The organism is Kitasatospora fiedleri (genome assembly GCF_948472415.1).
In the GTDB taxonomy this organism is placed as follows: Bacteria; Actinomycetota; Actinomycetes; order Streptomycetales; family Streptomycetaceae; genus Kitasatospora; species Kitasatospora fiedleri.
In genome coordinates, this window is sequence record NZ_OX419519.1 from 1,417,774 (window position 1) to 1,648,459 (window position 230,686).

Annotated in this window: 167 protein-coding genes, 6 rRNA genes, 32 pseudogenes and 1 riboswitch (2 of these 206 running past the window's edge); of the genes and pseudogenes, 97 read left to right on the top strand and 108 right to left on the bottom strand. The window is 74.4% G+C overall.

The genetic code is table 11. From position 1 onward, the window contains the following. From QMQ26_RS06910 to QMQ26_RS06940, 7 genes are all read right to left on the bottom strand, one after another. Nucleotides 1–1,182 carry the 5' portion of an argininosuccinate synthase gene (locus QMQ26_RS06910; RefSeq protein ID WP_100835322.1) on the bottom strand. 12 nt of this gene lie to the left of the window's left edge, so only the first 1,182 of its 1,194 coding nucleotides appear in the window; it begins with the start codon at nucleotides 1,180–1,182; its stop codon lies beyond the left edge, outside the window. Nucleotides 1,183–1,292: 110 nt separating this feature from the next. Then, a complete protein-coding gene (locus QMQ26_RS06915) occupies nucleotides 1,293–1,847 on the bottom strand; it encodes an arginine repressor (protein WP_282205103.1) in 555 nt (184 codons plus the stop codon). Between the two features lie 25 nt (nucleotides 1,848–1,872). Further along, entirely contained in the window at nucleotides 1,873–3,075 is a 1,203-nt protein-coding gene (locus QMQ26_RS06920; RefSeq protein ID WP_100835324.1) for an acetylornithine transaminase, read from the bottom strand. Continuing rightward, on the bottom strand, nucleotides 3,072–4,004 hold the full coding sequence (gene argB / locus QMQ26_RS06925) for an acetylglutamate kinase (protein ID WP_100835325.1): 933 nt from the start codon (nucleotides 4,002–4,004) through the stop codon (nucleotides 3,072–3,074). The genes QMQ26_RS06920 and argB overlap by 4 nt, the downstream gene beginning before the upstream one ends. A gap of 23 nt (nucleotides 4,005–4,027) precedes the next feature. Then, entirely contained in the window at nucleotides 4,028–5,206 is a 1,179-nt protein-coding gene (argJ, locus tag QMQ26_RS06930; protein WP_282205104.1) for a bifunctional glutamate N-acetyltransferase/amino-acid acetyltransferase ArgJ, read from the bottom strand. Further along, nucleotides 5,203–6,231: an N-acetyl-gamma-glutamyl-phosphate reductase gene (argC, locus tag QMQ26_RS06935; RefSeq protein WP_282205105.1), complete on the bottom strand. Its 1,029-nt coding sequence runs from the start codon at nucleotides 6,229–6,231 to the stop codon at nucleotides 5,203–5,205. The genes argJ and argC overlap by 4 nt, the downstream gene beginning before the upstream one ends. 296 nt (nucleotides 6,232–6,527) lie before the next feature. Further along, nucleotides 6,528–7,718, bottom strand: coding sequence for a LacI family DNA-binding transcriptional regulator (locus tag QMQ26_RS06940; RefSeq protein WP_282205106.1), 1,191 nt, complete (start codon nucleotides 7,716–7,718; stop codon nucleotides 6,528–6,530). Between the two features lie 66 nt (nucleotides 7,719–7,784). Here QMQ26_RS06940 and QMQ26_RS06945 point away from each other — a divergent pair, with 66 nt between their 5' ends. The 5 genes from QMQ26_RS06945 to QMQ26_RS06965 all read left to right on the top strand — a co-directional run bounded on the left by QMQ26_RS06945 (nucleotide 7,785) and on the right by QMQ26_RS06965 (nucleotide 12,077). Beyond that, nucleotides 7,785–8,702 (top strand): ribokinase, encoded by a 918-nt coding sequence (locus QMQ26_RS06945; protein ID WP_282205107.1) that lies wholly within the window; start codon nucleotides 7,785–7,787, stop codon nucleotides 8,700–8,702. A gap of 176 nt (nucleotides 8,703–8,878) precedes the next feature. After that, entirely contained in the window at nucleotides 8,879–10,225 is a 1,347-nt protein-coding gene (locus QMQ26_RS06950) for an NtaA/DmoA family FMN-dependent monooxygenase (RefSeq protein ID WP_100835330.1), read from the top strand. A 95-nt stretch (nucleotides 10,226–10,320) separates the two neighbouring features. Then, on the top strand, nucleotides 10,321–10,836 hold the full coding sequence (locus QMQ26_RS06955; protein WP_100835331.1) for a flavin reductase family protein: 516 nt from the start codon (nucleotides 10,321–10,323) through the stop codon (nucleotides 10,834–10,836). Continuing rightward, nucleotides 10,829–11,266, top strand: coding sequence for a riboflavin kinase (locus tag QMQ26_RS06960; protein ID WP_282205108.1), 438 nt, complete (start codon nucleotides 10,829–10,831; stop codon nucleotides 11,264–11,266). Before QMQ26_RS06955 ends, QMQ26_RS06960 begins: the two co-directional genes overlap by 8 nt. A gap of 118 nt (nucleotides 11,267–11,384) precedes the next feature. After that, nucleotides 11,385–12,077 carry a nicotinamide mononucleotide transporter family protein gene (locus tag QMQ26_RS06965; RefSeq protein WP_100835333.1) on the top strand — a complete coding sequence of 231 codons (693 nt, stop codon included), beginning with the start codon at nucleotides 11,385–11,387 and terminating at the stop codon, nucleotides 12,075–12,077. Nucleotides 12,078–12,380: 303 nt separating this feature from the next. Here the strand turns inward: QMQ26_RS06965 and QMQ26_RS06970 are convergent, their stop codons facing one another. The 3 genes from QMQ26_RS06970 to QMQ26_RS06980 form a co-directional block, all read right to left on the bottom strand. Beyond that, the gene (locus tag QMQ26_RS06970) at nucleotides 12,381–12,695 is read right to left on the bottom strand and encodes a hypothetical protein (RefSeq protein WP_282205109.1); all 315 of its coding nucleotides are present in this window, start codon (nucleotides 12,693–12,695) and stop codon (nucleotides 12,381–12,383) included. Next, entirely contained in the window at nucleotides 12,692–13,870 is a 1,179-nt protein-coding gene (locus QMQ26_RS06975) for a hypothetical protein (protein ID WP_282205110.1), read from the bottom strand. The genes QMQ26_RS06970 and QMQ26_RS06975 overlap by 4 nt, the downstream gene beginning before the upstream one ends. 75 nt (nucleotides 13,871–13,945) lie before the next feature. Further along, on the bottom strand, nucleotides 13,946–15,169 hold the full coding sequence (locus QMQ26_RS06980) for an erythromycin esterase family protein (RefSeq protein ID WP_282205111.1): 1,224 nt from the start codon (nucleotides 15,167–15,169) through the stop codon (nucleotides 13,946–13,948). An 81-nt stretch (nucleotides 15,170–15,250) separates the two neighbouring features. Here QMQ26_RS06980 and QMQ26_RS06985 point away from each other — a divergent pair. Then, nucleotides 15,251–15,951, top strand: a pseudogene (locus QMQ26_RS06985) (MerR family transcriptional regulator). Between the two features lie 75 nt (nucleotides 15,952–16,026). Here QMQ26_RS06985 and QMQ26_RS06990 read toward each other — a convergent pair. Together QMQ26_RS06990 and QMQ26_RS06995 are read right to left on the bottom strand one after the other, a co-directional pair. Next, a pseudogene (locus QMQ26_RS06990) lies at nucleotides 16,027–17,642 on the bottom strand (amidohydrolase). A gap of 84 nt (nucleotides 17,643–17,726) precedes the next feature. Beyond that, nucleotides 17,727–19,295: an APC family permease gene (locus QMQ26_RS06995; RefSeq protein ID WP_282205112.1), complete on the bottom strand. Its 1,569-nt coding sequence runs from the start codon at nucleotides 19,293–19,295 to the stop codon at nucleotides 17,727–17,729. A 176-nt stretch (nucleotides 19,296–19,471) separates the two neighbouring features. On the opposite strand from QMQ26_RS06995, the gene QMQ26_RS07000 reads away from it, so the two are divergent. Together QMQ26_RS07000 and QMQ26_RS07005 are read left to right on the top strand one after the other, a co-directional pair. Further along, entirely contained in the window at nucleotides 19,472–20,068 is a 597-nt protein-coding gene (locus tag QMQ26_RS07000) for a TetR/AcrR family transcriptional regulator (protein WP_282205113.1), read from the top strand. A gap of 170 nt (nucleotides 20,069–20,238) precedes the next feature. Next, a pseudogene (locus QMQ26_RS07005) lies at nucleotides 20,239–21,452 on the top strand (beta-ketoacyl-[acyl-carrier-protein] synthase family protein). Here the strand turns inward: QMQ26_RS07005 and QMQ26_RS07010 are convergent. Then, nucleotides 21,439–22,427: pseudogene (locus QMQ26_RS07010) on the bottom strand (ADP-ribosylglycohydrolase family protein). The pseudogenes QMQ26_RS07005 and QMQ26_RS07010 overlap by 14 nt on opposite strands. A gap of 41 nt (nucleotides 22,428–22,468) precedes the next feature. Here QMQ26_RS07010 and QMQ26_RS07015 point away from each other — a divergent pair. Together QMQ26_RS07015 and QMQ26_RS07020 are read left to right on the top strand one after the other, a co-directional pair. Then, nucleotides 22,469–23,622, top strand: a pseudogene (locus tag QMQ26_RS07015) (methyltransferase). A 159-nt stretch (nucleotides 23,623–23,781) separates the two neighbouring features. After that, on the top strand, nucleotides 23,782–24,645 hold the full coding sequence (locus QMQ26_RS07020) for a rhomboid family intramembrane serine protease (protein WP_282205114.1): 864 nt from the start codon (nucleotides 23,782–23,784) through the stop codon (nucleotides 24,643–24,645). A gap of 113 nt (nucleotides 24,646–24,758) precedes the next feature. On the opposite strand, the gene QMQ26_RS07025 is transcribed toward QMQ26_RS07020, so the two are convergent. Both QMQ26_RS07025 and QMQ26_RS07030 read right to left on the bottom strand, forming a co-directional pair. Beyond that, a complete protein-coding gene (locus QMQ26_RS07025; RefSeq protein WP_282205115.1) occupies nucleotides 24,759–25,769 on the bottom strand; it encodes an aminotransferase-like domain-containing protein in 1,011 nt (336 codons plus the stop codon). 185 nt (nucleotides 25,770–25,954) lie between these two features. Then, nucleotides 25,955–26,263: pseudogene (locus tag QMQ26_RS07030) on the bottom strand (GntR family transcriptional regulator); the annotation flags it as partial. A 54-nt stretch (nucleotides 26,264–26,317) separates the two neighbouring features. Between QMQ26_RS07030 and QMQ26_RS07035 the strand changes: the two are divergent. The 3 genes and pseudogenes from QMQ26_RS07035 to QMQ26_RS07045 all read left to right on the top strand — a co-directional run bounded on the left by QMQ26_RS07035 (nucleotide 26,318) and on the right by QMQ26_RS07045 (nucleotide 29,265). Continuing rightward, nucleotides 26,318–27,211, top strand: a complete 894-nt coding sequence (locus QMQ26_RS07035) for a DMT family transporter (protein WP_282205116.1) — start codon at nucleotides 26,318–26,320, stop codon at nucleotides 27,209–27,211. 166 nt (nucleotides 27,212–27,377) lie between these two features. Then, the gene (locus QMQ26_RS07040) at nucleotides 27,378–28,229 is read left to right on the top strand and encodes a polysaccharide deacetylase family protein (RefSeq protein WP_282205117.1); all 852 of its coding nucleotides are present in this window, start codon (nucleotides 27,378–27,380) and stop codon (nucleotides 28,227–28,229) included. A gap of 41 nt (nucleotides 28,230–28,270) precedes the next feature. Further along, nucleotides 28,271–29,265, top strand: a pseudogene (locus QMQ26_RS07045) (ketopantoate reductase family protein). Nucleotides 29,266–29,296: 31 nt separating this feature from the next. Here the strand turns inward: QMQ26_RS07045 and QMQ26_RS07050 are convergent. Continuing rightward, nucleotides 29,297–30,115 (bottom strand): SDR family NAD(P)-dependent oxidoreductase, encoded by an 819-nt coding sequence (locus QMQ26_RS07050; protein WP_100835346.1) that lies wholly within the window; start codon nucleotides 30,113–30,115, stop codon nucleotides 29,297–29,299. Nucleotides 30,116–30,374: 259 nt separating this feature from the next. On the opposite strand from QMQ26_RS07050, the gene QMQ26_RS07055 reads away from it, so the two are divergent. Continuing rightward, nucleotides 30,375–31,241, top strand: coding sequence for a 3-hydroxybutyryl-CoA dehydrogenase (locus QMQ26_RS07055; protein WP_282205118.1), 867 nt, complete (start codon nucleotides 30,375–30,377; stop codon nucleotides 31,239–31,241). An 87-nt stretch (nucleotides 31,242–31,328) separates the two neighbouring features. On the opposite strand, the gene QMQ26_RS07060 is transcribed toward QMQ26_RS07055, so the two are convergent. Both QMQ26_RS07060 and QMQ26_RS07065 read right to left on the bottom strand, forming a co-directional pair. Next, on the bottom strand, nucleotides 31,329–31,727 hold the full coding sequence (locus QMQ26_RS07060) for a hypothetical protein (RefSeq protein WP_100835348.1): 399 nt from the start codon (nucleotides 31,725–31,727) through the stop codon (nucleotides 31,329–31,331). A gap of 235 nt (nucleotides 31,728–31,962) precedes the next feature. After that, nucleotides 31,963–32,823, bottom strand: a complete 861-nt coding sequence (locus tag QMQ26_RS07065; protein WP_100835349.1) for a chitosanase — start codon at nucleotides 32,821–32,823, stop codon at nucleotides 31,963–31,965. Between the two features lie 249 nt (nucleotides 32,824–33,072). On the opposite strand from QMQ26_RS07065, the gene QMQ26_RS07070 reads away from it, so the two are divergent. Beyond that, nucleotides 33,073–33,564, top strand: coding sequence for a GNAT family N-acetyltransferase (locus QMQ26_RS07070; RefSeq protein ID WP_282205119.1), 492 nt, complete (start codon nucleotides 33,073–33,075; stop codon nucleotides 33,562–33,564). Here the strand turns inward: QMQ26_RS07070 and QMQ26_RS07075 are convergent. From QMQ26_RS07075 to infC, 8 genes and pseudogenes are all read right to left on the bottom strand, one after another. After that, entirely contained in the window at nucleotides 33,545–34,774 is a 1,230-nt protein-coding gene (locus tag QMQ26_RS07075) for an MFS transporter (protein ID WP_282205120.1), read from the bottom strand. The two genes, QMQ26_RS07070 and QMQ26_RS07075, sit on opposite strands and share 20 nt — an antisense overlap. A 199-nt stretch (nucleotides 34,775–34,973) precedes the next feature. Beyond that, the gene (gene pheT / locus QMQ26_RS07080; protein WP_282205121.1) at nucleotides 34,974–37,484 is read right to left on the bottom strand and encodes a phenylalanine--tRNA ligase subunit beta; all 2,511 of its coding nucleotides are present in this window, start codon (nucleotides 37,482–37,484) and stop codon (nucleotides 34,974–34,976) included. Next, a pseudogene (gene pheS, locus QMQ26_RS07085) lies at nucleotides 37,484–38,604 on the bottom strand (phenylalanine--tRNA ligase subunit alpha). Before pheS ends, pheT begins: the two are co-directional and overlap by 1 nt. A gap of 127 nt (nucleotides 38,605–38,731) precedes the next feature. Further along, nucleotides 38,732–39,820, bottom strand: a complete 1,089-nt coding sequence (locus QMQ26_RS07090; RefSeq protein WP_282205122.1) for a sensor histidine kinase — start codon at nucleotides 39,818–39,820, stop codon at nucleotides 38,732–38,734. A 45-nt stretch (nucleotides 39,821–39,865) separates the two neighbouring features. Then, on the bottom strand, nucleotides 39,866–40,735 hold the full coding sequence (locus QMQ26_RS07095; protein WP_282205123.1) for a TrmH family RNA methyltransferase: 870 nt from the start codon (nucleotides 40,733–40,735) through the stop codon (nucleotides 39,866–39,868). A 103-nt stretch (nucleotides 40,736–40,838) separates the two neighbouring features. Further along, nucleotides 40,839–41,225, bottom strand: coding sequence for a 50S ribosomal protein L20 (gene rplT, locus QMQ26_RS07100; protein WP_100835355.1), 387 nt, complete (start codon nucleotides 41,223–41,225; stop codon nucleotides 40,839–40,841). Between the two features lie 104 nt (nucleotides 41,226–41,329). Continuing rightward, nucleotides 41,330–41,524 (bottom strand): 50S ribosomal protein L35, encoded by a 195-nt coding sequence (gene rpmI / locus QMQ26_RS07105; protein WP_030268653.1) that lies wholly within the window; start codon nucleotides 41,522–41,524, stop codon nucleotides 41,330–41,332. 133 nt (nucleotides 41,525–41,657) lie between these two features. After that, nucleotides 41,658–42,371 (bottom strand): translation initiation factor IF-3, encoded by a 714-nt coding sequence (infC, locus tag QMQ26_RS07110; protein WP_100835356.1) that lies wholly within the window; start codon nucleotides 42,369–42,371, stop codon nucleotides 41,658–41,660. A 460-nt stretch (nucleotides 42,372–42,831) separates the two neighbouring features. Between infC and QMQ26_RS07115 the strand changes: the two genes are divergently transcribed. Next, nucleotides 42,832–43,212 carry a DUF1844 domain-containing protein gene (locus tag QMQ26_RS07115; RefSeq protein ID WP_100835357.1) on the top strand — a complete coding sequence of 127 codons (381 nt, stop codon included), beginning with the start codon at nucleotides 42,832–42,834 and terminating at the stop codon, nucleotides 43,210–43,212. 296 nt (nucleotides 43,213–43,508) lie between these two features. Here QMQ26_RS07115 and gcvP read toward each other — a convergent pair whose 3' ends face one another. Beyond that, nucleotides 43,509–46,382 (bottom strand): aminomethyl-transferring glycine dehydrogenase, encoded by a 2,874-nt coding sequence (gcvP, locus tag QMQ26_RS07120; protein ID WP_282205124.1) that lies wholly within the window; start codon nucleotides 46,380–46,382, stop codon nucleotides 43,509–43,511. 218 nt (nucleotides 46,383–46,600) lie between these two features. Next, nucleotides 46,601–46,707, bottom strand: a riboswitch (glycine riboswitch). 189 nt (nucleotides 46,708–46,896) lie between these two features. On the opposite strand from gcvP, the gene QMQ26_RS07125 reads away from it, so the two are divergent. Both QMQ26_RS07125 and QMQ26_RS07130 read left to right on the top strand, forming a co-directional pair. Then, complete coding sequence (locus tag QMQ26_RS07125) at nucleotides 46,897–48,018, top strand: PRC and DUF2382 domain-containing protein (protein ID WP_282205125.1); 1,122 nt, start codon at nucleotides 46,897–46,899, stop codon at nucleotides 48,016–48,018. A gap of 162 nt (nucleotides 48,019–48,180) precedes the next feature. Continuing rightward, a complete protein-coding gene (locus tag QMQ26_RS07130; RefSeq protein WP_282205126.1) occupies nucleotides 48,181–49,650 on the top strand; it encodes an MFS transporter in 1,470 nt (489 codons plus the stop codon). A gap of 26 nt (nucleotides 49,651–49,676) precedes the next feature. On the opposite strand, the pseudogene QMQ26_RS07135 reads toward QMQ26_RS07130, so the two are convergent. The 14 genes and pseudogenes from QMQ26_RS07135 to QMQ26_RS07200 all read right to left on the bottom strand — a co-directional run. Next, nucleotides 49,677–51,126, bottom strand: a pseudogene (locus QMQ26_RS07135) (DNA polymerase IV); the annotation flags it as partial. A 59-nt stretch (nucleotides 51,127–51,185) separates the two neighbouring features. Continuing rightward, the gene (locus QMQ26_RS07140) at nucleotides 51,186–51,923 is read right to left on the bottom strand and encodes a SanA/YdcF family protein (protein WP_282205127.1); all 738 of its coding nucleotides are present in this window, start codon (nucleotides 51,921–51,923) and stop codon (nucleotides 51,186–51,188) included. 64 nt (nucleotides 51,924–51,987) lie between these two features. Next, nucleotides 51,988–52,665 carry a MerR family transcriptional regulator gene (locus QMQ26_RS07145; RefSeq protein ID WP_282205128.1) on the bottom strand — a complete coding sequence of 226 codons (678 nt, stop codon included), beginning with the start codon at nucleotides 52,663–52,665 and terminating at the stop codon, nucleotides 51,988–51,990. A 269-nt stretch (nucleotides 52,666–52,934) separates the two neighbouring features. Next, complete coding sequence (locus QMQ26_RS07150) at nucleotides 52,935–53,408, bottom strand: bifunctional nuclease family protein (protein ID WP_030463664.1); 474 nt, start codon at nucleotides 53,406–53,408, stop codon at nucleotides 52,935–52,937. A gap of 96 nt (nucleotides 53,409–53,504) precedes the next feature. Continuing rightward, a complete protein-coding gene (gene ftsR, locus QMQ26_RS07155; protein ID WP_100835364.1) occupies nucleotides 53,505–54,248 on the bottom strand; it encodes a transcriptional regulator FtsR in 744 nt (247 codons plus the stop codon). Between the two features lie 65 nt (nucleotides 54,249–54,313). Next, nucleotides 54,314–54,856, bottom strand: a complete 543-nt coding sequence (locus tag QMQ26_RS37360; protein ID WP_318552205.1) for an FHA domain-containing protein — start codon at nucleotides 54,854–54,856, stop codon at nucleotides 54,314–54,316. 502 nt (nucleotides 54,857–55,358) lie between these two features. Continuing rightward, nucleotides 55,359–56,255: a DUF881 domain-containing protein gene (locus tag QMQ26_RS07165; RefSeq protein ID WP_282205129.1), complete on the bottom strand. Its 897-nt coding sequence runs from the start codon at nucleotides 56,253–56,255 to the stop codon at nucleotides 55,359–55,361. A 9-nt stretch (nucleotides 56,256–56,264) separates the two neighbouring features. After that, nucleotides 56,265–56,597 carry a small basic family protein gene (locus QMQ26_RS07170; protein ID WP_030463668.1) on the bottom strand — a complete coding sequence of 111 codons (333 nt, stop codon included), beginning with the start codon at nucleotides 56,595–56,597 and terminating at the stop codon, nucleotides 56,265–56,267. Next, nucleotides 56,594–57,661: a DUF881 domain-containing protein gene (locus tag QMQ26_RS07175; RefSeq protein WP_282205130.1), complete on the bottom strand. Its 1,068-nt coding sequence runs from the start codon at nucleotides 57,659–57,661 to the stop codon at nucleotides 56,594–56,596. Before QMQ26_RS07175 ends, QMQ26_RS07170 begins: the two co-directional genes overlap by 4 nt. 125 nt (nucleotides 57,662–57,786) lie before the next feature. Next, nucleotides 57,787–60,281: pseudogene (locus tag QMQ26_RS07180) on the bottom strand (sugar phosphate nucleotidyltransferase). 125 nt (nucleotides 60,282–60,406) lie between these two features. Beyond that, nucleotides 60,407–61,018: a CDP-alcohol phosphatidyltransferase family protein gene (locus QMQ26_RS07185; RefSeq protein WP_111556448.1), complete on the bottom strand. Its 612-nt coding sequence runs from the start codon at nucleotides 61,016–61,018 to the stop codon at nucleotides 60,407–60,409. A gap of 101 nt (nucleotides 61,019–61,119) precedes the next feature. After that, a 5S ribosomal RNA gene (gene rrf / locus QMQ26_RS07190) occupies nucleotides 61,120–61,236 on the bottom strand. A 76-nt stretch (nucleotides 61,237–61,312) separates the two neighbouring features. Then, nucleotides 61,313–64,421: ribosomal RNA gene (locus QMQ26_RS07195) — 23S ribosomal RNA — on the bottom strand. A 277-nt stretch (nucleotides 64,422–64,698) separates the two neighbouring features. Next, a 16S ribosomal RNA gene (locus QMQ26_RS07200) occupies nucleotides 64,699–66,215 on the bottom strand. Together the 16S, 23S and 5S rRNA genes form the textbook arrangement of a ribosomal RNA operon. Before the next feature lie 669 nt (nucleotides 66,216–66,884). Between QMQ26_RS07200 and QMQ26_RS07205 the strand changes: the two genes are divergently transcribed. After that, entirely contained in the window at nucleotides 66,885–67,334 is a 450-nt protein-coding gene (locus QMQ26_RS07205; protein WP_100835370.1) for a PTS sugar transporter subunit IIA, read from the top strand. A 48-nt stretch (nucleotides 67,335–67,382) separates the two neighbouring features. Further along, the gene (gene ptsP / locus QMQ26_RS07210; RefSeq protein WP_282205131.1) at nucleotides 67,383–69,053 is read left to right on the top strand and encodes a phosphoenolpyruvate--protein phosphotransferase; all 1,671 of its coding nucleotides are present in this window, start codon (nucleotides 67,383–67,385) and stop codon (nucleotides 69,051–69,053) included. Between the two features lie 68 nt (nucleotides 69,054–69,121). Here the strand turns inward: ptsP and QMQ26_RS07215 are convergent, their stop codons facing one another. Then, nucleotides 69,122–71,164, bottom strand: a complete 2,043-nt coding sequence (locus QMQ26_RS07215) for an acetoacetate--CoA ligase (RefSeq protein ID WP_282205132.1) — start codon at nucleotides 71,162–71,164, stop codon at nucleotides 69,122–69,124. A gap of 155 nt (nucleotides 71,165–71,319) precedes the next feature. Between QMQ26_RS07215 and QMQ26_RS07220 the strand changes: the two are divergent. Further along, a pseudogene (locus tag QMQ26_RS07220) lies at nucleotides 71,320–72,941 on the top strand (phytoene desaturase family protein). 34 nt (nucleotides 72,942–72,975) lie between these two features. Here QMQ26_RS07220 and QMQ26_RS07225 read toward each other — a convergent pair. Next, nucleotides 72,976–73,527 (bottom strand): NUDIX domain-containing protein, encoded by a 552-nt coding sequence (locus QMQ26_RS07225; RefSeq protein WP_100835371.1) that lies wholly within the window; start codon nucleotides 73,525–73,527, stop codon nucleotides 72,976–72,978. Nucleotides 73,528–73,785: 258 nt separating this feature from the next. Here QMQ26_RS07225 and QMQ26_RS07230 point away from each other — a divergent pair, with 258 nt between their 5' ends. Then, entirely contained in the window at nucleotides 73,786–74,097 is a 312-nt protein-coding gene (locus QMQ26_RS07230; RefSeq protein WP_282205133.1) for a hypothetical protein, read from the top strand. 388 nt (nucleotides 74,098–74,485) lie between these two features. On the opposite strand, the gene QMQ26_RS07235 is transcribed toward QMQ26_RS07230, so the two are convergent. Then, nucleotides 74,486–74,608, bottom strand: a complete 123-nt coding sequence (locus tag QMQ26_RS07235; RefSeq protein ID WP_282205134.1) for a hypothetical protein — start codon at nucleotides 74,606–74,608, stop codon at nucleotides 74,486–74,488. A 138-nt stretch (nucleotides 74,609–74,746) separates the two neighbouring features. Here QMQ26_RS07235 and QMQ26_RS07240 point away from each other — a divergent pair, with 138 nt between their 5' ends. The 9 genes and pseudogenes from QMQ26_RS07240 to QMQ26_RS07280 all read left to right on the top strand — a co-directional run. Next, nucleotides 74,747–75,364 (top strand): UbiA prenyltransferase family protein, encoded by a 618-nt coding sequence (locus tag QMQ26_RS07240; protein WP_282205135.1) that lies wholly within the window; start codon nucleotides 74,747–74,749, stop codon nucleotides 75,362–75,364. After that, complete coding sequence (locus QMQ26_RS07245) at nucleotides 75,361–77,034, top strand: class I adenylate-forming enzyme family protein (RefSeq protein WP_282205136.1); 1,674 nt, start codon at nucleotides 75,361–75,363, stop codon at nucleotides 77,032–77,034. Before QMQ26_RS07240 ends, QMQ26_RS07245 begins: the two co-directional genes overlap by 4 nt. A gap of 138 nt (nucleotides 77,035–77,172) precedes the next feature. Then, a pseudogene (locus QMQ26_RS38175) lies at nucleotides 77,173–78,524 on the top strand (protoporphyrinogen/coproporphyrinogen oxidase). 291 nt (nucleotides 78,525–78,815) lie between these two features. Continuing rightward, on the top strand, nucleotides 78,816–79,397 hold the full coding sequence (locus tag QMQ26_RS07260) for a class I SAM-dependent methyltransferase (RefSeq protein ID WP_282205139.1): 582 nt from the start codon (nucleotides 78,816–78,818) through the stop codon (nucleotides 79,395–79,397). Between the two features lie 550 nt (nucleotides 79,398–79,947). Then, on the top strand, nucleotides 79,948–80,493 hold the full coding sequence (locus QMQ26_RS07265; RefSeq protein ID WP_282205140.1) for a CoA transferase: 546 nt from the start codon (nucleotides 79,948–79,950) through the stop codon (nucleotides 80,491–80,493). Further along, entirely contained in the window at nucleotides 80,409–80,720 is a 312-nt protein-coding gene (locus tag QMQ26_RS38180) for a CoA transferase (RefSeq protein WP_404814084.1), read from the top strand. The genes QMQ26_RS07265 and QMQ26_RS38180 overlap by 85 nt, the downstream gene beginning before the upstream one ends. Further along, a complete protein-coding gene (locus QMQ26_RS38185) occupies nucleotides 80,696–81,097 on the top strand; it encodes a CoA transferase (RefSeq protein WP_404814158.1) in 402 nt (133 codons plus the stop codon). The genes QMQ26_RS38180 and QMQ26_RS38185 overlap by 25 nt, the downstream gene beginning before the upstream one ends. A 149-nt stretch (nucleotides 81,098–81,246) precedes the next feature. Further along, a complete protein-coding gene (locus QMQ26_RS07275) occupies nucleotides 81,247–81,495 on the top strand; it encodes a hypothetical protein (protein ID WP_282206452.1) in 249 nt (82 codons plus the stop codon). Beyond that, nucleotides 81,417–82,589 (top strand): annotated as a pseudogene (locus QMQ26_RS07280) (class I adenylate-forming enzyme family protein); the annotation flags it as partial. The gene QMQ26_RS07275 and the pseudogene QMQ26_RS07280, both read left to right, overlap by 79 nt. A gap of 261 nt (nucleotides 82,590–82,850) precedes the next feature. On the opposite strand, the gene QMQ26_RS07285 reads toward QMQ26_RS07280, so the two are convergent. Continuing rightward, nucleotides 82,851–84,083, bottom strand: a complete 1,233-nt coding sequence (locus tag QMQ26_RS07285) for a DegT/DnrJ/EryC1/StrS family aminotransferase (RefSeq protein ID WP_282205141.1) — start codon at nucleotides 84,081–84,083, stop codon at nucleotides 82,851–82,853. A gap of 7 nt (nucleotides 84,084–84,090) precedes the next feature. Beyond that, nucleotides 84,091–85,259, bottom strand: a pseudogene (locus tag QMQ26_RS07290) (DegT/DnrJ/EryC1/StrS family aminotransferase). A gap of 267 nt (nucleotides 85,260–85,526) precedes the next feature. Between QMQ26_RS07290 and QMQ26_RS07295 the strand changes: the two are divergent. The 7 genes and pseudogenes from QMQ26_RS07295 to QMQ26_RS07325 all read left to right on the top strand — a co-directional run bounded on the left by QMQ26_RS07295 (nucleotide 85,527) and on the right by QMQ26_RS07325 (nucleotide 91,910). Next, nucleotides 85,527–86,609 carry a Gfo/Idh/MocA family oxidoreductase gene (locus QMQ26_RS07295; RefSeq protein WP_282205142.1) on the top strand — a complete coding sequence of 361 codons (1,083 nt, stop codon included), beginning with the start codon at nucleotides 85,527–85,529 and terminating at the stop codon, nucleotides 86,607–86,609. A gap of 478 nt (nucleotides 86,610–87,087) precedes the next feature. Further along, the gene (locus QMQ26_RS07300; protein ID WP_282205143.1) at nucleotides 87,088–87,807 is read left to right on the top strand and encodes a sugar phosphate isomerase/epimerase family protein; all 720 of its coding nucleotides are present in this window, start codon (nucleotides 87,088–87,090) and stop codon (nucleotides 87,805–87,807) included. Next, the gene (locus QMQ26_RS07305; RefSeq protein WP_318552207.1) at nucleotides 87,797–89,188 is read left to right on the top strand and encodes a M20/M25/M40 family metallo-hydrolase; all 1,392 of its coding nucleotides are present in this window, start codon (nucleotides 87,797–87,799) and stop codon (nucleotides 89,186–89,188) included. Before QMQ26_RS07300 ends, QMQ26_RS07305 begins: the two co-directional genes overlap by 11 nt. A gap of 175 nt (nucleotides 89,189–89,363) precedes the next feature. Next, a pseudogene (locus QMQ26_RS07310) lies at nucleotides 89,364–90,062 on the top strand (Ldh family oxidoreductase); the annotation flags it as partial. Then, complete coding sequence (locus tag QMQ26_RS07315) at nucleotides 89,996–90,457, top strand: Ldh family oxidoreductase (RefSeq protein WP_282205144.1); 462 nt, start codon at nucleotides 89,996–89,998, stop codon at nucleotides 90,455–90,457. The pseudogene QMQ26_RS07310 and the gene QMQ26_RS07315, both read left to right, overlap by 67 nt. Continuing rightward, entirely contained in the window at nucleotides 90,454–91,467 is a 1,014-nt protein-coding gene (locus tag QMQ26_RS07320; protein WP_282205145.1) for a Gfo/Idh/MocA family protein, read from the top strand. The genes QMQ26_RS07315 and QMQ26_RS07320 overlap by 4 nt, the downstream gene beginning before the upstream one ends. After that, nucleotides 91,464–91,910, top strand: coding sequence for a DUF6917 domain-containing protein (locus QMQ26_RS07325; protein ID WP_100835382.1), 447 nt, complete (start codon nucleotides 91,464–91,466; stop codon nucleotides 91,908–91,910). The genes QMQ26_RS07320 and QMQ26_RS07325 overlap by 4 nt, the downstream gene beginning before the upstream one ends. A 178-nt stretch (nucleotides 91,911–92,088) precedes the next feature. On the opposite strand, the gene QMQ26_RS07330 is transcribed toward QMQ26_RS07325, so the two are convergent. Continuing rightward, complete coding sequence (locus tag QMQ26_RS07330; RefSeq protein WP_282205146.1) at nucleotides 92,089–92,628, bottom strand: EF-hand domain-containing protein; 540 nt, start codon at nucleotides 92,626–92,628, stop codon at nucleotides 92,089–92,091. 335 nt (nucleotides 92,629–92,963) lie between these two features. Between QMQ26_RS07330 and QMQ26_RS07335 the strand changes: the two genes are divergently transcribed. From QMQ26_RS07335 to QMQ26_RS07360, 6 genes are all read left to right on the top strand, one after another. Next, nucleotides 92,964–93,449 (top strand): carboxymuconolactone decarboxylase family protein, encoded by a 486-nt coding sequence (locus QMQ26_RS07335; protein ID WP_282205147.1) that lies wholly within the window; start codon nucleotides 92,964–92,966, stop codon nucleotides 93,447–93,449. A 161-nt stretch (nucleotides 93,450–93,610) separates the two neighbouring features. Continuing rightward, nucleotides 93,611–94,522 carry a homocysteine S-methyltransferase gene (mmuM, locus tag QMQ26_RS07340; RefSeq protein ID WP_282206453.1) on the top strand — a complete coding sequence of 304 codons (912 nt, stop codon included), beginning with the start codon at nucleotides 93,611–93,613 and terminating at the stop codon, nucleotides 94,520–94,522. Between the two features lie 144 nt (nucleotides 94,523–94,666). Continuing rightward, nucleotides 94,667–95,854, top strand: a complete 1,188-nt coding sequence (locus tag QMQ26_RS07345; protein ID WP_318552265.1) for a serpin family protein — start codon at nucleotides 94,667–94,669, stop codon at nucleotides 95,852–95,854. Nucleotides 95,855–96,117: 263 nt separating this feature from the next. Then, nucleotides 96,118–96,885: an IclR family transcriptional regulator gene (locus tag QMQ26_RS07350; RefSeq protein WP_100835387.1), complete on the top strand. Its 768-nt coding sequence runs from the start codon at nucleotides 96,118–96,120 to the stop codon at nucleotides 96,883–96,885. Between the two features lie 236 nt (nucleotides 96,886–97,121). After that, nucleotides 97,122–98,651, top strand: coding sequence for a glycerol kinase GlpK (gene glpK, locus QMQ26_RS07355; protein WP_282205149.1), 1,530 nt, complete (start codon nucleotides 97,122–97,124; stop codon nucleotides 98,649–98,651). Between the two features lie 92 nt (nucleotides 98,652–98,743). Next, on the top strand, nucleotides 98,744–100,327 hold the full coding sequence (locus QMQ26_RS07360; protein ID WP_100835389.1) for a glycerol-3-phosphate dehydrogenase/oxidase: 1,584 nt from the start codon (nucleotides 98,744–98,746) through the stop codon (nucleotides 100,325–100,327). Between the two features lie 122 nt (nucleotides 100,328–100,449). Here QMQ26_RS07360 and QMQ26_RS07365 read toward each other — a convergent pair whose 3' ends face one another. Together QMQ26_RS07365 and QMQ26_RS07370 are read right to left on the bottom strand one after the other, a co-directional pair. Continuing rightward, entirely contained in the window at nucleotides 100,450–101,895 is a 1,446-nt protein-coding gene (locus QMQ26_RS07365; protein ID WP_282205150.1) for a GntT/GntP/DsdX family permease, read from the bottom strand. Between the two features lie 83 nt (nucleotides 101,896–101,978). Next, the gene (locus QMQ26_RS07370; protein WP_282205151.1) at nucleotides 101,979–102,503 is read right to left on the bottom strand and encodes a gluconokinase; all 525 of its coding nucleotides are present in this window, start codon (nucleotides 102,501–102,503) and stop codon (nucleotides 101,979–101,981) included. Nucleotides 102,504–102,656: 153 nt separating this feature from the next. Here QMQ26_RS07370 and QMQ26_RS07375 point away from each other — a divergent pair, with 153 nt between their 5' ends. Further along, nucleotides 102,657–103,355, top strand: a complete 699-nt coding sequence (locus QMQ26_RS07375) for a FadR/GntR family transcriptional regulator (protein WP_100835392.1) — start codon at nucleotides 102,657–102,659, stop codon at nucleotides 103,353–103,355. Between the two features lie 202 nt (nucleotides 103,356–103,557). Beyond that, nucleotides 103,558–103,857 (top strand): hypothetical protein, encoded by a 300-nt coding sequence (locus tag QMQ26_RS07380; RefSeq protein WP_282205152.1) that lies wholly within the window; start codon nucleotides 103,558–103,560, stop codon nucleotides 103,855–103,857. 7 nt (nucleotides 103,858–103,864) lie between these two features. On the opposite strand, the gene QMQ26_RS07385 is transcribed toward QMQ26_RS07380, so the two are convergent. After that, on the bottom strand, nucleotides 103,865–104,644 hold the full coding sequence (locus QMQ26_RS07385; RefSeq protein ID WP_100835394.1) for a helix-turn-helix transcriptional regulator: 780 nt from the start codon (nucleotides 104,642–104,644) through the stop codon (nucleotides 103,865–103,867). Nucleotides 104,645–104,698: 54 nt separating this feature from the next. Between QMQ26_RS07385 and QMQ26_RS07390 the strand changes: the two genes are divergently transcribed. Beyond that, nucleotides 104,699–105,922: an MFS transporter gene (locus tag QMQ26_RS07390; protein WP_282205153.1), complete on the top strand. Its 1,224-nt coding sequence runs from the start codon at nucleotides 104,699–104,701 to the stop codon at nucleotides 105,920–105,922. 86 nt (nucleotides 105,923–106,008) lie between these two features. On the opposite strand, the gene QMQ26_RS07395 is transcribed toward QMQ26_RS07390, so the two are convergent. Beyond that, nucleotides 106,009–107,103: an NADH:flavin oxidoreductase/NADH oxidase gene (locus QMQ26_RS07395; protein ID WP_282205154.1), complete on the bottom strand. Its 1,095-nt coding sequence runs from the start codon at nucleotides 107,101–107,103 to the stop codon at nucleotides 106,009–106,011. A gap of 108 nt (nucleotides 107,104–107,211) precedes the next feature. On the opposite strand from QMQ26_RS07395, the gene QMQ26_RS07400 reads away from it, so the two are divergent. The 3 genes from QMQ26_RS07400 (at nucleotide 107,212) to QMQ26_RS07410 (ending at nucleotide 112,462) form a co-directional block, all read left to right on the top strand. Further along, entirely contained in the window at nucleotides 107,212–107,556 is a 345-nt protein-coding gene (locus QMQ26_RS07400; RefSeq protein WP_282205155.1) for an ArsR/SmtB family transcription factor, read from the top strand. 320 nt (nucleotides 107,557–107,876) lie between these two features. Beyond that, nucleotides 107,877–109,595, top strand: coding sequence for a glycosyltransferase family 2 protein (locus tag QMQ26_RS07405; RefSeq protein WP_282205156.1), 1,719 nt, complete (start codon nucleotides 107,877–107,879; stop codon nucleotides 109,593–109,595). A 56-nt stretch (nucleotides 109,596–109,651) separates the two neighbouring features. Beyond that, entirely contained in the window at nucleotides 109,652–112,462 is a 2,811-nt protein-coding gene (locus tag QMQ26_RS07410; RefSeq protein WP_282205157.1) for an SGNH hydrolase domain-containing protein, read from the top strand. 148 nt (nucleotides 112,463–112,610) lie between these two features. On the opposite strand, the gene QMQ26_RS07415 is transcribed toward QMQ26_RS07410, so the two are convergent. The 3 genes and pseudogenes from QMQ26_RS07415 to QMQ26_RS07425 form a co-directional block, all read right to left on the bottom strand. Continuing rightward, nucleotides 112,611–117,161 carry a coiled-coil domain-containing protein gene (locus tag QMQ26_RS07415; RefSeq protein ID WP_282205158.1) on the bottom strand — a complete coding sequence of 1,517 codons (4,551 nt, stop codon included), beginning with the start codon at nucleotides 117,159–117,161 and terminating at the stop codon, nucleotides 112,611–112,613. Nucleotides 117,162–117,237: 76 nt separating this feature from the next. Then, nucleotides 117,238–118,116, bottom strand: a pseudogene (locus tag QMQ26_RS07420) (hypothetical protein). 94 nt (nucleotides 118,117–118,210) lie between these two features. Continuing rightward, a pseudogene (locus QMQ26_RS07425) lies at nucleotides 118,211–119,793 on the bottom strand (hypothetical protein). A 246-nt stretch (nucleotides 119,794–120,039) separates the two neighbouring features. On the opposite strand from QMQ26_RS07425, the gene QMQ26_RS37365 reads away from it, so the two are divergent. Further along, nucleotides 120,040–120,297, top strand: coding sequence for a hypothetical protein (locus QMQ26_RS37365; RefSeq protein ID WP_318552208.1), 258 nt, complete (start codon nucleotides 120,040–120,042; stop codon nucleotides 120,295–120,297). A gap of 512 nt (nucleotides 120,298–120,809) precedes the next feature. Here the strand turns inward: QMQ26_RS37365 and QMQ26_RS07435 are convergent. From QMQ26_RS07435 to QMQ26_RS07445, 3 genes and pseudogenes are all read right to left on the bottom strand, one after another. Then, nucleotides 120,810–121,190 (bottom strand): hypothetical protein, encoded by a 381-nt coding sequence (locus QMQ26_RS07435; RefSeq protein ID WP_282205159.1) that lies wholly within the window; start codon nucleotides 121,188–121,190, stop codon nucleotides 120,810–120,812. 75 nt (nucleotides 121,191–121,265) lie between these two features. Further along, nucleotides 121,266–122,328, bottom strand: a pseudogene (locus tag QMQ26_RS07440) (DUF2804 domain-containing protein). Nucleotides 122,329–122,337: 9 nt separating this feature from the next. Then, nucleotides 122,338–123,919, bottom strand: a pseudogene (locus QMQ26_RS07445) (MFS transporter). Nucleotides 123,920–123,997: 78 nt separating this feature from the next. Between QMQ26_RS07445 and QMQ26_RS07450 the strand changes: the two are divergent. The 6 genes and pseudogenes from QMQ26_RS07450 to QMQ26_RS07475 all read left to right on the top strand — a co-directional run bounded on the left by QMQ26_RS07450 (nucleotide 123,998) and on the right by QMQ26_RS07475 (nucleotide 129,226). Further along, nucleotides 123,998–124,459, top strand: a complete 462-nt coding sequence (locus tag QMQ26_RS07450; protein ID WP_282205160.1) for a MarR family winged helix-turn-helix transcriptional regulator — start codon at nucleotides 123,998–124,000, stop codon at nucleotides 124,457–124,459. A gap of 247 nt (nucleotides 124,460–124,706) precedes the next feature. Continuing rightward, nucleotides 124,707–125,470 (top strand): annotated as a pseudogene (locus QMQ26_RS07455) (LamB/YcsF family protein). A gap of 253 nt (nucleotides 125,471–125,723) precedes the next feature. After that, nucleotides 125,724–126,746 (top strand): DNA topoisomerase subunit B, encoded by a 1,023-nt coding sequence (locus QMQ26_RS07460; RefSeq protein ID WP_282205161.1) that lies wholly within the window; start codon nucleotides 125,724–125,726, stop codon nucleotides 126,744–126,746. Between the two features lie 193 nt (nucleotides 126,747–126,939). Continuing rightward, nucleotides 126,940–127,542 (top strand): GNAT family N-acetyltransferase, encoded by a 603-nt coding sequence (locus tag QMQ26_RS07465; protein WP_282205162.1) that lies wholly within the window; start codon nucleotides 126,940–126,942, stop codon nucleotides 127,540–127,542. A gap of 214 nt (nucleotides 127,543–127,756) precedes the next feature. Beyond that, a complete protein-coding gene (locus QMQ26_RS07470; protein ID WP_282206454.1) occupies nucleotides 127,757–128,599 on the top strand; it encodes an undecaprenyl-diphosphate phosphatase in 843 nt (280 codons plus the stop codon). Nucleotides 128,600–128,776: 177 nt separating this feature from the next. Beyond that, nucleotides 128,777–129,226, top strand: a complete 450-nt coding sequence (locus QMQ26_RS07475; RefSeq protein ID WP_100835410.1) for a VOC family protein — start codon at nucleotides 128,777–128,779, stop codon at nucleotides 129,224–129,226. Between the two features lie 7 nt (nucleotides 129,227–129,233). Here the strand turns inward: QMQ26_RS07475 and QMQ26_RS07480 are convergent, their stop codons facing one another. From QMQ26_RS07480 to QMQ26_RS07500, 5 genes and pseudogenes are all read right to left on the bottom strand, one after another. Beyond that, nucleotides 129,234–129,419, bottom strand: a complete 186-nt coding sequence (locus QMQ26_RS07480) for an ArsR/SmtB family transcription factor (protein ID WP_282205163.1) — start codon at nucleotides 129,417–129,419, stop codon at nucleotides 129,234–129,236. A gap of 952 nt (nucleotides 129,420–130,371) precedes the next feature. Next, a pseudogene (locus QMQ26_RS37370) lies at nucleotides 130,372–130,871 on the bottom strand (YfbM family protein). 32 nt (nucleotides 130,872–130,903) lie between these two features. Continuing rightward, complete coding sequence (locus tag QMQ26_RS07490) at nucleotides 130,904–131,659, bottom strand: DUF1775 domain-containing protein (protein ID WP_282205164.1); 756 nt, start codon at nucleotides 131,657–131,659, stop codon at nucleotides 130,904–130,906. Between the two features lie 10 nt (nucleotides 131,660–131,669). After that, nucleotides 131,670–133,096: pseudogene (locus QMQ26_RS07495) on the bottom strand (HEAT repeat domain-containing protein). A gap of 276 nt (nucleotides 133,097–133,372) precedes the next feature. Beyond that, on the bottom strand, nucleotides 133,373–134,857 hold the full coding sequence (locus QMQ26_RS07500) for a DNA-binding protein NsdB (protein ID WP_100835415.1): 1,485 nt from the start codon (nucleotides 134,855–134,857) through the stop codon (nucleotides 133,373–133,375). A gap of 464 nt (nucleotides 134,858–135,321) precedes the next feature. On the opposite strand from QMQ26_RS07500, the gene QMQ26_RS07505 reads away from it, so the two are divergent. Then, nucleotides 135,322–136,452, top strand: coding sequence for an aminoglycoside phosphotransferase family protein (locus tag QMQ26_RS07505; protein WP_282205165.1), 1,131 nt, complete (start codon nucleotides 135,322–135,324; stop codon nucleotides 136,450–136,452). Between the two features lie 40 nt (nucleotides 136,453–136,492). Here QMQ26_RS07505 and QMQ26_RS07510 read toward each other — a convergent pair whose 3' ends face one another. From QMQ26_RS07510 to QMQ26_RS07520, 4 genes are all read right to left on the bottom strand, one after another. After that, the gene (locus QMQ26_RS07510) at nucleotides 136,493–137,623 is read right to left on the bottom strand and encodes an acyl-CoA dehydrogenase family protein (RefSeq protein ID WP_282205166.1); all 1,131 of its coding nucleotides are present in this window, start codon (nucleotides 137,621–137,623) and stop codon (nucleotides 136,493–136,495) included. 52 nt (nucleotides 137,624–137,675) lie between these two features. After that, the gene (locus QMQ26_RS38190; protein ID WP_359783877.1) at nucleotides 137,676–137,756 is read right to left on the bottom strand and encodes a putative leader peptide; all 81 of its coding nucleotides are present in this window, start codon (nucleotides 137,754–137,756) and stop codon (nucleotides 137,676–137,678) included. Nucleotides 137,757–137,762: 6 nt separating this feature from the next. Further along, nucleotides 137,763–138,257 (bottom strand): hypothetical protein, encoded by a 495-nt coding sequence (locus QMQ26_RS07515; protein WP_100835417.1) that lies wholly within the window; start codon nucleotides 138,255–138,257, stop codon nucleotides 137,763–137,765. A gap of 828 nt (nucleotides 138,258–139,085) precedes the next feature. Further along, nucleotides 139,086–139,331, bottom strand: a complete 246-nt coding sequence (locus tag QMQ26_RS07520; protein WP_100835418.1) for a DUF397 domain-containing protein — start codon at nucleotides 139,329–139,331, stop codon at nucleotides 139,086–139,088. 303 nt (nucleotides 139,332–139,634) lie between these two features. On the opposite strand from QMQ26_RS07520, the gene QMQ26_RS37375 reads away from it, so the two are divergent. Both QMQ26_RS37375 and QMQ26_RS07530 read left to right on the top strand, forming a co-directional pair. Then, nucleotides 139,635–140,342, top strand: coding sequence for a PTS-dependent dihydroxyacetone kinase phosphotransferase subunit DhaM (locus QMQ26_RS37375; RefSeq protein WP_318552209.1), 708 nt, complete (start codon nucleotides 139,635–139,637; stop codon nucleotides 140,340–140,342). Between the two features lie 61 nt (nucleotides 140,343–140,403). After that, nucleotides 140,404–141,333 carry an NAD-dependent epimerase/dehydratase family protein gene (locus QMQ26_RS07530; protein WP_282205167.1) on the top strand — a complete coding sequence of 310 codons (930 nt, stop codon included), beginning with the start codon at nucleotides 140,404–140,406 and terminating at the stop codon, nucleotides 141,331–141,333. 49 nt (nucleotides 141,334–141,382) lie between these two features. Here the strand turns inward: QMQ26_RS07530 and QMQ26_RS07535 are convergent, their stop codons facing one another. The 6 genes from QMQ26_RS07535 to QMQ26_RS07560 all read right to left on the bottom strand — a co-directional run bounded on the left by QMQ26_RS07535 (nucleotide 141,383) and on the right by QMQ26_RS07560 (nucleotide 145,895). Continuing rightward, complete coding sequence (locus QMQ26_RS07535) at nucleotides 141,383–141,862, bottom strand: NUDIX hydrolase (RefSeq protein ID WP_100835421.1); 480 nt, start codon at nucleotides 141,860–141,862, stop codon at nucleotides 141,383–141,385. A gap of 10 nt (nucleotides 141,863–141,872) precedes the next feature. After that, nucleotides 141,873–142,508, bottom strand: coding sequence for an acetyltransferase (locus QMQ26_RS07540; protein ID WP_282205168.1), 636 nt, complete (start codon nucleotides 142,506–142,508; stop codon nucleotides 141,873–141,875). A gap of 109 nt (nucleotides 142,509–142,617) precedes the next feature. Further along, a complete protein-coding gene (locus QMQ26_RS07545; RefSeq protein WP_282205169.1) occupies nucleotides 142,618–143,298 on the bottom strand; it encodes a sugar transferase in 681 nt (226 codons plus the stop codon). A gap of 106 nt (nucleotides 143,299–143,404) precedes the next feature. Further along, nucleotides 143,405–144,412 (bottom strand): glycosyltransferase, encoded by a 1,008-nt coding sequence (locus tag QMQ26_RS07550; protein ID WP_282206456.1) that lies wholly within the window; start codon nucleotides 144,410–144,412, stop codon nucleotides 143,405–143,407. Between the two features lie 168 nt (nucleotides 144,413–144,580). Continuing rightward, nucleotides 144,581–145,420 (bottom strand): polysaccharide deacetylase family protein, encoded by an 840-nt coding sequence (locus QMQ26_RS07555; RefSeq protein ID WP_282205170.1) that lies wholly within the window; start codon nucleotides 145,418–145,420, stop codon nucleotides 144,581–144,583. Between the two features lie 214 nt (nucleotides 145,421–145,634). Further along, nucleotides 145,635–145,895, bottom strand: coding sequence for a hypothetical protein (locus QMQ26_RS07560; RefSeq protein WP_282205171.1), 261 nt, complete (start codon nucleotides 145,893–145,895; stop codon nucleotides 145,635–145,637). 420 nt (nucleotides 145,896–146,315) lie between these two features. On the opposite strand from QMQ26_RS07560, the gene QMQ26_RS07565 reads away from it, so the two are divergent. Together QMQ26_RS07565 and QMQ26_RS07570 are read left to right on the top strand one after the other, a co-directional pair. After that, nucleotides 146,316–147,341: a polysaccharide deacetylase family protein gene (locus QMQ26_RS07565; RefSeq protein ID WP_100835426.1), complete on the top strand. Its 1,026-nt coding sequence runs from the start codon at nucleotides 146,316–146,318 to the stop codon at nucleotides 147,339–147,341. 118 nt (nucleotides 147,342–147,459) lie between these two features. Continuing rightward, a complete protein-coding gene (locus QMQ26_RS07570; protein ID WP_282205172.1) occupies nucleotides 147,460–147,813 on the top strand; it encodes a hypothetical protein in 354 nt (117 codons plus the stop codon). A 37-nt stretch (nucleotides 147,814–147,850) separates the two neighbouring features. Here QMQ26_RS07570 and QMQ26_RS07575 read toward each other — a convergent pair whose 3' ends face one another. Next, nucleotides 147,851–149,074, bottom strand: coding sequence for an MFS transporter (locus QMQ26_RS07575; RefSeq protein ID WP_282205173.1), 1,224 nt, complete (start codon nucleotides 149,072–149,074; stop codon nucleotides 147,851–147,853). 147 nt (nucleotides 149,075–149,221) lie between these two features. Between QMQ26_RS07575 and QMQ26_RS07580 the strand changes: the two genes are divergently transcribed. Beyond that, the gene (locus QMQ26_RS07580) at nucleotides 149,222–149,980 is read left to right on the top strand and encodes a glutamate racemase (protein ID WP_282205174.1); all 759 of its coding nucleotides are present in this window, start codon (nucleotides 149,222–149,224) and stop codon (nucleotides 149,978–149,980) included. 48 nt (nucleotides 149,981–150,028) lie between these two features. Here the strand turns inward: QMQ26_RS07580 and QMQ26_RS07585 are convergent, their stop codons facing one another. Then, on the bottom strand, nucleotides 150,029–151,411 hold the full coding sequence (locus QMQ26_RS07585; RefSeq protein ID WP_282205175.1) for a ParB/Srx family N-terminal domain-containing protein: 1,383 nt from the start codon (nucleotides 151,409–151,411) through the stop codon (nucleotides 150,029–150,031). Nucleotides 151,412–151,552: 141 nt separating this feature from the next. On the opposite strand from QMQ26_RS07585, the gene QMQ26_RS07590 reads away from it, so the two are divergent. Genes QMQ26_RS07590 through QMQ26_RS07605 form a run of 4 tightly spaced genes read left to right on the top strand, consistent with a single transcriptional unit; the run spans nucleotide 151,553 to nucleotide 155,665 of the window. Further along, entirely contained in the window at nucleotides 151,553–152,317 is a 765-nt protein-coding gene (locus tag QMQ26_RS07590; RefSeq protein ID WP_282205176.1) for a DUF6193 family natural product biosynthesis protein, read from the top strand. A gap of 58 nt (nucleotides 152,318–152,375) precedes the next feature. Beyond that, the gene (locus tag QMQ26_RS07595) at nucleotides 152,376–153,557 is read left to right on the top strand and encodes a glycosyltransferase (RefSeq protein ID WP_100838369.1); all 1,182 of its coding nucleotides are present in this window, start codon (nucleotides 152,376–152,378) and stop codon (nucleotides 153,555–153,557) included. A gap of 29 nt (nucleotides 153,558–153,586) precedes the next feature. Beyond that, nucleotides 153,587–154,387, top strand: coding sequence for an SAM-dependent methyltransferase (locus QMQ26_RS07600; protein WP_282205178.1), 801 nt, complete (start codon nucleotides 153,587–153,589; stop codon nucleotides 154,385–154,387). Between the two features lie 45 nt (nucleotides 154,388–154,432). Then, nucleotides 154,433–155,665 (top strand): IS4 family transposase, encoded by a 1,233-nt coding sequence (locus tag QMQ26_RS07605; protein WP_282204618.1) that lies wholly within the window; start codon nucleotides 154,433–154,435, stop codon nucleotides 155,663–155,665. A gap of 217 nt (nucleotides 155,666–155,882) precedes the next feature. On the opposite strand, the gene QMQ26_RS07610 is transcribed toward QMQ26_RS07605, so the two are convergent. Continuing rightward, nucleotides 155,883–156,730, bottom strand: a protein-coding gene (locus QMQ26_RS07610; protein WP_449768976.1) for an IS5 family transposase whose coding sequence is annotated in 2 segments (ribosomal slippage) — nucleotides 155,883–156,367 and nucleotides 156,367–156,730 — 849 coding nt in all. Because the reading frame shifts where the segments join, the coding sequence is not laid out codon by codon here. Between the two features lie 526 nt (nucleotides 156,731–157,256). Between QMQ26_RS07610 and QMQ26_RS07615 the strand changes: the two genes are divergently transcribed. Further along, nucleotides 157,257–157,802: a hypothetical protein gene (locus QMQ26_RS07615; RefSeq protein ID WP_282205179.1), complete on the top strand. Its 546-nt coding sequence runs from the start codon at nucleotides 157,257–157,259 to the stop codon at nucleotides 157,800–157,802. Nucleotides 157,803–157,833: 31 nt separating this feature from the next. Here QMQ26_RS07615 and QMQ26_RS38705 read toward each other — a convergent pair. From QMQ26_RS38705 to QMQ26_RS07670, 10 genes and pseudogenes are all read right to left on the bottom strand, one after another. After that, nucleotides 157,834–158,908, bottom strand: a pseudogene (locus QMQ26_RS38705) (IS630 family transposase). Between the two features lie 152 nt (nucleotides 158,909–159,060). Further along, on the bottom strand, nucleotides 159,061–159,942 hold the full coding sequence (locus QMQ26_RS07630; RefSeq protein WP_282206458.1) for a reverse transcriptase family protein: 882 nt from the start codon (nucleotides 159,940–159,942) through the stop codon (nucleotides 159,061–159,063). A gap of 220 nt (nucleotides 159,943–160,162) precedes the next feature. After that, nucleotides 160,163–160,864, bottom strand: coding sequence for a hypothetical protein (locus tag QMQ26_RS07635; protein ID WP_282205180.1), 702 nt, complete (start codon nucleotides 160,862–160,864; stop codon nucleotides 160,163–160,165). 93 nt (nucleotides 160,865–160,957) lie between these two features. Beyond that, the gene (locus QMQ26_RS37380; protein ID WP_318552267.1) at nucleotides 160,958–162,151 is read right to left on the bottom strand and encodes a glycosyltransferase; all 1,194 of its coding nucleotides are present in this window, start codon (nucleotides 162,149–162,151) and stop codon (nucleotides 160,958–160,960) included. Nucleotides 162,152–162,158: 7 nt separating this feature from the next. Continuing rightward, on the bottom strand, nucleotides 162,159–163,358 hold the full coding sequence (locus QMQ26_RS07645) for an ABC transporter ATP-binding protein (RefSeq protein ID WP_282205181.1): 1,200 nt from the start codon (nucleotides 163,356–163,358) through the stop codon (nucleotides 162,159–162,161). Then, entirely contained in the window at nucleotides 163,348–164,247 is a 900-nt protein-coding gene (locus QMQ26_RS07650; protein WP_282205182.1) for an ABC transporter permease, read from the bottom strand. Before QMQ26_RS07650 ends, QMQ26_RS07645 begins: the two co-directional genes overlap by 11 nt. Before the next feature lie 338 nt (nucleotides 164,248–164,585). Continuing rightward, the gene (locus tag QMQ26_RS07655) at nucleotides 164,586–165,365 is read right to left on the bottom strand and encodes a thiol:disulfide interchange protein DsbA/DsbL (RefSeq protein WP_282205183.1); all 780 of its coding nucleotides are present in this window, start codon (nucleotides 165,363–165,365) and stop codon (nucleotides 164,586–164,588) included. A gap of 259 nt (nucleotides 165,366–165,624) precedes the next feature. Beyond that, entirely contained in the window at nucleotides 165,625–166,359 is a 735-nt protein-coding gene (locus tag QMQ26_RS07660) for a hypothetical protein (RefSeq protein WP_282205184.1), read from the bottom strand. 168 nt (nucleotides 166,360–166,527) lie between these two features. Then, nucleotides 166,528–166,881: a glycosyltransferase gene (locus QMQ26_RS07665; RefSeq protein ID WP_282206460.1), complete on the bottom strand. Its 354-nt coding sequence runs from the start codon at nucleotides 166,879–166,881 to the stop codon at nucleotides 166,528–166,530. Beyond that, entirely contained in the window at nucleotides 166,788–167,606 is an 819-nt protein-coding gene (locus QMQ26_RS07670) for a glycosyltransferase (RefSeq protein WP_282205185.1), read from the bottom strand. Before QMQ26_RS07670 ends, QMQ26_RS07665 begins: the two co-directional genes overlap by 94 nt. A gap of 176 nt (nucleotides 167,607–167,782) precedes the next feature. Between QMQ26_RS07670 and QMQ26_RS07675 the strand changes: the two genes are divergently transcribed. The 14 genes and pseudogenes from QMQ26_RS07675 (at nucleotide 167,783) to QMQ26_RS07735 (ending at nucleotide 186,618) form a co-directional block, all read left to right on the top strand. Further along, nucleotides 167,783–168,580, top strand: a complete 798-nt coding sequence (locus QMQ26_RS07675; RefSeq protein ID WP_282205186.1) for a glycosyltransferase — start codon at nucleotides 167,783–167,785, stop codon at nucleotides 168,578–168,580. Further along, nucleotides 168,541–168,900, top strand: a complete 360-nt coding sequence (locus tag QMQ26_RS07680) for a glycosyltransferase family 4 protein (protein WP_282205187.1) — start codon at nucleotides 168,541–168,543, stop codon at nucleotides 168,898–168,900. Before QMQ26_RS07675 ends, QMQ26_RS07680 begins: the two co-directional genes overlap by 40 nt. A gap of 391 nt (nucleotides 168,901–169,291) precedes the next feature. Then, nucleotides 169,292–171,214 (top strand): polysaccharide biosynthesis tyrosine autokinase, encoded by a 1,923-nt coding sequence (locus QMQ26_RS07685; RefSeq protein ID WP_282205188.1) that lies wholly within the window; start codon nucleotides 169,292–169,294, stop codon nucleotides 171,212–171,214. Beyond that, nucleotides 171,211–172,302, top strand: a complete 1,092-nt coding sequence (locus tag QMQ26_RS07690; RefSeq protein WP_282205189.1) for a glycosyltransferase — start codon at nucleotides 171,211–171,213, stop codon at nucleotides 172,300–172,302. Before QMQ26_RS07685 ends, QMQ26_RS07690 begins: the two co-directional genes overlap by 4 nt. A 26-nt stretch (nucleotides 172,303–172,328) precedes the next feature. Next, nucleotides 172,329–173,363, top strand: coding sequence for a GNAT family N-acetyltransferase (locus QMQ26_RS07695; protein ID WP_282205190.1), 1,035 nt, complete (start codon nucleotides 172,329–172,331; stop codon nucleotides 173,361–173,363). A 76-nt stretch (nucleotides 173,364–173,439) separates the two neighbouring features. Beyond that, the gene (locus QMQ26_RS07700; RefSeq protein WP_282205191.1) at nucleotides 173,440–176,100 is read left to right on the top strand and encodes a DegT/DnrJ/EryC1/StrS family aminotransferase; all 2,661 of its coding nucleotides are present in this window, start codon (nucleotides 173,440–173,442) and stop codon (nucleotides 176,098–176,100) included. 167 nt (nucleotides 176,101–176,267) lie between these two features. Then, a pseudogene (mscL, locus tag QMQ26_RS07705) lies at nucleotides 176,268–176,718 on the top strand (large conductance mechanosensitive channel protein MscL). Between the two features lie 319 nt (nucleotides 176,719–177,037). Further along, on the top strand, nucleotides 177,038–177,637 hold the full coding sequence (locus QMQ26_RS07710) for a DUF6643 family protein (protein WP_282206728.1): 600 nt from the start codon (nucleotides 177,038–177,040) through the stop codon (nucleotides 177,635–177,637). A gap of 174 nt (nucleotides 177,638–177,811) precedes the next feature. Then, a complete protein-coding gene (locus QMQ26_RS38195) occupies nucleotides 177,812–178,021 on the top strand; it encodes an MOSC N-terminal beta barrel domain-containing protein (RefSeq protein ID WP_404814086.1) in 210 nt (69 codons plus the stop codon). A gap of 242 nt (nucleotides 178,022–178,263) precedes the next feature. Next, on the top strand, nucleotides 178,264–178,806 hold the full coding sequence (locus QMQ26_RS38200; protein ID WP_404814087.1) for an MOSC domain-containing protein: 543 nt from the start codon (nucleotides 178,264–178,266) through the stop codon (nucleotides 178,804–178,806). A 119-nt stretch (nucleotides 178,807–178,925) separates the two neighbouring features. Next, nucleotides 178,926–181,370 (top strand): annotated as a pseudogene (locus QMQ26_RS07720) (right-handed parallel beta-helix repeat-containing protein). Between the two features lie 38 nt (nucleotides 181,371–181,408). Continuing rightward, nucleotides 181,409–181,714, top strand: a pseudogene (locus tag QMQ26_RS07725) (transposase); the annotation flags it as partial. Between the two features lie 376 nt (nucleotides 181,715–182,090). Then, nucleotides 182,091–185,009: an ATP-binding protein gene (locus QMQ26_RS07730; protein ID WP_282205192.1), complete on the top strand. Its 2,919-nt coding sequence runs from the start codon at nucleotides 182,091–182,093 to the stop codon at nucleotides 185,007–185,009. Nucleotides 185,010–185,283: 274 nt separating this feature from the next. Then, complete coding sequence (locus QMQ26_RS07735) at nucleotides 185,284–186,618, top strand: MFS transporter (protein WP_282205193.1); 1,335 nt, start codon at nucleotides 185,284–185,286, stop codon at nucleotides 186,616–186,618. A gap of 103 nt (nucleotides 186,619–186,721) precedes the next feature. Here QMQ26_RS07735 and QMQ26_RS07740 read toward each other — a convergent pair whose 3' ends face one another. Next, nucleotides 186,722–188,266, bottom strand: a complete 1,545-nt coding sequence (locus tag QMQ26_RS07740; protein WP_282205194.1) for an MFS transporter — start codon at nucleotides 188,264–188,266, stop codon at nucleotides 186,722–186,724. A 248-nt stretch (nucleotides 188,267–188,514) separates the two neighbouring features. On the opposite strand from QMQ26_RS07740, the gene QMQ26_RS07745 reads away from it, so the two are divergent. After that, complete coding sequence (locus QMQ26_RS07745) at nucleotides 188,515–188,952, top strand: DUF4267 domain-containing protein (RefSeq protein ID WP_282205195.1); 438 nt, start codon at nucleotides 188,515–188,517, stop codon at nucleotides 188,950–188,952. A gap of 72 nt (nucleotides 188,953–189,024) precedes the next feature. Here the strand turns inward: QMQ26_RS07745 and QMQ26_RS07750 are convergent, their stop codons facing one another. Continuing rightward, nucleotides 189,025–190,131, bottom strand: a complete 1,107-nt coding sequence (locus QMQ26_RS07750; protein ID WP_282205196.1) for a PLP-dependent cysteine synthase family protein — start codon at nucleotides 190,129–190,131, stop codon at nucleotides 189,025–189,027. 202 nt (nucleotides 190,132–190,333) lie between these two features. Continuing rightward, entirely contained in the window at nucleotides 190,334–191,200 is an 867-nt protein-coding gene (locus QMQ26_RS07755; RefSeq protein ID WP_282205197.1) for a PhzF family phenazine biosynthesis protein, read from the bottom strand. Nucleotides 191,201–191,347: 147 nt separating this feature from the next. On the opposite strand from QMQ26_RS07755, the gene QMQ26_RS07760 reads away from it, so the two are divergent. Continuing rightward, the gene (locus QMQ26_RS07760) at nucleotides 191,348–192,076 is read left to right on the top strand and encodes a polyprenol monophosphomannose synthase (protein WP_282205198.1); all 729 of its coding nucleotides are present in this window, start codon (nucleotides 191,348–191,350) and stop codon (nucleotides 192,074–192,076) included. Between the two features lie 171 nt (nucleotides 192,077–192,247). Here QMQ26_RS07760 and QMQ26_RS07765 read toward each other — a convergent pair whose 3' ends face one another. Next, the gene (locus QMQ26_RS07765) at nucleotides 192,248–193,501 is read right to left on the bottom strand and encodes an ROK family protein (RefSeq protein ID WP_404814088.1); all 1,254 of its coding nucleotides are present in this window, start codon (nucleotides 193,499–193,501) and stop codon (nucleotides 192,248–192,250) included. Nucleotides 193,502–193,518: 17 nt separating this feature from the next. On the opposite strand from QMQ26_RS07765, the gene QMQ26_RS07770 reads away from it, so the two are divergent. After that, nucleotides 193,519–194,748 carry an MFS transporter gene (locus QMQ26_RS07770; protein WP_282205199.1) on the top strand — a complete coding sequence of 410 codons (1,230 nt, stop codon included), beginning with the start codon at nucleotides 193,519–193,521 and terminating at the stop codon, nucleotides 194,746–194,748. Between the two features lie 343 nt (nucleotides 194,749–195,091). Here the strand turns inward: QMQ26_RS07770 and QMQ26_RS07775 are convergent, their stop codons facing one another. Together QMQ26_RS07775 and QMQ26_RS07780 are read right to left on the bottom strand one after the other, a co-directional pair. Beyond that, nucleotides 195,092–195,856: an acyltransferase gene (locus QMQ26_RS07775; protein WP_100835456.1), complete on the bottom strand. Its 765-nt coding sequence runs from the start codon at nucleotides 195,854–195,856 to the stop codon at nucleotides 195,092–195,094. 87 nt (nucleotides 195,857–195,943) lie between these two features. Beyond that, the gene (locus QMQ26_RS07780; RefSeq protein ID WP_282205200.1) at nucleotides 195,944–196,708 is read right to left on the bottom strand and encodes an enoyl-CoA hydratase family protein; all 765 of its coding nucleotides are present in this window, start codon (nucleotides 196,706–196,708) and stop codon (nucleotides 195,944–195,946) included. 255 nt (nucleotides 196,709–196,963) lie between these two features. Here QMQ26_RS07780 and QMQ26_RS07785 point away from each other — a divergent pair, with 255 nt between their 5' ends. Next, entirely contained in the window at nucleotides 196,964–198,118 is a 1,155-nt protein-coding gene (locus QMQ26_RS07785) for a glycoside hydrolase family 19 protein (protein ID WP_100835458.1), read from the top strand. A 62-nt stretch (nucleotides 198,119–198,180) separates the two neighbouring features. On the opposite strand, the gene QMQ26_RS07790 is transcribed toward QMQ26_RS07785, so the two are convergent. Then, on the bottom strand, nucleotides 198,181–199,431 hold the full coding sequence (locus QMQ26_RS07790) for an MFS transporter (RefSeq protein ID WP_100835459.1): 1,251 nt from the start codon (nucleotides 199,429–199,431) through the stop codon (nucleotides 198,181–198,183). A 90-nt stretch (nucleotides 199,432–199,521) separates the two neighbouring features. On the opposite strand from QMQ26_RS07790, the gene QMQ26_RS07795 reads away from it, so the two are divergent. Further along, nucleotides 199,522–200,517, top strand: a complete 996-nt coding sequence (locus QMQ26_RS07795) for an ArsR/SmtB family transcription factor (protein ID WP_282205201.1) — start codon at nucleotides 199,522–199,524, stop codon at nucleotides 200,515–200,517. A gap of 5 nt (nucleotides 200,518–200,522) precedes the next feature. Here the strand turns inward: QMQ26_RS07795 and QMQ26_RS07800 are convergent, their stop codons facing one another. Further along, nucleotides 200,523–201,161 (bottom strand): hypothetical protein, encoded by a 639-nt coding sequence (locus tag QMQ26_RS07800; RefSeq protein WP_282205202.1) that lies wholly within the window; start codon nucleotides 201,159–201,161, stop codon nucleotides 200,523–200,525. Between the two features lie 171 nt (nucleotides 201,162–201,332). Between QMQ26_RS07800 and QMQ26_RS07805 the strand changes: the two genes are divergently transcribed. Beyond that, nucleotides 201,333–203,615, top strand: coding sequence for a glycosyl hydrolase family 18 protein (locus QMQ26_RS07805; RefSeq protein ID WP_282205203.1), 2,283 nt, complete (start codon nucleotides 201,333–201,335; stop codon nucleotides 203,613–203,615). A gap of 132 nt (nucleotides 203,616–203,747) precedes the next feature. On the opposite strand, the gene QMQ26_RS07810 is transcribed toward QMQ26_RS07805, so the two are convergent. Next, nucleotides 203,748–205,091 (bottom strand): geranylgeranyl reductase family protein, encoded by a 1,344-nt coding sequence (locus QMQ26_RS07810; RefSeq protein WP_404814089.1) that lies wholly within the window; start codon nucleotides 205,089–205,091, stop codon nucleotides 203,748–203,750. Nucleotides 205,092–205,211: 120 nt separating this feature from the next. Between QMQ26_RS07810 and QMQ26_RS07815 the strand changes: the two genes are divergently transcribed. Together QMQ26_RS07815 and QMQ26_RS07820 are read left to right on the top strand one after the other, a co-directional pair. Beyond that, nucleotides 205,212–205,622: a carboxymuconolactone decarboxylase family protein gene (locus QMQ26_RS07815; protein ID WP_282205204.1), complete on the top strand. Its 411-nt coding sequence runs from the start codon at nucleotides 205,212–205,214 to the stop codon at nucleotides 205,620–205,622. Between the two features lie 202 nt (nucleotides 205,623–205,824). Then, nucleotides 205,825–206,769, top strand: coding sequence for a helix-turn-helix domain-containing protein (locus QMQ26_RS07820; protein WP_282205205.1), 945 nt, complete (start codon nucleotides 205,825–205,827; stop codon nucleotides 206,767–206,769). Nucleotides 206,770–206,771: 2 nt separating this feature from the next. On the opposite strand, the gene QMQ26_RS07825 is transcribed toward QMQ26_RS07820, so the two are convergent. After that, a complete protein-coding gene (locus QMQ26_RS07825) occupies nucleotides 206,772–207,092 on the bottom strand; it encodes a VOC family protein (protein ID WP_404814090.1) in 321 nt (106 codons plus the stop codon). Nucleotides 207,093–207,261: 169 nt separating this feature from the next. Here QMQ26_RS07825 and QMQ26_RS07830 point away from each other — a divergent pair. Continuing rightward, nucleotides 207,262–207,954, top strand: a pseudogene (locus tag QMQ26_RS07830) (IS5 family transposase); the annotation flags it as partial. 12 nt (nucleotides 207,955–207,966) lie between these two features. On the opposite strand, the gene QMQ26_RS07835 reads toward QMQ26_RS07830, so the two are convergent. From QMQ26_RS07835 to QMQ26_RS07850, 4 genes and pseudogenes are all read right to left on the bottom strand, one after another. Next, the gene (locus QMQ26_RS07835) at nucleotides 207,967–208,482 is read right to left on the bottom strand and encodes an SUKH-4 family immunity protein (RefSeq protein WP_282205207.1); all 516 of its coding nucleotides are present in this window, start codon (nucleotides 208,480–208,482) and stop codon (nucleotides 207,967–207,969) included. 558 nt (nucleotides 208,483–209,040) lie between these two features. Continuing rightward, nucleotides 209,041–209,745, bottom strand: a complete 705-nt coding sequence (locus tag QMQ26_RS07840; RefSeq protein WP_282205208.1) for a DUF4184 family protein — start codon at nucleotides 209,743–209,745, stop codon at nucleotides 209,041–209,043. A gap of 88 nt (nucleotides 209,746–209,833) precedes the next feature. Continuing rightward, nucleotides 209,834–210,881 (bottom strand): annotated as a pseudogene (locus QMQ26_RS07845) (NUDIX domain-containing protein). 119 nt (nucleotides 210,882–211,000) lie between these two features. After that, nucleotides 211,001–212,475: pseudogene (locus tag QMQ26_RS07850) on the bottom strand (AMP-binding protein). A 230-nt stretch (nucleotides 212,476–212,705) separates the two neighbouring features. Here QMQ26_RS07850 and QMQ26_RS37385 point away from each other — a divergent pair. Both QMQ26_RS37385 and QMQ26_RS37390 read left to right on the top strand, forming a co-directional pair. Beyond that, nucleotides 212,706–213,437, top strand: a complete 732-nt coding sequence (locus tag QMQ26_RS37385; protein ID WP_318552213.1) for a S8/S53 family peptidase — start codon at nucleotides 212,706–212,708, stop codon at nucleotides 213,435–213,437. After that, nucleotides 213,320–213,976 (top strand): S8 family serine peptidase, encoded by a 657-nt coding sequence (locus QMQ26_RS37390; protein WP_318552214.1) that lies wholly within the window; start codon nucleotides 213,320–213,322, stop codon nucleotides 213,974–213,976. Before QMQ26_RS37385 ends, QMQ26_RS37390 begins: the two co-directional genes overlap by 118 nt. Before the next feature lie 154 nt (nucleotides 213,977–214,130). On the opposite strand, the pseudogene QMQ26_RS07860 reads toward QMQ26_RS37390, so the two are convergent. From QMQ26_RS07860 to QMQ26_RS07870, 3 genes and pseudogenes are all read right to left on the bottom strand, one after another. After that, nucleotides 214,131–215,090, bottom strand: a pseudogene (locus tag QMQ26_RS07860) (electron transfer flavoprotein subunit alpha/FixB family protein). Between the two features lie 37 nt (nucleotides 215,091–215,127). After that, the gene (locus QMQ26_RS07865; protein WP_404814091.1) at nucleotides 215,128–215,913 is read right to left on the bottom strand and encodes an electron transfer flavoprotein subunit beta/FixA family protein; all 786 of its coding nucleotides are present in this window, start codon (nucleotides 215,911–215,913) and stop codon (nucleotides 215,128–215,130) included. Nucleotides 215,914–216,255: 342 nt separating this feature from the next. Then, a pseudogene (locus QMQ26_RS07870) lies at nucleotides 216,256–216,667 on the bottom strand (TlpA family protein disulfide reductase). 360 nt (nucleotides 216,668–217,027) lie between these two features. On the opposite strand from QMQ26_RS07870, the gene QMQ26_RS07875 reads away from it, so the two are divergent. Together QMQ26_RS07875 and QMQ26_RS07880 are read left to right on the top strand one after the other, a co-directional pair. Beyond that, nucleotides 217,028–217,333: a DUF4395 domain-containing protein gene (locus QMQ26_RS07875; RefSeq protein ID WP_282206463.1), complete on the top strand. Its 306-nt coding sequence runs from the start codon at nucleotides 217,028–217,030 to the stop codon at nucleotides 217,331–217,333. A gap of 230 nt (nucleotides 217,334–217,563) precedes the next feature. After that, nucleotides 217,564–218,315 (top strand): annotated as a pseudogene (locus QMQ26_RS07880) (lysophospholipid acyltransferase family protein). A 64-nt stretch (nucleotides 218,316–218,379) separates the two neighbouring features. Here the strand turns inward: QMQ26_RS07880 and QMQ26_RS07885 are convergent. Continuing rightward, a complete protein-coding gene (locus tag QMQ26_RS07885; RefSeq protein ID WP_282205210.1) occupies nucleotides 218,380–222,759 on the bottom strand; it encodes a hypothetical protein in 4,380 nt (1,459 codons plus the stop codon). A 667-nt stretch (nucleotides 222,760–223,426) separates the two neighbouring features. Next, on the bottom strand, nucleotides 223,427–223,954 hold the full coding sequence (locus QMQ26_RS07890) for a MarR family winged helix-turn-helix transcriptional regulator (protein WP_100835473.1): 528 nt from the start codon (nucleotides 223,952–223,954) through the stop codon (nucleotides 223,427–223,429). Between the two features lie 76 nt (nucleotides 223,955–224,030). Here QMQ26_RS07890 and QMQ26_RS07895 point away from each other — a divergent pair, with 76 nt between their 5' ends. Together QMQ26_RS07895 and QMQ26_RS07900 are read left to right on the top strand one after the other, a co-directional pair. Further along, a complete protein-coding gene (locus QMQ26_RS07895; RefSeq protein ID WP_282205211.1) occupies nucleotides 224,031–224,609 on the top strand; it encodes a carboxymuconolactone decarboxylase family protein in 579 nt (192 codons plus the stop codon). Between the two features lie 30 nt (nucleotides 224,610–224,639). Then, nucleotides 224,640–225,002, top strand: coding sequence for an SCO4402 family protein (locus tag QMQ26_RS07900; RefSeq protein WP_282205212.1), 363 nt, complete (start codon nucleotides 224,640–224,642; stop codon nucleotides 225,000–225,002). Nucleotides 225,003–225,064: 62 nt separating this feature from the next. Here QMQ26_RS07900 and QMQ26_RS07905 read toward each other — a convergent pair whose 3' ends face one another. The 4 genes from QMQ26_RS07905 to QMQ26_RS07920 all read right to left on the bottom strand — a co-directional run. Continuing rightward, a complete protein-coding gene (locus QMQ26_RS07905) occupies nucleotides 225,065–225,457 on the bottom strand; it encodes a VOC family protein (protein ID WP_282205213.1) in 393 nt (130 codons plus the stop codon). A gap of 199 nt (nucleotides 225,458–225,656) precedes the next feature. Continuing rightward, a 5S ribosomal RNA gene (gene rrf / locus QMQ26_RS07910) occupies nucleotides 225,657–225,773 on the bottom strand. An 81-nt stretch (nucleotides 225,774–225,854) separates the two neighbouring features. Continuing rightward, nucleotides 225,855–228,963 (bottom strand): 23S ribosomal RNA (locus tag QMQ26_RS07915). A gap of 281 nt (nucleotides 228,964–229,244) precedes the next feature. After that, a 16S ribosomal RNA gene (locus tag QMQ26_RS07920) occupies nucleotides 229,245–230,686 on the bottom strand (it continues 75 nt past the right edge of the window).

Below are 230,686 nucleotides of genomic sequence, written 5' to 3' on the forward strand. Positions count from 1 at the left end.
GCGGCGGGCGGCGATCTTCGAGGACATGCCGAAGATCTCGATGAAGCCCTTGGACATGGACTGGTCGAAGGTGTCGCCGGTGTCGTAGGTGGCGAGGTTGAAGTCGTACAGCGACCGGTCCGACTTGCGGCCGTTGACCACGGCGCGGCCGCCGTGCAGGACCATCCGGATCTCGCCGGAGACGTGCTGGTTGGCCTCGTTGACGAAGCCGTCCAGGGCGCGCTTGAGTGGGGAGAACCAGAGGCCGTCGTAGACCAGCTCGGCCCAGCGCTGCTCGACCTGCCGCTTGTAGCGGGCCAGCTCGCGCTCGACGGTGACGTTCTCCAGGGCCTGGTGGGCGGTGATCAGGGCGATCGCGCCGGGGGCCTCGTAGATCTCGCGGGACTTGATGCCGACCAGGCGGTCCTCGACCATGTCGAGGCGGCCGATGCCCTGGGCGCCGGCCCGCTTGTTGAGCTCCTCGATGGCCTGGAGGACGGTGACCTTGCGGCCGTCGATCGCGACCGGGACGCCGGCCTCGAAAGTGATGACGACCTCGTCGGCCTCGCGCGGGGCGGCCGGGTCCTGGGTGTACTCGTAGACGTCCTCGATCGGGGCGTTCCAGATGTCTTCCAGGAAGCCGGTCTCGACGGCGCGGCCGAAGACGTTCTGGTCGATCGAGTACGGGTTCTTCTTGGTGGTGACGATCGGGAGGTTCTTGGCCTCGGCGAAGGCGATCGCCTTGTCGCGGGTCATCGCGTAGTCGCGGACCGGGGCGATGCACTTCAGGCTCGGGGCCAGCGACTGGATGCCGACCTCGAAGCGGACCTGGTCGTTGCCCTTGCCGGTGCAGCCGTGGGCGACGGTGGTGGCGCCGTGCTTCTGCGCGGCGGCGACCAGGTGCTTGACGATCACCGGGCGGGAGAGCGCGGAGACCAGCGGGTACTGGCCCTGGTACAGCGCGTTGGCCTTGAGGGCCGGCAGGCAGTACTCGTCGGCGAACTCGTCGCGGGCGTCGGCGACCTCGGCCTCGACGGCGCCGCAGTCGAGCGCGCGCTGGCGGATGACCTCCAGGTCCTCGCCGCCCTGGCCGACGTCGACGGCGACGGCGATGACCTCGGCGCCGGTCTCCTCGGCGATCCAGCCGATGCAGACGGACGTGTCCAGACCGCCCGAGTAGGCGAGTACGACGCGATCGGTCACGGCTATCTCCATTCACAACACAGGTTCCATGCGGCGTTAGGCATAAGTATGCACCACCGCGTATGAGTTCACAAACCAGTACCGCACAGCGCGTGTGGAACGCCTCGGAACTACTGCGACTTGGCCTGGGCGAGTTGCATCAGGTGGTCGGCGAGCGCCTGCCCGCCGGCCGCGTCGCGGCTGATCAGCAGCACGGTGTCGTCCCCGGCGATGGTGCCGAGGATCTCGAACACCTCCGCGGTGTCGATCGCGGAGGCCAGGAACTGGGCCGCGCCCGGCGGGGTGCGCAGCACCACCAGGTTGCCGGAGGCGGTGGCGGAGACCATCAGCTCGCCCGCCAGCCGGGCCATCCGGGCCTCGCTGGCGGACTCGCCCATCGGGGCGCGCGGGGTGCGGTCCCCGCCCTCGGCCGGGACGGCGTAGATGAGCGCGCCGTCCCGGTTGCGGATCTTCACCGCGCCGAGCTCGTCCAGGTCCCGGGAGAGGGTGGCCTGGGTGACCACGAGTCCGTCGTCGGCGAGCAGCTTGGCGAGCTGGCTCTGCGAGCGGACGGGCTGACGGGTCAGCAGGTCCACGATCCGCCGGTGGCGCGCGGTGCGGGTCTGCGGGACCTGCGGCGTGGGGCCGGTGGCGGGGGTCGCGGGCTCGGAGCGGGGTTCGGTCATAACTGATGATTCTCCTGAAAGACGCTCAGCTGTTCGCGTCGGGGGCGGCTTCGCGGACCGTCCGGAGGATCTCGGGCAGCGCGGCGAGGAAGGTGTCGGCTTGCTCCTCGGTGAGCACCAGCGGCGGGACCAGCCGGACGGCGTCCGCGGTGGCGGCGTTGACCAGGAAGCCGGCCTCCTGGGCGGCGGCCTGGACCTTCCCGGCCACCGGCGCGGTCAGCACGATGCCCAGCAGCAGGCCCTTGCCCCGGACGTGGTCGACCAGCGGGTCGCCGATCGCCTCGATCCCGGTGCGCAGCCGCTCGCCGAGCTTGGCGGCGTGCTCCAGCAGGCCCTGCCGCTCGATGGTGTCCAGGACGGCGAGGCCGGCCGCGGCGACCACCGGGTTGCCGCCGAAGGTGGTGCCGTGGTGGCCGGGGCCGAGCAGGTCGGCGGCCGGGCCGAAGGCGAGCACGGCGCCGATCGGCAGGCCGCCGCCGAGGCCCTTGGCGAGGGTGACGAGGTCGGGGTCGACGCCCTCGGTCGCCTGGTGGGCGTACCAGTGGCCGGTGCGGCCGATGCCGGTCTGGATCTCGTCCAGGACCAGCAGGGTGCCGGTGGCGCGGGTGATCTCGCGGGCCGCCCGCAGGTAGCCCTCGGGGAGCGGGATGGCGCCGTTCTCGCCCTGGATCGGCTCCAGGAAGACCGCGGCGGTGTCGGTGGTGACGGCCGCGCGCAGGGCCTCGACGTCGCCGAGCGGGACGTGCGTGACGTCGCCGGGCAGCGGCCGGAACGGGTCCTGCTTGCCGGGCTGGGCGGTGAGCGCGAGGGCGCCCATGGTGCGGCCGTGGAAGGCGCCCTGGAGCGAGACCAGGTGGGTGCGGCCGGTCAGCCGGGAGATCTTGAAGGCGGCCTCGTTGGCCTCGGTGCCGGAGTTGCAGAAGAACACCCGGCCCGGGCGGCCGTCCAGCTCGATCAGCTTCTCGGCCAGCCGGATGGTCGGCTCGGCCGTGAACAGGTTGGAGACGTGGCCCAGGGTGGTGATCTGCCCGGTCACCGCCTCGACGACCGCCGGGTGGGCGGTGCCCAGCGCGTTGACGGCGATGCCGCCGACCAGGTCGAGGTAGCGCTTGCCGTCGGCGTCCCACAGCAGCGGGCCCTCGCCGCGCACCAGCGGGATGCGCGGGGTGCCGTAGTTGTTCATCAGGGCGTGCCGGTAGCGCTCGATGATGGCGTCGTTGCTGCTCATGCCAGTCCCCCCAGTACGGTGCTCTCGTCGTCCGGCACGACCATGGTGCCGATGCCCTCGTCGGTGAAGATCTCCAGCAGCAGGCTGTGCTGGACGCGGCCGTCCAGGACGCGGGCGGTGCCCACGCCGGAGCGGACGGCGCGCAGGCAGCCCTCCATCTTGGGGAGCATGCCGGTGGCCAGGGTGGGGAGCATCTCCTCCAACTCGCCGGCGGTCAGCTGGCTGATCACGTCGTCGGAGTCGGGCCAGTCCTTGTACAGGCCCTCGACGTCGGTGAGCACGACCAGCATCTCGGCGCCGAGCGCGACCGCCATGGCGGCGGCGGCGGTGTCGGCGTTGATGTTGTAGACGTGGCCGTCGGTGCCGCGGGCGATCGAGGAGATCACCGGGATGCGGCCGTCGGCGATCAGCGCCTTCACCGCGCCGGCCTCGATGTTGACGATGTCGCCGACCAGGCCGATGTCGACCTGCTCGCCGTCGACCACGGCGTAGCGCTTGGCGGCGGTCATGGTGTGGGCGTCCTCGCCGGTCATGCCGACGGCGAACGGGCCGTGCGCGTTGAGCAGGCCGACCAGTTCGCGCTGGACCTGCCCGGAGAGCACCATCCGGACCACGTCCATGGTCTCGGGGGTGGTGACGCGCAGGCCGGCGGTGAAGGAGGACTCCAGGCCGAGCTTCTCCAGCTGGGCGCTGATCTGCGGGCCGCCGCCGTGCACGACGACGGGGTGCAGTCCGGCGTACCGGAGGAAGACGACGTCCTGGGCGAACGCGGCCTTGAGGTCCTCGTCGACCATGGCGTTGCCGCCGAACTTGATGACCACGGTCTTGCCGTGGAAGCGCTCCAGCCAGGGCAGCGCCTCGATCAGGGTGCGGGCCTTGGGCAGGGCGGCGTTGCTGCGGGCCTGTTCGCCCTTGGGTGCGATCTGCATGGCGGTGTGTCGGCCCCCGTGGGTCAGCTGGAGTAGGCGCTGTTCTCGTGCACGTACTCGGCGGTCAGGTCGTTGGTCCAGATGCTGGCCGAGGCCCGACCGGCCTTGAGGTCGGCGGTGATGACGACCTCGCGGTCCTTCATCGAGACCAGGTCGCGGTCCTCTCCGACGCCGCCGTCGCGGCAGACCCAGACGCCGTTGATGGCGACGTCCAGCCGGTCGGGGTCGAAGGCGGCGGAGGTGGTGCCGATCGCGGACAGCACCCGGCCCCAGTTGGGGTCCTCGCCGTGGATGGCGCACTTGAGCAGGTTGCTGCGGGAGACGGTGCGGGCGACGTCGACGGCCTCCTCCTCGGTGGCGGCGTTGACCACGTCGATCCGGATGTCCTTGGAGGCACCCTCGGCGTCGCCGATCAACTGGCGGGCCAGGTCGGCGCAGACGGTGCGCACGGCCTCGGCGAACTCGGCCTGCTCGGGGGCGACCGCGGAGGCGCCGGAGGCGAGCAGCAGCACGGTGTCGTTGGTGGACATGCAGCCGTCGGAGTCGACCCGGTCGAAGGTAGTGCGGATGGCGTCGCGCAGCGCGGCGTCGAGACCGGCGGAGTCGACCTCGGCGTCGGTGGTGAGCACGACCAGCATGGTGGCCAGGCCGGGGGCGAGCATGCCCGCGCCCTTGGCCATGCCGCCGACCGTCCAGCCGGCCGGGGCGGTGACCTGGGCGGTCTTGTGCACGGTGTCGGTGGTCTTGATGGCGATCGCGGCGCTCTCGCCGCCGGTCTCCGACAGGGCGGCGACGGCGAGTTCGACGCCGGGCAGCAGCCTGTCCATCGGCAGCCGGACGCCGATCAGGCCGGTGGAGCAGACCGCGACCTCGATCGCGCCGATCCCGAGTTCGGCGGCGACCTTCTCGGCGGTGGCGTGGGTGTCCTGGAAGCCCCCGGGGCCGGTGCAGGCGTTGGCGCCGCCGGAGTTGAGGACCACGGCCGCCAGCTCGCCGTCGTTCAGCACCTGGCGCGACCACTTGACCGGGGCGGCGTGCACCCGGTTGGAGGTGAACACGCCGGCAGCGGTGTGCCGCGGGCCGTCGTTGACGACCAGCGCGAGGTCCGGGGTGCCGGACGCCTTGATGCCCGCGGTGACGCCCGCCGCGCGGAAGCCCCGGGCCGCGGTGACGCCGACGTTCTGGTCCTGGGGGGTGGTCACGGTGCGACTCCGTTCAGCGGGAGGCCGAGCTCCTCGGGGAGGCCGAGGGCGATGTTCATGCTCTGCACCGCGCCGCCCGCGGTGCCCTTCACCAGGTTGTCGATCGCGCTGATCGCGATGATCCGCCCGGCGTGCTCGTCCAGCACCACCTGTAGCACCGCCGCGTTCGACCCGTACACGGACGAGGTGTGCGGCCACTGGCCCTCGGGCAGCAGGTGGACGAACGGCTCGTCGCCGTACGCCTTCTCGTACGCGGCGCGCAGCTCGGCGCCGGTGGTGCCGGGCCTGGCCTTGGCCGAGCAGGTGGCGAGGATGCCGCGCGGCATCGGCGCCAGGGTGGGCGTGAAGGAGACGGTGACCGGCTCGCCCGCGAGCGGGGTCAGGTTCTGCGCCATCTCCGGGGTGTGCCGGTGGCCGCCGCCGACGCCGTACGGGCTCATCGAGCCCATCACCTCGCTGCCCAGCAGGTGCGCCTTGGCGGCCTTGCCCGCGCCGGAGGTGCCGGACGCGGCGGTGATCACCGCCTCCGGCTCGGCCAGGCCCGCGGCGAACATCGGGTACATCGCCAGCGTGACGGCGGTCGGGTAGCAGCCCGGCACGGCGATCCGCCGGCTGCCGCGCAGCGCCTCGCGGTGGCCGGGCAGCTCGGGCAGGCCGTACGGCCACGTCCCGGCGTGCGGGGAGCCGTAGAACTGCTCCCAGTCGGCCGCCGACTTCAGCCGGTGGTCGGCGCCCAGGTCGACCACCAGGACGTCCTCGCCGAGCTGGGCGGCGATCTCCGCGGACTGCCCGTGCGGCAGGCCGAGGAACACGATGTCGTGCCCGGCCAGCGTCTGCGGGTCGGTCGGCTCCAGCACCCGGTCGGCCAGGCCGATCAGGTGCGGCTGCAGCGCGCCGAACCGCCGGCCCGCGTTGGAACCGCCGGTCAGCGCCCCGATCTCCACCTCCGGGTGCGCCTGCAGCAGTCGCAGCACCTCACCGCCCGCGTACCCGCTCGCTCCGGCTACGGCTACTCGCAATACCATGGCATTCCCTCCTGAAGCCCGGCATGAATATACGCACCCCAGCAAAATCATGCAAGGATGCGGCAGGCCCGAACCCGGTCGCACCCGCCTCCCGGGGGGCGCCGATGGCCGATCTCGCCGCCGCGGCACGGCCGTTGACCGGAGACGACCCCCGCGGCGGCCGCTCGATCAGGGTCCGGGACCGCCCCGGCGGACGGCTGCGCGCCCCCGCCCCGCCCGGCCGGTCGACCGCACGCACGCCCGGCGGGGCGAGAGGTGAGCCGCTCCCCCTCGCCCGGAGGCGAGTTGACGATCCGTCAGCTCTGCGCGCCCGCGTCGGTGGAGGCGCGGACGACGAGCTGCGGGGGGAAACGTTCGACGTTCTCGGCGCGGGCGGGGGCCGGGGCCTGGAGGAGGGTGAGGGCGCGTTCGGCCATGTCGGCGAGCGGGTGGCGGATGGAGGTGATCGGGGGGTCGAGGAGTTCGAGCAGTTCGGTGTCGTCGAAGCCGGTGACGGCGATCTCGCCGGGGACGGAGACCGCCGAGCGCTGGAGGGTGCTGACCAGGCCGACGGCGAGGACGTCCGCGCCGCAGACGACGGCGTCGATCTCGGTGCGGCGTTCGGCGACGCGGCGCCCGGCGGTGCGGCCGGCGTCGGTGGTGAAGCTGGGCAGCAGGACGGTGGTGGCGTCGGCGCCGCGGGCGGAGGTGAAGGCGGCGAGGCGTTCCGCGCCGGAGGAGGACGCCTGGTCGGCGGCGACCAGGGCGATCCGGCGGCGGCCGAGGGCGTCGAGGTGGTCGAGGAGCAGGCGCATCGCGGCCGCGTTGTCGAGCGTGACGGCGACGGTGCCGGAGTCGTGCGCCCAGCGGTCGAACAGGACCACGGGGGCGCGCCCGGCGGCGGCCCGGACGGCGACCCCGGAGGCGGCGGCGGAGACCGGGACGACCAGCAGCCCGTCCACCCGTCCGCTCAGCAGGGTCTCGATCTGCTCCGCCTCGATGGCCGGCGAGTTCGCCGCGTCGGAGACCACCAACTGCCCGCCGGCCGCCCGGACCTGCTGGGCGATGGCGTCGGCGAGCTGGACGAAGTACGGGTTGGCGAGCGAGGGGACGACCACGCCGACGGTGCCGGTGGTGCCGGTGCGCAGCGCCCGCGCGGAGTGGTTGGTGCGGTAGCCGAGCCGCCGGGCGGCCTCCTCGACGCGGCGGGCGAGGTCGGGGTCGACGTTGCGCGGGTGCCGGCCAGGACGCGCGAGGCGGTGGCGCGGGAGACGCCGGCGGCGGCGGCCACGTCGAGGAGTCGGGGCGCTGTCACGTGGGGGTCCTCCCCGGTCGGAGCGGTCGTAGCGGTCGGAACGGTCGGAACGGTCGGAATGGTGGAGCGGCTGAACGGTCGAGGGGTCGAGCGGTCCTGGGCGGGCGCGGCGCCGGTTCCGGAACGGTGCACGCCGGGCCTCGGAACGGCGGGTGGCGCCCCGGTGGACCCGGGTCGGCGCAATGCGCAGCACGAGGGTACTTGACGGCCTGTGAGCGCTGGTCCAGAGTGTGGGAGATCGATCTCCCGAGGAGTCCGGATGCCGTCCATCACCGTCGTCGGTTCGGTCAACCGCGACCTCGTCCTGACCGTCGAGGACCTGCCGCGGCCCGGCGAGACCGTGCTCGCGCGGGGCTTCGTCGAGGGCGTCGGCGGCAAGGGCGCCAACCAGGCCGTCGCGGCGGCCCGGCTCGGCTCGCAGGTGCGCCTGGTGGCCCGGGTCGGGGCGGACGCGGCGCCGATCCGGCGGGCGCTGGCCGCCGAGGGCGTGGACCTCGACGCGGTGCTCACCGCGCCGGACGCCAGTACCGGGATCGCCTCGGTGGTGGTCGACCGCGCGGGCGAGAACACCATCGTGGTCAACCCGGGCGCGAACGCCGTGCTCTCGGTCGAGGACCTGCCGCAGTGGCTGGCCCGCACGCCCGGCGAGGTGCTCCTGGTCCAGCACGAGGTGGCCGCCGAGGTGGTGGCCGCCGCGGTGCTGCGGGCCCGCGAGCAGGGCGGCACGGTCGTGCTCAACCCGGCCCCGGCCCGTCCGGTCGCCCCCGAGGTGCTGGCCGCCGTCGACGTCCTGGTCCCCAACCTGGGCGAGCTGGCCGCCCTGCTCGGCGCCGAGCCCGTCACCGGACTGCCCGCCGCGCGCGAGCTGCTGGAGCGCGCCGCGCTGCCCTGCGGGGCGGTGGTGGTCACGCTCGGCGCGGACGGGGCGCTGATCAAGCGGCCGGGCCGCCCCGGCAGCGTCCACCTGCCCGCCCCGGTGGTGGACGCCATCGACACCGTCGGCGCCGGCGACACCTTCTGCGGCGCGCTCGCCGACGCGCTCGCCCGCGGCGCCGACCTGCCCACCGCCGCGGCCCGCGCCGTCCGGGCGGCCTCGCTGGCCGTCACCGGGCTCGGCGCCCAGTCCTCGATGCCCCGTGCGGCGCAGCTCGACTCCCCCGGGCCCGCCGCGTCCTGAACCCGCCCCCTCCGCGACGTCCCGGCGTCCCGGCGTCCTGAACCGCCCGCGGCGTCCTGAACCGCCCGCGACGTCCTGAACCGCCCGCGACGTCCCGAACCGCCCGCGACGTCCCGCCGTCCCGACCACCCCGCCGTACCGCTTCCCCCGCACCGCCTGTTCAACGGAGAACACCCATGCGCAGCCTCAAGCTCGGCCTGTTCGAGAACGCCCAGACCAACGCCAGCGGCACCGCCACCTGGCGGCACCCCGACAGCCGCCGCCACCTGTTCGACACCCTCGGCTACTGGCGCGAGGTCGCGCGGCTGTGCGAGGACGCCAAGCTGGACTTCCTGTTCCTGGCCGACGCCTGGGGCTGGTCGGAGATCGACGGGGTGCGCCCGCCGATCGCCACCGAGGAGACGCTCGACCTGCCGCGGCTGGACCCGTTCGTGATCGCCTCGGCGCTGCTGGCCTCCACCACCGACCTGGGCCTGGTGGTGACCGGCTCGGTGCTGGTCGAACCGCCGTACGCGTTCGCCCGCCGGCTGGCCACCCTGGACCAGCTCTCCGGCGGCCGCCTGGGCTGGAACGTGGTGACCACCGGCACCGCCGACACCGCCGTGAAGGCGTTCGGGATGGACATGGTCGCGCACGACGACCGGTACGCGATGGCCGAGGACTTCCTCGACCTGGTCTACAAGTACTGGGAGGGCGCCTGGGAGCCGGACGCCCTGGAGAAGGACAAGGCCGGCCGGTTCGCCGACCCGGCGAAGGTGCACCAGGTCGCGCACGAGGGCCCGTACTTCCGCTCGCACGGCTACGGCAACACCGCCCGCTCCCCGCAGGGCACCCCGGTGCTGTTCCAGGCCGGCGCGTCCCCGGCGGGCCGCCGGGTCGGCGGACGGCACGGCGAGTGCATGTTCGTCGGCAGCGGCAGCGTCGAGCAGCTGGCCGGCCACACCGAGGCGATCCGCGCGGAGGCCGTGCGGGCCGGGCGCGGGGCCGACGGGGTCAAGGTGATGTCGGCGTTCTCCTGCGTGGTCGGCGCGACCACCTCGGACGCCGAGCGCCGCTGGCAGCGGGTGCTGGACGCCCAGCGCCCGGAGGTCACCGTCGCCTCGTACGCGATGTTCACCGGCCTGGACCTGTCCTCGTACGCGCCGGACACCCCGATGACCGAGCTGTCCACCGAGATGTCGCAGACCCAGGTCGCCCGGTTCGCGGGGAAGACGGTCGGCGACGTGCTCGCCGACTGGCACACCCACGGGGTGGGCGCCCGCCCGGTGGTCGGCACCGCCGAGGAGATCGCCGACGAGCTCTGCGCCCTGGCGGAGGGCGCCGACCTGGACGGCTTCCTGCTCTCGCCGACCGTCCAGCCGGCCTCCACGGTCGAGTTCGTCGAGTCGGTGCTGCCGATCCTGCGCGAGCGCGGCGCGTTCCGCGGCGCGTACGCGGACGGCGAGTCGCTGCGCGAGCGCCTGACCGGCTCCGGCGACCGGGCGCTGCCCGCCGGCCACCCGGCCGCGCGGCACCGCCACTGACCCGCTCCCCGCTTCCTCCTCCCTCCCCCTTCCCCGCACCACTTCAGGCAGCACGGGCACGACGCACCAGGCATGACGAGAGGACGGCGACGGTCATGGCCACCACCGACCGAAACCCCAGCATTTCTTCCGAGTTGGACGCGGGCGCGCTGCGGCGGGCGTTCGGGGCGTACCCGACCGGCGTGGTCGCGGTCGGCGCGCTGCGCGACGGCGGGCCGGTCGGGTTCGCGGCCAGCTCCTTCGTGTCGATCTCGCTGGAGCCGCCGATGGTGGCGATCAGCGTGGCCCGCGCCTCCACCACCTGGCCCCGGCTGGCCGGGGCCCCGGTGCTCGGCCTGAGCGTGCTCAGCCGCGGCCAGGGCGCGCTGTGCCGCAGGCTCGCCTCCCGGGCGGGCGACCGGTTCGACGGCACGCCCTGGCAGGCGACGGCCGACGGCGCGGTGCTGATCCACGACGCCGCGCTGTGGCTGACCGCCCGGGTCGGCCCGGTGCACGACGGCGGGGACCACGAGATCGTCCTGCTGGAACTGCTGGGCGCCGAACTGTTCCCGGGCGTGGAGCCGTTGGTCTTCCACACCAGCCAGTTCCGCGAGCTCACCCCGCATGCCTGAGCGGCGGCCGGCGCCCCTGTCCGGCACCGTCGTCCACGGTGCCGGCCGGGGGCGGGGCCTGGGCCTCCCCACCGCGAACCTCTCCCCCGCGCCCGGCGCGGTCGTCCCGCCGCCCGCGATCTACAGCGGCTGGCTGACCCGCCCGTCGACCGGGGACGTGCACCGGGCGACGATCAGCATCGGCACCAACCCGACCTTCGGCGACTCGTCCGAGGTCCACGTCGAGGTGCACTGCCACGACGCCCCGGACGGCCTCGACCTGTACGGCGAACGGGTCGAGCTGTGGTTCGTCGCCCGGCTGCGCGACACTGAAAGGTTCGCCAGCGTCGAGGACCTGCTGCGCGCCGCCCACGAGGACGTCCGCCGCTCGGCGGCCCTGCTCGCCGCCGCACCCGCCCCCACCGCGAGCCCCCGCACCACCACCCCCTGAACCCGGTCGGCCCCGCCGCTCCCCCGCTTCCCGGTGGGGCCGACCGTCCCCACCCCCCTTCCGGCACGCACCCCCTCCTCCCCCACCACCTCGCTCCGAACGAACAAAGGTGTGAGTCATGAGCGCGTTCCACTGGCTGAACGAGCAGTTCGGCTTCTTCGGCCTCCCCGTCTACTGGTCCGACTTCCTGGGCAACATCCTGGCGCTCGCCACCGTCTGGCTGGCCCTGCGCCGGTCGCTGGTGGCCTGGCCGGTGCAGATCCTCGGCTCGGTGTTCCTGCTGATCGCCAGCCTGAACGTGCACCTCGGCGGCAACGCCGCCCGGCAGGTCGTGATCATCGTCTCGGCGTCCTGGGGCTGGGCGACCTGGAAGCGCAGCCGCGCCCAGGAGGGCACCATCAACGTCCGCTGGGCGAACTGGACCGAACGCGCGGTGCTGGCCGCCGCTATGGTGCTCGGCACGCTCGCGTTCGGCGCGGTGCTCAACTGGCAGGACGCCTCGTTCTACCCGGGCGCGCCGCTGTGGATGGTGATGGCGGACGCGTGGATCTTCGTCGGCTCGATCATCGCGATGTACAGCCAGGCCCGCCGCTACGTGGAGTTCTGGTTCGTCTGGCTGGCGGTCGACCTGGTCGGCGTGCCGCTGGCGGTCCACTCGGAGCTGTACTTCTCCGGCATCGTCTACGCGATCTTCTTCGTCATGGTGGTGCTCGGCATCCGCGACTGGGCCTCCCGCAGCCGCCCGCAGGAGATCGCCTCCCCGCTGGAGCCCGCCGTCCTGGTCGAAAGCCGCGAGGACACCCCCCGCTGACCCCGCCCCCACCCCACCCGGGCCGCCCCTCCCCCTGGAGGGTCGGCCCGGATCGGCGTGCCCGGGCAGGACGGCCGCCATGGAACCCACCTGGATGCCGTCGATGGGCGGCCCGCTGCGCGCCTTGGTCCTCGGGACGGCCCGGCCACCACCTGCCACCTGCCCGAGCACCGCGCCTTCCCGCGCCGGACGGGCGCCCACGACTGGGACGAACTCCTCCCCGCCGCGGCCGGGTTGCTCGCCGATCCGCCCACCTCGTCCGGGTGCCCGCGCGGCTGCGGCCGGTCCGCTACTCCGGGGGCATCAGGCGCAGCAGGTCCGCGACCGGGAGGGCCGGGTTGGCGGCGGCGTGGTGGGCGGTTGCGGGTCGGCGAGCAGGGCGCGGAGCCGGTCGAGCGGTAGGGCGGGGTGGGTGGCGGCCCGGTCGCGGGCCCGCCGGTCGCGCAGGCACGCGGTGAGGGTCGGGCCGTCGGCGGCGGGGTGGCGGGCGACGGCGCGCAGGGTGGCCGCGTTGTGGTCGCCGGTGACGAGGGTGCGCAGCAGGGCGGTCGGGGTGTCCGGGTTGGCGGCGATGCCGGGGCCGACGGCACGGCCGTGGCGGCGGTGCATGGCGGTCAACTGCCGTGCGTCCAGGCCGGGGTGGGGGCGACGGCGTTGGCGACCTTGGCCACCGGGTCGTCGGCGAGGCGGTCGCGGACGTGCGGGGGCAGGTCGCGGCGCAGCGCGAGCAGGCGGCGTGGTTCGGGGTCGGTGGCGGCGGCGAGCCGTTCGGTCTCGGCGGGGTCGGCGGCGGCGATCCGGGGCGGCGGCACCGTCCAGGACTTGAGGGCGGCACCGGCCCGGGGCCGGTCGAGGAGGTCCAGCGGTACGGCGGGGTTGGCGACGACGGCCCGGCGCACCGACTCGTGCGGGTGGTCGGCCAGTCGGCGGATCAACCGCTCGCCGATCGCCGGGTTCTCGGCGAGCGATTCGAGCACCTGCGGCGCGGGGTCGGCGGCGAGCAGCTCGTACGCGTCGGGGCCGAGGTCGGTGCGGGCGGCGAGCCGGGCGCGCAGGAACGGGGACGGGTCGCGCAGGTGGCGGAGGGCGTCGGCGACGGACGCGGCCGGGTGGGCGAGCGCGGCCTGCGCGATCGCGTGCCGGGCGTACCGGTGGCTGCCGTCGCAGACGGCCCCGCCGGGCAGCCGGCAGTCCGGGTCGGGGCAGTCCCGCGGGTGCGTCCACGGCACGGGGTGGCGGGTGCAGACCTCGCAACTCTCCAGCGGTGGACGGCCGTTCAGCAGATCGGCGAGGACGGCGGGCGGCGTGGACGCGTTCCACCCGACGGCCTGCCGGACGTCCGGCGCGGGGTGCGCGGCGAGCGCGGCGAGGACGCCGGGGTCGGGGTGCGCCTCGGCGAGTCCGACCAGGACGTCCCGGTCCCCCTCGGCGAGCAGTCGGCGTCCCACCTCGGCCGGCAGTCCGGGACAGGACGCCAGCTCGGGCCACAGTTCCCGCCGTTCGGCCAGCAGCGTCGCCCACGCGCCCGGGCCCTTCCCGGCCCGCAGCAGCGCCAGCGCGGCGAACGGCCGCCGCTCCGGGTCGACCCGCTCCGCCACCAGGTACCCGGTCTCCACCAGGTGTCCGGCCACCGCCGCGCCGCGCTCCGCCAGCACCTCGACCTGTCGTTCGGTCAGGTCCGCCCGCTCGGCCAGGTCCAGCGAGAGATCCGGCTCCGCCAGCTCCACCAGCCGGTCCACCGCCCCCGCCGGCAGCGAGGGATTCCCGGCCAGCCCACTCCACACACGACGCATCCCGGCATCCTCCCCCGGCCGCCGTGCACCCGCCACGGGTTTCCGGGCCGCCCCGGGGCATGCCGCCCGCTCTCCTCAGCCGCCGCCGAACGGCCCCTGCTGGCGGGCGATGGCCCGGACGAACACCACTCCGTCCACCAGGCCCAGCGTCTCCGGGTCCAGCCCGAAGTAGGTGTGGTCGGCCGGGACCCGGGGCTTCACCGGTCCCGACTCGCGCAGGGCCGCCGCGAGGAGGGTCGGGTCGAGGACGGTGCGCGGGGCCGGGAGGGTGGCGAGGCGGCCTTCGAGGGTGTCGGGGGCGGGGTGGTCGCCGGGGGCGCGGTGGCCGAAGGTGGTGGCGAGGAAGGCGTAGCCGTCGCCGAGGCGGGATTCGAGGAGTGATCCGGCGCTCCACCAGCGGAGTCGATGGTCGCCGAGCGGGATGTGGGCGGCCTCGCGCTGGAGGTGCCGGTTGTGGGCGAAGACGAGGGTCGGTCCGCGGCGGGCCTCGCGGCGGAGGATCGCCTCGAGGTTGTCGGCGATCATCAGGCCGCGTTGCCGCATCAGGGAGTTGAGCCGGTCGGGGCCGTCGCCGGCGGTCGCGGCGTGGTAGCGGAGCAGGCCGGTCGCGGTGCGGGCGTCGAGTTCGGCCTGCCAGTACGCGTCCTCGTCGTCGTCGAACTGCGGGCGGTGCGCGGCCAGCAGGACGTTCAACTCGTCGGCGAGCAGCCGCAGTCGGACGGCGTCCTCGGTGCGGCCCACCGAGCGGGTCGGGTCGAGCGCGGCGGCGGGTTCGGTCCAGCGGTGGTCCGGCCCGCAGCGGCGCAGCAGCTCCGCGCGGTCGGGCAGGAGTTCGTTGGGCAGCCGCGCGGCCAGGAAGTCGTGCAGCCGGAGGAGTGAAGGGCCGGGCGCGGCGGCCCCGGTGATCTCCAGCGGGCCGTCCGCCCCGTAGCACCGCAGCCGTTCGCCCTCCTCCACCCCTTCGTTGAACTCCCGCATCCAGCGGACGAGTTCGCGGTTCCCGGCGAACTCCCCGAACCCGTGGCCGAACCCCTCCCGCACCACGGTGTCCAATGCGCCCGCCGCGCCGCCGACGTACGCGTCGACGGCGCGGGCGGCCAGGCAGTCGCTCTCGACCGCGATCGAGCGGTAGCCGTGGTCGGTGGCCAGGTGGCGGAAGAGTTCGTTGCGCAGGTCGAGGAACTCCTCGGCGCCGTGGGTGGGTTCGCCGAGGGCGAGCAGCCGGGTGCCGGCAGGGACGAGGGCGGCGAGGGAAGCGGCGGAGAAGGGGCGGGCGGCGTCCCCGAGCGAGACAGTCATGACTTCCACCGTATCGTTGAAGCCCCGGTGTAGACTTTTCCGCTCTCGGCCCGGAAATCGAGCAGAAAACCCTCAACCACCATGCCGCTGCGCCCGATCGATCTCGCCCGCGAGCACGGCCTGTCCACCCAGGCGGTGCGCAACTACGAGGAGGCGGGCGTCCTGCCGCCCGCCGACCGCTCCGCGCACGGGTACCGGCGCTACGGCGAGCGCCACGCGGCGGCGCTGCGCGCCTTCCTCGCCCTGCTCCCGGGGCACGGCCACCCGACCGCCACCGCGATCATGCGCGCCGCCAACGCGGGCGACCTGCCCGAGGCGCTGCGCCTGATCGACGGCAGCCACGCCCTGCTCGCCGAGGACCGCCGCACCCTGGACGCCGTCCGCACCGCCCTCGACCACCTGCCGCCCGAGCCCGACGCCCCCGGCCACCCGCCCGCCGCCGCGACCCACATCGGACCGCTCGCCCACCGCCTCGGCCTGCGCCCGGCCACCCTCCGCGCCTGGGAGCGCGCGGGCCTGGTCACCCCGTCCCGGACGCCCGCACCGGCTACCGCGTCTACCCGCCCGCGCAGGTCCGCGAGCTGCTCCTCGCCGAACAGCTCCGCCGCGGCGGCCACAGCCTGGCCCGCACCGCCGACCTCCTGCACCGCCTGCGCACGGCCGGCTCCCCGGAAGCCGTCCGCCCCACCCTGGCCGCCTGGCAGGACCGCCTCACCACCCGCGGCCGCGCCCTCCTCACCGGCGCGGCCGCCCTGCACGCCTACCTCGCGTCCCCGCCCTGACCCGGGCCGGGGCGCCGCCGGGCCAGCGCGCCGCCGGACCAGCACGCCGCCGGACCGCAGATCGCTCGAACTCGGCTACGCCCCGCCCCGGTTGGTCACCACCCCGTTCGACATGGTGAGCGGTACCGCCGAGCGGGCGAAGGCGTCCGGGTCGGCGGTGAGCGGGTCGAGGGCGAAGGCGGTGAGGTCGGCGCGCAGGCCGGGGGCGATGCGGCCGGTGTGGTCGGGTTCGCCGGCGGCGCGGGCCGCGTGGGTGGTGTAGCCCTCCAGGGCCATCAGCGGGGTGAGGGCCTGGCCGGGGTTGACGGGCGGGGTGTCGGTGCCGGCGTGGCGGCGCAGCCTGGCGTAGGCGAGGACGCCGCGCGGGTCGTGGTGGGCGATCGGCCAGTCGGAGCCGAGGGCGAGGGTGGCACCAGTGTCGCGCAGGGTGCGGCAGATCCAGGCGCGGTCGGCGCGTTCGGGGCCGAGGCGGGTGGACCAGGCGTCGGTGTGGTCGGCCCGGGTGTACGCGGAGTGGGTGGGCTGCATGGACGCGGGGACGCCCAACCGGGCGAAGCGGCGGGCCTGTTCGTCGCCGAGTGTCTCGATGTGCTCGATCCGGTGCCGGCCGCGGCCGTGCCCGGGCAGCGCGGCGACGGTGTCCAGGACGTGCCGCACGCCCGCGTCGCCGATCGCGTGCGTCGCGGTGCGGACCCCGTACGCGTCCAACTGCCGTACCACGTCGGTGTATTCGGCGGGTCGAGCCACAGCCCGGCGGTGCCCTCGCCGTGGCAGTCGGGGCGCTCCAGCCAGGCCGAGCCGCCCTCCACCGTGCCGTCCACGAAGAGTTTGACGCCGCCGACCAGCCAGTTGCGTCCGGACTCGCCCTGGAGGGAGGCGAGTTCGCGCAGGCCCTCGGCGCCGGTGCCGGGCATGCACCAGGGGGCGATGCGCAGCCGCAGCGGCAGGTGGCGGGTGTCCTCGATGGCGCGGACGAGTTCCAGGATGTCGCCGCCGGCGTCCATCACGTGCGCCCCGGCGAGGCCGCCGGCGGCCATCGTCAGCAGCAGGTCGTGGAGGGCGTCGCGCCGCCGGTCCAGCGGGAGGCGGGGCAGGACGGCGGTGACCAGGTCCATCGCGGCGTGCTCGATCAGGTGGCCGGTGGGGGTGCCGTCGGGGTCGCAGACCACGGTGGCGCGCTGGGCGAAGGCGCGCGCTCCGGTGATGCCGGCGGCGCGCAGGGCGGCGCCGGTGGCGAGGGCGGAGTGGCCGTCGTAGAGCCGGACGAAGGCGGGGGTGTCGGGGCCGAGCACGTCCTCCAGCACGGAGCGGTGGACGGGGTGGCCGCCGAAGGCGTTGTGGTCGAGGTTCCAGGCGAGCACCCAGCCGTCCAGGCGTTCGGCCCGGGCCAGCGCGGCGCGCAGGCCGTCCAGGTCGCGGACGGCGGACAGGTCGGCGCCGGTGGCGAGTTCGAGCCCGAACGCGGGGTGGCTGTGGCCGTCGACCAGCCCGGGGACGAGGACGGCGTCGCCGAGGTCGATCACCTCGGTGCCGGGGCCGCGCCAGTCGCGGGCGTCGGCGGCGGTGCCGACGGCGGCGATCAGCCCGTCCCGGACGGCGACGGCGCCCACCGGAGCCACGGGGTCGGCGGCGCGGTGGCCGTCGTCGAGGGTGTGGACGGTGCGGGCGAGGACGATGGTGTCGGGCGACACGGTGAGCTCCTGGAACGAGGGGTCGGCGAGAGGTCGGTGAGAGGTCGGCGGGGGCGGCGAGGGGGTTCGACAGCCGAGTGTGGGTCAGGCCGCGCCGCGCGCCGGGGAGTCGGCGGGCGACGGCGCGTCCCCGGCCGGTTCGGCGGCGAACGCGGCGTACACCCCGGGCCGGCGGGCCCGGGTGCGCAGCGCGTACAGGACGCCCGCGGCGAAGACGGCGGGGACGATCAGGATCAGGACGCGGTTGACGGTGCCGGACGCGCCGGTCAGCAGCCCGATGTGGTCGACCACCAGCCAGAGCGCGCCGGTCAGCAGCACGGCGGCGACGGCGGGCGCGACGACGGTGCGCAGCGCGCCCTCGCCGTGGCCGGGGCGGCGGCGGAACCAGCAGGGCACGGCGACGGCGGCGAGCAGTTGCAGCGCGACCAGGGCGAGCATGCCGGGGGTGTTCACCCACAGCAGCAGCTGGGTGTACGGGTCGGCCCCGGCGGCGGCGAACACCGCCACCACGACCAGGCCGAGCAGGCTCTGGGCGAGCCCGGAGACGTACGGGGAGCGGTGCCGGGGGTGGATCCGGCCGAGCGCGCGGGGCAGCAGGCCCTCTTCGGCGAGGGCGAGGCCGTAGCGGCTGGTGGCGTTGTGGAAGGCCAGCAGCGAGGCCAGGATGCTGGTGACGATCAGCACGTGCATCAGGTCGGCGGCCCAGGCGCCGACGTACTGGTCGATGGCGGTGAAGAACAGGCCGCCCGGGTCCTGGGCGGCGGCGGCGACCACCTCGGTGTCGCCGTACGCCTGGATGACGGTCCACACCACGAAGGCGTAGAACAGGCCGAGGAAGGCGACGGCCAGGTAGGTGGCGCGCGGGACGGTGCGGTCGGGGTCGCGGGCCTCGCGGCGGTAGATGACGGTGGACTCGAAGCCGGTGAACGCGGCGAAGGCCATCGCCAGGACGCCGGGCATGCCGCCGGTGAGCACGCGGCCGGGTGCGAAGGAGTGCAGGCTCAGCCCGTGCGCGCCGCCCTTGAGCAGCACGGCGGCGGCGAGCAGCACCAGGATGCCGGTCTCGGCGAGCAGCAGGACGCCGAGCAGCCGGGCGCCGAAGTCGATGGAGCGGAAACCGCCGTACCAGATCACGGCCAGGCCGATCAGGGCGGGCAGCAGCCAGGGGACGCGGTGCCCGGTGAGGGCCTGGACGGTGTCCCGGGTGGCGGAGCCGAGCAGGCCGAAGACGCCGATGTTCATGCCGAGGTAGCCGAGCAGGGCGAGCAGCGCGGCGCCGAAGCCGGCCGGGCGGCCGAGGCCCCGGGTGATGTACGCGTAGAAGCCGCCGGCGTTGCGGACGTGCCGGCTCATGGTGGTGAAGCCGACCGCGAAGACGGCCAGCGTGACGCCCGCGGCGAGGTAGCCGGCCGGGGCGCCGGTGCCGCCGATCAGCAGGGCGAGCGGGGCGACGCCGGCCATCACGGTGAGCGGGGCGGCGGCGGAGACCACGAAGAAGGCGATGTCGGCGGTGCCGAGGCTGCCGCGGCGCAGCGTGGGCGCGTCGCCCGGAACGGTGGCGACGCCCGGAGCGGTGGCGACGCCCGGAGCAGTGGCGGCGCCCGGAGCAGTGGCGGCGCCCGGAGCGGTGGCGGCGTGGGGGGTGTCGGTCATGGGGAGCCCTTCTGGCGGCCGGGTGGGGAGTCCGGCTGGTGGTCCCGACTGCGGACGACCATAAACCTAAAGGTTGATGGTTTACGCACCCTAGACCCGCGCACTACCCTCTGGGAAGACCAGGAATCCGAGGTCACGGCAGTGCGCGAGGACCAGGCGACGGAGGGGCGGCACCGGTGGGACGGCCCAGCAAGGCCCTGCTCGACCGCGAGCGGATCGGCGCGACGGCCCTCGCCCTGGTCGACGAGAGCGGCGATTTCAGCGTCCCGCAGATCGCCCGCCGGCTCGGCGTGCAGACCGCCTCCGTCTACCACCACGTGGACGGCCGGACCGGGATCGTCGAACTGCTGCGCGTGCAGGTCTCCGCCGCGATCGACCTCGCCACCCTCGACCTGCGGCCGTGGGACGCCGCCCTGGAGGCGTGGGCCCGCTCCTACCGCGCCGCGTTCGCCGCCCACCCGCGCACCATCCTGCTGCTGACCACCAGTCAGGTGGCCGCCCCCGAGGTGCTCGACCAGTACGAGCGCGCCGTCGCCCTGCTGGTCGACAGCGGCTTCCCGCCGCCCGTCGTGATGCCGCTGCTGACCGCCGTGGAGAACGTGGTGCTCGGCTCCGTGCTCGACCTGGCCGCCCCCGAGACGGTCTGGGACCCGAACGCCGACACCCCCCGCCTCGCCGAGGCCCTGCGGGCCGCCGGCCCGGGGCGCACCGACGCCGCCTTCGACCTGGCCCTCACCGCCCTGCTGACCCGGGCCCGCACCCTGCTGCCGTGACATTCCGTCAGCACCACTTGTCACGACCCTACAAATTCACCGCATGCGACTCGGTCGCGCCCGGCAGCCGAACTCCCGCATCCCCCTTGGCAGAGTGGGCGGCATCGGATCGCCCGGCCGACCGCCGGAGAGCCCGATCATTGTGCTGCCATCACAACGGGAGGATCGCCATGCGCACCGAACACGACACCGTCGTGGTCTCCGGCCTCGGGGCCACCACCCCGCTCGGCGGAACCGCCCCGGCCACCTGGCAGGCCATGTGCGAGGGGCGCAACGGCATCCGCGCCCTCGACCGCCCCTGGGCCGCCGACCTGCCGATCCGGATCGCCGGGCAGCTCGCCGTCGAGCCCGCCGCGGTCCTCGACCGGGTCGAGGCCCGCCGCCTGGACCGCAGCGAGCAGCTCGCCCTGATCGCCGCCCGCGAGGCGTGGGCCGACGCCGGACGCCCCGCCGTCGACGGCGAGCGGCTCGCCGTGGTCATCGGCACCGGCACCGGCGGCGCGGTCACCATGCTCGACCAGGACGACGTCCTCGAACGCTCCGGCGTCCGCAAGGTCTCCCCGCACACCGTCCCCATGCTGATGGCCAACGGCCCCGCCGCCTGGGTCTCCATCGACCTGGGCGCCCGGGCCGGCGCCCACACCCCCGTCAGCGCGTGCGCCTCCGGCGCGGAGGCCGTCGCCCTCGGGCTCGACCTGATCCGCCTCGGCCGCGCCGACGTCGTCGTCGCCGGCGGCACCGAAGCCTGCCTGCACCCCCTCCCGCTGGCCGGCTTCGCCCAGGCCCGCGCCCACTCCCTGCGCAACGACGACCCCGAACGCGCCTCCCGCCCCTTCGACACCGGCCGCGACGGCTTCGTCATCGCGAGGGCGCCGCGGTGCTCGTCCTCGAACGCGCCACCCTGCGCCCGGACGCCCGCCGCTACGCCGTCCTCGCCGGGGCCGCCGTCACTTCCGACGCCCACCACATCACCGCCGGCCACCCCGACGGCCAGACCCGCGCCGTCCGCCGCGCCCTCGCCGACGCCGGCCTGCCGCCCGAGGCCGTCGGCCTGGTGCACGCCCACGCCACCTCCACCCCCAAGGGCGACCTCACCGAGGCCGAGACGCTCGGCCGGGTCTTCGGCCCGCACCGCCCCGCCGTCACCGCCACCAAGTCCATGACCGGCCACCTGTTCGGCGCCGCCGGGGCCCTCGCCGCCCTCGCCACCGCCTACGCCCTGCACCACCAGTACGCCCCCGCCGTCCGCAACCTCACCACCCCCGACCCGGGCCTGCCGCTGCGGCTGCTCACCACCCCCGGCCCGCTCCCGCACACCGCCGCCCTCACCAACGCCTTCGGCTTCGGCGGCCACAACGCGAGCCTGGTCCTCACCGCCCCCTGACCCGCCGGCCCCCGGCCCCCGGCCTATGCCCGCCCGCCTGCGTCCAGGGCCACCGCGAGCGCCGCCAGCTCCCCCGCCCGCAGCACCCGCCCGGTCGGGGGCAGCGGCACGTGCAGCGGCTCCAGCCAGGCGCCCGGATCGCGTCCGCCCCGTACACCGCCCCCGCCAGCCCGCCGGTGACGGCCGCCGTGGTGTCGGTGTCGCCGCCGAGGTCGATCACCGCCCGCAGCGCGTCCGGGAAGCCGCCGGTCACCCGCAGCGCCCAGAGCGCCGAGCCCAGGCAGGCCCACACCGCCCCGTTGCTCTCGGTGGCCAGCTCCGGCCGCCAGTCCGGCGCGAGGACCCGCGCCCAGCGCTCCCGGTGCTCGGACCGCACCGCCGCGAGCGTCCGCGGCACGGCCGCCGGCGGATCGCCGCCCTCCAGGGCGACCCGCAGCAGTTCGTGGAGGATCGCGGTGCCCTCCCAGGCCGCGCCGTCCCCGTGGGTGAGGGCGGTGATCCGGCGGGCCGCGGCCATCGTCGCCGCCCGCCCCTGCGGGGCGAACCACACTGCCCCGGTGACGGCCCGCATCAGCGCGCCGTTCCCGGCGGCCCGGCCCTCGGTCTGGAAGTGGACCGCTGCGGCGAGGTCCCAGGGCAGGCCGCCGCCGAGCACGATCTCGGTCTGGATGCCGATGTCCTTGGGTCGCCCGCCGCCCATCCCCGGAACCGTTCGAACATGTCGGGCAGGTCGAGCCCCCCGGCCGCCAGCAGCGACTCGCCCAGGTGGACGGCCAACTGGGTGTCGTCGGTGGCTTCCCCGGGGTCCCACCCGCCGCCGCCGCACATGGCGGCCTCGCCGGGGAAGCGCGCCCCGAACATCCCGGCCGGCCCGAACTCGAAGGGCGCGCCGAGCGCGTCCCCGACCGCCGAGCCGAGGACCGCCCCGACCACCCGTTCCCGCCGCTGCCGCACGTCCGCCCCACTCTCCGTCACCGGCCGGTGACCTCCTCGCCCTCCGCTAGCCTGGGGGCACGATGAACTGTTTCACCACCGCCTGGGGCGAGTTCGAGCTGGCCCGCTTCCCCGAGGACCCGCGCGAGCAGCTGCGCGCCTGGGACGCCGCCGACGAGTACCTGCTGCGCGACCTGGACGAGCGGGCGGTGCCGCTGGACGGGCCGTCACCGTGCTCGGCGACCGCTGGGGCGCGCTCTGCACCGCGCTGGCCGCGAAGGGCGCCGCCGTCACCGCCGTCACGGACTCCCACCTCGCCTCCCGGGCGGTCGCCGCGAACCTGGCCCGCAACGGCCTCGACCCGGCCGCCGTCGAGGTCCGCAGCACCCAGGACGCCCCGCCGGAGCGGATCGACCTGCTGCTGGTGCGCGTCCCGAAGAGCCTCGCGCTGCTGGAGGACCAGCTGCACCGCCTCGCCCCGGCCGTGCACCCGGACACCCAGGTGCTGGGCACCGGCATGGTCACCGAGATCCACACCTCCACCCTGACCCTGTTCGAGCGCATCCTCGGCCCGACCCGCACCTCGCTGGCCGTCCGCAAGGCCCGCCTGATCCGCACCACCCCGGACCCCGCCCTCGCCCGCCCCGCCAACCCGTGGCCGCTGCGCTACCGGCTGCCGGACGGCATCGGCGTGCTCTCGGGGCGCGAGGTCGCCAACCAGTCGGGCGTGTTCTGCGCCGACCGCCTCGACATCGGCACCCGGTTCCTCCTCCAGCACCTGCCCGCCCCGGCCGGCGCCCCGCGCCGGGTCGTCGACCTGGGCTGCGGCAACGGCGTCCTGGGCACCGCCGCCGCCCTCGCCGACCCGGACGCCGAACTCCTCTTCGTCGACGAGTCGTTCCAGGCCGTGGCCTCCGCCGAGGAGACCTTCCGCACCAACCTCGGCCCGGAGCGCCGCGCCGACTTCCTGGTCGCCGACGCCCTCGCCGACCTCCCGGACGCCTCCGCCGACCTGGTCCTGCTGAACCCGCCGTTCCACTCGCACCAGGCCACCACCGACGCGGTCGCCCGCCGGATGTTCACCGGCGCCCGCCGCGTCCTGCGCCCGGGCGGCGAACTGCGCGTGGTCGGCAACCGCCACCTGGGCTACCACGTCACGCTGCGCCGCCTGTTCGGCAACTGCCGCACCGTGGCGGGCAGTCCGAAGTTCGTCGTGCTGAGCACCGTCCGCCGCTGAGCCCGGGCCCCGCCGCCCCCGGCCCTCCCCCGTCCCTCACCGGCCCTCCCCTGGTGGACGCGCCGTCCGCGCCGTGCTCTAGGGTGAGCGCCGTTTCGCCGTGGAACATCGCCGTGGACGCCCCGCGGCCGAGCACCACCGGCCAGGGGAGGCCACGCCATGGACACCGCACACCCCGCCCCGGGAGCCGACGCTCCCGAGGCGGCGCCACCGACCTGCTTCCGGCACGCCGGACGGGAGTCGTACGTCCGCTGCACCCGCTGCGACCGGCACGTCTGCCCGGACTGCCGGCGCGAGGCCGCGGTCGGCTACCAGTGCGTGGAGTGCGTCAAGTCCGGCCACCAGGGCGTCCGCCGGGCCCGGACGGCGTTCGGCGGGCGGATCACCACCCGCCCGTACGCGACGCTCGCGCTGATCGCGCTGAACGTGGCCGCGTACCTGGTGGAGCTGGTCCGGCCGGAGACGGTCGACCGGTTCGCGATGCTCGGCTCCGGCGTACTGGCGCCGCCCGCGGGCACCGACCCGGCCACGTACGTGCCGCACCTGTCGGGCGTGGCGCACGGCGAGTGGTACCGGCTGATCACCCACGCGTTCCTGCACCTGGAGCCGACCGCGTGGCCGATGGGCGTGCTGCACATCGTGTTCAACATGTACTGGCTGTGGACGCTGGGCCGGGTGGTCGAGGAGCGCCTCGGCGTGCTGCGCTTCCTCGCGCTCTACCTGCTGTCCGCGCTGGGCAGCGCCGCGCTGGAGTACCTGTTCGCGCCGCACGCCCTGACCCTGGGCGCGTCCGGCGCGGTCTTCGGCCTGGCCGGCGGCTACTGGGTGCTCAGCCGCCGCCAGGGCTACGACCCGCTCGGCGGCAGCCAGTTGCTGGTGACCTTCGTGGTGTGGATGGTGCTGTCCGCGGGCTTCTCGTCCTGGCAGGGCCACCTGGGCGGCCTGCTCACCGGCCTGGCCGCCGGGCCGGCCTCGGCTACGCGCCGCGGGAGCGGCGCGGGCTGGTCCAGGCGATCAACCTGAGTGCGGTGCTCTCCCTGGTGGTGGTCGTGACGGTGGTCGCCACCGACCGACTGGTCCGGATCTTCTGACGGCCCGCCACCGACACCCTCCTTTCCAACCGAACTGACGGGCCGTCAGCTCACTTCCTCGTGGGCCTGCCCGAGCAGCGCCGCCGCCTCGCGCAGTCGCTGCTCGGGCAGGACCGCGTAGCCGAGCGCGAGGGCCGGCCCGCCGGGGGCGAGCCGCCCGGGCCCGACGGGGGCGACCCGCACCCCGCGGCGCAGCGCCGCCGCGGCCAGCGCCGCCTCGTCCACGCCCGGCGGCAGGTCGGCGTACAGGTGCAGTCCGGCGGCGACGCCGCGCAGGGCGGCCCGCGGCAGGTGCGCGCGCAGCGCGCCGACCAGGGCGTCGCGCCGGGCCCGGTAGCGGGGGCGGACGGTGCGCAGGTGGAGGTCGTAGCCGCCGCTCTCCAGCAGGGCGGCGAAGGCGAGTTGGTCGATCGCCCCGGTGCCGAGGTCGGCGTACCGCTTGGCCTCCCGGAAGTCCTCGGCCAGCCGGCCGGGCAGCACCGCCCAGCCCAGCCGCAGGCCGGGCGCCAGGGTCTTGCTGAGCGAGCCCAGGTAGACCGTCCGCTCCGGCGCCAACCCCTGGACGGCGCCCAGCGGTTCGCGGTCGTAGCGGAACTCGGCGTCGTAGTCGTCCTCCAGCACCAGCCCGCCCGCCCGGGCCCAGCGGGCGAGTTCGGTCCGGCGCCGGGCCGACAGCGCGACCCCGGTCGGGTACTGGTGGGCCGGGGTGACCAGCACCGCGTCCGCCCCGCCGGCCGCCAACTCCCGTACCACCAGGCCCTCCTGGTCGACGGGGACGCCGACCGGCTCGACCCCGTGGGCGCGCAGCAGGGCCAGCGTGCCGGGCGAGCCGGGGTCCTCGACCGCGATCCGCCGCAGCCCGTGCCCGGCCAGCACCGGCACCAGCAGCGCCAGCCCCTGCCCGACCCCGCTGACCACCGCGACCTGCTCCGGCCCCGCCGCCACCGCCCGCACCCGGCCCAGGTACGCGGCCAACTCCCGCCGCAGCCGCGGAAGTCCGGCCGGGTCCCCGTACCCGAGGTCCCGGTTGGCCGCCCCCTGGAGGGCCCGCCGCACCGCCCCCGCCCAGGCCGTCCGGGGAACGCCCCGAGGTCGGGCGAGCCCGGCTTCAGGTCGTAGCGCGGCTCGGCCGCCGGCGCCCGCACCGCCGCCCCGGCCCGCTCCACCGCCACCCCCGGCGCGACCCGGGTGCCCGACCCCCGCCGCCCCACCAGGTAGCCCTCGGCGGCGAGCCGCTCGTACGCCTCGACCACCACCCCGCGCGAGACCCCCAGCTCCGCCGCCAGCGCCCGGCTGGCCGGCAGCCGCACCCCGCCCGCCAGCCGCCCCTCCCGCACCGCCGCCCGCAGCGCCCGGGTCAGCCGCCCGGTCAGGTCCCCGCCGCCCGGCTCCCAGCTGATCAGCAACTCCCGCACCCCGAACGCCCCTCCGCCCCTCCGCCGCACCAGACCGGCCGGCCGGCCGACCGTCCGAGGCCCGCCCCTGGCCCGGCGGACCGGCGGCGGACGAGCCCCCAGGCTAGCGGCCCGCACTCCCGATTGGTCCTCCATCGGGCTCCCCGAGTGGCCCTGGAACCGGACCACCGTGCTCCTAGCGTGGCAGCCATGCCCGACACCACCACCACCGCCGCCACCACCGCCGTCACCGCTCCCGCCCGGCCGCCCGGCTCCCTGCGCGCGGCCGGCGCGATGACCCTGCTGGGCGCCTCCACCGGGGTGAGCGCCGCGTTCTCCGCCTACCCGCTGGCCGGCGGCCAGGCCCTGCGCTACACCCTGGCGGCCGCGATCCTGCTGCCGCTGGCCCGCCGCCGGCCGCGGCTCGCCCACCGACTGACGCTGCGTGAACTCGCCCTGCTGCTGGCCCTGTCCGGCACCGGCCTGTTCGGGTTCAACCTGCTGCTGGTCGCCGCGCTGCGGCACACCGACCCGGCGGTGGTCGGCAGCGTGGTCGGCTGCACCCCGCTGCTGCTCGGCGTGGCCGGCCCGCTGCTGGCCCGGCGCCGTCCGGCCGTCCGGCTGCTCGCGGCGGCGGCCCTGGTGGTGTGCGGCGCGGCGCTCACCCAGGGCTTCGGCCACGGCGACGCGCTCGGCCTGCTGTCCGCGGCCGGGACGCTGCTGTGCGAGGCGTCGTTCTCGCTGCTGGCCGTCCCGCTGCTGCCGCGGCTCGGCCCGGTCCGGGTGTCCGCGTACACCACCCTGTTCGCGGTGCCGCTGTTCGCTATGGCGGCGGCGCTCTCGCCGTCCGCGCTGCGGATGCCCACCGGCGGCGAGCTGCTGGCGCTGCTCTACCTGGGCCCGGTGCTGACCTGCGGGGCGTTCCTGCTCTGGTACTCGGCGCTGACGGTGCTGCCGGCCGACCGGGCGGGCCTGTTCGGCGGGCTGATCCCGCTCACCGCGACCCTCTCCGGCGCGGTCCTCACCGCGACCGTCCCGGCCCCGCTCCAGCTGCTGGGCGCCGCCCTGGTGACCGGCGCCCTGCTGTTCGGCGCGGCGACCTGACCGGGCCAGCCCCGGCCCGGCCCGGGGCCGGGCACCCGGCCGCCCCCGCCGCAGCCCGGCGCCCGGGCCGGGCCGCTCACGCCCCGTCACCTTCCGGCCGGGCGGCCACTCGTCCGGGCGGCTGCCGTTTGCTGCCCCCGCGGAACCTCGGCTTAGCTGGGCCGCGATGACAGTCGACCGCCGCAGTGTTCTGCGTTCCGCTTCCCGCCTGGCCGCGCTGAGCGCCGCCGGCGGCCTGGTCGCCGCGTGCGGCGGCCCCTCCGACGTGCACGGCCCGGACGGCCCCTCGGTGGCGGCCCGTCCACAGCCCGCGCACCTGACCGAGTCGCCGGCCGCGGGCCCGAGCGGGTCCCCGTCGCCGTCGCCCTCGCCGTCCCCGAGCGCCACCCCGTTCGCGTTGCCCCCGCTGGCCGCGGACACCCCGCAGGAGGTGGTGACCGGCCCGCGCACCAGGCCGCAGCTGGCGCTGACCTTCCACGGGCAGGGCGATCCGGCGATCGCCACCGCGCTGCTGACCGCCGCCGAGCAGCACGGCGCCCGGCTGACCGTGCTGGCGGTGGGCAGCTGGCTGGACGAGCAGCCGCAGATCGCCGAGCGCATCCTGTCCGGCGGGCACGAGCTGGGCAACCACACCCAGAACCACCTGGACATCTGCGCGCTGAGCGCCGAGCAGGCGCACGAGGAGATAGCCCAGTGCGCGCAGCGGCTGGAGCGGCTGACCGGGTCGATCGGCCGCTGGTTCCGGCCGTCCGCGGCGCAGTACGCGAACGCGATGGTGAAGGAGCAGGCCCAGCGGGTCGGCTACCCGCACGTGCTGTCCTTCGACGTCGACCCGCGCGACTACGCGGACCCGGGCGCGGAGACGGTGACCCGCCGGGTGCTGCGGGCGGCGGCGGCCGGCTCGGTGGTCGCCCTGCACATGGACCACCCGGGCACGGTGACGGCGCTGCCGGCCATCCTGGACGGCCTCGCCGGGCAGGGCCTGCACGCGGTGACGGCCTCCGAGCTCTGCGCCTGACCCGGCGTCACCCCCGGCCCCGGCCGTGCGATGCTCGACCCATGCGCTATCTCATCCTGGGCGCCGGCGCGGTCGGCGGCACCATCGGCGGACGCCTCCACCAGAGCGGGCGCGAGGTGCTGCTGGTCGCCCGCGGCCCGCACCTGGCGGCGCTGCGCGCCGACGGCCTGCGCCTGACCGTCCCGGACGGCACCCACCGGCTGGCGGTCCCGGCGGTCGGCGGCCCCGAGGAGGTCGGGCTGACGCCGGACGACGTGCTGGTGCTGGCGGTGAAGACCCAGCACTCGGCGGCCCTGCTCGACCGGTGGGCGCCGCGCCCGGTCGCGGGCGGCGGGACGGCGGGCGAGCGGCTGCCGCTGGTGTGCGCGCAGAACGGCGTGGAGAACGAGCGGCTGGCGCTGCGCCGCTTCGCCCGGGTGTACGGGATGTGCGTGTGGCTGCCGTCCTCGCACCTGGAGCCGGGCCGGGTCGCGGCGGCGGGCTCGCCGCGCTCGGGCGTGCTGCACCTGGGCCGCTACCCGCACGGCACGGACGAGCTGGCCGGGCGGATCGCCGCCGACCTGGCCGACTCGCACTTCGACGCGCCCCTCGCCGCGGACGTGATGGCCTGGAAGTACGCCAAGCTGCTGAGCAACCTGGGCAACGCGCTGGAGGCGGTGGCCGGTCCGATCGACGGCGAGCTGCGGCTGCGGGTGTGGCGGCGACTGCGGGCGGAGGGGAGGCGGTGCTGGCGGCCGCCGGGATCGCGTACCCGTCCGAGGAGGAGCAGCGGGCCCGGCGCGGCGACCGGGTGGCGCAGGTGCCGCTGGCGGGCGGGCCGCGGGCCGGGGGTTCGTCCTGGCAGTCGCTGGCGCGCGGCACCGGAGACATCGAGGCGGACTGGCTGAACGGCGAGGTGGTGCTGCTGGGCCGGCTGCACGGGGTGCCGGTGCCGCTCAACGCGGCCCTGCAGCGGCTGGCCGCCGCGTTCGCCGGCGCGGGGCGCCCGGCGGGCTCGCTGCCGGAGGCCGAGCTGGCCGCCCTGCTGGAGCTCTGACCCGGCGGGGGCGCAGGACGGCGAGGGGGGCTCAGGCCAGCGGGTCGTCCGGCCCGTACGGGCGCAGCCGCAGGGTGCGGGCGTCGGTGGAGCGGATCGCGGGGGCGGCGGCGACCAGGGTCTCCAGGTTGTCGCGCCCGGCGTGCAGGAAGCGTCCGTGCAGTCCGTCGAAGCGGCCGCGGGCGGCGTCCACGGTGACGGCGACCATGTACGGGAGGGAGCCCCAGGCCCTGGTGTCCCGGAACACCGGCATGCCGGCGGTCATCTCGGTGGCGACCGTGCCGGGGCTGATGTCGAGCACGACGACGCCGTGCCGGCCGACCGAGTCGGCGATGTTGTCGGAGAGCCGGAGCAGCGCGCCCTTGGAGGTGGCGTACGCGGTGTAGTGGCCGTCGGGGCGCAGCGCGAAGCCGCTGTTGAGGTTGACGACCCGGCCGCGGCGGCGCTCCACCATGCCGGGCAGGACGTGGCGCAGCAGGTGGTAGGGGCCGCGCAGGTTGGTCTCGACGACCTGCCACCACTGGGCGGGGTCGGTCTCCCAGAGCGGCACCTCGGCACGGTCGACCTGTCCGGCGTTGTTGACCAGCAGGTCGACGGGGCCGAGGTCGCGCTCGATCGAGCGGACGGCCTCCCGGACGGCGCCGGGCCGGGTGACGTCGGCGGTGACGGCGACGCCGCGGGCACCGTGCCGGACGCACTCCTTGAGGGTGGCGATCAGCGTCTCCTGGGTGCGGCCGAGCAGTCCGACGGCCATGCCCTCGGCGGCGAGCCCGATGGCGATCTCGCGGCCGATGCCGCGGCCGGCCCCGGTGACCAGTCCGACCTGCCCGGTGAGTGATCCCGTCCCCATCCCTCTGCTCCCTCCTCCGGCTGGACCTCCGCATTGTGGTCCCGACCGAGGGGGCGCACGGGGAGCGCGCGCGGCGCACTGCCGACGCCCACCCGTTCGGCCCAGGGCCCGGCGCGGGGGCCGTCGGCACGCACCGATGTGAACGGGCGTTAAGGCAGGTAGTACCGTCGTCCGGGCGGACCGCCCGGCCCCCACCGGGCCGCGGCGTCCGCGACACCACCGCCGGGTGATCCCCGGCTCCTTCCGAAGGGCATCTGAGTTGAGTGACATCGCACGCGTCGGAGTAGTCGGCTGCGGCCTCATGGGGTCGGGCATCGCCGAGGTGTTCGCCCGTTCCGGTCTGGACGTGCTGGTCTCGGAAGCCGGCGGCGAGGCCCTGGAACTGGGCCGGACCCGGCTGACCAACTCGCTGGAGACCGCGGTGCGGCGCGGCAAGCTGTCGGAGGAGGACCGGGACGCGGCGCTGGCCCGGCTGTCGTTCACCACCGAGCTGGCCGACTTCCACGACCGGGACCTGGTGGTCGAGGCGGTCGCCGAGCGCGAGGACGTCAAGGTCGCGATCTTCCGCACCCTGGACCAGGTGGTGGCGCGCCGGGACGCGATCCTGGCCTCCAACACCTCCTCCATCCCGATCGTGAAGCTCGCCGCCGCGACCACCCGGGCCGAGCAGGTGATCGGCCTGCACTTCTTCAACCCGGCGCCGGTGCAGAAGCTGGTCGAGGTCATCCCGACCCTGACCACCTCCGCCGAGACCACCACCCGCGCCGAGCAGTTCGCCGTCGAGGCCCTGGGCAAGGAGCCGATCCGGGCCCGCGACCGGGCCGGTTTCGTGGTCAACGCCCTGCTGGTGCCGTACCTGCTCTCCGCGGTCCGGATGTTCGAGTCGGGCGTGGCCACCGCCGCCGACATCGACAAGGGCATGGAGGCCGGCTGCGCCCACCCGATGGGCCCGCTGCGGCTGTGCGACCTGATCGGCCTGGACACCATCGTCTCGATCGCCGAGTCGATGTACGACGAGTACAAGGAGCCGCTGTACGCGGCCCCGCCGCTGCTGTCCCGGATGGTCGACGCGGGCCTGCTGGGCCGCAAGTCCGGTCGCGGCTTCTACGACTACACCGCCGCCTGACGCAGCGCGTCCTGACGCAGCGTCGCCCGACGCCCCGCCGCCGGGCCGCTCCGACTTCGTGGGGACGCGGCCCGGCGGCGGGGGCCGTCAGGGGGTGGCGTAGCGGACGATGTCGGCGACCCGGCAGCTGACCGGGCCGTGCGGGTCGGCGGTGCCCTGGGCCTGTTCGACCGCGTCCTGGCCGGGCGGGAGCGAGCCGGCGGCGGCGACGCCCTCGGTGACCTGCCGGCCGCTGCCGTCCTCGAAGGCGATCTGCACCACGTAGTTGCTGGTGGTCGCGGTGTGGTTGGTGATCCGGACGGTGGCGGCGGGCCACTGCAGCGCGTCGTCCACCCCGCAGGCGGTGACCTCGACGTCGCCGAACGCGGCCCGGCCGGCGTCCTGCGCGAGCTGCGCCCCGGTGCCGCCGGTCCGCCCGCAGCCCGCCACGGCCAGGGCCGCCGCGGCGGCCAGGCAGGCGGTGGCGGCGATCGCTCGGATGCGCATGGTCTCCCCTCGGGACGGACACGGGTCAGGGCCGACGCTACGAGCCGCCGGGGCCGCCCGTCCGGAATGTGTCCGATCCGTAATAACCTTGCGCAGCAAGTGTGTTGACGGTACGTCAGCGAATCGTCCGGCGCACGGCGAACGGCCCGGCGCGCACGGGCGCCGGGCCGTTCGGACCGCTCGGGCCGTCTCAGGCCGTCTCAGGCCGCTCGGGCCGTCTCCGACCCGGGGGAGATCAGGAGTTGATCTGGTACGGGTCGCCGTAGACCTTCCACTTGAGCGGCGGGTTGAGGTCGAAGTTCTTGGCGTTCAGGAACACCAGCTGCTCGGTGTCGACCCGGCTGGTGTCGGCGTGCGCCTCCTCCTGCTTCATGATCACCTTCCGGGCGTCCAGGAAGGCCTTCAGGTAGGTGGTCTCGTCGCCGCCCTGGGCCGGGGTCTTGGCCTTCTTCATGGCGGCGGCGCGGATGCCGCCGAAGCTGTCGGAGCTGTTGCCGGGGCCGTGCATCACGATGGCGTCGTAGTAGATGAACTGGCCGAGCGCGCGCAGCCCGTCCGCCTTGGCCTGCTGGACCGAGGGGTTGAAGTAGACCCGGTCGCGCTCGTCGTTCTGGGCCTGCTGGAAGACGGTGTCCTTGGCGGCGGTCTTCCAGTCGTTGACGAAGGCGGTGCCGAGGCCGGAGTGCGAGTCGCTGCCGTTGACCTTCTTCAGCGCGGGCAGGTACTTGGCCAGCACGTTGCCGGACTTGAGGTCGGTGTAGTGCTGCACCAGTTCGAGCATGTCGCCGGTGCCGGAACAGAAGCCGATGATGCCCGCGGTGTAGCCGCGGCCGTCGCCGATGTCCTCGATGTACTTGTACTGGGCCTTCCAGTCGAGCGAGGAGTTCTCCGCCGAGGAGACCAGCTCCATGGCGATCTCCTTCTTCGCCGGGTCGTCCAACCCGACGGCGGCCACCGCCACGGCGCTCGCGGTGCTCGCCGCGGGGGTGGCGGCGTGGCCGGTGCCGGCCGCGGCCAGGGTCAGCGGGAGGGCGCCGACCAGGATCGCGAGGGCGGCCCGGGTGGTGCGGGCGGTGCGGTGCTTGCTGGGGTGCATTCTGACGCTCCGTCTGCCGGCTGCGGGCATGGGGGTGCCCACAGGAGGAGGGTTAGGAAACTTTCCTAACGGATATTGAAGCGTCCGCCTTACGCTCCCGCAAGACGTCCGACCGCATCCGGTTCGACTCGTCCGCCCGGACCGCCCGACGGGCCGTCACCCCGCGCCCCGCCCGCCCCGGCCGCCGCCACCCGGGCGCCGCCGGAAAACCGCTGGCCGGCCCGGGCGCCGACGGCCATGCTGGGCCGGATGGAGATCCGCGAAGCCACCGCCGAGGACTGGGACGCCGTCTGGCCGTTCTTCCACCGCGTCGTCGCCGCCGGCGAGACGTTCACCTACCCCACCGACCTGACGTCCGACACCGCCCGCGGCTGGTGGATGCTGCCCGCCCCGAACCGCACCGTGGTCGCCGTCGACGAGACCACCGGCGCCGTCCTGGGCACCGCCAAGATGAACAACAACCAGGCGGGCAACGGCGCGCACGTCGCCAGCGCCAGCTTCCTGGTCGACCCGGACCACGCCGGGCGCGGCACCGGCCGCGCCCTGGGCGAGGAGGCCCTGCGCTGGGCCCGCGCCCGGGGCTTCCGCGCCATGCAGTTCAACGCCGTCGTCGCCACCAACGCCCCGGCCGTCGGCCTCTACCGCTCACTGGGCTTCGAGATCCTCGGCACCGTCCCCGAAGGCTTCCACCACCCCCGCCTGGGCTACGTCGGACTGCACGTCATGCACCGCCCGCTGTAGCCGCCTCCGGCCCTGCCCCCACCTCCACCCCCGCCCCTGCCCCCGTCCCCGACCGCCGCACCGCCGGCCGCGAGAGCACCGTCACCAGCAGCGACACCCCGGCCAGCGCCCCGATCGCCCAGCGCGCCGCCACCAACTGCGCCAGCGCCCCCGCCAGCGCCGCGCCCACCCCCTGCCAGGCCAGCCGGCCCGCCGACTCCACGCCCTGCACCTGCCCCCGCGCGGCGGCCGGCGTCAGCGCCAGCAGCCGCTCCTGGAGCGGCAGCGTCGCCGCGAACCCGACGCCCGCCGCGCCCACCGCCGCTGCCGCCGCCCACACCGGCGGCCCGGCCGCCAGCAGCAGGAACGGCCCCGCCAGCAGCAGCCGCAGCCCGAACGCCAGCCGGGCCCGCCGCACCGCGTCCAGCAGCCGCCCCACCAGCAGGTCGCCCGCCAGCATCCCGGCCGCGCCCGCCGCCAGCAGCGTCCCGGCCGCCGACGGCGCGTACGGCAACAGCAGCGCCTCGCAGCCCACCACCAGCCCGTTGGGCACCCACAGGTTCAGCAGCAGCGCCCGCCTCCCCGGCCGTCCCAGCAGCTCGGCGTTGCCCCGCCAGGTCTCGCGCAGCCCCGGCCGGCGCGGCGGCCGCACCGACCGCTCCCGCACCGTCACCGCCACCACCGCCGTGGCCAACGCCGTCAGAGCGCCCGCCGCGCCCAGCACCTGGTACGGCGTCAGCACCGCCAGCAGCACCCCACCCAGCGCGAACCCCAGCACCGACGCCCCGCCCGCGGTGACGTTCATCAGCGACCGGGCCGGCGCGTACCCGCCCGGCGGCAGGATCTCCGCCAGCAGGCCCATCCGCGTCCCCGTCCCCAGCGACTGGAAGAACCCGACCAGCAGCAGCAGCCCGAACCGCGCCGCCAGCGGCAGCCCCGGCACCGCCTGCGCCGCCGTCGCGGCCAGCGCCAGCAGGTGCAGCGCCACCAGCGTCCGGCGCGGCCGCGCCCCGTCCGCGACCGACATCAGCGTCAACGCGCCCAGCACCGCCGCGAACGACGACCCGTACATGCTCACCGCCGTCAGGAACGGCGACCCCGTGCGCGCCTGCACCAGCGTGCCCAGCGCGAACCCGGACAGCGTCCCGGCCCCCGCCAGCAGCGTGAAACCTGCGTACAGCCCCGCGAACTCCCGCTGCCGCAGCAGCGCCCGATATCCATGAGTGGTCATGAAAAAAGCCTCCGACGCTGCCGCGGGGGCGCGTTCGAAGGCCGACGGCGAGAACCTAGCAGCCCCGCCCCGAACCGCGCAAAACCCGGCCCCGCACAGCCCGGCCCCGCACAGCCCGGAGCCCGCACAGCCCGGAGCCCCGCCGCTCCCCCGCCCGGGGGTGCGACGGGGCTCCGTCGTCGGTCAGGCCGCCAGGCCGTCAGGCGCCGCGCAGCACCGCGCCGGTGCGCTCGGCGGCCACCGCGACCGCCGACGCGCGGGCCGCCGACGCCTCGTCGGCCGTCAGCGTCCGGTCGGCGGCCCGGAAGCGCAGCGTGTACGCCAGCGACTTCCTGCCCGCGCCCGCCTGCTCGCCGGTGAACACGTCGAACAGCCGCAGCGACTCCAGCAGTTCGCCCGCGCCCTCGCGCAGCGCCGCCTCCACGTCCGCGGCGTGCACGCCCGCGTCCACGACCAGCGCCACGTCCTGGGTCGCCACCGGGTAGGCGGAGACCGGCGGGCCGGAGACCCGGCGGCCGTCCTCGAACAGCAGGTCCAGGTCGAGCTCCATCGCGCTGGTGCGCTCCGGCAGGTGCAGCGCCTTGACCACGCGCGGGTGCAGCTCGCCGGCGTGGCCGACGACCTCCTCGCCGACCAGCAGCTCGGCGCAGCGCCCCGGGTGCCACGGCGCGTACTGCGCCTGGCGGACCGTCAGCTCCACGCCCGCGGCGGTGGCGACCACCCGGGCCGCCTCGACCGCGTCCGCCCAGCCGGACGGCGCGCCCTTGCCCCACCAGCCGGACGGCAGCCGCTCGCCGGTCAGCGCGACGGCGACCCGGCGCGGCTGGTCCGGGAGGGCGGCGTCCAGCTCGGCGAGCTGCTCCTCGGTCGGGCGGCGGTCCACCGGCAGCCGCGGCGCGACCTTCGGCTCGGCCTTGGGCAGGAACACCGTGCCGGTCTCGAAGATCGCCAGGTCGGTGTTGCCGCGCCCGACGTTGCGCCGCAGCGCGCCCAGCAGGCCCGGCAGCAGGGTGGTGCGCAGCGCCGGCTCGGCGTCGTTCAGCGGGTTGACCAGCTTGACGGTGCGGCGGCGCGCGTCGTCCGCGTCCAGCCCGAGGCCGTCGAAGGAGGCGTCGCCGACGAACGGGTACGCGTTGATCTCCACGTAGCCCGCGCCGGCCAGCGCCACGCCGACCCGGCGGTGGAAGCGCTGCGCCTCGGACAGGCCGCGCCCGGGCGGGGTGACCGGCATCCGGGCCGGGACGTTGTCGTAGCCCTCCAGCCGGATGACCTCCTCGGCGAGGTCGTACGGGTCGGTCAGGTCGGGCCGCCAGGACGGCGGGGTGACCTCCAGGACGTCCGCCCCGACGACGGTGCAGCCGACCTCCTGGAGGCGGCGGGTGACGGTCTCGCGGCCGTACTCGGCGCCGGCGACGCGGTCGGGCAGGTCGGCGTCGATCGGGATGGTGCGCACCGGGTGCGGGGCCGCGATGTCGGTGACCCCTGCCTCGGCGGTGCCACCGGCGATCAGCACCAGCAGGTCGACGGCGCGCTGCGCGGCGGCCCGGGCGGCCTCCGGGTCGACGCCGCGCTCGAAGCGCCTGGACGCCTCGGAGGGCAGCTTGTGGCGCTTGGCGGTGCGGGCGATGGCGACCGGCTCGAAGTGCGCGGCCTCGATGATGATCTCGGTGGTGCCGCTGGCCAGGCCGGTCTCCGGGTCGACGACCGGGTCGAGGATCTCGGTGCTGGCGCCGCCCATCACGCCGGCCAGGCCGATCGGGCCGGAGTTGTCGCAGATCAGCAGGTCCTCGGCGGACAGCTCGCGCTTGACGCCGTCCAGCGTGGTGAGCCGCTCGCCCGCCGCCGCCCGGCGGACCTGGATCGGCCCGTCGACGCGGTTGCGGTCGTAGGCGTGCAGCGGCTGGCCGACCTCCAGCATCACGTAGTTGGTGATGTCGACGGCCAGCGAGATCGGGCGGATGCCGGCCTTCTGCAGGCGGCGCTGCAGCCAGATCGGCGACTTCGCGCCCGGGTCGACGCCGGTCACGGTGCGCGCCACGAAGCGGTCGCAGCCCACCGGGTCGGCGACCTTCACCAGGTAGCCGTACGCGTTGGCCGGCGGCACGTCCAGCAGCGCCGGGTCGGCCAGCGGCAGGCCGTACGCGGCGGCGGCCTCGCGGGCCACGCCGCGCATCGACAGGCAGTAGCCGCGGTCGGGGGTGACCGCGATGTCGAGGACCTCGTCGACCAGCTGGAGCAGCTCGATCGCGTCGGTGCCGGGCTCGTACTCGGGCGGCAGCACGATGATGCCGTGGTGGTCGTCGCCCATGCCCAGCTCGCGGGCGGAGCAGATCATGCCGGCCGAGGTGTGGCCGTAGGTCTGCCGGGCGGAGATCGGGAACGGGCCGGGCAGCACGCCGCCGGGCAGGATCACCACGACCTTGTCGCCGACCCGGAAGTTGGTGGCGCCGCAGACGATCTCCTGGGGCTCGCCGGTGCCGTTGGCGCGGCCGACGTTGACGAAGCAGTGCCGGATCGGCTTCTTGAAGCCGCTCAGCTCCTCGATCGAGAGCACCTCGCCGACCACCAGCGGGCCCTTGATCTCGGTGCCGAGCTGCTCGACGGTCTCCACCTCGAGACCCGCGCGGACCAGCCGGGCCGCGACGTCGCGGCCGGTCTCGCCCGCCGGCAGGTCGACGTACTCGCGCAGCCAGGAAAGCGGGACGCGCATCAGATCTCCATCCCGAACGGGAGGGTGAAGCGGACGTCACCCTCGACCATGTCGCGCATGTCGGCGACGTTGTGACGGTTCATCAGGATTCGCTCCAGGCCCAGGCCGAACGCGAACCCGCTGTAGCGGCTCGGGTCGATGCCCGCGGCGACCAGCACCCGCGGGTTGACCACGCCGCAGCCGCCCAGCTCGATCCAGCCCTCCGAGGAGCAGGTCCGGCACGGGCGGTCGGGGTTGCCCACCGAGGCGCCGCGGCAGACGAAGCACTGGAGGTCGATCTCGGCGCTGGGCTCGGTGAACGGGAAGTACGAGGGCCGCCAGCGCAGCTCCAGGCCACCGCCGATCAGCTTCTCCACCAGCACCTCGATGGTGCCCTTGAGGTGGCCGAAGGTGAGGCCCTCGTCCACCGCGATCGCCTCGACCTGGCGGAACACCGGGGTATGGGTGGCGTCCAGCTCGTCGGTGCGGTAGACCCGGCCGGGGCTGACCGCGTACAGCGGCGGCTCGCCGGCCAGCATCGCCCGGATCTGCACCGGCGAGGTCTGGGTGCGCAGCACCATGCCGGAGTCGGCGGTGCCGTCGGGGGCCTCGACGAAGAAGGTGTCCTGCATCGAGCGGGCCGGGTGGTCGGCGTGCAGGTTCAGGGCGTCGAAGTTCAGCCACTCCGCCTCGACCTCGGGCCGGACGCCACCTGGTAGCCCATCGCGACGAAGGTGTCCTCGATGCGCTCGGCGAGCGTGGTCAGCGGGTGCCGGGCACCGCGCGGGACCCGGCCGTACGGCAGGGTGACGTCCACCGCCTCCTCGACCAGCACCCGGGCGTCGCGCTCCGCCTCCAGCTCGACCTGGCGCTCGGCCAGGGCCCGGTTGACGGCGCCGCGGGCCTGGCCGATCAGCTTGCCCGCGGCGGCCTTGGCCTGCGGGGGCAGCGCACCGATCTCGCGGTTGGCGAGCGACAGCGGGGAGCGGTCGCCGGTGTGCGCGACCTTCGCCTGCTTGAGCTCGTCGAGGTCGGCGGCGGCGGCGAAGGCGGCGAGCGCCTCGTCCCGGGCCTGTTCCACCACCTCGGGCTTGAGGGCCTCGACCTCGACCGGGTCGTACGACTTATTGGGTGCCGACATCTCTATCTTTCCCGTGCTCCTGCTCGTGATCAGGTCTGCTGCGTCGCCGGGCGTCCAGGAACGCCAGGGGTCGAGTGTAGTCGCAGGCCGCGACCCCCCACGGCGGCGGACCGCGCCGCGGTCCGGGTCAGAGCATGAAGTCGGGGACGCCCGCGGGCAGCACGAACCGGAACCTGGCGCCGCCGCCGTCGGCCCGGCTGATCCGGATCACCCCGCCGTGCGCCTCCACGATGCCCTTGACGATGTACAGGCCCAGGCCGGTGCCGCCGCGCCTGGAGCCCCGCCAGAACCGGGTGAACACCCGCGGCATCGCCTCCTCCGGGATGCCGGCGCCCTGGTCGCTGACGATGACGGCGGTGCCCTCGATCGTCCGGGGCGGCGTCCCGGCCTCCTCCACCATTTCCCTGGCCGGGCCGACCTCGATGGTCACGGTGCCCTCGCCGTGCCGGACCGCGTTCTCCAGCAGGTTGGCCAGCACCTGGTCGAGCTTGTCCGGGTCGCCCCACTGCTCGGCCGGCGGCCCGGCCACCCGGATGTCGAAGCGCTCGGCGGGGATGCCCGCCGCGACCTTCCCGGCCACGTGCCGGCGGACCGCCGCCGCCAGGTCGATCCGCTGCTTGCGGATCTCCAGCCGGCCGGCGTCGATCCGGGAGATGTCCAGCAGTTCGGCGATCAGCCGCACCACCCGGTCGGCGTCCGCGTCGACGGTCTCCAGCATGACCCGCTTCTGGCCGTCGTTGAAGCGCTCCCACTTGGCCAGCAGCGTCGCCGTGAAGCCCTTCACGCTGGTCAGCGGCGAGCGCAGCTCGTGCGCGACGGTGGCGATCAGCTCGGCGTGCGAGCGCTCGGTGCGCCGCCGCGCCTCGGTGCCGCGCAGCGTCACCACCACCTGCCGCACCGGCCCGGCCGCCCGCTCGCGCACGTACCTGGCGCACACCAGCACCTCGCGCCCGTCCAGCAGCAGGTTCCGCTCGGGCTGCCCGGTGCGCACCGCGAGCCCGCCGTACGGGTCGGTGAGCGGCCACCAGCGGCGGCCGTCCAGGTCCTCCAGCGGCAGTGCCCGCTCCAGCGGCACGCCGATCGCGCGGTGCGCGGAGCGGCCGGTGATGCGTTCCGCGGCCCGGTTGAAGACCACCACCCGGCCCTGCCCGTCCGCGACCACCAGTCCGTCCGGCAGGTCGTCAGGTTCGACCGCTGCCCAGTTGACGCCGCCCATGGGTGTCCTCCCCCGCCCGCCCCCTCGCCGGCCCAGGGACCGACCCTAGCGCGCCCGGCCCTCGGCGCGACACCCGTCGTGGGAGCGCTGGGCGCGCGCGGAGGCGTACAGGCACACGGCGGCCGCCGTGGCGAGGTTCAGGCTCTCCGCGTGCCCGTGGATGGGCACCCGCACCACCTCGTCCGCCAGCGCGCGGGTCTTCTCCGGCAGGCCCCAGGCCTCGTTGCCGAACACCCAGGCGCACGGGCCCTCCAGGGTGCCCTCGTCCAGCTCCTGGTCGAGGTCGCGCTCCCCGGCCCCGTCCGCGGCCAGCACCCGCACCCCGGCCGCCCGCAGCCGGGCCACCGCCTCCTCGACCGGCACCCCGGTCGCCACCGGCAGGTGGAACAGGCTCCCGACGGACGCCCGGACCGCCTTCGGGTTGTACGGGTCCACCGAGGCGTCGGTGAGCACCACCGCGTCCGCCCCGGCCGCGTCCGCGGTGCGCAGCACGGTGCCCGCGTTCCCGGGGTCGCGCACGTGCGCGAGCACCGCGACCAGCTTCGGGCGGGCGGCCAGCACCTGCTCGAACGGGGTGTCGATGAACCGGCACAACGCCACGATGCCCTGCGGGGTGACGGTGTCGCAGATGTCCGCGACGACCTCCTCGGTGGCGGTCAGCACCGGCCGTCCGGCGTCCCGCGCGGCGGCCACGATCTCCGCGTGCCGCTCGGCCGCCTCCGCCGTCACGTACACCTCGACCACGGCGTGCTCGCCGTCCGGCAGCCGCCCGAACGCCACCGCCTCCCGGACCGCCTGCGGGCCCTCGGCCAGGAAGCGCCGCTCCTTGCCGCGCTGGTTGCGCTTGGCCAGCCGGCGGGCGGCGACGACGCGCGGGGAGCGCAGGGAGGTCAGCAGGGGGGTCTCGGTGCTCATGCTCACGATCTTCGTCACGGGCGGGCGGGGGCACGGTACGCGACGGACCCGCAGGCCGGGCGGCCTGCGGGTCCGGGGCAACGCTTCGGGGCGACGGCCTGGATCAGGCGGCGACCTTGGGGGCGTTGACGTCCTCCGGCAGCGCCTTCTGGGCGACCTCGACCAGGGCGCGGAACGCCACCGAGTCGTTCACCGCGAGGTCGGCCAGCATCTTGCGGTCGATCTCGACGCCCGCGGCCTTGAGGCCCTGGACGAAGCGGTTGTAGGTGATGCCGTTGGCACGGGCAGCGGCGTTGATGCGCTGGATCCAGAGCTGGCGGAAGTCGCCCTTGCGCTTCTTGCGGTCGTTGAAGTTGTAGACGAGCGAGTGGGTGACCTGCTCCTTGGCCTTGCGGTACAGGCGCGAGCGCTGACCGCGGTAGCCGGAGGCCCGCTCGAGGATGACCCGGCGCTTCTTGTGGGCGTTCACTGCCCGCTTGACGCGTGCCACTTCATTACTCCTTGGTTCCGGACCTCGGATCGTGCCGGCGGTCCGTTATTCGATTCGGTCGGTAAGGATCAGCGGGTGCCCGCGGCGGCGCCGCGGGCGGGCGATCACTTGCCGAGAAGCTTCTTGATCTTCTTCGCGTCGCCCGGGGCCATCTCGGCGTTGCCGGCCAGCTTGCGGGTCAGCGTCGAGGGCTTGTGCTCGAGCAGGTGGCGACGGCCGGCACGCTCGCGCAGCACCTTCCCGGAGCCAGTGATCTTGAAGCGCTTGCTGGCGCCGCTGTGCGTCTTCTGCTTCGGCATGTCGCCGTATCTCCTCGTCGGTCCGTTCCGGCCCGCGCCGTGCGGCGCGGGCCGGAACTGGATGGATCTCGTCTCCAGGGCGGGACGCCCCGGAACCGGGTGCCTCGGCCTCCCGGCTCCCGAACCCGAAGGCTCAGGCGTCCTGGGCGGCCTCGGCGGGCTGCTCGACCTCGGCGGCCTCGGCGTCGTCGTCCGCGGTCTCGGCGGCCTCGGTCTCCTCGACCTCGTCCACCTCGCCGTCCACGTCGTCCGCCTGGTCCGCAGCCGGTCCGCGACCCTGCCGCTCCGCCTTGCGGGCGTCAGCGGCGGCGCGGGCCTCGGCCATGGCCTCGGTCTTCTTCTTGTGCGGGCCGAGAACCATGATCATGTTTCGGCCGTCCTGCTTCGGAGCGGACTCCACGAAGCCCAGGTCCTGGACGTCGTCCGCGAGCCGCTGCAGCAGTCGGAAGCCCAGCTCGGGGCGGGACTGCTCACGACCGCGGAACATGATCGTGATCTTGACCTTGTCGCCCTGCTTGAGGAACCGGACGACGTGACCCTTCTTGGTGTCGTAGTCGTGCGGGTCGATCTTCGGCCGGAGCTTCATCTCCTTGATGACCGTGTGCGCCTGGTTCTTGCGCGCCTCACGGGCCTTCATGGCCGACTCGTACTTGAACTTGCCGTAGTCCATGAGCTTGCACACCGGCGGTCGCGCCGTGGCGGCGACCTCGACCAGGTCCAGGTCGTACTCCTGGGCAAGCTCCAGCGCCTTCGCGAGCGGGACGATGCCGACCTGCTCGCCGCTGGGACCGACGAGTCGCACCTCGGGGACGCGAATCCGGTCGTTGATGCGGGGCTCGGTGCTGATGGGGCCTCCTCGGTTGCACCTTTTCCGATGCGGCCGTCGGGCGGCGGTCGCACGTAGTGGTTTCGACCACTGGGCGGGGCTTCATTCATGCTTCGCTGCCGCTGCCCTCTGGCAGGAGCACCGAACGCACGAAAAAAGCCCCGCACGGTACAGGCGGGGCTCCACACGTTCCGGGATGTCCTGACGGACACCACTGGCAGCGGGCAATCCTCGCGGCGCCCACCACGGACCGGACCCGTCGGCCCTTCGGCCGATCAGGTGGGAGACTTTCGCGGTTGCCCTCTCGGGCCTCCTGGAGTGGAGCCTCCACTTGCTGGCCGGGCAACCCGAAGGCTCGTCCGGCCGGTCAGTCTCGAATCATACCAGCGTTCCGGGGCCGACCGGTATTCCGACCCCCCGCCACCCGCCTTGTACGCTCCATCCGTACCCCGCTTTCGCACCAGCACTCCGGAGTGACGCCTTGACCAGCCAGCCCGACCACGCGCCCGAGTCCGAGTCCGACCAGGCCCTCGGCTTCGACGACCTGACCCGTGACATCGCCGAGGTCCCCGCCGTCGAGGTGATCACCACCGTCGCCGTCCACCTGATGAGCGCCGCCGCCGTCAAGTGCGGCCTCGCCGAGGGCGGCGAGGCCGACAAGGACCTCGACGAGGCCCGCAAGCTGATCACCGCCCTGGCCGGCCTGGTCACCGCCGGGGCCCCCGAGATCTCCAACTTCCACGCCGCCCCCCTCCGCGACGGCCTCCGCTCCCTCCAGCTCGCCTTCCGCGAAGCCTCCCTCGTCCCCGACGCCCCCGGCACCGGCCCCGGCGAGAAGTTCACCGGCCCCGTCTACTCCTGACGCCCCCGCCCCCGGGGCCCCGCCGGAGGCACCCCGCCCCGCCAGGGGCGCGGGGAACTGCGCGCAGCGGAAGGCGACGACGCCGAAGCCGCCCAGCCGAGAGAACTTCCCCGGCCGAGCGGCTTCCGTCATCCTCCCCCGCCCCGCAGGGCCCCGCCGGAGGCGCCTCCCCGTCCTCCGCCTCCCCGCCCCGCCAGGGGCGCGGGGAACTGCGCGCAGCGGAAGGCGACGACGCCGAAGCCGCCCAGCCGAGGGAACTCCCCCGGCCGGGCGGCTTCTACGCTCCCGCTACGCGCTCACGCGTCGTACTCGTCCAGCGGCGGGCACGAGCAGACCAGGTTCCGGTCGCCGTACGCGCCGTCGATCCGCCGCACCGCCGGCCAGTACTTGTCCGCCGGGTTGACGCCCGCCGGGAAGACCGCCTCCTCGCGGGTGTACGGGTGCGCCCACTCGCCGGCCAGCATCGCCGCGGTGTGCGGGGCGTTGCGCAGCGGGTTGTCGTCCGCCGCCCACTCGCCCGCGCCGACCTTCTCGATCTCGCCGCGGATGGCGATCATCGCCTCGCAGAACCGGTCGATCTCGTGCAGGTCCTCGGACTCGGTCGGCTCGATCATCAGCGTCCCGGCGACCGGGAACGACATGGTCGGCGCGTGGAAGCCGTAGTCAATCAGCCGCTTGGCGATGTCGTCGACGCTGACGCCGGTCTCCTTGCTGAGCGGCCGCAGGTCGATGATGCACTCGTGCGCGACCAGTCCGCCGGGGCCGGTGTAGAGCACGGGGTAGTGCGGGGCGAGTCGCTTGGCGATGTAGTTGGCGTTCAGCACGGCCACCTGGGTGGCGCGCTTGAGGCCCTCGCCGCCCATCAGGCGGACGTACGCCCAGGAGATCGGCAGGATCGCCGCCGAGCCCCAGGGCGCGGCCGAGATCGGGCCGACGCCGGTCGCGGGGCCGGCCTCGGCCTGGAGCGGGTGGTTGGGCAGGTACGGCGCGAGGTGCGCGCGCACCGCGACCGGGCCGACGCCGGGGCCGCCGCCGCCGTGCGGGATGCAGAAGGTCTTGTGCAGGTTGAGGTGCGAGACGTCCGCGCCGAACTTGCCGGGCTTGGCCAGGCCGACCAGCGCGTTGAGGTTGGCGCCGTCGACGTACACCTGGCCGCCGGCCTCGTGGACGAGCGCGCAGATCCGGGTGATCTCGGTCTCGAACACGCCGTGGGTGGACGGGTAGGTGACCATCAGCACGGCGAGCTGCTCGCCGTGCTGGGCGATCTTCGCCTTCAGGTCCTCGACGTCCACGTCGCCGTCGGCCAGCGTCTTGACCACGACGACCCGCATGCCGGCCATCGCCGCCGAGGCGGCGTTGGTGCCGTGCGCGGAGGACGGGATCAGGCAGACGTCGCGCTGGGTGTCGCCGTTCGCCCGGTGGTAGGCCCGGACGGCCAGCAGGCCGGCCAGCTCGCCCTGCGAACCGGCGTTGGGCTGGATCGAGACGGCGTCGTAGCCCGTCACCTCCACCAGCTGCTGCTCCAGCTCCCGGATCAGCGTGAGGTACCCGGCCGCCTGGTCGACCGGCGCGAACGGGTGCAGCTGCCCGAACTCGGGCCAGGTGACCGGCTCCATCTCGGTGGTCGCGTTGAGCTTCATGGTGCAGGAGCCCAGCGGGATCATGCCGCGGTCGAGCGCGTAGTCGCGGTCGGAGAGCCGGCGCAGGTAGCGCAGCATGGCGGTCTCGGAGCGGTGGCTGTGGAAGACCGGGTGGGTGAGGTACTCGTCCTCGCGCAGCAGCCCGGCGGGCAGCGCGTCGGCGTCCTCGGCGATCTCGGCGTCCTCGACCCCGAACGCGGCGAGCACGGCGGCCAGGTGCGCGCGGGTGGTGGTCTCGTCGCAGGACACCGACACCCGGTCGCCGTCGACCCGGTGCACGTTGACGCCGCCGGCCAGCGCAGCGGCGACGACCTGGTCGGCCCGGCCGGGCACCACGGCGGTGACGGTGTCGAAGAACGCGTCGTGGGCGAGCTCGACGCCGCCCGCGCGCAGGCCGGCGGCGAGCGCGGCGGCGTAGCGGTGGGTGCGGCGGGCGATGTCGGCGAGGCCGTCGGGGCCGTGGTAGACGGCGTACATGGAGGCCATCACGGCGAGCAGCACCTGCGCGGTGCAGATGTTGGAGGTGGCCTTCTCGCGGCGGATGTGCTGCTCGCGGGTCTGCAGGGCGAGCCGGTAGGCGCGGTTGCCGTCGGCGTCGACGGAGACGCCGACCAGGCGGCCGGGCAGGTTGCGTGCGTACTCGGCGCGCACGGCCAGGTAGCCGGCGTGCGGGCCGCCGAAGCCCATCGGGACGCCGAAGCGCTGCGAGGTGCCGCAGGCGATGTCGGCGCCGAGCTCGCCGGGCGAGCGCAGCAGGGTGAGGGCGAGCAGGTCGGCGGCGACGGCGACCACCGCGCCGAGCCCGTGCGCCTGCTCGATGACGGCCTTCGGGTCCCGGACCGCGCCGGACGCGCCGGGGTACTGGAGCAGCACGCCGAACACGCCGCGCTCGGCGATCTCGGCGGGGATGCCGTCGGACAGGTCCGCGGTGACGACCTCGACGCCGGTCGGTTCGGCGCGGGTCTCGATCACGGCGAGGGTCTGCGGCAGGGTGTCGGCGTCGACCAGGAAGACGCCGGCCTTGTTCTTGGTGACGCGCCGGGCCAGCGCCATCGCCTCGGCGGCGGCGGTGCCCTCGTCGAGCAGCGAGGAGCCGGAGGTGTCCAGGCCCGTCAGGTCGGCGACCACGGTCTGGAAGTTGAGCAGCGCCTCCAGGCGGCCCTGCGAGATCTCCGGCTGGTACGGGGTGTAGGCGGTGTACCAGGCCGGGTTCTCCAGCACGTTGCGCAGGATGACCGGCGGGGTGAAGGTGCCGTAGTAGCCGAGGCCGATCATCGAGGTGAGGACCTGGTTGCGGCCGGCCAGCTCGCGCAGTTCGGCGAGCACCTGGGCCTCGCTGCGGCCGGCGGGCAGGCCGAGCGCGGTGAGGCTGCGGATGGCGTCGGGGACGGCGGCGTCGGACAGCTCGTCCAGGGAGGCGTAGCCGACCTGGGCCAGCATCTTCTGCTGGGCGTCGCTGTCGGGACCGATGTGGCGGTGCTCGAAGGGGCTGGCCTGCTCAAGGTCGCTGAGCGTCGGCTGGGCGTTCATGGGGGTCGGGCCTCCTGGTCGCGGACCGGCGGTGGTACGCACGCGGTCGGCGGCCGTGGGAGCGCCTGGGCGTACGAACCCGTCAGCCTCCCCCTCTGTCATCGGTACCTGAGAGCTTCGCACGTCCGGACCGCGCGGGCCCGCCCGGCTTGCACCGTCGGCGAGGGCGGGTCGGCCGGCTCCGGTGCCGACGGTCCTGCCCTGCTTTCCAGAGTGACCTGGCCCGTTCGGTACGGATGCCTGAGAGATTCCGGGGAGGGGTTGCTCCTTCGGCGCCCCGCACCCCGCCGTTCGGGCGGTTCCGGGACTCTCCCGAGCGGGCTCGGCGGTCGCCTCCGAGGGTACCAGCGCGGGCCTCCCGGATCACCGGTGCGGCCCTGTGATCTGCCCCGGACGGCGGTGTCCGGGGTGCCGCCGCCCGTGACGTGCCGTTTGGTGTGAAGTGGCGGCCCGGCACGCTCCTCCGGCCGCCTCCGGACGGATCTTCCCAGGAGCAGCAGGACTGGAGGACAGCGTGCAGACCGATATCGATCCGCGCGACCTGATCGGACACAAGGCGGTCGACCGGAACGGTGACAAGATCGGCACGGTCGACGAGGTGTACCTGGACGACGCCACCGGCGAACCGGAGTGGGCGGCCGTCCGCACGGGGATCTTCGGCCGGGACGCCTTCGTCCCGCTGACCACCAGCGAGTTCGCGGGCGACGAGCTGCGCGTCCCGTACGACAAGTCGCTGATCAAGGAGTCGCCGGACTTCGGCGTGGGCCAGCACCTCTCGCCGGCCCAGGAGCTGCAGCTGTACCGCTACTACGGGCTGGACACGGGCGGCGACGCCGGTTCGGGCCCGGCGGCGGTGGACGGCACGGCCAAGGCGGCCGGGACGGCGGCGGCCGCCGGGACCGCCGGGGCGGCGGCGACCGCGAAGGAGCACCCGCGCGAGGAGCCCGCGGCGCCCGCCCCGGACCGCGACTTCGGCACCGTCGCCTCCTCCCCCGCCCCGGCGCCCGCCCCCGGCACCGTCGCCGCGGCCCCGGCCGCGCACGCCGCGGGCAGGCACCAGCAGGCCCAGCCGCACCCGCAGTCGCAGTCGCAGTCGCAGCAGCAGCCGTCCGCCCGGTCGGCCGCGGCGGAGCCGACCGCGCCGGTGGAGATCACCTGCCGCGAGGAGCGGATCGACATCAGCACCGAGTGGCACGAGGTGGGCACCACCCGGCTGCGCAAGTACGTGACCACCGAGCAGGTGGAGCGCCGGGTGCCGGTGGTGCGCGAGCGGGTGCGGGTGGAGCGGATTCCGGTGTCGGACGCGGAGCGGGCGGCGCTGAGCGAGCAGGAGATCGCCGAGGCGGTCGAGGAGGTCACGCTGCGCGAGGAGCGCCCGGTGGTGCGCAAGTACCTGGCGCCGATCGAGCGGGTGCGGCTGGTGGTGGAGCGGTACACCGAGGAGGAGGTGGTCCGCGAGGAGCTGCGCCGCGAGCAGGTGGAGGTGCACGACGCGACCACCGGCGAGGGGGACGGCGAGGGGCCGCGGCAGCACCGGCCGTGGAACGCGCAGCCGCAGTCGCCGGCGGCCCGGCCGCAGTCGGCCGCCGCGAACGGCAGCGCGGAGCACGCCCGCCCGGAGCCGCTGCGCTCCTGACGGCCCGTCGGCCGTCCGGCCCCGGCCCGCTCCGGCGGGTCGGGGCCGGCGCTTTGCCAAAGCTTCACCGGTCGATATTTGACAGAGTGAAGCATCTCCCGACATCGTTACTTCAGTCCCTGCACCATCGCCTTTCTGAAGCAACCTGTCGGAGGAGTCCCCGTGAGTGAGGCACCACAGCCCACCCCCACGGCCGCCAAGCCCACCAGCGCCCGGGTCCTGCCCGCCCTGATCCTGGCCATGCTGGCCTTCAGCGTGGTGCAGACCGCGGTCGTCCCGATCCTGCCGGGCCTGGCCCGCGAACTGAACGTCTCGGGCTCCAACATCACCTGGCTGATGACCGCCAACCTGCTCTCCGCGGCGGTGCTCACCCCGCTGCTGGGCCGCTTCGGCGACCTGCGCGGACGCAAGCCCATGCTGCTGGTCTCGCTGGCCGGCCTGGTGCTCGGCTCCGGCCTCGCGGTGGGCACCCACTCCTTCACCTGGCTGGTGGTCGCCCGGGTGCTGCAGGGCGCGGGCGGCGGCGTGCTGCCGCTGGCGATCAGCATCGTCCGCGACGAGCTGCCCCGGCACAAGGTGACCGGCGGCGTCGCCGCGATCTCCGCCTCGATGGGCGTCGGCTCCGGCCTCGGCCTGGTCGCCACCGGCCTGCTGCTGGAGCACTGGAGCTACAAGTCGATCTTCTGGATGGGCCTGGTCTTCGGCCTGATCGCGGTCCTGCTGGTGGTCCTGCGGGTCCCCGCCGACCCGGTCACCGACAAGGAGGGCGGCGCCGACCCGCTCGGCGCGCTCACCCTGGCCGGCTGGCTCTCCGCCCTGCTGGTCGCCGTCAGCCAGGGCAACCACTGGGGCTGGACGTCCACCCGCACCCTCGGCCTGTTCGCCGTCGCCGCCGTGGTCGCCCTGGTCTGGCTCCTGGTCGAGTCCAAGGTCGCCCACCCGCTGGTCGACCTGTCGATGATGGCCCGCCCCGCCGTCGCCTTCACCAACATCTCCGGCCTGCTGATCGGCTTCGGCATGTACGGCTCGTTCATGGTGATCAGCAACTTCGCGCAGACCCCGGAGAAGCTCACCCACTACGGCTTCACCGCCACCGTCCTGCACGCCGGCGTCATGCTGCTGCCCTCCGCGATCGGCTCGATGGTCGCCGCCCCGCTCGGCGCCCTGCTGATCGCCCGCCGCGGCCCCCGCCTCCCGCTGGTGCTCGGCGGCTTCCTCGGCGCCGTCTCGATGGCCTACCTGGCGCTGCGCCACGGCGCCGAGTTCGACATCTACTTCTCCTCCGCGGTCTTCGGCCTCGGCGTCGGCCTCGCCTACGCCGCGATGCCCGCCTACATCAACGGCGCCGTCCCCGCCGAGCAGTCCGGCATCGCCAACGGCATGAACGCCGTGCTGCGCACCGTCGGCGGCGCGGTCGGCACCGCGGTGATGAGCGCGATCCTCACCGGCGACATCCTCAAGCTCCCGGTGCCGATCCAGCTCCCCACCGAGAACGCCTACCAGAACGCCTTCTGGGTGGCCGGCGCGATGTGCCTGGTGGCCGCCGCCGTCCCGTTCGCCATCCGGGCCGTCAAGTCCGCCCCGGCCCCCGCCGAGCAGGCCGCCCCGGCCCTCACCAAGACCGACGCCTGACGGCGTCCCCCTCGCGTACTGGACACACGCGAGCAGCAGGAGCACCCCCCGCCACGGGCATCGGCGGGGGGTGCTCCTGCTCCCTCCGCCCCCGCACGCCCTTCACCCCGCCGGGGGCCGCAGCGGCAGCGCGCCCGAAGCCTCCAGCTCCTCGTCCCCGACCGCGAACGTCCGCACCCGGCCCACCCCCGAGTACGGCGTCTCGAAGCGCACCGTCACCCGGCCGACCCCGCTGCCCTGCACCCAGCCGGGGCCGAACTCGCGGTGCGTCACGTCCTGCCCGGGCCACCAGCGCCGGGCCGCCGGATCGGCCGCCACCGGCTCCGCCACCGCCTCCTCGACCACCGCCGCCGTCCCCGACTCCCGCTCCTCCCGCTCCAGTTGGGCGAACAGGTCCTCCTGGGTGTAGTCCGCGAGCTGCGCGACGCCCACGCCCAGCAGCCGCACCCCGCCGGTGACGTCGACCTGGAGGGCCAGCCGGCGCGCCGTCGCCGCGACCACCTCCTCGTCGTCCGTCGGCCCGCGCAGCGTCTCGGAGCGGGTCAGCGTCGAGAAGTCGAAGCGGCGGACCTTGAGCACCACCGTCCGCCCGGAGCGCCCGGCCGCCCGCAGGCGGCGCACGCACCGCGCGGCGAGCTGCTCGATCTCGCGCAGGATGCGGTCCCGGTCGGCCAGGTCGACCTCGAAGGTGTCCTCCACCGACACCGACTTGGCGTCCCGGTCCGGCACCACCGGCCGCTCGTCCCAGCCGATCGCCATCTGGAACACGCCCGCCCCGTGCGCCTTGCCGAGCAGCCCGACCAGCTCCCCGAACCCGGCCTCCGCCAGGTCCGCCACCGTGGTCAACCCGGCCCGGCGCAGCGCCTGTTCGGTGGCCGGGCCGATCCCGGGCAGCGCCCGCACCGGCATCGGGGCCAGCACCGCCCGCTCGGTGCCGGGCTCGACCAGCACCAGCCCGTCCGGCTTGGCCCGCTCGGAGGCGATCTTCGCCATCAGCTTGGAGGCCGCGGCGCCGACCGAGGCGGTCAGCCCGGTGCGCTCCAGGATGTCGGCCCGCAGGTCCTCGGCCAGCGCCAGCACCAGCTGGGCGCCCTCCGCAGGCGTGGCCGCGGCGGCCAGCGCGGGCCCGTACGGCCCGGCCTCCAGGTCGACGAACGCCTCGTCCAGGCTGAGCGGCTCGACCAGCGGGGAGCGCTCCCGCAGCAGGCCCATCACGATCTCGCTGTTGGCCCGGTACGCCTCGAACCGGCCGGTCAGGAACGCCGCGTTCGGGCAGAGCCGGCGGGCCTGCGCCATCGGCATCGCCGAGTGCACGCCGAACTTCCGGGCCTCGTAGGAGGCGGTGGAGACCACGCCGCGCCCGCCGAGACCGCCGACGATGACCGGCTTGCCGCGCAGGCTCGGCTTGGACGCCTGCTCCACCGCGGCGAAGAAGGCGTCCATGTCGAGGTGGATGATGCTCGGCACGGTCCGCACCGCCCGATCATCCCGCGCCCCACCGACAATCCCCCGGCGCTCCCCGGCGCGGCCCCGGCTCAGCCGGTCCCGCCCTCCCCCGCCGCGTCCGCGTCCGCGAGCGCCCGCGCCACCCCGTCCTCGCGCGGCCCCAGCAGCGCCGGGTCCGGCCGCAGCAGCACGTTCACCGCCGCCTTCAGCGCGCCGCCGACCTCCCGCGCCTCGCCGTACTCCCAGGTGACGTCGTGCCACTCCTCCACCCCGACCCCGTACGCGTCGATCCCGGCCGCCGCGCACAGCGCCAGCGCCCGCCGGACGTGGAAGGTCTGACTGACCAGCAGCGCCCGGTCGACGCCGAAGATCCGGTGCGCCCGGCTGCACGAGTCCCAGGTGTCGAAGCCCGCGTAGTCGCCGACCACCCGCACCGCGGGCACCCCGCGGTCGATCAGGTAGCCGCGCATCGCGTCGGTCTCGTCGTACCGGACGGTGCCGTTGTCGCCGGTCACCAGGATCGCCCGCACCTTGTGCGCCCGGTACAGCTCCAGCGCCGCGTCCAGCCGGTGCGCCAGGTACGGGGAGGGCACGCCGTCCATCAGCCCGGCGCCGAACACCACCGCGACCGGCGCCTCGGGCGCGTCGGCCACCGTGCCGACCCGCCCGGACTGGGTGAGGTGCAGCCAGGCGTCCGGCGCCAGCCCCAGCGCGGAGCAGAGCACCACCGCCTGGAACCAGCGGCGCTGCCGCCGCCGGTCCACCGGGCGCACCGCGCGCCACACCGCCCGGGCCCGCCGCCCCGCACACCTCAAGATCGTCGACACACGGACCAGGACGGCCCGGACCGGCCCGCCGGTTCCCCGACCCGGGCGGGCGGCCGCCGCGCCGTCAGCCCGCGCGGTTGCGGCGCTGCGCCAGCTCGTCGCCCGGGTCATTGCCGAGCAGCGTCTCGCCGGTGTCGGTGCGCTCGCCGTGCAGCCGCCCCAGGGTGGTCTCCAGCTCCTGCCGGACCGCGCCGACCGCGATGCCGAACACGCCCTGGCCGCCGTTCAGCAGGTCGACCACCTGCTGCGGCGAGGTGCACTCGTAGACCGTCGCCCCGTCGCACATCAGGGTCAGCCCGGTCAGGTCGGCCGGGTCGGCGGACTGCAGGTGGGTGACGGCCACCCGGATGTTCTGCAGCGACACGCCGGCGTCCAGCAGCCGCTTGACGATCTTCAGCAGCAGAATGTCCCGGAAGCTGTACAGCCGCTGCGCGCCCGCCGGGTACGCGGAGCGCACCGAGGGCTCCAGCAGCCCGGTGCGCGCCCAGTAGTCGAGCTGCCGGTAGGTGATGCCGGCCGCGGCGCAGGCCGTCGGGCCGCGGTAGCCGACCAGCGCGGAGGTCGGGGCGAGCCGTTCGATCGCGGGCTGGCCGGGCTGGACGGCCGGGAAGCGGCCGAGCCGCGGCAGCTCCTCCGCCTCGGGTTCGGGCCGCCAGGGCCGCCCGATCAGAGCCCGGTCGGCGCGCGGCAGGTGCACCGCGCACAGCGCTCCGGAACGCGTCTCGTCGCCGGTGCCGCTCATCGCCAACCTCCGTCCATTCCGCCCAAGGCCCCACGGGACCCGCAGGAGCCCTGCCGGACCCCGGGCTGCGGGTGGCCCGTCCGGCGGGCCATCACCTGACGGTAGGCAGTCGCCAAAGCACCGTCAACGATCGCCACGCCGGGGGCTTCCAGAAACTTCACCCCATCGAGTGGTTATTCGTGCCCCATGCGCGGGTAGCGAAATGGTTTTCCGGCCGAGCGGAGTTGCGGCGCACCGCCGACCGGGCTAGCGGAACGCGCGCCCGCGGCCTACTGCGGGCCGCCCCCGAAGTCCTCCGGCGAGACCTGGTCCAGGAACTCCCGGAACTTCTCGACCTCGTCCTCCTGCTCGTCCGGGATCGAGATGCCGGCCTCCGCCAGCACCTCCTCGCTCCCGTAGATCGGCGTACCGGTGCGCAGCGCCAGCGCTATCGCGTCCGAGGGGCGCGCGCTCACCTCGACACCACCGGCGAACACCAGCTCCGCGTAGAACACCCCGTCCCGCAGATCGTTGATCCGCACCTCGGTCAGCTGCTGCCCCAGCGCGCCGAGCACGTCCTTGAACAGGTCGTGCGTCAGCGGCCGCACCGGGGTCATGCCCTGCTGGGCGAAGGCGATCGCGGTGGCCTCCCCCGGCCCGATCCAGATCGGCAGGTAGCGGTCACCGCCGACCTCCCGGAGCAGCACGATCGGCTGGTTGGAGGGCATCTCCACCCGGACACCCACGACGTCGAGCTCATTCACACCAGCAACCCTATGGCGCGCGCCCCCGATAGGAAAGCGCAGCAGGCAGCGGCCACCGCGATCAGGACCGCCGCCCGCCCCCGCGCCACCGGCCGTTCACCCCCGGGAGCGCAGCCCCGCCTGCACCATCGCCGCGTGCAGCCGCACCGACAGGGTGGCCAGTTCCCGCGCCGTCGCCTCCGCGTGCGCCCGGGTCTGCGGGTTGCGGTGCCGCCGCAGCGGCGCCACCACCTGCTCCACCAGCGCCACCTCGCGCTCCGCCGCCGCCTTCATCGCCCGCAGGTGCCGCGGCTCCAGGCCGAACCGGCCCAGCTCCGCCACCAGCCGCGCGATCTGCAGCGCCTCCCCGTCGTACCCGCCGTCCGGGCCCGGCTGCACCAGGCCGTACGCCTCCCACTCGACGAGTTCGCGCTCCTGCGCCTCGGCCGCCGCGATCAGCTCGGCCCGGCCCAGCCGGACCCCGCTCGGCCCGGCGGCCGCGGCCGCCAGCTCCCGGTCCGCCTCCTCCAGCGGCCCCGGACGGGACTCCGCCCCCGGCAGCGCCGGCGGCTGCTCGCCGCGCTCGATCGCGTCCAGGTGCTCGCGGATCACCCGCAGCGGCAGGTAGTGGTCGCGCTGCATCCGCAGCACGTACGCCAGCCGCTCCACGTCCGCCGCCGAGAACTTCCGGTAGCCGGACGGGGTGCGCTGCGGCTCGACCAGGCCCTCCGCCTCCAGGAAGCGGATCTTGGAGATCGTCACCTCCGGGAAGTCGTCCCGCAGGAAGGCCAGCACCGCGCCGATCGACAGCAGCTCGTCACCCCGCCGGCGCGCCTCGCCCGTGCGGCGCGAGGCCGGCACGGGCGAGGACCCGAGGGACGGGGTAGGAATCTGTGGGGTCACTCGGGCTCCAAACGGAGAAGTGGTCAGTACCCCCGGTGGTGGCTGGCGAAGAACACCAGCCGGTACTTCCCGATCTGCACCTCGTCGCCGTTGCCGAGCAGCACCTCGTCGATCCGCTCCCGGTTCACGTAGGTGCCGTTCAGGCTGCCCACGTCCGCGACCGAGAAGCCGCCGTCGGGCTGCCGACGGAACTCCACGTGCCGACGCGACACCGTCACGTCGTCCAGGAAGATGTCGCCCTGCGGGTGCCGCCCCGCCGTGGTCACGTCCGAGTCCAGCAGGAACCGGCTGCCCGAGTTCGGGCCGCGCTGCACGATCAGCAGCGCCGAGCCCGGCGGCAGCGCGTCGATCGCCGCCATCACCTCGGCCGACAGCGCCGGCGTGGCACCCGTCGAGGTCGCCGTCGGGTCGTACGACTCGATGCCGGAGATCGAGATGGTCGAGGTGGTCTCGGCCGCGCCCTCCGGGAACCCGCCGCCACGCAGCTGAGTACCGCAGTTCGAGCAGAACCGGGCCTGGGCCGGGTTCCGGTTCCCGCACCGCGGGCACGGGCTGGTGCCAGCCATGTTCACAGCCTCCTGGCGCGGCACACCCGACTGGACGTGCCCGGCATAGGGGTCCGGGGCAAACCCTCCACCGGAGGTTGAGGGTCCTGCCGGGAAACCTATGCGCGGCCCGCCCGGGGAATCAACCGACGCGCCGTAGGCCCCGTCGAACTGCCCGGTCGGGATGCCCGCGCCCTGGGTCACGTCGTCCCGGTACATCGGACGCTGCCCCTCCGGCGCCGGACGCATCGGGGGCACCCCGGCGTCCTCCTGCCGGTAACGCGCGGTCGGCGCCTCGGCGGCCTTCTTGTTGCGGCCGAACAGCTTCGAGAGAAAACTCACGGGCGAATCCCCTTGCGTGTGACAGAACCGCCCGCGGGGCAGGGTTCAAGGCTCGGTGTGGCGGTGGGCCCGGCATCCGGCCGGGGACTGACGAACGGTAAGACCCAGTGTCGCCGACCCGCCGCGGAAACCCACCACCGGGGGCTGCCCGCAGCTGACGAACCGTACGGAGCGCGCCCCGTCACTTCGCCGCCGGCTTGCCGTACTGCAACGGCTTCGGCGTGGCCAACGCGTCCACCAGGACCTTCTGCTGCTGGACGATGGTCGCCCGCGCCTGGTGGTTCTCCAGGCTGCGCACCACACCACCGGGAATGTTGAGCGCCGGAGCCAGGTCCTGCGGGTTGCCCACGACGGTGAAGCGGAACGGCTGCGAGACGCTCTTCCCGTCGATCTGCACGCCGCCCGACGAGTTGTCGGTGAAGTACGTACCGGCCACCACGCGCACGTCGTTGATCTGAATCGCCTCCGCCCCCGCCGCTCGGAGTTCCTGCAGGGTGTCCAGCAGCATATCCGCCTTCACCTGCCCTTGGGGATCGTCGATCGTCAGCACGATCCCCGGGCCGGTCGCCTTCTCCGTCCCCGCCAGCACGCCCAGTTCGGCCGCCTTCTTGCGGGTCTGCTCCTGGGCCTCCTTGGCCTGGTTGGACGAGTTCTCCAACTGCGCCAGGGACTGCTCCAGCTGCGTCCGCTCCGACTGCAGGCGCTGCTGCTTCCCGTCCAGCTCGTCCAGGATGCGCACCAGGTCCTCCTGCCGGGCCCCGCGCAGCTCGCTGTGGTCGTTGGTCGACCGCACCTGGATCGCCAGCGCCAGCCCCAGCGCGAACAGCAGCAGCGCCACCACCAGCTGCCCCCGCGACACCCGCGGCGGCCACACCGCCGCCTTCAGCCGGGTCCGCCCGTCCGCGGGCGGCTCCACCGGCTCCGACCCCGCGGACGCCACCACCGGCGGCTCCCCGGATGCCTCCCGCGCCGCCGCCGCGGACCGCGCGCCGGGCGTGTCCCCCGCCTCCGGCGCCACCGGCACCTCCGGCTCCGGCCGTCCCGCGTCCCGCTCCCGCGGCTCCCGCTCCTCGCTCACAGCCGCTCCCTACGCCCTGAACACGTGCCGGCGGATCGCCGCCGCGTTCGAGAAGATCCGGATGCCCAGCACCACCACCACGCCGGTGGACAGCTGCGACCCCACGCCCAGCTGGTCGCCCAGGAAGACGATCAGCGCCGCCACCACGACGTTTGACAGGAACGACACCACGAAGACCTTGTCGTCGAAGATCCCGTCCAACATCGCCCGCACGCCGCCGAACACCGCGTCCAGCGCCGCCACCACCGCGATCGGCAGGTACGGCACCACCGCGTTCGGCACCTCCGGCTGCACGAACACGCCGACGATCACGCCGATCACCAGACCCAGTACGGCAATCACGGTGTAGCAGCTCCTGTTCCAGTGGAAGGGGACTTCGTCGCGGTCGACCGCGCGGACTTCGACGGCGCCGCACCCGGCGACCCCGAGGGCGCACCGGACCGCGACGGCGAGACGGACGGGGACGATGCGGCGGAGGGCGAGGACGACGGCTCGGCCGAAGCCTCCGGGGACGGGGACGCCTCCGGCCCGGCCACCCGGAGCGTCACGCCCAGCGCGGCCGGCAGCGTCAGCGACTTCTGCGCCGACACCGTCGACCGGATGCCGTAGCTGTCCTGGATGATCTTCAGGTAGCGGCCGCCCTCGTTGTCCTGGAAAGCCTGGGCCAGCCGCGGCCCGTCCCCGATCGCCAGCACCGTGTACGGCGGCACCAGCGGCCGGTTGTCCACCAGGATCGCGTCGCCGGCCGCCCGGATCGCCGACAGCGCGGTCAGCCGCTGCCCGTTCACGGACACCGCCTCCGCGCCGGCCAGCCACAGCCCGTTCACCGCGTACTGCAGGTCGTGGTCCTTGACCCGGCCGTCCTTGCCGTAGCCGCCGGTGTTCCGCGGATCGCTGACGTTGCCGCCCGAACCGCTCCCGGAGGCGTCGTCGATCACCAGCTTGACGCCCGGCCCGGTGATCTCCCCGGTCCCGGTGCGCGCCGCCAGCTGCGCCGCCGCGCTGTCGTCGCCGGTCTGCAGCGCCGCCTCCTGGGCCTTCTCGACCTTGTCGCGGTCCGCCTCGACCTGCCGCTGCAACTCGTCCGCCGCCTTGTTGGCGTCGTTCACCCGGGTCACCAGGGCGTCCCGCTCCTGGGCCAGGACGGGCGCCGCGGCGTGCGTGTTGACCGCCCCGACCGTCACCACGACCGCGGCCAGCGCCAGCCCCAGGGCCAGCACCAGCCGCCCCCTGGCCGTCGACGGCAGCCGGGAGCTGCCCTCCGCCCCGCGCGCCCGGGCCGCCTCCGCGTACCCGTCGTCGAGCGAGTGCTCCATGACCGTGGTCAGCAGGGACATCGAGGCGTCCGGGCGGCGGAAGCGCCCCTCCGGGTCACTCGGCGTCGGCGTTGCTGGCATGCGCCACATCGTTTCACGACCACGAGGTGCCCCACGACCAGCCCCGGGCCCCGCAGGAGGGTTTCGGCACAGGATCGTGACAAACACCGGTGGGGGCGGACCCGCGGGCCCGCCCCCACCAGGATTTCTCCGCACTACCTCCCGGCGCCGTCCACGACCGCGGCCCACTCGTCGAGCAGCCGCTCGGTCGCCTCGTCGTCCGGGCCCTCCGCCCACAGGTGGGTGACGGCCTCCGCCGGGTCCGGCAGGACCAGCGTCCACCGGCCGTCCGGCTCGACCACCCGCACGCCGTCCGTGGTGTCCAGCTTCCGGTTCCCGGCCGCCTCCACCACCGAGCGCATCACCATGCCCTTGGCGGCCCACGGCGTCGCGATGTCCCGTTTCTGGATGTGCGCCTGCGGGATGCGCGCGTCGATCTGGCTCAGCGTCAGCTGCGTCCGCGCCACCAGGCCGACCAGCCGCACGAACGCCGCCGCCCCGTCCAGCACCCCGGAGAACTCGGGCACCACGAAGCCGCCGCGCCCGTCGCCGCCGAAGACCGTGCCGTCCGCCGCCGCGGCCTTCGCCAGGTCGTCCGGCGAGGTCGTCGTCCAGATCACCTGGGTGCCGTGGTACGCCGCCACCTGCTCGGCGATCCGGGTCGTCGTCACCGGCAGCGCCACCTGCCCGGAACGGCGCTCGGCCGCCACCAGGTCCAGCAGCACCAGCAGCGCCCGGTCGTCCTGGATCACCCGACCGAGCTCGTCCACGAAGGACACCCGCTCACCCACCGGGTCGAACCGCACGCCGAACGCGGCCTGCGAGGACGCCACCAGCTCGCCCAGCCTGGCCAGCGCCGCCTTCCGCTCCTCGGCGCCCTCGGTCGGCTTGGACTCGTCCAGACCGCCGGCCACCGTCAGCGCCTCCACCCGAGCCGCCCCAGGATGCTCGGCAGTACCAGCCCGGCACTGCCGTGCGCCGCGTCCACCACGACCTTCAGCCCGGCCTCCCGCACCCCCGAGGTGTCCACCGCCCGCAACAGGTTCGTCGCGTACGAGTCGAACACGCTCGCCGGGTGCAGCAGGTCGCCGATCTCGCCCGGGAACGCCCGCCGGAACTCCTGCCGCGAGTACACCCGGTCCAGCTTCCGCTGCCCGGCCTGCGACAGGTCCGCCCCGCGCTCGTCGAAGAACAGGATGTCCAGCGAGTCCGGCACCCCCGGCGTGGTGCGCAGGAAGATCCCGCCCGCGCTCCCCCGCGCCGTCGCCTGCCGGGCCACCGGCATCGGCACGTTCTCCAGGTCCCGGACGTCGATCGCGCTGGTCTGCAGCGCCGAGATCATCGCCCGCTTCAACGCCCGCGCACCACGCGAGTGGTCACGCGCGATGGTGACCGTCGCGCCCTTCTTCAACGTGGTCGCGTACGCCCCCGCCAGCCGCACGGCCAGCTCGGGCGTGATCTCCACGTTCAGGATGCCCGACACGCCGCGCACCCCGAACAGGTGCTCCTGGCCGCGGGACTCCCAGATGACCGAGGTGTTGACGAACGCGCCGGCCTCGATCGTCTTGAACGGGTAGACCTTGACGTTGCCCGCGACGATCGACTCCTCGCCGATCAGGCACTCGTCACCGATCACCGCCCCCTCGTCGATCCGGGCGGCCCGCATCACGTCGGTGTTCTTCCCGACCACGCAGCCGCGCAGGTTGCTCTGCGGCCCCACGTACACGTTGTCGTGCACCACGGCCTTGTGCAGGAACGCCCCGCGCTTGACGACCACGTTCGACCCCAGCACGGTGTGCTCGCGCAGCTCCACGCCGGCCTCGACCTTGGCGTAGTCGCCGATGTACAGCGGCCCCCGCAGCACGGCCTCCGGGTCCACCTCCGCACCCTCGGCCACCCACACGCCCGGCGAGATCTCGAACCCGTCCAGCTCGACCTGGACCTTGCCTTCCAGGACGTCCGCCTGGGCCTTCAGGTAGCTCTCGTGCGTGCCCACGTCCTCCCAGTAGCCCTCGGCGACGTAGCCGAAGACCGGCTTGCCCTCCTTGAGCAACTGCGGGAACACGTCGCTCGACCAGTCGACCGACTCGCCGGCCGCCACGTAGTCGAAGACCTCCGGCTCCATCACGTAGATGCCGGTGTTCACGGTGTCCGAGAACACCTGCCCCCAGGTCGGCTTCTCCAGGAAGCGCTCGACCTTCCCCTCCTCGTCCGTGATGGTGATACCGAATTCCAGTGGGTTCGGCACCCGGGTCAGGCACACCGTCACCAGCGCGCCCTTCTCCCGGTGAAAGGCAATCAGATCGGAGAGGTCGAAGTCCGTCAGTGCGTCGCCGGAGATCACCAGAAAGGAATCGTCCCGCAGCGCGTCCTCGGCGTTCTTCACGCTGCCGGCCGTGCCCAGCGGGGTTTCCTCGTTGGCATAGGTGAGGTGCATGCCCAGTTCTTCGCCGTCACCGAAGTAGTTCTTGACCAGCGAGGCCAGGAACTGCACGGTCACCACGGTGTCATTGAGGCCGTGTCGCCTCAGCAGCCGCAGCACGTGCTCCATGATCGGCCGATTGGCCACCGGCAGCAGCGGCTTGGGCATGCTGGAAGTCATGGGGCGGAGTCGGGTGCCCTCTCCGCCCGCCATCACAACGGCTTTCATTACGGGTGCGTCCTCCTTCGCGGTGGTGAACCCCTGCGGGTCCATCAAACCGGTCCGACGCATCCCTACCCGGAAGAAAACGTCCGACTCACCGTGGAGGGCGTGTAAAACGTCTCAGACCGATCTCAAACGGCAGCAGCGTGCTCCGCCCGGAGGATCTGCCGGGCCTGCACCGCATACAGCGCACCGGCCCACCAGTACAGCGTCGTCCCCCACCAGATGAACGCCCAACTCACCACTCCCGCAACCTGGTGCACCCACCCCGTGCCCACCCCCAGCAGCAGAAGCGGAAACGCGTACATCAGATTGAACGTCGCCGCCTTCCCGAGGAAACTCACGTTCAACGGCCCGTAACCCGCCCGGTTGAGCCGCAGCAGCACCACCCCGACGAACGCCTCCCGCGCCACCAGCAGCGCCGTCAGCCACCAGGGCAGGATCTCCCGCCAGGTCAGACCCACCAGCGTCGACACGATGTACAACCGGTCCGCGGCCGGGTCCAGCAACTGCCCCAGCCGGCTGATCTGCCCCCACCGCCGGGCCAGCTTCCCGTCCAGGTAGTCACTGACCCCGCTCAACATCAGAACGACAATCGCCCACCCGTCGTTCTTCGGCCCCCCGAAGACCGGCCACAGCACCAACCACAGGAAGATCGGCACGCCCACCAGCCGAGCCATGCTCAGCAGGTTGGGGATCGTGAGGACCCGGTCGGTCTGAACGCGCGTCTCCTGGACCTCCACTGTGCGGAGCCTCCTGTTTTCACCACCGACAACTGTGCGGGACCGACCCTACAACAAGAAAGCCCCCTGACATCCCGTCAGGGGGCTTTCCCACAAAGATTGTTCGGCGGCGTCCTACTCTCCCACAGGGTCCCCCCTGCAGTACCATCGGCGCTGTGAGGCTTAGCTTCCGGGTTCGGAATGTAACCGGGCGTTTCCCTCACGCTATGACCACCGAAACACTATGAAACTGTGCACCGCCCGCCATGACGCGGGGGTCGTTGTTTCAGAACAACACAGTGGACGCGAGCAACTGAGGACAAGCCCTCGGCCTATTAGTACCGGTCAACTCCACCCCTCACAGGGCTTCCATATCCGGCCTATCAACCCAGTCGTCTACTGGGAGCCTTACCCTCTCAAGGAGGTGGGAGTGCTCATCTCGAAGCAGGCTTCCCGCTTAGATGCTTTCAGCGGTTATCCCTCCCGAACGTAGCCAACCAGCCATGCCCTTGGCAGGACAACTGGCACACCAGAGGTTCGTCCGTCCCGGTCCTCTCGTACTAGGGACAGCCCTTCTCAACACTCCTACGCGCACAGCGGATAGGGACCGAACTGTCTCACGACGTTCTAAACCCAGCTCGCGTACCGCTTTAATGGGCGAACAGCCCAACCCTTGGGACCTACTCCAGCCCCAGGATGCGACGAGCCGACATCGAGGTGCCAAACCATCCCGTCGATATGGACTCTTGGGGAAGATCAGCCTGTTATCCCCGGGGTACCTTTTATCCGTTGAGCGACGGCGCTTCCACAAGCCACCGCCGGATCACTAGTCCCTACTTTCGTACCTGCTCGACCCGTCAGTCTCACAGTCAAGCTCCCTTGTGCACTTACACTCAACACCTGATTGCCAACCAGGCTGAGGGAACCTTTGGGCGCCTCCGTTACCCTTTAGGAGGCAACCGCCCCAGTTAAACTACCCACCAGACACTGTCCCTGATCCGGATCACGGACCCAGGTTAGACATCCAGCACGACCAGAGTGGTATTTCAACGGCGACTCCACCCGAACTGGCGTCCGAGTCTCACAGTCTCCCACCTATCCTACACAAGCCGAACCGAACACCAATATCAAGCTATAGTAAAGGTCCCGGGGTCTTTCCGTCCTGCTGCGCGAAACGAGCATCTTTACTCGTAATGCAATTTCACCGGGCCTGTGGTTGAGACAGTCGAGAAGTCGTTACGCCATTCGTGCAGGTCGGAACTTACCCGACAAGGAATTTCGCTACCTTAGGATGGTTATAGTTACCACCGCCGTTTACTGGCGCTTAAGTTCTCAGCTTCGCCCGACCGAAATCGGACTAACCGGTCCCCTTAACGTTCCAGCACCGGGCAGGCGTCAGTCCGTATACATCGCCTTACGGCTTCGCACGGACCTGTGTTTTTAGTAAACAGTCGCTTCTCGCTGGTCTCTGCGGCCACCACCAGCTCAGGGAGCACGTCCCGTCACCAGCAATGGCCCCCTTCTCCCGAAGTTACGGGGGCATTTTGCCGAGTTCCTTAACCACAGTTCACCCGAACGCCTCGGTATTCTCTACCAGACCACCTGAGTCGGTTTAGGGTACGGGCCGCCATGAAACTCGCTAGAGGCTTTTCTCGACAGCATAGGATCATCCACTTCACCACAATCGGCTCGGCATCAGGTCTCAGACTTCGTGTCGCGCGGATTTGCCTACGCAACGTCCTACACCCTTACCCCGGGACAACCACCGCCCGGGCTGGACTACCTTCCTGCGTCACCCCATCGCTCACCTACTACAGGCTTGGGCCGGCGGCTCCACCACGTCCCATTGTCCGAAGACTCCGGGCCGGCTTCACGGCCTTAGCATCACCTGGTTCGACGTTGGCGCTTCAAAGCGGGTACGGGAATATCAACCCGTTGTCCATCGACTACGCCTGTCGGCCTCGCCTTAGGTCCCGACTTACCCTGGGCAGATCAGCTTGACCCAGGAACCCTTGGTCAATCGGCGCAAGAGTTTCCCACTCTTGTATCGCTACTCATGCCTGCATTCTCACTCGTGAACCGTCCACAACTCGATTCCTCGGCTGCTTCACCCGGCACACGACGCTCCCCTACCCATCACAGCCTCCGTTGGGAGTATTGCTGCAATGACACGACTTCGGTGATGTGCTTGAGCCCCGCTACATTGTCGGCGCGGAATCACTTGACCAGTGAGCTATTACGCACTCTTTCAAGGGTGGCTGCTTCTAAGCCAACCTCCTGGTTGTCTCTGCGACTCCACATCCTTTCCCACTTAGCACACGCTTAGGGACCTTAGTCGGTGTTCTGGGCTGTTTCCCTCTCGACCATGGAGCTTATCCCCCACAGTCTCACTGCCGCGCTCTCACTTACCGGCATTCGGAGTTTGGCTAAGGTCAGTAACCCGGTAAGGCCCATCGCCTATCCAGTGCTCTACCTCCGGCAAGAAACACGCGACGCTGCACCTAAATGCATTTCGGGGAGAACCAGCTATCACGGAGTTTGATTGGCCTTTCACCCCTAACCACAGGTCATCCCCCAGGTTTTCAACCCTGGTGGGTTCGGTCCTCCACACGGTCTTACCCGCGCTTCAACCTGCCCATGGCTAGATCACTCCGCTTCGGGTCTTGGGCATGCAACTATGGGCGCCCTATTCGGACTCGCTTTCGCTACGGCTACCCCACACGGGTTAACCTCGCTACACACCGCAAACTCGCAGGCTCATTCTTCAAAAGGCACGCAGTCACAGCCCCAAAAGGACTGCCCCCACGGCTTGTAGGCACACGGTTTCAGGTACTATTTCACTCCGCTCCCGCGGTACTTTTCACCATTCCCTCACGGTACTATCCGCTATCGGTCACCAGGGAATATTTAGGCTTAGCGGGTGGTCCCGCCAGATTCACACGGGATTTCTCGGGCCCCGTGCTACTTGGGAGAAGCTCAAGCGAGCCGTACAGATTTCGTCTACGGGGGTCTTACCCTCTACGCCGGACCTTTCGCATGTCCTTCGACTACCCATACGGTTTCTGACTCGCCCAGCCGCCGGCAGACGACTGAAGAACTTTCCCACAACCCCGCTATGGCAACCCCTGCCGGGTCTCACACCACAACGGTTTAGCCTCATCCGGTTTCGCTCGCCACTACTCCCGGAATCACGGTTGTTTTCTCTTCCTGCGGGTACTGAGATGTTTCACTTCCCCGCGTTCCCTCCACATACCCTATGTGTTCAGGTATGGGTGACAGCCCATGACGACTGCCGGGTTTCCCCATTCGGACACCCCCGGATCAAAGCTCGGTTGACAGCTCCCCGGGGCCTATCGCGGCCTCCCACGTCCTTCATCGGTTCCTGGTGCCAAGGCATCCACCGTGCGCCCTTAAAAACTTGGCCACAGATGCTCGCGTCCACTGTGCAGTTCTCAAACAACGACCAGACACCCACACCAGACCACCCTCACAGGTGGCCTCGCCTGAGGCCGGCATCCATGAGACAACGGCAAGCCGTTCCCTCAGGACCCAACAACGTGCCCGACACGATGACCTGACGATGCGTTTTCCACGCCGAAGCAGTACTACCGCTCGTCTCGTCCATCGTGCCGAATAGTCAACGTTCCACCCATGAGCAACCGTGCGAGACATGCGCTCGCAAGCGGCTATGTGCTCCTTAGAAAGGAGGTGATCCAGCCGCACCTTCCGGTACGGCTACCTTGTTACGACTTCGTCCCAATCGCTGGTCCCACCTTCGACGGCTCCTCCCCTTGCGGGTTAGGCCACCGGCTTCGGGTGTTACCGACTTTCGTGACGTGACGGGCGGTGTGTACAAGGCCCGGGAACGTATTCACCGCAGCATGCTGATCTGCGATTACTAGCAACTCCAACTTCATGGGGTCGAGTTGCAGACCCCAATCCGAACTGAGACCGGCTTTTTGGGATTCGCTCCGCCTCGCGGCATCGCAGCCCTTTGTACCGGCCATTGTAGCACGTGTGCAGCCCAAGACATAAGGGGCATGATGATTTGACGTCGTCCCCACCTTCCTCCGAGTTGACCCCGGCAGTCTCCTGTGAGTCCCCGACATTACTCGCTGGCAACACAGAACAAGGGTTGCGCTCGTTGCGGGACTTAACCCAACATCTCACGACACGAGCTGACGACAACCATGCACCACCTGTACACCGACCACAAGGGGGCGCCCATCTCTGGACGTTTCCGGCGTATGTCAAGCCTTGGTAAGGTTCTTCGCGTTGCGTCGAATTAAGCCACATGCTCCGCTGCTTGTGCGGGCCCCCGTCAATTCCTTTGAGTTTTAGCCTTGCGGCCGTACTCCCCAGGCGGGGAACTTAATGCGTTAGCTGCGGCACCGACGACGTGGAATGTCGCCAACACCTAGTTCCCAACGTTTACGGCGTGGACTACCAGGGTATCTAATCCTGTTCGCTCCCCACGCTTTCGCTCCTCAGCGTCAGTAATGGCCCAGAGATCCGCCTTCGCCACCGGTGTTCCTCCTGATATCTGCGCATTTCACCGCTACACCAGGAATTCCGATCTCCCCTACCACACTCCAGCCTGCCCGTATCGTATGCAGACCCGGGGTTAAGCCCCGGGCTTTCACATCCGACGCGACAGGCCGCCTACGAGCTCTTTACGCCCAATAATTCCGGACAACGCTCGCACCCTACGTATTACCGCGGCTGCTGGCACGTAGTTAGCCGGTGCTTCTTCTGCAGGTACCGTCACTTGCGCTTCTTCCCTGCTGAAAGAGGTTTACAACCCGAAGGCCGTCATCCCTCACGCGGCGTCGCTGCATCAGGCTTCCGCCCATTGTGCAATATTCCCCACTGCTGCCTCCCGTAGGAGTCTGGGCCGTGTCTCAGTCCCAGTGTGGCCGGTCGCCCTCTCAGGCCGGCTACCCGTCGTCGCCTTGGTAGGCCATTACCCCACCAACAAGCTGATAGGCCGCGGGATCATCCTGAACCGCCGGAGCTTTCCACCAACCCCCATGCAGGAGAAGGTCGTATCCGGTATTAGACCTCGTTTCCAAGGCTTGTCCCAGAGTTCAGGGCAGATTCCCCACGTGTTACTCACCCGTTCGCCACTGATCCACCCCGAAGGGCTTCACCGTTCGACTTGCATGTGTTAAGCACGCCGCCAGCGTTCGTCCTGAGCCAGGATCAAACTCTCCGTGAATGCTTCCACGAAAGAGCGGCACGGCAACCACCGGAATAGGGCGGCCCCGCGCACTGCGTCCTCGCTAGTGTTTTACTTCAAAAGGAATCTCCAACCCCGAACAGAGTCGAGGCCGGGGATGTCAACATATCTGGCGTTGACTTTTGGCACGCTGTTGAGTTCTCAAGGAACGGACGCTTCCTTCGAGCCGCATTTCTGCGAACTCCCCGGGCGCTTCGTTCTTTCGTGTTTCGAGCTTACCAGACTGTTTATTCGGCGTTGACCGAAGCTTTACTCGCCTGACTTGCTCTGTTTACCGCCGTTGCGCGGCGACCTGAGCAACCATAGCGGGTCGGTGGCCGAGCACCTAATCGGGGCGGGGGCGGAGTTCACTCGGTTGGGCCTGCGCGGGGCGGGTGGGAGTGGCAGGTGGGGGCTCACTCGGATGCCGTAGAGTGCGGCGGGTTGGCCGAGAGGACTAGACCACTTGCGGGTGGCGGGGTCGACGGGGAGGGCGCGGGGCGGTCGGTTCGTGTGCGGCTCGGTTGGGGCGGGAGGGGATCTTCACCCGGGCGGCTCGCGGGCGTTATGTCATGGGATGTCCGAAGTTGACGTAATTTTGGTTCAGTCGATCAATGGGCCGCTGCCCGCGGCCGCACGCGATGTACTCCGTACCTGGGAGGCTCCACCATGACCACTGTCACGTCGCCGCTCGCCGGTCGCGCTGTCGGCCTCGCCAACGTTCCCGACCCGGTGTTCGCGGGGGCCATGGTCGGGCCGGGGACGGCGATCGATCCGTTGCGGGAGCCGATCGACGCGGTGGCTCCGGTGGACGGGCAGGTGGTGTCGATGCATCCGCACGCGTTCGTGGTGATGGACGAGAACGGGCACGGGGTGCTGACGCACCTGGGGATCGACACGGTGCAGCTCAATGGGGAGGGGTTCGAGCTGCTGGTGCACAAGGGGGACCGGGTGAAGCGGGGGCAGCCGGTGATCAAGTGGAATCCGGCGGCGGTGGAGGCGGCCGGGAAGTCCCCGATCTCGCCGATCGTGGCGCTGGAGGCGTCGGCGGAGCAGTTGAGCGGGGTGGCGGAGTCGGGCGATGTCACGGCCGGCGGCGAGCTGTTCATCTGGAACTGACGGAAGTGACGGAACTGACGGCGACGGACGGCGAAGGGGTTTCGGACCATGGAGCGGACGCTGCGGGGCGTGGGGGTCAGCCACGGGGTCGCCATCGGGCAGGTGCGGCACATGGGGACGGCGGTGCTGGAGCCGCCGGTGACCCAGGTGTCGGCCGAGGAGGTGCCGCGGGAGCGGGCCCGGGCGCAGGCGGCGGTGGACGCGGTGGCCGCGGACCTGGTGGCGCGCGGGAACCTGGCGGGGGGTGAGGCGCAGGCGGTGCTGGAGGCGCAGGCGCTGATGGCGCAGGACCCGGAGCTGTCGGCGGACGTGAACCGGCGGATCGAGTCGGGGAGCAGTGCGGAGCGCGGGGTGTACGACGCGTTCGCGGCGTACCGGGAGCTGTTGGCGGCGGCGGGTGAGTACCTGGCCGGGCGGGTGGCGGACCTGGACGACGTGCGGAACCGGATCGTGGCGCGGCTGCTGGGGGTGCCGATGCCGGGGGTGCCGGACAGTGACGAGCCGTACGTGCTGCTGGCGCGGGACCTGGCGCCGGCGGACACGGCGTTGCTGGACCCGTCGCTGGTGCTGGGGTTCGTGACGGAGGAGGGCGGGCCGACCTCGCACAGCGCGATCCTGGCGCGGGCGATGGGGGTGCCGGCGGTGGTGGCGCTGGCGGGGGCGACAGGGTTGGCGGAGGGGGTGGTGGTGGCGGTCGACGGGGCGTCGGGCGAGGTGGTGGTGGAGCCGGCGGCGGATCGGCAGGAGGAGTTGCGGCGGCTGGCGGCGGAGCGGAAGGCCGCGCTGGCGGCGTCGAGCGGGCCGGGGCGGACGTCGGACGGGTTCATGGTGCCGTTGCTGGCGAACGTGGGTGGTCCGGGGGACGTGCCGGCGGCGTTGGAGAACGGGGCGGAGGGCGTCGGGCTGTTCCGGACGGAGTTCCTGTTCCTGGACGATTCGGCGCACGCGCCGAGCGAGGACAAGCAGGTCGAGGCGTACCGGAAGGTGCTGGAGGCGTTTCCGGGGGCCCGGGTGGTGGTGCGGGTGCTGGACGCGGGGGCGGACAAGCCGTTGGAGTTCCTGACGCCTGGGGACGAGCCGAATCCGGCGCTGGGGGTGCGCGGGTTGCGGACGCTGCTGGAGCACCCGGAGGTGCTGCGGTCGCAGTTGCGGGCGCTGGCGCGGGCGGCGGAGGGGTTGACGGTGCGCCTGGAGGTGATGGCGCCGATGGTGGCGGACGGGGTGGACGCGCGGGCGTTCGCGGCGGCCTGTCGGGAGGTGGGGTTGGACGCCAAGTACGGGGCGATGGTGGAGATCCCGTCGGCGGCGCTGCGGGCCGGGGCGATCCTGCGGGAGGTGGAGTTCGTGTCGCTGGGGACGAACGACCTGGCGCAGTACGCGTTCGCGGCGGACCGGCAGGTGGGGTCGTTGGCGCGGTTGCAGGACCCGTGGCAGCCGGCGCTGCTGGACCTGATCGCGGCGGCGGCGGAGGCGGCGAAGGCGGCCGGGAAGAGCTGCGGGGTGTGCGGGGAGGCGGCGTCGGACCCGCTGTTGGCGTGCGTGCTGACGGGGCTCGGGGTGACGAGCCTGTCGATGGGTGCGGCGGCGATCCCGTACGTGCGGGCGGGGTTGGCGCGGGCGTCGTTGGCGCAGTGCCAGCGGGCGGCCGGGGCCGCGCGGGCGGCGGACGGTGCGGAGGAGGCGCGGGAGGCGGCGCAGCGGGTGCTGTCCGGGGAGTAGGGGTCACGGACTCCCGAGGGGTCGCTGCCGCCGTGGGGGCGGTGGCGGCCCCTCGGGGCCTTCTCCGGCTAGGGCTGCTTGCGGGTGGTGGCGAGCTGTTCGAAGAAGCGCAGGTGGTCGAGGTTGTCGACGGAGCCGGGGTTGACGGCCTGGGTGAGGGGGGTGCCGCCGAGCAGGCGCTTGACGGGGACTTCGAGGCGCTTGCCGGTGAGGGTGTGCGGGAGGCCCCGGACGGTGATCACCTCGTCGGGGACGTGGCGCGGGGAGAGTTGGGTGCGCAGTGAGGTGCGGATGCGGGTGGTGAGGTCGTCGTCCAGTTCGGCGCCGGGGGTGAGGACGACGAACAGCGGCATCCAGTAGCCGCCGTCCGGCTCTTCGAGGCCGATGACCAGGGATTCGGCGATCTCGGGGAGCCGTTCGACCACCTCGTAGATGTCGGCGGAGCCCATCCGGACGCCCTGGCGGTTGAGGGTGGAGTCGGAGCGGCCGTGGATGACGACGGTGCCGCGGGAGGTGGCGGTGATCCAGTCGCCGTGGCGCCAGGTGCCGGGGTAGGTGTCGAAGTAGCTGTCGTGGTAGCGGTGGCCGTCGGGGTCGTTCCAGAAGCCGGTGGGCATGGACGGGAGCGGCTTGGTGACGACGAGTTCGCCGACGGTGTCGGTGTGCGGGTGGCCGTCCTGGTCCCAGGATTCGACGGCGGCGCCGAGGCAGGGGGCCTGGATCTCGCCGAGGTGGACGGGGAGGGTGGGGACGCCGCCGACGAAGCAGGAGCAGACGTCGGTGCCGCCGCTGACGGAGGCGAGCCAGAGGTCGGACCCGACCTCGTCGTAGATCCACTGGAAGCCGTCGGGCGGGAGCGGGGAGCCGGTGGTGCCGAGGCAGCGGACGGCGGAGAGGTCGAGGTCGCGGCCGGGGTGCAGGTCGGCCTTGCGGCTGGCGATGACGTAGGCGGCGGAGGTGCCGAGGACGGTGGCGCGGGTGCGGGCGGCGACCGACCAGAGGGCGCCGGTGTCGGGGTGTCCGGGGCTGCCGTCGTAGGTGACGATCGTGGTTCCGGTGAGCAGGCCGGCGAGCAGGAAGTTCCACATCATCCAGCCGGTGGAGGTGTACCAGAGGAAGCGGTCGTCGGGGCCGAGGTCGAGGTGGAGGGCGGCCTGCTTGAGGTGTTCGACCAGGATGCCGCCCTGGCTCTGCACGATGGCCTTGGGGAGGCCGGTGGTGCCGGAGGAGTAGAGCACCCAGAGCGGGTGGTCGAAGGGGACGGGTTCGAAGACGGGTTCGGTGTCCGCGGCGACCAGGTCGTCGTAGGGGAGGGTGCCTTCGGGGGCGGGGGTGTTCAGGAGCGGGACGTGGATGACGGTGTTCAGGGTGGGGAGTTCGCGGCGGAGTTCGGCGACGACCCGGGTGCGGTCGTGGTCCTTGCCGCCGTAGTGGTAGCCGTCGACGGCGAACAGGACGGTGGGCTCGATCTGCTGGAGGCGGTCGAGGACGCTGCGGGCGCCGAAGTCGGGGGCGCAGCTGGTCCAGGTGGCGCCGACGGCGGCGGTGGCGAGGAGGGCGACGGCGGCCTGCGGGATGTTGGGCAGGTAGGCGCTGACCCGGTCGCCGGGGCGGACGCCGTGCGCGCGCAGGGCGGCGGCCAGCGAGCCGACCTGGCGGCGGAGTTCGGACCAGGTGGTGGCGACGGGTTCGGCGGTGCGCTCGTCCAGGTGGAGGATCGCGGGGCGGTCGGCGTTGGCCGGGTCCTCGGCGGCGCGCAGGGCGTGTTCGGCGTAGTTGAGGGTGGCGCCGGGGAACCACGTCGCGCCGGGCATGGTGGCGGGTTCGGCGAGGACGGCGGTGGGCGGGGTGTGGAAGCGGACGTCGAAGTACTCGGTGACGGCCGTCCAGAAGCGGGTGAGGTCCCCGGTGGACCAGCGGTGGAGGTCCGCGTAGCGGGTGGCGGCCTCGGCGTCGGTGGTGACCGGTGCGAGCGGGGCGGCGGGGGCGCCGTGGTGGTCGGCGGCCCAGCGCTGGAAGGCGACCAGGCGGCTGGCGGCGGCGCGGGCGGGGTCGGGGCGCCAGAGCGGCTCGAGGTGGTGCTGGTCCTGGGGGGTCGGAGGGGTGCTCACGTGGTGGTCTCCAGGCCGGGGCGGGGACGGCGGTGCTGGTGGCGGCCGTCCGTGCGGTGCTGACGCTGCCGACCCTGCCACGTGATCGTCCGGTGGTCCAGGGTCGCGCGGTCGGGGTGCTGGTGGGGGCGGGCGGGAGGTGGTAGACCGGCGGGATGACGGTGGCGTACGACGTGGTGATCGTGGGCGGCGGGCACAACGGGCTGGTGGCGGCCGGGTACCTGGGGCGGGCCGGGCTGCGGGTGCTGGTGCTGGAGCGGCTGGGGCACGTCGGCGGGGCGGCGGTGTCGGAGCGGGCGTTCGCGGGGGTGGACGCGCGGCTGTCGCGGTACTCGTACCTGGTGAGCCTGCTGCCGCGGCGGATCACGGCCGAGCTGGGGGTGCGGGTGGAGTTGCGGCGGCGGCGGATCTCCTCGTACACGCCGTGGGAGCGGGACGGGCGGGTCGGGGGGTTGCTGGTGGACGGCGGGGACGAGCGGCGGACGGCCGAGTCGTTCCGTGAACTGACGGGTGGGGAGCGGGAGTTCGCTGCGTGGCGGGAGTTCTACGGGATGACCGGGCGGGTGGCGGAGCGGGTGTTCCCGTCGCTGACGGAGCCGCTGCCGTCGCGGGCGGAGCTGCGGGCGCGGGTGGACGATCCGGTGGCGTGGGCGGAGTTGTTCGAGCGGCCGTTGGGCGAGGCGCTGGAGCGGCGGTTCGCGGACGACGTGGTGCGGGGGGTGGTGCTGACGGACGCGCTGATCGGGACGTTCACGCACGCGCACGACCCCTCGCTGCGGCAGAACCGGTGCTTCCTGTACCACGTGGTGGGGGGCGGGACGGGTGACTGGGACGTGCCGGTGGGCGGGATGGGGGCGGTGACCGGGGCGCTCGCGGGGGCGGCGCTGGCGGGCGGGGCGGAGCTGCGGACGGGGTGCGAGGTGGTGGCGGTGGACCCGGGGGGCGCGGCGGGACCGGCCGAGGTCGGGTACCTGGACGCGGACGGGGTGGAGCGGCGGGTGGGGGCGCGCTGGGTGCTGTGCAACGCGGCGCCGGCGGAGTTGGCGCGGCTGGTGGGCGAGCGGGCCGGGGAGGCGGCGCCGGAGGGGGCGCAGCTGAAGGTGAACATGCTGCTGAGCCGGCTGCCGCGGCTGCGGGACGGGGCGGTGGACGTGCGGGACGCGTTCGGGGGGACGTTCCACGTCGCGGAGTCGTACCGGGAGCTGGAGGGGGCGTACCGGGAGGCGGCGGCGGGGCGGCTGCCCTCCCCCGCGCCGTCGGAGATCTACTGCCACTCGCTGGCGGACCGGTCGATCCTGGGCCGGGGGTGCCGGCGGGGGCGCAGACCCTGACGCTGTTCGGGCTGCAGGTGCCGGCGCGGCTGTTCGCCGCGGACCCGGAGGGGGTGCGGCGGGCGGCGCTGGCGGGGGTGCTGGCGGCGTTGGACGGGGTGCTGGCGGAGCCGTTGGCGGACTGCCTGGCGGTGGACGGGGAGGGGCGGCCGTGCCTGGAGGTGCGCGGGCCGCTGGACCTGGCGGCGGACCTGCGGCTGCCGGGCGGGAACATCTTCCACCGGGACCTGGCGTTCCCGTTCCGCGCGGAGGACGGGGACGGGGACGGGGACGGGGGCGGTTCCGGGGGTTCCGGCGGTTTCGGGGGTTCCGGCGGGGGCGTGGGTCGGTGGGGGGTGGGGACCGGGCATCCTCGGGTGCTGGTGTGCGGGGCCGGGGCGGTGCGGGGCGGCGGGGTGAGCGGGATTCCGGGGCACAACGCGGCGATGGCGGTGCTGGGGCGCTGACCGGAGCCGGGGGCCGCGGCGGGGGCGGCCGGGTTCAGCGGGGGGCGTACTCGCCGTCGAACCAGGAGCGGGCCACCCGGGTGTGGAACGGGAAGGCCAGCGGGGTCTCGACGGTGGCGAGCTCCCAGCCCTCGGTCTCGTCGGTGGGGACGGAGGGCGGCAGGTCGGCCAGGTCGCGGGCCGGGAAGAGGGCGAACAGGCAGAGGAAGCCGCCCCGGGCGTCGGAGTCGGTGGCGACCAGCAGGGCCTCGGCCGGGTCGGCCAGGATGCCGGTCTCCTCGCGCAGTTCGCGGGCGGCGGCCTGCTGCCAGCTCTCGCCGTAGTCGACGTAGCCGCCGGGCAGGGCGAGCAGGCCGTAGCCGGGTTCGATGGTGCGGCGGATGACGGTCAGCCGGGTCTCGCCGTCGGGGAGGTGCACCGGGAGCAGGGCGACCGTGACCGGGAGCGGGTTGCGGTAGCTGATCTCGCCGCAGCCGGGGCAGGTGCGCGGCCAGCCGGTGGTGCCGGCCGGGTAGGGCGTCCCGCACCAGTGGCAGTGGGTGTTGGGGCCGAAGACGGCGGGGCGGGCGGACGGCTGGGTCGTCATGGGGGCGATGGTAGTCCGGCCGGGTGCCGGGCGGGGCGGAGTCGGCGCGGGTCGGTGGCGGGGTGGTGGCGGGCGGCTCGGGGCGGTGCGCGCGGGGCGCGGGGCGGGGGCGTGCGGGGGTGCGGTCGGCGCGGGGCGGGCGGGGGTGCGGTCCGGCCGGTCGGGTGAATTCGGCGGGCGCGGTTGGATTCGGAGTGTGTGCGCACGATAGCGATGGGGTGTTCCGTGATGGGCACGGGAGTTGACCGTTCACAAAGGATGATGGTGCGAGCGATTCTGATTTCCCTGCTGGCGGCGGGCTCGGTGTTCGGACTGGCGGCGCCGGCCCCGGCGGCGGTGCGCGCGGCGAGCGGCGACGTGGTGGTGTTCTCGACCGAGGCGCAGCCGCTGGACGTCTACCACGACCCGGCCGGCTGCCGACAACTTCCTGCGGTGGCACACGTGTTGACGAACCAGACCGACCGTCCGGTGCAGGTGTACGGCAATCCGTTCTGTCTGGGCCCGTCGGTGGCGGTGCGGCCGGGCTACGGGACGCACGTGCCGGGTGGGGCGGGGAGCTTCTCCGCCTGAGCGGACGGTGCAGGCGGTCCGGGCGGTCCGGGCCGTTCGAGCGGGGGCGGAAATGCGGTCGGATGATCGCACGGGCGGTCGGGGAAATAGCCGATCGCCCGCTTTTTCTCTGATCACAGAAATGCGTCCGAACGGTCGCACTATGTCATGATGGCGACCGCCGACTCCTGGTCCGTCGCGGCGAATTGGCGCACTGTCAGCGCGCGCACCGTCAGCGCGGTCGGCCCGTTGTCTCCGGCCCCCCGCGGCAGTTCGCGTCCCGGGTTGCGGCCGCCGTCGAGAGGACTGCGTTTCCCGTGGAGCACGTCGCACTTCCCGCTGCCCCCGAGGCGGCCCCGATCCCCTGGCGGGCGTACGCCCGGCTGGCCAAGCTCGACATCTGGGACTACTACCTGAGCGTCCCGCTGGTGGCCGCGATGGTGCTGGCCGCCGGGTCGGGGGTGGGGGCCGGGACGACCGTGCCGGTACTGGTGCTGTTCCTGGCGGGCGAGGTCGCGATGAGCGCGGCCATGTGCACCTTCGACGACGTCACCGGGTACCGGGACGGCAGCGACGCGGTGAACTACGGGCCGGACGCGCCCGCCCGGCGGCTGGCCCGCAAGCCGCTGGTGGCGGGGACGTTGACGGAGCGCCAGGCGATCCGCTTCGGGTGGGCGGCGTCGCGGTCTGCGTGCTGTGCTGGGCGGCGGCCGTCGCGGCGGCGCCCGCCCGGCCCTGGTGGGCGGTGGCCGGGACGGCGGCGCTGGCGGTGTTCGGCTTCCAGTACACCTGGTGGCTGCGGATCAGCTACAACGGCTTCCAGGAGTTCTTCCTGGCGGCGCTGGGCTGGTTCTTCGTGCTGCCGCTGTACGGGCTGCTGACCGGGCGCTCCGACGGCTTCGCGGTGGTGCAGGCGCTGGTGTTCGGGCTGGGGCCGCTGCTGTTCGGCGTGTACTCCAACACCAACGACATCCCCGGTGACCGGGCGGTGGGGCGCCGGACCGCCGCGGTGCTGCTCCCGCCGCGCGGCAACGCGGCGTTCGTGGCCGGGTGTTCGGCGCTGGAGGCGGTGCTGCTGGTGGGCTCGGCGGTGGCCGGGTTCGCGCCGTGGTGGTTCCCGCTGGTGATGGCGCCGGTGATCGCGCTGCGGGCCCGGCAGTGGGTGCTCGGGTTCGTCCGGGGCGAGATCCTGCTCGCCCGCCGGCTGGGCATCCGCCTGCACCGGGTGTGCTGCGCGCTGCTGATCGGCACCGACCTGGCCCTCGTGGTGTTCGGCGGTGGGCTGTGAGCGGCGGAACGGCGAGCGGCGGGACCGCGGGCAGCAGGGCGCGGCGCGGCGGGACGGGGGCGCCGTTCGGGCGGCTGCCGCTCGACCTGGGGCCGCTGTTCGACACGCTGGCCGACCAACGGCCCTCGGTGGACGTCCGGTTGGGCCGTCCGCTGGACCTGGCGCCGGAGCGGGGCACCGTCTACGACACCGCCCGGGTGGCCGAGCTGGTGCGGGAGACCGCGGCCTGGCTGGTGGCGGCCGGGGCCGGGCCCGGGTCGTCGGTGGCGGTCGTCAAGCGCAACCACTGGGACTACGTGCTGCTGGCCTGCGCGGCGGCCCGGATCGGGGCGGTGCCCGCGCTGCTGTCGGACCGGGTGCCGCCGGACGCCCTGGGCGCGCTGCTGCGGCGGCTGCGGCCGGACGTGCTGGTCACCCAGCGGGACGTGCTGGGCGGGGCGCGGGCGGCCGGGGTGGAGCTGACCGGCCTGGCCGGGCGGACGGTCTGCCTGGACGGGCCGTCGCCGGGCACGCTGGCGGTGGACGAGCTGCGCGGCGGGCCGGTGCCGGGGGTGCGCACCCGCGGGGAGGACGAGCCGCTGGCGGTGATCCACACCTCGGGCACCACCGGCGTCCCCAAGCTGGTGGTGCACTCGACCCGGACGCTGATCCGGCGGCTGTCGGCGTTCGAGGCGCGGCCCTGGCCGGTGCTGTCGGTGCGCCGCACGGACACCGTGGCCAGCGCCGTCTCGTTCGCCCACGGGCGGGCGCTGACCTGGACGGTCAGCGCGTTCTGGCGGGCGCCGAGGACCGTCGCGCTGCTGCCGGACGCGGACCCGTCGGCGGCCGCCGCGCTGCTGCGCAGCCATCCGCCGACCGTCCTGGAGGCGCTGCCGTCGAGCTACGTGCGCTGGCAGCCGCTGACGGCCGGGGCGGGCAACCCGTTCCGGGACGTGCGGCTGTTCATCTCGACCTTCGACGCGATGCACCCGCCGACGGTGCGGGCGTTCCTGGACGCCACCCGGCGGCGGCGCCCGCTGTGGATGCAGGGGTGGGGGCAGAGCGAGACCGGGCCGCTGAGCTTCCGGTTCCTGACTCGGGGGGCGCTGGCCGGACCCGCCGGGCGGCACCCGACCACCCGCGACCTGGGGCGGCCGGTGCCCGGCTGGGTGCGGCTGAAGGTCGTCGACCCCGCGCGGCCCGGGCGGGCGGTGCGGCCCGGCGAGACCGGGATGCTGTACGCCCGCACCGGGGCGCTCTGCCTGGGCTACCTGGGCGAGCCGGAGCGCTGGGGGCGCAAGCTCGACGGCCGCTGGTTCAACACCGGGGACCTCGGCACCCGGACCCGCGACGGCCGGGTCTTCGTGCTGGACCGGGAGGTCGACATGGTGCCCGGGCTGAGCTGCGTCGAGATCGAGGACGTGCTGCACGAGCGGCTGCCGGACGTCGAGGAGGCCGTCCTGCTGTCGGTGGCCGACGGCCGCCCGCAGCCGGTGCTGGTCACCGCGGACGGCGGGCTCGACCCGGCGCGCTGGCGGGACGCGGTGCGCGACCTGCCGCCGCTGGCCGAACCGCTGGTGGTCGGCTGGGACGCGGTGCCGCGGACGGCCACCGGGAAGGTGCGGCGGCACGAGCTGCGGGCCCGGGTGCTGGCCGGCAGCACCGGGATCGGGACCGGGCAGTGGACGTGAACCGTGGTGGCGAGAGCGGGAGTTGAGACGGTGAGGGAGCGGAGCGCAGTGCACGGGGACGAGGGCGGGGCCGAGGTGGAGGTCGACGTCGCGGTGGTCGGGGCGGGGATCGCCGGGCTGGCCGCGGCGCACCACCTGGTGACGGCCGGACGGTCGGTGCGGGTCTTCGAGGGGGCGGACCGGGTGGGCGGGCGGATGGCCTCCAGCCGGGTGGACGGGTGGCTGCTGGACGAGGGCGCGGAGACCATCGCGGGGGCCGGGTACGAGGCGACCTGGGAGCTGATCCGGGCGGTCGGCCTGCCGGAGTCCGAGGTGCCCGTGATCGGGCCCGGGTTCGCGCTGTGGCGGCACGGCCGGGCGCACGCCCACCTCGGGCACCCGAAGGGGCTGCTGACCGGCGCCGGGCTGTCCTGGCGGGGACGCTGGGCGTGGCTGCGCTTCACCGCCGAACTCGCCACCGCCTGGCGCGGGTTCGACCCCGACCGGCCGGAGACCGCGCCCAGCCGGGACGCGACGCTCAGCGAGTTCTGCGCCGGTTCGCCCGGGCGGGAGGAACTGCTGGCGGCGATGCTGCAACCGCTCTCCGGCCACTGCTTCGGCTGGCGGCCGGAGAGCTCGGCCGTCGCCCCGATGGTGGCCACCCTGCTCTCGGTGGGCGCGCCGGGGCCCGCTGGATGACCTACCGGGACGGGATGGACACGCTGGCCCGCCGCCTGGCCGAGCGGCTGCCGGTGGAGCTGGGGCGCCGGGTGGTCGCCGTCCGGGAGCGGGCGGAGGGCGAACCCGGCGGCGTGCTGCTGGAGTTCGCGGACGGGGCCCGGGTCCGGGCCCGGCAGGCGGTGCTGGCGGTGCCCGCGCCGCTGGCCCTGGAACTGCGCGGGGCGGACCTCCCGGACCGGGAGCGGGCGTACCTGGCGGCGAGCACGTACACGCCGATGCTCAAGGTGGCCTGCCTGCTGGACCGGCCGCTGCCGAGCCCGACCGGGGCGCCGAGCTACGCGCTGTCGGTGCCGGAGGCGGAGAGCCGGGTGTGCACCGGGCTGATCCTCGACCACCTGAAGGCGGCCGGGCGGGCGCCCGCGGGCAAGGGGCTGGTCAGCGTGTTCGCCTCGCCGTGGCTCTCCCCCACGCTGCTGGACGAGCCGGACGAGCGGGTGGTGGAGACGCTCTGCGCGGAGGCCGAGCGCTTCCTGCCCGGCCTGCGGGCGGCCACCGTCCGGACGCTGGTGCACCGCTTCCCGCTCGGGCTGCCGCAGGGCGCGCCGGCGGCGGTCCGGGAGCGGGCCGCGTTCCTGGACCGGCCGACCCGGGCGGTCGAGTACGCCGGGGACTGGGTGATGCTGCGGCCGAGCAGTGAGGGCGCGGTGCGGTCGGGGCGGCTGGCGGCGCGGCGGGTGCTGGCGCACGCGGGCTCCGGTTCCGGTGCGGGTGTCACGGCGGGCGCGGGTTCCGGTGCGGGCGCGGGTGTCGCCGCGGTGGGGCGGGTGTGATGGGCGGGTCGGTGGCGGCGGCCGGGGTCGGGATCGAGGTCGGGCTGGGGGCAGGGGCGGGGACGCGGTCGGGCTGGGGGACGGGGACGCGGTCGGGGGGTCGTACCTGTTCGACAACGGGAGCGTGCACGCGGCCGGGCAGCACCGGTGCCTGGCGGCGTGGCTCGATCCGATCAGCGTCGGCGCGCTGCGGGCGGGCGGGGTCGGGCCGGGGATGCGCTGCCTGGACGTGGGCACGGGGGCGGGGAGCGTCGCGGTCTGGCTGGCCGGGCAGGTGGCGCCCGGGGCTCGGTGCTGGCGACGGACCTGGTGCCGCTGCCGGTGCCCGCCCGGTCCGGGCTGACGGTGCGGCGGCACGACGTGGTGCGGGACCCGCTGCCGGAGGGCGCGTTCGACCTGGTGCACGTCCGGCTGGTGCTCTCCCACCTGCCGGAGCGGGAGGCGGTGCTGGCGAAGCTGTTCGCCGCGCTGCGGCCCGGCGGGGTGCTGCACCTGCTGGAGTTCGACGCCGAGTACGCGCCGGTGCTCACCGTCCCCGACGAGCGGGACCGGGAGCTGTACGAGCGGTACCAGCGGGCGAAGTTGCGGGCCTTCCGGGCGCGCGGTTCGCACCAGGGCTGGGGCCGGGAGTGCGCCGGCGCGCTGGTGCGGGCCGGGTTCACCGGGGTGGAGGCGGAGGCCCGGATCGGCATGCTCGCGCCCGGGACGCCGCAGTTGGAGATGCAGCTGCACAACACCTGGCACCTGCGCGGGGCGCTGCTGCGGGAGGGGCTGACCGAGGACGAACTCGCCCGGCTGCGCGGGATGTTCGGCGACCCGCGGTTCCTGGCCTGCTCGAACGTGGTGTACGCGGTGCACGGGCGGCGGCCGTGAGCGGACCGGTGCTCGGCACCTGGCCGCGGCTGGCCCGGGAGGTGGCGGCGGGGCTGCTGCGCGCCTCCGGGGTGCGGGTCGCGAGGGCGGACCGCTGGAGGGCGAACTGCTGGAGGTCGGCGACGAGTTGGTCTGCCGGATCTCCTGGGCGGGCCCGCTGGGGCTGGCGGTCGGCAGCGAGGCGGACGTCCAGGCGGCCTGCGGGGTGATGCACGTGCACGGCCGGCGGTACGGGGCGCCCACGCCGCTGCGGGTGGACTTCGCGTCGGTGGCCGCCGGGGTGCTGGCCGCGACCGGGCGCGCTGGCGGCGCTGCGCGCGCGGCGGGCGGGCGCGGCGTACCGCGAGGTGGGCGTCTCGGTGGCGCAGGCCGCGCTGCTCGGGCTGGCGCAGTACCTGGCGGCGGCCACCGCCCCGGACCGGGAGGGCGCGGAGCCGGCCGGGACGGGCGGGCCGCCGTTCCGCGCGGCGGACGGGGTGTGGTTCGAGCTGGAGGCGCTGGCGGCGGACGGCTGGCTGCGGTTCTGGTCCGAACTGGGCGTCGAGCGGCGGTGGTGGGCCGCGCCTGGCTGCCGTTCCAGGCCCGGTACGGGACGGCGGCCTGCCCGCTGCGGGAGGAGCTGTTCGCGGCGGCGCGGGCGGTCGGCCACCGGCGGCTGGCGCGGATCGCCGCCGCGTGCGGGGTGGAGCTGACGGTGGCGGCGGCCCGGCCGACCGTCCTGGGCGGGATGCCGTGGCGGCTGCGGGCGGGCGGGGCGGCGGGGGCCGCCTCGGCGCCGTCCGCGCCGCCGACCCGTGGGCCGCTGGACGGCGTGACGGTGGTGGAGATCGCCCGGCGGGTCCAGGGGCCGCTGGCCGGACGGGTGTTGGCGCTGCTCGGGGCCACCGTGGTGCGGGTCGAACCGCCGGGCGGGGACCCGCTGCGCGGGGTGCCGCCGATGACGGCCGGCGGTGGCGGGCGGCGGACGGCGGGGCATCCGGCGGCGGCGGTGTGGCGGACGGCGGGGCGGCGGTGTCGGCGCGGTTCGCGGCGCTCAACCGTGGCAAGGGGGTGCTGGAGGCGGACCTGCGCGGTGCCGAAGGGCGTTCGGCGGTAAGGGAGTTGGTGCGGGGCGCGGACGTGCTGCTGCACAGCCTGGCACCCGCGAAGGTCGCCGGGCTGGGGCTGGACGCCGGGACGGTCGCCGCGCTGCGCCCCGGGCTGGTGTACGCCCAGGCCAGCGGCGGCGGGCCCGGGCTGAGCACCGACTACCCGTCCAGGCGCACTCCGGCCTGGCCGCACTGCTGGCGCCGGACGGGCTGCCGCCGCGCCCCACCCTGCTGACCGTCTGCGACGTGCTGGGCGGTCTGGTCTGCGCGGCGGGGGCGGTGGCGGCGCTGGAGGCCCGCGAACGGACCGGGCGGGGGCAGCACGTCGAGTCCTCGCTGCTGTCGGCGGCCCGGCTGCTGTGCGGCGCGGCGGGCGACCCGGGCGCGCCGGACGGCGGGGTGGACGGCGGGGTGGACGGCGGGGTGGAGGTGTGCACGGACCTGGGCGTCCTGGCGCGCGACCCGCGAGTGGCGGCGGCGTTCGAGTTCGGCGCGGACGGGTGCGCGTTCGTCCGCGCGCGCCTGGGAGTTCGGGACGTGAGGTGGCGGCGGGCACGGGCCCGGGGGTTCGTTGTTGGTCGGCGGATCGGTGAACGGGAGTGGTGGCTGTGACGTGGGTTTCGGTGGCTGGCGTGGAGTTCCCCGACCGGGTGGACCGGGAGGTGCGGGAGCGCTGGGTGGAGCGGGGCTGGTGTCCGGGGCGGGGGCTGTATGAGCTGTTCGCGGAGCGGGTGGCGGCGGACGGGGCGCGGGTGGCGGTGGTGGACCGGGGCGGTGAGCTGTCGTACGCGGAACTCGGTCGTCGGGTGCGGGGGTTGGCGGCGGGGCTGGCCGCGCGGGGGGTGCGGCCGGGGTCGGTGGTGGGGGTGAAGGTGCCCGCGGACCGGCGGGCCCGGTGGTGGATCTGGCGGTGGCGGCGCTGGGCGCGGTGGTGCTGCCGTGCACGCCAGGGCACGGGCGGCGGGACCTGCTGGCGGTGTGGGGGACGGCGCGGGTGGACGCGGTGGTGACGGCGCCGGAGTGGAAGGCGCTGGTGGACGGGCTGCGGCCGGACCTCCCGGACCTGCACGAGGTGGTGGTGCTGGACGAGGACCCGTGGCCGGAGCGGGACGGCTGGCGGCCGGCGGCGGTGGACCCGGAGGCCCCGGCCCGGATTCTGCTCTCCTCGGGTTCGGAGGCCGCGCCGAAGCTGGTCGCGTACTCGCACAACGCCCTGGCCGGCGGGCGCGGGCGGTACGTGGAGCGGGTGCTGGAGACGGCGGACGGCGCGCCGCCGCGGGTGCTGCTGCTGGTGAGCCCGGCGACGGCGTATGGCTCGCTGGCGGTGGTGGCGCTGGTGCGGTGCGGGGCGACGGTGCTGCTGCTGCCGGGCGGGGAGCGGTTCGATCCGGCGGGGGCGCTGGCGGCGGTGGGGCGGTGGCGGCCGACCCACCTGGCGGCGGTGCCGACCATGCTGCGCCGGATGGCGGAGCGGCCTCCCGCGCCGGGTGAGGACCTGTCCTCGTTGCAGGCGGTGGTGTCGAGTGCGGCGGCGCTCTCCCCGGCGGTGCTGGGTGCGGCGCTGCGGCGGTTCGGCTGTCCGGTGGTGAACGTGTACGGCGCCAGCGACGGTCTGAACTGCCACGCGCGCTGGGACGATCCGGACGGCGACGTGCTGCGGGTGGGGCGGCCGGACCCGCGGGTCGCGGAGTTCCGGGTGTGCGGGCCGGACGGGCGGCCGGTGCCGGCCGGGGTGCCGGGCGAGTTGCAGGCGCGCGGGCCGATGTCGCCGCTGTGCCACGTCGGGGAGCCGGAGTTGGACGCCCGGCTGCGGGTGGACGGCGGCTGGGTGCGCTCCGGCGACCGGGGGGTGCTGGAGGCGGACGGCTCGCTGCGGGTGCTGGCCCGGATCAGGCAGACGGTGAACCGGGGCGGTGTGTCGATCTCCACCGCGGAGGTGGAACAGCTGCTGGAGGGACACCCGGAGGTCGCGGAGGCGGTGTGCGTGCCGGTGCCGGACCCGGACCTCGGGGAGCGGATGTGCGTCTGCGCGGTGCCGCGCGGCGCGGGGCTGGAGCTCGCCGAACTGACGCTGTTCCTGGCCGAGTTGTGCGGCCTGGAGCGGTACAAGCTGCCGGAGCGGCTGGTGGTGCTGGAGCGGCTGCCGGTGGGCGCGTCCGGGAAGCCGGACCGGCGGGTGATCACGGAGCTGGCCGCGGCGGCCGTACGCGACGCCGGGGCCGCGGCGGACGGTGCCGCGGAAGACGGTGCCGCGGGGGGCGGGCCGTGGGGGTGGCGGCGGGCTGAGGAAGGCGTCGGTCGGTGGGCGCCGCCGCACGGTCGGGGCGGCGGCGTCCACCGGGGTGCGGGGGGACGGTGGCGCCGGTCAGGCCGGGAAGGTGAGGACGGCGGTGGTGATCCGTTCGACCTGGGCGTCCGTCAGGTGCGGGTAGACCGGGAGGGACAGGCACTGCCGGGCGGCGCGTTCGGCGTTCGGCCAGTGGCCGTCGGCGGGGGCGGCGTGGGCGAAGGCGGGCTGGTGGGGCAGCGGCTGCGGGTAGTAGACGTGGCTGTCGACGCCGTGCGCGGCCAGGTGCCGCCGGAGGTCGTCGCGGCGTTCGGCGAGCAGCGTGTAGACGTAGTAGCAGCGGCCGTCGGTGCCGGGCGGGGGCGGAAGGACGCCACGGGCGGCGAGCGGGGTGAAGTGCGCGGTGTAGTGGGCGGCGATCTCGGCGCGGCGGGCCAGCCGGGCGGCCAGGCCGGGGTGGCGGCGCAGTTGGAAGGCGGCGAGGACCTCGTCGAAGCGGCTGTTCAGGCCGATCAGGTGGTGCCGGAAGCGGTGCACCCCGTCCTGGCCGTGGTTGCGCAGCATCCGTACGGTGCAGGCGAGTTCGCGGTCCCCGGTGACCACGACGCCGCCTTCGCCGGGGCCGCCGAAGGACTTCACCTGGACGAAGGAGAAGACGCCCGCGTCACCCCAGGTGCCGGCCGGGCGGCCGTCCAGGACGGCGCCCTGGGCGACCGCGGAGTCCTCGATCAGGCGCAGGCCGTAGCGGGTGGCCAGGGCGCGCAGGCGCGGCATGTCGGCCATCACGGAGAACAGGTGGGCGGGCATCAGCGCCCTGGTGCGCGGGGTGATCAGCGCCTCGGCCGCGTCCGGGTCCATGACCAGGGCGTGCGGGTCGACGTCGGCGAACGCCGGGGTGGCGCCGACGCCGAGGACGGTGTTGGCGAGCGGGGCGCAGCCGAAGGCGGGGACGACCACCTCGTCGCCGGGGCCGATGCCCAGGGCGCGCAGGATCAGGGTGAGTGCGGTGGTGCCGCTGCCGCAGGCGATGACGTCCTCGGTACCGAGGTCGGTGCGGAGCAGGTCCTCGAAGCGGGCGGTGCGCTCGCCGAGGATGAAGCGCTGGGCCGGGTCGGTGGCGACCTCGTGGACGGTGTCGAGCAGCAGTCGGCGGTCGTCCTCGAACAGGTCGGGCGGGAAGAACGGGATGGTGGCGGCGGCCTCGGCGGTGCCGGCCCGGGTGGTGCCGGTGGCGGTGGTGCCGGTGGTCCCGGTGCCGGTGGTTCCGGTGCCGGTGGTTCCGGTGCCGGTGGCGGCGGTGCTGGTGGTCATCGGCGGGTCAGCGCTGCTTTCCGTGCTGGAAGTCGCGGACCAGGTCGCTGACCAGGTCCAGTTCGTGGTCGGCGAGGTCGGGGTAGAGCGGCAGCGCGAGGGCGCGGTCGCAGGCGGCTTCGGCGTGCGGGAACTCGCCCGGGCGGTGGCCGAGTTCGGCGAAGCAGGGCTGGAGGTGCAGCGGCGTCGGGTAGTAGGTCTCGGTCTGGACGCCGTGCCGGGCGAGGTGGGCGGCGAGTCCGTCGCGGTGGTCGGACTCGATCAGGTAGACGTACCAGACCGGGTCGGTGGCGGCGTCCCGGGCCAGGACGGTGGGCAGGGTGAGGCCGGGGGTGCCGGTCAGGCGTTCGGTGTAGCCGGCGGCGAGGGCGGCGCGGCGGGCGATGTCCTGGTCGGCGCGGCCGAGTTTGGCGAGCAGGACGGCGGCCTGGATGTCGTCCATCTTGCTGTTGGTGCCGAGCAGTTCGGTGGGGCGGTTGATGGTGCGGAAGTCGTCCAGGGTGCGGCCGGTACGGCCGTGGTGGCGCATCGCGGAGACGGCTTCGGCGAGGGCGGGGTCGTCGGTGAGGACGGCACCGGCGTCGCCGATCGCGCCGAGCGTCTTGGTGGGGAAGAAGGAGAGCACGCCGCCCGCGCCGTGCAGTCCGGCGTGCACGCCGTCCCAGCGCATGCCGAACGCCTCGGCGCTGTCCTCGACGACGGTCAGGCCGTGCCGGTCGGCGAGGTCCAGCAGGGCGCGCAGGTCGGCGAGTTGGTGGAACAGGTGGACCGGCATGACCATCCGGGTGCGGTCGGTGCGGACGGCCTCGACGCTCGCCGGGTCGAGGCAGTAGCCGAGCGGGTCGATGTCGGCGAAGACCGGGCGGCCGCCGGCCAGCACCACCGAGCTCGCCGAGGCGACGAAGCTGTAGGCGGGGACGATCACCTCGTCGCCGGGGCGCAGTCCGGCCGCGCGCAGCAGCAGGACAGGGCGTCGGTGCCGCTGTTGACGCCGACCACGTGCCGGGCGCCGGTCCAGGCGGCGAGGGCGGCCTCGAACTCCTCGACCTTCGGGCCGTGCGAGTACTTGCCGCGGTCCATCAGGTCGTCGAGGTGGCGCCGGGTGGTGGGCCAGAGGGATTCGAAGGTCTCGACCTGGGTGAAGAAGGAGACACCCGGGGAAGTAGTGGCACCCATGAAGCTCTCATCGGATGGTGTGGATCGAGCGGACGGAAAGGTCCGTGCCCGAATCTGCCGGGCACCCGAATCTATGCCGACCGGGCCCCGTCCACCCGGCGTGGAAGGCCGGTTCACTCCTTCGAATGGCCTTTCCGGTAAGCGATTTGACGACGGAACGGATCGTCGCCGAAGTGCTGGTTGAATACCGGGCGAAGAAGCACCGAAGCGACCCGGAAGGAATGACGCCCCGCCATGCCGAACGGACTCGGGACCTTACTCGTCGGAATGGGACGGGCCGGACACGGACTCCACCTCCCGGTGCTGCGCCGCCTGCGCGCCGAACCCGGCACCGCCCGGCTGTTCGCGGCCGGTCCGGTCCTGGCCGTCGACCCGTACCGGCGCCCCGGGGCCGCCGCCGACCTGCGGCCGACCACCCTCACCGAGGCGGCCCGGCTGCTCGACCCGGACCGCACCGTCGTCCACCTGTGCACCCCGCCCACCGAGCGGGCCGCCGCGCTGGACACCCTCGGCCGGCTCGGCTACCGCCGGGTGCTGCTGGAGAAGCCGGTGGCCGCCGACAGCCGCGGTCTGGACGAGTTGCTCGCGCTGCGCGACCGGTACGGGCTGGACCTGGTGGTGGTCGCCCAGTGGCTGGGCAGCCGCCTCACCGGTCGGCTGCGCGCGCTGCTCGCCCAGGACGCGTACGGGCCGCTGCGCACCATCCACGTCGTCCAGCGCAAGCCGCGGTTCTCCCGCTCGCTGGCCGGGGACGGGCACCCCACCGCGTTCGACGTCGAACTGCCGCACTCGCTCGGCCTCTGCCTCGCACTCGCCGGGCCCGGCGAGGTGACCGGCGCGGGCGGCAGCGACATGGTGGTCGACGGCCGGGTGCTGCCCCGACTCGGCACCGCCTGGCTCAACCTCCAGCACCACGGCGGGGCGTGGACCCGAATCCGCTCCGACCTCACCTCGCCGGTGCGCGAGCGCCGGGTCACCCTGGAACTCGCCCGCTCCACCCTGATCGGCCACTTTCCCGGCAGCGAGGCCGACGCGTACGCCCGGCTGACCGTCATCGACCACGAGGGCGAGCGCACCGAGCTGCTGCACGACGACGCGCTGGGCGACTTCCTGGCCCAGACGTACGCCTACTACGCGGCCGACCTCGGCGGGACGGCGGCGGGCCCGGGGCGGCGGCGGGCCCACCCCGACCTGGCGGTCAACACCGAGGTGGTGCGGCTGCTCGACCGCGCCAAGGCGATCGCGGCGGGCGGCGGCGGGTCCGGTGGGGGCGGTGGGGGCGGGTCCCGGGGCGGCGAGGGCGGCGGTAGGGCCCGGAGCGGCGGGGGCCGGGCGGTGGCGGTCCGGTGAGCGCCTTCCGCAAGGGCGGCCGGACCGGGCGGCGACGGACGGCGCGGTGGCGGCGGGCGAACCGGACGCCGGTGGCCCGGCGGGCGGTGGATCGGACGCCGGTGGCCCTGCGGGCGGCCGTCCGGTTCGGCGGCATCGGCGACGAGGCCGCGCCCGACCTGGCCGGGCAGCTCGACGCCCTGGAACAACTCGGCTGGAGCGAGCTGGAGTTGCGCACGGTGGACGGAATCTGGATCGCCGACCTGCCGATCGGGCAGGTCACCGCCCTCGCCCGCACCCTGCGGCGGCGGGGCATCCGGGTCTGCGGCCTCGCCTCCCGGATCGGCAACTGGGCCTCCGACGTCACCGCCGACCACGGGCCCGAGGAACGGGAGCTCGGCGCCCTCGCCGAGCGCGCCGCCCTGCTCGGCACCGACCGGGTCCGGGTGATGTCCTACCCAACGGCACCGGCCTGCCGGAGGCCGAGTGGCGTCGGCGGGTGCTGGAGCGGATGCGCCGCATCGCGGTCGGCGCGGGCCGCGGCGGCCTGGTCGCGCTGCACGAGAACTGCGCGGGCTGGGGCGGGGCCTCGGCCGAGAACGCGCTCGACCTGCTCGCCTCGGTCGACAGCCCCGGGCTGCGGCTGCTGCACGACACCGGCAACGGCGCGGCGTACGGCTACGACGGGTTCGAGCTGCTCCGCCGGACCGTCGGGCACGTCGACCACGTGCACCTCAAGGACGCCGTCGGCCGCGGCGAGGACACCCGGTACGTGCTGCCCGGCGCGGGGGACGCCCGACTCGCCGAGTCACTGCGGCTGTTGACCGCGCGCGGCTGGCGCGGGGTGTGGTCACTGGAGCCGCACCTGGCCACCCGGCCGCACCAGGGCCTGGCGGCGGACGGCGGCACCGACAGCGGATTCGTCGCCGCCGGACGGGCGTTGACCGCCCTGATCGAACGCGAGGTGCTGCCGCACTCCCCTGGCTGGCGGCTCGTCCCGGGCGGCCTGGTCCGGGACGCGCCGGTGCCCCGCGCCACGGACGGGCGGTTCACGGACGAATGGGTCGCGGACGGGCGGCACGCGGACGGGCGGGAGCCGGACGGGCGGAAGCTGGACGGACGGGAGCCGGACGGGCGGAAGCCGGACGGACGGGAGCCGGACGAGCGGGTCGCGGGTGTGTCGACGGCCCGGGAAGGCGCGGTGCCCGATGCCCGTTGAGCCGTTGCCGTCCGGGGCGGGGGTGGTGGAGCGCGCCCCGGCGGCCGACCAGGTCGGAGCGGAACTCTCCTCGGACGAACGGGAGTTGCTGCTGGAGCTGCTGCGGCTGCCCACCGCCGGGCCGCTGGAGACCGGCCCGGGCGCGCCGCTGCCGCTGCTGCCCGAGGCGCTGGGGGTGTACGCGCGGGCGGCGGCGGGCCTCGGGCTGGTGGAGCTGTACCGCGGTGCGCCCGGCCCGGACCAACTCGACCGCCCCGGCGTGCCGTTGACGGTCGAGCGGGCGGTCGCCGAGGTGCCCGGGTTCCTGGCCTGCCAGCCGAGCCTGGTGCTGCGCCTCGGGCCGGAGCTGCCCCGGGCGGCGACGGTGATGTTCAACGTGCACCTGGACACGGTGGCCGGGGCGGAGCCGGTGGGGTTCGACGGGCGGCGGTTCACCGGGCGGGGCGCGATCGACGCCAAGGGCCCGGCGGTGGCGCTGCTGGCCGGCCTCCGGGCGGCGGTGGCGGCGGAGCCCCGGGTCGGGCGCGAGGTCGGGGTGCTGGTGCAGGCGGTGTCCGGCGAGGAGGGTGGCGCGATGGGCGTGTTCGGCACCCGTCCGCTGGTCGGGGCCGGGTACGTGGGCGCGCTGAACGTGTTCTGCGAGCCGACCGGCCTGCGCTACCTGCCGCGCGCCACCGCCGCCGCCACCGCCCGGCTGCGGGTGCGCGGCGAGGACGCGATCGACGACTGCCCGGGCGCGGGCCACAACGCAACGGTGCTGCTCGGCTTCCTCGCCCAGCACCTGGCACGGGAGTTGGGCCGCCTGGCCGGCCCGCGCGACCCGGTGTGCGTGGCGGGCCTGGGCACCGGCCCGCTGCACAACCGGGTCTACGGGAGCGGCGAACTGCTGCTCAACCTCCCCTACCGGGACGCGGACTCGGGCCGCCGGATGGAGGCCGCGGTCGAGGCGGCGGTCCGCTCCGGGCTGGACGCGTTCCGCCACGGGTTCGCCGGACTGCCGGAGTTCGCCCGGACGGCCGCCGACTGCGCCCGGATCACCCGGCTGGACTGGCCCAAGCGCGGCCTGCCGGTCCTGGACGGCCGGCACCCGGGGTTCGAGGACCTGCTGACCCGGCGGGCCGGCATCCCCGGGTGCCGGACGGGGAACCGGCCTTCACCTGCGACGCGATCTGGGCCGCCGACCTGCCGGACGACTCGTTCACCGTGGTGCTCGGCCCCGGCGACCTCGGCGCCAACCGGGCGCACGCGGCGGGCGAGTTCGCCGAGGCGGCGCAGCTCGACGCCTTCGCCTCGGCGGTGGCCCGGCTGCTGGTGGCCTTCGCCCGCCACCGCCCCTGAGCCGTCCGCCCGCTCCGGCGCCCACCCGCATTCCTGCTGGTAGCCCCGCTCGAAGTCCTGACCGAAGTTCCGTTCGACGTCCTGCTCGACGTCCTGCTCGAAGCCCTGCTCGAAGCCCTGTCTGGAGGCTGTTCCCCGTGACCACCGTGGCGTCCGCGCCCCGTGCCGCCGGTACCGTCCGCGTCCCGTACGCCGATCTGATCCGTTTCACCACCGAGGTGTTCACCGCGCACCGGCTGCCGCCCGAGCGGGCCCGGGCGGCGGCGGAGGCGCTGTGCTACGGCGACGCCGCCGGGATGGACTCGCACGGGCTGGCCAATCTGGGGCGGCTCTACCTGCCGCTGCTGGCGGAGGGCCGGGCCGATCCGCTGGCGGAGCCGGAGGTGGTGGCGGACCGGGGGGCGGCGGTGCTGGTGGACGCGGCGGGGGCGCTCGGGCTGTGGCAGGCCGGGGCGGCGATGGAGCTGGCGGCGGAGCGGGCCGAGCGGCACGGGATCGGGCTGGTGTCGGTGCGCCGGGCCACCCACTTCGGCTGTGCGGGCCACCACGCGGCGCGGGTCACCGGGCGCGGGATGATCGGGCTGCTGGCGTCGAACTGCGGTCGGCAGCGGATCGCCCGGCCGCCGGGCGGTGCGGTGGCGCTGCTGGGCACGAACCCGTGGAGCGTGGCCGCGCCGGCGGGTGAACTGCCGCCGTACGTCCTGGACATGAGCACCACGGCGGTGCCGACCGGCCGGGTCCGGGCGGCGGAGCGGGCGGGTCGGCCGATCCCGGAGGGGTGGCTGGCGGGGCCGGACGGGCGGCCGGTGACCGATCCGGGCGCGTTCGACCGGGGCGAGGCGCACCTGCTGTGGCTGGGGTCGGGTGCGGGCGGCGAGTTCAAGGGCTTCGGGCTGGGGCTGATGGTGGAGGTGCTGGCGGCGCTGCTGCCGGGGCGGGGCTGGGCCCGGAGCCGGCCGCGCTGGACGGGGACGGGCGGCCGTCCGGGCGGGACGACGACATCGGCGTCTTCGCGCTGGCGATCGCCCCGGCGACGCTCCGGGACGCCGGGCAGGTGGCCCTGGACGCCCGGACCCTGTTCGGGACGGTGCTGGACTGCCCTCCGGCGGAGGGGAGTTGCGGCCCGGTGGTGTACCCGGGCTGGCACGAGGCCCGGCGCACCGCCGAGTCGCACCGCGACGGGGTGCCGCTGGCCGCGCCGCTGCTGGCCGAACTCGCGTCCATCGCGGCGGAGTTCGGTGTTCGGCCGGTGGCCGGAACAGCGGCCGGAACGGCGGCGGGAACGGTCGCGGGGACGGAGGGCGGGCGGTGAGCGGGCTGCGGTTCGGGGTGGTCGGGCTCGGGGTGATCTCGCGGTTCTACCTGGACGCGCTGGAGCGGGTGCCGGGGGTGGGGTTGGCGGCGGTGTGCGACCGGGACGCCGCCGTGCTGGAGCCGTTCGGCGGCCGGGTGGCCCGCTTCACGGACCACCGGGAGCTGCTGGCGGCGGGCGGGCTGGACGCCGTCGTGGTGACCGTCCCGAACGACCTGCACCTGGCGATCTGCCGGGACGCGCTGCGGGCGGGCCTGCCGGTGTGCGTGGAGAAGCCGCTGGCGCTGCGGGCCGCGGAGGGCGAGGAGTTGGCGGCGCTGGCGGCCGAACGGCGGGTGCCGCTGTTCACCGCGTTCCACCGGCGGTACAACGCGGCGGTGCGGGAGCTGTGCGCGGCGCTCGCCGACCGGCCGGTGCCGGTGCGCTCGGTGACGGTGCGCTACTTCGAGCGGATCGAGGAGCACGTCGGCCGGGACCGCTGGTACCTGGACCCGGAGCGGTGCGGCGGCGGCTGCGTCGCCGACAACGGCCCGAACGCGTACGACCTGGTGCGGCTGCTGGCGGGCCGGATGGAGCTGTCCGGCGCGCGGGTGGTGCGCGACGGCGGCGGGGTGGACCGGTACGCGGAGCTGGAGCTGGCCGGGGCGGACGGGGTGCGCGGCCGGATCGAGCTGGACTGGTCGTACCCGGGCGAACTCAAGGACGTCACGGTGGAGTCGGCGGACGGCTCGGTGCTGCGGGCGGACCTGCTGGCCGGGCACGCGGGCTTCAAGCAGTCGCTCTGGCACGAGTACGAGGGCATCGTCGGCGCGTTCGCCGGGCTGCTGCGCGGCGAACGCGGCGGAACGGACGGCTCGACGGACGGCTCGACGGGCGGCGCGGCGGACCGGGGCCCGGACGGGGTGGACGCGCTGCGGGTGGTCGAGGCGGCGTACCGGGCCGGGGCCGAGGGCGAGTTCGAAACCGGGGCCGGGGCCGGGACGGCGGCGCGGGCGGAGGTGCGCGGATGATCCGGGAGCGGGCGGCGCTCTTCCCGCAGCGGCCGCCGGTGCGCGAGAACGGGCCGAAGCGGACGGTGACCGGCACGCTGGTGAAGGTGCTGCTGCACAGCCGGACGGAGCGCGGGATGAGCCTGGAGCCGTTCGCCAGCCGGTGCGTACGGGCGGGCGAGGTGCACGAGTTGGTGACCACCGACCAGCGGGACACCGCGGCGGGGGCCCGGATCGACCGGGTGGGTTTCCTGGGGTTCGCGGAGATCGCGGTGGCCGGAGTGCTGGACCGGGGCGACGAGGTGTTCGTCGGCGAGCACCGGGTGGGCACGGTGCTGGGCTTCGACGCCTGCCACTTCCCCAACCACTACAACGTGCTGATCGCGGCCGACCGCCTGCTGACCGGGGAGTCGCTGGACCTGCGGCCGGAACTGCCGGTGCGGTTCGTCCCGGCCGGGGGCTGACCGGGCCCGGTCGACGGCGGAACCGGACCGGAACGGCGGCAGGGCCCGGAGCGGGGGGCGCCATCCCCGTTCCGGGCCCTTCGGGCGTCAGCGGCGACCGTCGGCCGTCAGCGACCGTCGGCCGTCAGTGGCCGTCGGCCGGGCCGATCAGGCCGACCGGCGCTGTCGTACCGGCTGTTCAGCGGCCCAGCAGCGGGACGTCGAGGTCGCCGAGGTGGTAGGCGCGCACGGCCTGGACCAGCTCGTCCACGGACAGCTGGCCGTCGCCGTTGGCGTCGATCCGGGCGAAGGCGTCCAGCGGGTTGACGTCCTGGACGCCGATCGCGTCCAGCCAGGACTTGAACTCGGCCGGGTTGACCTGGCCGTCGCCGTCCACGTCGACCAGCTCGACGATGGCCTGGATGGTCGGCGTGACGACGCGGCCGAAGCCGGCGCCGCCGTTCTCCAGGATGTGCTCCTCGGCGATGTGGTTGAACTGCTCGGGGGTGAGCGCGCCGGTCTGCTCGTCGATGCCCGCCTTGTCGGCGAAGAAGCCCCACATGCCGAGGTAGGCGTCGGTCAGCGCACGGGCGGCCGGAGTGCCGGGGGCCTCGCCGAAGGCCCGCAGGATGCGCTGGGCCTCGGCGTCCCAGTCGGCGCGGTCGATCTGGCCGTCGCCGTTCACGTCCCAGAGGTCGAAGCGCTTCTGGGTGCGGTCGAGCTGCACGGAAGTGGTCATCGCGGAGTTCTCCAGTGTGGGTCCGGTGCGGGCGTCGGCCGGCCCAGGGACAGGACCGGCGGGCGCCCGGCAGTGCTTTCGGATGAGCCGTCACACAATCGGTGCGGCAACGGAACGTCACCCTACCGGGACACTGAGCGACGGATCGCACACGTGCGGCCAACCGGGTGACCCGATCGCTTCGTTGACGTCGCATCACCTCTGCGGCCCTTGAACGGGCGCTCCCCCGCCACGATTTGGGGATACCGTCAACTGTTTCGACAGCCGCCTCCCGAGTGGGTGATCCGGCCGTTCTCGGCCCGGTCCGGGCGCCGGTCGGCCCCTACGCTCGAAGGATGACCGAAACGCTCCCGCAGCTCCCCGCCGTCCCGCCGCTCCCGATGACCGAGTTGGGCCCGCAGGCGTTCGCCGCCGTGCACGCCCTGCACGGGGTGGTGGAGGAGGCCGCGGCGGCGGCCGGGCTGGAGCCGCCGCTGCTGGAACTGGTGCGGCTGCGCTGCTCGCAGCTGAACGGCTGCGTGTACTGCGTCGACCTGCACACGACGGCCGCCCGGAAGGCGGGCGAGCGGGACGAGCGGCTGGCGCAGCTGGTGGTGTGGCGGGAGTCCGAGCTGTTCACGCCCCGGGAGCGGGCCGCGCTCGCCCTGGCCGAGGCGGTCACCCGGCTGACCGACCGGGCGGAGGGCGTCCGGGCCCGGCGGGCCGCGTCGGCGGTGCTGTCGGAGCCGGAGGCGGCGTTCGTGGCCTGGGCGGCGACCGTGGTGAACACCTACAACCGGATCGCGGTCACCTCCCGCCCGGTGGCGGCCGGGACGCCCTGACCGGCCCGGGCCCGGAGCGCGGCAGCCCCCGCAGACCCCGGGCCGGTTCGGGCCGGTTCGGGCCGGTTCGCCGGAGACCGGTGGCAGGTGCAGGCTGGAGGGATGGCGACGGACTTCGACGGCTCCCCCTCCGACTTCGACGGCCCCCGGCCGGTCGGGCGCTGGTCTCGGCGCTGGCGGCCGGGCCGGTGCTGCTCGACGGCGGGCTGTCGAACCGACTGGCCGACCAGGGCTGCGACTTGTCGGACGCGCTGTGGTCGGCCCGGCTGCTGCTGGACGAGCCGCGGCAGCTGGTGGCGGCGCACCGGGCGTACTTCGAGGCGGGCGCGCAGGTGGCGACCACGGCGAGCTACCAGGCGAGCCGGCCGGGTTTCGCCTCCCGGGGGGTGGACGCGGGGAAGGCGGACCGGCTGCTGGCGCTGAGCGTGGAGGTGGCCCGGCTGGCGGCCGAGGAGGTGTCGGCGGAGCTGGGCGACGGCCGCCCGCGCTGGGTGGCGGCCTCGGTGGGCCCGTACGGGGCGGTCCTGGCGGACGGCTCCGAGTACCGGGGTCACTACGGCCTGTCGGCCGGGGAGTTGGCGGCGTTCCACCGCCCCCGGCTGGAGGTGCTGGCCGCCGCGGGGCCGGACGTGCTGGCGGTGGAGACCGTGCCCGACCTGCTGGAGGCGGCCGTACTGGCGGACTGCGTACGGGGGTTGGGCCTGCCGGTGTGGTTCTCGCTCGGCGCGGCGGACGGGCTGACCCGGGGCGGGGAGCCGCTCTCGGAGGCGTTCGCGCTGGTGGCGGAGGTGCCGGAGGTGGTGGCGGTGGGCGTCAACTGCTGCGCCCCGGAGGAGGTGTCGGCGGCGGTGGCGCTGGCCGTGGAGGTGACGGGCCTGCCCGCGGTGGCGTACCCCAACAGCGGGGAGGGCTGGGACCCGGCGGTCCGGGACTGGACGGGCACGGCGGCCTTCGGCCCCGGGCGGGCGGCGGACTGGGTGGCCGCCGGGGCCCGGCTGGTCGGCGGCTGCTGCCGGGTGGGCCCGGCCGCGATCGCGGAACTCGCGGCCGTGCTGCAACGCCCCGCGCGCTGAACCGGGTCGGTCCGGCCGGGTGTCCGGCGGTGCCCGGCCGCCCGGTCTGGTACTGCTGGTGGTGAGGGCGGGCCGGACGGCGCCGTCGCCCCCGCGGCGGGAGCACCGCCGGCGGGGACGGCCGAGGAGGGAACGGGGTTGGTCGTGGCGGGTGCGGTCGAGCGGGTGAACGCCCTGGGGGCTTGCTGGGGACGGGAGTTGGAGCCGGGGTCCGGGGCCGGGCAGGTGTGGACGGCGCTCGGGGTGTGGCCGCTGCTGGCGGTGCTGGCCTCGGGGGCGGACGGTCCGGCCCGGGCCGAGCTGGAGCGGGCGCTGGGCGTGCCGGCCGAGCAGGCCCCGGCCGCCGCGCGGGAGTTGCTGGCGCGGGTGGAGGGGGTGCCGGGCTGTGCGGCGGCGCTCGGGCTGTGGACGGCCCCCGGGGTCGAGGTGGAGCCGGAGTGGGCGGCGGGGCCGGGCGCCGCGCTGTGGCGGCGGTTGACCGGTGACCCCGCCGCGGACCGGGCCGCGCTGGACGCCTGGGCCGCGGACCGGACCGGCGGTCTGATCCGCCGGATGCCGGTGGAGCCGGCGGACGCGCTGCTGGTGCTGGCCTCGGCGCTGACGGTGCGCACCAGGTGGGCGGAGCCGTTCCGGGAGGATCGCGGCCGGGCCGCCGAAGGGCCGTGGGCCCGGCGGCCGTTCCGGAGGCTCGCGGTGTCGAGCCCCGGGTTGTACGAGCGGATCGCGGTGGCGGAGACCGCGGCGGCGGGGCGGGTGACGGAGGTCCGGGTCGCGGGCGGCGGCGAGGTGGACGTCCACCTGGTGCTCGGCGCACCGGGGGCCGCGCCGGGCGCCGTGGTCTCCGCCGGGTTCGCGCTGGTGGCGGGGGCGGCGCGGCGGACGCCGGTGGCGGGGCTGGCCGACGGGGAGCCGTGGCCCGGGCTGGCGCTGGAGTCGGTGCGGGCGTCGGCGCCGCACGACGTCGGCGTGCTGGAGACGGTGGCCTTCGAGGTCCGGGCGGAGCAGGACCTGCTGGCGCACGCCGGGCTGTTCGGCCTGCGCACCGCCGCCGGGGACGGCAGCCACTTCCCGGGCATCAGCCGGAGCGTCCCGCTGCGGGTCGGCCAGGCCAAGCAGGCGGCGGTGGCGGAGTTCGGCGCGGCGGGCTTCGAGGCGGGCGCGGTCACGGCGGTGGCGATGACCCGGAGCGGGATCGGCGCCCCGCCCGGCCTCCGCGTCCGCCGGGCCACCGCCCGCTACGACCGCCCGTTCGCCTTCCTGGCCGTGCACCGCCCGACCGGCCTGGTCCTGGTCGCGGGCTGGGTGGCGGAGCCCGCCGAGGCGGCCGGCTGAGCGAATCCCGGGCGGGGAGCGCCGGACGACGCGACCGGCGGCCGGGTGCCGGCCGGGTGGTGCGGCAGAGTCGCGCGTCGACGGCGCGCGGCTCGTCGGGCTTGCCCGCGCAGTTCCCCCGCCGGGAGGGCCCCCGCCGGGAGGGCCCGGCGGGACGGTACGGCGCGGTGGAGGTGCCGGGTAGTACGGTCTCCGGGGGCGGGTCCGTCCCGTTCTCGGGTGGTGGTCGGCATCGTCGGCCGGTGGTCAGTGGAGGTGGGCGGGTGCCCGGTGCGATCCAGTCGCTGTCGCGGGCGGCCGCGATCCTGCGGCTGCTGGCGGGCGGGGAGCGGCGGCTCGGCCTGTCGGAGGTGGCGACGGGGCTGGGGCTGGCGAAGGGGACCGCGCACGGCATCCTGCGCACGCTCCAGCAGGAGGGCTTCGTCGAGCAGGACCCGGAGAGCGGCAAGTACCAGTTGGGCGCGGAGCTGCTGCGGCTGGGCCAGAGCTACCTGGACGTGCACGAGCTGCGGGCCCGGGCGCTGGTGTGGGCGGACGACCTGGCGCGGGCGGCCGGGGAGACGGTGTACCTGGGGGTGCTGCACCAGCGCGGGGTGCTGGTGGTGCACCACGTGTTCCGGCCGGACGACTCGCGGCAGGTGCTGGAGGTGGGGTCGATGCAGCCGCTGCACGCGACCGCGCTGGGCAAGGTGCTGCTGGCGTACGACCCGGTGGCGCGCGGCGAGTTGGGCGACGGCCCGTGGGAGGCGTTCACGGCCCGGACGGTGACGGAGCCGGCGGAGCTGGACGCGCAGTGCGCGCTGGTGCGCGAGCGCGGCTGGGCGGACGCGGTGGAGGAGACCTGGGAGGGCGTGGCCTCGGTGGCGGCGCTGATCCAGGACCGGCGGCGCAACCCGGTGGGCGCGGTGTGCGTGTCGGGCGCGGTGGAGACGGTGTGCGGACCGGACGGCGCGGTGCGTCCGTCGCTGGTGGCCTCGGTGCGGACGGCGGCCCGGGCGATCTCCCGGGACCTGGGCGCGCACCGGTTCTGAATCCCGGGGGCCTGATCCCGGGGCGTGATCCCGGGCGTGATCCCGGGGGCGTGCGTCACACCGCCTTGACGGGAGCGTCCGGCTGCGGTTGGCTTCCGAAGGCCGTTCGACATTGTCGAACAGCGTCCGGAGGGCCCCGGCGGACCGCCCGCCCGCCTGGTTTGCCGGACCCGCGCGCACGGGGACTGACGAATGGTCACCCCCGCCCCGTTGACGTCCGTGAGCCGAGGAACCGCATGACTGCCAGCCACATCGCCGCGATCGACCAGGGCACCACGTCCAGCCGGTGCATCCTGTTCGACACGGACGGCCGGATCGTCGCCGTCGAGCAGCAGGAGCACGCGCAGATCTTCCCGCAGCCCGGCTGGGTGGAGCACGACCCGGCCGAGATCTGGACCAGGGTGCGCGCGGTGGTGCGCGGCGCGCTGGGGAAGGCGGGGCTGACCGCGGCGGACGTCCGGGCGGTGGGCATCACCAACCAGCGCGAGACCACGGTGCTGTGGGACCGGCACACCGGCGAGCCGGTGCACAACGCGATCGTCTGGCAGGACACCCGCACCGAGGCGCTCTGCCGCGAGCTGGGGCGCAACGTCGGGCAGGACCGGTTCCGCCGGGAGACCGGCCTGCCGCTGGCCAGCTACTTCGCCGGTCCGAAGATCCGCTGGCTGCTGGACCACGTCGAGGGCCTGCGCGAGCGCGCCGAGGCCGGGGACGTGCTGTTCGGGACGGTCGACAGCTGGCTGATCTGGAACCTGACCGGCGGCGTGGACGGCGGCCGGCACGTCACCGACGTCACCAACGCCTCCCGCACCCTGCTGATGAACCTGCACACCCTCCGGTGGGACGAGCGGATCGCCGAGTCGATGGGCGTCCCGCTGGCGATGCTGCCGGAGATCCGCTCCTCCGCCGAGGTGTACGGCGAGGCGGTCGGCGACCTGGCGGGCGTGCCGGTCGCGGCGGCGCTCGGCGACCAGCAGGCGGCGCTGTTCGGCCAGACCTGCTTCGCCGAGGGCGAGGCCAAGTCGACCTACGGCACCGGCACCTTCCTGCTGCTGAACACCGGCGGACGGATCGTCAACTCGTACCACGGCCTGCTCACCACGGTCGGCTTCCGGATCGGCGACCGGCCCCCGGTGTACGCCCTGGAGGGCTCGATCGCGGTGACCGGCTCGCTGGTGCAGTGGCTGCGCGACCAGCTCGGCATCATCTCCACCGCCGCCGAGATCGAGACCCTGGCGGGCACCGTCGAGGACAACGGCGGCGCGTACGTGGTGCCCGCGTTCTCCGGCCTGTTCGCCCCGTACTGGCGGGCCGACGCGCGCGGCGTGATCACCGGGCTGACCAGGTACGTCACCAAGGGGCACCTGGCCCGGGCGGTGCTGGAGGCGACGGCCTGGCAGACCCGCGAGGTGGTGGACGCGATGCAGAAGGACTCCGGGGTCACGCTGAGCGCGCTGAAGGTCGACGGCGGCATGACCTCCAACAACCTGCTGATGCAGTACATCGCCGACGTGCTGGACGTCCCGGTGGAGCGCCCCTACGTGGCCGAGACCACCGCGCTGGGCGCGGCCTACGCGGCGGGCCTGGCGGTCGGCTTCTGGGACGGCCTGGACACCCTGCGGGCCAACTGGCACCGGGCCGCCGAGTGGACGCCCCGGATGGCCGCCGACACGCGCGAGCGCGAGCACCGCAACTGGTTGAAGGCCGTGGAGCGCACCATGGGCTGGATCGACCAGGACGAGCCGGACGACCCGCCGCAGCTCTGACCCCGCCCGCCGCACGACCCTGCCCGCCGCAGGACCCCACCGATCGGAAGGAGACGCGGACCGGCCGCACACCGGGCCGCCCACCACACACCATGGCAACCATCCCGACCCTGGGCGCCGAGCGCGCCGCCGGCCGCGTCGTCCCCCGGGCCGCCACCCGCGAACTGCTCGGCCGGGCCCGCTACGACCTGCTGGTGATCGGCGGCGGCATCCTCGGCACCGCCACCGCGTGGACCGCCGCCCAGGCCGGGCTGAAGGTGGCCATGGTGGACGCCGGGGACTTCGCCAACGCCACCTCCTCCGCCTCGTCCAAGCTGGTCCACGGCGGGCTGCGCTACCTGCAGACCGGCGCGGTGCGGCTGGTCGCCGAGAACCACAAGGAGCGCCGGGCGCTGGCCACCCACGTGGCCCCGCACCTGGTCAGCCCGCTGACCTTCTTCGTGCCGGTCTACGAGGGCGGCCCGCACTCGGCGCCCAAGCTCGGCGCGGGCGTGTTCCTGTACTCGGCGCTGTCCGCGTTCCGCGACGGCCTGGGCCGGGTGGTCTCCCCCGCGGCGGCGGCCCGCGCCGTGCCCGGGCTGCGCACCGAGGGCCTGCGGCGGGTCGCGGTGTACGGCGACCACCAGATGAACGACGCCCGGATGGCCGTGATGACGGTGCGGGCGGCGGTGGACGCGGGCGCGGTGGTGCTCAACCACGCCGAGGTGACCGGGCTGCGCTTCACCCGCGGCCGGGTCACCGGCGCCGAGGTGCGTGACGCCCTGGACGGCACCGAGTTCGGCGTGGACGCCCGGCTGGTGCTGAACGCCACCGGCCCGTGGGTGGACCACCTGCGGCGGATGGAGCACGCGGGCGCGGCCCCGTCGATCCGGCTGTCCAAGGGCGCGCACGTGGTGCTGCGCCGGCAGGCGCCGTGGCGGGCCGCGCTGACCATCCCGATCGACCACTACCGGGTGTCGTTCGCCATCCCGTGGGAGGACCACGTCCTGCTCGGCACCACGGACGAGGAGTACACCGGCGACCCGCTGGACGTCCGGGCCACCGACGCGGACGTCGACCAGATCCTGTCCGAGGCCGGGCACGCGGTGCGCGGCGAGCACCTGCGGCGGGAGGACATCACGTACTCCTTCGCCGGCCTGCGGGTGCTGCCGGGCGGGCCGGGCGAGACGGCGGCGGCGAAGCGGGAGACGGTGGTGACCGAGGGCCGGGCCGGGATGCTGTCGGTGGCGGGCGGCAAGTGGACCACGTACCGGCACATCGGCCGGGTGATCCTGGAGAAGCTCAAGCACGCCCCGGGCGCGGGCCTGGCCGAGGACGTCTCGCCGATCCCGCCGACCGTCCCGCTGCCGGGCATCGGCGCCCCGCAGGCCGTCGCCCGCCGCCTGCTGACCGACCGCGAGCCGGGCAGCCGGATGGACCCGCTGGTGGCCCGGAACCTGGCCACCCACTACGGCACGCTGTCCTTCGAGATCGCCCGCCTGATCGCCGAGCGCCCGGAGCTGGGCGAACGCGTCCACCCCGACGGGCCGGACGTGTGGGCGCAGGTGGTGTACGCGGCCGAGCAGGAGTGGGCGTACACGGTGGACGACGTGCTGCGGCGGCGCACCACGCTGACGGTGCGCGGGCTGGACGGCGCGGAGGTGCGCAAGCGCACGGCGGAGCTGCTGGAGCGGTAGGCCGGGCGCGCGGAGCGGCGCGGGAAGGCACGGCGAGACGGGGGAAAGGCGCGAAAAAGGCGACGCCCTCCGGGAGAAGCGGGAGTTCCGGAGGGCGTCGCGGCAGGGGGGACCCGCGCTCGTCAGACGATCAGACTGAGCGGCAGGATCAGGGCGATCGCGACCACCGAGATGATCGTCTCCATCACCGACCAGGACTTCAGCGTCTGGCCGACGCTCATCCCGAAGTACTCCTTCACCAGCCAGAACCCGGCGTCGTTGACGTGCGACAGGAACAGCGACCCGGCGCCGATCGCCAGCACCAGCAGCGCGGCGTGGCTGGTGGACATGTCGGCGGCCAGCGGGCCGACGATGCCGGCGGCGGTGATGGTGGCGACCGTCGCGGAGCCGGTGGCCAGCCGGATCAGCACCGCGATCAGCCAGCCCAGCAGCAGCGCGGAGACGTGCCACTTGCCGGACCACGCGCTGACCGCGTCGCCGACGCCGATGTCGATCAGGGTCTGCTTGAAGCCGCCGCCCGCGCCGACGATGAACACGATCCCGGCGATCGGGCCGAGCGCCGAGCCGACCGTGTCGGAGATCCGGCCCTTGTCGAAGCCGGCCGCCCGGCCGAGGGTCAGCATGGCGAGCAGGGTCGCGGCGAGCAGCGCGATCAGCGGGGAGCCGATGAAGTCGAAGATCCGCTGGCCGGTGGCCTTCGGGTCGTCGATCACCACGTCGGCCAGCGCCTTGCCGAGCATCAGCACGACCGGCAGCAGGATGGTGGCCAGCACGGCGCCGAACCGCGGCGTCCGCGCCCGCTCGACGCCCTCCGCGCCCGCTGCGGTGTCCGCGGTCTTCCCGGTCTCCGCGTTCTCGGCAGCGGTGGTGTCGGCGGGCAGTTCCAGCGGGCCGACCCAGCGCTGGGCGAGGCGTCCGAACAGCGGGCCGGCCACGATCAGGGTCGGGACCGCGACCAGCAGGCCGAGCGCCAGGGTGACGCCGAGGTCGGCGTGCAGGGCGTCGACGGCGACCAGCGGGCCGGGGTGCGGCGGGACGAGGCCGTGCAGCACCGAGAGGCCGGCCAGCGCGGGGATGCCGATGCCGATCAGCGGGGCGTTGCCGCGCCGGGCCACCAGCAGCACGATCGGCACCAGCAGCACCACGCCGACCTCGAAGAACAGCGGCAGGCCGAGCACCGCGGCGATCAGCGCCATCGCCCAGGGCAGCAGCTTGGGGCCGGTGCGGGCCAGCACGGTGTCCGCGATGGTGTTGGCGCCGCCGGAGTCGGCGAGCAGCTTGCCGAGCATCGCGCCCAGGCCGATCAGCAGGCCCACCGAGGCGACGGTCGCGCCGAAGCCGGTGGAGAAGCTGGTCAGCAGCTTGTCGAAGGGCGCCCCGGCGACGGCGGCGAGCAGCCCGGAACCGAGCGTGAGGGCCAGGAACGGGTGCAGCTTGAACCGGGTGATCAGCAGCACGATCGCGCCGATGCTGAGCAGCACCGCGAGCAGCAGCCGGCCGTCGCTCGCCGTGTGCGGCAGCGCCGGTGCGCCGGCCGCCAACAGGGTGGGGGTCACGGTGGTCTCCATTGACGGGCCGCCACCGTCCGGCTCTCGGGCGGCCGGTGGCGGGGGTGTGACGTGGTGGTGGTGTGGGGGGCGGGCCGCGGGGGTCAGCGGCCCAGGGCGGCGACGGCGCGGTCGACGAGCGTCTCGGGGTCGGCGCCGACGTCCAGCACGGTGCCGTGCTCGTCCGGCTGGAGCGGTTCGAGGTCGGCGTACTGGGAGTCCAGCAGCGCGGGCGGCATGAAGTGGCCGGTGCGGTGCGCCAGCCGGTCGCCGACCAGGTCGTGGCTGCCGCTCAGGTGCAGGAAGAACGCGTCCGGGCAGGCGGCCCGCAGCAGGTCGCGGTAGTCGCGCTTGAGCGCGGAGCAGGTGACCACTCCCCCGCTGCCGGCGGCGGCCCGCTCGCCCAGCCAGCCGCCGAGCGCGCGCAGCCAGGGCTGCCGGTCGCGGTCGTCCAGCGGGGTGCCGGCGCTCATCTTGGCGATGTTGGCGGCGGGGTGGAAGTCGTCGGCCTCCGCGTACGGGAGGTCGAGGCGGTCGGCGAGCAGTCGGGCGACGGTGGTCTTCCCGACTCCGGAGACGCCCATCACCACGATGACGGGCGGCTGCTGGTTCTCGGCGCTGAGAGCCATGGTGGTGCTCCTGTCCTTGCCTGCTTGCGTGGGCAACCTTGGCGCAAAGGTATGACTTATTCAAGCGACCGAAACCTAATCGTCATACTTTTCGGCTTCCGCGCTGGTGGGACGGGGGCCGCCTTCCCCCGGCCGCGCCGATAAGCTGGCCGGATGGAGATCCAGGGCCTGCCCGGCCGCCTGCTCGCTGCCCTCGGCCCGGCGATCGCCTCCGGGGAGCTGCCGGCGGGGACGGTGCTGCGCGCGGAGGAGCTGGAGCAGCGGCACGGGGTGTCCCGGACGGTGGTGCGGGAGGCGGTGCGCGTCCTGGAGTCGATGCGGCTGGTCGAGCCCCGGCGGCGGGTCGGGATCACCGTCCGGCCGAAGACCGACTGGGACGTGTTCGACCCGCTGGTGATCCGCTGGCGGCTGGCCGGCGCGGACCGCTCCGCGCAGCTGCGCTCGCTGGGCTCGCTGCGGGTGGCGGTGGAGCCGGCCGCGGCGGCGCTGGCGGCCCGGTGCGCGGACGACGACGACCGGCGCGAGCTGAGCGCGCTGGCCGTCGAACTGACCGTCACCGCCCGGGCGGCCGACCTGGACGCCTTCCTCGCGCACGACATCGCCTTCCACGCGGCGGTGCTGCGGGCCTCCGGCAACGAGATGTTCGCGCACCTGAAGGACACCGTGGGCGCGGTCCTCACCGGCCGCACCGAGCACCGGCTGATGCCGCACCGGCCGCGCGAGTACGCGGTGCAGCTGCACCGGGACGTCGCGCAGGCGATCTGCGCGGGCGACCCGGAGCTGGCGGAACGGGCGATGCGGACCATCGTGGTCGGCGCGCTGGAGGAGCTGGACGCCACCCTGCCGGACTGAACACCCGCCGACTGCCGCCCCGTTGACCGAGGGGCGCTCTTGCGGCCCCGGTTACGATCCTGACGGGGAGCCGGGGGGAGCCGGGGGCGCGACACGCCCACGGTCGGCTGGATCGGCCCTCCCGCCGGAATAGCCTCCCCCGGACGGGGCAGGGCTGGTCTTGGTGCGCCCGCCGGGGTGCACGACCGACAGGGGGTTGGCGATGGCCGTTCGTCGGCGCGGGCGGCTGCCGGACGAGGTCCGGGCGGCCGCCGTCCGGGCGGGCATGGCGTTCGCCTTCACGGTGTTCACCTTCGTGGTGGCGCTGTTCGCCTCCTGGGCGCACACCGGCCTGCTGACACCGGCGTTGGCGCTGATGGCGCTGGGGGTCTTCCTGCTCGCCTGGTGCCTGATCGACGTGGTGGTCTCCCGGCAGGTCGTCGCCTCCCGCCGTCGCGCCCCCAACTCGGCGGCTCCGCTGGAGGGTTCGCGCGAGCACCGGAACGGCGGGCGGCACCGCTGACGGCCGGTCAGGTCTGCCGGTGGCGGCCGGGGGTGGTGCCGAAGGCGTGCCGGAACGCCTCGATGAACGCGCTCGGCGAGCGGAAGCCGCAGGCGGCGGCGGTGGCGGTGACCGAGCGGCCCTCGGCGAGCAGCACCAGGGCGTGCTGGAGGCGCAGTTGGGTGCGCCACTGCGGGAAGCCCAGGCCGAGTTCGCGGCGGAACAGCCGGCTGAGGGTGCGTTCGGCGGCGCCGACGGCGCGGCCGAGTTCGGCGAGCGAGCGGTCGTCGGCGGGGTCGGCGGTGAGCAGCGCGGCCAGGTCGCGCAGCCGGGGGTCGGTGGGGCGGGGCAGGCCGACCGGGAGTTCGGGGGCGCGGGCGAGCTGGTCCAGGGCGGCCTGTTCGAGGGTGCGGGCCGGGCGTCCGGCGGGGGCGTCGGGGCCGGTCAGGTGGGCGATGATCTCGCGCAGCAGCGGGGTGACGGCGAGCACGGCGGGCGCGGTGAGCCGCAGCGGGTCGGTGCCGTCCGGGTAGACCAGGCAGCGCAACTCGCTGGGCCCGTGCGCCCGGTGGGTGTGCGGCACCCCGGCGGGCAGCCACACCGCGCGGTGCGGCGGGACGACCCACCGCCCGTACGGGGTGCGCACCTCCAGCACCCCGCGGCCGGGGGTGATCAGCTGGTTGACGTCGTGCCAGTGCCAGTCGATCCGCTCCCGGTGGGCCAGCGGGTGGCGGCTGGGGCCGGTCTCCTTCTGGTGCTGCGCGGGGCTCGGCGGGCCGTCCTCGGCAGGTTGGCGGGTTGGCGACACGGGTTGGCAGAGTACCGGAAGCCCGCACGGCGGTGCGACGGCCAGGCTGGACGCATGACGAGCGAACTGCCCGGCGCGTGGCGCCGGATGCGGATGTGGGGCGCGGCGCACGCCGTGGACGACCTGTACCAGGGCCTGGTGCCCGCGGTGGTGCCGTACTTCGTCCTGGAGCGCGGCTACGGGTACGTGGCGGCGGGCGGGCTGACGCTGGCGGCGACGCTGGGCAGCGCGGTCCCGCAGCCGCTGGTCGGCCTGCTGGTGGACCGGCGTCCGCTGCCCTGGCTGTCGGCGGCGGGGCTGGCGCTGGCCGGGCTGGGCGCGGGGCTGAGCGGGCTGGCCGACGGGTACGCGCTGGTGTGGCTGCTGGTGCTGCTCTCCGGCCTGGGGGTGGCGGCGTTCCACCCGGCGGCGGGGCGGGCGGCCCGGGAGGCGGCGGGCGACTCGACCGGCGCGATGAGCGTCTTCGCGGCGGGCGGCAGCGTCGGGTTCTTCCTGGCGCCGGTGCTGGCCACGCCGCTGCTCTCCGCGTGGGGGCTGCGGGCGACGGCGGTGTTCGTGCTGCCGGCGCTGCTGATGGCGGCGGTGCTGTTCCGGGCCAGGCACCGGACGTACCCGCACGCCGGGGGCGGGGCGAAGCGCGCCGGGAAGGACCGCTGGCGGCCGTTCCTGGTGCTCACCGGGGTCGAGGTGATCCGCTCGGTGGTGTTCTTCGGCGTCAGCACCTTCATCGAGCTGTACTGGCTGCGGCAGTTGGGCGCCTCGCACCTGCTGGCCGGCGCGGCGCTGACCTGCTTCCTGCTGGGCGGCGTCGCGGGCACCCTGGGCGGCGGGCGGCTGGCGGACCGGATCGGCATGGTCCGCACCGCGCAGTGGGGCACCGCGCTCACCGTCCCCGCGCTGGTCCTGCTGCGGGTGACGCCCGGCCCGTGGGCGCCGCTGCTGTTCGCCGTCCTGGCGGGCGCGACGCTGAACCTGCCGTTCGCCGTCCTGGTCAAGCTCGGCCAGGACTACCTGCCCACCCGCCCCGGCACCGCCGCCGGTGTCACCCTGGGCCTGGCCGTCAGCGTCGGCGGCCTGATCGCCCCGCTCTTCGGCCTGCTCGCCCAGCACCACGGCCCCCAGGGCGTGCTGACCCTGCTGCCCGCCGTCCCGCTGCTGGGCGTCGCGCTCGGCGCGTTCATGGTCGAACCGGGCCGCTGGAAGGACGAGGACGGCGGGGGCGGCACGGACGGCGAGGGCGGCGCGGGACCGGCCCCGGAGGCCGAACTGGTCTCCTAGTGCGGCGAGTTGCCGGGAGGCGGGCGCACTCCCCGTGGGTGCGCCCGCCTCCCGCGTCCTGCCTCCCGCGTCCCGCCCGGCGGGTGTCAGCCGCGCGGGCCGACCGCGTAGCCGTACTGGACGGGCCAGTCGCGGGGGACGTCGAGGGTGCGGGCGGCGTGCAGCGGCCAGTAGGGGTCGCGGAGCAGTTCGCGGCCGAGCATGACGGCGTCGGCGCGGCCCTCGGCGACGATCGCCTCGGCCTGGGCGGCGTCGGTGATCAGGCCGATGGCGTTGACCGGGAGGCCGGACTCGCGGCGGACGGTCTCGGCGAACGGGACCTGGTAGCCGGGCTCGACGGGGATCTCGGCGCGCGGCACGTTGCCGCCGCTGGAGACGTCGATCAGGTCGACGCCGACGGCCTGGAGCTCCTTGGCGAGCAGCACCGACTCCTCCAGCGTCCAACTGGGCTCCTCCGGGAGCCAGTCGGTGGCGGAGACCCGGAACAGCACCGGGAGCTCGGCGGGCCAGACGGCCCGGACCGCGGTGGCGATCTCGCGGGCCAGCCGGCTGCGTCCGGCGAAGTCGCCGCCGTAGCCGTCGGTGCGGTGGTTGGAGACCGGGGAGAGGAACTGGTGCACCAGGTAGCCGTGCGCGCCGTGCACCTCGACCACCTGGAAGCCGGCGGCCAGGGCGCGGCGGGCGGAGGCCGCGAAGTCCTCGACCAGCTCGGCGATCTGGGCCTCCGTCAGCTCGGTCGGCACCGGGTAGGGCGCGTCGAAGGGCACCGGGGAGGGGCCGACGACCTGCCAGCCGCCCCGCTCGACGGGGAGCGGTCCGCCGCCGTCCTGCGGCCTGCCGGTGGACGCCTTGCGGCCGGCGTGGGCGAGCTGGATCGCCGGCACCGCGCCGTGCTGGGTGATCAGCGCGGCGATCCGGGCCAGCTGCTCCTGCTGGCGGTCGTTCCACAGGCCGAGGTCCCACGGGGAGATCCGGCCGTCGGGGCGGACGCCGGTGGCCTCGACCATCACGAGCCCGGCGCCGCCGGCGGCGCGGGAGCCGAGGTGGGCGAGGTGGAAGTCGGTGGCGGCGCCGGTGTCGGGCCCCTCGGAGGCGGCGGAGTACATGCACATCGGGCTGAGCCAGATCCGGTTGGGGATGGTCAGCGAGCGGAGGGTGAGGGGTTCGAACAGGGCGCTCACGGCTGCCTGTCCTTCCTGTGGGTCGGACACGGGGGTGCTTTCGCTTCGTACGATACTCGCCGTACTACGACGGCTGTCAAACTACGAGAGTTGTCGTACTATGAGCCCGTGACCGTCGACCACGACCGGGACTGCCCCGGCCTGCTGCCCGAGCCCGCCACCGCGGAGCTCCAGCTGGCCTGCGTGCTGCACGCGCTGGCGGACCCGATCCGGCTGCGGATCGTCTCCGAGCTCGCGGGCACGGGCGGCAGCGAGCTGAACTGCCTGGCGTTCGAACTCCCGGTCACCAAGTCGACGATGACGCACCACTTCCGGGTGCTGCGGGAGGCCGGGCTGATCCGCCAGCACCGGCGCGGCACCTCGAAGATGAACAGTCTGCGCGAGTCCGACCTGTCCGCCCGCTTCCCCGGCCTGCTGGACGCGGTCCTGGCCGCCGCGCCCGCCGCGCGCTGACCGCCACCACCCGCCGCACACCGGTCGCAACCCGCCGCACACCGGCCGCCGCGCGCCGCGCACCGACCGCAGCGCACCGACCGCCGCACACCACCCGCAGCGCGCCGACCGCGGCGCACCGTCCGTCGCGCCACTGTGCACGCCGCCCGCCCCGGCGGCCCCGCGCGCACCACCGCGGCGATCTTCCCTGACACGGTCATGCCTGGTCACGCGCCCTTCACCCGAGTTGCTCCACTGTTCATCCCGCGTGGTCATTTGGTCTATACCAATCGGGTAATCTGACCGGCGACAGGTGTCAATGTCTGGCCGTGGGGGGCCCAATGACTGTCAATCACCTTCCGTCACCACCTTCCGACCAGGAGCTCTATTGGTATTTCGGGCCTCAGCGCCGCTGGGTCCCGCTGCTCTCCGCGCTCGCCTTCACGGTCAGCGCGGGCACCATGTTCAGCTTCTCGCTGCGCACCCCGGCCCTGTGGCCGTTCCTCGCCGTGCTGAGCATCAACGCCGTCGCACTCGCCCTGACCTGCCTGAACGGCCTGCGCCGCCGCCGCTTCACCCGGGGCGGCCACGAACTGCTGGTCGCCGCCTGGCAGCCGGCCGCGCCGCCGTCCGTCGACCTGTACCTGCCGACCTGCGGCGAACCGCTCGACATCCTGGCCAACGCCTACCGCGCCGTCGCCCGCAGCTCCTACCCGGGGCGGCTCGACGTGTGGGTGCTCGACGACGCCGACCGGCCCGAAGTCGCCCGGCTGGCCGAGGAGTTCGGCTACCACTACGTGGTCCGCCCGAACCGCGGCGAGTTCAAGAAGGCCGGCAACCTCAACCACGCGCTGACCCTGAGCAGCGGCGAGTTCGTCGCCATCCTGGACGCCGACTTCGCGCCGCGCGCCGACCTGCTCCAGCACCTCCTGCCGTACTTCGGCGACCCGGCGGTCGGCATCGTGCAGAGCCCGCAGTGCTTCGACACCGACGCCTCGATGGGCTGGGTGCAGCGCGCCGCCGGCTCCGCCCAGGAGTGGTTCTTCCGCTGGGTGCAGCCCAGCCGGGACGCCTCCGACGCCGCCATCTGCTGCGGCTCCAACGCCGTCTACCGGCGCGCCGCGATCGACGCCGCCGGCGGCTTCGCCCGGCTCGACCACAGCGAGGACATGTACACCGGCCTGGCCCTGCACCAGCGGGGCTACACCACCCGCTACGTGCCGGTGCTGGTCGCCAAGGGCACCTCGCCCGACTCCACCACCAGCTTCGTCAACCAGCAGTACCGCTGGACGATGGGCAACCTGCACCTGATCGGCGACCGGGCCGCCCGCCGGGCGATGACCTGGCGGATGCGCCGCTGCTTCGACGAGGGCATCGTCGGCTACCTGGCCGCCGCCGTCAACGTGCTCACCGCGCCGCTGCCGCCGCTGGTGATGCTGTTCGCCTTCCCCGGCGAGGTCCGGGCCTGGTACGTGTTGCCGCTGATCTCGCTGCTGTGGCTGTGGCACGTGCTGCTGCCCCGGGTCAGCCGCACCCGCTGGCGCTCCGAAGTGCTGCGCGCCAACGTGCTGATGAGCTTCGCCGCCGCCACCGCGTACTGGCACACCCTGCGCGGCCGCAGCGCCGCCTGGGTGCCCACTGGCGTCGCCGGACCCGGCCGCTCCGGCGGCATGGCCCGCAAGGTGCTGCTGGTCTCGCTGCTGTGGACGGCCGGCACGCTGGCCGCCACCGCCGCCGGCGTGGCGGTCGCCACCGCCCTGCACGGCTGGCACACCACCTGGGGGCTGGCCCTGTACCTGGCCGTGCAACTGCACCTCGGGGTGCCGCTGATCCGCGACCTGTACACCGAACTCCGGCCGCGCGCCGCCGAGTCCGCCGAGCCCGCCGACTCCGCCGCGCCCGTCGCGTCCGTCGCGTCCGCCGAACCGACCGAATCCGGGGCCCGCCCGGCGATGCGTCCGCGGCGCTGGCCCGAGGCCCTCGCCGTCACGAGCACGCTCGCCCTGGTCGCCCTGCTCGCCTCCGGCTGGGCGGCTCCGATGCTGCCCTGGCTGGGCTGAAAGGTCCACGCTCCCGTGCCCACCAGTACCGCCCGAGTACCGCCCCGCTCACCGTCGTGCTGCACCGCCCGCCGGTCGAGCGGCCGACGTTCCGACCCGACATCGAGGGCCTGCGGGCCGTCGCCGTCCTCGCCGTGCTCGCCTTCCACGCCGCCGTACCCGGTCTCGCCGGCGGCTTCGTCGGCGTCGACGTCTTCTTCGTCGTCTCCGGCTACCTGATCACCGGCCTGCTGCGCACCGAGACCGGGCGGCACGGACGCGTCCGGCTGGCCGAGTTCTACTCCCGCCGGGCCCGCCGCCTGCTGCCCTCCGCCGCCGTCGTGCTGGCCGCCACCGCCGTCCTCGGCGCCCTGCTCACCGCGCCGCTGCGCCGGGCCGACCTGGAGCGCGACGTCCTCGCCTCCGCGCTGTCCGTCGCCAACTGGCGCTTCATCGCCGAACAGACCGACTACCTGGCCGCCGGCCGCGACCCGAGCGCACTGCTGCACTTCTGGTCGCTCGCCGTCGAGGAGCAGTTCTACCTGCTGTGGGCCCCGCTGCTGGCGCTCGCCGCCCGCTGGGCCTGGCGGCGGCGCACCCTGCTCGGCCTGACCCTGCTGCTCGGCGCCGGCTCGTTCTGGCTCTCCCTGCACTGGAGCGCCGGCGCCTACCTGTCCACCCCGACCCGGGCCTGGCAGTTCGCCGCCGGGGCCGCCGTCGCCCTGCTACCGGTCCGCGAACTTCCGAGGCTGGTCCGGGAGTTGCTCGGCCTGGGCGGCCTGGCCGGGGTGCTCGTCGCGGTGCTGCTGTTCGACGGGCACACCCGCTACCCCGGGTACGCCGCGCTGCTGCCGACCGCCGCCACCGCCGCGATCGTCCTGGCCGGCTCGGCCGGACCCCACCTGGTGGGGCGGGCGCTCTCGCTCGGCGCGCCCCGGGCGGTCGGCCGGCTCTCCTACAACCTGTACCTGTGGCACTGGCCGGTGCTGGTGCTCGCCGAGGCGCACTGGGGCGCCCTGCCCTGGGGCGCCAAGGCCGCGCTCACCGCCGCCGCCGCGCTGCCCGCGTACGCCGCGCTGCGCTGGCTGGAGCAGCCGCTGCGCCGCAGCCCGGTGCTGGGCGAGATCCCGCGCCGCGGGCTGTCGCTGGGCCTGGCCGCGGTGGTCTTCCCGGTGCTGCTGGCGCTGGTCGTCGGCTCCGGCACCATCCGCAACCTGGGCCCGGCCACTCCCCCGGACCCGTCCGGCCTGCCGCCCGGCGCCCGCACCGGCAGCAGCCTGCTGGCCGCCGCGCCGCCGCCGCACGCGCCGACCGTGCCCAACCCCGTCCAGGCCCGGCAGGACTTCCCGCCGGACGGCGGCTGCGAGGTCGACCCGGCCGACACCACCAGCCCGCCCTGCCGCTTCGGCACCGGCGAGGACCGGATCGTGCTGCTCGGCGACTCGCACGCAGGCCAGTGGTTCTCCGCGCTGCTCGGCATCGCCGCCCAGCACCGGCTGTCCGTCGAGGAACTCGTCAAGCAGGGCTGCCCGTTGGCCGAGATCACCGTCACCAACCCGCAGTTGGGCCGCACCTACCACGAGTGCGACACCTGGCGGGCGAACGCGCTGGCCCGGCTGAAGGACGGCCCGAAGCCGAAGCTGGTCGTGGTCTCCGCGCTCAACCGCTACACCGCCGACCGGGCCGCCCTGCTGCGCGGCTGGGAGCGGACCCTCGCCCCGTTGCGGGAGCTGGGCGTCCCGGTCGTCTACCTCCAGGACACCCCGGTCCCCGGCCGGGACGTCCCGGCCTGCGTCTCCGGCCACCCCGACACCACCTCCGCCTGCGACTTCCCGCGCGCCGAGGGCCTGTACGCCGACCCGCTGGCCGAGCAGATCGCCGCCGGGGCGTTCCCCGGCGTCCGGACGGTCGAGGTCAACTCGGTGCTCTGCCCGGCCGACGGGCGCAGCTGCCCGGCCGTCCTGGAGCACGTGCTGCTGTACCGCGACGACTCCCACCTGACCAACGCCGCGGCCGTGGTGCTCACCCCGCGACTGGACCGACTGCTCATCGAGGCGGGCGCGTTCGGCACCGGCGGCGACTGGACGACGCTGCTCCGGGACGAGTTCGACGGCCCGGCCGGGAGCCGACCGGACGCCGCCGCCTGGCAGTACGACCTGGGCACCTGCTACCCCGGCTGCCCGGCCGCCCAGTGGGGCACCGGCGAGATCGAGACCATGACCGACGCGGCCGAGAACGTCCGCCTGGACGGCGCGGGCGCGCTGGAGATCACCCCGACCCGGGACGCGGCCGGCCGCTGGTCCTCCGGGCGGATCGAGTCCCGGCGGGCCGACCTGGCCGCCCCGGCGGGCGGAGTCCTGCGGGTGGAGGCCGAGTTGGCGCTGCCCGACGTGCACGGCCCGGCCGCCGCCGGGTACTGGCCCGCGTTCTGGGCGCTCGGCGGCCGGCTCCGCGACGGGTACACCGGCTGGCCCGGCGTCGGCGAGCTGGACGTGCTCGAATCCGTCGGCGGCCGGGGCGGGTTCGGCACCCTGCACTGCGGCACCACGCCGGGCGGCCCCTGCCAGGAGCCGAACGGACTGGGCTCCGGCGAACAGCCCTGCGCCGACTGCTGGGGCGCCTTCCACACCTACACCGTCGAGATCGACCGCTCCACCAGCCCCGAGCGGGTCCGCTGGCTGCGCGACGGCCGGGAGTACTTCCGGGTCACCGCCGACCAGGTCGACCCGGCCGCCTGGGACCAGGCCGTCCACCACGGGATCTTCCTGATCCTGAACGTCGCCGTCGGCGGCAACCTCCCCGCCGCGTACGGCAGTTCGCCCACGGCCGCGACCGAACCGGGCCACCCGATGAAGGTCGCCTCGGTCACCGTCGCCACCCGGCAGTAGGACCGGCAGGGGCGCGGGGAACTGCGCGGGCAACCCGGAACCCACCGCGGGGTCGCGGAACAGTGCAAGCCATCGGCCTGCGCCGCGACCCCGCGGTGGGTGCGTGGTCGGCCGCGCAGTTCCCCGCGCCCCCGTCTGCGCTTGCGGCTCACTCCGGCTTGCGGAACATCCGGGTCGCGGTGATCTCGCCGTGGACGGCCGGCCCGTCCGGGTCCTGCGGGGCCGGGAGGCCGGGGCGCAGGTGCTCCTCCACCGAGATGTACTTGAGGCCGGCCCGCAGGTCGGCGTCGTTGCGCAGCCGGATGACCAGCGGGAACTCGGCCAGCGCGGTGGTGTCGAACAGGCCGGTGGTGTAGATGAGCTGGACGCCGAGCGCGTCGGCGACGGCGCGCTGGAGCTCCAGCAGGTAGGTCGCGTTGGCGCGGCCGATCGGGTTGTCGAGGAACAGCGTGCCGGCGTGCCGCAGCTGGGACTGGCCGCGGTCGTTGGCGCGCAGCGCGGCCATCGTGCAGTACAGGGCGATGGCGGCGGTGAGCAGCTGGCCGCCGGAGAAGACGTCCGACATCTGGCCGACCGAGACGCGTTCGGCGCGCAGCACCGCGTCCGGCTTGAGGATCTCGACCGAGACGCCCTTGGGGCCGATCGCGGCGGCGACGCCGCGCAGCAGCAGGGACATGCCGTCGCGGCGCAGGTCGGAGTTCTTCCGGACGGCGGAGCGGGTGGCCTCGTCGATGACCTCGCCGAGCCGTTCGACCAGGACGGCGTGGTCCGGGTCCTCGAAGCGGATGCGCAGGAACTCCTGGCCCGACCACTCGCCCAGGCCCTCGGGGAGGCGGGAGAGCCGCTGGGCGGCGCGCAGGGTGCCGAGCGAGGTCTCGACCAGGCCGCGCAGGCGGTCGACGATGGAGGAGCGGTTGCGTTCCAGCTGGGCGAGTTCGTCGGTGAGCACCCGCAGCCGGGGGGCGAACGCGGCGGCCCAGGCGGCGGCGTGGTCGGGCAGGGCGGCGGCGGGCAGCTCGCGGATCTGCTGGCGGGCGGGGGTGCGGACGGCCTCGTAGCGGGCGGCGTTGGCGTGCCGGACCAGGGCGTCGGCGGCGTCGCGGACGGCGAGTTCGGCGCCGGTGAGCTCGGTGGCGGCGGTGCGCATGGCGCGCCGGGTGTCGGTGACGGCGGCGCGGGCGGCGGCCAGCGAGCCGAGGTAGGCGTCGGCCTCGGCGTCGCCCTCCTCGCCGTTGTCGCGCAGCGCGTCGCGGAGCTGTCCGGCGAGTTCCTCGAAGTCGCCGGCGGCGGCCTGCGCCTGGTCCAGCGTCCGTTGCAGGTCGGCGTGGTCGGTGCGGGCGGAGTCGACCCGCTCGCGGCGGTCGGCGAGCAGCGCGGTGGCGGTGCGCAGCAGGGCCTGGGCGTGCTCGGGGTCGGCGGGGAGCAGGTCCTCGGGCAGTTCGGTGTGGGCTTCGCCGTTCGCCGGGGCGGAGCGTTCGGCGTCGCCGCGCAGTCGGCCGACCTCCTCGGAGGCGGCGTCGGAGCGGGCCTCGATGAGGGCGACGAGTTCCTCGGCGCGGGCGGCGGCGGCCTGCCGGGCGGGGCCGTCGGCGCCGTCGGGGCTGGCGAGCAGTTCCTCGGCGCGGGCCTTGACCTTGTTGCTGAGGCGCTGGAGTTCGGTGGCGGCGGCGGTCTCGTCGCTCTCGGCGCGGGCCTGTTCGGCGCGCAGGTCGGCGCCGACGCCGACCTTCTCGTAGAGCTGGGCGGCGGCCCGGTACGCCTCGCGCAGGGCGGGCAGCGAGGCGGGGGTGGCGGCGGGGTCGGGTTCGGCGCCGGTGCCGACGGCGGCGATCTCGGCGCGCTCGCCGCGCAGGGTGCGGGCGGTGCGGCGGGCGTCGTCGGCGGCGCGCTGGGCGGCGCGGCGGTCCTCATCGCAGGTGCGGGCGCGTTCGGCGCACTGGGTCTGGCGGCGTTCGCACTCGGCGACGTCCTCGGCGAGTTCGCGCAGCCGGCGGGTCCAGTTGGGGCGTTCGCGCAGCCGGAAGGCGAGTCCTTCGAGGACGTCGGCGCGGCGGCGGGCGCGCTGGGCGGCCTCCCGGCACTCCTCGTGGCGGGCGGCGGCGGCCTGGTGCTCGGTGTCGGCGTCGGCGCGGTCGGCGCGCAGGGTGGCGAGTTCGGCGGCGGTGGTCTCGGCGCGGTGGGCGGCCGCGGCGGCGGTCTCGGCGAGTTCGGCGAGGGTGCCGGGCGGGCAGCTGGCGTGCCAGGAGGCGAGCCGGGCGGCGAGGGCGCGGTCGCCGCCGAGCCGGGCGGCGAGTTCGCGGATGTGCTCCTCGCGGGCGGTGGCCCGGGCGCGCAGTGCGCGGCGTTCGTCGTCGGCGGCGGTCTCGTTGTGCATGGCCGGGTTGGGCGGCACCAGGAAGTACGCGGGCTCGCCCTGGATCGGGGCGATCAGCGCGGCGGCGGTGCCGACGGCGACGGTGGAGCGCGGCAGCAGGGCGGCGGCTGCCAGCGCCTCGCGGGCCCGGTCGAGCGAGGCGGGGTCGGTGACGACGACGCCGTCGACGAGTTCGGGGCGGGCGGCCAGGATGGCGTCGTGGTCGGCGGGGTCGACGGACTGGGCGAGGTAGCGCCAGCCGGGCAGGGCGGGGATGCCCTGCTCGCCGAGGTGTTCGACGGTGGCGAGGACGTCGGGGCCGGGCGGCAGCAGTCCGCCGTCGCCGAGCGCGGCGAGGATGCGGGAGTCGTCGGCGGCTGCGGTGCGCAGGTCGAACAGGGTGCGTTCGGCGGTGGCCACCGACTGGTCGAGCAGTTCGCGCAGGTCCTCGGCGGAGGCGTCGAGCTGCCGGGGCGTCAGGAAGCCCTCGGCCGCCTCGGCGCCGTCCTGGTAGGGCGTCAGGGAGAGCAGTTCGGCGAGCCGGGGTTCGGCGGCGAGCCGGGCGGCGGTGCGCTGTTCGGCGGCCAGCGCGCGCTCGGCGGCGGCGCGGGCGTCGTTGGCGCGGGCGGCGGCGAGGTCGGCGCGGGCTTCGGCGGCGGCGGCCTCGCGGGCCCGGGCGGCGGCGTGCTCGGCGGCGGTGCGGGCCCGGTCGAGCGCTTCGGCGGCGGCGGCTCCGGCGTCGGCGGCCTGGAGGGCGGCGCGGGCCGGGTCGGGTTCGGCGCCGGAGCCGTCGATCCAGCCGGCCTCGACGGCGGCGGCGGTCTCCTGCTCGACCTCGGCGAGGCGCTGGCGCAGGTGGTCGGCCTCGGAGCGGGCCTTCTGGGCGGCGGTGGCGGCGGCGGTGGCCTCGGACTGGGCGGTGGCGCCGTCCTGCTGGAGTTCCTCGGCGCGCAGTTCCTCCTGGTCGGCGCGGGTCTCGGCGGAGGCGGCGGCGGCTTCCAGGGCGCGGGCGAGGGCGGCGGCGGCGCGGTCGCGGGCGGCGAGGGCGGGGGCGGCGTCGAGTTCGGCCTCCCGGATGGCGGCGGCGACCCGGCCCGCCCGGTCGGCGGCGGCGCGGTGGCGCAGGACGGCCTCGGCGGCCTGCCAGGCGGCGGCCTGGGAGCGGGCGTCGGTGAGTTCGCGGCGCAGCCGGGCGGCTCCGGCGGTGGCCGCCTCCAGGCCCAGCGTGGCGTGCCGGTAGGTGAGTTCGGAGACGATCAGCGCGTGCCGGGTGCGGTCGGTCTCGGCGGCGGTGACGGCGCTCGCGGCGGCGGCGACCTCGACGGCCAGGTCGTGCACCCGGTCGCGTTCGACGGCGGAGCGGGCGGCGAGCGACAGCGCCAGCTTGCGGGTGCGGCGCTCGGCGGCCCGGTGGCCCTCGCGGACGGTCTCCCGGGCGGCGGTGGCGTCGACGATGCGCTGGAGCAGGTCGACCGAGCCGGCCGTGAAGTCGCGTTCGGCGGTGAGTTCGGCGCGACGACCGAGCTTGGCGGCGAAGCCGTGGACGAGGTCGGCGAGGCCGTCGGTGTCGCGGGTGTCGGTGACGGCGCGCAGCAGCAGGTCGGTGAAGTCGGCGTCGTTGCGGACCGCGAACAGACCGGCCGCCTCGCCCTCGTCGGCGTTCATCTCGCGCTGGTAGCGGAAGAGTTCGGGGTCGAGGCCGAGGGCGCCGAGGTGCTCGATCCAGCGGTCGTGGATCTCCTCGAAGGTGACGTCGAGGTAGGGGTGGGCCTTGGCGGCCTCGGTGAGCGCGTCCCGGAAGCCCTTCATGGTGCGGCGCCGGCCGCGGGCCTGCTGGTCGCCGGTCAGGGCGGGGCGTTCGGCGACCGGCAGGCCGTCCAGGGTGAGGCCGGGGCCGGGCCGGAAGGAGTACCAGAGTTCGGCGAACTTCCGCGGGTCGGAGGAGACCTGGCGGCCGCGCCACTCGCTGACCTTGCCGACCACGATGAGTTCGCCGGTGACGGTGTGCTGCCACTCCAGGGCGACGTGGCCGCAGTCGTCGGCGAGCAGGAACTTGCGCAGCACACCGGAGGAGGCGCCGCCCAGGGTGTTGCGGTGGCCGGGCAGCATCACCGAGAAGATCAGCTTGAGCAGCACGGACTTGCCGCCGCCGTTCTCCAGGAACAGCACGCCGGCCGGCGCGGGGCGGCGCTGCGGGCCCTCGGGCTCCTCGCCGAACAGGCCGATCTGCTGCGGCTGCGGCTCGGGCACCGGCTCGCCGACTCCGCGCAGGTCGAGCACCGTGTCGGCGTAGCGGGCGCCCGCCGGTCCGATCGAGTACAGGCGGACCCGGTTCAGCTCGTACATGTGCGGTGGTTCTCCTGGAGCGGTGGCAGCGGTTTCAGCGGGGGCGGCGGGGGCGACGAGGGACGGCGGGAGGGGGTCAGAGGGCGTGGAAGGGCAGGCCGGCGTCGGCGACCAGCTCGTCGCTCTCGTCGGGCGGGGCCAGGGTGGGGGTGCCGTCGCCGACCGGGACGACGCCCAGGTCGAGGAGTTCGGCCATCGCGGCGCTGCCGGCCAGGTCGCGGACCTGCAACTGGTAGCGGGCGGTGGTGCGGTAGGTGCCGCCGGAGTCGTCGGAGGTCTTCTGCAGGAAGCCGGAGTCGACCGGAAGGACACCGCCTTGGAGACGATGCCGGTGGTGGAGCCGGACAGCCGGCGGGCGTCCTTGGTGGCGCCGGTCGCGGAGCGGCGGGCCAGACCCGCCAGGCGGCCTCCAGGCCGGGGGCGTCGCTGGCCGGGTCGGTGTTGGCGCCCTCGGCCTCGGCGCGCTCCTCCAGCCGGCGGCACGCCTGCCGGACGAAGGCGTCCACGCCGTTGACGGTGACCCGGCCGAGGTAGCCGTCGTCGGCGAGGTCCTCGGGGCGGGGGAAGGCCAGCGCGGCCACCGCGAGGTGCGCGAGGCCGTGCAGGAAGCGGTCGGTGGACTCGTGGCGGCCCGCCGCGCGTAGTCGCCCATCCGGACGGCGAACACCGACTCCTCGGCGGCGGCCACCGCCATCCCGGCCCGGGCCGAGACCTCCAGCACCACCAGGCCCATGCCGGTGGCGACGGCGTCGGCGAGCCGCCCGAACGGCGGGTCCTCCCGGTAGCGGCGGACCAGTTCGCCGTACTCGGCGTCCCGGGCGGGCAGCAGCTTGGCCTGGAGGCCGAAGGAGACCAGCCGGGCGGCCTCGGTGACGTCCGCCGGGCTGATCGGCGCGGCGGCGGCGGCGGCCGGTTCGGCCTCGGGCGGTGTCCACGCCTCGCTGGTGGTGGTCATCCGAGGGCTCCTTCGATCCGGGCGGTGCGGGCGGTACGGGCAGTGCGGGTGCTGCGGGCGGTACAGGCGGTGCGGGTGCTGCGGGCCTCGCCGGTCACCCGGCGTCCCGGGCGGCCTTGGCGGCCTTCGCGTCCTTGCGGTCGGCGGCCATGCCCGCCGCGTCCAGCAGTGCGCTGCCGACGATCAGGTCGGCGCCGCCGAAGCCGGGGTCGTCCAGCCGGGTGCCGTCGTCGACGGCGAACAGCAGCCGTTCCTCGCCCTGCCGGTAGGCGGTGCCGACCGGCGGGCTGGCCGCGTGCACGGCCAGCAGGGCGACCAGGTAGGCGAGTTCGTCGCCGGTGCCGTCGCCGTCGAGTCCGGCGCCGCGGCGGCGGGCGTCGGCGAGCAGGCCGGAGAGCCGGCGCGGGGCGTCGGCGGGCAGGTCGAGCAGGTCGAGGGCGGCTTCCAGCTGGGCCTCGGAGAAGCGGCTGTCGTCGGGGGTGGCGACCAGGTCGGGCTCGGGGAGTTCGGCGCCGAGGTGCTCGCGCTCGACGGGCGGGGTGAGCAGCAGGTCGACCAGGTCGGTGACCCGGACCGCGACGGGGGTGCGCAGGCCGACGGCGCGGGCGAAGAACGCGTCGGTGGGGCGGGTGGCGTCGCCGAGCGGCAGGGTGAGGACGGGGGCCAGCAGTTGGCCGTACAGGTCGATGCCGCTGCGGGCGGTGGGCGCGGCGAACGCCTGCCGGTCCTGCTCGGCGCGGAACAGCGGGCCGGCCTCCAGCAGCCGGGTCTGGAGCTGGGTGTGGCGGCGGATGCAGTCCTTGACGATGTCGACCAGTTCGGCGGCGCGGCGCTTGTGCTCGCCGTCGACGCTCTCGTCGCGGGCCTTGCGGATGTTGGTGAGGATCGCGTTCTCGTGCCGGTAGCGGTCGGCGATGTGGTCGAGCGCCTCGTCGATCAGGTCGGGGACGGTCTCCATCCAGTCGACCGCGCGGACGTTGCGCCGGGTGGCCTCCAGGGCGCGGCGCAGCGTCTCGGCGTACTGGACGGTGCGGTAGCGGGCCTGTTCGGCGGCGAGCTGGGCGTCGGCGAGGCGGCCGCGGCGGATCAGCACCTCCAGCTTGACCTCGGCGGCGATCTGGGCGCTGGTCACGTCGGTGTCGAGCGCGCCGACCAGCACGTTGACGGCCTCGTCGGTGGTGCGCAGGTACACCCCGCCGTCCTGGCCGGGGACTTCCTCGATCAGCTTGAAGTCGTAGTCGCGGCGGGTGTACTCGCCGTCCGGGCCGAAGGTGCCGTAGACGGCGCGGAAGCCGCGGTCCACGCTGCCGACGTTGATCAGCGACTCCAGCACCCAGCGGGCGACCCGCTCGTGCTCGGCGGCGGCCCGCTGCGGGTTCTGGGCGGCGATCCGGGGGAGCAGGCGGCTGAGCACTATGTCCGGTCGGCGCCGGTGTCGAAGTCCATGTTGAGCGTGACCAGGTCGATCGCGGCGAGGCCGACCTCGGCCATCGCGTACGAGGCGTACTCGCCGGCCAGGTTGACCTTCCGGCTGTCCAGGTCGTGCAGCGGGGCGGTGCAGGCCAGCGCCTTGAGGCGGCGGGCGAGCCCCTCGTCGGCGGCCGGGCCGGGGCGGGCCGGGTGGGTTGGTCGGCGATGGCGGTCACGGTGGACAAGATTAGGGCTTTCCGCGGACAGGTCCGAAAAGTCCCTTTCGGGCGGGCTGTCCCGGCATGTTGAACACGTTCAAATTCAGGTCTAGAGTCCAAGGCGCGACACCGTGTGCCGTCTCCGGCACCCGCGCCATGAGGGGGGTCCCATGTCCGACATCGCCACCGTCCCCGCCGGTTCCACCACGGCGGGACCGGATTCCGCGTCCACCACCGACACGCACTCGTCCGCCGCCGCATCCGGCGCTGGCTCTGGCTGTTCATCGCCTGCCTGGTGCTCAGCGGCCTGACCGCCTTCCCGCTCCAGTCCGAGACCTCGCTGCTGGCCCGCCTGGTCGACGCCACCGGCCTGGACTCCGCCTTCCCCGCCCTCGACGCCTGGGTCCACCGGGTCAGCGAGGGCGTCGCCGACGGCTACGGCCGCCACCCCTTCCTCGCCTACGGCACCGACTGGCTGGCCTTCGCGCCACCTGGTGATCGCCGCCGCCTTCCGGCCGCGCCCTGCGCGACCCGGTCCGCAACATCTGGGTGATCCGCTGCCTGCGGGGCGTCGTCCCGCTCGCCCTGATCTGCGGCCCGCTGCGCGGCATCCGCGCTGTTCTGGCAGTTTGTCGACATGTCGTTCGGCCTCGTCGGCCTCGTCCCCTGCTGGTCGTCCACCGTCTGATCCGCGCCCTGGAGTGGCAGCAGGCCGTCACCGCCCACCACGACTTCGCCCGGGCCGTCCCCAGCCCCTGAGTCCCCCGCTCCACCGGCACGGAGTGGAGAGCCTCCTGGGGAAGGCTCGGCACTCCGTGCCGTACCCCGACTCCGCGGCGGCGACGCACCGGTACGCGTTCTCGTCCGCCACCGCCGCCGGGTCCACCGCCGCGGACCGGGCCGTCAGCGCGGCCGTCAGCGCGTCCACGGCGAGCACCCGGTACCGCGCCCCGCCCACCTCCCGCTCCCGGTACGGCGCCCGCCGCCCCACCCCGGGGTGGGGCGGCACGTCGGCGCAGGCGGCGGTCGATGCGTCCCGGTCGGTGCCTCGTCCATCCGGGGAGGCTAGCCCCGGCCGCCGACAGCCCGCGGCCGGTGCGGTAGCGCCGTCAGCCGCAGGTCGCCCTCCCAGGACTCGCAGCGGACGGTGCCGGTGGGAAGTCGAGTTCGAGGGCGGTGCGGCCGGTGTGCGGGGTGAACTCCTGGCGGGTGGCGAGGACGGGGTGGCCGAGGTGCGGGCGAAGGGGTGCCGGTGGGGGCGTCGCGGACGTCGAGGCGGCCCCACTCGCCCAGGTCGAGGTCGGCGTGCGGCCGCTGGTCGGCGACGATCAGGCACCAGTCGCTGCCGGTGGCGACGAAGGTGCAGCCGCCGCGGTCGTCGCGCAGCCAGACCACCACGGGCTCGGCCGCCCGCTCGCCCTGGTGGGAGTACCAGGACGCGACCACGCCGGTCAGCCGGCGGCCGACCAGGGCGGCGAGGTCGGGGTCCGGGGCCGTGCGCGGGGCACATGGCGGGCGCGGTCACCAGCGCATCCGGACGTCCTCGGCCCAGCCCAGCAGTCCGTCCACCGCGACCCGCAGGCCCTCGTCGGTGCGGACGGTGCCCGCGTAGTGGCCGAAGCACTGGTCGGTGCGGTTGGCGACGAACCCCGCCTCGGTGCGGGTGCGGCGGTCGTGGAAGGGGGTGAAGGTGAGGTCGACCCGGTCGCCGTCGGGGGTGGTGATCCGCCAGGGGGCGAGCGGGTCGGCGGGGTCGTGGTGCCAGGCGAGTTCGGTGCCGATCTTGCTGAGGCGGCCGTCCACGCAGAGCGCGTTCTCGGTGCTGCCGGTGCGACCGTCCACTGCCCGCCGAACTGGAGGCCCACGGTGCGCCCGTCGGTGCGGCCGGACGCCGCGCCCCAGTTCCAGCCGAGCGAGCGCGGCCAGCGCCCCCGGCCGTGGTCGAGCACGCCCCAGGAGTCGTCCCCGAAGTCGTACGTGCGGTCGCCGAGCCGGACGGTGCCGGTGGCGGGGCGGGCGGTGTGCTTGGAGGTGTACTGGAAGCGCCGCTCGTCCCAGGGGACGACCACCGACAGGGTCTCGTGACCGTCGGGCAGCGCGACCAGCAGGTCGGCCTCCAGCGGGCGCAGGTCGGCGGTGAGGGCGCGGGCGCGCAGCCGGGTGCCGCCGGGTTCGTGGGTGATCGAGATCCGGACCCGGCGGCGGCCGGGCCGCTCCGGGCCGACGGTGAGGTCCGCGCCGTGCGGGCCGCCGGAGCCGGCGACGCCCTCGGGGAAGGCGGTGCGGCGGGTCGGCAGGCCGGGGGCGATCGCGGTGCGCTCGTGCTCCTCCAGGACGCCGTGCCCGTCCCAGGCGAGGAAGTACGCGTGTCGAGGGTGAGGAAGTCCAGGTCGCTGACGGTGAGCGCGAGCAGGTGGGTGGGCGTGGTGACGCACCAGTACTCCCAGCGCTTGGTGCGCCCCCAGCCGCGCAGGTTGGCGCGGTGCAGCGGGGTGCGCGACCAGCCGACGGCCCCGCGGTCGAGCCGCCCGTCGGGGCGGCACAGGTCGACGGGGGCGGTGATCTCTCGCTCGTGGGTCGCCATCCGCGCACCCTACTGCCGCGGCCCGCGCGCGAGCCACGGACGGACGCGCGCGGGCCGTCCTCCCCCCGGGACGAACGGCCCACCGCAAAGGCCCGGTGCGGCGCTACTTGGTGCCCGCCCCCTCCGGGACGGCGGACAGCGACGTGCCGTCCGCCGGCCGGCCGGGCCGCCGCCCGCCACCGCGCGGCGGACGCCGGGGATGGCGAGGGTGACCAGGGCGGCCGCGACGGCCGCGCCCGCGCCGATCAGGAAGGCGGTGCGGAAGCCGCTCTCCGACGGCAGCACGTGGCCGTGGAAGTCGGTGGTCAGGTGGGCCAGCACCACGCCGATGACGGCGGAGGAGCTGGAGGTGCCGATGGAGCGCATCAGGGTGTTGAGGCCGTTGGCGGCGGCGGTCTCGGAGACCGGGACGGCACCCATGATCAGGGCGGGCATGGCCGCGTAGGCGAACGCGATGCCGCCGCTGATCAGGCAGGAGAAGACCAGCACGCCCCAGGCGTGGCCCATCAGGGCCAGCGCGGAGAGGTAGCCGCAGGTGATGACGACGGCGCCGACCAGCAGCGAGACCTTGGGGCCCTTGGCCTTGGAGAGCTTGGCGGAGATCGGCGAGAGCAGCATCATGACCAGGCCGGCGGGGGCCATCCAGAGGCCGGCGGCGACCATCGACTGGCCGAGGCCGTAGCCGGTGGCGGTGGGCATCTGGAGCAGCTGCGGGGAGACCAGGCTCATCGCGTACATCGCGAAGCCGATCACCACGGAGGCGAGGTTGGTCATCAGCACCTGGCGGCGGGCGCTGGTGCGCAGGTCGACCAGCGGCTGTTCGGTGCGCAGCTCCCACCAGCCCCAGACCGGGAGCACCACGACGGTGGCGGCGAGCATGCCCAGGGTGGTGCCGGAGCCCCAGCCCCAGTCGCTGCCCTTGGAGATGGCGAGCAGCAGGGCGACCAGTCCGATGGTGAGCCCGATCGCGCCAACCACGTCGAAGCGTCCGCCGGAGCGCACCGGGGACTCGGGGACGAGGAGGAACACGGCGGCGGCGACCACCGCGCCGAGCGCGGCGGAGATCCAGAACAGCGCGTGCCAGCTGGTGTTCTGGGCGATGACGGCGGACAGCGGCAGGCCGAACGCGCCGCCGATGCGAGCGAGGAACTCATCAGCGCCATCGAGGAGCCGAGCTTCTGCGGCGGCAGTTCGTCGCGCATGATGCTGATGCCGAGCGGGATGACGCCGGCGCCGATGCCCTGGAGCGCGCGGCCGACCACCATCGGGGCGAGCGAGCTGCTGAAACCGCAGACAGCGAGCCGATGACGAGCATGGTGAGGCTGGCGAGCAGGATTCGGCGCTTGCCGTACATGTCGCCGAGTCGGCCGAGCACCGGGGTGGCCACGGCACCGGCCAGCAGGGTGGCGGTGATCGCCCAGGACGCGTTGGCGGCCGTGGTGTGGAGCAGGTTCGGCAGGTCCGGGATCAGCGGGACGACCAGGGTCTGCATCAGCGAGACCACGATGCCCGCGCCGGCGAGCACTCCGACGACGGGGCCGGTGCGTGCCTGACTCATGGGGTACTTCCATCTCTTCGGCTGGGTATGCATGATGCACACAATATGTACCATACATATGTGCTGCTCGCGGGATATGCTGCCGAAAAGTGACGCACGGGACGGAGGAGCATGCGGCGCGCCAAGGAACTCGCCCTGATCGAACGGGAAATGATGCTGCTCGCCCGCCACCAGGTGCTCGCCACCGCCCGGACCGACGGCGGCCCCGACGCCCTGGAGCGCAGCGCCTACACCCTGCTCAGCCGGATCGAGACCGAGGGCCCGCTGACCATCGGTCAGCTCGCCGAGGCGTTCGGGCTGGACACCTCCACCGTCAACCGGCAGAGCGCCGCGATGCTGCGGGCCGGGCTGGTCGACCGCATCTCCGACCCGGACGGCGGAGTGGCCCGCAAGCTGCGGATCACCCAGGAGGGCCTGCGCCGCCTGCGCCAGGACCGCGACTGGTCGATCGAGGGCCTGTCCCGGGTGGTCACCGGCTGGACGGCCGAGGACCTGGCCGCCTTCGCCGAGGTGCTGGAGCGCTTCAACCGGGACATCGAACAGCTCCAGGGCCGCCCCTGGCCGCGCCACTGACCCTCCCGCCCGTCCGCTCCCCGACGCCGCGTCAACCCGCGGCCACGGACGCTCCCCCCGACGGGCGTTGCGCCGAGCGGGTGGCCGTCACGACGCCCGTCCGCGACCCGGCGGGTAAAAACCTGTCACCCGGGTCGCGACCGCCGCCCCGGCCGAAACGATCAGGCCCTACGATCAGCCCAGGAGCGGAGCCCGGGCCCGGATCGGCCCGCGCGGAAGGGCGGACGGGGAGAAAGTGGCCGACGCGGTGATCGACCTCAATGCGGACCTCGGCGAGGGCTTCGGACGCTGGAGCCTGACCGACGACGACGCCCTGCTCTCGGTGGTCACCAGCGCCAACGTCGCCTGCGGCTTCCACGCCGGCGACCCGTCCACGATGCGCCGGGTCTGCTCGCTGGCCGCCGAGCGCGGGTGCGGATCGGCGCCCAGGTCTCCTACCGCGACCTGGCCGGGTTCGGCCGCCGCGCCATGGACGTCCCGCCGGACGAACTCGCCGACGAGGTCGCCTACCAGATCGGCGCGCTCCAGGTGTTCGCCCGCGCGGCCGGCTCCCGGGTCTCCTACGTCAAGCCGCACGGCGCGCTCTACAACCGGGTGGTGCAGGACAACGAGCAGGCGGAGGCCGTGGTCTCCGGCGTCCTGCGGGCCGGCGCGGTCTGCGACGGGCCGCTGCCGCTGCTCGGCCTGCCCGGCTCCCGGCTGCTGGCGGTGGCCGAGGGCGTCGGACTGCCCGTGGTCACCGAGGCGTTCGCCGACCGCGCCTACACCTGGGCCGGCACCCTCGTCCCGCGCCGCGAACCGGACGCCGTCGTGCACGACCCCGAGGCCGTCATCGCGCGCGCCGTCGGCATCGCCCGGGACGGCACCGCCACCGCCGTCAGCGGCGAGCCCATCACCGTCCGGGCCCGCTCGCTCTGCGTCCACGGCGACACCCCCGGCGCGGCCCAACTCGCCTGGCGCATCCGCGGCGCACTCGCCTCCGCGGGCGTCCGCGTCGAAGCCTTCACCTGAGCCTTCACCTGACCGGCGCCCCGGGAAAATTCCTCGAATTCCCACTCCCCCGTCCACCCCGGAAAGGCCCCTCCCCGGCCCTCCACCCCACCCCCGCACGCCTGCGCCCCCACCCGCGACCGTGGCGGCCACCCCGCGCCGAAACCCCCGCCGCGGGGCGCACGCGCCCTCGCCGAATAGCCCCTGACCTGGTGTTCCATCGATTTTCCCCTAGGGTTGGCGACACCGCAGGACACCGTCGGAGGGGACCGTCATGAGCGAGTACAGCGCTGCGCACATCCAGGTGCTGGAGTGGCCGGAAGTAGTGCGGAAGCGGCCCGGGATGTACACCGGGTCGACCGGCGTACGCGGGCTGCACCAACTGCTGTACGAGGCGCTGGACCCGGCGGCGGACGCCCTCCTGCTGGGCCGGGCGAGCCGCATCGAGATCGCCCTGACCGCCGACGGCGGCGTCCGGATCACCCACGACGGCCACCTCGACGACCTGCCGGAACGCCTGACCCGCTTCTGGACGCCTCAACGCCCCGCCGTCCGCCGACTCCACCTCTCGCTCTTCGCCCTCGGCCCCTCCGTCGTCAACGCGCTCTCCGTCCGGCTGGTCGCGGAGGAGCACCGCGACGGCGCGGTGCTCCGGCAGGAGTACGCCCGGGGCGAGCGGGTCACCCCGCCCACCGAGACCGGGCCCACCGACCGCAACGGCACCGACCTCACCTTCCACCCCGACCCGGAGGTGTTCGAGACGGTCGTCTTCCACTACGACACCGTCGCCGCCCACCTGGACGAACTCGCCCTCCTCAACCGGGAACTGGACTTCACCCTCACCGACGAACGCACCACCCCGCCCCGCGTCGGATGCTTCCACCACCCCGGCGGCCCGGCCGACTTCACCACCCGGCTCGGCGGCGACCCCGCCGCCACCCTCACCGCCGCGGCCGAGGACGAACGGATGGGCGGCACCGTCGACCTCGCCCTCAGCTGGACCGGCCGCGGCGGCATCCGCTGCTACGCCAACAGCCGCCGCACCAGCGGCGGCACCCATCTGGAGGGCTTCCACGACGGCCTGCGGGCCGCGCTGCTCCCGTACCCGGGCGAGCACGCCCTGCGCGCGGCGCTCGCCGAACTGACGGCGGTCGTCTCGGTGAAGCTCGACGACCCGCACTACGAAGGCTCCACCCACGAGACACTGGGCAACCACCCGGTCCGCGCCCGCGTCGCCGAGACCGTCCGGCGCGCGGTGGAAGCCTGGCTGGTCGAGCACCCCCGGACCTTCGGGTGACCCCTCGGAGCGCGGACGGTCAGGTCAGGGCGAGCAGGCCGACCGCGAGGGCGGCGGTGCCGAGGCCGGCGAGCCGGCCGCGGTGGATGCGTTCGGCGAGGACGGCACGGGCCGCCACGTCCGTCGCCCGCCGCCACTCACCGCCGCCGAAACCCGCTTGCCGCGCCCCCGCCCCCGGTGCTCTGCTCGACCCGTGAACGAACCCCTCCCGCCGCGGCACGTCCGCCTGCGCACCGACCGGCTGGTCCTGCGCCGTTTCACCTCCGCCGACCTGCCCGCCGTCACCGCGCTGTGCGGCGACCCGGAGGTGATGCGGTACATCGACGACGGCCGCCCCGTCCCGCCGGACCGGGTCGCGGACGAGCTGCTGCCCGGCCTGCTGCGCGCCTACGCCGAACTGCCGGACGGGCTGGGCTGCTGGGCGCTGGAGGCCGACGGCCGCTTCCTCGGCTGGGCGGCGCTGCACCCGCCGTCCTCCGTCGGGCTGGAACCGGAGCAGCGGCCGGACCGCCTGGAGCTGGGCTACCGCCTGCGACCCGCCGCCCGGGGCCTCGGGTACGCCACCGAGGCGGCGACGGCCCTGGTCGGGGCGGCGTTCGCGGAACGGCCGGGGACGGAAGGGGTGGTGGCCACCACGATGGCGGTGAACACGCCCTCCCGCCGGGTGCTGGAGCGGACCGGGCTGCGCCACGTCCGGACGTTCTCCGCCGACTGGCCGGACCCGATCCCGGGCAGCGAGCACGGCGACGTGGTGTACGCCCTGACCCGCGCCGAGTGGGCGGCCGACACCCGCTGAGCACCCGCCGACCGGCGACCGCGCACCCGCCGACCGCCCGATCCGCCGCAATGGTCCGGAATTGTCCGGACCATCCCTTTGCGATCTTCGGGACATCCGGACCCCTTATCATCTGGCCACACCGGACAGCCCCCAGCCGCCGGACCACCCCACGAACGAACAGGAAACCGCCCATGCTGAGCCTCCGAGAGATATCCGCGGCGGGTGTCCGGTGATCGACTGGTTCCACGCGGCCGTGCTCGGCCTGGTGCAGGGCCTGACCGAGTTCCTGCCGGTCTCCTCCAGCGCGCACCTGCGGGTCTTCTCCGCCCTGGCCGGCTGGGACGACCCGGGCGCGGCGTTCACCGCGGTGACGCAGCTGGGCACCGAGTCCGCGGTGCTGATCTACTTCCGCCGGGACATCGGCGCGATCATCAAGGCGTGGACGCTGTCACTGTTCCGCAAGGAGTGGCGCGGCGACCCCAACGCCAGGCTCGGCTGGTACGTGATCATCGGCACGCTGCCGATCGGCATCCTCGGCAAGCTGTTCCAGGACACCATCGAGACCACCCTGCGCGACCTGCGGCTGATCGGCACCACCCTGATCCTGTTCGGCGTGATCCTGGCCGTCGCCGACCGCTCCCGCGCCGTCCGCCACGCCCGCGGCGTCGACTCGCTGAACTTCAGGCACGCCCTGGTCTACGGTGCCGCCCAGTCGCTGGCCCTGATCCCCGGCGTCTCCCGCTCCGGCGGCACGATCAGCGCCGGGCTGTTCCTCGGCTACAGCCGCGAGGCCGCCGCCCGCTACTCCTTCCTGCTCGCCATCCCCGCCGTGCTGGCCTCCGGCGGCCTCGAACTGCTCAAGATCGGCGAGGGCCCGGCACCCGCCTGGGGCCCGACCGTCCTGGCCACCCTGATCGCCTTCGCGGTCGGCTACGCGGCGATCGCCTGGTTCCTCAAGTACATCTCCCACCACAGCTTCACGCCGTTCGTGATCTACCGAATCCTGCTCGGCATCACCATCATCGCCCTGGTCACCGCCGGCACCCTCGCCCCCGACGCGGGCGCCGTCCACTGACCCACCCCCACCGCACCACCGTCCCCGGGGGCGGGCCGCCGGAGACCACCGGCCGCCCGCCCCCGCCGCTTCTCCCCCTCCTCCCCGCCCCTCCCTCCCCGCGCCCCGCACGGACCGACACACCGGCGGCCCGGAGGTCGTTGCCGCTCGATCTGACGTGCGATTGAATCGCCTGCCATGACGCTCACGTGGAAACTCGTCGTGGACAGTTCGGACGCCCCGGCCCTCGCCGAGTTCTGGGCCGCCGCCCTCGACTACCGGGTCGAGGACCCGACCGCCCTGATCGACGCCCTGCTCGCCGACGGCCGCCTCCCGGCCGCCGCCGTCCTGGAGCGCGACGGCCGCAAACTGTTCCGCGGCTACGCGGCCGTCCGCCACCCCGAGGACCCGTACGACCGGGTGAGCGGCATCGGCCAGGGGCGCCGCATCCTGTTCCAGGACGTCCCCGAGCCGAAGAGCGGCAAGAACCGGCTGCACATCGACGTCCACTCCGGCGGCGAACTCGACGCCGTGGTGGCCCGGTTGGAGTCGCTCGGCGCGACCCGGGTCGAGGAGCAGGACCAGGGCCCGGCCGGCCACTGGTGGGTGATGCGCGACCCCGAGGGCAACGAGTTCTGCGTCGCCTGACCTCCCGTCAGCCCCGCTCCGGGCCCTGAGCCAGGCGGTCGCCCAGCTCGGTGCGGTGGTAGAGGACCCGGCGGCCCACCCTGGTCCGGTCCACCAGGCCGGTGTCGCGGAGGATCGCCAGGTGGCCGCCGACCGTGCCCACCGACTGGTCCAGCAGCAGGGCGAGTTCGCTGGTGGTGGCGGGCGTCTCCAACTGGCGCAGGATCTGCGCCCGCCCGCCGCCGAGCAGCCGGGCCAGCGCCCGCCCGTCCTCCCCGCACCGGAGCCCGGCCCGGCCCCGGTCCGGACCCGGCCCCGGAGCCGCGCGCCGCGTACACCAGCGCGAACGGGCGGCCCGGCGCCTCGCACAGCCAGGAGCTGCGCTGCGCGGTGACCGGGACGAAGAGCATGCCGTCCGGCCCGACCACCCGGTCCGGGCCGGGCCGGTCGCTGAACCGGATCGCGTCCACCCCGACCCACCCGCTGGTGCGGTTCATCTGCCGCAGGGCCCGCGGCCAGCCGTGCGCGGCCAGCAGCCCGGCCCGGTGCGTGACGTCGCGCTGCAGGGCCGCCCGCCGGGCCGGCCAGTCCGCGGCCAGGTGCGCGTCCCAGACCGCGCGGAACAGCTCGGCCGCCCGGGCGCCGTGCCCGCGTCCGGTGAGCCGGTCCAGCCGCCGGCCCGCCCAGGCGTGCTCCTGCGCGGTGCGCAGCCCCGCCGCCGCGACCTCGTCCGGCACCCGGGCCACCTCGGCGAGCTCCGACTCCAGCGTGGTCTCCATCCCCCCGCCCGGCGGCAGCGTCAGGTGGTCCGGCAGGTACCTGGTCGCCGCGATCAACTCCACCAGCCCGCGCGCGTACCCGTCCCCCGCCAACCGCTCCAGGAACGCCGCCCGGTGCCGCTCCCGCCAGGGCCCCGCCCACGGCTCACCGTACGGACGGGCCAACTGGACGATCGCCGCCAGCGTCTCGGCGAACGGCGACAGCGCGAAGCGGGACCGCGACAGCGCGAGCGAATCCAGCCGCAGCACGACCACGGCGCCACCCTCCCTCCGGCGACCTCTCGGTGGAACCGAAACGATAGGGCCCCCGCCCCGCCCGTTCGCCCACTCCGCAGGTGCTTCCACCACTCCTTCACCAGCGCGGGCTCCGCCGGTGCCGCCCGGCGGTCACGAGTACCAGATCAGCAGCCCGTGCCGGTAGCGGGCGGTGCGGGTGAGGTAGCGCAGCAGGTCGGTGTAGTGGGCGGAGAGGTGGTCGAGGGCGGACGGGTCGCCGGCCCAGAGGCGGACGGGGTAGACCTCGGCGGCGGCGAGGTCGGCGGGGGTGAGGCCGGCGGCCAGGGTGTCGAAGGGGAGGTCGGCCAACTCGCGGACGGCGGCGGCGACCCGGTCGGGGGCCAGCAGGGTGGGCGGGCCGTAGCCCCAGTCCTCGTCGCCGGGGAGGGGGTGCCGCCGTGGACCGGCTCGGTCGGGAGGCCGCGCCGGGCGAGCAGGTGGGCCAGGGCCGCCCAGGACTTCCCGGTGTCGTGGAAGCGCAGTTCGGAGGGGTCGCGCCGGCGTTCCAGGGCGGCCTGCTCGCGGGCGAACTCCCGGACCCAGCCGGGTTCTTCGAGGGCGCGGGCGAATTCGGCGGGGGCCAGCCGCAGGTAGCTGCCGATGATGCTCATGGGCCGCGATCCTGGCAGCCCCCGCCGACAGGTCAGTCCGAGGGGGACTTCCGACGGCGCAGGGCCAGGACGGTCAGCGCGGCCAGGACGGCGACGCCCGCGATGCTGCCGAGGACGATCGCGGTGGTGGTGCCGCCGCCGTTCCGGTCGTCGTCCGCGGCGGTGGCGGCCGGGCTCGGCGAGTCGGCGGCGGTCGGGGTGGCGGTCCCGGCCGGAGTCGGGGTCGCGCTCGCGGACGGGGTGGCGGTCGCGGGCGCGGACGCCGTGGCGGACGGCGACCCGGCGGGGGCCAGTGGCGTCGCACCGGCCGCCGCCGGGCGCAGGGCCAGGGTCGGGGCGGGGTGCTCGGGCTCGGTGCCGCCCTGCGGGAGTTCGATCCAGCGGTCGGTGTGGCCGTCGGAGTAGTCGACCAGGGTCTTGAAGACCAGCGAGGCGGCGTCCGGGAGTTGGCGGACCTTGACCGACCAGTCGGCGGCCGTGCCGGGCGCGAGCGCGGGGCCGGCCAGGGCGTAGCCGTCGGCGGTGGGGGTGAGCGCCCAGCCGGCGGGGGCCTGGGCCAGGGTGATGTCGCCGGGGGCCAGCCCGGCGGGCAGTACGACCTTGACGTCGACGATGCCCGCGGTGGAGGACTCGCCCTCGGCGGAGAAGGAGACCTCGGCGTCGACGGCGAGCGCCTGCGCGGTCGGCGACCCGACCTCGACGTGCGCCGCCGCGGCGGCGGCCGCGCCGAGCACCAGGCCCAGCGCGAGGACGGGTGCGGCGGGGCGGAGCAGGGTGCGCGGTCGCATGGCGGGCACCCTAGCGGTCCCGGGCCGTCAGCCGGCCGCGCACCGCGGCGTGCACCTCGGCCTCCTCGGCCGGGTCGGCGGCGAGCCGGCGCAGCCGTTCGAGGACGCGGACGTCGCCGGTGGTGGTGACGTGGGTGGCGGCGAGCTCGCGGGTGGACTCCTCGCAGTCCCACAGGCACTCGACCGCGGGGCCGGCCCCGAAGTTGGCGTCGGTGACGGCGAGCGCCTGGGCGGCGCGCCCGCGCAGTTCGGAGGAGGCGGCCTCGCCGTAGACGTGCCGCAGGGCGGGGACGGCGGCGGCGGCGTGCAGCCGGCCGGCACCGTCGACCAGGCTGCCGAGGGCGGCGCCGGTGACGCCGTTCAGCGAGATCCACTGGTGCAGTGCGGCGACTACCAGCGGGGCGTCGCAGGGCTCGCCGGCGTCCGCGAGGAGGCGGACGGCGGCCTGGGCGAGGGCGCTGTCCGCGCCGCCGGTCGCCGGGTCGGCCCAGCGGCGGGCGTGCGCGAGCGCCTCGGGACCTCGCATGCGGCCGAGCAGTTCCAGCGAGGCGCGGACCACCCGGTGGTCCAGGTCGGCGGCGGCGGTCTCGATCAGCCCGGCGGCGGCCGGGTCGCGCTGTTCGACGAGGTGGCGCAGCGCGGCACAGCGGGCGCCGGCCGGTCCGTGCCCGGCGGCGTCGTGCAGCAGCGGCGCGTCCTCGGGTCGGACGACGGCGGTGAGGCAGCGGGCGGCCGCGGCGGCGCGGCGGGCGAGGGCGTCGGTGCGGCGCTGTCGCCCTGGTCGGCCCAGGCGAGCACGTCGGCGGTGGACCAGCCGGGGGTGACGCCGGGGCGGGCCAGTTGGCGCTGCCACAGGTCGAAGGGTGACTGCTCGCCGGCGGCGGCCACCCGGGGATGGTGGGCGGCCCACAGCCGCCAGACCCGCGGTTCGTAGGCGGAGCGGACGGCTTCGCGCAGCTCGGCGTCGCCCTCCGGGTCGGCCGGGAAGCGGGCGAGGACGGCGGGGGCCAGGGAGAGCAGGGACTCGTCGGTGTCGCGCAGGGCGAGTTCGTCGAGGGCCCAGGACCAGTTGGCCCCGGTGGCGGTGTAGGCGCGCAGCAGGTCGAGGGCGTCCCGGCGGCCGTAGCCGGCCAGGTGGCCCAGGACGGCGAGGGCGAGGCCGGTGCGGGCCTCATCGGGGTCGAGGCTGTCCTCGGGCGAGTGGAGGTGGAGCTCGATGCCGGTGAGGGGGGCTTCGAGCTCCATGTAGAGCCGCGCGTAGTACAGGGAGCGGTTCTCGACCTGCCAGTCGGCGCGGGGGTCGTTGGTGACGCAGGTCTCGACGGCGGCGATCGCCTCGTCGCGGTCTGCGGCCAACGCATGCAGCTGCCCGTCCCCACGACCTCTCTGGAGGAGGCCGAGGAGGCTGGCGCTGGGCGCTATCACTGGCTCGAACATGAGGTCAGCATCCGTTGCGGCGGTCGTCGTGGCAACGGGATTTCCGTCGCCGGGGTCGGTTGGCACAGCTCAGGCGCCCGGGCGCCGGAATCACCGAAGGTTACCGCCTGGGTGACCGATCTGCACACAGGGCAACGGATTTCCGCACCGTGACCGCGTCACACCGGGTCCGTCCGTACCGGATCGACCCCTTCCGGAATGCCGGGTCCGTTCGAGCCCGAATCACCCGGGCGTTCGACCTCCGGAGCCGCCCCGGTCAGATCGGGCGCGGCCTCCTCAGATCGGGCGCGGCCTCCTGGGCGCGGGCAGCGCCTCGTTGATCTGCTCGCGCAGCTCGGCCACCCCGGGCAGCCCCTGGTAGCGGGTGGAGAGCCGGTACATCTCGCGCAGCCGGTCCCAGGTGCGCTTGGAGGAGGTGTCGTTGATCGAGGCGAGGGCGAGCTTGGCCTGCACCTGGGCCTCGTCCGGTTCGCCGGAGATCCAGTGGATGGAGGCCAGGGTGATCCGGTCGAGCAGCGCGGAGCGCTCGCGCCCGGTCTTCTGGCGCAGCCGGATCGCGGTCCGGGCGTGCCGGACGGCGAGCGGGACGGCGCCGGGGTCGTGCTCGGCGAGGGTGCGGTAGACCAGGGCCTGCATGCCGTGCAGTTCGGCCTCGTTGAACAGCTGCATCCAGCTGGGGGCGGGCTCCGGGCTGTCCCGGACGAAGAGCTCCTCGGCCTCGCCGAGCACCCGGCGGGTGGCCTCGGAGCGGCCGAGCGCGGCCTGCGCCCAGGCTTCGACGGTGTGCAGCATGGCCCGGGTGCGCGGCTGGGCGCCGTCGCCGGAGCAGGCGCCGGCCTTGGCGAGCTGCATGAGTTCGAGGGCGTCGTCGGCCCGGCCGAGGTGGAGCATCTGGCGGGCGGCCCGGGAGATCGCCTCGCCGGCCCGGGGGCGGTCCTCGGCCTCCCGGGCGGCCTGCGCGGCGATCACGAAGTAGCGCTGGGCGGTCGGTTCGAGGCCCACGTCGTGGGACATCCAGCCGGCCAGCACCGCGAGGTTGGCGGCGACCGTCCACAGCCGGCGCTCCAGCGCGGCCGGGTGGTCGTGGGTGAGCAGGCCGCCGACCTCGTTGAGCTGGCCGACCACGGCCTTGCGCTGGAGCCCGCCGCCGCGGGACGCGTCCCAGGCCCGGAACACGTCGACGGCGCGCTCCAGCGCGGCGACCTCCTCGTTGCCGACCGGCCCCGGTTCGTAGACGTCGAGGACGGGCTGGGCCCCGCCCTGGACCAGGACGTGGCGGGGGCCCGGGCGGGCGGCCGCCTCGGCGACGGCGCCGCCGGTGAGCCAGTCGTGCAGGTTGTCGGCGATGACCGCGCCCGCCGCGAGGGCGGCGGAGGCGCCGACCAGTCCGCGTCTGTTCAGCATGAGGTCCATTCCCGTGAACTCGGTGAGGACCGCGGCCGTCCGATCCGGTGCCCAGGGCTCCTTCGGCGGTGCTGCGCTGCTGCCGGACCTGGTGGGCCGGTGTCGTTCGAGACCTAGGTCCTCGGTGGTGACGACACGGCCGAGCCGCTCCGTGAACACGGCGGCCAGCACCCTCGGCACCGGGTCGCGCGGGATCTCGCCCTGCTCGATCCAGCGCCGGACCCGGGAGGTGTCGGTGGACAGCTGCTGCTCGCCCAGCGCGGCACCCCGCCGGTTGACCAGCCGGGCCAGCTCGCCCTTGGACCATCCGGTCAGGGCGAAGTGGTCGGCCAGTCTGGTGTTCGGCCCCTTGCTCAACTGAAGCCCCCAGATCCTCGGCTGGCTCGACCCTAGTGGCTCTGTCACATGCCAAGCGACCATTCGCCAGGGTTCGCCAGGGTGCGCTACGTGGTGTGCCAGTGCCGTCCGGGTGTCAGGTAGGTATGCGCCACCCCGACTCCGCGTCGGAACGGCCCCCGACCGGCCCGGACCTGGTTCCGACGGTGCGTCGGGCGGCCTTCCGGGAGCGGCTCAGCGGGGGGTGGCGCGACCGGGTGGCGCGAGGGCGCCGGGCAGGGCGCGGCGGTCGGGACGGACGTACTTCCCCAGGGTGCGGACGGTTCCGGCGGACCGCGGACCGTGCCCGGCGCCCGCGCCCCGCCCGGCCGGCCCGACCCCGGTTCGACGGGCCGCCCACAGCTTTGCCGCCGGTCAAGGAAGGACCCTCACCAGCCCATGTACTCCACAGCCAGCACCGGTACCCGCTCGTCCGCCCGAACGGGGTGGACGGCGCGACCGTACGCCCCGCACGCTCCCCCCTGCGCCCCCCGACCGCCGGTTCGGGACGGCCCGCACCGCGCGCCGCCGAACTGCGCGACCCGCGCGGGCGCACCACCCTGGTGACCCGCCCGCTGGCGGAGCAGGCCGGCCGACCGGGCCAGCCGGGCCAGCCGGGCCGGCCGGCCGCGGGCCGGGCCCCGGAGGCGTTCGTGGACCGGGTGGACCCGGCCGCGCTGCAGACACCGGCGGTACGGGCGGTGCTCGCCAACGTCGCGCGGATATGTCCGGCGTTCCTGCCGCGCCAGGTGCTGCGGGAGGGCGGTCGGCACATCCTGATCGCGGGCACCATCGGCCGGGCCCCGGTGGTGGCGAAGTGCCTGTCCCCGGCCGCGCTGCGGGGGGAGCGGGCGGAGCAGTTGGTGGAGCGCTTCCACCACGAGGTGGCGGTGTACCGGGCGTTCGTGCGGCACCGTCCGCCGGTGCGGCTGCCCCGGCTGGTGGCGGCCGACCACGACCGCTGCGTGCTGGTGCTGGAGCGGGTGCCGGGCCGTCCGGCGGCCCGCGAGCGGCACCCGGTGAACGCGCCGACGCCGGGCGAGGTGCGCGCGGTGCTGGGCTCGGTGCGCACGCTGAACCTGTGGCGCCCGCCGACGGACGTGTTCGGCAAGCCGATGGACTACCAGACCGAGATCGCCCGGTTCCACTCGCTGGGCCTGCTGACCGACCGGGACGCGGGCGACCTGCGCGGTCTGCTGCACGGCCTGTCCTCGGTGCCGTGGCAGCTGAACCACGGCGACGCGCTGCTGGGCAACATCCTGCTGGCCCCGTCCGGCCCGGTCCTGCTGGACTGGGAACAGGCCGGCTGGTACCTGCCGGGCTACGACCTGGCGGTGCTGTGGAGCGTGCTGTCGGGCGACACCGCGGCCCGCCGCCAGATCAGCCAACTCGCCCAGTCCGGCGGCACGCTGGCCCGGGACGCGTTCCTGGTGAACCTGGTGCTGGTGCTGATGCGCGAGCTGCGGCTGCACGACGTGCCGGGCGCGGGCGAGGAGCAGCGGATCATGATCCGCCGGCTGTACGACGACGCGGCGCTGGCCCGCCGCGCGGTCCGCGCGGCGGTCGGCACCCGGTAGTCGGCCCCCGGTAGTCGGTCGGCCCCTGGGGCCGACGTGGTCAGCCGCCCAGCAGGGCTTCGCCGAGGGCGTCCAGCACGGTGTCCTCGGCGGGCAGTTGGGTGCGCAGGCTGAGGGCGTCGCGCAGGTGGCGCTCCAGCGGGTGGCGGCGGTCGAGCCCGGCGCTGCCGGTGAGGGTGAGGGCCCGCTGCACGGTGTCGCTCGCGGTGCGGGCGGCGAGCAGTTGGACGGCGGGCGCCCGGGTCGCGGCGGACGGGTCCGCGTCGGTGCGGGCGGCGAGGCCGTGGACGAGTTCCTCGGCACCGGTGAGCGCGGCGTCGAGTTCGCCGAGCGGGCGGCGGTGGGCGGCGGTGCCGCGCAGCTGCCCGGCGGACCAGTCGAGGGCGGCCCGGGCGGTGCCCAGCAGGACGGCGGTCAGGGCGAGTTGGTGCCAGGCCGTGGCGACGGGGTCGGCGGGGAAGGCCGGTCCCTTGGGCAGCAGGGCCGCGTCGGTGCCGATCCGGGCGTCCTCCAGCAGGACGTCGTGGCCGGCGGCGGCGCGCAGGCCGAGCTGGTCGGCGGCGGGGTCGATCTCCAGTCCGGGGCTGTCGGCGCGGACCAGGAACAGGCCGGTGCGCGGCTGGTTCTCGGCGGTGCGGGCCTCGACCACGAGCCAGGAGAGCGCTTCGGCGCCGGGGCAGTGCGGGGCGCGTCCGCCGAGCCGCCAGGCGTTGCCCTGCCAGTGCGCGGTGACGGCGGGCGGGCGCCCGGCGGGGGCCCGGAGGGTGCCGACCAGGGCGGGCCCGCGGCGGGACTCGGTGAGCAGCCGCCGGTAGAGCGCGGCGGGCCAGGGCGCGGTGCGGGCCTGTTCGGCGTGGTGCAGCAGGGTGTGCGCGGCGAGCAGGGCGACCGAGGCGTCGCCGCGGCCGAGCCTGGCCAGCACCCGGACGGTGTCGGCCAGGCCGGCCCCCGGCCCGCCGTGCCGCCGGCCGACGGTGAGGGTGAGCAGCCCGGCCTCGTGGGCGGCTTCGACGCCCTGGTACGGGAAGGTGCCGTCGCGGTCGTGCTCGGCGGCCCGGGCGGCCAGCAGGTCGATCACCCGGGGCAGCCGGGCGAACGCCCGCTCGACGGCGTCGTCGGCGTCGGCGGTGACGGGGGCGGGGACGGTCGGCTGTGCTGCGGTGCGGGTCATGGCGGGCCTCCGGGCGGGCGGCGAGGTGTCGGGCGTCCGTGAACTGGGGTTCTCAGGAAGCCGGACAGGCCGCGCCGGCGGTGCGCCGGAGGTCCACGTGCAGGCGGCGGGTGAGCAGCGGTGGCCGGGGCATCGCGCGTCAGCCCTGCTGGAACATCTCCGCCGGAAGCGGCTTGAGGAGCTGGTAGAGGTCGTCCGAAACCGGTCGGTCCCAGGAGGCGATGGTCACCTGGACGCCGTCGCTGCGGCCGAACTGCGAGCAGTACAGCCGTTCCTCGGTGACCTTGACCTTGCGGACGATCAGCAGGTCGTCGCCGAGCATGACCGGGAAGTCCTCGGCCGAGACGAAGTCGACCGGTTCCTCGTTCTCCAGCGAGGCGAGCAACTGGCGGGCCTCCAGCGGCACGCCGTCCTCGCTCTCGCGGGCGGGCGAGTCCTGCGGGAGGTTGCCGATCAGCATGGCCGGGCCGCGGCCGCCGAGCAGGTCGTACTGCAGGAAGACGCCTTGGCAGGAACCGTCCTGACCGGCCAGGATCATGACACCGAAGTCGCCGGGCCAGTCGCCCGGGTCCATGGCCAGTACGTCGAAGTCCGGGCCGGCGGGCTGTCCGGAGCGACGGCGGAGAAATGACATGGGCCCATCGTACGGGGCCGCTGGGCGGGGGCCGGTGCGCGGGTCCGCGATCAGGCCGAGTTCTACGCTCAGGGACCAATGTTGACTCTGAGCAACCGTCCGGGCTACGTTCGGTTCAGCACGACGGCCGCTCCGGGGCGAGATCCACGGGGAGCGGGTTGTCGCAGCGTGCCTTGCGCGCATTCCCTCACTGCGCACGCGGTCGTGTGAACTCCAAGCACCATTTGCTGATTCAATGGTCCTTAGACGGTTCCTGGAGCCTGCGGGTGATTCCGGCGGGCTCCGGACGGTCGAGGTGCCATCGGGATCGGCGCCACCACAGCCACATAACCGAACCCAGAGCCAGGTTCGCGGGGCCCTCGTGCCGTCGCGTCCGCGAACCTCGCCCGGATCACCGCCGCGTGGGGGCGTGCGGAATCCGGGCTCCGACCCACCCGGGGAGTCGCTCTTCCCGGTCGGGTCACTCCCGCTGCGACGGCTGCCGCACCCTGTGCGGCACAGGGAAGGGGAGAGCCCGTCATCGGCGCCGTTGACGGGCAGCAGAAGCGGGCGCCGTGCCTATACCGCGTGGGGGCGGTAGGCACGGCGTCTGCCTGCTCTTACTGTGCTGGCAGGCTTGTCGACCAGTCAACAAGATTCGGCCCATCAGAACTCTTTTGTAACCTCGGCGCATGCCCGGCCGTCACCTGCGCGCGGGCCCCGGCCGCACCCGCCGCGCCCGGGAACTCCCGGTCGGGGGCGTGGCGGGGCAGTGAACACCCGGCCAACCGCGCGGGCCGCCGCGGCCCCGGACTGGCCGATTCCATCACACCGGCGCCGCGCTTGCGACTACTGGTTCCGCGGGTCGAACTCGCCGTCCCGGGCGCCCAGCACGAAGGCCCGCCACTCGGCGGGGGTGAAGATCAGCGCCGGGCCGTCCGGCTCCGCGCCGTTGCGCATCGCGATGTACCCGTCGACGAAGGCGATCTGGACGCCCTGTTCGCCGCCGGGCGCGTGCTGCCACTCGGCCCCGCTCACGTCGAGCTCGATCTTGCGGCGCTCGTCCGCCGCCCGTGCCGCCTCTGCCGGCGTCATCCGCACACCCTCCCGCCCGGACTCCGGCTCGGAGTCGCCCTGCCTGTGGTCGAGCGGCAAGTTTAGCCACCCGCGGCCCCCGGCCCGGCCGTTCCGGCCCGGCGCGCCCACCGGACGGGGCAGATGGGGCGATCCGGCCCTCCCGCGGCGGCTGCTGTGCTACAAGCCCGCCCCCTCGAACGTCCGGGCCCCGGCGGTCCCGGTCGGACACGCCGACCCGGGCGCGCCCGAGGAGCACGCTCCGGGCGGCGGCCGGGGTGAGGATGGGTGGCGAGCAGTCAGCCACCCAACCGGGAGCAGCCGATGGACCAGCGGGACCGCAGCCGCGCCGACGTCATCCCGATCTCGACCGCGCCCTCGGCCCCGCCGGTGGGCGCCGCGACGGGCACCGTGACCGCGCCGGTGCCCTCGGTGCCGCGCCCCGCCCGGCCCGCCGGACACGGGCGGGTGGGCCTGGTGCTGGTGTCGCACAGCCAGGAACTCGCGGACGCGGTGCGGGCGGTGGCCCTGGCCGTGACGGAGGCGGACGATCCGGCTCCGGTCGCGGCGACCGGCGGTTCGCTGGAGGACGGCCCGGGCAGCAGCGCGGTGCTGGTGGCCGCGGCGGCCCGCCGGGTCGACCAGGGCCACGGCGTGGCGGTGCTGTGCGACCTGGACGGCCCGGTCCGCACCGTGCTGACGGTGCTGGCGGCGGCCGAGGAGCACGGCCTGCCGTTCCCGACCCGGTTCGCGGACGCCCCGTTCGTGGAGGGCGCGGTGGCCGCGGTGGCGACGCGCGACCGCGGGCGGCGACCTGGCGGCGGTGCTGGACGCGGCGGAGGAGACCGCCCGTCGGCCGAAGCGCTGAGCCCCGGCCCGGGCCGGTCCGCCCCTTCGCCCGTCAGCCGGTCCGCCGACGTGCCGGTGCGCGGACGTGCCGGTGCGCCGTCCGTCGTCCCGGATGTGTCCGATGGGACGGTTTGGTGGCGACTGTGCGGGTTTCCCGCCCGCCGGGCCCCGGGCCGCCGCTAGAGTCGGCCGCACCGGCCCGGTGGGGGGAGTCCCGGGCCCGACCGGAGGGTGGTGCGCGGCCGTGCGTGTGGTGATCACCGGCGGGGCAGGGTTCATCGGGGCCAATCTGGCCAGGGAGTTGACGTCCCGTCCGGAGGTGGCGGAGGTCCGGGTGGTGGACGACCTGTCCACCGGCAGCAAGGCCAACCTGGCGGGGGTGGACGTCGCCTTCTTCGAGGGCAGCATCCTCGATCCGGCCCTGCTGGACGCGGTGTTCACCGGCGCCGACGCGGTGGTGCACCTGGCGGCCCTGCCGTCCGTGCCGCGGTCGATCGCCGCCCCGCTGGCCAGCCACCGGGTGAACGCCACCGGCACCCTGGAGGTGCTGGAGGCGGCCCGCCGCGCGGGCGGCCCGTACGTGGCGGCGGCGTCCTCCTCCTCGGTGTACGGCGCGAACCGGGAGCTGCCCAAGCGCGAGACGATGCGCACCGTCCCGATGAGCCCGTACGCGGTCTCCAAGCTCGCCAGCGAGTCCTACCTCGGGGCGTACCACCACTGCTACGGCCTGGGCGTGCTGCCGCTGCGCTTCTTCAACGTCTTCGGCCCGCTCCAGCCCGCCGGGCACGCGTACGCGGCGGTGGTCCCGGCCTTCCTGGACGCGGCGCTGGCCGGCCGGCCGGTGACGGTGCACGGGGACGGGCACCAGAGCCGGGACTTCACCTACGTCGGCACGGTGACCCAGGTGCTCGCCGAGGCGGTACTGCGCCGGGTGGTCTCCGCGGAGCCGGTGAACCTGGCCTTCGGGACGCGCACCTCGCTGCTGGAGCTGATCGGCCTGCTGGGCGGGGTGCTGGGCGCGCCGGTCGCCGCCGAGCACGTCGACCCGCGGCCGGGGGACGTGCGGGACTCGCAGGCCGACAACGCGCGGCTGCGCGAGCTGTTCCCGGACGTGGCGCCCGTCCCGCTGGAGGAGGGCCTGCGGCGCACCGCGGCCTGGTTCCGGACGCTCTGAGGCAGCGGAGGGCGGGAGCGGGGCGTGCCCCGTTCCCGCCCTCCGGCGTTCAGGGCGCCGTCAGTTCGAAGTGCGCCTCGTCCTTGCCGGCCAGCGCGCGGGCGATGTGGTCCAGGAGGCGGTCCTCCAGTTCGGGCAGCGCGTCCGGGTGGAACCAGCCGACCTCGAGCGACTCGTCGTCGTTCACCCGGGCCTCGCCGGACAGCGGGCGGCACCGGAAGACCAGGTCGAGGTACTGGGTGCGGTCGCCGTTCGGGTACTCGATCATCGGGGAGACCGCCACCGCGACCAGCCGCTCGGGCCGCACCTCCACCCCGGTCTCCTCCAGGCACTCGCGCACCACGGCGTCCGCGGGCTGCTCCCCCGGGTCGATGATGCCGCTGATCAGTGCCCACCGGCCGTTGTCCGCCCGCCGTCCGAGCAGCACCCGGCCGTCCTCGTCCACCACCACCGCCGACACGCCGGACAGCCAGAGCGGCCGGTGCCCGACCACGGCGCGCAGGTCCGCCAGAAACGCAGGAATTCCCATGCGGGGAAGCCTAGGCGACGCCCTCGGGGGCGGGGGCGGGGGCGCGGCGCAGCAGCGGGCGGGCCGGGGTGCCGACCACGGTGGTGCCGGGCGGCACGTCGCGGGTGACGGTGGCGGCGGCGCCGACGAAGGCGGCGCGGCCCACGGTGCGGCCCTGGAGGACCACGGCGCCGGAGCCGACGGTGCTGTCGTCCTCCAGTCGGACGGCGCCGGAGACGTGGGCGCCGGGGTAGACGGTGACGCGGGCGCCGAGACGGGTGTCGTGGCCGACGGTCGCGTTGTAGTGCACCTGGCTGTGCGGGCCGAGGCGGACGCTGCTGGAGACGTGCGCGCCGCCCATCACCAGGCAGCCGGGGGCGAGTTCGGTCTCGGGGGCGATGATCGCCCGGGGGTGCGCCAGGGTGACGGGGTGGCCGCCCGCCGCGTCCAGCAGCCCGGCCAGCCGGGCCCGGGCCGCCGGGTCGGCGATCCCGACCAGGTACCCGGCGCCGGGCGGCAGTTCGGCGGGGGCGCGGACGGGCAGGCCGCGCACCGTGCTCCCGGCCTGCCGGTCGTCGAGGAACCCGGCCACTTCGACGCCCGCGGCGAGCGCCACGTCCAGCGCCTCCCGGCCGACGCCGCCCGCACCCGCGATCCACAGCACCATGCGCCGTTCTCCGTCCCTCGTCCGTGCCCTCGCTGATCGTCCGTCATCGGAAACGTACCCGGCCGGGCGGTCGCCGCCGCCCGGCCGGATCGTTCCGCCGCACCAGGGCCTAGCCGCGCAGTTCCTCCGGGGCCAGCCGGGGCGCGGTCGCGGTGGCCTGCCGGGGCAGCACGATCCGGGAGCCGGCCGGGACGGCGGGCTCGGCGGTCGGCTGGGTCGGGGCCGGGAAGCCGGGGTTGACGCCGCCGGCGGCGGTGATGCCGGCCGGGCGCAGCAGCACCTTCACGGTGAGGGCGAGGATGCGCAGGTCGAGGGCGAGGCTGTGGTGCTCGATGTACCAGAGGTCGAGTTCGATGCGTTCGGGCCAGGTGATGGAGTTGCGGCCGCGGACCTGGGCCCAGCCGGTGAGGCCGGGGCGGACGGCGAGGCGGCCGCGCTGGCGGGTGGAGTAGTGGACGACCTGCTCGGGCAGGGTGGGCCGGGGGCCGATGACGCCCATGTCGCCGCGCAGGACGTTCCACAGCTGCGGGAGTTCGTCCAGGCTGCTCTTGCGCAGCAGCGCGCCGAGGCGGGTGATGCGCGGGGCGTCGGGCTCGTCCTCGTACTGCCGGTCGCGCATGGTGCGGAACTTGAGGATGTCGAACTCCCGGCCGTGGCGGCCGGTGCGGGTCTGCCGGAAGATCACCGGTCCGCCCGTGGTGGCGCGGATCAGGAGGGCGATCAGCAGGCCGAGCGGGAGCGCGATGATCCCGGCCAGCACAGTGACCGCGAGGTCCCCCCCTCGCTTCATTTCTCCCCCAACTGGGTTGGTGCGGTGCGGTGCAGTGCGGTGGTGCGGTGCAGTGCATTGGTGCGGTGCGGCGGTGGTGCGGTGACGGTGGCGGCGGTGCGGACGCTCAGCCGGTGCTCCAGCGCAGCCCGCGGCGGCGGGCGACGGCGGCGTAGGTCTCCAGCGAGACCTGGGCGACCGCGCGCTGGTCGAACCGTTCGAGGGCGCGGCGGCGGGCCGCCGCGCCCAGGCGCGTCCGCAGGCCGGGCTCGGTGAGGAGCCGGTCGAGCGCGGCGGTGAGGGCGGCGGCGTCGGCCGCCGGGGCGAGCAGCAGGTGCCGGTCGTGGGTGCCGATCTCGCGGCAGCCGCGGATGTCGCTGAGCAGCAGGGGCAGGCCGCTGGCGGCGGCCTCCATGCCGGAGCGGGAGAAGCCCTCCCGGTGGGAGGGGAGGACGAAGACGTCGAGTGCGGCGTACACGGCGGGCATGTCGTCGCGGGGGCCGAGGAACTCCACGCCCGCCTCGGCGGCGCGCAGCGCGTCGGGCTTGTCGGGGTCGTCGGGGCCGATCCAGACGAAGCGGGCCTTGCCGGCCAGCGCGCGGGCGGCCTCGGCGTACTCGCGGATGCCCTTCTCGGCGACCCGCCGGCCGACCCCGACCAGCAGTTCGTCCTCGGCGAGGCCGAGTTCGGCGCGCAGCCGGGCGCGCAGGGCGTCCCGGGCCGGGCCGGGGGCGGGGAAGCGGTCGAGGTCGACGCCGTTGCCGACCACCCGGGAGCGCCCGGCGGGGACGCCCCACCGGGCGAGCGCGGCCCGGTCCTCGGCGTTCTGGTAGAGCTCGGCGTGCGAGAAGCGGGCGGCGAGCGCCTCGGCGCCGAGCACGGCGAGCCGTTTGGCGAGCGGGTCGTGGGCCTGGGCCCACAGGCCGTGGCAGGTGTTGACGACGACGGGGACGCGGGCCAGCCGGCCCAGGACGCGGCCGAGCACGCCGGTCTTCGGGTTGTGGGTGTGCAGCACGTCGGGTCGGATGCGGCGCAGCTCGGCGAGCAGTTCGCGGGCGGCGGCGAGGTCGGCGGCCGGCTGCCAGGCGCGGGTGAGCGAGGGCAGCGGGAGGTGCCGGACGCCGATCCGTTCGATCCGTTCCCGGTAGGGGCCGGGGCGCTGATGCCGTAGGTGCGCAGGCCGTGTTCGACGTCGACGGTGAGCTCGGTGGCGAGCAGCAGGTGCAGCGACATGTCGACGGTGGTGAGGTGGGCGACCCGCAGCGGCCGGCCGCCCTCGCCGCGCAGGCGGAGCGGGAGCTGGTCAGGCACCGGCGCCCACCGCCTTCGCGGTGGCGACGATCCGGGCGTAGGCGCGTTCGGGGACGAGCCGGCCGTACAGCTTGGCCCGGAAGAAGTCGATCGGGTCGGTGCGCCGGACCGGGACGCGGTGGAAGCGGGCCGGGTCGTACCCGGGCAGGTTGCGGCCGACCAGGCCGGTGGCGCAGGTGCGGAAGCGGGCGCGCAGCGCGGCGTCCAGGTGCGGGACGGGGCGGCCCCAGGTGTAGGCGAAGTGCCGGGGGCGGGTGCCGAGGTGCTCCTCGACGTCGTCGCCGCAGGCGTCGAGCTCGGCGGTGCCGAGCAGTTCGGGGCGGACGTGGCTGCGGGTGTGGTTGGCGACGGTGCACAGCCCGGAGGCGGTCATCTCGCGCAGGTGCTCCCAGCTGAGGCCGGTGGCGGGGGCGCCCTTGGCGGTGGAGCCCTCCCAGCGCATCGGTGCGCCGACCAGGCCGCTGGCCAGGTAGACGGTGAACGGCAGGCCGCGTTCGCGGAGCAGCGGCCAGGCCGTCTCGTAGGTGTCGGCGAAGCCGTCGTCGAAGGTGAGGACGGTGCTGGGGGTGCGCAGGCCGGCGTCGAGGCGGTCGGCGGCGGTGTCCAGCGGGACGACCCGGCGGGCGGGAGCTCGGCGAGCAGGTCCACCTGGGCGGTGAAGTCGGCGGTGGCGAGGTCGAGCTCGTCGCTCGTGCCGCCGCCGACCCGGTGGTAGATGAGCAGGGTGGCGCCCGCGCCGGGCACCCGCCCGGCCGCGCGGGCCAGCTGCTGTTTGACCTTCGACCGGACGCCTCCGGCCCGGCCGGCGGTGCTCGTCATGGACCCCCCTCACGGTGCCCCCGCACCGGACTGTGACTCCCCCGGCCCGCGGTTGCCGCGGGCGATGCGCATCACAGTAGGGGGAAGTGTGAGGCTGCTGCCCCGGAAACGTGAAAGAAGTGCGTAGGTAGGCCGAAAATCAGCCGGTCCGACCGGTCCTGTCCCATTGGTGGACGTTTTCCGGTCGGCGGTCGATCATCGCCGGGCGCGCGCCCGGCACCCGGGGCTCAGGGGGTGGCGCCGCCGCTCGGGCGCAGCAGCGCGATGCCGATCCGGACCAGCAGCAGCACCCCGGCGGCCAGGCAGCCGGCCACCGCCATCACCCAGGCCGGGCCGTCGGTCTGCGGGACGAGCACCGCCACCGCGATGCCCATGCCGACGCAGAGCACGCCCACCAGGGCCAGCAGCGGCTGGTGGCGGCGCAGCGCGCAGCCGCCGAACAGGGCCGAACGGCGAGTAGCGGCGCGGTTACCTCGGGTGTCTGCCATGCCCTCCACGGTAACCCGGTCCGGGAGCGCGGGCCACAGTCCTCCGGCCCTTGCGGAGCACCGCCCCGGTCCCGCCCGCAGCGGCTCCCGCCCGCCCGTCCGCCCTTGTGCCCGGCCCCCGGACGGGCCCCGGACGGCCTCCGTCCGGCCCCGTCCGGCCGCCGCGCGGGCCGTTTCCGGAGCACTTCCGGAGCACTTCCGGACCGCCCGCGAAATCTCGCCGTCCGGCGTACAACCATCCCGGGGCGTCGTGGGTCTCCACTACATTGAGCGATCCAGGAGCCGTCCGACGAGCGGGATTGGGAGTGCCCGCCGCGGGCTAGATCACTCGGGTGCGGAGCCGCCGCGCCCGGGGTCGGAGGCCGGGCTCCGCCTGCCGACGGTACCGCCACGCCGCTTGTCGGCGACCGAGGGGGAACCGTGTCGTACGCCACCGTCACCGCTGCCACCGCCGCTGCCGTCTGCGCCCCGCCCCAGCCCGTCGTCCCGTCCGCGACCCCGCCCGCTCCGTCCTCGGCGCCCGGCCAGCCCCGGGAGCGGGACCGGGGCAGCTGGCTGCGGTTCAGTCCCGCCCAGCCGCTGTTCCGGGCCCGGGCGGCGCAGCGGCTGGCCGTGCTCGCCTACCACGGGATCACCGACCCGGCCTCGTTCGGCGCCCAGCTGGACCGGCTGCGGCGGCTGGCCACCCCGGTGTCCGTGCCGGACGTGGAGCGGGCGCTGGCCGAGGGGCGGCCGCTGCCGCCGCGCTCGGTGCTGGTGACCTTCGACGACCCGGACCGCACGGTGCTGCGGCACGCGCTGCCCGAGCTGGTGGCCCGGCGCATCCCCGCCGCCGCGTTCGTGATCGCCGAGCTGGTCGGCACCGAGAAGCCGTTCTGGTGGCACGAGGCGGCGTTCCTGGCCCGCTACGGCGGCCGGGCCCGGCTGCTGCCCCGCGGCGCCGACCCGGCCCGGGTGCTGGCGCTGCTCAAGGCGATGCCCGACCCGGACCGCCGGCGCAGCCTGGCCGAGCTGCGGGTCTCCGCGCACCGGCGCCCGCCGGCCCAGGAGCAGCTGCGCCCGGAGGACCTGCGGGTCCTGCGGGAGGCGGACGTCGCGGTCGGCAACCACACCCTGGGCCACCCCTCGCTGCGGCGCTGCGACGAGGCGACGGTGCACGCGGAGATCGCCGGCGCGCACCGGGTGCTGACCCGCTGGCTGGGCGAGGCCCCCACCGCGTTCGCCTACCCGGACGGCGGCTTCGACGAGCGGGCGGACGCCGTGCTGCGCCAGCTCGGCTACCGGCTCGGTTTCCTCTCCGACCACCGGCTCGGCCCCCGGCTGCCCGCGCACCCGCTGCGGATCAGCCGCCTCCAGGTCGACTCGACCACCTCGACCCGCCGGTTCGACACCATCCTGTCCGGCCTGGAACCGGCGGTGCAGCGGCTGCTGGGGGCGCAGGCGTAAGCCTCGGGCACGGACGTGGGCCCCGGGTGCGGGCGCGAGTGGTACGGGCGGGCCGCGGCCGGACACTGGCGGGGGCGGCCCGACCGGGCCGGCCACCGGCACCCGATCCGGAGCGGCGATGAGCGAGACGTTCCCGGCGCTGTGCGCGCACACCCACCTGTTCCCGGGGGCGCGGCTGCGGGTCCAGGGCCTGCCCGGTCCGGCGGCCGCCGCGGCGGCGCCCGGGCCCCTGGACGCCGAGCTCCCCCTCGACCTCGACCTCGACCTGCGCTTCGCGGACGGCTCGGCCGCCGAGGGCCGGCTGCGCGCGGCCGGACCGGCCGGAGCCGGACCGACCGTGGCCGAGCTGGCCGTGGCCGGGTACGCGACGGCGGCCGGGACGCGGCTGGACGCCCGGACCTGGGAGGTGCGGGCGTCCGTGGCGGCCGACGGCGGGCTGGAGCTGACGGTCGGGGGCCGGTCGGCCGGGTGAGTGCGGGCCGGGGTCGGCCGGTGGCGGTGGGCCGGGGTCAGCCGGTGGCGGTGGGCCGGATGCCGCGCATCCGGCCGATCGCGTAGACGGCGCCGGCCAGGGCCAGGTCGGAGAGCAGCATGAAGCCGATCGAGTAGCTGTTCTTGGCGCTGTAGATCGCGCCCATCACCAGCGGCGGGACGAAGCCGCCGAGGCCGCCGATCGCGCCGACGATGCCGGTCACCGAGCCGACCTGGGCGACCGGGGTGACCTGGGCGACCAGCGCGAACACCGAGCCGCTGGTGGTGCCCAGGCCGGCCGCCATCACCAGGAAGGCGATGGTGCCGACCGGGCTGAGATCCGGGTCGAACGCCTGGACGATCGCGAACAGCGCCGTGGTCCCCAGCGCCCAGGCGGTCACCACGGCCGGGTGGACGCGGTCCGAGAGCCAGCCGCCGAACGGCCGGAAGACCACCGTGACCAGCGCGAACCCGGCGGCCTTGGTGCCGGCGTCGGTGGCGGACAGCTCGTACCAGGTCTTCAGGTACGTCGGCAGGTAGACGCCGAACGCGACGATGCCGCCGAACCCGATCGCGTACAGCGCGGACAGCTCCCACGTCACCCGCAGCCGCCCGGCCCGACCGAGCCGGGAGGCCAGCGAGGCGGTCGGGACCACCCGGTCGGGGCGGTCGCGCAGCAGCAGGTAGGACAGCACGGTGTACCCGGCCAGGGCGATCGCCAGCACCCAGAACGGCAGGTCGTGGCCGTGCTTCCACAGCCGCGGCGTGAAGTAGCCGGACAGCGCGACGCCGCCCATGCCCATGCCGAACACGCCGACGCCCAGGCCGCGCTTGTGCGGCGGGAACCAGGAGTTCACCAGCGGCACGCCGATCGCGAAGGTGGTGCCGCCGAGCCCGAGGAGGAACCCGACCGCCAGCAGCGCCCCGTACGAGCTGCGGGCCGGGATCAGCAGCAGCACGGGGACGATGGTCAGCGCCGACATCAGCGGGAACATCAGCCGCGCCCCGAAGCGGTCGGTCAGCGCGCCGACCGGGACGCGGCCCAGCGAGCCCACGATGACCGGCACCGCGACCAGGAACGACTGCGCGAACGACGACATGTGCAGTGTCTTGTCGAACTCGCCCGCCAGCGGGGCGATCAGGTTCCAGGCCCAGAAGGTCAGCGCGAAGCCGACGGTGGCGACCACCAGGTTGGTGTAGGCCGTCCCCGACACCCGGTCGTCGGCCGGCACCCGTTCGTTCGATGCTGTCAGCTGTCCCATGGAACCCAAGCCTCCGGGGAAGTGCCGCCCCGGGCCGGGGACACGCGCACGGCGCGGTCGCGCCGTCAGGCGGACGGCCGAACCGGGGCGGCCCCCGGAACGGCCGTCCGCCTGGCCGCCGAGGGGTTCGGGGTAGAGTCGGTGCTCGTGAAGATCGCCCTCGTGGACTCCGGAATCGGACTGCTCGCCGCCGCCGCCGCGATCCGCCGGGCCCGGCCCGACGCGGACCTGGTCGTCTCGTGCGACCCGGACGGGATGCCGTGGGGCCCGCGCACGCCCGAGGACATCGCCGAGCGCGCGCTGGCCTGCGCCCGGGCCGCCGTGGCGCACGGGCCGGAGGCGCTGGTGGTCGCCTGCAACACGGCCACGGTGCACGCGCTGGCGCGGCTGCGGACCGAGTTCGAGCCGGGGCTGCCGGTGGTCGGGACGGTCCCGGCGATCAAGCCGGCCGCCGCGGCCGGCGGGGTGGTGGCGATCTGGGCGACCTCGCGGACCACCGGGAGCGCGTACCAGCGCGGGCTGATCGCCGAGTTCGGCGGGGCCGCCACGGTGCACGAGGTGGCCTGCCCGGGGCTGGCCGAGGCCGTCGAGCGGGCCGACGAGGCCGCGATCGCCGCGGCCGTCGCGTCGGCCGCCGCCCGCACCCCGGCCGGGACCACCGACGTGGTGCTGGGCTGCACCCACTACGAGCTGATCGACGACCGGATCGCCGCCGCGCTCGCCGGGCCGGTCCGGCTGCACGGCTCGGCGGACGCGATCGCCGCGCAGACGCTGCGCCGGCTCTCCCCGGTCGTCCCGCCCGGCGGCGGGACGCTGACCGTGCTGCACTCCGGCCGCCCGGCGGCGCTCCGGGCCGAGGCGCTCGCGTACCCGCAGGGCGGGCTGCTGGCCGCGGCCCGGCTCTGACCCGTCCCGTCCCGCCTCGCCCTGTCCTGCCCCCGGGCGGCCGGGGTGTCAGCCGACCGGGTTGCCGACCAGCTGCTGCGGGCCGGTGAACAGGTTCGGGGTGCAGCCGGGGCCCGCGAGGGTGAGGCGGTCGCGGGTGTTGACGACGCTGAGCGGGCCGGTCCAGTCGGCGCCGCAGATCCGCACCGTCCCGGCGCCGACGGCCTGGAGCGGGCCGTTGACGTCGGAGCCGGCGACCACCAGGTTCGCCCCGGCCCGGACCACGATCGGGCCGTTCTGCCGGGCGTTCAGCAGGCAGGTGGTGCCGGTGGCGACGGTGAGCGGGCCGTTGTGGGGGCCGGTCACGGTGGTGGTGCAGGCCGGGGCGGCCGGCAGCTTGGACCGGAAGTCCAGCGCGTAGGCGAGCTTGCCGGGCTTGGCGTCGGTGATCGGGGCGCTCAGCTTGCCGAACTCGCCGCCGGTGGGCTTCTTGCCCGCGTTCCAGGGGGTGAGCCGGCCGAGCTGGTCGGCGGTGGCGCCGCCGGAGACCACGGCGTCGCCGGGCAGCGCGGACATCGCCTGCGAGGCGGTGCGCACCGCGTCGAGGTAGGAGGCGAAGTCGCTGCTGTCGTAGGAGCCGGGCAGGCCGATGCCCTGGCCGCGCAGCCAGTCGCCCCACTGGAACTCGAGGAACTCGGCGGCGGCGTCGGGCACCGAGTAGCCGATGTCGCGGGTGAAGTAGACCAGGCTGCGGTACGGGTCGTCGTGGAAGTTCGCCAGGCCGAGGCGGGTCGGCAGCTGGTCGGCGGTGAGGGGGTTCGCGTGCTCGTCGAGCAGCCGCACCCACCCGTGGTCCTGCATGGCCTGCCAGAACGCGGCCTTCGACAGCGTGCTGTAGTTGGCCTGGACGATCAGCCGGATGTGCAGCTTCGGCCCGCCCTCGGGGGTCTCCAGGAAGGAGGTGAGGGTGTGGTGGCCGTCCGTCAGGTAGAGCGCGCCGCCGGGGCCGACCACGACGGTCTTCATCTCGGCGCGGTCGGCCGCGGTCTCCTGCCCGACCGGGACGGTGCAGGTGAAGCTGGCCGGGTCGGCGAGGGTGGCGCCGGCCGGGGCGGCGGCGACCGCGCCCTGGCCGTTGGTGGCGCACCAGTCGTCGAAGCGCTTGTTGATGCCGCCGTTGAGCCGGTCCTTGTCCGAGGCGTACCGGCCGAGCTTGTAGAAGACCTCGTCGTAGCCGACTGCGGCCTGGGTCGGGTGCAGCTGGTCGAGCGTCACGTCCAGCAGTTGGCCGGGCTGCGCGGCGAGCACGGCCCCGTCGGCGGGGGCGGCCCCGGCGGGGGCGGCGAACCCGGTCAGCCCGCCGAGGGCGAGGGCCGACGCGGCGGCGAGCGCGGCCCGGCGGCTCGGGTGACGGTGGCGCGACGGGGCGGCGGACGCGGTGCCGGTCATCATCTGTTCTCCTGCTGATCGGATCGGCGGATTCCCGCCGCGCCCATCCAGCCACCCCCGCCCGCTCCCCGCACGTCCACCGGACGTCGCCCGGATGACGACCGGGTGAACCGTCCGCGCCGGGCCCGCACTACACTCCGCGCCATGACCGCTCCCCGCTACGCGTCCCAGGACGAACGGGACGCCGCCGCAGCCGAATTGGGTGCCCAACTGGCCCGGATCGCCGCCGCGGCCGGCGTCTTGCTGCCCCCGGCCCGCGAACTGTCCTGGTGCCGGGCCGGGTTCGTCGGGGAAACGACCGCGCCGGACGGCGCGGACGGCGCGGACGGCGCGGACGGCCCGGACGGCGCGGCCCTGCCGGTGCCCGACCGGGCGGACGTCCGCTGGAAGCGGGACGCCTCTGCCCCCCATCTGCGGCTGCACCGCGGCCGGGTGACGTCGGCCCAGGGGTGGGCACCGGACCTGACCGGGGCCGTCCGGGCGGCGGCGGCCTGGCTGGCGGGCGCGGACCTGGCGGCGATCCGGCGGGCCGCCCCGTTCCTGCACGTCCCGGACTGGGCGTTCGTGCACGAGCGCGCGCCGCTGGACCGGATCGAACTGTGCTGGCGGACGCGCCTGGAGGATTTCGCGCACGGTCCGTATCCCACCCGTGCCGAGGTGCGGGTCCTGTGGGAGGCCGCGTTCGCGGAACCCCGGCTGCGGCGGCTGCGACCGGTCAGCAGCCATTTCACGCTGTGGTTCTCCAGCGAACCCGACTACCCGTTCGAGCGGGTGGGTGCGGCCGTCGAGCCGCTGCACACCGGGGGCTACCTGGTCCGCGGGCTCGCGACCGGGCCCGTCACCGTCGCGACCCCCGCCGAGGCGGTCGCCCTGGCCGTGGCCGCGCTGCCGCCGGAGCCGTCGTCCTGACGCACGCGGCACCGGGCCGGGTGGCGGGCCGTCGTGCCTCTGGGGCGGCCCGGGGCGGATCGGGCAGACTGCCGGGGTGACGGTCCTGTGGTGGGTCTCGGTGGTGTCGTTGTCGGCGTGGGTGTGGCTGGCGGTGGGGCACGGCGGGTTCTGGCGGACGGATCAGCGGCTGCCGCGCGGGAGCGGTGAGCCCGGGGCGTGGCCGTCGGTGGTGGTGCTGGTGCCGGCCCGGGACGAGGCGGCGGTGCTGCCCATGTCGCTGCCGAGCCTGCTGGCCCAGGAGTACCCGGGGCGGGCGCGGGTGGTGCTGGTGGACGACCACAGTACGGACGGGACCGGCGAGTTGGCGCGGGAGCTGGCCGGGCGGGTCGGGGGGCTGGAGCTGGCGGTGACCACTCCCCCGGCGCTGCCGGCGGGTTGGACGGGCAAGCTGTGGGCGCTGCGGCACGGGGTCGGGCAGGCCGGGGACGCCGAGTGGCTGCTGCTGACGGACGCCGACATCGCGCACCGCCCGGGCTCGCTGCGGGCGCTGGTCGCGGCCGGGGAGGGCGGCGGGCTGGACCTGGTGTCGCAGATGGCCCGGCTGCGGGTGGCGAGCGGCTGGGAGCGGCTGATCGTCCCGGCGTTCGTGTACTTCTTCGCCCAGCTGTACCCCTTCCGCCGGGCCAACCGGCCGGGCTCCCGGACGGCCGCCGCGGCCGGCGGCTGCTCGCTGGTGCGCCGGGCGGCGCTGGAGCGGGCGGGCGGGGTGGCGGCGATCCGCGGCGCGGTGATCGACGACGTGTCGCTGGCCCGGGCGGTCAAGCGCACCGGCGGCCGGACCTGGCTGGGCCTCGCCGACCGGGTCGACTCCGTCCGCCCGTACCCCGGTCTGGGCCCGCTGTGGCGGATGGTCTCGCGCAGCGCGTACGCCCAACTCCGGTACTCGCCGCTGCTGTTGGTCGGGACGGTGGCGGGCCTGGCGCTGGTCTACCTGGTGCCGCCGGTGGCCGCGGTCGCCGGGGCGGCGGCCGGGGCGTGGTGGACGGCCGGGGCGGGCCTGGCGGCGTGGGCGGTGATGGCCGGGACGTACGCGCCGATGCTCCGCTACTACCGGCAGCCCGTGTTCGCCGCCCCGCTGCTGCCGTTCACCGCGCTGCTGTACCTGCTGATGACGGTCGACTCCGCCGTGCAGCACTGGCGCGGCCGGGGCGCCGCCTGGAAGGGGCGCACCTATCCGCGGCCGCAGCGGGCCGAATAGCCGGGCGGCCCGGCGGGCAGGATCAGTCGATGGAGCGTCAGGACATCTCCCGGATCGCGCACCGCGACCACCCGATCGCCGCCCCGCTGTCCGACGAGGCGGTGCGGGACCTGCTGGAGCGGCTGCTGCGCGGCCGGTCGGACGGGCGGCTGCTCGACCTCGGCTGCGGCGAAGCGCCTTGGCTGCTGCGGGCGTTGGCCGCGCACCCCACCCTGCGAGCGGTCGGCGTGGACCTCGACCCGGCCGCCCTGCGCACCGCGCTGCACACCGCGCAGCGCCTCGGCGTGGCCGGGCGGATCGGCCTGCACCACCGCGACGCCCGGGAGTTCACCACCGCCGAGCCCTTCGACGCCGTCCTGTGCGTGGGCGCGACCCAGGCCCTCGGCGGCCCCGGCCCGGCCCTCGCCGCGATCGGCCCGCTGCTGGCGCCGGGCGGCGCGGTGCTGCTCGGCGACCCCTACCGGGCCGGTGAACCCTCCCAGCAGACACGGGAGTCGTTCGGGGCGGAGTTCACCGACCTCACCGACCTCACCGACCTGGCCGACCTCACCGACCTGGCCGACCTCGCCGACCTGGCCGGCACGGTCGCCGCGGTCCGGGCCGCCGGCTGGCTGCCGGTCGCCGCCCACACCTCCACCCGCGCCGAACTCGACGCCTACGCCTGGGCCCGGACCGGCTCCCTCGCCGACTGGGCCCTCGACCAGCCGCCGGGCCCCGACCGCGAGGCCGCCCTGCGCGCGGCGGACGCCCACCGCGAGCAGTGGCTGACGACCGGCCACCGCGACGGCTTCGGCTTCGTGGCGCTGGTGCTGCGGCGGAACCCCGCCTAGAGACAATACCGGTGACTTTGGTGTGGTTCGGTCGTTGAGTGGGTTGTGCCAAGGCCTGGACAGTTGAAGTCGCCGACGAGTGACCGGCTCTCGGATCGGATCGCGTTGGGGGTGCTGACGCGGGCCTTCCCGCCCGAGTTGGTCGATGAGGTCGTCGCCGAGTGCGGTCGGGTCGAGCAGCGTACGCGGCTGCTTCCCGCGCGGGTTGTGGTCTATTTCGTCCTGGCGATGTGCCTGTTCTTCGGTCAGGGCTATGAGGAGGTGGCCCGGCTCCTCGTTCAGGGCCTCGAGCGGGAGGGCCGATGGGCGACCGCTTGGCGGGTACCGACGACGGCGGCGATCGGCCGGGCCCGGCTGCGGTTGGGCCCTGAGCCGTTGCGGGTCCTGTTCGGGCGGGTCTGCCGGCCGGTCGCGGTCGCCGGGACGCAGGGCGCCTGGTATCGGCGCTGGCGGCTGATCGCGGTGGACGGCACCGTCTTCGATGTGCCGGACACGGTGGCGAATGCGGAGTTCTTCGGGCGTCCGGGAACCAGCCGCGGGCAGGGCCGCAGTGCGTATCCGCAGGTGAGGGTGGCGGCCCTGGCCGAGTGCGGCACCCACGCCGTGTTCGCGGCCGAGGTCGGCCCTCTGGCGCTTCACGAGACCGCTTTGGCCACGCGGCTGTTCCCCGCCCTGACCGAGGGCATGCTCGTCCTGGCGGACCGGGGATTTTGCGGCTTCGACCTGTGGCGGACCGCGAAGGCGACCGGTGCCGACCTGTTGTGGCGGGTCCGCAGCTTCGTCGTGCTGCCCGTGATCGAGACTCTCGCGGACGGTTCCTACCTGTCGGAGATCGTCGCCGCACGGGACAACTACCGCCGCACGGACCCCGAACGGGTCCGTGTGATCGAGTACGGTCTCGGCCGCAACGGCACCGTCTACCGGCTGATCACCACCGTCCTCGACCCTGTTCAGGCACCGGCCGACGAGCTCGCCGCCCTGTATGCCCAGCGATGGGAGATCGAGAACGTCCTGGACGAGATCAAGAACCACCAGGGTGGGCCACGCCTCGTGCTCCGTTCACAGCACCCGTCCGGCATCGAGCAGGAGATCTTCGCGTTCCTGCTGGTCCACCATGCGTTGCGGGACCTGATGCACCAGGCCGCCCTCAAGGGCGGACACGACCCGGACCGGATCTCGTTCACCCGTACCCTTCGCATCGTCCGCCGCCACGTCACCGGGCAGGCGGCGCTTTCCCCCCTCCCGACTCGCCCGGGCCATCGCCCAGAGCCTGAGTGAGATCGCCGAACGACTGCTGCCCGCACGGCGGTTGCGCTCCAACCCCCGCGTGATCAAACGCAAGATGTCCAACTGGGCACTCAAACGCACCGAGCACCGCAGCTCACCGCGACCCGACATCCCGATGGTCCGGCTGGTCGGGCCGACCCGAGCGACCTCAACCAGCCGGAAAACAACCTAAATCACCGGTATTGCGCCTAGAGATCGTCTTCAAAGATCAGATCCAGAGCAGGATCGAGACGATGGTGACGGTGGCCTGGTAAGACTCGCGGGTCTTGTCGTAGCGGGTGGCCAGGCCACGCCACTGCTTGAGGCGGTTGAAGCAGCGCTCGACGACGTTGCGGAGCTTGTAGGCCTGCCGGTCGAAGCCGGTCGGCCGACCGCCGCGAGAGCCCCGGTTCAGACGGTTCAGTACCTGGTCGGCGCGTTCGGGGATGGTGTGTCGGATGCCGCGTCTGCGCAGGTAGGCGCGGATCTTCCGGGAGCTGCAGCCCTTGTCGGCGATGACGTGGTCGGGTCGGGTTCGTGGCCGGCCCGGCCCAACCCTGGGGACGCAGATGTCGGCCATCACGGCCTCGAAGCGGGTGCAGTCGTTGCGGTTGCCGCCGGTCAGGACGAAAGCGAGCGGGCGTCCGCGTCCGTCGCAGGCCAGGTGGACCTCGGCGCTCAGTCCGCCACGGGATCGGCCGAGGGCGTGATCACCCGCTTCGTCCCGGTCGACTGCCCCTTTTTGCCGCCCGCGGCGTGCTGGTGGGCCCGCACGATCGTGGAGTCGACCGACACCAGCCAGTCAATGTCCCCGGCCGCGTCCTTCTCCGCCTGAACCTGCCGCAGCATGCGCGAGAACGTGCCGTCCAACGCCCACCTGCGAAAACGCGTATACAGGGTCTGCCAGGACCCGTACCGCTCCGGCACATCGCGCCAGGCCGAACCGGTACGCAGCTTCCACACGATCCCGTTCAGCACTACCCGATCGTCACTGCGCGGCCAGCCCGCGGTCCCCGAACTCGGCAGGAACCGCGAGAGCACGGCCCACTCGGCATCAGAAAGCTCATGACGACGTATCACGCCCGACATGATCTCTCATCGCTTGATCATCTTTGAAGACGGACCCTAGGCCACCTACAGGTGGCTATGCGCGCGAGCGGCGCCGGCCTTCGCCGAGGCCGCCTCGAGCACCTGCCGAACCCAGGGGGTAGGGACACCAGTCGGCAGGTGCGGGTGGCCTCGCGCGCGCGAGGCCCCGCCCGGAGAGGCCAGCTGCGCCGTCGATCAGCAAGAGCCCTGGATCGACTTCTGCGGGGCGATCGAGACCCCGCCCGGGGCGGCCCCCTGCGCGGGCGGAACCTCCAGGCCGCCCGAGGGGCGCTCAGGCGGCTTCTCGCGCCCATCGGAGTCCGAGCTCTGATCCCAGGTTGGTGCTGGGGTTCCACGGGGCGGGTTCGGCGGGCACCGGGGTGACGGCGCCGATCGCGGTGAAGTCGGGCTCGTACTCGTCGGCACCGAGGAAGTTTCGGACCTGTTAATCAGGTTGAACTCGCGATGTCGGTGGTCAAGATCAGGCGAGAAGCCGCTGTGGCATGCTCTCCGCGTGATCGATGCCCCGAACGATGACTGGTCGTTTGCAACAGCGCGGGAGCCGGCCCGCTTCGGTGCCTGCGAGGTGAACGGCGTTCCCGGTGTCGAGCATGCGGCGGGCCAGCGTGGGACGCTGTGCGGTATCTCTGCGCGGCATACCACCCGCCATCTGCATTTTTTTGTTCCCGACGCCCTGCAGTCGTGCCGGCGGTGTCGCCAGGAGGCTGCGGCGTCCCCGACGCAGCCGTGTGTCCAGGAACGCCTTCACGGTCGAGTCCTGGAATCGACTCAGGGCACGATGCGTGACGAGTTGCTCGCCGCGCTGCGCAAGGGGGCGAACGTCCGCTTGTGGCTCAGCGGCCCCTCCGCAGATCTGGTGAAGTCCTACGCGAAGCTCGACGAGCTGACTGAGGGCACCGGGCTCGCAGCCGAGGCTTTCGCATCCGCAGCGACGATCGGACTGGCGAATGTGGAGGCTGGCCTCTGGAGGTTCCTGGTCGTCCTGCCGCAGGACGGTGGCTCGCCGATCATCGCTCGCGGACCGCGCGGCGATCGTTGACGCGGCCAGGTTCCTTCAAGGTTGAATGTGATCACGGCAAAGCAGTGGTCAGCCCGGTCGCGGTCAGACAGCCGTCGATGAGCTGAGGCCGGTACTGGATCCTCCGTAAGCCGCGCCTGATCGTCCGCACCAGGTGATCGGGGTCGGCGAAGGCGACGTTGGACAGGAACCCGCGTCGCAGCAGCGACCAGACGCCCTCGACCGGGTTGAGGTCGGGTGCGTACGGGGGCAGCTGGTAGACGGTGAGCCAGTCCTGGACGGCGATGAACTCTTTCATCCCGGCGGCCAGATGGGTGTTGAGGTTGTCCCAGATCAGGACGATCGGACCACCGAGCTGGTGGTGCGCCGCGACGATGAGATCGCGGTAGTCGGTCCAGGCGAAGCTCTTGCGGCCCTTGCTCCGGCCTTGGCCGTCGTCCGGCCTCGGCCGGTAGATCAGCCGGGAGCGTTCGCCGGTCTTGTAGCAGGTCAGGGCGGCGATCGAGACGCGTCTGCGGGAGCGGCCGCGCACCCGGACGACGGGCGTTCGGCCGCGGCGTCCCCAGGTGCGGGCCCGCGCCGGTGTCATCGAGACCCCGGCCTCGTCCTCGAACACCAGCCAGGCCCCGAGCGCCGCCACTAGGCTTTTACCTGCGGCCACACCTGCTTCTTCCACCCCTCGACCGCTCCGTCGTCACGTTCGATCGCTCGGCGGACCGGCTGCCGGCACGACCAGCCGCCTCGCCGCATCAGCTTCCACACGCCCTGGACGGTGTAGGAGACGTGGAACCGTCGGCCGATCAGCGTCTTGATCCGCGCCGGCGTCCACCGCTGGTCCTCCCAGCCGTGTGCGAGTGGCCCTTTCTCCAGCTCCCGCTCCAGCTGGGCGAACTGCCGCTCACCGAGCCAGGGCAGTGCCTGCGGCCCCTTCGACTCCAAACCGGCCGAACCGCCTTGTCGCCAGACCTGACGCCACCGCTCCACCGACCGAACGGTGACCCTAAGGTCCGCCGCAATCACACCCTGTTGCCGTCACCGCGTTCGAACCGCTCGGCGGCCTCCAGCCGCACCCGCTCCCGACGCCGTTGCTCCTGGGCAGTGAACCCACCCCCTTGCGCGTATCGCACCCCGATGTCATACCGCAAGGATCATGGCCCGTCAGCACCCACAACAAGGCGAGTTCAACCTGAGTAACTGAAACAGCTCCCACAACTCGTCCGGCACCAGGCGCTCCATGATGGTCACGCGAGCAGCTTACAAGCCCAAATGAGATGATTTCTTAGAGATACTCTTCTTCATCCTCCGGTACCAGTTCAATGAATGCTCGCAGTAGCGGGTAGCCCACGTCAGGCTCGACTGAGGCGATATAGCACGCCCATCCCAAAAGACGGCGCCGACGCATCCCTTCCTCCCTGCCTCCGAATTCCGCCATATAGGTTTCGTAGCCGAATTTAGATATCACATGCAGGATCCAGCGCATTTTACGCTTTACTTTGCGCGGGATCCGCGGCCCATCCGACTCGCCAACATAAAGTCCAGTAACGTATTGCTGGCCACCGCGACGCATGAAAGCGGTCTTCCGCGCATTCACCGACCAGCCGGCATCGTCGAGAATGCGAGCGATATCAGCCGCATGGCGGTCAGTGACGTCGCCACCAGAGAACGTTAGATCGTCCACATAGCGTGTAAATGACAAGCCCTTTTCCTGCGCGTACTCGATAAGTAGGAGGTCCGTACTCAGGAAGATCAAATTAGACAGGAGGGGTGACGTACTAAGCCCGATCGGCAGCTTTCCGCCAATGGTGACGAGGTTGACAGCAATTTCCGCTGCCTTCTCTTCGTAACCCTGGCCTCGCAGCGCCGAATTTATCCTTCCGGCGTCGATCGATGGAAAAAAATCCTCAAGGTCCATGCGCAATACGCACCCTTTCGCAAGGTGCTGACTGGCATTACTGATCGTGGAACGCCCACGCACAAATCCGTGGACATGATCGGGAGCCTCGTACGGAAAAAATCTCGTAAAGCTCCGGTGCAAATTCTTGCTAACGGTATCGAGGGCCACACCCGGGCGGAATACCTCTCGTACCCCGCCATGCCTCTTGCGGTGAATCCGCTGAGTATAGAGCTGCCCGGCACCCGAGGGAATTTCCGAGGATAGCATTTCCAGAATTTTAACCGATACGCCGGCGTGCTCCGCCAGGTCATCAACTGCGTATGGCACTAGACCCCCCACACTGGTAAGTCAAGAGGTAGGGCCGCACTCCCGTGCAAGGACTATCATGCAGCGCACGCGAACTCGCGCACAACGTTGACCACGACCCTACCTCGAATTATATTCTACCACACATGAACTCCAGCCTTGCATGCCACTTTATAGCATATCAATGAAGGAGGTCCTTTCGACTGGATATGCGACCGTGCTCAAACGAATAGAGAAATGAAATGTACGGTTCAATCTCACGAAAACCCCTATAGGCCCGGTCTGCCGGTTGCGTGCTTCGATCCGCCTTGAGCCATCTACTTACGGCTGCCATCACATAGTCGATAATGGCTGTAGACATGTAGCCATCCTTAGCGACCATTGTGATATTAAGTCGGGGAAACGGCATAGCTTCACCGACTGTTTTGCGAGCCCGCCTAGCGACGCTATTTGGAAGTCTGCGGACAATCGACTCCATTCCTTCACTCTGCTCTATGTAGCAAATCAGTTCGGGCTCGCGGCGATGCTTGATCAATAGATCACTCAACAATTTCACATACATGAACTCAATTCGCTCCGATTCCGCACCCCCAGTAATGCGCGTTCGATCAGTTACAACCATATACGCCTTGAAGAAAATTTCTCGCATGAGCTCTAGAAATGGGATAGAAACTTCCATCGGATTAGTTGAGCTGTGAAATCCAAGCCTGCGAAAGTCTTCGAAGCTGCCGAGTCCGCTCATGCTATTCCTTGCAACGAGACTTTTATGCAGGCCGCGAATTTTTTCCTCGATTTCATCCGCGTCGTCACCCAACTCAACTGCCCCGACTATCAGCGGCTGGGAAGCGTTTCCGTTTCCCGACTCGTCCATAAATATCTTCACGGCGATTATCCTCTATAAGGCCTGCTGCAACGCCGCTAATTCATCCGCGACGTTTTCCCAATTTTGATCTTTGAAGACGGATCCTAGGCGGTCTCAGCGGCCGAGCAGGCGGCGGGCGGTCGGCTTGACGAACTCGTAGCGGGACATCTGTTCGAGGTCGCGGAGCCAGGCGGTGCGGCCGGGGGGCCGGCGGAGGAGTTCGCGGTAGATCTCCTCGAAGGCGGTGGAGACGTGGCCGAGGGAGAACCGGTCCACGACCCAGTCGCGGCCCCAACTGCCCAGTTCGGCGCGGCGGGTGGGGCTGTCGGCGAGGGCGCGGATCTGGGCGGCGAGCGCCTTGGCGTCGGCGGGGTGGTCGCCGTGGCCGTACATGCAGCGGGAGGCGTGCGGTTCGACCAGCGGGCCGGGTTCGTGGACGGCGGTGTAGCCGCCCGCGCCGTGCACGATGACGGGTTTGGCGAAGGCGAGGCCGCGCAGGGCCGAGCCGCCCATGCCGAGGACGAGGTCGGCGGCCTGGTAGGCGGGGCGGGGGTCGGCGCGCTGGCCGGTGAGGACGATCGCCTCGCGGCCGAGTTCCTCGTTGGCGCGGGCGGCCTCGGCGCGCAGGTGCGCCTCGCTGGGGCCGCCGCCGACGACGGCGAGGACGAGGGCGGGGTCGTCGAGGAGGCGGAGGGCGGCGATGGTGCGGGAGACGCCGGCGTCCTTCTCCAGGCCGGAGACCAGGCGGGTGACGATGCAGAGCAGCAGTCGGTCGGGGCCGGCGCCGACCTCGGCCCGGAACTCGGCGCCGGAGACGGCGCCGGGCGCGTCGGCGTCGGTGTCGACGGGGGTTCGATCAGCCGCAGGTCGCGGTGGCCGAAGGCGCGGCCGTCGGGCAGCAGGGCGCCCAGGCCGAGCACCAGGGGCTGGTGGCGGGGCATGCCGCGGAGCATCCGGATGCCGTAGAAGGTGGTGACGACCGGGAGGCGGCCCTGGCGGCCGGGGCCGAAGTAGGCGTTCCGGGCGGCCCGGACCTCCCAGGCGTGGACGAGGTGGGAGCCGTGCTCGTCGGCGAGCCGGGTGAGGCGGGCCCGGATGACGGCGTGCGGGGTGCCCGGCTCCCCGGCGACCACCAGGTCGAGGCCGTGTCCGGCGGCGAGGTCGGCCAGCGGGGCGGGGCCGTCGACGCCCTGGGCGAAGAGCACCGGCTGGTGGCCGCGGTCGCGCAGGGTGCGGGCGATGTCGACGGCGTTGAGCTGGGCGCCGCCGAGGGCGAGGTTGTTGAGGTGGACCAGGACCCGGACGGATCGCACGCTCAGTCCTCCCACTGGTGCGGCACGAAGACCGGCGCGGCCATCACGACGGCGCGCGGCGGGGTGTCGAGCACCGGGCCGAACACGTCGAACTGGCCGGCCGAGTGCCAGCTCATCAGGGTGCCGCCGTCGGTCTTGCCGATCGAGTAGACGCCGGTCCACAGGGTGTAGCGGCCGCGCGGCAGCGGGAGCCGGGGGATGACGCAGGCGACCCGGTGGTCGCCGCCGGTCAGCCGGATCTCGTGGCTGATCTGGAAGATCGGGCTGGAGGTGCCCTCGCTGACGCCCAGGTGCAGGGTGGCGTCGCCGCGGTAGTCGCCACCGAGGGTGAGTTCGACGGTGACCGGCTCGTCGGTGTGCAGGGTGGCGGCGTCGCCGTCCTCGCCGCGCACCTCGTGCTTGAGCAGTTGCAGCGGCTCGCCGACCAGGGCGCCCGCCTCGGACTGCGCCTCGATGGAGTCGCGGTAGCCGGCCAGCGCGTCCTTGATGCCCGCGTCGACCCGGACGGTGCCCTGCTCCAGCCAGACGCCGCGGCGGCAGATGGACTGCACGGCGGGCAGGTCGTGCGAGACGAAGACGATGGTGGTGCCCTGTTCGGCGACCTCGCGCATCCGGTCCAGGCAGCGCTGCTGGAAGACCGCGTCGCCGACCGCCAGCACCTCGTCGACCAGCAGGACGTGCGGCTCCAGGTAGGCGGCGACCGCGAAGCCCAGGCGCATCTGCATGCCGGAGGAGTAGAACTTGACCTGCCGGTCGATCGCGCCGCCGAGCCGGGCGAACTCGACGATGTCGTCGAAGCGCCCGGCGACCTCGCGGCGCTTGAGGCCGAGCAGCGCGCCGAACAGGTAGATGTTCTCCCGGCCGGTCAGGTCGGGGTGGATGCCGGCCCGGATCTCGATCAGGGCGCCGATCCGGCCGCGCACGTCGATCACGCCCGCGTACGGGTACATCACCCGGGTGAGCATCTTCAGCAGCGTCGACTTGCCGGAGCCGTTGGAGCCGATCAGGCCGACCGACTCGCCGGGCTCGATGTGCAGGTTGACGTCGCGCAGCGCCCAGCGCCAGTCCTCGCCGCGGTCGCCGCGCAGGCGGCGGACGGCCTGGTCGACCCGGTCGCGCAGCAGCATCCGCTGCTGGTCGGCGCGGAACCGCTTCCAGACCTGCTCGGTGCGGATGGTGCCCGCAGGGTAGTCACGCGACATCGGCGATCCCCGTTTCCAGCTTCTTGAAGAGCAGGTAGCCGCCGACCAGGAAGACCAGCGAGCTGACCGCCGCGATCAGGGTCAGCCGGGCGTCGGGCGCCTCGCCGTACAGCAGCGCCTTGCGGTAGCCCTCGATGACCGCGCCGAGCGGGTTGACGCCGACGTAGACCTCCTGGAGGCGCTGCGGGATCTTGGCCAGCGGGTACGCGACGGGGGTGGCGAAGACGCCCATCTGGGTGATGATCGGCAGCAGGTGCCGGACGTCGCGCAGGTAGACCACGGCGACCGAGAGGACCAGCGCGATCCCGTAGGTGAAGGCGAACTGGATCAGCAGCAGCGGCACCACCCAGAGGAAGGTGGCGGCGGGCGCCGTCCAGAACACCAGGAACATCAGGCCCAGCACGCCGACGCCGATCACCATGTCGACGGTGGCGACCAGCATGGTGGCGAGCGGGAACACCTCGCGCGGGCAGTAGACCTTGTTCAGCAGGCTCAGGTTGTTGGCCAGGCTGAGCGCGCCCTGGTTCATCGTGTTGGAGAAGAACTGCCAGACGATCAGGCCGAGGTACGCGAACAGCGTGTACGGGACGTCGCCGGTCTCGATCTTGACCGCGCGGTGGAACACCAGCGTGAAGATCGCGCACAGCGCGAGCGGGGTGAGCACCGCCCAGGCGAAGCCGAGCACCGCCTGCTTGTACCGGGCGCGCAGGTCGCGCTCGGCCAGCGCCCGCACCAACTCCCTTGCGGCCCACAGCTCGTGGGCGACCCGGAGGGGGCGCAGCCGGCGTTTGAAGACCAGTTCGGGCGGTGGCCCGACCGGGGCCGCGGCGCCCGGTGGGGCCACCCGGCTCCCGCGCTCGTCGATGAGCTGTGCGCGCTGTCCCCCCACGGACTCCCGCCCTCCCCGGGGGCGGTGCCCTCCCCCGGTGCCTGTGCCGTCTGACTGCCGTCTGCCGGGCAGGTGCCCGGCGTCCGCCCGGCCCCGCCGGTCGCGCGGTGCTCCGCGCGGCTCGGGTCCGGCCGCTCCCCCCGGTCGGGCCGACCCGCGGACCACAATGACACAGAGTGTGCGGGGCGGGGGCGGGTTCGGTGAAGATTGCGGCAGCTCAGGCCGGTACGGGACGGTTCCGGACCGAACCGCCCTTTCCGGCCGGGGAGTTCGGGCGGGCGGAGGGCGGGCGGTCCGGGGGGCGGGGAGGCGGGGGCGGGAGGCGGGGGCGGCGAGGATCAGGTGGCGGCCGGACGGGGGCGGGGGTCAGCCGGCGGGCCGGTCGGCGACCAGCCGGTCGAGCGCGGAGGGCATCCCGTCGACGCCCCGGCCTCGGTGGGCGAGGTCCGGCCGGTGCCGTCGACGACCACGGTGGGCAGTTCGGCGATCCGGTTCCGGGCGAACAGCTCCGGGGCGTCCTCGACGGCCCGGTCGACCTCGGCGGAGCGGTACGCGGCCCGGAACTTCGCCGCGTCGACGCCCTGGGTGGCGACCCAGTCGGCGGCGGACTGCTCGGTGGTCAGGTCGGCGCCCTGCTCGCGGACCGCGCGGAACACCGCGGCCTGTAGCCGGTCGACCTCGCCGAGCCGGTCCAGCGCGTAGAACAGCCGCGCGTGGGCCCGCTGTTCGGCCTCGTCGGGGCTGCCGGTCCAGACCGCGGGGACCCGGCGCAGCGTGACGTCCGCCTGGTGCTCGGCGGCCCAGCGGGTCAGCGGCTGCTCCAGCAGGGCGGAGTGCGAGCAGTCGTACCAGAAGAACTCGACCGCCTCGTGGGCGCGTTGGGCCTTCGGCGCGGCCGGCAGCGGGGCCGCCGGGTCCAGCGGACGGGTCACCGGCACCGGCACGTGCTGCTGGGTGGGCCCGGACGGCTGGACGGCGGGGAACTGGTGACCGAGGGTCGGCAGCTGCTGGCCGTGCGGCAGCGCGGGGAGGGCGGACGCGGCCCCGGCGGCGGCCGGGGCGGCCAACAGGCCCCCGGCGACGGCGAGCAGGACAGTGGTTCTGAGCAGCGACTTCACCCGGGCAGCCTGGCAGGCCGGGCGGGCGGCGTTCCAGGTGATCGGGCCCCGGTCGGCGGAATTCGCCGGATCGGAGCAGCGCGCCGGGACGGTGGTTCGAACGTTCGTCGGGCGTTCGGGCCCCGTCTGCCGCGGCGGCGGTCGGCGGCTGCGACGACGGCTGCGCGGTGGTGCGGCGGTGGCTTCGGCTGTGGTCCCTCGGGCTCGGTGGGCGGGCGCGCCCCCGCTCCGGCGCCCACCTGCTTCGGGGGACGGCGGGTTACTTGCCGTCGTGCTTCCACTGGGCGCGGGCCTCGGCCTCGCTGGCCTTCGGGACGCCGAGCTGGATCTGGTCGGAGCCCTCCTCGGCGATCGGGCAGTAGCGGCCGTCCTTGACCTGCGCGGTCAGCCCGAGCACCTCGCCGTTGCGGACCAGCTCCAGCACGTCGCCGGTGGTGCAGGTGGCGTTGGCGGCGACCGGCGGCGAGGAGAGCCAGCTGACGGCCTGGTAGACGGGCGTGCCGGGGTGCAGCACGGTGCCGTGGGCCCGGTCGGTGGCGAAGCTGCCGCCGCCCAGCACACCGCTCCTGAGCTTCGTGAAGGTGCCGGGGACGTGGTCGGTGCGCAGATCGGGGCCGCCGTAGACGACGCAGTCGTGGCCGCTGGTGTTGGTGAGCTTGAAGACGCCGTTGATCCGCGGGTCGGCGCTCCGGTCGAGCGTCAGCTCGGCCTTGACGTCGCTCTCCTTCTCGGAGTTGCCGCAGATCGGCACGTCGGCGGCGACCGTGCCGCCGGTGCCGCCGGTGCTCCCGGCGGGGGCGGTGGCCGAACCGCCGGTGCCACCGGTGCCGCCGGTGCCGCCGGACGGGGTGGCGGCGGGCGGCGCGGCGGGGGTGCTCGGGGCGGTGGAGGCGGCGGGCGCGGCGGTGCCGCCGTCCTCCGGGTCACAGGCCGTCAGGGCCAGTACGGCACAGGCGGCCAGGGCGGCCAGGGCGGCGGGCTTGCGGACGTTCATCTCGGGCTCCTGCGGTGGTTCTCGGTGGCCGCCGGTCGGCGGCAAGCATCACCACGGCGTCCGGGTATCGGGCGGTTGCGGGCCCGGACGTCCGGTACAGCGCTGTGACACAAGCCGCTGCGCCGGGACCTCGGACGGGGCGTCGACCGCCGTCCGGGAGCGGCCGGTTCAGCGCGGGCGGGCGACCTCGCGCAGCAGGTGCTGCCAGGCGGTGGTGACGGGGGCCAGGTCGAAGTGGGCCAGGGCGTGGGCGCGGGCGGCGGCGGCGTAGCGGGTGCGGTCGGCGGCCAGCAGGGTGCGCAGGGCGGCGGCGAGCGCGGCGGGGTCGCCGGGCGGGGCGAGCAGGCCGGTCTCGCCGGGGCGGACCACGTCGGAGACCCAGCCGACGTCGGTGGCCACGGCGGGGACGGCGGCCAGCGCGGCCTCGATCAGGACGCCGGGGACGCCCTCGGAGTCGCTGGTGAGCAGCAGCAGGTCGGCGGCCCGGTAGAGCGCGGCCGGGTCGGCGAGCGGGCCGAGCAGGTGGGTGCGCGGGCCGGGGACGAGGGCGGGGCGCAGCGGGCCCTCCCGGCCAGCGCGAGGTGGACGTCCCCGGGCAGCAGGGCGTGCGCGGCCAGCGCCAGGTCGGGGCGCTTCTCGGGGCTGAGCGCGCCGATCCAGGCGATCAGCGGGGCGTCGGCGGGCAGCCCGAGGGCGGCCCGGGCGGCGGCCCGCTCGGCGCGGTCGGCGGCGGGCGGGAAGCGGTCGGCGTGGCGGGCGTTGGGCAGGGCGCGCAGGCGGCGGGCGGGGAGCCGGAAGCGGGTGCGCAGGAGCTCCACGGCGTGCGGGGAGATCGCGGCGACGGCCGCGGCCCGGTGCAGGAGGGCGCCGACCCGCAGGCGGCGCAGCGGGTCGGCGGTCCAGTGCCGGGGGTCGCCGATGTTGACGTACACGAAGGGGGTGCGGGCGGCGAACAGGCCCAGCGCGCACGCCTGGAGGGTCGAGGAGCCGTGCGCGACCACCACGTCGGCGTGGGCGGCGGCGCGGCGCAGCGCGCGCAGCGTGGCGGGGTGGTGCCGGGAGGGGCCGAGCACGGGGACGGGCGCCCCGGCGGGCAGGCCGGCGGCGGCGTCGGGGTGCGGGTGCAGGGCGACCAGGGCGGAGTGCTGGCCGCGGCGCAGCAGTTCCTCGTGCAGGTCGCGGGCGAGGCGCTGGGCGCCGCGGGCCCTGGGGTCGGTGATGACGTGGAGTACCCGCGGCTCGGCCATGGCGTCGAGACTACCGAGCGGGGGCCGTCGGGCGGGCGGGTGGGGTGATCCGGGGCCCTCGGCCGCTTCCGGGGTTTCCTCCGGTTCGGCGGACGCGGGGTGGTGCGGGCTGGGATGCTGAGCGGCGGTCAGGGGGTGGCCCGGGCGAGGGGGTTGGCGCGGTGCGCGTGGTGTACGTGATCGACAGTGTGAGCCGGGTGGGCGGGGCGGAGCAGGGGCTGGTGGCGATGGCCCCGTCGCTGGTGCGGTCCGGGGTGGAGCTGCACGTGGCGTTCCTGAAGGAGTCGCCGGGCGGGTTCCAGGAGGAGTTGCGGGCGGCGGGCGCCGGGGTGCGTCCGGTGGCGGGGGGTTCGCGGGGGGCGCGGGTGGCGGGGTTGCGGGCGGAGTTCCGCCGGCTGCGGCCGGACCTGGTGCACACCACGCTGTACGAGTCGGACGTGCTGGGCCGGGCGGCGGCGTTCGCGGTGCGGGTGCCGGTGGTGTCGAGCCTGGTGAACTCGGCGTACGGGCCGGAGCACCTGCACGCGCGCGGGTTGCGCCCGTGGAAGGTGCGGGCGGCGCAGGCGGTGGACGCGGTGACGGCGCAGGGGGTGCGGCGGTTCCACGCGTTGACCGAGCACGTCGCGGAGGTGATGGCGGCCCGGCTGCGGGTGTCGCGGCGGCGGATCGACGTGGTGCCGCGCGGCCGGGACCCGCGGCTGCTGGGGCGGGTGACGGCGGAGCGGCGGGCGGAGGTCCGGAAGTCGCTGGGGTTGGCCGAGGGGGTGCCGGTGGTGCTGGCGGCGGCCCGGCAGCAGTACCAGAAGGGCCTGGACGTGCTGGTGTCGGCGTGGCCGCGGGTGCGGGCGGCGCGGCCGGACGCGGTGCTGCTGCTGGCGGGCAGCCGGGGGCGGAGACGGCGCGGCTGGAGGGGTTGGCGGCGGAGACGGGGGGTGTGCGGTTCCTGGGGGCGCGGGACGACGTGTTCGACCTGATGGCGGCGGTGGAGGTGTGCGCGGTGCCCTCGCGCTGGGAGGGGTTGGGCAGCGCGGCGCTGGAGGCGATGGGCGTGGGCGTGCCGCTGGTGTGCGCGGACGTGCCGGCGCTGCGCGAGACGGTGGGGTCGGAGGGGTGCGCGCTGCTGGTGCCGCCGCAGCGGCCGGACGCGCTGGCGGACGCGCTGGTGCGGGCGCTGGAGGAGCGCGGGGAGGCGCTGGCGCGGGCGGAGGCGGCCCGGGCGCGCTTCCTGGCGGGGTACACGCTGGAGCGGGTGTCGGCGCGGATGGTGGAGTTCTACGGGCGCGCACTGGCCTGACGGGGGGCGGGCGGTTCGGCCACCGACCGCGGCGGTCGGGTGGTCGGCCGGGCGGCCGGGGGCGGGTCCGGGCGTTTGATGACTGCACGTCAGTTCGGGTGCGGGCGTCCGGAATCAGCCCCGCACCAGGTGTCAGTATGGCCAAAGTGCTTGCGCCGCAGGTCCGGGGCGGGAAGCATCGGGCGCAGGGGAGGGCCGTGGGGGCGGCCTCGTGCGTTCGACTTTCCTTCCGCCGCAGCCGGGGGCGCGTACCGGGCCCGGGCCCGATGCCGTTCCCGGGGAATCCGAGGTCCGGGGTGGCCGGACCGGCCGCATCGATGCGCGCCGCCCGCGGGGGGCGGGTGCGGCCGTGGGCGCGTGTGCACCGTGACGAGGCGAGGGGAACCAACCGGTGGAACCGGCAAATCTGTTCACCGTTCTGCGACGGTACTGGCGGCTGCTGGCCGCCTGCACGGCGGCCTCGCTGGTCGTGGGTTTCCTGCTGACGCCCGCCGGTGACGCCGTGGACAACGGCAAGTGGCAGTGCAAGGTGGCGATCACGCCGGTGGCCGGCGCGGCGGACACCGTGCGCGCCGACCAGGTGCTGTCGTACGCCCAGGGTTCGGCGGTGACCACGGCGGCGGCGCAGAAGCTGCACCTCACCGACGTGGCGGCGCTGACGGCGCGCCGGACGGTGGCGGCGGAGTCCACCCAGATGCTGCTGTTCACCACCACCGGCCCCACCCAGCAGACCTGCGCGGACCTGGCGGCGGCGCTGTCGGAGGCGACCATCACCGGCTACGCCCAGGAGTCGCGCCGCAGCGCCGACGAGTCGATCAAGCGGCTGCGCACCCAGGCGGACGCCCAGCAGTCGCAGCTCGACGACCTGCAGAAGTCGTTCAGCAAGGCCAACGCGAGCGATCAGGCCAAGCTGCAGCCGCAGCTGTCGACGGCGACGGCGGCGCTGACCAAGACCCTCGGGGCCATCGCCGACCTGCAGAACTACAGCCAGACCGACGCGATCCAGCAGTGGGGCTCGATCGACGCCAAGGAGCTCGGCGGCAGCCTGCTGACCTCGCCGACCCGCGGGGTGCGGCTGTCCCTGGCGGTGGTGCTGGGCCTGGCGCTGGGCGTGGTGGCGGCGCTGATGCTGTCCCGGATGGACACCCGGCTGCGCACCCGGGACGGCACCGAGGAGGCGTTCAACCTGCCGGTGATCGGCGAGATCCCGCGCCTGTCGCGGCGGCTGCGGCGGCTGCGCGAGCCGCTGGTGACGGCCCGTCCGGAGGACCCGGCGACCGAGGCGTTCCGCTCGCTGCGCTCGACGCTGCTGCTGACCGGCCCGGAGGCGCTCTCCTCCCAGCTCGGCCAGGGCGGCCTGGACCACGACGACCGGCGGGTGCGGCGGGCGGTGGAGCCGGCGCCGGTGGTGCTGGTGATGTCGGGCCGCTCGGGCGACGGGCGGACCACCACGGTGGCGAACCTGGCGGCGGCGCTGGCCGAGACCGGCCGTCAGGTGCTGGTGCTGGACTGCGACTTCCGGCAGCCGGAGCTGAACGCGCGGTTCGGGATGGACGAGGGACCGGGCATGGCGGAGCTGCTCTCCGGCGAGCAGCTGACCGACCTGGTGGACCTGATCCGCCCGACCCGGGTGCCGAACGTGGCGATGATCGCGGGCGGCCACGCCACCGCGTACCCGGCGGCGCTGGTGCTGCGCGCCGGGGAGGTGCTGGCGCTGGCCCGGCGGCACGCCGACGTGGTGCTGATCGACTCCTCGCCGCTGCTGCACGCCAACGACGCGTACGACCTGGTGCAGCACGCGGACGCGGTGCTGGTCACGGTGATGGCGGGCAACGTCCGCCCGGAGGAGGCCGACCGGGTCTCCGAGCTGCTGGCCCGCACCGGCGTGCCGGTGGCGGGGGTGGCGCTGCTGGGCACCGAGGTCGCCACCGGGCGGCGCAACCGCTCGCTGCGGCTGCCGGGCCGGCTGGGCGGCCGGCCGCCGCTGGGCCCGCTGCCGTCCCGACCGGAGCTGCCGCGCCCGGCGGCGGCCGGGCAGGTCGGGCGGGCCGAGCCCCGGCCGGAGCCGCGGCGCACCGGGCCCCGGCCGGACGGGCCGCACCGGCCCGAGCACCAGCGGGCGGCGGACACCCGGCGCGGCGAGCCGGTGTACGGGTCCGGCGAGGGCGGTGCCCGACGGGACGGGGCGGTGTACGGGTCCGGCGAGGGCTCGCGGCGGGACGGGGCGGCGAGCTGGGGCCGCCGCCCGGCGGAGCTGCCGCCGGAGGAGCCGGTGGAGACCACCCTGCAGCTGCGGCTGGGCGAGGAGCGGTGAGCGGGCGGCGGACGAAGGTGCTCTGGCTGGCCAAGGGCCTGGGCCGGGGCGGCGCGGAGCAGCTGCTGGTGAACTGCGTGCGCCACGCGGACCGGGAGCGCTATGAGATCGAGGTGGCGTACGTGCTGCCGCACAAGGACGCGCTGGTGCCGGCGCTGGCGGCGGCGGGCGTGCCGGTGCACTGCCTGGGCGGCGCGCCGGGGCGGCGCTGGCCGCTGCGGCTGCGGCGGCTGCTGGCGGAGCGCCGCTACGACCTGGTGCACACCCACATGCCGGTGCCCGCGGTGGCGGCCCGGCTGCTGCGGCCCGCCGGGCCCCGGCCCCGGCTGGTGCACACCGAGCACAACCTGTGGGAGCGCTACCGGCTGCCGACCCGCTGGGCGAACGCGCTCACCTACCGGCGCAACGACGCGGTGATCGCGGTGTCGCACGCGGTGGCGGCGGGCATCGGGCGGCGGCGGGCGGACGGGTGGCTGTCGGTGGTGCACCACGGCCCGGACCTGGGCGGCGCGCCGTCCGGGCCGGCGGCGCGGCGGGCGGCCCGGGAGCGGCTCGGGCTGCCGCCGGAGGCGCTGGTGGTCGGCACGGTCGGCAACCTGACCGCGAAGAAGGACCAGGCGACGCTGCTGGCGGCGTTCGCGCTGCTGCGCGGGCGGGAGCCGGACGCCCGGCTGGTGCTGGTCGGATCGGGGCCGCTGGAGGCCGAGTTGAGGGCCCGGGCGGGCGACGGCGTGCTGTTCGCGGGGACGCGCGCGGACGTGCCGGAGCTGCTGCCGGGCTGGGACGTGTTCTGCCTGAGCTCGCGTCAGGAGGGCCTGCCGGTGGCGCTGATGGAGGCGATGGCCTCGGGGCTGCCGTCGGTGGTGACCGGGGTCGGCGGCGTGCCGGAGATCCTGGACGACGGCGTGGAGGGCCGGCTGGTGCCGCCGGGCGACCCGGCGGCGCTGGCCGCCGCGCTGGGCGAGCTGGCCGGTCCGGGCCCGCGGGAGCGGATGGGCGCGGCGGCCCGCAGGCGCGCGGAGTCCTTCGACGTGGCGGGCGCGCAGCGGGCGGTCGAGCGGGTGTACGCCCGGGTCCTGGCGAACTGAACCGACGGGTGGGGGCGGAGCACGACGTGGGTGGTGGACTGACGTACCGCCGGCTGGAGCCGGGGGACGTGCCGGCGGTGCTGGAGCTGTTGACGGCTTCGCTGGCGGGCGGCCCGACCGGGCGGCGCAGCGCGGAGTTCTTCGACTGGAAGCACCGGGACGGCCCGTTCGGGGCGAGCCCGGGCCTGGTCGCGGTCGCGGCGGACGGGCGGATCGCGGGGGTGCGGCTGTTCCTGCGCTGGGAGTGGCGCGGCGGCGACGGGCGGACGGTGCGGGCGGTGCGCCCGGTGGACACCGCGACCCACCCGGACTTCCGGGGGCGCGGGATCTTCCGCCGGCTGACCACCGAGCTGCTGGCGGAGGTCTCCGGCGAGGCCGAGCTGGTGTTCAACACGCCGAACGGCAACAGCCTGCCGGGCTACCTGCGGATGGGCTGGCGGGAGCTGGGCCGGGTGCCGGTGGCGCTGCGGGTGGCCCGGCCGGTGTCGTTCGCCCGGGGCGCCCGGTCGGCGCTGGCCCGCCGCCCCGGCCCGGCGGGGCCGCCGCGCTGCGCACTGCCGTCCGCCGCCGGGTGGCTGGCCGCCCCGGACGCCCGGCTCGCGGAGCTGCTGGCCGAGCGGGCCCGGGCGGACGCGGCCGATCCGCGGCTGCACACCGTCCGCACCGCCGGCTACCTGGCCTGGCGGTACGGGGCGGCCCCGGGCCTGGACTACCGGGTGGCGACCGTGGAGCGGGGCGGCGAGCTGGTCGGGGTGGCGTTCGGGCGGCCCCGGCGGCGCGGCCCGCTGGCCGAGTTCACGCTGTCCGAGCTGATCGTCCGCCCGGGCGACCGGGCCGCCGCCGGGCGGCTGCTGCGCGCGGCGGCCGACGCGGGCTGCGACCACGCGGCGACCCACCTGTCCCCCGGCACCGAGGCCGCCGCGGCCGGGCTGCGGGCGGGCTGCGTGCGGGCGCCGCGCACCGGCATGGTGCTGGCCGCCCGCACCCCGACCGGCCCGCTGCCGGCCGGACGCACGCTGGCCGACTGGCGGTTCAGCCTCGGCGACCTGGAGGTCTTCTGATGGCGGCCCCGTCCGCCGCCGCCCCCGCCCACCGGCGTCCGCGCCGCCGCCCCGCCCGCCGGCCCGGCTGGGCGCGGTGCTGCGGCGCGGCCGGCCGGCGGCACTGGCCTGGGCGGTGGTGCTCGGCTACGTCACGGTCTTCGTGCTGGCGATGGTGCACACCACGTACGACACCTGGGGGGCGCTGCTGGTGGCGCCCGCGCTGATGGCGATCGGCACGCCGGTGCTGGCCCGGGTGGCGGCGGGCAACCCGGAGCGCGGGGTGTTCAAGCTGCTGATGGTGGCGATGGCGGCGAAGCTGGCCTGCGCCTTCCCGCGCTACCTGATGGCGTTCGTGCTGTACGGCGGCGCGGCGGACGCCAAGATGTACGACCAGAAGGGCTCCGAGCTGGCCCGGTACCTGACCACCGCCGACCTCTCCGCCGGGCTGCACTACGACCTGGGGATGAAGGTCGCGGGCACCGGCTTCGTGATCATCGTGACCGGCGTGGTCTACGCGGTCACCGGGCCGACCCTGGTCGGCGGCTTCCTGGTGTTCTCCTGGATCGGCTTCTGGGGGCTGCTGTTCTTCTGGCGGGCGCTCCAGATCGCCTTCCCGGAGGCCGACTCCCGGCGCTACGCGAAGCTGGTGTTCTTCCTGCCCTCGCTGCTGTTCTGGCCGTCCAGCATCGGCAAGGACGCCTGGATGATGTTCTGCCTGGGCCTGACCACGTACGGGGTGGCCCGGCTGCTGGACCGGCGGTTCGGGGCGTTCGCCTGCATCGCGTTGGGCTCGCTGGGCACCGCGATGGTGCGCCCGCACGTGACGGTGCTGGCGGGGGCCGGCCTGAGCGTGGCGTACCTGCTGCGCAAGCGGCCGCGGCAGGTGTCGGCGCTGGGGCCGCTGCGCACGGTGCTGACGGCGGCGGTGCTGGCGGTGGGCGTGATGCTGATGCTCCAGCAGGTGTCGACCTTCTTCGGCACCAGCGGCACCGGCGGGGACGCCGTCAACCAGGTGCTGTCGGAGACCTCGCGGCGCACCTCGCAGGGCGACTCGGTGATCAACGCGGCGACCGCGGACGAGCCGGCGCCCGCGTTCAGCCTCAACCCGCTCAAGCTGCCGATGTCGGTGGTCAGCGTGCTGTTCCGGCCGTTCCCGTTCGAGGCGTCGAACGTACAGAACCTGATCCAGTCGGTGGAGTGCTTCGCGCTGCTGGTGATGTTCATCCGGGCCTGGCCGCAACTGGCCCGGATTCCGCGGCTGTTCGTCCAGCGCTCCTACGTGGCCTTCACCGTGGTGTACGCGCTGCTGTTCTGCTGGGCGTTCTCGACCATCAACAACATGGGCATCCTGTCCCGCGAGCGGGTGCAGGTGCTGCCGCTGGTCCTGGTGCTGCTGGCGATCCCCCGGCCGGCCGCGGCCGGGCCGGTGCGCCGCCGCCGGCCGCCGCTCTGGCGCGCCAGCCCGGCCAGTGGGCGCCGCCCGCCCGGGCCCCGAACCCCCGGCCGCCGTCGGCGCGCCGGCTCCGTCCCGAACCCAGGGGGGCTCGACCTCATGACGACCGACCAGAACCGCCCCGCCGCCCTCGGCGGCGCGCCCGCCTTCCCCGACGGCCTGCCGCTGACCCGGGTCCGGGTGCCCGACCGGGAGGCGCTGCTCGGGCGGCTCGCCGGGGTGCTCGACTCCGGGATGCTCACCAACGGCCCGCTGGTGCGCGAACTGGAGGAGCGGGCCGCCGAGTTGATGCAGGTGCCGCACGTGGTGGCGGTCTCCAACTGCACGGCCGGCCTGATGCTGGTGCTCCAGGCCGCGGGGGTGGACGGGCGGCGGCCGGTGCTGATGCCGGGCTTCACCTTCTCGGCGACCGCGCACGCCGCGCACTGGGCCGGCGGCACCCCGCTGTTCGCCGAGGCCCGGGAGGAGGACATCACCCTGGACCCGGCCGACGCCGAGGCCCGGCTGAAGGCCGCCGACGCGCCCGCCGCGCTGATGGCCACCCACGTGTACGGAACGCCGTGCCAGACCGAGGAGTTGCAGCGGGTCGCCGACGCGGCCGGGCTGCCGCTGGTGTACGACGCCGCGCACGGCCTGGGCTCGAAGCGGCGCGGCGTGCCGGTGGGCGGCTTCGGCCTGGCCGAGGTGTTCTCGATGAGCCCGACCAAGGTCGCGGTGGCCGGCGAGGGCGGCCTGGTCGCCACCCGGGACGCCGCGCTCGCCCGGACCCTGCGCACCGCCCGCGACTACGGCAACCCCGGCGACTACGACACCCTGTTCCCCGGTCTGAACGCCCGGATGAGCGAGCTGCACGCCGCGGTCGGCCTGACCTGGCTGGCCGGCCTGCCCGAGCGGGTCGCCCACCGGGGCGCGCTGGTCGCCGAGTTCGCCCGCGCCACCGCGGGCCTGCCCGGCCTGCGGCTGGCCCTGCCGGAGGAGGGCGACACCTCGACCTTCAAGGACCTCACACTGATCCTGGACCCGGACGCCTTCGGCCTCGACAACCGCCAACTGGCCGACGCGCTGCGGGCCGAGGGCATCGACACCCGCCGCTACTTCTTCCCGCCGGTGCACCGGCAGCGCGCCTACGCCCACCTCGGCCAGGCGGACGGCCTGCCCCGCACCGACCGGCTGGCCGCCTCGGTGCTGACCGTCCCGCTGTGGTCGCACATGGACGCCGCGACGGTCCGCCGGGTCGCCGACGCGGTGGTGCGCGTCCAGCCCTTCGCGGCCGAGCTGGCGGCGGGCGCGGCGCGCGGCTGAGCCGGTCCGGGCGCGCGGCCGAGCCGGACCGGGCGCGCGGCCGAGGCGGTCCGCCGGGCCCGGCCGCCGAGCCCGTCCGATCGACTCTCGCAAGGCGGTTCGGGCATTAGTCGGATCAGGTGAACTCGGTTGGACCGGGGGGAGGTTGACCCGCCAGGATGGCCGCCATGTTCAAGGGATTCCGCAGCTTCCTGCTGCGCGGCAACGTGGTCGACCTCGCGGTCGGCATCGTCATCGGCGCCGCCTTCACCGCCGTCGTCACCGGTTTCGTCGCAGCCTTCCTGACCCCGCTGATCGGCATCGCCTCCGGCGCGGTCGGCGACTTCAGCAAGGAGGCGTTCGACGTCGCCGGCGTCACCTTCCCGTACGGCGCGTTCCTCCAGGCGCTGATCAGCTTCGTGCTGGTCGCCGCGGTGATCTACTTCGCCGTGGTGGTGCCCGTCGGCAGGCTGCAGAACCGCTTCTACCGGTCAAGGACATCCCGGTGGCCAAGGCCGACTGCCCGAGTGCCTCAGCACCGTCCCGGCCGCCGCGACCCGGTGCGCCCACTGCACCACCGAACTGGCCGGCCGACCGGGCTTCCCCGCCCAGGCCGTCGCGAGCGCGACCGCCCGCTGAGCGCCCTTCCGCACGACCCCCGGCCCGGACGGCTCCCCCGTCCGGGCCGGACCGCTTCCCGACGGCGGTCCGGGCCGCCGCGCCTTAACGGAACCTTGGCGCAGCCTTTCGGCTGACCGGATCGGTGGCTTTTGTCCGGCCCCGGACGGGCCCGGATGAGCGCGGGGTGCACGGCCGGTGGACCCCGGATGACCGAAACCGGACGCCCATTCGCCCGACTCTGTACGGCATTGCCCGATTCGGGCGAGCGAAGAGTCTGTAAACAGTTGAACTCCAGGCCGTTCCGCTCTCCTCAGCAGGCACGTTGTGGGCTTACGGTATGCCCCATGACCTCGCCCCGCTCCTACGACGGAGTCGGCTACCCCCTCCGTCCTTCTCCTCCGGCACGCCCATCTACGACAGCCTGGTCGCAGAGCGCGGCATCCCGCAGATCGCACCGATCAACGTGCCCCCGGCCCTCCCGGCCGCGTCCTGGTCCTCCGCCTACGGCAGCGGTTTCGGCACCGGTCCCGACTCCTCCCAGTCGAACCTGCCCGCCCTGCCCCGGCCCGTCTCGCCCTCGGCCCGGCCCGAGCAGCACCCCGGCCCCGGCGCCGTACATCCCGGCCCAGCCCGGCTACGCCAACGCCCCGCAGCCCCCGCAGCCCGGCTACGCGAGCGCCCCGCAGGGCTTCGGCCAGCGCCCGGCCGCCCCGGCCTACCGCAGCCCGGGCAGGGCTACCCGGCCCCGCAGGCCCCCGGCGGCTTCGCCGCGGCCCCGCAGAGCTTCACGCCGACCTTCAACTCCCAGCAGTTCGGCGCCCAGCCCGCCCCGCAGCAGCAGTCGTTCGGCGACCAGTCCTTCGGCGGCACCACCCTGCGCCCGGCGGCCGCCCCGCAGCAGTACCCGCAGTACCGGCAGTACCCGCAGGCAGGCTGAGAACCCCTCCGGGGGCGAGGTCACCACGCAACGGAGCGTTTTCTCCCCCACCGTCCGCCCGCGCACCCCACCGGGGCGGACCCGCACCGCCACGGTTCCCCGTGCCCCGCCAGGGGCCCGGGGAACCGTCGTACCCGCCTGCCGAAGGCCCGCCCGCCTGGCAGGATGGGCGCCATGCCCCGTCTCGCCGCCCTGCACCTGTACCCCGTCAAGTCGATGTACCGGCTCAGCCCGCCGTCCGCCGCGGTGCAGCCCTGGGGCCTGGCCGGGGACCGCCGCTGGATGCTGGTCGGCGCCGACGGCACCGCCCTCACCCAGCGCGACGAGCCCGCGATCGGGCAGTTCCGCCCGCCCCGTCCGCCGACGGCGCGTCGCTCACCCTGACCGGCCCGGACGGCGACGTCCACACCCTGCCCGCGCCCAGCCTCGCCGCCGGCGCCCCCGAGGCCGACGTCAGCGTCTTCGGCACCCGCTTCTCCGCCGCCGAGGCCGGCAAGGACACCTCCGCCTGGCTGGCCGAACGGCTGCCCGCCAAGCTCGGCGAGGTCCGGCTGGTCCACCTGGACCGCCCGGCCACCAGCCGCCCGATCAACCCGAAGTACGCCGCCCCGGACGAGACCGTCTCGATGGCCGACGGCTTCCCGCTGCTGCTCACCACCACCGCCTCGCTCGACGAGCTGAACGCCCGGATCGCCGCCGACCACCCGGACGACCCGCGCAAGGGCGCGGCGCTGCCGATGGAGCGCTTCCGCCCCAACCTGGTGGTGTCCGGCACCGCGCCGTGGGCCGAGGACGGCTGGCGGCGAATCCGGGTCGGCGGGCTGGAGTTCCGGGTGGCGAAGCCGTGCGGGCGCTGCGTGGTGACCACCACCGACCAGGAGACCGGCGAGCGGCGCGGCCCCGAGCCGCTGCGGGCGCTGGGCCGCCACCACCGCTTCGGCCAGAAGCTGGTGTTCGGCCAGAACCTGGTCCCGGTCCGCCCGCCGGGCCCGCCGAGGTGCTGGGGACGCTGGCGGTCGGCGACCGGGTGGAGCTGCTGGAGGAGACGCCGGCGCCGCTGCCGGACCGCCGCTGACCGGCGCCGACCGGCGCCGACGCGCCGCCGCGGGGCCGCCCGCCCGCGCCGTCAGCCGCGTGCACCCGGAACCACCCCCGGCCCCGGTCGTTGAACCGGGCGCCGGACCCGGACGGCGGTCCGCCGGGAACGCCCCGCGCGCTACGGTGGGGTGATCGCGCAGCGTCCCGACGCAACCGACGCGACCGACGAAGGCGGGGATGACAGATCGTCATGGGTGAGCTCAGGGTCCGGGTCACGCAGGACAGCGCCTCGCGTTGGCGCCGGCGCAGCGGGGAGTACGCCACCCTCCGCGAGGCCCTGGAGGCCGCCGAGCCCGGCGACACCCTGACGCTCCGCGCCGGGACGTTCCGCGAGGCGGTGCTGGTCGACCGGGCGGTGACGCTGGTGGCCGAGGACGGGCCGGGCAGCGTGCGGATCTCCCGCGCCGGAGAGCGCGGTGCGCGGCGGCACCGCGCTGACCGTGACGGCCGCGGCCACCGTCCGCGGCCTGGTGGTGGAGGGCTCCGACCGCTCCGCCCCGGCGGTGCTGCTGGCGGGCGCGGACGGCGCGGTGCTGGCCGAGTGCCGGGTGGAGGCCGCCGCCGCGGTGGGCGTGGAGCTGGACGACGGCGCCGATGCCCGGCTGGTGGACTGCGTGGTGGAGAACCCGACCGGCCTCGGGGTGCGGCTGCGCGCCCGGTCCCGGCCGAACTGCTGGACTGCGAGATCACCTCGGCCGGGCAGAGCGGCCTGGCGGTGCTGACCGGCTCCCGGCTGCGCGCCGAGCGGGTCAAGGTCCGGCGGGCCGGCGGGGCGGGCGTCCTGCTGGCCGACCCGGGGACGCTGGCGGAGCTGATCGGCTGCGAGATCGCGGAGGTGCGCGGCTCGGGCGTGCAGGCCGAGGCGCAGGCGGTGGGCCGGCTGACCGACTGCACGGTGCACCGGGTCTCCGGCAACGGCCTGAGCCTGGACACCGGCGCCGAACTCGAACTCTCCTCCTGCCGGGTGCACGAGGTGCCGGAGAACGCGGCGGACCTGCGCGGCGGCGCGAAGCTGACGCTGCGCCAGGTCACCGTGCACGGCTTCGGCCGGGGCGCGCTCTCGGTCTGGGACGGCGGCACCAGGGTGGTCGCCGAGGGCTGCCGCTTCCACTCCGCGCAGGGCGACTACCCGGCGCTGTGGGTGAGCGACGGCGCGGCCGTGGAGCTCACCGACTGCGCCCTGGACGACCTCCCGGACGCCCTGTTCGTGCTCGACCAGGGCTCGTCCGCGACCGCCCGGGACTGCTCGTTCAGCGGCATCCGCTCCTCCGCCGTCTCGGTCAGCGGCGGTGCCGCCGCGCACCTGTCGGGCTGCCGCATCCAGGGCGCGGGCACCGGCCTGTGGTTCCGCGACCACGGCTCCGGCGGCCTGCTGACCGACTGCGAGATCTCGGACGTCGCGACCGGCGTGATCGTCACCAAGGGCGCCGACCCGGTGCTGCGCGAGTGCACCGTGCGCGGCGCGAGCGAGGCCGGGGTGTACGTGTCGGCGCAGGGCCGGGGCGAGTTCGACACCGTACGGGTCTCGCAGGGTGGCTTCGGCTTCCACGTGATCGACGGCTGCCGGACCCGGCTGATCCGCTGCCGGGCCGAGCGCAACGCCCGGGCCGGGTTCGAGTTCTCCGAGCCGGGGCCGGTCGCCGAGGGCTGCACCTCGGACGACGCGGCGCCGCTCGGGCCCCCGGCCACGGCGGCCCTGCCCGCCGGACCCGGCCTGCCCGCCCTGCCCGTTGGGGCGGTGCCCGGGCCGGCCGCCCCGCCGCTGGCCACCCTGGTGCAGACCTCCGCCACCGCCGCCGCCACCGCCGTGATCGGGCCGATCCCGGACTGCCGCCCGGCGGACGTGGCGCTGGCCGAACTCGACGCCCTGGTCGGCCTCGCCACGGTCAAGCAGGAGGTGCGCACCCTGATCGACCTGATCTCGGTCGGCCGGGCCCGCCAGCGGGCCGGGCTCAAGGCCCCCTCCCCGCGCCGCCACCTGGTCTTCACCGGCTCCCCCGGCACCGGCAAGACCACCGTCGCCCGGCTCTACGGCGAGATCCTGGCCTCCCTCGGGGTCCTCCAGCGCGGCCACCTGGTCGAGGTCGCCCGGCTCGACCTGGTCGGCGAGCACATCGGCTCCACCGCGATCCGCACCGCCGCCGCCTTCGACAGGGCCCGCGGCGGCGTCCTGTTCATCGACGAGGCGTACGCGCTGGCCCCGGAGGACGGCGGCCGGGACTTCGGCCGGGAGGCGATCGACACCCTGGTCAAGCTGATGGAGGACCACCGCGACGCGGTCGTGGTGATCGTGGCCGGGTACACCGCGGAGATGGAGCGCTTCCTCTCCGCCAACCCCGGCCTCTCCTCGCGCTTCTCCCGCACCGTCACCTTCCCCGACTACACCGCCGGCGAGCTCCTCGACATCGCCCGCGCCCAGGCCGCCGAGCACGAGTACCGGCTCGCCGACGCCACCGAGAGCGCCCTGCTCCGCCACTTCACCGGCATCGACCGCAGCGCCGGCTTCGGCAACGGCCGCACCGCCCGCCAGGTCTTCGAGACCATGGTCGAACGCCACGCCTCCCGGGTCGCCCACCTCCCCTCCCCCACCACCGAGGACCTCCAGCTCCTGGTCCCGGCCGACCTGCCGGGCTGACCCCATGTCCGATCGCCGGCCGGCTCGTTGAGCCCGGCGTGGGAAAGCGACCGCCGTGGCTGGTGCCGGACGAGCTGTGGGACGAGGTAGAGCCGCTGCTGCCGGTGCGGCGGCGGACGGGGACGGGACGGCCGTCACTGGGCGACCGGGGGTGCCTGCAGGGCATCCTGTTCGTGCTGCACACCGGCATCCAGTGGGAGTGGCTGCCGCAGGAGCTGGGCTTCGGCTCCGGGATGACCTGCTGGCGCCGCCTGCGCGAGTGGCAGGACACCGGCGTCTGGGACCGCCTCCAGGGCGTGCTGCTGAGCGAGTTGGACCGCGCGGGCGACCTGGACTGGTCCCGCGTCGGCCGCTGAGCGCGGGCCCCGGCGGCGGCCCGCGCGCCGCGCCCCGGTGAACGGCCGCGGGCGAGGGCTGGCACACTGGCCGGCGGGGGTGGTCCCGGGTGCGGATCGGTGTGCTGGGCCCGTTGGAGGTCCGGGGGTCGGAGGTCGCGGGGGCGCGGCTGCGGGGGCTGCTGGTGCGGCTGGTGGTGGACGCGGGTCGGGCCGTGCCGTCCGAACGGCTGGTGGAGGACCTCTGGGGCGGGGCGCCGCCCGCCGCGCCGGGCAACGCGTTGCAGACGCTGGTGTCGCGGCTGCGGGCCCTGGGCGGGCGGGACGTGGTGGTGGCGGTGGCGGGCGGCTACCGGCTGGGGGCGGGCCGGGCGAGGTCGACGCGGTGGAGTTCGAGCGGCTGCTGGCGGTGGCCCGCGCGCCGGCCGCCCCGGCGGAGCGGCTGGTGGTGCTGCGGCGGGCGCTGGGGCTGTGGCGCGGTCCGGCGCTGGCAGAGTTCGCCGGTGCGGAGTTCGCGGACGGCGCGGCGCGGCGCTGGGAGGAGCTGCGGCTGGCGGCCGTCGAGGACCGGGTGGAGGCCGAGTTGGCGCTCGGCCTGCACCGGGGCCTGGTGGCCGAGTTGGAGGGGCTGGCCGCCGCGCACCCGCTCCGGGAACGGCTGCACGGCCTGCTGATGCGCGCCCTGGCGGCCTCCGGCCGGCGGGCGGCCGCGCTGGAGCGGTACGAGCGGACCAGGCGCGAGCTGGCCGAGCAGCTCGGCGTGGACCCGTCCGCCGAACTGGCCGCGCTCCACCTCGCGCTGCTGCGCGGCGAGCCCGCCGCCGTGCCCGTACCCGTGCCCGCGCCCGCCGCCGGGCCGGGGCCGCGCCGCTCCAACCTGCCGCTGGCGCTGACCAGTTTCGTCGGCCGCGAGCAGGAGCGGGCGGCGGTGCGCGAACTGCTCGGCAAGGCAAGGCTGGTGACGCTGACCGGGCCCGGCGGGGCGGGCAAGACCCGGCTGGCGGTGGAGGTCGCGGCGGAGCTGGCGGACCGGTACCCGGACGGGGTGTGGCTGGTGCCGCTGGCGCCGGTGGGTTCGTCCGCCGAGGTGGCGCAGGCCGCGCTGCTGGCGGTCGGCGTCCCGGACGTGCTGCGGGTGGGCGAGCCGCTGGGCGTGCTGCCGCCGCCGGTCGAGCGCCTGGCGGAGGCACTGGAGCACCGCCGGCTGCTGCTGGTGCTGGACAACTGCGAGCACCTGCTGGACGGGGCGGCCGAGTTGGCGGCCGGGCTGCTGTCCCGGGCCCCGCACGTCCGGGTGCTGGCCACCAGCCGGGAGCCGCTCGGGCTGACCGGCGAGTCGCTGTGCCCGGTGCCCTCGCTGCCGCTGCCACCGCTCGCCCCGGAGGCCGCGGCCGGCCCGGACGCGGTGCTCGGCTCCCCCGCCGTGCGGCTGTTCGCGGACCGGGCCGCCGCGGTCCGGCCGGGCTTCCGGGTCGACGCGGACCGCGCGCCGCTGGTGGTGGACATCTGCCGGGCGCTGGACGGCATCCCGCTGGCGATCGAGCTGGCGGCGGCCCGCACCAGGTCGCTGACGCTGCGGCAGATCGCGGACCGGCTCGACGACCGCTTCCGGCTGCTGGCCGGCGGCGACCGGGCGGCGCTGCCCCGGCACCGGACGCTGCGGGCGGTGGTCGACTGGAGCTGGGAGCTGCTGGAGGACGCCGAACGCGCGGTGCTGGCGGGCCTGTCGGTGTTCGCGGGCGGGGCGACGCCGGTCCACGCCGAGCGGGTGTGCGGGCCGCTGGCGCCGGGGGCGGACGTGATCGGGGTGATCGCCGCGCTGATCGACAAGTCGCTGGTGCGGGCGGTGGAGGACGGCGCGGGCGGCGAGGTCCGCTACCAGCTGCTGGAGACCGTCCGGGCGTACGCCGCCGAGAGGTCGGCGGAGTCCGGCGCGGCGGCCCGCACGGCGGACGCGCACGCCGCGTGCTTCCTGGCGCTGGCCGAGCGGGCCGAGCCGGAGCTGCGCGGCCCGGAGCAGGTGCGCTGGTCGGCACGGCTGGACGCGGAGCGGGACAACCTGCACGCCGCGCTCGGCCACCTGGTCGCGGCGGGCGACGCGGCGGGCGCGCTGCGGCTGGCGGGCGCGCTGGTCTGGTTCTGGATCACCGGTGACCGCGCGGGCGAGGCCGGCGGCTGGGCGCTCGCCGTCCGCGAGCTGGTCGGCGGGCGGGTCCCGCCGGGCCTGGCCGACGCCCACGCGCTGTGCACCACCGTCGCCGTCCTGGTGGGCACCGTGGGCGGCCCCGAGGAGCCCGGTCCGGCGGCGGTCCGGCAGGCCGTGGCGACGGTCCTGGCGACCGTCCCGGACCGGCCGGCCCACCCGGTGCTGCACCTGCTCCGGCCCGGCTGCGCGCTGCTGCTGGACGACCGGCCGGCCGGCCTGCGCGGCCTGCGCGAACTGCTCGGCCACGCCGACCCGTGGGTCCGGGCGGCGGCCCGCCTGGGGCTCGGCCACCTCGCCCTGGACGAGGGCCGGTTGGAGCTCGCCACCGAACACCTCGAGCGCGCCGACCGGGCGTTCGAGCGGATCGGCGACCGGTGGGCCCGCAACGCGGCGATCGGCGGGCTGCTCGAACTGGCCCTGATCCGCGGCGACGGCCCGACCGCCGTCCGGCTCGGCGAGGAGGCGTACCGGACGGGCGCGGAGACGGCGGGAGCGGACCACTGCGCCCCGGTGCTGGTCCAGTTGGGCCGGGCTCGGGCCGAGGCGGGCGACCCGGTGCGCGGGCGGCAGGACCTCGAACGGGCCGTCGGCATCGCCGAACGCCTCGGCGAACCCGCGAACGCCGCCGCCGGACTGCTCGCCCTCAGCGACCTCGCCCGCCGCTCCGGCGACCTGGTCGCGGCCCGCGCACCGCTGCTGCACGCCCTGGAGTCGCTCGACGCCCGGACCGGCCGCGCCGAACCGCGCCGGGCGGCGGCCCTGGTGCACAGCCGGCTCGGCTGTCTCGCCGAACAGCAGCACGACCTCGACGAGGCCGCCCGCCGGCACGCCGAGGCCCTGGCCGCCCTCCGCCAGGACCCGCACCGCCGCACCCGGGCCGTCCTCGCCGAGGGCCTGGCCGCACTCGCCGCCGCCCGCGGCGCACACCGGCACGCCGCCGAACTCCTGGGCGCCGCCCACACCCTGCACGGCTACCGCCCCACCCGCAGCCCCGACGCCGCCCGCGCCACCGAAGCCGCCACCCGCGCCCTCGGCCCCACCGCCTTCGCCACCGCGTACGCCCACGGCCGCCACCAGCCCCCGGAGCTGCGCGTCTAGGTTGTGTCCGGCGGATCGTGCGACCTTCGGACGGTCGGATCGTCGTGCTGCTCACGGGGCGGGGAGATCCGACGAACGACGAGGGGGCGGCTGGAGCCGCACCTGCCGAAGTACGCTGCTGGGGAAGGCCGTTGGCGCGACCGCCGCCAGGCGGACCGGAGGCCGGTGGGCGTGGACGCGGCGGCGGGGAGAGAGGGCAATCGAGGAGTAGGCGGCGGACGCGAGGCCCGGAACCATGAGCCCTCACATCGTCCGCGTCGGGAGTAGCCCACCCATGCCGCACACCGAGACCGGCCCGCTCCACCCGCTGCCCGCCCCTTCGCCCGAGGCCGTGCGGTTACGTCGCCGCGCCGTCACCGCGACCGTGGTCGGGAACTTCGTGGAATCCTTCGACTGGCTGGCGTACGGTCTGTTCGCCCCGCTCTTCGCGGAGCGGTTCTTCCCCTCCGCCGATCCGACCACCTCGCTGCTGGGTGCCTTCGCGGTGCTCGGGGTGGGCGTGCTGGCCAGGCCGCTCGGCGGCGTGCTGCTGGGCCGGCTGGCGGACCGCCGGGGCCGCAAGCCGGCGCTGCTCCTGGCGATTCTCCTGATGACGGCCGGTTCGGTCCTGATCGGGAGCGCCCCGACGTACCGGCAGGCCGGGGTCCTCGCCCCGGTGCTGCTGCTCTGCGCCCGGCTCGCCCAGGGCATCTCCTCCGGCGGTGAGTGGCCCGCCGCGGCGGCGTACCTGATGGAACTGGCCCCGCCCCGCCGCAGGGGCCTCTACGGCAGCCTGTTCTCGCTCACCACCGCCGCGGGCGCGTTCACCGCCGCGATGCTCGGCGGCATGCTGACCGGCCTGGTGGGTCCCGGGGCGATGGAGACCTGGGGCTGGCGGGTGCCGTTCCTGATCGGCGGCGTGCTCGGGCTGGTCCTGCTGGCGCTGCGGAGCCGGATCACCGAGAGCGAGGTCTTCCGGCGCGAGGTGAGCTCCCGTCAGGACCGCAGCCCGCTGCGCGAGGTCCTGCGCACCCACCGGCGGCAGGTCCTGCGCTCCGTCCTCCTGGTGGCCGGGATGGCGACCGTCGGCAGCACCTGGACCTCGGTGATACCGGCGATGGGGCAGCGGCTGGCTCCGGACGGGACGATGTTCTGGGTCGTGGTCTGCGCCACCGCCGCGATGATCCTGCTCCAGGTGCCGATCGGCCTGCTCGCCGACCGGGTCGGGCCACGGCGGCTGCTGGTCGTGGCGAGCCTGCTCTTCGCCACCGGGGGCGCCTGGGCCTACCTCGCCATGACCGGCCGGTTCACCAGTCTGCTACTCGCCTACGGCAGCGGCGTGGTCTACCTGGTCTGCGTCACCACGGTCCTGCCCGCCCTGCTCGCCGAGATCTTCCCGCCCCGCGTACGCGCCCTGGGCATCGGCCTCCCCTACGCACTGACCAGCGCCGTCCTGGGCGGCACCACCCCGCTCCTGGCCACCCACCTCGGCAAGAACGGCCCGTCCGGCTGGTTCATCGCCGGCGTGGTGGCCGCCGTCCTCCTCGGCCTCGCAGCCACGGCGACCTCCGGTGCTTCCGACGCCGAACGATCCCAACCGGCGCACCCGGAGCCGGTGCCGCTGGGTTAGGGCCTGTCCGGCAAGATCCGCCGGACAGGGCCTGGCCCTGTCCGGCCGGGCGCGCACGCGCACCGGGGAGGAGCCGGCGGGCCCCCCGGCCCCGGCGCGCGGTCTACACCGGGGCGGGTGCCGTCCCGTCGGCGGTGGTGTCCGGCGCCGGTGCCGCGGTCCGGCCGGGGAGGAACAGCGCGGCGAGGACCGCGGCCAGCAGGGCGACCGCGCCGCAGGCGGTCAGGACCCCGCTCATGCCGTGGACGAAGGCGCCGTGCGCGGAGGCCAGCAGGGCGGGGTCGTGCAGGCGTGCGGCGACCTCGTCGGCGCCCGCGACCGAGTCCCGGGCGGTCGCGGCGGCGGGTCCCGGCAGGGCGTCCACGTCGATCCGGGCCAGGTAGCCGGCGCTCAGCAGGCTGCCCAGGCCCGCGACTCCGAGGACGCCGCCGACCTGCTGGAGCGTCTCCAGCAGGCTGGTGCCGACGCCGGTCCTCTCCTCCGGGAGGGAGGCCATCACGAGGCTGGTGGACGGCACGACGACCAGGCCGAAGCCGACGCCGACCACCGCCAGCCAGAGCGCGGTGAACCCGTACCCGCTGTCCGGCGCGGCACCCGCGCCGAGGAACACGCCCACGGCCAGCGCCACCAGCCCGGCCGGGGCGACCACCCGGGCGCCGATCCGCGGCACCAGTCCCTCGCTCAGCGCGGCGGACACCATCAGCCCGCCGATCAGCGGCAGCACCCGCAGGCCGGTGCCGAACGCGTCGTACCCCTGGACGGTCTCCAGGTACTGCGGCACCACGAACAGGATGCCCATCACCGTGAAGTTGCCGAACACGGCCGTCAGCGTGCCCCAGGAGAACCGGCGGTCGGCGAACAGCGCCAGGTCGACCAGCGGTTCGGCGGCCCGGCGCTGCTGCCGCACGAACAGCGCCAGCAGCACCGCCGCCGCGCCCAGCGCGCCCAGCACCGCCGGGTCGGTCCAGCCGTCGGTCGGGACCAGGATCGTCCCGTAGACCAGCGCGGTGAGGCCGACCGTGCCCAGGGCCGTGCCGAGCCCGTCGAACGGCGCCGTGCCGGTCCGGTCCCGCGGACCGTCGCCGGGCAGCAGCAGGGTGCCCGCCAGCAGGGCGACCGCCACCACCGGGACGTTGAACAGGAACACCGAGCCCCACCAGAAGTGGTCCAGCAGCCAGCCGCCGATCACCGGCCCGGCGGGCATGCCCAGCGCGGCGGCGGCCGTCCAGACCGCGATGGCCCGGGGGACCTCCTCCTTGGGGAAGATCCGCGACAGCAATGCCATCGAGATCGGCATGATCATCGCCGCGCCGAGGCCCATCGCCGTCCGCACCGCGATCACCCCGCCCGCGGACCCGGTGAAGGCCCCCGCCAGCGAGGCCGCGCCGAACAGGCCGACACCCGCGGTCAGCACCCGCTTGTGCCCGAGCCGGTCCCCGATCCGCCCGACCGGCAGCATCGCCACGCTGAACGCCAGCAGGTAGCCGCCACCGATCCAGAGCAGTTCCGCGCTGTCCGCCCCCAGGTCCCGGGCCAGCGTCGGCAGCGCCACGTTGATGATCGTCCCGTCCAGCCCGATCACCAGCACGGTCACCACCAACGCCCCCAGCGCCCACCACCGCCGGGCCGAACGAACCGCTTCCACCATCACGCCCTCCAGGACATCCGTGCCGATCCCCCCACCCTCCCGGGGGCCCTTGGCACGGCGCTGGCACGCCGCTGGCACGGCGCCGGCACGCGGGCCGCACCCGGCCCCGCCCTCGCCTATAGCCGCGATTGAAATCCTAGCGACGCTAGACATCCGGCCGACCGCCATTCTAGCATCGATCCTGTCGCTAGCGCCGCTAACCAAGAAGCGGTGGACGTCACTTCACACCACACCCAGGGGGAACCACCATGTCCGCGAACGCCCTCACCGCCGCCGCCCCGGTCGGCAGCCGCCTGCGCGTCCACCTCGCCACCGTGTGCACGGTCCTGGTCGCGCTGGGCATCGGCTACGTCGGCCTCTCCTACCTCGTCGCCCCGGAGAGCACCGCCTCCGGTTTCGGCCTGCCGGAGTGGCCGCACGGCGGGGCCGCCGCGTTCGGCAACCTCAAGGGCGTCCGGGACGTGGCCTCCGGCCTGGTCCCGCTGGCCCTGCTGCTGACCGGCCACCGCCGGGCGCTCGGCTGGGCGCTGCTCGCGGAGTCGGTCACCCCGTTCGGCGACTGCGCCACCATCCTGGCGCACCACGGCAGCACGGCGACGGCCTTCGGCGTCCACTTCACCACCGCGCTCCTCGTGGTCGCCACCGCCGCCCTGCTGCTCACCGAGCGCACCGGCAAGCGGGACTGACGCCCGCGCGGCCCCCGACCTCCGGCCCTCGGCCCCCGGCCCCCGACCTCCGCCCCCCCCGGCCCCCGCCCCTCAGCCCTCGGCCCAGTCGCCGCCCGCGAGGAACCCCTCCAGGGCGGCGCGGTGCGGCCGGGGGTCGAGGTGCTCGGCGGCCAGCCACCCGTCCGAGTAGTACTTGTCGAGGTAGCGGTCGCCCGGGTCGCAGATCAGCGTGACGACGCTGCCGGTGCGGCCCTCGGCGCGCATCTCGGCGACGATCCGCAGCGCGCTCCACAGGCCGGTGCCGGTGGAGGCGCCGGCCTTCTTGCCGAGGAGGTCGGCCAGCAGGTGGACGGCGGCGATCGAGGCCGCGTCGGGGACCTTCATCATCCGGTCGATCGCGCCGGGCACGAAGGAGGGCTCCATCCGGGGGCGGCCGATGCCCTCGATCCGGGAGCCGGTGGGGCAGTGGGCGTCGGGGTCGTGGTGGACCCAGCCCTCGAAGAAGCAGGAGTTCTCCGGGTCGGCGACGCAGATCCGGGTGTCGTACTGCATGTAGCGGACGTAGCGGGCGATGGTCGCGGAGGTGCCGCCGGTGCCGGCGGTGGCGACAATCCAGGCCGGTTCGGGGTGGGGTTCGAGGCGGAGCTGGGCGAACACCGACTCGGCGATGTTGTTGTTGCCGCGCCAGTCGGTGGCCCGCTCGGCGTAGGTGAACTGGTCCATGTAGTGGCCGCCGGTCTCGGCGGCGAGTTCGGCCGCGGCGGCGTAGACCTGGCCCGCGTTGTCGACCAGGTGACACCGGCCGCCGTGGAACTCGATCAGTTCGATCTTGGCGCGGCTGGTGCCGCGGGCCATCACGGCGACGAAGGGGACGCCGATGAGCTGGGCGAAGTACGCCTCGGAGACGGCGGTGGAGCCGCTGGACGCCTCGATGACCGGGGCGTCGGGCCGGATCCAGCCGTTGCACAGGCCGTACAGGAACAGCGAACGGGCCAGCCGGTGCTTGAGGCTGCCGGTGGGGTGGGTGGACTCGTCCTTGAGGTACAGGTCGATGCCCCACTCGGCGGGCAGCGGGAAGCGCAGCAGGTGGGTGTCGGCGGAGCGGTTGGCGTCGGCCTGGACGCGGCGGACGGCCTCCTTGAGCCAGGCCCGGTACTCGGGGTCGGTCCGGTCCACGTCCTGGGTGTGGTCGCTCATCGCACGCTCTCCTCGCCGCCCGCCGGGGGCTCCGGCGCCGGGCACCCCGGCCCGGACCCCCGGATGCCCCACCCAGTGTAACAGTCGACTACGATAAGTGACGATTACCGAAGCCCCAGCTTCCCCTTATGGCAACGTGTGGCAACGCGGGGCGACCCGCGTCAACGGGCGGGGCGGCCGGGGCCGGTGGGGCGTCGAGCGGCTACTCCATGGGCACCGCCCGCCCGGTGACCCGGACCCGGCCGTCGCCCTCGACCAGGTCCACGGTGAGCACGCCCGGGCGGCCGAGGTCCTCGCCCTGGTGGAGGGTGAGGCGGGCGGCGGTGAGGCCGCGCAGCTCGCGCAGGTAGCCGCCGAAGGCCGCCGCGGCGGCGCCGGTGGCCGGGTCCTCGACCACGCCGCCCACCGGGAACGGGTCGCGGACGTGGTAGGTGGCGGCGTCCTGCTCCCAGACCAGCTGGAGGGTGGTCAGGTCGAGCCGCCGCATCAGCGCGGCGAGCGCGTCGAAGTCGTAGTCGAGGTCGGCGAGCCGGGCCCGGGTGGCCGCGGCGAGCACCAGGTGGCGCGCACCGGCGTAGGCGATCCGCGGCGGGAGCCGGTGGTCCAGCTCCTCCGCCCGCCAGCGCAGCGCGGCCAACGCCTCGGCGACGTCGGCCTCCGCCGCGTCCTCGACCGTCGCGGGGACGCTGGTCAGGGTGGCCCGGTAGCCGTCCGCGGCGCTCCCCGTGACGGTGACCGGCACCGGCCCGGCCTGGGTGGTGAACAGGAACTCGCCGGGGCCGTGCCGTTCGCCGAGGGCGACCGCGGCGGCGATGGTCGCGTGGCCGCAGAACGGGACTTCGGCCAGCGGGCTGAAGTAGCGGACGGCGTAGCCCCGCGGCCGGTCGGGGTCGGCGGTGAGGAAGGCGGTCTCGGAGTAGCCGAGGCGGGCGGCGAGGGCGAGTTGCTCCTCGTCGGTGAACGGGGCCGCGTCCAGCACCACCCCGGCGGGGTTGCCGCCGGCCGGGTCGGCGGTGAAGGCGGCGTAGTGCAGCGGTTCGGGACGGTGGCGCGGTGCGGTGCGGGTCATGCCTGCTGAACGGGACGGCCGGGGCCGGTGATTCCCGGAGCCCCCGCCAGGGCCGGTGCCGGGGCCGGAACGGCCCGGGGGACGGGCGTTCGGACGGGAACGCTAGACTGCCGCATCCCGCTCGCACGGCATCGAGGAAAGAAGAACATGGCTGAGGTCCACCCGAAGGTAGTTGTGGTTGTTCCGACCTACAACGAACGGGAGAACCTGCCGGTCCTGGTCGGCCGGCTGGCCGACCTCGGTATGGAGAACCTGCACGTGCTGGTCGTCGACGACAACTCCCCGGACGGGACCGGCGAGGTCGCGGACAAGCTGGCGGCCGAGTCGGGCGGCACCGTCTCGGTGCTGCACCGGACCGAGAAGGACGGCCTGGGCCGGGCCTACATCGCGGGCATGTCGCGGGCGCTGGAGGACGGCGCCGACATCGTGGTGCAGATGGACGCCGACCTGTCGCACCCGCACACCGCCGTCCCGGCGATGGTGGAGAAGCTGACGGGGACGGACGCCTCGGTGGTGCTGGGCTCGCGCTACGTGCCGGGCGGCTCGACCGCCTCGGAGTGGCCGTGGCACCGCAAGGCGCTGTCGGCCTGGGCGAACTTCTACGTCAACGCGATCCTCCAGCTGAAGGTGAAGGACGCCACGGCCGGCTTCAAGGCGTGGGAGGCCGAGGCGCTGCGCCGGGTCGACCTGGACTCGGTGCGCTCGAACGGCTACTCGTTCCAGGTCGAGATGAACCACCGGGTGGTCCGGCAGGGCATGCGGATCGCCGAGGTGCCGATCCGCTTCGAGGAGCGGGTCGAGGGCATGTCGAAGATGAGCCTGGGCGTGCAGCTGGAGTCCGCGGTGGCCCCCTGGAAGCTCCGCTTCGGCAAGTAGGTTCGGCAAGCAGGTTCGGCAAGTAGGCGAGTGGGCGAGTGGGCCGGTAGGTACGTGGACACGTAGGCAGGCGGTCGGCGCGGCGGCTCCGCGGGGCCGCCGGACGGCGCGGGTGACGGGACGTCGGCCCGCGCCGTTCCGCGCTCTCCCCCCGCTCCGGCCCCGGGCGGTTCAGGGCGCGGCGACGGCCTGCGGGTCGTCCAGGTAGGGCTCCCAGGCGAGTTCGGCCGCGCCGACCAGCCCGGCGTGGACGGCCTGGGCGGGGACGATCGGGATGCGTCCGCTGCGGCCCCACAGGCAGCGTTCGGCGACCACCGCGGCGAGCCGGTCGGGGGCGGCGGCGAGCAGGTCGAGGTGCAGGCCGCTGAGCACGATCCGGTCGGGGTTGAGGATGTTGACCAGCCCGGCGAGGCCGAGGCCGAGCCGGTCGACGACGTGTGCGAGGGCGTCGGCGGCGGTCGGGTCGTGGGCCAGCGCGCGGGCCTGCGGGAGCAGCGGGCGGTCCGGGTCGGGGTGGCGGTCCGCGGCGGCGAACAGCGCGCCGGTGTCGGTCTCGGCGTTGAGGCAGCCGCGGTTGCCGCAGGCGCAGGGGCGGCCGAGCGGGTCGACGGTGACGTGGCCGACCTCCAGGGCGAGGCCGGAACTGCCGGTGTGCAGGCGGCCGTCGATGACCAGGGCGCCGCCGACGCCGCGGTGGCCGGAGGTGACCAGCAGCAGGTGGCGGGCGCCGCGGCCGGCGCCGTGCCGGTGTTCGGCGAGGGCGGCGAGGTTGGCGTCGTTGGCGACGGCGGTGGGCAGTGCGGCGCGGGCGCGCGGGCCGAGGTCGGTGCGGGCGACCTGTTCGGCGAAGAGCGCGGCGGCGGGGGTGCCGGAGGGCCAGCCGAAGTGCAGGGCGGCGAGGGCGGTGCCGTCGGGTTCGGTGACGGGGTTGGGCAGGGCGAGCGCGAAGCCCAGGACCCGGCGGCGGCTGTCGCGGGCGAGCCGGGCGCCGGTCTCGGCGACGGCGCCGAGCAGCGCGGCGGGCGAGGTGTCGGCGGGCAGCGGCAGGTGGACGGGGTCGAGGAGCCGTCCGCCGAGTCCGGCCAGGGTGGCGGAGATCCCGTCGGCGTGCAGTTGGGCGGCGAGGACGGCCGGTCCGGGATCGGCCGGGGCGAGGCGGTGCGAGGGGCGGCCCCGGCCGCCGCCGGCCGGGCGGGAGTCGACGGTGATCAGGCCGAGCGCCTCCAGTTCGCCGGTGACGGCGCCGGCGGTGGCGCGGGTGACGTCCAGGGCGCCGGTGAGTGCGGAGCGGGTGGGGGCCTGTCCGGTGTGGATCAGGCGCAGGGCCGGTCCGAGCAGGGTGCGGCCGCGGTCGGGCGCGGGCCGCCGGGCCGGGCTCGGGCTCGGATTCTGGCTGGGATTCGGGCTTGAAGGTGTGTGCGGCACTCCCCTATTCTGACTTTGTGCCGCTACTAAACAAAACAGAAGCCCGCCCCGTCAGCCCCTCCTCCCCCACCTCCCCGTCCGGCCGACGCTCCTCCTGGTCGGCGGCACGCCTCGCCCTCACCGCCTTCTTCACCGTCGACGGCTTCCTGTTCGCCGCCTGGGTGGTCCGGATACCGGACGTCCGCGCCCAGGTCTCCGCCTCGCACAGCGCGCTGGGCCTGGCCCTGCTCTGCATCTCGGCCGGCGCGGTCGCCACCATGGCGCTGGTCGGACGGCTGTGCCTGCGGTACGGCTCGCGCCGGGTCACCGTCGCCGCGGTCACCGTCTTCTCGCTCGCGGTGGCGCTGCCCGCGCACACCCACTCGGTGCTCGCGCTCGGCGCGGTGCTGCTGCTGTTCGGCGCGGGCTACGGCGCGGCCAACGTGGCGATGAACAGCGCCGCGGTCGACCTGGTCGCCGAACTCCGACGGCCCGTCATGCCCAGCTTCCACGCGGGCTACAGCCTCGGCGGCCTGCTCGGCGCCGCGGTCGGCGGCCTGCTCGCGGGCCGGATCAGCGCCTCCTGGGCGCTGGCCGCCTCCGGCGCGCTCGGCCTGGCCGTGGTCGCGCTGGCCGGCACCGCCCTGCTGCGCGCCCCGGCCGCCGTCCGCCCGGCCCCGGACGAGAGCGCCGCACCCGCCGCGCCCGCCGGACTGTCCGGGCACGCCCGGCTGCTGGTCGTCCTGCTCGGCCTGACCGCGCTGTGCACCGCGTACGGCGAGGGCGCCCTCGCCGACTGGGCCACCCTGCACCTGACCGACGACGTGCACGCCAGCACCGCGACGGCCGCCGCCGGTTACGCCGCCTTCGCCTTCGCCATGACGGCGGGCCGGCTCTCCGGCACCTGGCTCTCCGAACGGCTCGGCCAGACCAGGGTGATGCTGCTGGGCGGCCTGGCCGCCTGCGCGGGCATGACGACCGCCGCCCTGGCCCCGTCCGTCCCGCTGGCGCTGGCCGGCTTCGTCCTGGTCGGCCTCGGCCTGGCCAACGTCTTCCCGCTGGCGATCGCCCGGGCCGGCGCGACCGCCGGCCCGCAGGGCGTGGCCACCGCCTCCACCCTCGGCTACGCGGGCATGCTGATCGGCCCCCCGGTGATCGGCTTCCTCGCCGACGCCCTCTCCCTGCCCGCCGCCCTGCTCACCGTCGCCGCCAGCTCCGCCCTGGCCGGCCTGCTCGCCCTCACCGTCCGCCGCCACCGCACCGCCTGACGGCCCGCCAGCCGACCTCCGGCCGCACCACGGAGAGCACCGGAACACGACGACGGCGGCCCGGACGCCCCCACCCGCCCAGGCCGCCGCCGCCCAGGCCGCCGCCGCACCGTCCGTGGCGGACCGGCGGGCCGTCGGTTCCTCCGCACGCCCGGGTCCACGCGCCGGCAACCCGCCGGTTCCAGCCACCGCGGCGCGGACGGGGGTGCGGCACCGCGAGGTCCGGCGGGGTCGCGGGCGCACGTGCGCGATCCGCGCGGACCGGAGTTCCGGCCCGACGGTTCCGGGCCGCCCGGTGCCGGTCCACTCCGGCGCGCCGTCGTCCGGGTCGCCGACGGCGGCGCTACTCGGGGGCCGGCTGTTCGCCGGGGAGGCGCAGGTCCCAGCCGACCAGGGCGCGGAGTTGTTCGGCGGTGACGCCGTCGGGGACGGGGCGGGGGGGCTCGTGGCGGATGGGGGGCTGCCAGCCCTGTTCGGGGCTCCAGGTGCGGACCTGGCGGGCGGGGGCGCCGGCCACCACGGCGTAGTCGGGGACTTCGCCGGCCACCACCGAGTTGGCGGCGACCACCACGTTGCGGCCGATCCGGGCGCCGGGGAGGATCACCGCGCCGGTGCCGATCCAGGAGCCGGCGCCGATCGAGACGGGCGCGTTGCGCGGCCACTGCTTGCCGATCGGCAGCTCGGTGTCGCGGTACTCGTGGGCCTGGTCGGTGATGTAGACGCCGGGGCCGGTCCACACGTCGTCGCCGAGTTCGATCCGCTGGTGGCCGACGATGTGGCTGCCGCGGCCGATCACGCAGCCGCCGCCGATCCGGACGATCGGTTCGGGGCCGAGGTCGAGCCCGGGCAGGAACCCGGCCGACAGGGTGACGCGTTCGCCGATGATGGCGAACGGGCCGATGGTGATCCAGCGCTCGTTGAAGACGGTGCCGAGCGGGAAGGCGAGCTTGGTGCCGTCGCCGAGCTCGCCGAACCGGTACGGCCCGGGGTTGCGGTTGCTGACCGCGCCCGCCTCCTGCGCCCAGCGCCAGCCGCGGTGCACGGCGCGCCCGGCCGCCCGGCGCGACCTCTCGCGGACGGGTCCGAGCAGCCTGCGGACGATCGACATGCGCTCACCGTACCGGCCGGTGCGGGCCGGGGAACGGCAACGGGAGCAAATTCACACCGGCCGGTAACTTGGCGCCGTCGCCGCCGGTCAGCGCGCCCAGCGGGCGGGCCGCTTGGCCAGGAAGGCCCGCATGCCCTCCTGCGCCTCCTCGGAGCCGAACAGCTTCGCCGACAGTGCGACGAGTTCCTCGGTGTGCCGGTCGAAGGACTCCCGGACGGCGGCGTTGGCGAGCAGCTTGGACTCGGCCAGGCCCTGCGGCGAGCAGAGCCGGATCGCGTCCAGCAGGGTGCGCAGCGCGGCGGGGGCGTCGTCGGCGGCCTCGGTGACCAGGCCGATCCGGGCGGCCTCGGCGGAGTCGAAGGTCTCGCCGGTGAGGTAGTAGCGGGCGGCGGCGCGCGGGTCGAGCTTGGGGCGCAGCGGCAGCGAGATGACGGCGGGGGCCAGGCCGAGGCGGGACTCGGTGAAGGCGAAGGTGGAGTCCGGTCCGGCGACGGCGAGGTCGCAGGAGCCGACCAGGCCGAGCCCGCCGGCCCGGACGTGGCCGTCGACCAGGGCGATGACCGGCTTGGGGCAGTCGACCAGGGCCCGTTGCAGGGCGACCAGGCCGCGCGGTCCGACGGTGGGGTCGTCGCCGGTGGCCTCGGAGAGGTCGGCGCCGGCGCAGAACACCCGGCCGGTGTGGCCGAGGACGACGGCGCGGACCCCGGGGTCGGCGGCGGCGTCGGCGAGCCCGGCGGTGAGCTCGGCCATCAGGCGGCCGGAGAGGGCGTTGCGGTTGTGCGGGGAGTCGAGTTCCAGGGTGGCGACGGCGTCGACGGTGGTACGGCGGACGAGCGGCACTTCGCGGGTCATCGGGCGGGCCTGCCTTTCCGGCTGAGGGTGGGTCGGAGGGGCGTCGTCTGCACCCTGGCACACCCCGGCCCTACTGGCCAGTACCGGATTCCCCCGGCGCGCGCCGCCCGGCGGCGGGCGCGTCCCGCCGGGCCGCGCGGAGCGACGTTCCGTACACGTCCTCAACTTCCTTAAGGTCTAGACCTATTGACAGTCAGCGGACAGACTCGCTTGAGTGCTGGGTACACCGCTCGTTCCCCCACAAGGAGTGGCCGAATGCCCCACACCCGCACCCCCCACCGCCCGGCGCACCGCGCCGCCTCCCGCCGCGGCCGGATCGCCGCGCTGCTGACCGGCGCGCTGGCCGCGACCGGCCTGGCCGTCATGGTGCCGACCACCTCGACCGCGGCCGCCGCCTGCACCACCCCGTACTCGGCGACCCAGGTGTACACCGGCGGGATGTCCGCCTCGTACAACGGGCACAACTGGAACGCCAAGTGGTGGACCCAGGGCGAGACCCCGAGCACCGGCGGCTCCGGCGTCTGGGCCGACCAGGGCGCCTGCGGCGGCGGTGGCGGCACCACCACCAGCCCGACCCCGACCCAGGGCACCTGCAACCACCCGACCTGGGTGGCCGGCACCCAGTACGCCACCGGCGCGATCGTCAAGTACGCGCCCAACGGCCAGTACTACATCGCCACCCACGACAACCCGGGCTACGACCCGACCATCTCGACCTGGTACTGGAGCCCGTACACCTGCACCGGCGGTGGCGGCACCAGCCCGAGCCCGTCCACCACCCCCAACCCGGGCGGGTTCGTGGTCTCCGAGGCCCAGTTCAACCAGATGTTCCCGAGCCGGAACTCCTTCTACACCTACTCCGGCCTGGTCGCGGCGCTGAACGCCTACCCGGCGTTCGCCAACACCGGCTCGGACACGGTGAAGAAGCAGGAGGCGGCGGCGTTCCTCGCCAACGTCAGCCACGAGACCGGCGGCCTGGTCTACATCGTCGAGCAGAACACCGCCAACTACCCGCACTACTGCGACACCAGCCAGTCGTACGGCTGCCCGGCCGGGCAGGCCGCGTACTACGGCCGCGGGCCGATCCAGCTGAGCTGGAACTTCAACTACAAGGCGGCCGGCGACGCGCTGGGCATCGACCTGCTGCACAACCCGAACCTGGTGCAGACCGACCCGGCCGTCGCCTGGAAGACCGGCATCTGGTACTGGATGACCCAGAACGGCCCGGGCACCATGACCCCGCACAACGCCATGGTCAACGGCAACGGCTTCGGCGAGACCATCCGCTCCATCAACGGCTCCATCGAGTGCAACGGCGGCAACCCCGCCCAGGTGCAGAGCCGGGTCAACTCGTACACCAACTTCACCTCCATCCTGGGCGTGCCCACCGGCTCGAACCTGAGCTGCTGACGCCCTGACGGACGGGGTGGTGGCGCCGACCGCGGGTCGGCGCCACCACCCCGTCCGCGCGTTCAGCGCCGCACCAGCGCCGTCATCCCCCAGCCCGCGGCGGCGAACAGCGCCGCCAGCAGCGCCCAGCCGAACAGCCCGTGGGCGATCACCACCGAGGTCATCAGCACCGGGCCGAGCATCAGCGCGCCCGACATGCCGGTGTTGAAGACGCCCTGGTAGGCGCCGTGCGCGCCGTCCTCCGCCAGGTCGTAGCTGAGCGCCCAGGCGCCCGCCTGGCTGTACACCTCGCCCAGCGCCTGGCAGCCCACCCCGGCCGCCACCAGCAGCGCCGCCGCCCAACCGGGCAGCCCGGCGGCCAGGCCCAGCACCAGGCAGGACGCGGCCACCAGCAGCGCCCCGCGGCGGAACACCAGGGCCGCGGCCCGCGGCCGCTCGGTGCCCCGGGTGGCCCGCACCTGGAGGACGATCACCAGCGCGGTGTTCACCAGCATCCCGCCCGCGACCATCCAGCGCGGCGCGTCGGTGTCGCGCACCACCCACAGCGGCAGCCCGACCTCGATCATCACGAACTGCAGGGTGATCACCCCGTTCAGCCCGGTCAGCAGCAGGAACGCCCGGTCGCGCAGCGCCGGGTTCGGCCCGTCGGCCGCCCGCCGGACCTGCTCGGCGGTGCGCGGCGTGGCCGGCACCAGCAGCACGTACAGCACCGCGATCGCCCCGTACGAGGCCGCGTCGACCAGCAGCGCCGTCAGGTAGGCACCCCGGGTGTCCAGTTGCAGGACGGCGGCCGCGCCGAGGGTGCCCACCGAGATGCCGACGTTGGTGACCGAGCGCAGGTAGGCCCGGCCCGCCACCCGCCCGTCGGCCGGCAGCACCTCGGCGAACAGCGCCCCGCGCACCGCCGAGCCGCCCCGGTCGGCGACCGCCGCCAGGCAGGCCAGCACCGCGAACACCGCCAGCCCGCGCACCAGCACGTACCCGGCCGCGCACAGCGCCTGGGCCGCCAGCAGCGCGACCAGCACCCGCTTGGGGCCGTACCGGTCGGACAGCCGCCCGGCCGGGACGCCCGCCGCCACCCCGCAGGCCCCGGCGAGCGTCAGCACCAGGCCGACCGTGCCGACGCCGAAGCCCACGATCCGGGTGAAGTACACCACCCCGAGCGTCATCCCGAGGCCGTTGCCGACGGTGTTGACCAGGGTGATCGCGGACAGCCGGCGCAGCACCGGGTCCTCGGGGAGCAGCCGGGCGAACCGGCTGCGGGCAGGGGGGAGCGGCACGGCCGGAGCGGCCGCGGGTTCAGTGGCGGTCATGCCCCGATCAGACCGGGTACGGAGCGGCCGTGGTATTGATTTAGCCCCGGCCTGAACCGTCGGCGCGGGACGGACCGCCCGGGAGGCGTCGTGGTGCTGCGGTTCCGGCTCGGGCTGGCCGACCTGGCCGCCACCCACTTCGCCTGCTCGCCGCTCCAGGAGGCGGTGCTCAGCCTGCGGATGTGGACCCACCCGGGGCAGTACCCGCACGGCGCGGCGTTCGAGGCGATGCGCCCGGCCTTCGAGGCGCTGCCGCAGGCGCCGCTGCTGCGCGCCCTGGTCGCGGGCAACAAGTACGTGCCGGACTTCCTGACGCCCCGTCCGGCCGTCCCGTTCCCGGAGTTCCGGGCCGAGCTGGCGGTGGTCCGGGCCTTCGACCCGGCCCGGCTGGCCGACGAGCTGGCGGCGACCTTCCTCCCGCACCACCGGGCGCTGCCGCCGCTGCTGGCCGAGCGCGCCGACCGGCCCGCCGCGCTGATCGCCGAGGTCGCCGACGCCCTCCAGGCGTACTGGACGCACGTCCTGGAGCCCGCCTGGTGGCCGCGGGCCCGCTCGGTGCTGCGCGCCGACATCGTGCACCGCTCCCGGGTGCTGGCCGAGCGCGGCGCGGCCGGGCTGTTCGCCGACCTCGACGCCCGGCTGCGCTGGTCGGACGGGGTTTTGACGATCGACCGGAACTGGGGCGTCGGCGACCTGGACATCGTGGTGGACCGGCGCGGCCTGGCCCTGCTGCCGACCTGCTTCGCGCGCGGCGCGATCACCGCGATCGGCCCGGACCTCACCCCGTCGATCACCTACGTGTCGCGCGGCCAGGGCACCCTGACCGGCCCGCCCGAGCCGCCGCCCGCCCCCCGCGCCCTGGAACAGCTGCTCGGCGCGCCCAAGGCCCGGCTGCTCGGCCTGCTCCGCGAACCGACCGCCACCACCGAGCTCGCCCGCCGCCTGGGCGTCACCCCCGGCGCGGTCAGCCAGCACCTGGCCGTCCTGCACGCCACCCGCCTGGTCACCCGGGCCCGGCACGGCCGCCTGGTGCTGTACGCCCGCAGCCCGCTGGCCGAACAGCTCCTGGGCCCTGAGCCCCCGTAGGGGCCTCAGCAGAACACCAGCACCGCCCCGTTCTCCACCGAGTGCCGTGCCGCCAGGCGCAGTTGCAGGCAGACGAACGCCTCGGTGCCGTAGCGCCGCCAGCCCTCGGCCGCCGGGTCCGGGTCCTCGTGGGCGGCGGTGACCTCCTCGGCCTCCGGGTCGAGGTCGTCGGGCAGGCCCAGGGCCCGGGCGAGGGCGTCCAGTTCGGCCAGCAGCCGGACGGAGGAGCCGAGCAGGCCGCCGGTCAGCTCCGGGTCGGCCAGGACGGACGCGAAGTCCACCGGCGCGTAGTAGCCCTCGCAGTCCGAGTGGTGGATCAGGTGGTCGAACGGGCCGGGCCGCTCGTCGGGGACGTGCTCGTACGCCGCCCGCAGCACCGGGTCGTCGGTGGCCCGCTCCCCGTCGGCCGACGGTTCGGGCAGCCGGCCGTGCGCGGCCAGGTGGGCGGCCAGCCGGCGCAGCGCGTGCAGGCCCGAGTAGCCCCAGATCCGCTCGCCGAAGCGCGGCCCGCTCTCCGGCTCCCGCCACCCCGGGAGTCCGTCGGCCGCCAGCACCGCGGCGATCGCCGCGCACTCCGCGCGGAACCACTCGGCCGTGTCCTCCTCGGCGCCGATCAGCGCGCCCACCCTCACATCGAGTCCCATGCCGGTGATCATGCCAGTCGCCGCCGACACCCTCGCGGATCAAGGGGCTGACGTCTCGTCAACCCCCTTCCGGTATAGACCTGTTGACGAGTTGGTCCAGTCCACTTACCCTCCTGAGTGCCGCTCCCGGCACCCCTGTACGGAATCCCCCACACCAGACAGGGAGTACCGATGCACGTCCGCTCCAGGCCATGGCTCAGGGCCCGCCTGCTGGCCCTGCTCGCCGCGCTCGCACTGCCGATCGCCCTGCTCGCCGCCACCCCCGCGCACGCCGCGGCCAAACTGACCGCCACCTTCACCGGCGACAACTACGGGTCCTGGTGGAAGGGCACCTTCGTCGTCAAGAACCCCAACGCCACCGCCGTCACCGGGTGGACCCTGGAGTTCGACCTGCCCGCCGGCGTCACCATGACCGGCACCTACAACGGCACCTCCACCACCACCGGCAGCCACGTGGTCGCCACCAACGCCTACTACAACGCGACGGTGCCCGCGAACGGCTCGACCGAGCCCTACAGCTTCTGGTTCATCGGCAACGGCCCGATCACCGCCCCGCTCAACTGCCGCGTCAACGGCGACAAGTGCGACGGCACCCCGGACGTGCCGCCGACCGCGCCGGGCGCCCCGACCCTGGTCGACGCCACCGCGCACACCCTCGCGCTGAGCTGGCCGGCCGCGGCCAAGGGCGACTTCCCGGTCGCCTCGTACGACGTGCTGAACGGCCCGGTGATCCTCGGCACCGCCACCGGCACCTCCACCACGCTGACCGGCCTGACCCCGGCCACCACCTACAGCCTCACCGTCCGGGCCCGGGACACCCGCGGCAACACCGGCCCGGCCGGGCCCGCGCTGAGCGCCGCCACCGTCGACCCGGCCACCGACACCGTGCCGCCGACCGCGCCCGGCAACCTCCGCTCCACCGGCACCACCAGCACCGGCGTCGCGCTGGCCTGGGACGCCGCCACCGACAACAAGCGGGTCGCCGCGTACGACGTCTACCAGGACGGCACCCTGGTGCAGACCGTCACCACCACCTCGGCCACCGTCGGCCGGCTCTCCCCCGCCACCCCGTACGCCTTCGCGGTCCGGGCCCGGGACGCCGCAGACAACGCCTCGCCCGCCTCCACCACCCTGAACGTCACCACCGGCGACCTCGCCGGGCCCGGCAGGTACTCCCGGGTCGGCTACTTCGTGCAGTGGGGCATCTACGGCCGCCAGTACTTCGTCAAGAACCTCGACACCTCCGGCAGCGCCGCCAAGCTCGACGTGGTCAACTACGCCTTCGAGAACATCGACCCGGTCAACCTGACCTGCCTGGCCGGCGTCACCAAGGGCACCACCGCCGACCCGGAGGACCCGGACCAGGGCACCGGCGCCGGGGACGCCGACGCCGACTACGCCCGCCCGATGAGCGCCGCCCAGTCCGTGGACGGCGTCGCCGACGACGGCTGGTCGCCGCTGCGCGGCAACCTCAACCAGCTCAGGAAGCTCAAGGCGAAGTACCCGAACCTCAAGGTCGTGGTCTCGCTCGGCGGCTGGACCTACTCCAAGTACTTCTCGGACGCCGCCGCCACCGACGCCTCCCGCAAGAAGCTGGTCTCCTCCTGCATCGACGTCTGGATCAAGGGCAACCTGCCCGCCTACAACGGCGCGGGCGGCCCCGGCACGGCCGCCGGCATCTTCGACGGCATCGACGTCGACTGGGAGTGGCCCGGCTCCCCCGACGGCCACCCCGGCAACCACTACTCCGCCGCCGACAAGCAGAACCTGACCCTGCTGCTGGCCGAGTTCCGCCGCCAGCTCGACGCCCTCGGCGGCCCGCACAAGCTGCTGACCGCCTTCACCCCCGCCGACCCGGCCAAGATCGGGCAGGGCTGGGACCTCTCGCAGATCTTCCGGTCCCTCGACATCGCCAACGTCCAGGGCTACGACTTCCACGGCTCCGGCAGCGACAACTCGTGGGAGCCCAACCGCACCGGCCAGCAGGCCAACCTGTACGCCGACCCCGACGACCCGTACCCGTTCCACTTCTCGGTCGAGAACGCCGTCGACACCTACCTGGCGGCGGGCGTCAACCCGCGCAAGCTCACCATCGGCTTCCCGTTCTACGGCCGCGGCTGGCAGAACGTCACCGACGGCGGCGCGCACGGCGCCTGGCAGGCCGCCGGCGGCGCCGCGCCCGGCCAGTTCGCCGAGGAGGCCGGCACCCGCGGCTACAACAACCTGATCACCTCGGTGCCCAACCTGACCGTCTACCACGACCCGGTCTCGGTCTCCACCTACGGCTACACCGGCAACGGCGGCCAGTGGTGGACCTTCGACGACACCTGGTCGATCGCCCGGAAGACCGCCTGGCTGAAGTCGAAGAACCTGCTGGGCGCGATGGTCTGGGAGATGTCCGGCGACACCCCCTCCGGCACCCTGATCAACGCCCTGGACGCCGGCCTGAGGTAACCCGGGAACGCGGGCGCGGCGGCCCCCCCTAACCCCAACCCCCGCGCCCGTCCGAACGGCCCGCCCGGGAGGGAACCTCCTCCCGGGCGGGCCCGACCCGCTACCGCCTACCGACCCGCTACCGCCGAGCGCCTACCGCCCCGCGATCGAGGCCAGCTTGCGCGCCGCCCGGTGGTCCCGCATCAGCTGCGCGAACGTCGTGTGCCCCTGGGTGGTCCGGGCGAACGCCCGCCACGCCGGGGTGATCAGCGACACCGCCGCGTGGAACAGGTAGGGGCGCTTCTCGAACGAGGCCAGCATCACCTTGCCCGCCCGCATCTCCACGCCCAGCCCGGCCTTGATCGCGAACGCGTAGTTCAGCGCCTGCCGCCGCACGTCCGCCGCGCCGCCCGCCTCGGCCACCTGCACCGCCCACTCACCGGCCAGCCGGCCCGAGCGCAGCGCGTACGAGATGCCCTCCCGGGTCCACGGCTCCAGCAGCCCGGCCGCGTCCCCCGCGACCAGCACCCGGCCGCGCGAGAGCGGCGAGTCCTCGGCCCGGCAGCGCGTCAGGTGCCCGGACTCCACCAGCGGTTCGAACCCGGACAGGCCCAGGCGGCGGACGTAGTCGGCCAGGTACTCCTTGGTCCGCTCGCCCTCGCCGCGCGCCGAGATCACCCCGACCGTCAGCGTCCCGGAGTCGGTCTTCGGGAAGACCCAGCCGTAACTGCCCGGCAGCGGGCCCCAGTCCAGGTGAATCCGGCCCGCCCAGTGCCGCGACACCGACTCGGGCACGGGGATCTCCGCCTCCAGGCCCAGGTCGATCTGGTCGAACGTGACGCCGACGTGCCGACCGATCCGGCTCGCCGAACCGTCCGCGCCGACCACCGCCCGCGCCTCCACCTTCCGCCCGTCCGCGAGCGTCACGAACACCGTGCGGCTGTCGCCGCCGCTCTGCTCCACCCCGGTCGCGGTCACCCCGGTCACCAGCACCGCGCCGGCCTGCTCGGCGGCCTGCACCAGGCGCAGGTCGAACTCGTCCCGGTTGACCACGCCGAACAGCATCCGCTTCGAACGCCTGGTCCGGGTCCACCGGCCGTTCAGCGCGAAGGTCACCGCCGAGATCCGGTCCTGCAGCGGCAGCTTGAAGTCCTCCGGCAGCGAGTCCCGGGACGGGCCGATGATGCCGCCGCCGCAGGTCTTGTACCGGGGGTGCTCCGCCTTGTCGAGCAGCAGCACCCGCCGGCCCCGGGAGGCCGCCGCGTACGCCGCCGAGGAGCCCGCCGGGCCCGCACCGACCACCACGACGTCCCACACCCCGTCGGGCAGCGCCGACGCCTCCCGTTCCTCCTGCTCGTCCTGCCCGTCCTGCGGGTCCTGCGGGTCCTGCGGGTCCGCGTCCGCGAACTCCTCCGACGCCCCGTCACCGGCGTCGTCGGCGAGGGCCGCGACCGGCTCGACGGGGTCCAGGTCCTTGGTGCTACCGGTGTCAGTCACGGTCGCCCATCCTAATCTGCCCGCCTTCCCCTACGGCCCGCACCCGCCCCCGCGTGTGCGACTCCGCCTTCCCAGGTCAAGGGGTTGCCAACCCCGCACCGAACCGCTTCAGTGACCCGCATGCCCCACATCGACCTCCCGGCCGGCCAGCCCGGCATGCGCGCCCTGCTCCTCGCCAGGCCCGCCGCCGGCCGACACCTGAGCGAACTCGCCGAACAACTCCTGCGCGGCGACTCCCCGCTGAGCGTCGGCGAACGCGAACTGATCGCCGCCCACGTCTCCGCCCTCAACCGCACCCGCTACTGCGCCGGCGCCCACGGCGCGACCGCCGCCCACCGCCTCGACGGCGACTTCGCCCTGGTCGAAGCCGTCCAACGCGACCTCGACACCGCCCCCGTCACCGACCTCCAGCGCGCCCTGCTCCGCCTCGCCGGCAAGGTCGCCGAGAGCGGACTGTCCGTCACCCCGAGGACATCGCCACCGCCAGGGCCGCCGGCGCCGACGACGACACCATCCACGACACCGTCCTGATCGCCGCCGCCTTCTGCATGTACAACCGCTACGTCGACGGCCTCGCCACCCCCACCCCCGAGCACCCCGCCGCCTACCACGCCATCGGCGCCCACCTCGCCACCCACGGCTACCTCTAGTGCCACATCAGGCAACGTTTGCCCCGTTGTGACGTGTCGCCCGGTTGCTGTGCCGGGCGGCACCGGGCCGTCAGAATGATCACGTGGCTGAACGCGTGCAGGTCCGTGAGGTCGATGACGACGAGGGGCGACGGCTGCTGCGGATCGTCCGCCGGGGCACCGGGTCGGTGGTGACCTGGCGCCGGGTGCAGATGGTGCTGCTGTCCGCCCAGCACATGCCCGTGGCGAAGATCGCCGAGGTCACGTTCACCAGCGCGGACCGGGTCCGCGACGTGATCCACAACTCCAACGCGGACGGCTCTGACTCGCTCTACCCGAAATACAGGGGCGGACGTCCCAGGACGTCCACGTTGCCCGAGCGCCGCGAGATCAAGAAGATCGCCAAGTCCAAGCCGGCCGAGCACGGCCTGCCGTTCTCGACCTGGAGCCTGGCCAGGCTGGCCGACTTCCTGGTCGCCGAGGGGGTGGTCGACGACATCAGCCACGAGGGCCTGCGCATCCTGCTCCGCGAGGAAGGCGTCTCCTTTCAACGCGTGAAGACCTGGAAGACCTCCCGCGATCCCCGGCCCCGGCGGCGGGCCACCTACACCCGACCGCACGGGGTGCGGCATCTGTTCGCCGCCCACAACCTCGCCAAGGACCAGCTCTACGGCCACGTCAAGAAGACCAAGAACCGCTCCGAGTTCCTGGAGTTCTGCCGCTACCTGCGCTCGCTGCACCCAACGGACGTGCGCATCGCGATCGTCTGCGACAACTACTCGCCCCACCTGACCACCAAGCGGTGCCAGCGGGTCGGAATCCGGGCCGCGGCGAACAACGTCGAGATCGCCTACACCCCGACCAACAGCTCCTGGCTCAACCGGATCGAGGCCCAGTTCACCGCCCTGCGCTACTTCGTGCTCGACGGCACCGACCACCCCAGCCACAAGGCCCAGGGCAGCATGATCCGCCGCTACATCATCCGGCGGAACAAACACGCCGCCGACGAACGCCTTCGCACCGTGGTCAGCAGGGCGAACGTCGCCTGACGCTATTCGCCGTCACGGCACAGGCAGAAGGGGTGGCCAGCCGGGTCGAAGAGCACCCGGACATTTTCCTGCGGCTGGAACTCCGCAACGGTGGCGCCCAGGGCGACCGCCTCGGCGACCGCCGAGTCCAGGTCGCCGACCTGGAAGTCGAAGTGCATCATCGGGCGCTGGTCGCCGTCAGCAGGTGGCCACACCGGAGCCTGGTAGCCGTCCGCCTGCTGGAACACGAGGAACGGTCCTTGCGGGGAGGCGGCCACGACGGCTGTTCCCAGCTCTTCGTGCCCGATGTGCCAATCAAGGAGTCCGGCATAGAACTTCGCCAAGCCACTAGGGTCCGGCGCTTCGATCGTCGTTCCCCACCACATGCCGCCTGTTCGAGATCGCATGCCTGAGCCTATCCGAGGCCCTACAGGCGCCGCGACCATCCGTTAACCCAGGAGAGACGCAGTCCACGCAACACAACGGGGCAAACGTTGCCTGATGCGGCACTAGCGGCATCGGCGCTGGTCAGCGGATGGGACCTGGGACCGGATCTTTCAGGCGTTCCTCGCCGATGCCGACGCCCGGGGGAGCGTGGACTGGAGCATGGTCAGCGTCGGCTCGACCTCCTGCCGCGCCCACCAGCACGCGGCAGGGGCCCCACGCAGAACCCCGCGGGTCCCGAAAAAAAGATCAACGCCCCGGCAGCACCGCCCCGACGAAGGACTCGGAGGCTCCCGGGGCGGCCTGACCAGCAAAATCCACCTCGCCGGAGAAAGCGGACGCCGACCGCTGGCCCTGCTGATCACGCCCGGCCAGTGGGGAGGCAGCCCGCAGCTCATCCCCGTCCTCGAACGGATCCGGGTCAAGCGCCCAGGCGGTGGGCACCCACGCACCCGGCCCGACCCTCTCGGCGGTGCCAAGGCCTACAGCTCGCGCCGGAACCGTCGCTACCTGCGCCGACGCCAGATCAAGCACACCATCTCCGAACCGAAGGACCAGCGGGCCAACCGCCGGCGCCGAGGCAGCCGAGGCGGCAGGCCCGCCGGCTTCGACAAGGAGATGTACAAGCGCCGCAACGAAGTCGAGCGCACGATCAACCAGCTCAAGCACTCACGAGCCGTCGCCACGCGCTACGACAAGCGCGCCTGCATCTACCACGGCACCGTCACTCTGGCATCGACCCGACTGTGGCTCAGAAGGTGAGACTGGCCGCCCTCACTCCGGGCCCAGCACACCCAGCTCGACCTCTTCGAACACCCTCGACCACCAGGCGTCATCGTCGCTGAACGCGTCCCGATCCTCCCGCTGAGCCTGGTCCAACAGCTCAGCGACGTGGTCCTCATAGTCCTCGTCGTCCTCGCTGCGGCCCGAGAGAACGAAGGACTCCCACAGCCGAAGCATCCGCTGGAGCGCGACCACAGAAGAGTTGACCAGGGCAAATCGTTGCAGGCCGCCTTCGTAGCCGTAGGCCATCCACACTTCGCCCGAGCCGAGCACCAGCCAGTAGGAGTTCACCCCGTCCTCGAAGCCGCCCAGGCAAACGGCCCGGCCGCAGGGCAGATCCCGAACCCGGAGCTCCAGCTCGGCGTTCCGCACGAACATGCCGATGCAGTCGACCGGAAGCCCCGGATCCTCCAGCGTCCGCCCCACGTCGACCCCGACGCCGGCAGCACGAAGCGCTGCCACGTCGAAAGGCTGCCACGGCGATCCCTCAGCGTTCGGCTGGTTCATGCCGCGGATTCTCCCATCTGCACATGATCCGCCGGACAGAACCTAGCCCCGGACGGACGGAACCGACGCCGGAGCCCGCAGGCCGGGGACGCGAGGACGGGCCCCGGCACGGCAGCAGACACCCGGGACCCCGCCGCCACCCGCAGAGCTGGTGGCAGGAGGACGGGCCCGGCGCGACAGCAGGCCACCGCCAACCCCCGCCAGCGCCCTGCGACTCCCCACGCCCCGGCCCTCCTCCGGCTCGGCCCGCCCGCACCACCCGGGACGGGGAGCCGTGGCACCGACAGCCCGAGCCCACCGACCCCAACCCGCCCCGGCCACGTGCCAACCCGCCGCCAAGACCCGCCCCCACACCCCGCCGCCGCCCGCAGGGCGGGCGGTAGGAGGACGAACCCCGGCGCGGCAGCAGGCCCCCGGCCCCCGCCGCCAAGGCCTGTCCCTGCACCCCGCCGTCGTCCGCAGGGCGGAAGTGCGGAGGCAGGCCCCGGCGCGGCGGCAGCGACCCAAGGCCCGGCCGACCGCCGCCAGGGCCCCGCCACTGCCCAAGCCCCGGCCGTCCTACTCCGGTTCGGGCTCCCGGGCTCCTCCGCACAGTCCGAGTACGGCCGCGCCGACCGCCAGGCCCGTGCCCGCGCCGAAGCAGGTCTCGGCGATGACGCCGCGTTCGCCGCGCCGGACGCGTTCGGCCGCTCCCGCCAGGGCGGCTGCGGCGAGCAGGGCCGCCGGGCCCTTGCGGCTCTCCCGCCAGGGTCCGGCGTGCCGGGCGAGGACGGCCAGGCCGGCCAGTGAGGTGCCGTACTGGAGGGCGGTGTAGAGCGGCACGCCCGCGATCCGGCGTTCCAGGGCCGGGAGGGCCCGGACGCCGGCCCGGCCGTGGTGGGTGAAGGAGTCCCAGACCAGGTGGGTGCTCGCGCCCACGGCCAACGCCCCGGCGGTCAGCAGGAGTTCACCGGCGTCCGGCCGGCCCTCGGGGGCCACCTGGTTCCACCGTCCGGGCACGGCCGCCCGCAGCGGCTCGCGCCACAGGCCGTACCAGCCGGCCACCAGCCCGGCGCCGACCGCCACGTCGAGGGTCGGGGCGGCCCACCAGCGGTGCGTCAACGCGCCGTGCCGGTAGACGCCCCGGACGAGGGACTCGGCGAAGAACGGCACGTCGGGCGCCAGCGAACCGGCGACCAGCCCGGCGGCGACCAGCGCGCCCTTGCGCTGCGCGGCCCGCAGGCCGGGCAGGACGGCGGCGGCGTGGCTCAGGGTGAACGGCATCCCCCATCCTGCCCGCCGCCGCCCCCCGCCCCGCGCAGCACGGGGCCGACCGCCGCGCACCCACCGCCGTCCGGTCACCGCCGCCCGCTCACCGCGCCGAGGCCGCGCCCGTCGCGGCGGGCCGCCCGCCCTCCAGGTAGCGCAGTTCGCCGACCGCCCGGGCCTCCAGCGCGGCGGTCAGCCGCCGCATCCGCCCGGCGGGCAGCATCTCGGCAGCCTCCCGGAGGGTCGCGAAGTGCCAGTCGCGCAGTTCCCCGGCGGGCAGCCGCAGCCGCAGCACCTGGGAGGGGCCGAGCCGGCCGCCGTCGTAGACCAGTCGCAGGCCGCCGCGTCCGCGTCCGGCGCCGGGCTCCCAGTCGACGGCGAGCAGCCGCAGTTCCTCCGGGTGCAGCCGCAGGCCGAGCTCCTCGGCGACCTCCCGGATGCCGGCCGCGGTCGGCGCCTCCCCGCGCTCGACGACGCCGCCGGGGAACTCCCAGTGCGGCTTGTAGGCGGGGTCGACCAGCAGCACCCGGTCCCGGTCGTCGAAGAGCAGGACCGCCGCGGCGACGGTGTCCCCGTCACCGCCCTCGCTGCGCACGATCGGGCAGCGCGCGGCGCCGCTGCGCACCAGGTCGGCGATCCGCTCGGCGGTCTGCCGGGGCGTCAGCACCCCGTTGTCGACCATCCGGGCGTCCCCGGCCAGCCAGCCCCGGGCGGTGAGGTAGGCGGGCAGCGCCTCGCGGGCGCGGCGGCGGAGCCGGGCGGTGGCCTCCGGGTCGCCGGGGACGTCCTCGCGGGTGGCGATCCGGGCCCGCAGGATCGTTTCGACGGGGTCGAGGACGACGTGGTGGACGGGGATGCCGCGCCCGGCCAGCGAGCCGAAGATCTCGTCGCGGTGCTCCTGCCGCAGCAGGGTGGCGGGGACGACGACCGGTCCGTCGGCCTCGGCGGCCAGCGCGGCGGCGGTCTCGGCGGCCAGGTGCCGCCAGGCGGGCGAGTCCTGGAGCTCTCCCGGTTCGGCGCCCGGCCGGGCGTTCGCAGGACCGGCCCGAGGGTGTCCGGGTCGAACAGCAGGCTCCCCGGCAGCAGTCCGACCAGTTCGCGGCAGACACTCGTCTTGCCCGCCCGAACGCCCCGTTGATCCAGACGATCACAGCATCCCCTGCCCCTCCGTGGTACCGGCCCGGCCGTGCGCCGGGCAGCGCGGGGCACCGGCCCCCGCGCCACCCCTGTGGTACCCACTCCCCGCCCTCCTGAAAGAGCGGGGGGCGGGTCACCGTCCCTCGTCCAGGAGTTGCTTCTTGAGCACCTTGCCCATCGCGTTGCGCGGCAGGTCGTCGACCAGCACCACCCGCCGGGCCGCTTGTGGACGGACAGCCGCCGCGCCACGAAGTCGATCAGCTCGCGCTCGCCGACCGAGCCGACCGAGCCGACCGAACCGCCCGCGTCACCCGAGCCGCCCGAGCCGCCCGCGCCGCCGCCCGCCACGACCACGTACGCGACCACCGCCTGCCCGAGGTCCGGGTCGGGGACGCCGACCACGGCGGCGTCCGCCACGCCCGGGTGGTCGCGCAGCGCGGCCTCGACCTCGCCGGCGCCGATCCGGTAGCCGCCGCTCTTGATCAGGTCGACGGAGGCGCGGCCGACGATCCGGTGGAAGCCGTCGGGCCCGATCACGGCGACGTCGCCGGTGCGGAACCAGCCGTCGGCGGTGCGCGCGGCGGCGGTCGCCTCGGGCCGGCCGAGGTAGCCGTCGAACAGCGTCGGCCCCTGGACCTGGAGTTCGCCGACGCTCTCCCCGTCGGAGGGCACCGGCCGCCCGTCCTCGCCGACCAGCCGGGTGCGCACCCCGGCCACCGGCACGCCGACCGCGCCGGGGCGGCGCTCGCCGTCGGCCCGGGTGGCGACGGTGATCAGCGTCTCGGTCATGCCGTAGCGCTCGGCGGGGGCCTGCCCGGTGAGGTCCCGCAGCCGTTCGAAGACCGGCACCGGCAGCGGCGCGCTGCCGGACACCAGCAGCCGGGCGGCGGCCAGTTCGCGGGCGGCGGCGGGCTCGGCGGCGATCCGCGACCACACGGTGGGGACGCCGAAGTACAGGCTGCCGCGGGCGGCCGCGTACCCGGCGGGGGTGGGCCGGCCGGTGTGGACGAGCCGGCTGCCGGTGCGCAGCGCGCCGAGCACGCCGAGCACCAGGCCGTGCACGTGGAACAGCGGCAGGCCGTGGACGAGGGTGTCGTCGGCGTCCCACCGCCAGGCGTCGGCGAGCGCGTCGAGCCCGGCGGCGAGCGCCCGGTGCGGGAGCAGCGCGCCCTTGGGGGCGCCGGTGGTGCCGGAGGTGTACAGCACCAGGGCGGTGCGGTCGCCGTCCTCGGCCGCGGGCCGCCAGCCGCCGCCCGGGCGGTCCGCCAGCGAGACCGGCAGGGGCGTCAACCCGTCGGCGTCCTCGGGCAGTCCGGTGCCGGCCAGCAGGGCGGCGCCGCTGTCGCGCAGGATGTGGGCGCGCTCCAGCGGCCCGGAGTCGGGCGGCACCGGCACCACCGGCACGCCCGCGAGCAGGCCGCCGACGACCGCCGCGACCGTCTCGGCGGTCGGCCGGGCCAGTACGGCCAGGCCGGGCGCCCCGGCGGCGCGTTCGGCCACCGCCCCGGCGGCGCCCAGCAGTTGCTCCCGGGACAGGGCGGTCCCGTCCACCACCAGGGCGTCCGCCCGGTCCCCGTACCCGCCGTCGAGTGCTGTCAGCAGTCCCATGCCGCCCGACTCTACGAGCCCGGCCCGCCCGCGCGCAGCAGCGCCCCGCGCGCCGTCCCGAGCTGGGCGTTACCGAACCCAGCCGCGCCCTTTACCGAATCCGGTGGCCGGGCGGGGCCATCGGGGCGGCCCGCTCGGACTATGGAAGGGGCCGTCCGCTGCCGATGGGATAGGGGCCGTCCCGGCCGGACCCGGCCCGGGCCCCTTCTCCTCTGGGAGTCTCCTTGGGCATGCACCCCGCCACCGCGGGCACCCGACGCTCCACCGCGCTGCGGGCCGCCGCGCTGCTCGCCGTCGGGGCCACCGCCCTGACCGGCGCGACCGCCACCGCGCAGTCCGCCGCCCGCCCGCCGGTCTTCAAGCTGCGCCCCGCCTCGGCCGGGCAGATCGACGCGGTCGGCCGGGTCGCGCCGATATCGACCTCGGACTGCGTCACGCAGATCGGCATCCACTGCTACTCGCCGCTCCAGTACCGCACCGCCTACCACCTGGACCCGCTGTACCGGCAGGGCGTGACGGGCAAGGGCCGCACCATCGTGATCGTGGACTCCTTCGGCTCGCCGACCGTCCAGCACGACCTGGAGGTGTTCGACCGGCAGTGGGGCATCCCGGACACCCAGGTCGAGGTGGTCAAGTGGGGGAACGTCCCGGTCTTCGACCCGACCAACGAGGACCACACCGGCTGGGCGGGCGAGAGCACCCTGGACGTCGAGTACGCGCACGCGATCGCCCCCGACGCGCACATCGTGCTGGTGGAGACCGGCGTCGCCGAGACCGAGGGCGTCACCGGCCTGCCGGAGATGATGGACGCGAGAAGGCCGTCATCAGGTCGCACGACGTGGACGTGGTCTCGCAGAGCTTCGGCGCCACCGAGAACACCTTCCCGGGCTACGCCGAGGGCGACTTCACGTCGATCGAGAAGCTGCGCTACGCCTTCCAGTACGCCGCCGCCAAGAACGTGACCGTGCTGGCCGCGTCCGGCGACAACGGCGCCACCGACGCGATGGACAACGGCAGCGACCTGTACCCGTACAAGGTCAACTCCTGGCCGTCCGCGGACCCGCTGGTCACCTCGGTCGGCGGCACCCAGCTGACCCTGGACGACGGCGGCAACCGCACCGCCCCCGACCGGGTCTGGCACGACGACTACGGCGCGGCGGGCGGCGGCGTCTCCGGCGTCTTCGCCCGCCCCTGGTACCAGGCCGCCGTGGCGGGCACCACCGGCAACCACCGCGGCACCCCGGACATCTCGATGAGCGCGGCGGTGGACGGCGCGGCCTGGACGTACGAGTCGTACGACCCGACGGCGGTCGGCTGGCACCTGGTCGGCGGCACCAGCGAGGCGACCCCGATCTTCTCCGGCGTCGTCGCGCTGGCCGCCCAGCTGGCGGGCCACCGCCTGGGCCAGCTCAACCCGCGCCTGTACGGGCTGGCCCTGCTGCCCTCCCAGCTCAGCGGCATCACGACGTCACCGCGGGCGACAACTCCTGGGACGCGGTGACGGGGTACAAGGCCACGAAGGGCTACGACCTGGCCTCCGGCCTGGGCACCATCGACGGCAACCGCTTCGTGCGCTCCCTCGCGGGCCGCTGACCCGCACGGACGACGGAGGGCGCGGTCCCCGCGGGGACCGCGCCCTCCGGCTCGCTGCGGGATCAGCCCTTGCGGGCCTTCACCTCGTCGGTGAGCTGGGGGAGGACGGTGAAGAGGTCTCCGATGACGCCGTAGTCGACGAGTTCGAAGATGGGGGCTTCGGGGTCCTTGTTGACGGCGACGATGGTCTTGCTGGTCTGCATGCCGGCGCGGTGCTGGATGGCGCCGGAGATGCCGGCGGCGACGTAGAGCTGGGGGAGACCTGCTTGCCGGTCTGGCCGACCTGGCTGCTGTGGGGGTACCAGCCGGCGTCGACGGCGGCGCGGGAGGCGCCGACGGCGGCGCCGAGGGCGTCGGCGAGGTCCTCGACGACGGAGAAGCCGTCGGCGGCGCCGACGCCGCGGCCGCCGGAGACGACGATGGCGGCCTCGGTGAGTTCGGGGCGGCCGGTGGAGACGCGGGGGGTGCGGGAGGTGACGGTGGCGGCGTTGCCGCTGAGGGCGACGGTGACGTCCTGGACGGTGCCGGCGGCGGGGGCGGGTTCGGGGGCGGCGCTGTTGGGCTTGACGGTGATGACGGGGGCGCCGGTGGTGACGGTGGACTTGACCTGGAAGGAGGCGGCGAACACCGACTGGGTGGCGACGGGGCCGCTCTGGCCCTGCTCGATGTCGACGGCGTCGGTGATCAGGCCCGAGCCCAGGCGCAGGGCGGTGCGGGCGGCGATCTCCTTGTTCTCGCCGGAGGAGGTGAGCAGGACGGCGGTGGCGCCGGTGTCCTTGGCGATCTGGGTCAGCGCGTCGACCTTGGGGACCACCAGCTGGGAGGTGAACTCCTCGGCGTCGGCGGTGTAGACGGTGGCGGCGCCGTACTCGGCGGCCTTGGCGGCGATGCCGGCCGCGGCGGCCCGGCGCCAGGACGACGGCGGCGGGGGTGCCCAGGCGGCGGGCGAGGGTCAGCAGTTCGAGGGCGGGCTTGCGCACGGCGCCGTCGACGTGGTCGACCAGGACCAGGATCTCACTCATGGGTTTTGCTCCGTATCCCTTTGTTCCCGGCGGCCCGTCAGATGAACTTCTGCTCGGCGAGGTAGGCGGCGAGCTGCTTGCCGCCCTGGCCCTCGTCGGTCACGATGACGCCCTTGGTGCGGGCGGGGCGGGCGGTGACGTCCTCGACCCGGCTCCAGGCGCCGGCCAGGCCGACGGTGTCGGCGTCGATGCCCAGGTCGTCCAGGTCCAGCGACTGCACCGGCTTCTTCTTCGCGGCCATGATGCCCTTGAAGGAGGGGTAGCGGGCCTCGCCGGACTGGTCGGTGACCGAGACCACCGCGGGCAGCGCCGCCTCGACCTGCTCGGTGGCGCTGTCGCCGTCCCGGCGCCCGCTCACCCTGCCGCCGGCCACCGCGACCTCGGACAGCAGCGTGGCCTGCGGCACGCCCAGGCGCTCGGCCAGCAGCGCGGGCAGCACGCCCATCGTGCCGTCGGTGGAGGCCATGCCGCACACCACCAGGTCGTAGCCGGTCTTCTCCAGCGCCGCCGCCAAGATCGCCGAGGTGCCGAGCGCGTCCGTGCCGTGGATGTCGTCGTCGTTGACGTGCACGGCCTTGTCCGCGCCCATCGACAGCGCCTTGCGCAGCGCGTCCTTCGCGTCGTCCGGGCCCACCGTCAGCACCGTCACCTCGGCGCCCTCGTTGGCCGCCGCGATCCGCAGCGCCTGCTCGACGCCGTACTCGTCCAGCTCCGACAGGAGGCCGTCCACGCCCTCCCGGTCGGTGGTGGCATCGTCCGCGAAGCGACGGTCACCGGTCGCGTCGGGCACGTACTTCACACAGACAACGATCCTCAAGCTCACGGCCTGCTCTCCTGTTACTGGTCCGATCCGGCGGCTGCGGCAGCTGTCCGTGCGGGCCGAGCAGTCCTCGGTCCACGCGGGGCCCGCGGCCCGAGCGACGTGCGCAGGTGCCCCTCCGGAGCTCCCCGGCAGCATACTCGCGAGTAGCCCAGCCGTCACTACTCGCCAGTAGCTTACGCTGCCCGCAGGTCCGGCCGGGCACCGTGCCACCGCCTGGGGCCCATCCTGCCCCAGCCCACGGCGCGCTGTCCGCCCGCCACCGGGCCGGGCCCCCTCTTTCGACGCCCGCCGGGCGCCCGTTCCGGCTCCCGGGCCGACTCCCGGGCGGGCTTCCGGGCGCCTCTAGACCGCCTCGCCCAGCGCCGCGATCACGTCCGCCCGGCGCGGCTGTCCCGAGGCCCGCCGCACCACCCGGCCGGACGCGTCCAGCACCAGCACCGTGGGCGTGCGCAGGATCTCCAGCCGCCGTACCAGTTCCAGCCGCGACTCGGCGTCCACCTCCACGTGCGCGACGCCCTCGACCATCCGGCCACCTCCGCCAGGGTGCGCCGGGTGGCCCGGCACGGCTGGCAGAACGAGGTGGAGAACTGCACCAGCGTCGCCCGCGCGCCCAGCGGCGCCCGAGCTCCGCCGCGGTCAACCGCACCTCGCCGTTCCCGCCCCGCACCCGCAGCCTCCCGTCCCACGCCTTGCGCACCGTCCCGTACGCGCCGGCCACCGCCAGCACCGCCAGGCACACGATCAGTCCGGTCATCCGCCCAGTGTGACAAACCCGGCTCTGGGCCCGGAAGGCGCGCCCCGGTAGCATCGCCCCCGTGACCGCCCGCACCCCGTCGTCGACTCCCCGGCTGACCAGCCGCCGGGTGATCGACCTGTGCCGGGCCGGCACCACCCGCTGTCGCTGACCGCACCGCACCGCACCGCACCGCACCGACGTCCAACGTCCGACGTCCCGTCAGCGAACCCCTCCGGAGCCCCTCCGTGCCGTCCTCCCCCGTGGACCCCCACGGCCTCATAGACCCCCGCGGCCCCCGCTTCGCCGCGGTCCTCACCAGCCTCGTCCTGGCCCGCCGCCCTGATCACCGGCAGCACCCCGCTGCTGGCCGCCCAGACCCTGGTCTTCGCCGCCGGCGCGATCGGCGGCCACCGCTACGCCCCTACGGGTGGCTCTACCGCACCCTGGTGCGCCCCCGCCTCTGGCCGCCGCGAGCTGGAGGACCCCCGCCCGCCGCGCTTCGCCCAGGCCGTCGGCCTCGGCTTCACCCTGCTCGCCACCCTGGCCGCCGTGGCCTCGCTCGACTGGCTCGCCCTCGCCCTGACCGCCCTGGCCCTCGCCGCCGCCTTCCTGAACGCCGCCTTCGACTACTGCCTCGGCTGCGAGTTCTACCTGCTGCTGCACCGCCGCTCCCCGGCCCACTGACCGGGCCGCCGACGCACCTCCGACCGACCCGCCGACGACCCTCCGACCGGGCCGCGAACGGCCCGCCGACCGGCCCGGGCCGGGGTCGGGCGTGACAGACGTGCCCGTTCGGGGGATCATCGGAGGAGTAACACCCGTGGCCGCGCGGCGTGCCGCGAATTCCCGGCGCGGCCACCGCGCCCCCGGGTCCACCGGACCGGGCAGATGGCCCGTGGGAAGTAGGGCTGACCGTGGCTGAGTTCGTGTACCCGCCGGTGATCCGCGCCGCGCTGACCGCCTTCAAGGCGCTGGACCTGCGGATCTCCATCGTCGGCGCCGAGCACGTCCGCCACCGGCGGCGCCGTCCTGGTCAGCAACCACATCAGCTACCTGGACTTCATCTTCGCCGGCTTCGGCGCGTACCGGGTGGGCCGCCGCAAGACCCGCTTCATGGCCAAGGACGACGTGTTCCGGCACAGGGTCTCCGGCCCGCTGATGCGCGGCATGAAGCACATCCCGGTGGACCGCGCCGACGGCCAGCCCGCCTACGAGGCCGCGGTGAAGGCGCTGCGCGAGGGCGAGGTGGTCGGGGTGTTCCCGGAGGCGACGATCAGCCGCTCGTTCACCCTGAAGAAGTTCAAGACCGGCGCGGCCCGGATGGCCGCCGACTCCGGCACCCCGCTGCTGCGGTGATCCTGTGGGGCACCCAGCAGCTGTGGACCAAGGGCCGCCCAAGACGCTGACCAAGCGCCACGTCCCGGTGACCATCATGATCGGCGAGCCGATCCACCTGGCCCCCACCGACAAGCCCGTCATGGTGACCCGCCGCCTGCGCGCCGCGATGACCGAGATGCTGGACCGCGCCCAGCGCGACTACCCCGCGCAGCCGACCGGGCCGGAGGACTCCTGGTGGCTGCCCGCCCACCTGGGCGGGACCGCGCCGACCCTGGAGCAGGCCGAGGCCGAGGACGAGGCGGAGGCCCAGCGCCGCGCCGCCCGCTGACGCCCCCTCGGCCTGGCCGCGCACCCGCCGCCGCCGCGCCCGGGCCGTCCCCGGCCCCCCGGGGTCAGCTCCCCGCGAGGCGGTGGGCGGCCAGGTCGTGCAGCAGCCCGAGCAGCGGCCGGAGCCTGCGCTCGGCCCGCCCGGCGAGCGCCGCCAGCACCGGCAGGTCCTCGGGCCCGACGGCGGCGGCGGGCCGGGCGAGCCAGGCCAGCGGGTGGTGCAGGTCGTACAGCAGCGTGCGGGCCTCCCGGTTCCGCTCGGACGCCGGGGGCCGGCCGCCGTGGACGACGTACCTGCCGTCGGCGGACGCCCTCCAGGCCGTGGTGAAGTCCTGGAAGGGGGCGGTCGCCGGCGGCTCGGGGACGGGCTCCAGCGTCTCGGAGTCGTGGAAGTGCGGCCGGCCGAGCGCCCAGCCGCCCACCACCCGCCAGGCCGGGACGGCGAACAGCGGGTGCAGGACCGGGGTGTCCACCGCGCCCGCCGGCCGCAGGCCCCCGCCGTGCCGCTCCCACCGGCGCAGGCCACCACCCGCCCCGGCGGTGACCAGCAGGTCCGGGCCGAGGAAGACGGCCTCCGCCGCGCCCGCGGTCTCGGCCGCGGCGATCGGCCGCCCCTCGGGCAGCCCGACGAGCACCGTCCGGGAGCCGTCGGTGAGCGCGATCCGGGTGCCCGTCGCGTCGACAGCCAGCCGGTCGCAGCGCCGCAGCCCGGTGCCGCCCAGGTCGACGGGGACCGGGAAGTCGCCGCCCGTCCCGACCAGGACGGCACGCATCGGCGCCAGGCCCACCACGTAGCCGTCCGCGGTGGCCGCCACCCGGGCGCCGCGCAGGGCGTCGCCCTCGGCGAGCTGCCGCGCGGAGCCGCCGTCGAACAGGACGAGCCGCCGGTGCGGCGGCTCCGGCAGCTCCAGCACGGCGACGGCCCGGCGCGGGCCGAGGCAGGCGACCGACTCCCACGGGTACGGGCCGTCGCCGCGGTGCAGCACCTTCGACCGGCCGCTGCCCGGGTCGAGCCCCCGGATCGCCCAACTTCCGTCCGCCTGCATGCCGTTGAGCGCGAGCGCGGACCGGCCGTGGGCGAAGCCGACGCCGTCCCCGTTGCCGCCGAGGACCGGCAGCGCCCGGTGCGGCGGCTCCGGGCCCCGGCGGGCCGGGCGCACGAGCACCGACGGGTCGGCCGCCGCGAGGCGTCCGGCCAGGGCCCGCGCGGCGCCCTCCGGCGGCTGCCACCGCCCGGCGAGCTCCCGGGCGAGCCGGACGCCGTCCGCGACCGGGACGGACAGCGCGAGCGCCCACAGCCCGGCGTCGTCCCCGGCCGCGGTGAGCCGCCGCGCCTCGCCGTCGATCTCCCCGGCCGTCCCCCAGGGAATCCGCGGGGCCAGGCGGCGGCGCCGGTGCTCCTGCTCGGCGGCGGCGATCCGGTCCGCCAGCCGCTCCTGCTCGGCGGCGGTCCGCTCGGCCTCCCCGGCCGACCCGGCACCGAGCTGGAGGGAGCGGATCACGCCGAACGCCCGCAGCAGGCCGGGCCCGTACGCCAACGGGTCGGCGTCCACCAGGTCCTGCCACAGCGGGACGAGCGCCTCCCGGTCGGGCAGGCCCGCGCGGTCGTACGGCGCGACGGCGACGACGTGCTCCAGGGCCTCGGCCAGCCCCGGCCGGTGGGCCTGCGGGTCGACGCTGACCAGGTACGCGTGGAGGGTGACCCCGGCCCGCCCGGCCGCCACGGCCTCCCGGTGGTGGTCGGCCGGTTCCGACGGCGGGTCCTCGTGGTCGGGCCCGTCGTCGGAGCCGGGGCCGGAACCGGAGCCGGGGCCGGAACCGGAGCCGGGGCCGGGGTCCGCGCGGCGCGCCCGCAGCTCGGTGCTCTCCGCGAGGGCGGCGTCGGCCTCCGCCGTCCGTCCGGCGGCGGCCAGGGCGAGGTGCAGGACCTTGAGCGCGTCGGCCAGTTGGGGCTCCATGACGGCGGGGTTGCCCGGCACCAGGCGCCGGTCGAGGTCCACCGCCTCCCGGGCGAGGTCCACCGCGCGCTGCCGCCAGTCCGCGGCGACGGGCTGGTGCAGGCCGGGGCGGTCGGGCGCGGCCCTGGCGATCGCCTCGGCGGTCCCGTAGTGGCTGACCAGCCGTCCGGCCAGGAGGGTGAGGGCGTAGCCGAGCGCGGCCTCGTGCCGGGCCGGGTCGTCCGCCGCGAGTCCGCGCTCCAGGACCACCGCCTGTTCGAGCGCCGCCAGCGCGGCCCGGCCGCCGAGGTAGCCGGGCGGCAGCAGCATCGCGAGGTTGACCAGGCAGGCCGGCAGGTGGGCCCGTCCCTCCGCCTCGGACGCCTTGATCCAGGACATCGCCCAGAAGATCCCGAACGCCTCGTGCTCGGCCTCCAGCGCCTCCGCCGTCCGCCCGGCCAGGCGCAGCCGACTGGCCAGGTTGACCAGCAGCGCGCCGCCGCCCGTCCCGGTGGCGGCCGGGTCCATCAGGCCGATCCGCCGCCCGATGTCGACGGCCTCCCGGGCGAAGGACAGCGAGGTCCGCCGCTCGCCGTAACGGCCCAGCCGGTTGGCGAGGTTGGACAGCACGAAGGCCAGCGGCCGCTCGAACGTCCGCGGGTCGGCCCGTGCCAGCGGCCGGTAGAGCTCGACCGCCTCGACCAGGGCGTCCAGGTTCTCCCGGTACCGGCCGGCCGCGGCGAGGGCGTTGGCGAGCCGGGCGTGGATCGCCGCCCGCTGCGCGGGGTCGCCGGTCCGGGCCAGCCGCCGCCGGGCCAGCACGCAGGCCAGGTCGGCCGCGCCCGGCGCCAGGTCGCTGTGGTCGTGCGCGGGCAGGTGGGACTCGACGGCCTCCAGCAGGTCCAGCGGGGCGGCGGGCAGCGCGGCCAAGGCGCTCAGCGCGGGGCTGCCCGCCGCGACGGCGAGGTCGGGCCGCCCGCGCAGCAGCGGGAAGAGGTGCTCCTCGGCCACGTGCGGCCAGCGGTCGGCGGCGGCGGCCAGCAGCAGGACGGTGCGCCGGAGCCAGCCGGGGTGCGGCCGGCCGTCGGTGAGCGCCCGGAAGGTACCCGGCGCCCAGGGCCGGGCCGGGTAGTCCGCCGGGTGGCCCGGCAGGGTCAGGGCGGCGAAGTCCTCGGCGAGACGGTCGGGTTGGAGCGGTTCGAGGACGGTGGCCCGGGCCGGGTCGGCGGGCGGGTAGCAGCTCGCGTGGTCGGCCAGCAGGCGCTCCACCGGCAGCGCGAGGTCCAGCCGGCCGAGCGCCCGCGCACCGACCGGCGGCGCCAGCGGGCCGGTGAGCGCGGCCGTGAACACCACCCGGTGCATCACCTCCGGCGGGGTGACCCACGGCGGTTCGTGGGGGCCGTCGCCGTCGAGCCGGTCCGTGCCGTCGCCGTCGCCGTCGCCGTGCCAGTGGGTACCGCCGCCGAGTCGGTCGGTGCGGCCGCCGTCGAGCCGGTGGGTGCCGTCGCCGTGCCGGCGCGCCCAGTGCAGGTGCTCGCGGTCCAGCAGGTAGACGGTCAGCCCGGCCGGGTCCGTCGGCGTCCGCCGCCCGGCCAGGTGGGCGTCGACGGAGACCAGGGCCGCCATGTGGACGGCCAGGGTCAGCCCGAACTCCGGCCCGTCCAGCCACGGCGGCGGGGACATCCAGCCGGGGACCGGTGCCCCGTACCGCGCGGCGAAGCCGTCCCGGGCGGCGGTGAACATCCGCGCCCGGTGGCCCTCCGGGTCGTCGCCGTCGCCGAGGGCGGCCAGCTCCTGTGCGGAGGTGCCGGCCCGGTGGTCGGCCAGGACGGCCCGGACGGCGGGCCAGGGGCCGGTGTCCCGGGCGATCATCAGCACCCGCGCCGGGACGGCGGGGTCGTGCAGCAGGGCGTTGCTGAGCAGCCAGGTCAGGTGGGAGAACGGCCAGCGGTCGGCGTAGTCGACGAGCAGCAGCAGGCCCGGCGCACCGTCCGGGCGCAGGTCCTGGCTGCCCGGCGGCGGGACCACCGAACCGGGCCCCTCGGTGGCGGTGACGACCTTCCACCCCTCCGCGGCCAGCTCCCGGGCCAGTTGGGCGGCCAGCCGGGTCTTGCCCTGCCCGCCCGGCCCGTGCAGCCAGCGGACGGCCAGCCGGGGGCCGCTCCCGCACCAGGCACGGAGCGCGGCCAGTTCCGCCGCCCGGCCGGTGAACCCGACCACCTCCCAGCGGGCGTTGAGCATCCGGCTCGGCAACTCGCCCAGCCAGACGTCCTCGACGGCCTCCCCGGGACGCCAGTTCTCCAGCACGTAGACGGGCGTGCCGTCCCCGAACACGTGGATGTCCGCGCCGATCGCGCCGTAGGCGAACCCGGCCTCCGCGACGACCCGCTGTTCCATCCGCCCCGGCCACCCGCCCCGGTCGAGCCGATCGCCGGGCTCGCCCCGGCCGCCCCGCTCGCCCCGCTCCCGCAGCCCGCTCCCGTCGTCGGACGGTCCCGGCGGCTTCACCGCGGTTCCTCGGCCGCCTCCCCGCGCCGATCCGGGGCAGGCCCCGGGGCGGGTCGGGCCGCGCCGCCTCGTGCACCACCACGTTCCCGCCGAGCGCCCCGTAGGCCCGGCCGTGGTCCCGGGCGGTCACGTTCAGGGTCCAGTGCTGCTCGGCCCGGGGCAGGGCGGCCACCGTGCGCTCCACGAACTCCCGTAGCTCCTCCACCAGTTCGGGATGCTCGGTCAGCAGCGCCTCCAGCTCGACCTGCCAGCCCGGCGCGAGCCCCTGGCGCACCCGCCCGGGCTCCGGGGCCCGCGCCACCAGCTCGGCGTCGTGCTCCAACCGGGCCTCGATCACGCCCTGCCGCCCCGCCTCGCCCCGCCCGAACAGTCTGGCCGCACCGGTCCTGACGCCCTGCCAGGCATCGGTGGCCATCGCCCCCACCAGAGCCGTCCCGCCCGCACCGGCGAGCGCGACCAACGATTCGGCGAGCATCCGTTCCCCCTGGATCACTTGTCCCGTGCCGTCACCGTGCGACGACCGTCTCATGGTGCCACCCGGCACCGCCGCCGGGATATCACCGGATCGCGTTCTCCCACGTACGGCCGGTCGACACCGCACCGACGGCACCGCACCGACCGCCCCCGCGCTCCCCGGGACGCGAATCCGCCCACCCCGGCGGCGCGCTCAGCCGCCGAACCAGCCCGCCGCGTCCAGCCGGAACCCGGACGGGCCGGTCAACCGCGCGATGCCGTCCTCCAGTTCGCGCAGGCGCTGCTCCCCGAGCACGGCCGCCCAGCGTCCCCGGATCTCCTCGAACCCCGCCGCCGACCTGGCCAGCATGTCCAGCCCGTACGGCGTCAGCCGGACGACCTTGCGCCGCGCGTCCCGCGGATCGTCCACCCGCTCCGCGTACCCGAGCGCCTCCAGCCGGTCGACGGTCTTCCCGGCGGCCTGCTTGGACACCCCCAGCCGGCGGCCGACCTCGCTCGCGGTGGCCCCGTCGATCCCGATCGCCTGCATGGCGAAGCCGTACGCGGGCCGCGCGTCCGGGTGCCCCTCGCGGGCCAGCCGTTCGTGCAACTCGTCGATGATCGTGCGGAATCCGGCGAACAGCAGCAGCGGCAGCTCGAAGCCGTCGCGGGCCCGGTCCGGGGGATTCCCGTTGCGCGAATCGACAACCTGGTTTACGTTTTGGTCAACCACGTTGTCCATTCTAGGACGCGCAGCCGGGGCCCGCCCTCCGGCCACCCCGGCACGCCTCCGCGCCCGCACCTCGAAAGGCCCACCCATGTCCACCACCACTCCCACCCCTACCACCCCCACCACCGGGGCCCACTTCCCCACCCTCACCCCCGACACCGCCCCGCCGGCCGCCCGCAGCCGACTCGACCAGGTCACCCGCCACCTCGGCTACCTGCCCGCCGCCGCGGCCCGCCTCGCCCACGCACCCCAACTCCTCGACGGATTCCTCAAGTTGACCGCCCTCTTCGACGCCACCGAACTCGACCCAGTGGTCCGCGAAACCGTCGTCCTCACCATCGCCACCCGCAACGGCTGTCACCTCTGCGTCGCCATGCACACCGCCGTCCTCACCCGGCTCGACGCCGACCCCGAACTGATCGCCGCCCTGCGCGCCCAACAGCCCCTGCCCGACGCCCGGCTGGAGGCCGTCCGGCTCTTCGTCCACCGCCTCCTCGACCACACCGGCGCCGTCCCCGAACCCGACCTCGCCGCCTTCCTCGCCCAGGGCTTCACCCCGCGCAACGCCCTCGAAATCGTCCTCGGCATCGGCGCCTACACCCTCTCCACCTTCGCCAACCGCCTCACCGACGCCCCCGTCGACCCCCAACTCGCCCCCTACGCCTGACCGTCCGCCCCCGGCCGGTACGCTCCCCCGGTGACCGACCGCGGCCCCGCCCTCCCCGCGCTGCGCCACCAGCTGGTGGCCGCGGTCCTCACCCTGGCCGCCCCCGGCCTCCAGGACGACGTCTTCGACCCCGCGCCGCTCCTCACCACCCTGTTCACCGAGACCTGCGACGCCGACGACCCGCTCCCCTGGATCGGCCACACCCTGCGCACCGGCGAAGAGGCCGCCCTCACCGCCGACCTCGGCACCGCCCTCCGCGCCCTCCTCGCCACCCTCCCGCCCGACCCGCGCCCCGCCGACCACCTGCAATCCCCCGCCTGGCCCGCCGTCACCACCGCGGCCGCCCGCCTCGCCCGCACCCTGGTCGCCAACGACCACCACGCCACCCGCTGAACCCCACCCACCACACGGCGGGGCCCCGACCACCACGGCCGAGGCCCCGCCCACCCACACCCTCAGCGGCCCGGCCCCTCCCCCGCGCCCGCCGGCTCCCCCTCCGCCAACACGAAGTGCGGGTTCTCGATCAGCCCGACCACCGCCCCCGACGGCTCGACCACCGTCCCGACCCGGATACCGCCCCCCACCTCCTGCACCTGCTCCCGCACCGTCGCCCCCGCCGCCACGAACCGCTCCACCGCCACCTCGACGTCCCGCACCCCCCAGTACGACACCGGCCCCACCGCCGGGTCCGCGTTCGGGTCGAGCCCCAACTCGTACCCCCCGACGTTGAACCCCACGTAGAACGGCTCGTCGAAGTAGGGCTCCACCCCCAGTACCGAACTCCACCACGCCTTCGCCGCACCGAGGTCCTGCGCGGGATGAATGACCGTCCGAAGACCGAGAAGCACGCCAATGTCCTTTCCGAGGAACCGAGCCGGCAAGAAGCCGAGCCCGAGGATTGTCCCGCACCCACCGACCGTCACCGAACGGCGGCCCACAGCTCCCGGGCGCACCGGTCGAACCGGACACCGCCGTCCCGCCCCCGCTCCGCCCGGGAACGCGAAAAAGCCCCCTGACATCCCGTCAGGGGGCTTTCCCACAAAGATTGTTCGGCGGCGTCCTACTCTCCCACAGGGTCCCCCCTGCAGTACCATCGGCGCTGTGAGGCTTAGCTTCCGGGTTCGGAATGTAACCGGGCGTTTCCCTCACGCTATGACCACCGAAACACGGTGAAACGTGTCGCCACCCACCCGTGGCTAGGGCGGGGGTCGTTGTTTCAGAACAACACAGTGGACGCGAGCAACTGAGGACAAGCCCTCGGCCTATTAGTACCGGTCAACTCCACCCCTCACAGGGCTTCCATATCCGGCCTATCAACCCAGTCGTCTACTGGGAGCCTTACCCTCTCAAGGAGGTGGGAGTGCTCATCTCGAAGCAGGCTTCCCGCTTAGATGCTTTCAGCGGTTATCCCTCCCGAACGTAGCCAACCAGCCATGCCCTTGGCAGGACAACTGGCACACCAGAGGTTCGTCCGTCCCGGTCCTCTCGTACTAGGGACAGCCCTTCTCAACACTCCTACGCGCACAGCGGATAGGGACCGAACTGTCTCACGACGTTCTAAACCCAGCTCGCGTACCGCTTTAATGGGCGAACAGCCCAACCCTTGGGACCTACTCCAGCCCCAGGATGCGACGAGCCGACATCGAGGTGCCAAACCATCCCGTCGATATGGACTCTTGGGGAAGATCAGCCTGTTATCCCCGGGGTACCTTTTATCCGTTGAGCGACGGCGCTTCCACAAGCCACCGCCGGATCACTAGTCCCTACTTTCGTACCTGCTCGACCCGTCAGTCTCACAGTCAAGCTCCCTTGTGCACTTACACTCAACACCTGATTGCCAACCAGGCTGAGGGAACCTTTGGGCGCCTCCGTTACCCTTTAGGAGGCAACCGCCCCAGTTAAACTACCCACCAGACACTGTCCCTGATCCGGATCACGGACCCAGGTTAGACATCCAGCACGACCAGAGTGGTATTTCAACGGCGACTCCACCCGAACTGGCGTCCGAGTTTCACAGTCTCCCACCTATCCTACACAAGCCGAACCGAACACCAATATCAAGCTATAGTAAAGGTCCCGGGGTCTTTCCGTCCTGCTGCGCGAAACGAGCATCTTTACTCGTAATGCAATTTCACCGGGCCTGTGGTTGAGACAGTCGAGAAGTCGTTACGCCATTCGTGCAGGTCGGAACTTACCCGACAAGGAATTTCGCTACCTTAGGATGGTTATAGTTACCACCGCCGTTTACTGGCGCTTAAGTTCTCAGCTTCGCCTAGTCGAAACTAGACTAACCGGTCCCCTTAACGTTCCAGCACCGGGCAGGCGTCAGTCCGTATACATCGCCTTACGGCTTCGCACGGACCTGTGTTTTTAGTAAACAGTCGCTTCTCGCTGGTCTCTGCGGCCACCACCAGCTCAGGGAGCGAAGTCCCGTCACCAGCAATGGCCCCCCTTCTCCCGAAGTTACGGGGGCATTTTGCCGAGTTCCTTAACCACAGTTCACCCGAACGCCTCGGTATTCTCTACCAGACCACCTGAGTCGGTTTAGGGTACGGGCCGCCATGAAACTCGCTAGAGGCTTTTCTCGACAGCATAGGATCATCCACTTCACCACAATCGGCTCGGCATCAGGTCTCAGACGCATGTTGCGCGGATTTGCCTACGCAACGTCCTACACCCTTACCCCGGGACAACCACCGCCCGGGCTGGACTACCTTCCTGCGTCACCCCATCGCTCACCTACTACAGGCTTGGGCCGGCGGCTCCACCACGTCCCTTTGTCCGAAGACTCCGGGCCGGCTTCACGGCCTTAGCATTACCTGGTTCGACGTTGGCGCTTCAAAGCGGGTACGGGAATATCAACCCGTTGTCCATCGACTACGCCTGTCGGCCTCGCCTTAGGTCCCGACTTACCCTGGGCAGATCAGCTTGACCCAGGAACCCTTGGTCAATCGGCGCAAGAGTTTCCCACTCTTGTATCGCTACTCATGCCTGCATTCTCACTCGTGAACCGTCCACAACTCGATTCCTCGGCTGCTTCACCCGGCACACGACGCTCCCCTACCCATCACAGCCTCCGTTGGGAGTATTGCTGCAATGACACGACTTCGGTGGTGTGCTTGAGCCCCGCTACATTGTCGGCGCGGAATCACTTGACCAGTGAGCTATTACGCACTCTTTCAAGGGTGGCTGCTTCTAAGCCAACCTCCTGGTTGTCTCTGCGACTCCACATCCTTTCCCACTTAGCACACGCTTAGGGACCTTAGTCGGTGTTCTGGGCTGTTTCCCTCTCGACCATGGAGCTTATCCCCCACAGTCTCACTGCCGCGCTCTCACTTACCGGCATTCGGAGTTTGGCTAAGGTCAGTAACCCGGTAAGGCCCATCGCCTATCCAGTGCTCTACCTCCGGCAAGAAACACGCGACGCTGCACCTAAATGCATTTCGGGGAGAACCAGCTATCACGGAGTTTGATTGGCCTTTCACCCCTAACCACAGGTCATCCCCCAGGTTTTCAACCCTGGTGGGTTCGGTCCTCCACACGGTCTTACCCGCGCTTCAACCTGCCCATGGCTAGATCACTCCGCTTCGGGTCTTGGGCATGCAACTCTGGGCGCCCTATTCGGACTCGCTTTCGCTACGGCTACCCCACACGGGTTAACCTCGCTACACACCGCAAACTCGCAGGCTCATTCTTCAAAAGGCACGCAGTCACAGCCCCGAAGGACTGCCCCCACGGCTTGTAGGCACACGGTTTCAGGTACTATTTCACTCCGCTCCCGCGGTACTTTTCACCATTCCCTCACGGTACTATCCGCTATCGGTCACCAGGGAATATTTAGGCTTAGCGGGTGGTCCCGCCAGATTCACACGGGATTTCTCGGGCCCCGTGCTACTTGGGAGAAGCTCAAGCGAGCCGTACAGATTTCGTCTACGGGGGTCTTACCCTCTACGCCGGACCTTTCGCATGTCCTTCGACTACCCATACGGTTTCTGACTCGCCCAGCCGCCGGCAGACGACTGAAGAACTTTCCCACAACCCCGCTCTGGCAACCCCTGCCGGGTCTCACACCACAACGGTTTAGCCTCATCCGGTTTCGCTCGCCACTACTCCCGGAATCACGGTTGTTTTCTCTTCCTGCGGGTACTGAGATGTTTCACTTCCCCGCGTTCCCTCCACATACCCTATGTGTTCAGGTATGGGTGACAGCCCATGACGACTGCCGGGTTTCCCCATTCGGACACCCCCGGATCAAAGCTCGGTTGACAGCTCCCCGGGGCCTATCGCGGCCTCCCACGTCCTTCATCGGTTCCTGGTGCCAAGGCATCCACCGTGCGCCCTTAAAAACTTGGCCACAGATGCTCGCGTCCACTGTGCAGTTCTCAAACAACGACCAGACACCCACACGCAACCACCCTCACAGGTGGCCCCGCCTGAGGCCGGCATCCATGAGACAACGGCAAGCCGTTCCCTCAGGACCCAACAACGTGCCCGACACACCCGCTCCAGGAGCCGCGTTCCACACCCCGAGAGGGCAGTACTGGCGGTCCATCACCGCGTGTGCCGAATAGTCAACGTTCCACCCATGAGCAACCGTGCGAGACATGCGCTCGCAAGCGGCCATGTGCTCCTTAGAAAGGAGGTGATCCAGCCGCACCTTCCGGTACGGCTACCTTGTTACGACTTCGTCCCAATCGCTGGTCCCACCTTCGACGGCTCCTCCCCTTACGGGTTAGGCCACCGGCTTCGGGTGTTACCGACTTTCGTGACGTGACGGGCGGTGTGTACAAGGCCCGGGAACGTATTCACCGCAGCATGCTGATCTGCGATTACTAGCAACTCCAACTTCATGGGGTCGAGTTGCAGACCCCAATCCGAACTGAGACCGGCTTTTTGGGATTCGCTCCGCCTCGCGGCATCGCAGCCCTTTGTACCGGCCATTGTAGCACGTGTGCAGCCCAAGACATAAGGGGCATGATGATTTGACGTCGTCCCCACCTTCCTCCGAGTTGACCCCGGCAGTCTCCTGTGAGTCCCCGACATTACTCGCTGGCAACACAGAACAAGGGTTGCGCTCGTTGCGGGACTTAACCCAACATCTCACGACACGAGCTGACGACAACCATGCACCACCTGTACACCGACCACAAGGGGGCTGATATCTCTACCAGTTTCCGGTGTATGTCAAGCCTTGGTAAGGTTCTTCGCGTTGCGTCGAATTAAGCCACATGCTCCGCTGCTTGTGCGGGCCCCCGTCAATTCCTTTGAGTTTTAGCCTTGCGGCCGTACTCCCCAGGCGGGGAACTTAATGCGTTAGCTGCGGCACCGACGACGTGGAATGTCGCCAACACCTAGTTCCCAACGTTTACGGCGTGGACTACCAGGGTATCTAATCCTGTTCGCTCCCCACGCTTTCGCTCCTCAGCGTCAGTAATGGCCCAGAGATCCGCCTTCGCCACCGGTGTTCCTCCTGATATCTGCGCATTTCACCGCTACACCAGGAATTCCGATCTCCCCTACCACACTCCAGCCTGCCCGTATCGAATGCAGACCCGGGGTTAAGCCCCGGGCTTTCACATCCGACGCGACAGGCCGCCTACGAGCTCTTTACGCCCAATAATTCCGGACAACGCTCGCACCCTACGTATTACCGCGGCTGCTGGCACGTAGTTAGCCGGTGCTTCTTCTGCAGGTACCGTCACTTGCGCTTCTTCCCTGCTGAAAGAGGTTTACAACCCGAAGGCCGTCATCCCTCACGCGGCGTCGCTGCATCAGGCTTCCGCCCATTGTGCAATATTCCCCACTGCTGCCTCCCGTAGGAGTCTGGGCCGTGTCTCAGTCCCAGTGTGGCCGGTCGCCCTCTCAGGCCGGCTACCCGTCGTCGCCTTGGTAGGCCATTACCCCACCAACAAGCTGATAGGCCGCGGGATCATCCTGAACCGCCGGAGCTTTCCACCAACCCCCATGCAGGAGAAGGTCGTATCCGGTATTAGACCTCGTTTCCAAGGCTTGTCCCAGAGTTCAGGGCAGATTCCCCACGTGTTACTCACCCGTTCGCCACTGATCCACCCCGAAGG

Bases quoted from the DNA above. Each gene is read 5' to 3' on its own strand.
- QMQ26_RS06915 (WP_282205103.1), bottom strand. From the start codon at position 1,847: ATGACCGAACCCCGCTCCGAGCCCGCGACCCCCGCCACCGGCCCCACG.
- QMQ26_RS06920 (WP_100835324.1), bottom strand. From the start codon at position 3,075: ATGAGCAGCAACGACGCCATCATCGAGCGCTACCGGCACGCCCTGATG.
- argB (WP_100835325.1), bottom strand. From the start codon at position 4,004: ATGCAGATCGCACCCAAGGGCGAACAGGCCCGCAGCAACGCCGCCCTG.
- argC (WP_282205105.1), bottom strand. From the start codon at position 6,231: ATGGTATTGCGAGTAGCCGTAGCCGGAGCGAGCGGGTACGCGGGCGGT.
- QMQ26_RS06945 (WP_282205107.1), top strand. From the start codon at position 7,785: ATGCCGTCCATCACCGTCGTCGGTTCGGTCAACCGCGACCTCGTCCTG.
- QMQ26_RS06950 (WP_100835330.1), top strand. From the start codon at position 8,879: ATGCGCAGCCTCAAGCTCGGCCTGTTCGAGAACGCCCAGACCAACGCC.
- QMQ26_RS06955 (WP_100835331.1), top strand. From the start codon at position 10,321: ATGGCCACCACCGACCGAAACCCCAGCATTTCTTCCGAGTTGGACGCG.
- QMQ26_RS06960 (WP_282205108.1), top strand. From the start codon at position 10,829: ATGCCTGAGCGGCGGCCGGCGCCCCTGTCCGGCACCGTCGTCCACGGT.
- QMQ26_RS06965 (WP_100835333.1), top strand. From the start codon at position 11,385: ATGAGCGCGTTCCACTGGCTGAACGAGCAGTTCGGCTTCTTCGGCCTC.
- QMQ26_RS06975 (WP_282205110.1), bottom strand. From the start codon at position 13,870: ATGCGTCGTGTGTGGAGTGGGCTGGCCGGGAATCCCTCGCTGCCGGCG.
- QMQ26_RS06980 (WP_282205111.1), bottom strand. From the start codon at position 15,169: ATGACTGTCTCGCTCGGGGACGCCGCCCGCCCCTTCTCCGCCGCTTCC.
- QMQ26_RS06995 (WP_282205112.1), bottom strand. From the start codon at position 19,295: ATGACCGACACCCCCCACGCCGCCACCGCTCCGGGCGCCGCCACTGCT.
- QMQ26_RS07020 (WP_282205114.1), top strand. From the start codon at position 23,782: ATGGACACCGCACACCCCGCCCCGGGAGCCGACGCTCCCGAGGCGGCG.
- QMQ26_RS07035 (WP_282205116.1), top strand. From the start codon at position 26,318: ATGCCCGACACCACCACCACCGCCGCCACCACCGCCGTCACCGCTCCC.
- QMQ26_RS07040 (WP_282205117.1), top strand. From the start codon at position 27,378: ATGACAGTCGACCGCCGCAGTGTTCTGCGTTCCGCTTCCCGCCTGGCC.
- QMQ26_RS07050 (WP_100835346.1), bottom strand. From the start codon at position 30,115: ATGGGGACGGGATCACTCACCGGGCAGGTCGGACTGGTCACCGGGGCC.
- QMQ26_RS07060 (WP_100835348.1), bottom strand. From the start codon at position 31,727: ATGCGCATCCGAGCGATCGCCGCCACCGCCTGCCTGGCCGCCGCGGCG.
- QMQ26_RS07065 (WP_100835349.1), bottom strand. From the start codon at position 32,823: ATGCACCCCAGCAAGCACCGCACCGCCCGCACCACCCGGGCCGCCCTC.
- QMQ26_RS07070 (WP_282205119.1), top strand. From the start codon at position 33,073: ATGGAGATCCGCGAAGCCACCGCCGAGGACTGGGACGCCGTCTGGCCG.
- QMQ26_RS07075 (WP_282205120.1), bottom strand. From the start codon at position 34,774: ATGACCACTCATGGATATCGGGCGCTGCTGCGGCAGCGGGAGTTCGCG.
- pheT (WP_282205121.1), bottom strand. From the start codon at position 37,484: ATGCGCGTCCCGCTTTCCTGGCTGCGCGAGTACGTCGACCTGCCGGCG.
- QMQ26_RS07090 (WP_282205122.1), bottom strand. From the start codon at position 39,820: ATGGGCGGCGTCAACTGGGCAGCGGTCGAACCTGACGACCTGCCGGAC.
- QMQ26_RS07095 (WP_282205123.1), bottom strand. From the start codon at position 40,735: ATGAGCACCGAGACCCCCCTGCTGACCTCCCTGCGCTCCCCGCGCGTC.
- rpmI (WP_030268653.1), bottom strand. From the start codon at position 41,524: ATGCCGAAGCAGAAGACGCACAGCGGCGCCAGCAAGCGCTTCAAGATC.
- gcvP (WP_282205124.1), bottom strand. From the start codon at position 46,382: ATGAACGCCCAGCCGACGCTCAGCGACCTTGAGCAGGCCAGCCCCTTC.
- QMQ26_RS07145 (WP_282205128.1), bottom strand. From the start codon at position 52,665: ATGAGCGGCACCGGCGACGAGACGCGTTCCGGAGCGCTGTGCGCGGTG.
- QMQ26_RS37360 (WP_318552205.1), bottom strand. From the start codon at position 54,856: ATGGCTGGCACCAGCCCGTGCCCGCGGTGCGGGAACCGGAACCCGGCC.
- QMQ26_RS07175 (WP_282205130.1), bottom strand. From the start codon at position 57,661: ATGTGGCGCATGCCAGCAACGCCGACGCCGAGTGACCCGGAGGGGCGC.
- QMQ26_RS07205 (WP_100835370.1), top strand. From the start codon at position 66,885: ATGACCACTGTCACGTCGCCGCTCGCCGGTCGCGCTGTCGGCCTCGCC.
- ptsP (WP_282205131.1), top strand. From the start codon at position 67,383: ATGGAGCGGACGCTGCGGGGCGTGGGGGTCAGCCACGGGGTCGCCATC.
- QMQ26_RS07225 (WP_100835371.1), bottom strand. From the start codon at position 73,527: ATGACGACCCAGCCGTCCGCCCGCCCCGCCGTCTTCGGCCCCAACACC.
- QMQ26_RS07230 (WP_282205133.1), top strand. From the start codon at position 73,786: ATGATGGTGCGAGCGATTCTGATTTCCCTGCTGGCGGCGGGCTCGGTG.
- QMQ26_RS07235 (WP_282205134.1), bottom strand. From the start codon at position 74,608: ATGGCCGCGCTCATCGCGACCTCGCCCGCCAGGAACAGCACCAGTACC.
- QMQ26_RS07285 (WP_282205141.1), bottom strand. From the start codon at position 84,083: ATGACCACCAGCACCGCCGCCACCGGCACCGGAACCACCGGCACCGGA.
- QMQ26_RS07295 (WP_282205142.1), top strand. From the start codon at position 85,527: ATGGGACGGGCCGGACACGGACTCCACCTCCCGGTGCTGCGCCGCCTG.
- QMQ26_RS07305 (WP_318552207.1), top strand. From the start codon at position 87,797: ATGCCCGTTGAGCCGTTGCCGTCCGGGGCGGGGGTGGTGGAGCGCGCC.
- QMQ26_RS07325 (WP_100835382.1), top strand. From the start codon at position 91,464: ATGATCCGGGAGCGGGCGGCGCTCTTCCCGCAGCGGCCGCCGGTGCGC.
- QMQ26_RS07330 (WP_282205146.1), bottom strand. From the start codon at position 92,628: ATGACCACTTCCGTGCAGCTCGACCGCACCCAGAAGCGCTTCGACCTC.
- QMQ26_RS07335 (WP_282205147.1), top strand. From the start codon at position 92,964: ATGACCGAAACGCTCCCGCAGCTCCCCGCCGTCCCGCCGCTCCCGATG.
- glpK (WP_282205149.1), top strand. From the start codon at position 97,122: ATGACTGCCAGCCACATCGCCGCGATCGACCAGGGCACCACGTCCAGC.
- QMQ26_RS07360 (WP_100835389.1), top strand. From the start codon at position 98,744: ATGGCAACCATCCCGACCCTGGGCGCCGAGCGCGCCGCCGGCCGCGTC.
- QMQ26_RS07365 (WP_282205150.1), bottom strand. From the start codon at position 101,895: ATGGAGACCACCGTGACCCCCACCCTGTTGGCGGCCGGCGCACCGGCG.
- QMQ26_RS07370 (WP_282205151.1), bottom strand. From the start codon at position 102,503: ATGGCTCTCAGCGCCGAGAACCAGCAGCCGCCCGTCATCGTGGTGATG.
- QMQ26_RS07375 (WP_100835392.1), top strand. From the start codon at position 102,657: ATGGAGATCCAGGGCCTGCCCGGCCGCCTGCTCGCTGCCCTCGGCCCG.
- QMQ26_RS07380 (WP_282205152.1), top strand. From the start codon at position 103,558: ATGGCCGTTCGTCGGCGCGGGCGGCTGCCGGACGAGGTCCGGGCGGCC.
- QMQ26_RS07390 (WP_282205153.1), top strand. From the start codon at position 104,699: ATGACGAGCGAACTGCCCGGCGCGTGGCGCCGGATGCGGATGTGGGGC.
- QMQ26_RS07405 (WP_282205156.1), top strand. From the start codon at position 107,877: ATGACTGTCAATCACCTTCCGTCACCACCTTCCGACCAGGAGCTCTAT.
- QMQ26_RS07415 (WP_282205158.1), bottom strand. From the start codon at position 117,161: ATGTACGAGCTGAACCGGGTCCGCCTGTACTCGATCGGACCGGCGGGC.
- QMQ26_RS07450 (WP_282205160.1), top strand. From the start codon at position 123,998: ATGCGGCGCGCCAAGGAACTCGCCCTGATCGAACGGGAAATGATGCTG.
- QMQ26_RS07460 (WP_282205161.1), top strand. From the start codon at position 125,724: ATGAGCGAGTACAGCGCTGCGCACATCCAGGTGCTGGAGTGGCCGGAA.
- QMQ26_RS07475 (WP_100835410.1), top strand. From the start codon at position 128,777: ATGACGCTCACGTGGAAACTCGTCGTGGACAGTTCGGACGCCCCGGCC.
- QMQ26_RS07490 (WP_282205164.1), bottom strand. From the start codon at position 131,659: ATGCGACCGCGCACCCTGCTCCGCCCCGCCGCACCCGTCCTCGCGCTG.
- QMQ26_RS07510 (WP_282205166.1), bottom strand. From the start codon at position 137,623: ATGACCCGCACCGCAGCACAGCCGACCGTCCCCGCCCCCGTCACCGCC.
- QMQ26_RS38190 (WP_359783877.1), bottom strand. From the start codon at position 137,756: ATGCCCCGGCCACCGCTGCTCACCCGCCGCCTGCACGTGGACCTCCGG.
- QMQ26_RS07515 (WP_100835417.1), bottom strand. From the start codon at position 138,257: ATGTCATTTCTCCGCCGTCGCTCCGGACAGCCCGCCGGCCCGGACTTC.
- QMQ26_RS07520 (WP_100835418.1), bottom strand. From the start codon at position 139,331: ATGACGCCGGCAGAGGCGGCACGGGCGGCGGACGAGCGCCGCAAGATC.
- QMQ26_RS37375 (WP_318552209.1), top strand. From the start codon at position 139,635: ATGGACCAGCGGGACCGCAGCCGCGCCGACGTCATCCCGATCTCGACC.
- QMQ26_RS07535 (WP_100835421.1), bottom strand. From the start codon at position 141,862: ATGGGAATTCCTGCGTTTCTGGCGGACCTGCGCGCCGTGGTCGGGCAC.
- QMQ26_RS07540 (WP_282205168.1), bottom strand. From the start codon at position 142,508: ATGGTGCTGTGGATCGCGGGTGCGGGCGGCGTCGGCCGGGAGGCGCTG.
- QMQ26_RS07545 (WP_282205169.1), bottom strand. From the start codon at position 143,298: ATGAAGCGAGGGGGGGACCTCGCGGTCACTGTGCTGGCCGGGATCATC.
- QMQ26_RS07560 (WP_282205171.1), bottom strand. From the start codon at position 145,895: ATGGCAGACACCCGAGGTAACCGCGCCGCTACTCGCCGTTCGGCCCTG.
- QMQ26_RS07570 (WP_282205172.1), top strand. From the start codon at position 147,460: ATGAGCGAGACGTTCCCGGCGCTGTGCGCGCACACCCACCTGTTCCCG.
- QMQ26_RS07575 (WP_282205173.1), bottom strand. From the start codon at position 149,074: ATGGGACAGCTGACAGCATCGAACGAACGGGTGCCGGCCGACGACCGG.
- QMQ26_RS07585 (WP_282205175.1), bottom strand. From the start codon at position 151,411: ATGATGACCGGCACCGCGTCCGCCGCCCCGTCGCGCCACCGTCACCCG.
- QMQ26_RS07590 (WP_282205176.1), top strand. From the start codon at position 151,553: ATGACCGCTCCCCGCTACGCGTCCCAGGACGAACGGGACGCCGCCGCA.
- QMQ26_RS07600 (WP_282205178.1), top strand. From the start codon at position 153,587: ATGGAGCGTCAGGACATCTCCCGGATCGCGCACCGCGACCACCCGATC.
- QMQ26_RS07630 (WP_282206458.1), bottom strand. From the start codon at position 159,942: ATGCTATCCTCGGAAATTCCCTCGGGTGCCGGGCAGCTCTATACTCAG.
- QMQ26_RS07645 (WP_282205181.1), bottom strand. From the start codon at position 163,358: ATGTCGCGTGACTACCCTGCGGGCACCATCCGCACCGAGCAGGTCTGG.
- QMQ26_RS07660 (WP_282205184.1), bottom strand. From the start codon at position 166,359: ATGAACGTCCGCAAGCCCGCCGCCCTGGCCGCCCTGGCCGCCTGTGCC.
- QMQ26_RS07670 (WP_282205185.1), bottom strand. From the start codon at position 167,606: ATGGCCGAGCCGCGGGTACTCCACGTCATCACCGACCCCAGGGCCCGC.
- QMQ26_RS07710 (WP_282206728.1), top strand. From the start codon at position 177,038: ATGCCCCATGACCTCGCCCCGCTCCTACGACGGAGTCGGCTACCCCCT.
- QMQ26_RS38195 (WP_404814086.1), top strand. From the start codon at position 177,812: ATGCCCCGTCTCGCCGCCCTGCACCTGTACCCCGTCAAGTCGATGTAC.
- QMQ26_RS38200 (WP_404814087.1), top strand. From the start codon at position 178,264: ATGGCCGACGGCTTCCCGCTGCTGCTCACCACCACCGCCTCGCTCGAC.
- QMQ26_RS07735 (WP_282205193.1), top strand. From the start codon at position 185,284: ATGCCGCACACCGAGACCGGCCCGCTCCACCCGCTGCCCGCCCCTTCG.
- QMQ26_RS07740 (WP_282205194.1), bottom strand. From the start codon at position 188,266: ATGGTGGAAGCGGTTCGTTCGGCCCGGCGGTGGTGGGCGCTGGGGGCG.
- QMQ26_RS07745 (WP_282205195.1), top strand. From the start codon at position 188,515: ATGTCCGCGAACGCCCTCACCGCCGCCGCCCCGGTCGGCAGCCGCCTG.
- QMQ26_RS07750 (WP_282205196.1), bottom strand. From the start codon at position 190,131: ATGAGCGACCACACCCAGGACGTGGACCGGACCGACCCCGAGTACCGG.
- QMQ26_RS07755 (WP_282205197.1), bottom strand. From the start codon at position 191,200: ATGACCCGCACCGCACCGCGCCACCGTCCCGAACCGCTGCACTACGCC.
- QMQ26_RS07760 (WP_282205198.1), top strand. From the start codon at position 191,348: ATGGCTGAGGTCCACCCGAAGGTAGTTGTGGTTGTTCCGACCTACAAC.
- QMQ26_RS07775 (WP_100835456.1), bottom strand. From the start codon at position 195,856: ATGTCGATCGTCCGCAGGCTGCTCGGACCCGTCCGCGAGAGGTCGCGC.
- QMQ26_RS07780 (WP_282205200.1), bottom strand. From the start codon at position 196,708: ATGACCCGCGAAGTGCCGCTCGTCCGCCGTACCACCGTCGACGCCGTC.
- QMQ26_RS07785 (WP_100835458.1), top strand. From the start codon at position 196,964: ATGCCCCACACCCGCACCCCCCACCGCCCGGCGCACCGCGCCGCCTCC.
- QMQ26_RS07790 (WP_100835459.1), bottom strand. From the start codon at position 199,431: ATGACCGCCACTGAACCCGCGGCCGCTCCGGCCGTGCCGCTCCCCCCT.
- QMQ26_RS07800 (WP_282205202.1), bottom strand. From the start codon at position 201,161: ATGGGACTCGATGTGAGGGTGGGCGCGCTGATCGGCGCCGAGGAGGAC.
- QMQ26_RS07805 (WP_282205203.1), top strand. From the start codon at position 201,333: ATGCACGTCCGCTCCAGGCCATGGCTCAGGGCCCGCCTGCTGGCCCTG.
- QMQ26_RS07815 (WP_282205204.1), top strand. From the start codon at position 205,212: ATGCCCCACATCGACCTCCCGGCCGGCCAGCCCGGCATGCGCGCCCTG.
- QMQ26_RS07835 (WP_282205207.1), bottom strand. From the start codon at position 208,482: ATGAACCAGCCGAACGCTGAGGGATCGCCGTGGCAGCCTTTCGACGTG.
- QMQ26_RS07840 (WP_282205208.1), bottom strand. From the start codon at position 209,745: ATGCCGTTCACCCTGAGCCACGCCGCCGCCGTCCTGCCCGGCCTGCGG.
- QMQ26_RS37385 (WP_318552213.1), top strand. From the start codon at position 212,706: ATGCACCCCGCCACCGCGGGCACCCGACGCTCCACCGCGCTGCGGGCC.
- QMQ26_RS07890 (WP_100835473.1), bottom strand. From the start codon at position 223,954: ATGGACAACGTGGTTGACCAAAACGTAAACCAGGTTGTCGATTCGCGC.
- QMQ26_RS07895 (WP_282205211.1), top strand. From the start codon at position 224,031: ATGTCCACCACCACTCCCACCCCTACCACCCCCACCACCGGGGCCCAC.